General features: G+C 46.5%; 224 protein-coding genes, 3 tRNA genes, 6 pseudogenes, 1 riboswitch and 5 other annotated features (2 of these 239 running past the window's edge). Of the genes and pseudogenes, 44 read left to right on the top strand and 189 right to left on the bottom strand.

Going from position 1 to position 230,686, the window contains the following annotated elements:
* From NYE28_RS14450 to NYE28_RS14460, 3 genes are all read right to left on the bottom strand, one after another.
* Positions 1–422, bottom strand: the 5' portion of a protein-coding gene (locus NYE28_RS14450; protein ID WP_012118088.1) for a cation:proton antiporter regulatory subunit. Its footprint begins 76 nt before the window's first position; the window shows 422 of its 498 coding nt (coding positions 1–422); it begins with the start codon at positions 420–422; its stop codon lies beyond the left edge, outside the window.
* A gap of 131 nt (positions 423–553) precedes the next feature.
* Complete coding sequence (gene secDF / locus NYE28_RS14455; RefSeq protein ID WP_033574175.1) at positions 554–2,773, bottom strand: protein translocase subunit SecDF; 2,220 nt, start codon at positions 2,771–2,773, stop codon at positions 554–556.
* Between the two features lie 36 nt (positions 2,774–2,809).
* Positions 2,810–3,106 carry a post-transcriptional regulator gene (locus NYE28_RS14460; protein ID WP_007408189.1) on the bottom strand — a complete coding sequence of 99 codons (297 nt, stop codon included), beginning with the start codon at positions 3,104–3,106 and terminating at the stop codon, positions 2,810–2,812.
* A 115-nt stretch (positions 3,107–3,221) separates the two neighbouring features.
* Here NYE28_RS14460 and spoVB point away from each other — a divergent pair, with 115 nt between their 5' ends.
* The gene (gene spoVB / locus NYE28_RS14465; RefSeq protein WP_015417915.1) at positions 3,222–4,778 is read left to right on the top strand and encodes a stage V sporulation protein B; all 1,557 of its coding nucleotides are present in this window, start codon (positions 3,222–3,224) and stop codon (positions 4,776–4,778) included.
* A gap of 7 nt (positions 4,779–4,785) precedes the next feature.
* Here spoVB and NYE28_RS14470 read toward each other — a convergent pair whose 3' ends face one another.
* Positions 4,786–5,442, bottom strand: a complete 657-nt coding sequence (locus NYE28_RS14470) for a DUF421 domain-containing protein (protein WP_003152699.1) — start codon at positions 5,440–5,442, stop codon at positions 4,786–4,788.
* A gap of 165 nt (positions 5,443–5,607) precedes the next feature.
* Here NYE28_RS14470 and NYE28_RS14475 point away from each other — a divergent pair, with 165 nt between their 5' ends.
* Positions 5,608–5,994, top strand: a complete 387-nt coding sequence (locus NYE28_RS14475) for a TIGR04086 family membrane protein (RefSeq protein ID WP_003152697.1) — start codon at positions 5,608–5,610, stop codon at positions 5,992–5,994.
* Positions 5,995–6,045: 51 nt separating this feature from the next.
* Here NYE28_RS14475 and yajC read toward each other — a convergent pair whose 3' ends face one another.
* The 12 genes from yajC to nadB form a co-directional block, all read right to left on the bottom strand.
* The gene (yajC, locus tag NYE28_RS14480; RefSeq protein ID WP_012118091.1) at positions 6,046–6,306 is read right to left on the bottom strand and encodes a preprotein translocase subunit YajC; all 261 of its coding nucleotides are present in this window, start codon (positions 6,304–6,306) and stop codon (positions 6,046–6,048) included.
* A 30-nt stretch (positions 6,307–6,336) separates the two neighbouring features.
* Entirely contained in the window at positions 6,337–7,482 is a 1,146-nt protein-coding gene (gene tgt / locus NYE28_RS14485) for a tRNA guanosine(34) transglycosylase Tgt (protein WP_025285051.1), read from the bottom strand.
* Positions 7,483–7,509: 27 nt separating this feature from the next.
* Positions 7,510–8,538 carry a tRNA preQ1(34) S-adenosylmethionine ribosyltransferase-isomerase QueA gene (gene queA / locus NYE28_RS14490; RefSeq protein WP_015240297.1) on the bottom strand — a complete coding sequence of 343 codons (1,029 nt, stop codon included), beginning with the start codon at positions 8,536–8,538 and terminating at the stop codon, positions 7,510–7,512.
* 25 nt (positions 8,539–8,563) lie between these two features.
* Positions 8,564–8,764 carry a DUF2905 domain-containing protein gene (locus NYE28_RS14495; protein WP_003152687.1) on the bottom strand — a complete coding sequence of 67 codons (201 nt, stop codon included), beginning with the start codon at positions 8,762–8,764 and terminating at the stop codon, positions 8,564–8,566.
* Positions 8,757–9,761, bottom strand: a complete 1,005-nt coding sequence (gene ruvB, locus NYE28_RS14500; RefSeq protein ID WP_007408185.1) for a Holliday junction branch migration DNA helicase RuvB — start codon at positions 9,759–9,761, stop codon at positions 8,757–8,759. The genes NYE28_RS14495 and ruvB overlap by 8 nt, the downstream gene beginning before the upstream one ends.
* A gap of 10 nt (positions 9,762–9,771) precedes the next feature.
* A complete protein-coding gene (ruvA, locus tag NYE28_RS14505; protein ID WP_003152683.1) occupies positions 9,772–10,377 on the bottom strand; it encodes a Holliday junction branch migration protein RuvA in 606 nt (201 codons plus the stop codon).
* Between the two features lie 134 nt (positions 10,378–10,511).
* Positions 10,512–11,021: an intercompartmental signaling factor BofC gene (locus NYE28_RS14510; RefSeq protein WP_058906214.1), complete on the bottom strand. Its 510-nt coding sequence runs from the start codon at positions 11,019–11,021 to the stop codon at positions 10,512–10,514.
* A gap of 384 nt (positions 11,022–11,405) precedes the next feature.
* The gene (locus tag NYE28_RS14515; RefSeq protein WP_025285053.1) at positions 11,406–11,999 is read right to left on the bottom strand and encodes a YhcN/YlaJ family sporulation lipoprotein; all 594 of its coding nucleotides are present in this window, start codon (positions 11,997–11,999) and stop codon (positions 11,406–11,408) included.
* A gap of 147 nt (positions 12,000–12,146) precedes the next feature.
* Positions 12,147–13,337, bottom strand: a complete 1,191-nt coding sequence (gene safA, locus NYE28_RS14520) for a SafA/ExsA family spore coat assembly protein (protein ID WP_025285054.1) — start codon at positions 13,335–13,337, stop codon at positions 12,147–12,149.
* A gap of 126 nt (positions 13,338–13,463) precedes the next feature.
* Positions 13,464–14,567 carry a quinolinate synthase NadA gene (gene nadA / locus NYE28_RS14525; protein WP_015240300.1) on the bottom strand — a complete coding sequence of 368 codons (1,104 nt, stop codon included), beginning with the start codon at positions 14,565–14,567 and terminating at the stop codon, positions 13,464–13,466.
* A gap of 1 nt (position 14,568) precedes the next feature.
* On the bottom strand, positions 14,569–15,417 hold the full coding sequence (gene nadC, locus NYE28_RS14530) for a carboxylating nicotinate-nucleotide diphosphorylase (protein ID WP_015240301.1): 849 nt from the start codon (positions 15,415–15,417) through the stop codon (positions 14,569–14,571).
* Complete coding sequence (nadB, locus tag NYE28_RS14535) at positions 15,399–16,964, bottom strand: L-aspartate oxidase (RefSeq protein WP_337681023.1); 1,566 nt, start codon at positions 16,962–16,964, stop codon at positions 15,399–15,401. The genes nadC and nadB overlap by 19 nt, the downstream gene beginning before the upstream one ends.
* 106 nt (positions 16,965–17,070) lie before the next feature.
* Between nadB and NYE28_RS14540 the strand changes: the two genes are divergently transcribed.
* Positions 17,071–18,222 carry an IscS subfamily cysteine desulfurase gene (locus NYE28_RS14540; RefSeq protein WP_025285057.1) on the top strand — a complete coding sequence of 384 codons (1,152 nt, stop codon included), beginning with the start codon at positions 17,071–17,073 and terminating at the stop codon, positions 18,220–18,222.
* The gene (locus NYE28_RS14545) at positions 18,219–18,761 is read left to right on the top strand and encodes a transcription repressor NadR (protein WP_012118101.1); all 543 of its coding nucleotides are present in this window, start codon (positions 18,219–18,221) and stop codon (positions 18,759–18,761) included. Before NYE28_RS14540 ends, NYE28_RS14545 begins: the two co-directional genes overlap by 4 nt.
* A 25-nt stretch (positions 18,762–18,786) precedes the next feature.
* Here NYE28_RS14545 and pheA read toward each other — a convergent pair whose 3' ends face one another.
* From pheA to NYE28_RS14645, 20 genes are all read right to left on the bottom strand, one after another.
* The gene (gene pheA / locus NYE28_RS14550; RefSeq protein ID WP_003152668.1) at positions 18,787–19,644 is read right to left on the bottom strand and encodes a prephenate dehydratase; all 858 of its coding nucleotides are present in this window, start codon (positions 19,642–19,644) and stop codon (positions 18,787–18,789) included.
* A 13-nt stretch (positions 19,645–19,657) separates the two neighbouring features.
* A complete protein-coding gene (thrR, locus tag NYE28_RS14555; protein WP_007408173.1) occupies positions 19,658–20,101 on the bottom strand; it encodes a transcriptional regulator ThrR in 444 nt (147 codons plus the stop codon).
* Positions 20,102–20,154: 53 nt separating this feature from the next.
* Positions 20,155–21,441, bottom strand: a complete 1,287-nt coding sequence (obgE, locus tag NYE28_RS14560; protein WP_007408172.1) for a GTPase ObgE — start codon at positions 21,439–21,441, stop codon at positions 20,155–20,157.
* Positions 21,442–21,472: 31 nt separating this feature from the next.
* Positions 21,473–22,051, bottom strand: a complete 579-nt coding sequence (locus tag NYE28_RS14565; protein WP_007408171.1) for a sporulation initiation phosphotransferase B — start codon at positions 22,049–22,051, stop codon at positions 21,473–21,475.
* Between the two features lie 317 nt (positions 22,052–22,368).
* A complete protein-coding gene (rpmA, locus tag NYE28_RS14570; protein WP_003152662.1) occupies positions 22,369–22,653 on the bottom strand; it encodes a 50S ribosomal protein L27 in 285 nt (94 codons plus the stop codon).
* 12 nt (positions 22,654–22,665) lie between these two features.
* The gene (locus NYE28_RS14575; RefSeq protein ID WP_012118103.1) at positions 22,666–23,007 is read right to left on the bottom strand and encodes a ribosomal-processing cysteine protease Prp; all 342 of its coding nucleotides are present in this window, start codon (positions 23,005–23,007) and stop codon (positions 22,666–22,668) included.
* Positions 23,008–23,009: 2 nt separating this feature from the next.
* A complete protein-coding gene (gene rplU, locus NYE28_RS14580; RefSeq protein ID WP_003152660.1) occupies positions 23,010–23,318 on the bottom strand; it encodes a 50S ribosomal protein L21 in 309 nt (102 codons plus the stop codon).
* Between the two features lie 13 nt (positions 23,319–23,331).
* Positions 23,332–23,405 (bottom strand) — a sequence feature (ribosomal protein L21 leader region).
* A 58-nt stretch (positions 23,406–23,463) separates the two neighbouring features.
* On the bottom strand, positions 23,464–24,330 hold the full coding sequence (locus tag NYE28_RS14585) for a M50 family metallopeptidase (RefSeq protein ID WP_007408169.1): 867 nt from the start codon (positions 24,328–24,330) through the stop codon (positions 23,464–23,466).
* Complete coding sequence (locus tag NYE28_RS14590; RefSeq protein WP_007408168.1) at positions 24,323–25,126, bottom strand: M23 family metallopeptidase; 804 nt, start codon at positions 25,124–25,126, stop codon at positions 24,323–24,325. Before NYE28_RS14590 ends, NYE28_RS14585 begins: the two co-directional genes overlap by 8 nt.
* A gap of 127 nt (positions 25,127–25,253) precedes the next feature.
* Positions 25,254–26,057 (bottom strand): septum site-determining protein MinD, encoded by an 804-nt coding sequence (gene minD / locus NYE28_RS14595; protein WP_016938784.1) that lies wholly within the window; start codon positions 26,055–26,057, stop codon positions 25,254–25,256.
* A 2-nt stretch (positions 26,058–26,059) separates the two neighbouring features.
* On the bottom strand, positions 26,060–26,740 hold the full coding sequence (minC, locus tag NYE28_RS14600) for a septum site-determining protein MinC (protein ID WP_003152653.1): 681 nt from the start codon (positions 26,738–26,740) through the stop codon (positions 26,060–26,062).
* A 53-nt stretch (positions 26,741–26,793) separates the two neighbouring features.
* Positions 26,794–27,312, bottom strand: a complete 519-nt coding sequence (gene mreD, locus NYE28_RS14605; RefSeq protein WP_007408167.1) for a rod shape-determining protein MreD — start codon at positions 27,310–27,312, stop codon at positions 26,794–26,796.
* Positions 27,309–28,172 carry a rod shape-determining protein MreC gene (gene mreC / locus NYE28_RS14610; protein ID WP_007408166.1) on the bottom strand — a complete coding sequence of 288 codons (864 nt, stop codon included), beginning with the start codon at positions 28,170–28,172 and terminating at the stop codon, positions 27,309–27,311. The genes mreD and mreC overlap by 4 nt, the downstream gene beginning before the upstream one ends.
* A 30-nt stretch (positions 28,173–28,202) precedes the next feature.
* A complete protein-coding gene (mreB, locus tag NYE28_RS14615; protein WP_003152647.1) occupies positions 28,203–29,216 on the bottom strand; it encodes a cell shape-determining protein MreB in 1,014 nt (337 codons plus the stop codon).
* Between the two features lie 91 nt (positions 29,217–29,307).
* On the bottom strand, positions 29,308–30,003 hold the full coding sequence (gene radC / locus NYE28_RS14620; RefSeq protein WP_007408165.1) for a DNA repair protein RadC: 696 nt from the start codon (positions 30,001–30,003) through the stop codon (positions 29,308–29,310).
* Between the two features lie 31 nt (positions 30,004–30,034).
* Positions 30,035–30,604 (bottom strand): Maf family protein, encoded by a 570-nt coding sequence (locus tag NYE28_RS14625; RefSeq protein ID WP_007408164.1) that lies wholly within the window; start codon positions 30,602–30,604, stop codon positions 30,035–30,037.
* 140 nt (positions 30,605–30,744) lie between these two features.
* Positions 30,745–31,746: an SPOR domain-containing protein gene (locus NYE28_RS14630; protein ID WP_012118106.1), complete on the bottom strand. Its 1,002-nt coding sequence runs from the start codon at positions 31,744–31,746 to the stop codon at positions 30,745–30,747.
* Positions 31,747–31,872: 126 nt separating this feature from the next.
* Complete coding sequence (locus tag NYE28_RS14635) at positions 31,873–32,625, bottom strand: A24 family peptidase (protein WP_033574185.1); 753 nt, start codon at positions 32,623–32,625, stop codon at positions 31,873–31,875.
* A gap of 139 nt (positions 32,626–32,764) precedes the next feature.
* A complete protein-coding gene (locus tag NYE28_RS14640; RefSeq protein WP_059368033.1) occupies positions 32,765–34,057 on the bottom strand; it encodes a folylpolyglutamate synthase/dihydrofolate synthase family protein in 1,293 nt (430 codons plus the stop codon).
* Positions 34,058–34,115: 58 nt separating this feature from the next.
* Entirely contained in the window at positions 34,116–36,758 is a 2,643-nt protein-coding gene (locus NYE28_RS14645; protein ID WP_342490148.1) for a valine--tRNA ligase, read from the bottom strand.
* A 58-nt stretch (positions 36,759–36,816) separates the two neighbouring features.
* Positions 36,817–37,038: a binding site (T-box leader), on the bottom strand.
* A gap of 172 nt (positions 37,039–37,210) precedes the next feature.
* Here NYE28_RS14645 and NYE28_RS14650 point away from each other — a divergent pair.
* A complete protein-coding gene (locus NYE28_RS14650) occupies positions 37,211–37,402 on the top strand; it encodes a hypothetical protein (RefSeq protein ID WP_003152639.1) in 192 nt (63 codons plus the stop codon).
* Between the two features lie 14 nt (positions 37,403–37,416).
* Here the strand turns inward: NYE28_RS14650 and ysxE are convergent, their stop codons facing one another.
* The 8 genes from ysxE to hemA all read right to left on the bottom strand — a co-directional run bounded on the left by ysxE (position 37,417) and on the right by hemA (position 46,782).
* Positions 37,417–38,439: a spore coat protein YsxE gene (gene ysxE, locus NYE28_RS14655; RefSeq protein WP_012118110.1), complete on the bottom strand. Its 1,023-nt coding sequence runs from the start codon at positions 38,437–38,439 to the stop codon at positions 37,417–37,419.
* Between the two features lie 33 nt (positions 38,440–38,472).
* On the bottom strand, positions 38,473–40,401 hold the full coding sequence (locus tag NYE28_RS14660) for a LysM peptidoglycan-binding domain-containing protein (RefSeq protein WP_337681022.1): 1,929 nt from the start codon (positions 40,399–40,401) through the stop codon (positions 38,473–38,475).
* A 132-nt stretch (positions 40,402–40,533) separates the two neighbouring features.
* Positions 40,534–41,823 (bottom strand): glutamate-1-semialdehyde 2,1-aminomutase, encoded by a 1,290-nt coding sequence (gene hemL, locus NYE28_RS14665; protein ID WP_021494394.1) that lies wholly within the window; start codon positions 41,821–41,823, stop codon positions 40,534–40,536.
* A gap of 28 nt (positions 41,824–41,851) precedes the next feature.
* Positions 41,852–42,826: a porphobilinogen synthase gene (hemB, locus tag NYE28_RS14670; RefSeq protein WP_015240312.1), complete on the bottom strand. Its 975-nt coding sequence runs from the start codon at positions 42,824–42,826 to the stop codon at positions 41,852–41,854.
* Positions 42,827–42,831: 5 nt separating this feature from the next.
* Positions 42,832–43,611 (bottom strand): uroporphyrinogen-III synthase, encoded by a 780-nt coding sequence (locus NYE28_RS14675; protein ID WP_342490149.1) that lies wholly within the window; start codon positions 43,609–43,611, stop codon positions 42,832–42,834.
* A complete protein-coding gene (gene hemC / locus NYE28_RS14680; protein WP_015240314.1) occupies positions 43,601–44,542 on the bottom strand; it encodes a hydroxymethylbilane synthase in 942 nt (313 codons plus the stop codon). The genes NYE28_RS14675 and hemC overlap by 11 nt, the downstream gene beginning before the upstream one ends.
* Positions 44,543–44,576: 34 nt before the next feature.
* Positions 44,577–45,407 (bottom strand): cytochrome c biogenesis protein, encoded by an 831-nt coding sequence (locus NYE28_RS14685; protein ID WP_007408154.1) that lies wholly within the window; start codon positions 45,405–45,407, stop codon positions 44,577–44,579.
* A 7-nt stretch (positions 45,408–45,414) separates the two neighbouring features.
* On the bottom strand, positions 45,415–46,782 hold the full coding sequence (gene hemA, locus NYE28_RS14690) for a glutamyl-tRNA reductase (RefSeq protein WP_020956157.1): 1,368 nt from the start codon (positions 46,780–46,782) through the stop codon (positions 45,415–45,417).
* A gap of 194 nt (positions 46,783–46,976) precedes the next feature.
* On the opposite strand from hemA, the gene NYE28_RS14695 reads away from it, so the two are divergent.
* Positions 46,977–47,468 (top strand): hypothetical protein, encoded by a 492-nt coding sequence (locus tag NYE28_RS14695; protein WP_015240316.1) that lies wholly within the window; start codon positions 46,977–46,979, stop codon positions 47,466–47,468.
* A gap of 32 nt (positions 47,469–47,500) precedes the next feature.
* On the opposite strand, the gene yihA is transcribed toward NYE28_RS14695, so the two are convergent.
* The 13 genes from yihA to ilvB all read right to left on the bottom strand — a co-directional run bounded on the left by yihA (position 47,501) and on the right by ilvB (position 64,608).
* Complete coding sequence (gene yihA, locus NYE28_RS14700; RefSeq protein ID WP_003152626.1) at positions 47,501–48,088, bottom strand: ribosome biogenesis GTP-binding protein YihA/YsxC; 588 nt, start codon at positions 48,086–48,088, stop codon at positions 47,501–47,503.
* Complete coding sequence (lon, locus tag NYE28_RS14705; protein WP_052827698.1) at positions 48,085–50,409, bottom strand: endopeptidase La; 2,325 nt, start codon at positions 50,407–50,409, stop codon at positions 48,085–48,087. The genes yihA and lon overlap by 4 nt, the downstream gene beginning before the upstream one ends.
* A 199-nt stretch (positions 50,410–50,608) precedes the next feature.
* Positions 50,609–52,267, bottom strand: a complete 1,659-nt coding sequence (gene lonB / locus NYE28_RS14710) for an ATP-dependent protease LonB (protein WP_059368021.1) — start codon at positions 52,265–52,267, stop codon at positions 50,609–50,611.
* A gap of 158 nt (positions 52,268–52,425) precedes the next feature.
* A complete protein-coding gene (gene clpX / locus NYE28_RS14715; RefSeq protein ID WP_007408149.1) occupies positions 52,426–53,688 on the bottom strand; it encodes an ATP-dependent protease ATP-binding subunit ClpX in 1,263 nt (420 codons plus the stop codon).
* A gap of 271 nt (positions 53,689–53,959) precedes the next feature.
* Positions 53,960–55,234, bottom strand: coding sequence for a trigger factor (gene tig / locus NYE28_RS14720; protein ID WP_003152618.1), 1,275 nt, complete (start codon positions 55,232–55,234; stop codon positions 53,960–53,962).
* A 216-nt stretch (positions 55,235–55,450) separates the two neighbouring features.
* Positions 55,451–56,455, bottom strand: coding sequence for a DNA damage checkpoint antagonist DdcA (ddcA, locus tag NYE28_RS14725; protein WP_059368019.1), 1,005 nt, complete (start codon positions 56,453–56,455; stop codon positions 55,451–55,453).
* 118 nt (positions 56,456–56,573) lie between these two features.
* Positions 56,574–57,173 (bottom strand): 3-isopropylmalate dehydratase small subunit, encoded by a 600-nt coding sequence (gene leuD / locus NYE28_RS14730; RefSeq protein ID WP_007408146.1) that lies wholly within the window; start codon positions 57,171–57,173, stop codon positions 56,574–56,576.
* A 15-nt stretch (positions 57,174–57,188) separates the two neighbouring features.
* On the bottom strand, positions 57,189–58,607 hold the full coding sequence (gene leuC, locus NYE28_RS14735; protein ID WP_017418294.1) for a 3-isopropylmalate dehydratase large subunit: 1,419 nt from the start codon (positions 58,605–58,607) through the stop codon (positions 57,189–57,191).
* A 49-nt stretch (positions 58,608–58,656) separates the two neighbouring features.
* Entirely contained in the window at positions 58,657–59,754 is a 1,098-nt protein-coding gene (gene leuB, locus NYE28_RS14740) for a 3-isopropylmalate dehydrogenase (protein WP_160223202.1), read from the bottom strand.
* A gap of 20 nt (positions 59,755–59,774) precedes the next feature.
* Entirely contained in the window at positions 59,775–61,331 is a 1,557-nt protein-coding gene (locus tag NYE28_RS14745; RefSeq protein ID WP_222835226.1) for a 2-isopropylmalate synthase, read from the bottom strand.
* Positions 61,318–62,346, bottom strand: a complete 1,029-nt coding sequence (ilvC, locus tag NYE28_RS14750) for a ketol-acid reductoisomerase (RefSeq protein ID WP_003152600.1) — start codon at positions 62,344–62,346, stop codon at positions 61,318–61,320. Before ilvC ends, NYE28_RS14745 begins: the two co-directional genes overlap by 14 nt.
* Positions 62,347–62,368: 22 nt before the next feature.
* On the bottom strand, positions 62,369–62,887 hold the full coding sequence (gene ilvN / locus NYE28_RS14755) for an acetolactate synthase small subunit (RefSeq protein WP_025285067.1): 519 nt from the start codon (positions 62,885–62,887) through the stop codon (positions 62,369–62,371).
* The gene (gene ilvB, locus NYE28_RS14760; protein ID WP_025285068.1) at positions 62,884–64,608 is read right to left on the bottom strand and encodes an acetolactate synthase large subunit; all 1,725 of its coding nucleotides are present in this window, start codon (positions 64,606–64,608) and stop codon (positions 62,884–62,886) included. Before ilvB ends, ilvN begins: the two co-directional genes overlap by 4 nt.
* 119 nt (positions 64,609–64,727) lie before the next feature.
* Positions 64,728–64,979: a binding site (T-box leader), on the bottom strand.
* Between the two features lie 422 nt (positions 64,980–65,401).
* Between ilvB and NYE28_RS14765 the strand changes: the two genes are divergently transcribed.
* Entirely contained in the window at positions 65,402–65,752 is a 351-nt protein-coding gene (locus NYE28_RS14765) for a hypothetical protein (protein ID WP_025285069.1), read from the top strand.
* 39 nt (positions 65,753–65,791) lie between these two features.
* On the opposite strand, the gene NYE28_RS14770 is transcribed toward NYE28_RS14765, so the two are convergent.
* From NYE28_RS14770 to sdhC, 19 genes and pseudogenes are all read right to left on the bottom strand, one after another.
* The gene (locus NYE28_RS14770; protein ID WP_007408136.1) at positions 65,792–65,977 is read right to left on the bottom strand and encodes a hypothetical protein; all 186 of its coding nucleotides are present in this window, start codon (positions 65,975–65,977) and stop codon (positions 65,792–65,794) included.
* A 253-nt stretch (positions 65,978–66,230) separates the two neighbouring features.
* Positions 66,231–66,304, bottom strand: a tRNA-Arg gene (locus NYE28_RS14775).
* 364 nt (positions 66,305–66,668) lie between these two features.
* On the bottom strand, positions 66,669–68,717 hold the full coding sequence (locus NYE28_RS14780) for a hypothetical protein (RefSeq protein WP_160223204.1): 2,049 nt from the start codon (positions 68,715–68,717) through the stop codon (positions 66,669–66,671).
* The gene (locus NYE28_RS14785) at positions 68,714–69,190 is read right to left on the bottom strand and encodes a hypothetical protein (protein ID WP_151280732.1); all 477 of its coding nucleotides are present in this window, start codon (positions 69,188–69,190) and stop codon (positions 68,714–68,716) included. The genes NYE28_RS14780 and NYE28_RS14785 overlap by 4 nt, the downstream gene beginning before the upstream one ends.
* 11 nt (positions 69,191–69,201) lie before the next feature.
* Positions 69,202–70,116 (bottom strand): hypothetical protein, encoded by a 915-nt coding sequence (locus NYE28_RS14790; RefSeq protein WP_160223205.1) that lies wholly within the window; start codon positions 70,114–70,116, stop codon positions 69,202–69,204.
* Positions 70,117–70,735: 619 nt separating this feature from the next.
* Positions 70,736–71,355, bottom strand: a pseudogene (locus NYE28_RS14795) (recombinase family protein).
* Positions 71,356–72,385: 1,030 nt separating this feature from the next.
* Positions 72,386–72,459 (bottom strand) — tRNA-Arg (locus tag NYE28_RS14800).
* 124 nt (positions 72,460–72,583) lie between these two features.
* Positions 72,584–72,657 (bottom strand) — tRNA-Arg (locus tag NYE28_RS14805).
* 113 nt (positions 72,658–72,770) lie between these two features.
* Complete coding sequence (locus NYE28_RS14810; RefSeq protein WP_015240324.1) at positions 72,771–73,280, bottom strand: metallophosphoesterase; 510 nt, start codon at positions 73,278–73,280, stop codon at positions 72,771–72,773.
* A gap of 15 nt (positions 73,281–73,295) precedes the next feature.
* A complete protein-coding gene (locus NYE28_RS14815) occupies positions 73,296–73,892 on the bottom strand; it encodes an XTP/dITP diphosphatase (protein WP_087920775.1) in 597 nt (198 codons plus the stop codon).
* 11 nt (positions 73,893–73,903) lie between these two features.
* Positions 73,904–74,641, bottom strand: coding sequence for a ribonuclease PH (rph, locus tag NYE28_RS14820; protein ID WP_007612934.1), 738 nt, complete (start codon positions 74,639–74,641; stop codon positions 73,904–73,906).
* 109 nt (positions 74,642–74,750) lie between these two features.
* A complete protein-coding gene (locus NYE28_RS14825) occupies positions 74,751–75,836 on the bottom strand; it encodes a GerMN domain-containing protein (RefSeq protein WP_014418573.1) in 1,086 nt (361 codons plus the stop codon).
* A gap of 106 nt (positions 75,837–75,942) precedes the next feature.
* Positions 75,943–76,761 carry a glutamate racemase gene (gene racE, locus NYE28_RS14830; RefSeq protein WP_012118125.1) on the bottom strand — a complete coding sequence of 273 codons (819 nt, stop codon included), beginning with the start codon at positions 76,759–76,761 and terminating at the stop codon, positions 75,943–75,945.
* A gap of 7 nt (positions 76,762–76,768) precedes the next feature.
* Entirely contained in the window at positions 76,769–77,209 is a 441-nt protein-coding gene (locus NYE28_RS14835; protein ID WP_003152580.1) for a MarR family transcriptional regulator, read from the bottom strand.
* A 186-nt stretch (positions 77,210–77,395) separates the two neighbouring features.
* Positions 77,396–77,620, bottom strand: coding sequence for a spore germination transcription factor GerE (gerE, locus tag NYE28_RS14840; RefSeq protein WP_003152579.1), 225 nt, complete (start codon positions 77,618–77,620; stop codon positions 77,396–77,398).
* 120 nt (positions 77,621–77,740) lie between these two features.
* A complete protein-coding gene (locus tag NYE28_RS14845) occupies positions 77,741–78,178 on the bottom strand; it encodes a thioesterase family protein (protein WP_043021579.1) in 438 nt (145 codons plus the stop codon).
* Between the two features lie 59 nt (positions 78,179–78,237).
* On the bottom strand, positions 78,238–78,996 hold the full coding sequence (sdhB, locus tag NYE28_RS14850) for a succinate dehydrogenase iron-sulfur subunit (protein WP_003152575.1): 759 nt from the start codon (positions 78,994–78,996) through the stop codon (positions 78,238–78,240).
* 2 nt (positions 78,997–78,998) lie between these two features.
* On the bottom strand, positions 78,999–80,759 hold the full coding sequence (sdhA, locus tag NYE28_RS14855) for a succinate dehydrogenase flavoprotein subunit (RefSeq protein WP_003152573.1): 1,761 nt from the start codon (positions 80,757–80,759) through the stop codon (positions 78,999–79,001).
* A gap of 33 nt (positions 80,760–80,792) precedes the next feature.
* Positions 80,793–81,401, bottom strand: a complete 609-nt coding sequence (gene sdhC, locus NYE28_RS14860; RefSeq protein WP_003152571.1) for a succinate dehydrogenase cytochrome B558 — start codon at positions 81,399–81,401, stop codon at positions 80,793–80,795.
* Positions 81,402–81,697: 296 nt separating this feature from the next.
* On the opposite strand from sdhC, the gene NYE28_RS14865 reads away from it, so the two are divergent.
* A complete protein-coding gene (locus NYE28_RS14865; RefSeq protein WP_160223206.1) occupies positions 81,698–82,144 on the top strand; it encodes a YslB family protein in 447 nt (148 codons plus the stop codon).
* Between the two features lie 46 nt (positions 82,145–82,190).
* Here NYE28_RS14865 and NYE28_RS14870 read toward each other — a convergent pair whose 3' ends face one another.
* The 9 genes from NYE28_RS14870 to NYE28_RS14910 form a co-directional block, all read right to left on the bottom strand.
* The gene (locus NYE28_RS14870) at positions 82,191–83,420 is read right to left on the bottom strand and encodes an aspartate kinase (RefSeq protein ID WP_025285071.1); all 1,230 of its coding nucleotides are present in this window, start codon (positions 83,418–83,420) and stop codon (positions 82,191–82,193) included.
* Between the two features lie 125 nt (positions 83,421–83,545).
* Positions 83,546–83,725: riboswitch (Lysine riboswitch) on the bottom strand.
* 61 nt (positions 83,726–83,786) lie between these two features.
* A complete protein-coding gene (uvrC, locus tag NYE28_RS14875) occupies positions 83,787–85,559 on the bottom strand; it encodes an excinuclease ABC subunit UvrC (protein ID WP_025285072.1) in 1,773 nt (590 codons plus the stop codon).
* Between the two features lie 142 nt (positions 85,560–85,701).
* Positions 85,702–86,016 carry a thioredoxin gene (gene trxA, locus NYE28_RS14880; protein WP_003152560.1) on the bottom strand — a complete coding sequence of 105 codons (315 nt, stop codon included), beginning with the start codon at positions 86,014–86,016 and terminating at the stop codon, positions 85,702–85,704.
* A gap of 152 nt (positions 86,017–86,168) precedes the next feature.
* The gene (locus NYE28_RS14885) at positions 86,169–87,659 is read right to left on the bottom strand and encodes an alpha-N-arabinofuranosidase (RefSeq protein WP_124692788.1); all 1,491 of its coding nucleotides are present in this window, start codon (positions 87,657–87,659) and stop codon (positions 86,169–86,171) included.
* 208 nt (positions 87,660–87,867) lie between these two features.
* The gene (locus NYE28_RS14890) at positions 87,868–88,845 is read right to left on the bottom strand and encodes an electron transfer flavoprotein subunit alpha/FixB family protein (protein WP_012118130.1); all 978 of its coding nucleotides are present in this window, start codon (positions 88,843–88,845) and stop codon (positions 87,868–87,870) included.
* Positions 88,846–88,876: 31 nt separating this feature from the next.
* The gene (locus NYE28_RS14895; RefSeq protein WP_007408121.1) at positions 88,877–89,650 is read right to left on the bottom strand and encodes an electron transfer flavoprotein subunit beta/FixA family protein; all 774 of its coding nucleotides are present in this window, start codon (positions 89,648–89,650) and stop codon (positions 88,877–88,879) included.
* Between the two features lie 13 nt (positions 89,651–89,663).
* Entirely contained in the window at positions 89,664–90,443 is a 780-nt protein-coding gene (locus NYE28_RS14900) for an enoyl-CoA hydratase (protein WP_032866568.1), read from the bottom strand.
* Positions 90,444–90,456: 13 nt separating this feature from the next.
* The gene (locus NYE28_RS14905) at positions 90,457–91,041 is read right to left on the bottom strand and encodes a TetR/AcrR family transcriptional regulator (RefSeq protein WP_007408119.1); all 585 of its coding nucleotides are present in this window, start codon (positions 91,039–91,041) and stop codon (positions 90,457–90,459) included.
* An 88-nt stretch (positions 91,042–91,129) separates the two neighbouring features.
* Entirely contained in the window at positions 91,130–92,818 is a 1,689-nt protein-coding gene (locus NYE28_RS14910; protein ID WP_160223207.1) for an AMP-binding protein, read from the bottom strand.
* Positions 92,819–92,923: 105 nt separating this feature from the next.
* Here NYE28_RS14910 and NYE28_RS14915 point away from each other — a divergent pair, with 105 nt between their 5' ends.
* Positions 92,924–93,598: a DUF2711 family protein gene (locus NYE28_RS14915; RefSeq protein ID WP_160223208.1), complete on the top strand. Its 675-nt coding sequence runs from the start codon at positions 92,924–92,926 to the stop codon at positions 93,596–93,598.
* A 138-nt stretch (positions 93,599–93,736) separates the two neighbouring features.
* Here NYE28_RS14915 and NYE28_RS14920 read toward each other — a convergent pair whose 3' ends face one another.
* From NYE28_RS14920 to zapA, 5 genes are all read right to left on the bottom strand, one after another.
* A complete protein-coding gene (locus NYE28_RS14920; protein ID WP_003152541.1) occupies positions 93,737–94,141 on the bottom strand; it encodes a DUF350 domain-containing protein in 405 nt (134 codons plus the stop codon).
* A gap of 16 nt (positions 94,142–94,157) precedes the next feature.
* The gene (locus NYE28_RS14925; protein WP_025285077.1) at positions 94,158–96,515 is read right to left on the bottom strand and encodes an endonuclease MutS2; all 2,358 of its coding nucleotides are present in this window, start codon (positions 96,513–96,515) and stop codon (positions 94,158–94,160) included.
* Positions 96,516–96,535: 20 nt separating this feature from the next.
* On the bottom strand, positions 96,536–98,248 hold the full coding sequence (gene polX, locus NYE28_RS14930) for a DNA polymerase/3'-5' exonuclease PolX (protein ID WP_007408115.1): 1,713 nt from the start codon (positions 98,246–98,248) through the stop codon (positions 96,536–96,538).
* Positions 98,249–98,353: 105 nt separating this feature from the next.
* Complete coding sequence (locus NYE28_RS14935) at positions 98,354–98,887, bottom strand: CvpA family protein (RefSeq protein WP_003152534.1); 534 nt, start codon at positions 98,885–98,887, stop codon at positions 98,354–98,356.
* 7 nt (positions 98,888–98,894) lie between these two features.
* Positions 98,895–99,152: a cell division protein ZapA gene (zapA, locus tag NYE28_RS14940; protein ID WP_039063375.1), complete on the bottom strand. Its 258-nt coding sequence runs from the start codon at positions 99,150–99,152 to the stop codon at positions 98,895–98,897.
* 133 nt (positions 99,153–99,285) lie between these two features.
* Between zapA and rnhC the strand changes: the two genes are divergently transcribed.
* Complete coding sequence (rnhC, locus tag NYE28_RS14945) at positions 99,286–100,227, top strand: ribonuclease HIII (protein ID WP_007408113.1); 942 nt, start codon at positions 99,286–99,288, stop codon at positions 100,225–100,227.
* Between the two features lie 36 nt (positions 100,228–100,263).
* Here the strand turns inward: rnhC and pheT are convergent, their stop codons facing one another.
* The 3 genes from pheT to NYE28_RS14960 all read right to left on the bottom strand — a co-directional run bounded on the left by pheT (position 100,264) and on the right by NYE28_RS14960 (position 104,834).
* Positions 100,264–102,678, bottom strand: a complete 2,415-nt coding sequence (pheT, locus tag NYE28_RS14950) for a phenylalanine--tRNA ligase subunit beta (RefSeq protein ID WP_124692786.1) — start codon at positions 102,676–102,678, stop codon at positions 100,264–100,266.
* Positions 102,679–102,691: 13 nt separating this feature from the next.
* Positions 102,692–103,726: a phenylalanine--tRNA ligase subunit alpha gene (gene pheS, locus NYE28_RS14955; RefSeq protein WP_342490150.1), complete on the bottom strand. Its 1,035-nt coding sequence runs from the start codon at positions 103,724–103,726 to the stop codon at positions 102,692–102,694.
* A 361-nt stretch (positions 103,727–104,087) separates the two neighbouring features.
* Positions 104,088–104,834, bottom strand: a complete 747-nt coding sequence (locus tag NYE28_RS14960; protein ID WP_342490151.1) for an RNA methyltransferase — start codon at positions 104,832–104,834, stop codon at positions 104,088–104,090.
* A 119-nt stretch (positions 104,835–104,953) separates the two neighbouring features.
* Between NYE28_RS14960 and sspI the strand changes: the two genes are divergently transcribed.
* The 4 genes from sspI (at position 104,954) to NYE28_RS14980 (ending at position 109,154) form a co-directional block, all read left to right on the top strand.
* Positions 104,954–105,169: a small acid-soluble spore protein SspI gene (gene sspI, locus NYE28_RS14965; RefSeq protein WP_003152527.1), complete on the top strand. Its 216-nt coding sequence runs from the start codon at positions 104,954–104,956 to the stop codon at positions 105,167–105,169.
* 62 nt (positions 105,170–105,231) lie between these two features.
* Positions 105,232–106,317, top strand: coding sequence for a sugar diacid recognition domain-containing protein (locus NYE28_RS14970; RefSeq protein ID WP_032871722.1), 1,086 nt, complete (start codon positions 105,232–105,234; stop codon positions 106,315–106,317).
* A 99-nt stretch (positions 106,318–106,416) separates the two neighbouring features.
* Complete coding sequence (glcD, locus tag NYE28_RS14975; protein WP_015417962.1) at positions 106,417–107,829, top strand: glycolate oxidase subunit GlcD; 1,413 nt, start codon at positions 106,417–106,419, stop codon at positions 107,827–107,829.
* Positions 107,826–109,154 (top strand): (Fe-S)-binding protein, encoded by a 1,329-nt coding sequence (locus NYE28_RS14980; protein ID WP_025285083.1) that lies wholly within the window; start codon positions 107,826–107,828, stop codon positions 109,152–109,154. Before glcD ends, NYE28_RS14980 begins: the two co-directional genes overlap by 4 nt.
* A 69-nt stretch (positions 109,155–109,223) precedes the next feature.
* Here NYE28_RS14980 and cstA read toward each other — a convergent pair whose 3' ends face one another.
* The 12 genes from cstA to NYE28_RS15040 all read right to left on the bottom strand — a co-directional run bounded on the left by cstA (position 109,224) and on the right by NYE28_RS15040 (position 124,012).
* Positions 109,224–111,020 carry a carbon starvation protein CstA gene (cstA, locus tag NYE28_RS14985; RefSeq protein WP_012118141.1) on the bottom strand — a complete coding sequence of 599 codons (1,797 nt, stop codon included), beginning with the start codon at positions 111,018–111,020 and terminating at the stop codon, positions 109,224–109,226.
* 110 nt (positions 111,021–111,130) lie between these two features.
* On the bottom strand, positions 111,131–112,630 hold the full coding sequence (locus NYE28_RS14990) for an alpha-N-arabinofuranosidase (protein WP_205164563.1): 1,500 nt from the start codon (positions 112,628–112,630) through the stop codon (positions 111,131–111,133).
* A gap of 21 nt (positions 112,631–112,651) precedes the next feature.
* Positions 112,652–113,479, bottom strand: a complete 828-nt coding sequence (locus NYE28_RS14995; RefSeq protein ID WP_007612991.1) for a carbohydrate ABC transporter permease — start codon at positions 113,477–113,479, stop codon at positions 112,652–112,654.
* A gap of 18 nt (positions 113,480–113,497) precedes the next feature.
* Positions 113,498–114,439 carry a sugar ABC transporter permease gene (locus tag NYE28_RS15000; RefSeq protein ID WP_007408105.1) on the bottom strand — a complete coding sequence of 314 codons (942 nt, stop codon included), beginning with the start codon at positions 114,437–114,439 and terminating at the stop codon, positions 113,498–113,500.
* Positions 114,440–114,480: 41 nt separating this feature from the next.
* Positions 114,481–115,776 carry an ABC transporter substrate-binding protein gene (locus NYE28_RS15005; RefSeq protein WP_059367986.1) on the bottom strand — a complete coding sequence of 432 codons (1,296 nt, stop codon included), beginning with the start codon at positions 115,774–115,776 and terminating at the stop codon, positions 114,481–114,483.
* A 31-nt stretch (positions 115,777–115,807) separates the two neighbouring features.
* Positions 115,808–116,992 carry a sn-glycerol-1-phosphate dehydrogenase gene (locus tag NYE28_RS15010; protein ID WP_059367985.1) on the bottom strand — a complete coding sequence of 395 codons (1,185 nt, stop codon included), beginning with the start codon at positions 116,990–116,992 and terminating at the stop codon, positions 115,808–115,810.
* The gene (locus NYE28_RS15015; protein WP_012118145.1) at positions 116,989–117,786 is read right to left on the bottom strand and encodes an HAD-IIA family hydrolase; all 798 of its coding nucleotides are present in this window, start codon (positions 117,784–117,786) and stop codon (positions 116,989–116,991) included. Before NYE28_RS15015 ends, NYE28_RS15010 begins: the two co-directional genes overlap by 4 nt.
* Positions 117,773–118,462 carry an L-ribulose-5-phosphate 4-epimerase gene (araD, locus tag NYE28_RS15020; RefSeq protein WP_220007403.1) on the bottom strand — a complete coding sequence of 230 codons (690 nt, stop codon included), beginning with the start codon at positions 118,460–118,462 and terminating at the stop codon, positions 117,773–117,775. Before araD ends, NYE28_RS15015 begins: the two co-directional genes overlap by 14 nt.
* Positions 118,455–120,140, bottom strand: coding sequence for a ribulokinase (araB, locus tag NYE28_RS15025; RefSeq protein WP_337681021.1), 1,686 nt, complete (start codon positions 120,138–120,140; stop codon positions 118,455–118,457). Before araB ends, araD begins: the two co-directional genes overlap by 8 nt.
* Position 120,141: 1 nt before the next feature.
* Entirely contained in the window at positions 120,142–121,635 is a 1,494-nt protein-coding gene (gene araA, locus NYE28_RS15030) for an L-arabinose isomerase (RefSeq protein WP_327975579.1), read from the bottom strand.
* A 182-nt stretch (positions 121,636–121,817) separates the two neighbouring features.
* Entirely contained in the window at positions 121,818–122,783 is a 966-nt protein-coding gene (locus NYE28_RS15035; RefSeq protein ID WP_012118149.1) for a glycoside hydrolase family 43 protein, read from the bottom strand.
* A gap of 143 nt (positions 122,784–122,926) precedes the next feature.
* Positions 122,927–124,012, bottom strand: coding sequence for a M42 family metallopeptidase (locus NYE28_RS15040; RefSeq protein WP_007408096.1), 1,086 nt, complete (start codon positions 124,010–124,012; stop codon positions 122,927–122,929).
* A gap of 183 nt (positions 124,013–124,195) precedes the next feature.
* Between NYE28_RS15040 and NYE28_RS15045 the strand changes: the two genes are divergently transcribed.
* On the top strand, positions 124,196–124,588 hold the full coding sequence (locus NYE28_RS15045) for a hypothetical protein (protein ID WP_007408095.1): 393 nt from the start codon (positions 124,196–124,198) through the stop codon (positions 124,586–124,588).
* Positions 124,589–124,601: 13 nt separating this feature from the next.
* On the opposite strand, the gene NYE28_RS15050 is transcribed toward NYE28_RS15045, so the two are convergent.
* The 8 genes from NYE28_RS15050 to NYE28_RS15085 all read right to left on the bottom strand — a co-directional run bounded on the left by NYE28_RS15050 (position 124,602) and on the right by NYE28_RS15085 (position 130,180).
* Positions 124,602–124,868, bottom strand: coding sequence for a DUF1294 domain-containing protein (locus NYE28_RS15050; RefSeq protein WP_342490152.1), 267 nt, complete (start codon positions 124,866–124,868; stop codon positions 124,602–124,604).
* A gap of 58 nt (positions 124,869–124,926) precedes the next feature.
* Positions 124,927–125,286, bottom strand: a complete 360-nt coding sequence (rplT, locus tag NYE28_RS15055) for a 50S ribosomal protein L20 (protein ID WP_007613019.1) — start codon at positions 125,284–125,286, stop codon at positions 124,927–124,929.
* 31 nt (positions 125,287–125,317) lie between these two features.
* On the bottom strand, positions 125,318–125,518 hold the full coding sequence (rpmI, locus tag NYE28_RS15060; RefSeq protein ID WP_003152493.1) for a 50S ribosomal protein L35: 201 nt from the start codon (positions 125,516–125,518) through the stop codon (positions 125,318–125,320).
* Between the two features lie 12 nt (positions 125,519–125,530).
* Entirely contained in the window at positions 125,531–126,052 is a 522-nt protein-coding gene (gene infC, locus NYE28_RS15065) for a translation initiation factor IF-3 (protein WP_071543361.1), read from the bottom strand.
* A gap of 58 nt (positions 126,053–126,110) precedes the next feature.
* Positions 126,111–126,241: a sequence feature (ribosomal protein L20 leader region), on the bottom strand.
* Positions 126,242–126,423: 182 nt separating this feature from the next.
* A complete protein-coding gene (gene lrgB, locus NYE28_RS15070) occupies positions 126,424–127,107 on the bottom strand; it encodes an antiholin-like protein LrgB (protein WP_007408093.1) in 684 nt (227 codons plus the stop codon).
* Between the two features lie 12 nt (positions 127,108–127,119).
* A complete protein-coding gene (gene lrgA / locus NYE28_RS15075) occupies positions 127,120–127,557 on the bottom strand; it encodes an antiholin-like murein hydrolase modulator LrgA (RefSeq protein ID WP_007613022.1) in 438 nt (145 codons plus the stop codon).
* A 129-nt stretch (positions 127,558–127,686) separates the two neighbouring features.
* Complete coding sequence (locus NYE28_RS15080) at positions 127,687–128,421, bottom strand: LytTR family transcriptional regulator DNA-binding domain-containing protein (protein ID WP_007408091.1); 735 nt, start codon at positions 128,419–128,421, stop codon at positions 127,687–127,689.
* On the bottom strand, positions 128,399–130,180 hold the full coding sequence (locus NYE28_RS15085) for a sensor histidine kinase (protein WP_082998821.1): 1,782 nt from the start codon (positions 130,178–130,180) through the stop codon (positions 128,399–128,401). The genes NYE28_RS15080 and NYE28_RS15085 overlap by 23 nt, the downstream gene beginning before the upstream one ends.
* A 186-nt stretch (positions 130,181–130,366) precedes the next feature.
* On the opposite strand from NYE28_RS15085, the gene NYE28_RS15090 reads away from it, so the two are divergent.
* Complete coding sequence (locus tag NYE28_RS15090) at positions 130,367–131,161, top strand: HAD family hydrolase (protein WP_015240354.1); 795 nt, start codon at positions 130,367–130,369, stop codon at positions 131,159–131,161.
* A gap of 54 nt (positions 131,162–131,215) precedes the next feature.
* Here NYE28_RS15090 and thrS read toward each other — a convergent pair whose 3' ends face one another.
* From thrS to NYE28_RS15135, 9 genes are all read right to left on the bottom strand, one after another.
* A complete protein-coding gene (gene thrS / locus NYE28_RS15095; RefSeq protein ID WP_342490153.1) occupies positions 131,216–133,147 on the bottom strand; it encodes a threonine--tRNA ligase in 1,932 nt (643 codons plus the stop codon).
* Positions 133,148–133,556: 409 nt separating this feature from the next.
* Positions 133,557–134,387 (bottom strand): putative sporulation protein YtxC, encoded by an 831-nt coding sequence (gene ytxC / locus NYE28_RS15100; RefSeq protein ID WP_015240356.1) that lies wholly within the window; start codon positions 134,385–134,387, stop codon positions 133,557–133,559.
* Between the two features lie 65 nt (positions 134,388–134,452).
* On the bottom strand, positions 134,453–135,094 hold the full coding sequence (locus NYE28_RS15105; RefSeq protein ID WP_025285089.1) for a TVP38/TMEM64 family protein: 642 nt from the start codon (positions 135,092–135,094) through the stop codon (positions 134,453–134,455).
* A gap of 32 nt (positions 135,095–135,126) precedes the next feature.
* Entirely contained in the window at positions 135,127–136,062 is a 936-nt protein-coding gene (gene dnaI / locus NYE28_RS15110) for a primosomal protein DnaI (RefSeq protein WP_012118157.1), read from the bottom strand.
* Positions 136,063–136,086: 24 nt separating this feature from the next.
* Positions 136,087–137,493 (bottom strand): replication initiation and membrane attachment family protein, encoded by a 1,407-nt coding sequence (locus NYE28_RS15115; RefSeq protein WP_076425087.1) that lies wholly within the window; start codon positions 137,491–137,493, stop codon positions 136,087–136,089.
* A 111-nt stretch (positions 137,494–137,604) separates the two neighbouring features.
* Positions 137,605–138,063: a transcriptional regulator NrdR gene (gene nrdR / locus NYE28_RS15120; RefSeq protein WP_003152473.1), complete on the bottom strand. Its 459-nt coding sequence runs from the start codon at positions 138,061–138,063 to the stop codon at positions 137,605–137,607.
* A 248-nt stretch (positions 138,064–138,311) separates the two neighbouring features.
* On the bottom strand, positions 138,312–138,692 hold the full coding sequence (speD, locus tag NYE28_RS15125; protein ID WP_003152471.1) for an adenosylmethionine decarboxylase: 381 nt from the start codon (positions 138,690–138,692) through the stop codon (positions 138,312–138,314).
* Positions 138,693–138,930: 238 nt separating this feature from the next.
* Positions 138,931–139,953: a glyceraldehyde-3-phosphate dehydrogenase gene (locus tag NYE28_RS15130; RefSeq protein WP_007408083.1), complete on the bottom strand. Its 1,023-nt coding sequence runs from the start codon at positions 139,951–139,953 to the stop codon at positions 138,931–138,933.
* A 207-nt stretch (positions 139,954–140,160) separates the two neighbouring features.
* Positions 140,161–140,547 carry a winged helix-turn-helix transcriptional regulator gene (locus tag NYE28_RS15135; protein WP_003152469.1) on the bottom strand — a complete coding sequence of 129 codons (387 nt, stop codon included), beginning with the start codon at positions 140,545–140,547 and terminating at the stop codon, positions 140,161–140,163.
* Positions 140,548–140,730: 183 nt separating this feature from the next.
* Between NYE28_RS15135 and NYE28_RS15140 the strand changes: the two genes are divergently transcribed.
* Both NYE28_RS15140 and NYE28_RS15145 read left to right on the top strand, forming a co-directional pair.
* Complete coding sequence (locus NYE28_RS15140; protein ID WP_038464123.1) at positions 140,731–141,930, top strand: MFS transporter; 1,200 nt, start codon at positions 140,731–140,733, stop codon at positions 141,928–141,930.
* A gap of 58 nt (positions 141,931–141,988) precedes the next feature.
* A complete protein-coding gene (locus tag NYE28_RS15145) occupies positions 141,989–142,831 on the top strand; it encodes an aldo/keto reductase (RefSeq protein ID WP_342490154.1) in 843 nt (280 codons plus the stop codon).
* 38 nt (positions 142,832–142,869) lie between these two features.
* On the opposite strand, the gene coaE is transcribed toward NYE28_RS15145, so the two are convergent.
* From coaE to NYE28_RS15200, 11 genes are all read right to left on the bottom strand, one after another.
* Positions 142,870–143,463, bottom strand: a complete 594-nt coding sequence (coaE, locus tag NYE28_RS15150; RefSeq protein ID WP_032871712.1) for a dephospho-CoA kinase — start codon at positions 143,461–143,463, stop codon at positions 142,870–142,872.
* Positions 143,464–143,478: 15 nt separating this feature from the next.
* Positions 143,479–144,111 (bottom strand): sporulation membrane protein YtaF, encoded by a 633-nt coding sequence (ytaF, locus tag NYE28_RS15155; protein ID WP_047936014.1) that lies wholly within the window; start codon positions 144,109–144,111, stop codon positions 143,479–143,481.
* A 136-nt stretch (positions 144,112–144,247) separates the two neighbouring features.
* A complete protein-coding gene (mutM, locus tag NYE28_RS15160; protein ID WP_025285093.1) occupies positions 144,248–145,078 on the bottom strand; it encodes a DNA-formamidopyrimidine glycosylase in 831 nt (276 codons plus the stop codon).
* Between the two features lie 24 nt (positions 145,079–145,102).
* Positions 145,103–147,742 (bottom strand): DNA polymerase I, encoded by a 2,640-nt coding sequence (gene polA / locus NYE28_RS15165; RefSeq protein ID WP_032871711.1) that lies wholly within the window; start codon positions 147,740–147,742, stop codon positions 145,103–145,105.
* Positions 147,743–147,988: 246 nt separating this feature from the next.
* Positions 147,989–149,728, bottom strand: coding sequence for an ATP-binding protein (locus NYE28_RS15170; RefSeq protein ID WP_025285095.1), 1,740 nt, complete (start codon positions 149,726–149,728; stop codon positions 147,989–147,991).
* Entirely contained in the window at positions 149,721–150,440 is a 720-nt protein-coding gene (locus NYE28_RS15175; protein WP_337681016.1) for a response regulator transcription factor, read from the bottom strand. The genes NYE28_RS15170 and NYE28_RS15175 overlap by 8 nt, the downstream gene beginning before the upstream one ends.
* A 215-nt stretch (positions 150,441–150,655) precedes the next feature.
* The gene (gene mdh / locus NYE28_RS15180; RefSeq protein ID WP_003152455.1) at positions 150,656–151,594 is read right to left on the bottom strand and encodes a malate dehydrogenase; all 939 of its coding nucleotides are present in this window, start codon (positions 151,592–151,594) and stop codon (positions 150,656–150,658) included.
* Between the two features lie 45 nt (positions 151,595–151,639).
* Positions 151,640–152,911, bottom strand: a complete 1,272-nt coding sequence (gene icd / locus NYE28_RS15185) for an NADP-dependent isocitrate dehydrogenase (protein ID WP_342490155.1) — start codon at positions 152,909–152,911, stop codon at positions 151,640–151,642.
* 160 nt (positions 152,912–153,071) lie between these two features.
* Positions 153,072–154,190 (bottom strand): citrate synthase, encoded by a 1,119-nt coding sequence (gene citZ, locus NYE28_RS15190; protein ID WP_007613059.1) that lies wholly within the window; start codon positions 154,188–154,190, stop codon positions 153,072–153,074.
* Positions 154,191–154,627: 437 nt separating this feature from the next.
* Complete coding sequence (locus tag NYE28_RS15195) at positions 154,628–154,777, bottom strand: PhrK family phosphatase-inhibitory pheromone (RefSeq protein WP_164463356.1); 150 nt, start codon at positions 154,775–154,777, stop codon at positions 154,628–154,630.
* Entirely contained in the window at positions 154,778–155,890 is a 1,113-nt protein-coding gene (locus NYE28_RS15200; RefSeq protein WP_025285096.1) for a tetratricopeptide repeat protein, read from the bottom strand. It lies immediately after the preceding gene.
* Positions 155,891–156,176: 286 nt separating this feature from the next.
* Here NYE28_RS15200 and NYE28_RS15205 point away from each other — a divergent pair, with 286 nt between their 5' ends.
* On the top strand, positions 156,177–156,698 hold the full coding sequence (locus NYE28_RS15205) for a hypothetical protein (RefSeq protein ID WP_218791317.1): 522 nt from the start codon (positions 156,177–156,179) through the stop codon (positions 156,696–156,698).
* A 13-nt stretch (positions 156,699–156,711) separates the two neighbouring features.
* Positions 156,712–157,650, top strand: coding sequence for a hypothetical protein (locus NYE28_RS15210; protein ID WP_253612805.1), 939 nt, complete (start codon positions 156,712–156,714; stop codon positions 157,648–157,650).
* A 289-nt stretch (positions 157,651–157,939) separates the two neighbouring features.
* On the opposite strand, the gene NYE28_RS15215 is transcribed toward NYE28_RS15210, so the two are convergent.
* The 4 genes and pseudogenes from NYE28_RS15215 to NYE28_RS15230 all read right to left on the bottom strand — a co-directional run bounded on the left by NYE28_RS15215 (position 157,940) and on the right by NYE28_RS15230 (position 159,986).
* Positions 157,940–158,359, bottom strand: coding sequence for a hypothetical protein (locus tag NYE28_RS15215; RefSeq protein ID WP_032871707.1), 420 nt, complete (start codon positions 158,357–158,359; stop codon positions 157,940–157,942).
* Positions 158,360–158,706: 347 nt separating this feature from the next.
* Positions 158,707–159,117, bottom strand: coding sequence for a YjdF family protein (locus NYE28_RS15220; protein WP_015240369.1), 411 nt, complete (start codon positions 159,115–159,117; stop codon positions 158,707–158,709).
* A gap of 162 nt (positions 159,118–159,279) precedes the next feature.
* Positions 159,280–159,395: pseudogene (locus NYE28_RS15225) on the bottom strand (N-acetylmuramoyl-L-alanine amidase); the annotation flags it as partial.
* Between the two features lie 126 nt (positions 159,396–159,521).
* Positions 159,522–159,986 (bottom strand): DUF441 domain-containing protein, encoded by a 465-nt coding sequence (locus tag NYE28_RS15230; RefSeq protein WP_015417989.1) that lies wholly within the window; start codon positions 159,984–159,986, stop codon positions 159,522–159,524.
* Positions 159,987–160,083: 97 nt separating this feature from the next.
* Between NYE28_RS15230 and ytvI the strand changes: the two genes are divergently transcribed.
* A complete protein-coding gene (gene ytvI / locus NYE28_RS15235; protein WP_003152446.1) occupies positions 160,084–161,199 on the top strand; it encodes a sporulation integral membrane protein YtvI in 1,116 nt (371 codons plus the stop codon).
* A gap of 31 nt (positions 161,200–161,230) precedes the next feature.
* On the opposite strand, the gene NYE28_RS15240 is transcribed toward ytvI, so the two are convergent.
* The 7 genes from NYE28_RS15240 to dnaE all read right to left on the bottom strand — a co-directional run bounded on the left by NYE28_RS15240 (position 161,231) and on the right by dnaE (position 171,547).
* Positions 161,231–161,614 (bottom strand): FxsA family protein, encoded by a 384-nt coding sequence (locus tag NYE28_RS15240; RefSeq protein ID WP_012118168.1) that lies wholly within the window; start codon positions 161,612–161,614, stop codon positions 161,231–161,233.
* Positions 161,615–161,725: 111 nt separating this feature from the next.
* Positions 161,726–163,483 (bottom strand): pyruvate kinase, encoded by a 1,758-nt coding sequence (pyk, locus tag NYE28_RS15245; RefSeq protein WP_031379141.1) that lies wholly within the window; start codon positions 163,481–163,483, stop codon positions 161,726–161,728.
* Positions 163,484–163,522: 39 nt separating this feature from the next.
* Positions 163,523–164,482: a 6-phosphofructokinase gene (pfkA, locus tag NYE28_RS15250; protein ID WP_007408068.1), complete on the bottom strand. Its 960-nt coding sequence runs from the start codon at positions 164,480–164,482 to the stop codon at positions 163,523–163,525.
* Positions 164,483–164,673: 191 nt separating this feature from the next.
* Positions 164,674–165,651: an acetyl-CoA carboxylase carboxyl transferase subunit alpha gene (accA, locus tag NYE28_RS15255; RefSeq protein WP_007408067.1), complete on the bottom strand. Its 978-nt coding sequence runs from the start codon at positions 165,649–165,651 to the stop codon at positions 164,674–164,676.
* Complete coding sequence (accD, locus tag NYE28_RS15260; RefSeq protein WP_003152441.1) at positions 165,636–166,508, bottom strand: acetyl-CoA carboxylase, carboxyltransferase subunit beta; 873 nt, start codon at positions 166,506–166,508, stop codon at positions 165,636–165,638. The genes accA and accD overlap by 16 nt, the downstream gene beginning before the upstream one ends.
* Before the next feature lie 328 nt (positions 166,509–166,836).
* A complete protein-coding gene (locus NYE28_RS15265; RefSeq protein WP_007408064.1) occupies positions 166,837–168,069 on the bottom strand; it encodes a malic enzyme-like NAD(P)-binding protein in 1,233 nt (410 codons plus the stop codon).
* A gap of 139 nt (positions 168,070–168,208) precedes the next feature.
* Entirely contained in the window at positions 168,209–171,547 is a 3,339-nt protein-coding gene (gene dnaE, locus NYE28_RS15270; protein WP_342490156.1) for a DNA polymerase III subunit alpha, read from the bottom strand.
* Between the two features lie 142 nt (positions 171,548–171,689).
* Here dnaE and NYE28_RS15275 point away from each other — a divergent pair, with 142 nt between their 5' ends.
* From NYE28_RS15275 to NYE28_RS15285, 3 genes are all read left to right on the top strand, one after another.
* Complete coding sequence (locus NYE28_RS15275; protein WP_003152438.1) at positions 171,690–172,031, top strand: YtrH family sporulation protein; 342 nt, start codon at positions 171,690–171,692, stop codon at positions 172,029–172,031.
* Positions 172,028–172,531 carry a sporulation membrane protein YtrI gene (gene ytrI, locus NYE28_RS15280; protein ID WP_007408062.1) on the top strand — a complete coding sequence of 168 codons (504 nt, stop codon included), beginning with the start codon at positions 172,028–172,030 and terminating at the stop codon, positions 172,529–172,531. The genes NYE28_RS15275 and ytrI overlap by 4 nt, the downstream gene beginning before the upstream one ends.
* Before the next feature lie 105 nt (positions 172,532–172,636).
* Positions 172,637–172,828, top strand: coding sequence for a hypothetical protein (locus tag NYE28_RS15285; protein ID WP_003152436.1), 192 nt, complete (start codon positions 172,637–172,639; stop codon positions 172,826–172,828).
* A gap of 17 nt (positions 172,829–172,845) precedes the next feature.
* Here the strand turns inward: NYE28_RS15285 and NYE28_RS15290 are convergent, their stop codons facing one another.
* Positions 172,846–173,787 (bottom strand): bifunctional oligoribonuclease/PAP phosphatase NrnA, encoded by a 942-nt coding sequence (locus tag NYE28_RS15290; protein WP_003152435.1) that lies wholly within the window; start codon positions 173,785–173,787, stop codon positions 172,846–172,848.
* A 116-nt stretch (positions 173,788–173,903) separates the two neighbouring features.
* Between NYE28_RS15290 and NYE28_RS15295 the strand changes: the two genes are divergently transcribed.
* Entirely contained in the window at positions 173,904–174,206 is a 303-nt protein-coding gene (locus NYE28_RS15295; RefSeq protein WP_012118174.1) for a YtpI family protein, read from the top strand.
* A 28-nt stretch (positions 174,207–174,234) separates the two neighbouring features.
* Here NYE28_RS15295 and NYE28_RS15300 read toward each other — a convergent pair whose 3' ends face one another.
* The 14 genes from NYE28_RS15300 to sppA form a co-directional block, all read right to left on the bottom strand.
* The gene (locus NYE28_RS15300; protein WP_012118175.1) at positions 174,235–175,551 is read right to left on the bottom strand and encodes a CBS domain-containing protein; all 1,317 of its coding nucleotides are present in this window, start codon (positions 175,549–175,551) and stop codon (positions 174,235–174,237) included.
* Positions 175,552–175,689: 138 nt separating this feature from the next.
* A complete protein-coding gene (locus tag NYE28_RS15305; protein ID WP_007408057.1) occupies positions 175,690–176,376 on the bottom strand; it encodes a metal-dependent hydrolase in 687 nt (228 codons plus the stop codon).
* A gap of 60 nt (positions 176,377–176,436) precedes the next feature.
* Entirely contained in the window at positions 176,437–177,204 is a 768-nt protein-coding gene (locus NYE28_RS15310; RefSeq protein ID WP_012118176.1) for an SDR family oxidoreductase, read from the bottom strand.
* Between the two features lie 137 nt (positions 177,205–177,341).
* The gene (locus tag NYE28_RS15315) at positions 177,342–177,470 is read right to left on the bottom strand and encodes a hypothetical protein (RefSeq protein WP_007408056.1); all 129 of its coding nucleotides are present in this window, start codon (positions 177,468–177,470) and stop codon (positions 177,342–177,344) included.
* A 73-nt stretch (positions 177,471–177,543) separates the two neighbouring features.
* Positions 177,544–178,920 (bottom strand): argininosuccinate lyase, encoded by a 1,377-nt coding sequence (gene argH / locus NYE28_RS15320; RefSeq protein WP_003152429.1) that lies wholly within the window; start codon positions 178,918–178,920, stop codon positions 177,544–177,546.
* The gene (locus NYE28_RS15325; RefSeq protein WP_003152428.1) at positions 178,917–180,128 is read right to left on the bottom strand and encodes an argininosuccinate synthase; all 1,212 of its coding nucleotides are present in this window, start codon (positions 180,126–180,128) and stop codon (positions 178,917–178,919) included. Before NYE28_RS15325 ends, argH begins: the two co-directional genes overlap by 4 nt.
* A 152-nt stretch (positions 180,129–180,280) precedes the next feature.
* A complete protein-coding gene (locus tag NYE28_RS15330) occupies positions 180,281–180,793 on the bottom strand; it encodes a molybdenum cofactor biosynthesis protein B (protein WP_007408054.1) in 513 nt (170 codons plus the stop codon).
* A gap of 99 nt (positions 180,794–180,892) precedes the next feature.
* On the bottom strand, positions 180,893–182,080 hold the full coding sequence (locus NYE28_RS15335) for an acetate kinase (protein ID WP_007408053.1): 1,188 nt from the start codon (positions 182,078–182,080) through the stop codon (positions 180,893–180,895).
* Between the two features lie 310 nt (positions 182,081–182,390).
* On the bottom strand, positions 182,391–183,377 hold the full coding sequence (locus NYE28_RS15340) for a class I SAM-dependent methyltransferase (RefSeq protein WP_038464151.1): 987 nt from the start codon (positions 183,375–183,377) through the stop codon (positions 182,391–182,393).
* A gap of 61 nt (positions 183,378–183,438) precedes the next feature.
* Positions 183,439–183,942 carry a thiol peroxidase gene (gene tpx / locus NYE28_RS15345; RefSeq protein WP_007613091.1) on the bottom strand — a complete coding sequence of 168 codons (504 nt, stop codon included), beginning with the start codon at positions 183,940–183,942 and terminating at the stop codon, positions 183,439–183,441.
* Between the two features lie 115 nt (positions 183,943–184,057).
* Positions 184,058–184,498: a GerW family sporulation protein gene (gene ytfJ, locus NYE28_RS15350; RefSeq protein WP_003152423.1), complete on the bottom strand. Its 441-nt coding sequence runs from the start codon at positions 184,496–184,498 to the stop codon at positions 184,058–184,060.
* Positions 184,499–184,510: 12 nt separating this feature from the next.
* Positions 184,511–185,200 (bottom strand): DUF2953 domain-containing protein, encoded by a 690-nt coding sequence (locus tag NYE28_RS15355; RefSeq protein WP_038464154.1) that lies wholly within the window; start codon positions 185,198–185,200, stop codon positions 184,511–184,513.
* A 77-nt stretch (positions 185,201–185,277) separates the two neighbouring features.
* A complete protein-coding gene (locus tag NYE28_RS15360; protein WP_038464156.1) occupies positions 185,278–185,769 on the bottom strand; it encodes an RDD family protein in 492 nt (163 codons plus the stop codon).
* 13 nt (positions 185,770–185,782) lie between these two features.
* Positions 185,783–186,790 (bottom strand): signal peptide peptidase SppA, encoded by a 1,008-nt coding sequence (sppA, locus tag NYE28_RS15365; protein ID WP_003152419.1) that lies wholly within the window; start codon positions 186,788–186,790, stop codon positions 185,783–185,785.
* 181 nt (positions 186,791–186,971) lie between these two features.
* Between sppA and NYE28_RS15370 the strand changes: the two genes are divergently transcribed.
* Complete coding sequence (locus NYE28_RS15370; RefSeq protein ID WP_025285105.1) at positions 186,972–187,778, top strand: NAD kinase; 807 nt, start codon at positions 186,972–186,974, stop codon at positions 187,776–187,778.
* 16 nt (positions 187,779–187,794) lie between these two features.
* Here the strand turns inward: NYE28_RS15370 and NYE28_RS15375 are convergent, their stop codons facing one another.
* From NYE28_RS15375 to NYE28_RS15395, 5 genes are all read right to left on the bottom strand, one after another.
* Positions 187,795–189,390: an amidohydrolase gene (locus NYE28_RS15375; RefSeq protein ID WP_342490157.1), complete on the bottom strand. Its 1,596-nt coding sequence runs from the start codon at positions 189,388–189,390 to the stop codon at positions 187,795–187,797.
* A gap of 23 nt (positions 189,391–189,413) precedes the next feature.
* Positions 189,414–191,000 (bottom strand): acyl--CoA ligase, encoded by a 1,587-nt coding sequence (locus NYE28_RS15380; RefSeq protein WP_124692780.1) that lies wholly within the window; start codon positions 190,998–191,000, stop codon positions 189,414–189,416.
* Between the two features lie 148 nt (positions 191,001–191,148).
* On the bottom strand, positions 191,149–191,370 hold the full coding sequence (locus NYE28_RS15385; protein ID WP_007408043.1) for an alpha/beta-type small acid-soluble spore protein: 222 nt from the start codon (positions 191,368–191,370) through the stop codon (positions 191,149–191,151).
* 80 nt (positions 191,371–191,450) lie between these two features.
* Positions 191,451–192,656, bottom strand: coding sequence for a tRNA uracil 4-sulfurtransferase ThiI (gene thiI / locus NYE28_RS15390; RefSeq protein ID WP_015240380.1), 1,206 nt, complete (start codon positions 192,654–192,656; stop codon positions 191,451–191,453).
* Positions 192,657–192,659: 3 nt separating this feature from the next.
* Positions 192,660–193,805: a cysteine desulfurase family protein gene (locus NYE28_RS15395; protein WP_032871698.1), complete on the bottom strand. Its 1,146-nt coding sequence runs from the start codon at positions 193,803–193,805 to the stop codon at positions 192,660–192,662.
* Between the two features lie 193 nt (positions 193,806–193,998).
* Between NYE28_RS15395 and brnQ the strand changes: the two genes are divergently transcribed.
* Positions 193,999–195,339, top strand: a complete 1,341-nt coding sequence (gene brnQ / locus NYE28_RS15400) for a branched-chain amino acid transport system II carrier protein (RefSeq protein ID WP_015240382.1) — start codon at positions 193,999–194,001, stop codon at positions 195,337–195,339.
* 113 nt (positions 195,340–195,452) lie between these two features.
* Here brnQ and ezrA read toward each other — a convergent pair whose 3' ends face one another.
* A complete protein-coding gene (gene ezrA / locus NYE28_RS15405; RefSeq protein ID WP_342490158.1) occupies positions 195,453–197,144 on the bottom strand; it encodes a septation ring formation regulator EzrA in 1,692 nt (563 codons plus the stop codon).
* Between the two features lie 195 nt (positions 197,145–197,339).
* Between ezrA and hisJ the strand changes: the two genes are divergently transcribed.
* Complete coding sequence (gene hisJ, locus NYE28_RS15410; protein ID WP_059368225.1) at positions 197,340–198,152, top strand: histidinol-phosphatase HisJ; 813 nt, start codon at positions 197,340–197,342, stop codon at positions 198,150–198,152.
* Here the strand turns inward: hisJ and refZ are convergent.
* Positions 198,142–198,765, bottom strand: a complete 624-nt coding sequence (gene refZ / locus NYE28_RS15415) for a forespore capture DNA-binding protein RefZ (RefSeq protein WP_025285110.1) — start codon at positions 198,763–198,765, stop codon at positions 198,142–198,144. The genes hisJ and refZ overlap by 11 nt on opposite strands.
* Positions 198,766–198,890: 125 nt before the next feature.
* On the opposite strand from refZ, the gene NYE28_RS15420 reads away from it, so the two are divergent.
* Entirely contained in the window at positions 198,891–199,373 is a 483-nt protein-coding gene (locus tag NYE28_RS15420; RefSeq protein WP_342490159.1) for a GAF domain-containing protein, read from the top strand.
* 34 nt (positions 199,374–199,407) lie between these two features.
* On the opposite strand, the gene NYE28_RS15425 is transcribed toward NYE28_RS15420, so the two are convergent.
* Positions 199,408–201,156, bottom strand: coding sequence for a sensor domain-containing diguanylate cyclase (locus tag NYE28_RS15425; RefSeq protein WP_015240386.1), 1,749 nt, complete (start codon positions 201,154–201,156; stop codon positions 199,408–199,410).
* 290 nt (positions 201,157–201,446) lie between these two features.
* On the opposite strand from NYE28_RS15425, the gene rpsD reads away from it, so the two are divergent.
* Together rpsD and NYE28_RS15435 are read left to right on the top strand one after the other, a co-directional pair.
* Positions 201,447–202,049 carry a 30S ribosomal protein S4 gene (gene rpsD / locus NYE28_RS15430; protein ID WP_003152406.1) on the top strand — a complete coding sequence of 201 codons (603 nt, stop codon included), beginning with the start codon at positions 201,447–201,449 and terminating at the stop codon, positions 202,047–202,049.
* Between the two features lie 255 nt (positions 202,050–202,304).
* Entirely contained in the window at positions 202,305–203,675 is a 1,371-nt protein-coding gene (locus tag NYE28_RS15435; RefSeq protein WP_337681413.1) for an aldehyde dehydrogenase, read from the top strand.
* Positions 203,676–204,349: 674 nt separating this feature from the next.
* On the opposite strand, the gene NYE28_RS15440 is transcribed toward NYE28_RS15435, so the two are convergent.
* From NYE28_RS15440 to NYE28_RS15460, 5 genes are all read right to left on the bottom strand, one after another.
* Positions 204,350–205,030, bottom strand: coding sequence for a hypothetical protein (locus NYE28_RS15440; protein ID WP_044801556.1), 681 nt, complete (start codon positions 205,028–205,030; stop codon positions 204,350–204,352).
* A gap of 23 nt (positions 205,031–205,053) precedes the next feature.
* Complete coding sequence (locus NYE28_RS15445) at positions 205,054–205,230, bottom strand: hypothetical protein (protein WP_045506830.1); 177 nt, start codon at positions 205,228–205,230, stop codon at positions 205,054–205,056.
* Between the two features lie 297 nt (positions 205,231–205,527).
* The gene (locus NYE28_RS15450; RefSeq protein ID WP_337681412.1) at positions 205,528–205,863 is read right to left on the bottom strand and encodes a hypothetical protein; all 336 of its coding nucleotides are present in this window, start codon (positions 205,861–205,863) and stop codon (positions 205,528–205,530) included.
* Positions 205,864–205,946: 83 nt separating this feature from the next.
* Positions 205,947–206,546 carry a hypothetical protein gene (locus NYE28_RS15455; protein WP_265971091.1) on the bottom strand — a complete coding sequence of 200 codons (600 nt, stop codon included), beginning with the start codon at positions 206,544–206,546 and terminating at the stop codon, positions 205,947–205,949.
* A gap of 106 nt (positions 206,547–206,652) precedes the next feature.
* Positions 206,653–207,294, bottom strand: coding sequence for a hypothetical protein (locus tag NYE28_RS15460; RefSeq protein ID WP_327816135.1), 642 nt, complete (start codon positions 207,292–207,294; stop codon positions 206,653–206,655).
* Between the two features lie 95 nt (positions 207,295–207,389).
* Between NYE28_RS15460 and NYE28_RS15465 the strand changes: the two are divergent.
* Positions 207,390–207,571 (top strand): annotated as a pseudogene (locus NYE28_RS15465) (type II toxin-antitoxin system HicA family toxin); the annotation flags it as partial.
* 14 nt (positions 207,572–207,585) lie between these two features.
* Positions 207,586–208,003: pseudogene (locus tag NYE28_RS15470) on the top strand (type II toxin-antitoxin system HicB family antitoxin).
* A 15-nt stretch (positions 208,004–208,018) separates the two neighbouring features.
* On the opposite strand, the pseudogene NYE28_RS15475 reads toward NYE28_RS15470, so the two are convergent.
* From NYE28_RS15475 to hmpA, 4 genes and pseudogenes are all read right to left on the bottom strand, one after another.
* A pseudogene (locus NYE28_RS15475) lies at positions 208,019–208,534 on the bottom strand (sigma-70 family RNA polymerase sigma factor).
* A gap of 220 nt (positions 208,535–208,754) precedes the next feature.
* Positions 208,755–209,549, bottom strand: a complete 795-nt coding sequence (locus NYE28_RS15480; RefSeq protein WP_337681410.1) for a hypothetical protein — start codon at positions 209,547–209,549, stop codon at positions 208,755–208,757.
* Positions 209,550–209,919: 370 nt separating this feature from the next.
* Positions 209,920–210,048 (bottom strand): DnaB-like helicase C-terminal domain-containing protein, encoded by a 129-nt coding sequence (locus NYE28_RS15485; RefSeq protein WP_337681409.1) that lies wholly within the window; start codon positions 210,046–210,048, stop codon positions 209,920–209,922.
* 236 nt (positions 210,049–210,284) lie between these two features.
* Positions 210,285–211,475 carry an NO-inducible flavohemoprotein gene (hmpA, locus tag NYE28_RS15490; protein ID WP_337681408.1) on the bottom strand — a complete coding sequence of 397 codons (1,191 nt, stop codon included), beginning with the start codon at positions 211,473–211,475 and terminating at the stop codon, positions 210,285–210,287.
* A gap of 237 nt (positions 211,476–211,712) precedes the next feature.
* Between hmpA and NYE28_RS15495 the strand changes: the two genes are divergently transcribed.
* From NYE28_RS15495 to NYE28_RS15505, 3 genes are all read left to right on the top strand, one after another.
* Complete coding sequence (locus tag NYE28_RS15495; protein ID WP_007408759.1) at positions 211,713–211,940, top strand: hypothetical protein; 228 nt, start codon at positions 211,713–211,715, stop codon at positions 211,938–211,940.
* A gap of 169 nt (positions 211,941–212,109) precedes the next feature.
* Entirely contained in the window at positions 212,110–212,619 is a 510-nt protein-coding gene (locus NYE28_RS15500) for a type 1 glutamine amidotransferase domain-containing protein (protein ID WP_007408760.1), read from the top strand.
* A 145-nt stretch (positions 212,620–212,764) separates the two neighbouring features.
* Entirely contained in the window at positions 212,765–212,893 is a 129-nt protein-coding gene (locus tag NYE28_RS15505) for a hypothetical protein (protein WP_007408761.1), read from the top strand.
* A 15-nt stretch (positions 212,894–212,908) separates the two neighbouring features.
* On the opposite strand, the gene NYE28_RS15510 is transcribed toward NYE28_RS15505, so the two are convergent.
* Positions 212,909–213,661, bottom strand: coding sequence for an SGNH/GDSL hydrolase family protein (locus tag NYE28_RS15510; RefSeq protein WP_337681407.1), 753 nt, complete (start codon positions 213,659–213,661; stop codon positions 212,909–212,911).
* A 193-nt stretch (positions 213,662–213,854) separates the two neighbouring features.
* Here NYE28_RS15510 and NYE28_RS15515 point away from each other — a divergent pair, with 193 nt between their 5' ends.
* On the top strand, positions 213,855–214,058 hold the full coding sequence (locus NYE28_RS15515; RefSeq protein WP_342490160.1) for a hypothetical protein: 204 nt from the start codon (positions 213,855–213,857) through the stop codon (positions 214,056–214,058).
* A 243-nt stretch (positions 214,059–214,301) separates the two neighbouring features.
* Here the strand turns inward: NYE28_RS15515 and NYE28_RS15520 are convergent, their stop codons facing one another.
* Positions 214,302–215,171, bottom strand: a complete 870-nt coding sequence (locus tag NYE28_RS15520) for a cation diffusion facilitator family transporter (RefSeq protein WP_332275348.1) — start codon at positions 215,169–215,171, stop codon at positions 214,302–214,304.
* Between the two features lie 223 nt (positions 215,172–215,394).
* Here NYE28_RS15520 and NYE28_RS15525 point away from each other — a divergent pair, with 223 nt between their 5' ends.
* The 3 genes from NYE28_RS15525 to NYE28_RS15535 all read left to right on the top strand — a co-directional run bounded on the left by NYE28_RS15525 (position 215,395) and on the right by NYE28_RS15535 (position 217,325).
* Positions 215,395–216,201, top strand: coding sequence for a helix-turn-helix domain-containing protein (locus NYE28_RS15525; RefSeq protein ID WP_007408765.1), 807 nt, complete (start codon positions 215,395–215,397; stop codon positions 216,199–216,201).
* Positions 216,202–216,273: 72 nt separating this feature from the next.
* Positions 216,274–217,005 (top strand): AzlC family ABC transporter permease, encoded by a 732-nt coding sequence (locus NYE28_RS15530; RefSeq protein ID WP_003152395.1) that lies wholly within the window; start codon positions 216,274–216,276, stop codon positions 217,003–217,005.
* Positions 217,002–217,325, top strand: a complete 324-nt coding sequence (locus NYE28_RS15535) for an AzlD domain-containing protein (RefSeq protein WP_342490161.1) — start codon at positions 217,002–217,004, stop codon at positions 217,323–217,325. Before NYE28_RS15530 ends, NYE28_RS15535 begins: the two co-directional genes overlap by 4 nt.
* A 40-nt stretch (positions 217,326–217,365) precedes the next feature.
* Here NYE28_RS15535 and NYE28_RS15540 read toward each other — a convergent pair whose 3' ends face one another.
* Positions 217,366–217,491, bottom strand: a complete 126-nt coding sequence (locus tag NYE28_RS15540; protein WP_007408768.1) for a hypothetical protein — start codon at positions 217,489–217,491, stop codon at positions 217,366–217,368.
* Positions 217,492–217,686: 195 nt separating this feature from the next.
* On the opposite strand from NYE28_RS15540, the pseudogene NYE28_RS15545 reads away from it, so the two are divergent.
* Positions 217,687–218,815: pseudogene (locus tag NYE28_RS15545) on the top strand (IS3 family transposase).
* Positions 218,816–218,876: 61 nt separating this feature from the next.
* Here NYE28_RS15545 and tyrS read toward each other — a convergent pair.
* Together tyrS and acsA are read right to left on the bottom strand one after the other, a co-directional pair.
* Positions 218,877–220,142, bottom strand: coding sequence for a tyrosine--tRNA ligase (gene tyrS / locus NYE28_RS15550; RefSeq protein ID WP_007613147.1), 1,266 nt, complete (start codon positions 220,140–220,142; stop codon positions 218,877–218,879).
* A gap of 50 nt (positions 220,143–220,192) precedes the next feature.
* Positions 220,193–220,425 (bottom strand) — a binding site (T-box leader).
* Between the two features lie 53 nt (positions 220,426–220,478).
* Positions 220,479–222,197, bottom strand: a complete 1,719-nt coding sequence (gene acsA, locus NYE28_RS15555; RefSeq protein WP_007408770.1) for an acetate--CoA ligase — start codon at positions 222,195–222,197, stop codon at positions 220,479–220,481.
* A 158-nt stretch (positions 222,198–222,355) separates the two neighbouring features.
* Between acsA and NYE28_RS15560 the strand changes: the two genes are divergently transcribed.
* The 3 genes from NYE28_RS15560 to NYE28_RS15570 are packed head-to-tail and all read left to right on the top strand — an operon-like array spanning position 222,356 to position 224,820.
* Positions 222,356–222,988 (top strand): GNAT family N-acetyltransferase, encoded by a 633-nt coding sequence (locus NYE28_RS15560; RefSeq protein WP_342490162.1) that lies wholly within the window; start codon positions 222,356–222,358, stop codon positions 222,986–222,988.
* A gap of 24 nt (positions 222,989–223,012) precedes the next feature.
* Positions 223,013–223,657 (top strand): acetoin utilization AcuB family protein, encoded by a 645-nt coding sequence (locus NYE28_RS15565; protein WP_012118206.1) that lies wholly within the window; start codon positions 223,013–223,015, stop codon positions 223,655–223,657.
* On the top strand, positions 223,654–224,820 hold the full coding sequence (locus NYE28_RS15570; RefSeq protein WP_342490484.1) for an acetoin utilization protein AcuC: 1,167 nt from the start codon (positions 223,654–223,656) through the stop codon (positions 224,818–224,820). The genes NYE28_RS15565 and NYE28_RS15570 overlap by 4 nt, the downstream gene beginning before the upstream one ends.
* A gap of 9 nt (positions 224,821–224,829) precedes the next feature.
* Here the strand turns inward: NYE28_RS15570 and motS are convergent, their stop codons facing one another.
* From motS to murC, 8 genes are all read right to left on the bottom strand, one after another.
* Positions 224,830–225,519: a flagellar motor protein MotS gene (gene motS, locus NYE28_RS15575; RefSeq protein ID WP_076425121.1), complete on the bottom strand. Its 690-nt coding sequence runs from the start codon at positions 225,517–225,519 to the stop codon at positions 224,830–224,832.
* On the bottom strand, positions 225,509–226,324 hold the full coding sequence (motP, locus tag NYE28_RS15580) for a flagellar motor protein MotP (RefSeq protein ID WP_342490163.1): 816 nt from the start codon (positions 226,322–226,324) through the stop codon (positions 225,509–225,511). Before motP ends, motS begins: the two co-directional genes overlap by 11 nt.
* A gap of 68 nt (positions 226,325–226,392) precedes the next feature.
* A complete protein-coding gene (gene ccpA / locus NYE28_RS15585; RefSeq protein ID WP_012118209.1) occupies positions 226,393–227,397 on the bottom strand; it encodes a catabolite control protein A in 1,005 nt (334 codons plus the stop codon).
* Between the two features lie 279 nt (positions 227,398–227,676).
* Positions 227,677–228,753 carry a bifunctional 3-deoxy-7-phosphoheptulonate synthase/chorismate mutase gene (locus NYE28_RS15590; protein ID WP_003152383.1) on the bottom strand — a complete coding sequence of 359 codons (1,077 nt, stop codon included), beginning with the start codon at positions 228,751–228,753 and terminating at the stop codon, positions 227,677–227,679.
* Positions 228,754–228,988: 235 nt separating this feature from the next.
* Positions 228,989–229,315 carry a bacillithiol system redox-active protein YtxJ gene (gene ytxJ / locus NYE28_RS15595; protein ID WP_342490164.1) on the bottom strand — a complete coding sequence of 109 codons (327 nt, stop codon included), beginning with the start codon at positions 229,313–229,315 and terminating at the stop codon, positions 228,989–228,991.
* Between the two features lie 25 nt (positions 229,316–229,340).
* A complete protein-coding gene (locus NYE28_RS15600; RefSeq protein WP_003152380.1) occupies positions 229,341–229,754 on the bottom strand; it encodes a YtxH domain-containing protein in 414 nt (137 codons plus the stop codon).
* Positions 229,755–229,786: 32 nt separating this feature from the next.
* Positions 229,787–230,209: a DUF948 domain-containing protein gene (locus NYE28_RS15605; protein ID WP_007408777.1), complete on the bottom strand. Its 423-nt coding sequence runs from the start codon at positions 230,207–230,209 to the stop codon at positions 229,787–229,789.
* A gap of 155 nt (positions 230,210–230,364) precedes the next feature.
* Positions 230,365–230,686 carry the 3' portion of a UDP-N-acetylmuramate--L-alanine ligase gene (murC, locus tag NYE28_RS15610; protein WP_032873626.1) on the bottom strand. It continues 977 nt past the right edge of the window, so 322 of the gene's 1,299 nt are visible here — the last part of the coding sequence; its start codon lies off the right edge, out of view; its stop codon occupies positions 230,365–230,367.

Consider the following 230,686-nt stretch of genomic DNA (forward strand, 5'->3'; position numbering starts at 1 on the left):
TCCCCTTCTTCAATTACGGTATCAATGCCGGGGCTCAGCTGTTTTTGCCGGTTTTTCTTTACGATCGCAATAATCTGGACGTTGTAATGTTTCTTGATCTCCAAATCTCCGATTGTACGGCTGACAGCCGGTGCATGAGATTCGGCTTTAAACCACTCAATGACGAGGTCATCAAGCGCGACTTCCACAGATTCCAGCGCTTTCGGCTTATACGTCATACCACCTAAAATAGCGGAAATCTGCCTCGCCTCTTCGTCGTTAAATTCAACGGATGCCAAGCATTCGTCATGATCATTCTCATCGAAGTAATAGAGCTCTTTTCTGCCGTCATCATGAAGAATAATACTGATTTTATCGTGATTTTTCGTAATGACTTCTACTTTCTGGCCGATGCCCGGAAGCTCCGACTCACGAACGTTCATAAGAACCCTCCTACATGTTTTTACAATGATGATTGATTATGTAAGCGTATGTCATTATAGCAAATGCAGGTTTTAAGTTCAATGCGGCCTGAAAAAACAGGCTGCCTTCCGGAAGACAGCCTGTTCCCATTTTACTCTTCGATTGATTTTTTCCCTTTAAATTCTTTACCTTTCCATACAAGCCACAGCTGCGCGGCGATGTAAAGAGAGGAATAAACGCCCGTCAATAAACCGACCAATAAAGCGACGGAGAAGTTTGTAATTGACGATGAGCCCAAAATGAGCAGCACGACGACAACAATCACAACGGTCAAGACCGTATTGATCGAACGTGTAAAGGTTTGCTGCAAGCTCAGATTCACGATATGTTCCAGATCGGCAAATGACTTCGGCTTACGTTTTTTCATCTGCTCGCGTATCCGGTCAAATGTAACGATCGTATCATTTATCGAGTAACCGATTATGGTGAGAATAGCGGCGATAAAGGTGACATCGACCTCCAGCCTTGTAATGCTGAAAAACGCGACGATAAAGAAAGCGTCATACAGCAGGGATACAATCGCGGCGATAGCCATTCTGTACTCGAAACGTATTGATACGTAAATAATGATGCCGATTGATGCAATGGCGACAGCATATAAAGCATTACGGGCCAGTTCTTTTCCGACTGTCGGCGATACCGTGCTGACGTTCGGTTCAGATCCGTATTTGTCCTTAAAGTACGTTTTGATTTCAGCGATTTTTTCTTTAGATGGCTCTCCGACAAACCGGGCCGCGGCAACATGGTTCTCTTTACCAGAAAGCACGATGTTTTCCGGCTCCATGCCGAGAGAATCAAAATCTTTTTCAACCTGATGCGCCGTCAAAGAATGATTGCTCTGCACGTCAATCCGCGCGCCGCTTGCAAAATCGATTCCCAGGTTGAGCTTAAAGACCAGTAAGATGATAATTCCCGCAATGGTTACAGCGCTTGAGAAAATAAAGAAATATTTTCGCTTGCTCGTGAAATCCCATTTTTGGAATGCCGTATGCGGTTCAGTATTTTCATCCGTTTTTTGAATGTCCATAATATGTTTTTTCTTGACGCCGAACCAGCTTTTTTTCCGGTCAAGCCATCTGCTTTCCACGAGAAGGGAGAGCAGGAATCTTGAAAGGAAGACAGCTGTAATAAAGCTTGTCAGAATTGACAAAATCAGCATCGTCGCAAACCCTTTTACAGAGCTTGTCCCGAAAATAAAGAGCACGACCGCTGCGATGATCGTTGTGATGTTCGCATCGAAAATCGTCGCGAATGACCGTCTGTTCCCTGAACGGAAAGCTGAGCGGACGGATTTGCCGAGCTTCAATTCTTCTTTTATCCGTTCATAGGTGATGATGTTGGCGTCAACCGCCATCCCGACACCCAAAATGAGCGCCGCAATACCCGGAAGCGTCAGCACCGCCTGCATCCAGTCAAACACTTGAAGCGTAATATACACGTATACAGAAAGCGTAATTACCGCTATGAGTCCAGGCAGTCTGTAATAAAGCAGCATAAATAAGAAAACAATTGCAATACCGATAATGCCGGCCTCTACCGTATCATGCAAAGCCTGCTGTCCGAATTGCGCCCCTACTGAAGTAGAGTATTTTTCGGTCAGTTTCACAGGCAGCGCGCCCGCGTTTAAAATATTGGCCAAATCCTTCGCTTTTTGAACGGTAAACTGGCCTTCAATTGTGACATCCTTCGTGTTTAATTCCTGGCTCACATTCGGAGCGGATACATATTTCGGATGTTTTTTGCCGACTTCTTTTTTAAATGAATCGCCTTTTTGGTAATCAAGCCAGATCACAAGCTGATTATTAGGCGCCATTTTCTTGACTTTTTTCGTCACTTCGCCGAACTTATCCGCATCCTTCAGCTTAACGCTGACAATCGGTTCGTTCGTCGTCGGATCAAAGGTTTGCTTCGCGCCGTTTTCCACGAGATCAGAGCCGTTTAACAGCTCTTTATCATTCGTATCCCTGAACGAGAGCTGCGCTTCCGTTGACAGAATTTCGCGCGCCCTGTTCTGATTCGTGACGCCCGCCAGCTGTACGCGGATGCGGTTATTTCCTTCAATCTGAATGTTCGGCTCGCTTACGCCGAGAACGTTAGCCCGGCGGTTCAGCGCCTGCACCGTGCTGACGAGCACGTCTTTTGTGATTTTATCGCCTTTTTTGACGGGCTGCACATCGTACAGAACTTCAAACCCGCCGCGTAAATCCAATCCTAACGTAATATTATTGGCAGCCGGTTTTGTAAAATACCCCAGCCCTGTGCCGATCAATAATACGATCAGGAAAAACGCAATCAAGCGTCCTTTTTTCATTATGTATTTCCTCCTTAAACCTATGCCGTCAAATCATTATCTCAGCAGTTCATCTAAAGCTTCCTGACCCTCATCGCTTTCCAGCCAATTAGACGACTTAAAAGCTTCAACGGTTGCATAGTTCATAAAATCGCCAATTTTAACTGATAAAATATGACCGGCCAATTCATGCAGCGGCAGTTCCTTTTTCTGTTTCCACTTTTTATGTATTAAGTATGACCATAAACTCTCGTGCTCAACATCATCGTATCCGAGGATTTTGAACTCTTCAAGTTTACTGTACAAGAAAGGCCGCAAATGATCTTTGTACATTTCGGCGGGATGTTTCTCCACTGGGCGCTCGCTCCTTTTTCCATTTTTCTCGAAGACTTGTCATGCTCGGACGACATCGGCGCATATCTTTATTGTATATGATTCCAGGTAGTTTGAGAAGGCAGGGGTTTATAAAATGGCAAAACAGACTTTTTTAAGGGGCACTCTTATTCTCATCGCAGCCGGGATGATTACGAGAATGCTCGGCTTTGTCAACCGGGTGGTTATCGCCCGGTTTATCGGTGAAGAAGGGGTCGGTTTATACATGATGGCTGCCCCGACATTTTTCTTGGCCACCACTTTGACTCAATTCGGCCTCCCCGTTGCCATCAGCAAACTTGTCGCTGAAGCGAGCGCGCGGGGGGACCGGCAGAAAATGAAACATATTTTAGTGATGTCGCTTACCGTCACCGGGATATTAAGTCTCATCTTCACGCCGCTGTTTTTATGCTTTGCGCCGATTATGTCCGAAACGATGCTGACGGATCAGCGCACGGTTTACCCGCTTCTGGCGATTACGCCCGTCGTGCCGATTATCGCGATCTCCAGCGTGCTGCGCGGTTACTTTCAGGGCAGGCAGAATATGAACCCGCTGGCGTTTTCCCAAGTACTTGAGCAGATCGTGCGGATTTCACTTGTCGCAGTCTGCACGACGGTGTTTCTGCCGTACGGGATTGAATATGCCGCAGCCGGAGCCATGATTTCGTCTGTCATCGGGGAGCTTGCCTCTCTTATTTATTTATTCATTTGTTTTAAAGCAAATAAAACAATCAGAATCAGAAAACAATTTTTCAAGTCGATCGCAAATGGAAAAGAAACCTTCCGCCAGCTGATGAGCGTGTCGCTCCCGACAACCGGAAGCCGCTTCATCGGAAATTTATCTTGGTTTTTTGAACCTATTGTCGTCGCGCAAAGCCTTGCGATTGCGGGAGTGGCCACCGCTGCCGCCACCAGCCAGTACGGGGAGCTGACCGGATTTGCCATGACGGTTTTGACGCTGCCCAGCTTTATAACCTATTCTCTGTCAACGGCGCTTGTTCCTGCGATCAGTGAAGGAATGGAGCAAAAAAAGCTGCAAGTTGTCGAATACCGTCTGGAACAGGCGATGAGGCTGTGTCTTTTAAGCGGAGGCATTTCGGTGGTTATTTTATTCTCTTTCGCTGATGAACTGATGTCCGTCATGTACGGATCAACTAATGCGGCGGTATTTGTTAAAGTGATGGCGCCGTTTTTTCTGCTTTACTATTTTCAGGGGCCCCTTCAGGCGGTGCTGCAGGCTCTCAATTTAGCCGGGGCCGCCATGATGAACAGTTTTATCGGCGCCGCTGTCAAAACTGGCCTAATTTTTGTTTTGGCGACCAGGCCTTCCTTGGGCATCATGGGCGCCGCACTTGCGATTGTAACGGGGATGGTTCTTGTCACCCTGCTGCATGCGGCCACCGTAAGCAAGGTGCTTCCGATCAGCATTAAAATAAAAGAATACGCGCTCTGTTTTGCCGTCATATTCATTTGCGGCTATGTCAGCCGCATCATCAAGCACGCCGTTCATTTTTCAGGATCAGAGGCTGTTAATCTCACAGGCTGGATTGCAATGACCGCGATTTTGTACATTGCGCTTCTTCTGTTATTCAAGCTGATTAAAAGGGAAGAGCTGATCCGGATTCCGGTCATCGGCAAGTTCGTCACGCGGTGAAACCGATTCATGGCTCCCCTTTTTCATCTTTAAGATCAATAAAAAAAGCGCCGTCCGTAAACGTGCAGAATGATATAACCGAAAGATCGCGATATCCTCTTTTTGCTAAATTTTTTTCGAGCCAGTGTTTATCTTTCCCGATTCTGTCCAGATGCTCGTTCTGAATGACCCCGTCAACGATAAGCGATGTTTCCATCTGCTTATCCTTATTGTTTTTCTTTTTGACGATCGACAGTTTGCCTGAAGACTCCAAAATGGCATATGACACGTCAGAGATTCTATCGATGTTATTCTCCCTCAGCTGCATAAGAAGATCGTCAAAATTGTAGCGCTGCGATCTCATCGCCCGTTCATCAATTTTTCCCTGTTTTATAATAATGGTGGGTTTTCCGTCAAGCAGCTGCCGTATTTTTTGGCTTTTGAGCGAAATAAAAGCAAGGCTTACTTGAATAATCATTAAAACGACAATCGGCACAATCGTATGCAAAAGCTTATCTTTTACATTTTCAATTGCCAATACGGCAATCTCGGCAATCATAATGGAGACGACAAGGTCTAAAATGCTCAGTTCTCCGATTTCCCGTTTTCCCATCAGTCTGAAAATCACAAGAATGATAAAATAAAGCACAATCGTACGAAACGTAATAATGAAAATATCTTCCATATCGCACCTCCAACGGTCATAGCATTTGCCATCGGCTCTGAATTATGTAAGAAACGGGCTGAACATCATCATTTACGTCTAATTCGAACATTCAGAGAATACATTTAGAAAAAGACGGGCTCCGGCTTGTCATATATCAGGCCGCAGAGCGGAGAGGAGATAAAAATGGAAGAAACGAAACAAGTGGGAAGAGGCGTCTTGTACGGCTTAGTGGCTATCTTTGCGGTGATGCTTCTTACGAGTTTGGCGATTTCGCTTTTACTGACGGTTACCTCAATGGAAGAATCATCTTTCAGCTGGCTGATCACCGCGCTTTCTTTTCTTTCTTTATTTGCGGGCGGTTTTATATCGGGCGGCAAAGCGAAGGAAAAAGGCTGGATGATCGGAGCGTTAACCGCCGTCTGTTTTTCATTAATTATCTTGCTGTTTCAATATTTAGGGTTCGGAAAAACGTTTACATCCGGTCAGCTTTTGTTTCATCTCGGCTTTTTGGGAGTCAGTATGCTGGGCGGCATTTTCGGAGTGAATTTGAAAGGAAGCAGATCAGCGTAATAAAAAAAGAGCGGATTCTCCGCTCTTTTTTTGTATGTATGAGCTTCGCTGTTATTCAGCGGAAGCTTCTCTGATTGCGCGGCGGTCAAATGTTAAACGGGTGTTATCACCTGTTTTAATGACGACCTTGCTTTCATCAATTGACTCAACAGTGCCGTGCAATCCTCCGATTGTCACCACTGAATCCCCTTTTTTCAGCTCTTCCTGCATCTGGCGTACGGCCTTCTGCTGCTTTTGCTGCGGACGGATGAGCAGGAAATAAAGCACTGCAAACATTAAAATAATAGGAACGATTGTACCTAAAGTACCCATCTGTTTCCCTCCCTTCAAGAATGGTTTTATTTAGAAGCTTTTCGCATTTGGCTTATTATAGCCGTAACGCTCAAAGAACTCTTCTCGGAAATCACCAAGACGATCCTCCCGGATGGCTTGTCTGACCTGCTCCATTAAGTGTAACAGAAAATGAAGGTTATGGTAAGTTGTTAATCGAATTCCAAACGTTTCATTACAGCGGATCAAATGTCTGATGTAAGCGCGGGAGTAATTTTTGCATGTATGGCAGCTGCACTCTTCATCAATCGGACGGAAATCACGCTCATATTTGGCGTTTTTCATATTCAGACGCCCTTCATTCGTAAACACCGTGCCGTTTCGGGCAATCCGGGTGGGCAGTACGCAGTCAAACATATCCACGCCGCGAATGGCGCCGTCAATTAAGGCATCCGGTGAACCCACACCCATTAAATATCTCGGCTTGTCCTTCGGTAAAAGCGGAGTTGTAAACTCAAGCACTCGGTTCATGACGTGCTTCGGCTCGCCGACAGATAACCCGCCTATGGCATAACCCGGAAAATCAAGCGAAACCAAGTCTTTTGCACTTTGTGTCCGCAGGTCTTCGTATTCTCCGCCCTGTACGATTCCGAACAGCCCCTGCTCACCTGAGCGCCCGTGCGCCTCCAGGCAGCGTTCCGCCCAGCGGCTGGTCCGTTCCACAGAGCGTTTCATGTAATCATACTCTGCCGGATACGGCGGACACTCATCAAACGCCATCATGATATCAGAGCCGAGGGCGTTTTGAATTTCCATCGCTTTTTCCGGAGATAAAAACAGCTTGTCTCCGTTTAAGTGATTGCGGAAATGAACGCCTTCTTCTTCTATATTACGAAACTTGCTCAATGAAAAGACCTGAAAACCGCCGGAATCCGTTAAAATCGCGCGGTCCCAGTTCATAAACTTATGAAGCCCGCCCGCTTCTTTTACAATGTCATGTCCCGGGCGGAGCCATAAATGGTACGTATTGCTTAAAATAATGCCCGCATCCATAGATTTCAGCTCGTCCGGAGACATCGTCTTTACCGTAGCAAGCGTGCCGACCGGCATAAATACAGGCGTCTCAAAGGAGCCGTGGGGCGTATGGACTCTGCCCAGGCGCGCTCCCGTTTGTTTGCATTCCTTTATAAATTCATAACGTATCGGTTGTTCAGCCACTTTGTATGAGGCCTCCTGTCATTCAAATTAGATAATCAGCATGGCGTCGCCAAAGCTGAAGAAACGATATTCCTCTTCTACCGCATGACGGTAGGCGGAAAGAACATGCTCTCTGCCGGCAAGCGCAGAAACGAGCATAATAAGGGAAGATTTCGGCAGATGAAAATTGGTGATCATGCCGTCAATCGCCTTAAATTCATATCCCGGATAAATGAAGATGGACGTCCAGCCGCTTGAAGCGGTAAATTCGCCGGCATGCTCGCCGGCGATGGTTTCCAGGGTGCGCGTTGATGTCGTCCCGACCGACACGATACGCCCTCCCGCCTTTCTGACCTCGTTTAAAGAGGCGGCGGTTTCTTCCGTCATTTCATAAAATTCCGCGTGCATGTTATGCTCTTCCACATCATCCGCACTGACCGGTCGGAATGTGCCGAGTCCCACATGAAGTGTGATAAATTCAATCCGCACACCTTTTTGCTTCAGCTCGTCCAGAATCTCTTCCGTAAAATGAAGTCCGGCCGTCGGAGCTGCGGCAGATCCGATTTCTTTTGAAAAGACGGTCTGATACCGTTCTTTATCATCAAGCTGCTCTTTAATATAAGGAGGCAGCGGCATTTCACCGAGTGATTCAAGCACTTCGTAAAAAATCCCGTCATACCGGAATTCTATTTTTCTGCCTCCGTGATCAAGCTCCTCCGTGCAGACCGCTGTCAGCCGGCCGTCGCCAAATGTCAGGACCGTTCCTTTTTTTACGCGTTTCGCCGGCTTTACGAGCGTTTCCCATGTATCATTTTCTTCCTGTTTTAATAACAGAAGCTCCACTTTCGCTCCCGTATCTTCTTTTGTGCCGAATAATCTTGCAGGCAGCACACGGGTATTGTTCAAGACGAGGCAATCCCCTTCATTAAAAAAGCTTACAATCTCTTTAAATGAACTGTCCGTCAGCCCGCCCGTCTGTTTGTCGAGCACCATCAGCCGCGATGCGTCACGCTCTTTAAGCGGCACTTGGGCAATGAGGCGTTCAGGCAGTTCAAAATCAAATAAATCGACTTTCATCATTTCACCTTAATTCTGTCTATTGTTATTTCATTCTGCCGAAAAAATTAAGCAGAATGGATAGTATCACACTGATCACAATACAAGTGACAACGGGAAAGAAAAATGTAACATTTCCCTTCTTAACGAAAATATCTCCGGGCAGCCTTCCGACAAAGTGCCAGACTGCGCCGGCAATAAGCAAAACGGCACCGAGAACCATGAGAACCTTCGGAAAGTCAGTCACGGGCGGGCGCCTCCAATCGAAAATGTTCATACACAGCCGGAGTCACGACCCGTCCCCTCGGCGTCCTCTGAAGAAATCCGATCTGCAGCAGATACGGTTCGTACACATCCTCTATTGTATGCGGTTCTTCGCCGATTGTCGCGGAAATCGTATCAAGACCGACGGGACCGCCGCTGAATTTTTCGATCATGCCCATCAGCAGCTTATGGTCGATATGGTCAAGGCCGAGCGCATCGACTTGAAGACGTTCGAGCGCGTCGTGAGCGATTTCTTCCGTGATGCGGCTGTCGCCGAGCACCTGGGCAAAATCTCTCACCCTTCTGAGCAGACGGTTTGCAACCCGCGGCGTTCCTCTTGACCGTCTGGCGATTTCCAGAGCCGGGGCTTTTTCGATATCCACTTCAAAAACGTCAGCCGTTCTTGACACGATATCTGTCAGCTCTTCCTGCGTATAGTATTCAAGGCGCGACAGCACCCCGAACCGGTCTCTGAGCGGTGCGGTCAATAATCCGACCCTTGTCGTCGCTCCTACAAGCGTAAAAGGGGGAAGGTCGAGACGGACGGAGCGGGCGGACGGGCCTTTTCCAATGACAATATCAAGGCAGAAATCCTCCATCGCCGGGTACAGCACTTCCTCAATTGAGCGGTTCAGCCTGTGAATTTCGTCTATAAACAGCACATCCCCTGGTTCGAGCGCCGTCAAAATGGCTGCCAAATCCCCCGGTCTTTCGATGGCGGGACCTGACGTCGTCCGCATCTCCACACCCATCTCATTGGCCACGATAGACGCAAGCGTTGTTTTCCCGAGACCCGGAGGCCCGTATAAAAGAACGTGGTCCAGCGTTTCCTGCCTCATTTTCGCCGCATCGATAAACACGCGCAGATTTTCTTTCACCTTCTTTTGGCCGATATACTGGGCGAGATTCTGCGGCCTGAGGCTTTGCTCGATTATTGATTCATGGCTGTCTGCTTCACTTGAAACGAGCCGTTCATCCATGAACATCACCTTACTTTAATAATTTTTGCAATGCTTTTTTCACATATTGATCTGTTGAAAGCGCCGTTTCCTCTTTTAAGTGAGGAAGCACTTTTTTAATTTCTTTTTCGGCGTAGCCGAGAACCCGGAGCGCTTCAAGCGCCTCGTCAAGCGCCGTTTCAGCCTCTTGTTTTTCAATGCGCGCTTCATGATTGAACAGGTTGTCAATCATTTCAGGCACGACGTCGGCCAGTTTGCCTTTCAAATCAAGAATAATCTGCCGCGCCGTTTTTTTGCCCACACCCGGAAATTTCACCAAAAAGGCTTCATCTTCCTGTTCGATCGCTTCGATGACGGCTCCGGGATCACCGGAACCGAGGATGGCGAGCGCCCCTTTCGGCCCGATGCCGGTGACGTTCAGCAGCTTTGTGAAAAGCGCTTTTTCTTCCCGGGTTGAAAAACCGTACAAAGAAAAGGCATCTTCTTTTATATGATGATACGTAAAAATGGTCTCTTGATTGCTTACCTTATAAATAAACGGATTCGGAGTGAAGACCTGATAGCCGATTCCGCCGTTTTCAATCACGATGTATTGGGGAGATACATAATCAATCGTCCCCTTCACGAATTCAATCACACCTATTCACCTCTTTGACTGCTTATCATTGTAACACAAAAACAGCCAAAGTCTTATAGAAAAGTTAACGTATGTTCGCTTTGACACCTTCCATTCAGAAAAAAAAGACATGTGTCACATGTCTTGCGTCAAAGTCAGCCGCTGTAAGTCTTAATATGATCGATCACGCTCTCAAACTCCGCTTTTGTCCTGTACGGTATGCCGTGTTCCAAGTGCTTTTGCAATCGGCTCTCCAGTCTTTCTATATCAATCTGGAAGAAAGATTGAATCGGCTCGGCCAGCGATCCGGGACGGCCGTGAAAAGTGGAGATGACGCCCCCGTCCGTGACGCCGATATAACCGTTAACCTTACTGAGCGGAGAAATGTCATCAACATGCTTACGGAAAAGGACGAAGCCTTTTTTCTGCTCAACGAGCGTCCAGCCGGCATATGAGGCCCAAAAATCCTCCATCGCTAAAACGGTTTCATCCGTATGTTCGATGCCGACATCACCGTCCAGATAGACCTTTTCCAGCTGGACGTGCACCCGAAGCGGCCCGTAATGCTCAACCTCCGCCCCATATGCGCCTTTTCCTCCGCAAATCAGGACTGCAGCCGATAAGATAAGCATAAACAATAGACGAGCACCGCAAATTCGTTTCACCAATAACACCTCTTTATTCAATCAAACTCTTGATGCTAGTTTGACCAAAGATGCCGGTGCTTAACCGTTTTCTTTCATTTGTCTGTTTCAGCCGAAAAAAGCAGCTCTCTAAATGAGGGCTGCTGCGATGATTATGCCCGGCCGGCTGAAATCAGTTTCATTTGTCCGGGCGTCAGTTTGAGCCGGTATCCCCTTACGGTCAGATACACAGTTTTTGCTCCGCGGCTTTTGTCATGCTCCGTTTTTTTCATCCCGGCCCCTCCGTTACGTTTTATTACTTTTATGTTAACACCGCAATATAAAGAGCGTTTTAAGAATATGTAAAGAAATGATGAAGCTTTATTCATAAAAATACTGCCGGATGAAATCATCCGGCAGTCCCGTTTAACGGCTGTTTCTGTTCATGTCTTGCAGCTTTGTAAAAGTAGCGTTGTCGGTAAACACTTGAATTGTACGGCCGTCCGCGAATTTTTTGGCCGCATGTTTGACATGTTTATCATCAGTTTTCGTAAAAGGATGATTTGTTCTGACGGCAATGACGACTCTCGTGTCAGTCACGATAACCTGACTATCCTGTACGCCTTTTACTTTTTTCACGCGGTTTGCAACTTTTGCCGCCAACCTGATGTTTTCGGCGTTGTCATACCCATTATAAGACATTGCTGCCGGCGGCGTATTGGCATTTCGGCCGTTATATGTGCCGTCCGTCGTTAACGGAACCCCGTCATTAGGCGCGTACTGGTCGGACACGTTTGTCGTATTATGACGGCCGTTTCGGTTTTCCATCATTTCAGAAACGGGTCCTTGATGGTCCATGCCGTACTGGCCTCTGCCGTTACCATTATCATTCGAATAATATCCGACCGGACGTGTTGACTGGTTGTAGCGTCCGTCATTCATGGCATTATTTGCTCCGCATGCCGTTAAGCTTGCCGTCACGGCTAAAACGCCCGCGATCGTCATCAGTTTTTTACCCAATGGAAAAACCCCCCGTGGATTCATCGCTGTTTGAGCGTTTTCCGCTCATGTTTAGGATGTGCGGCGGGCGGCGGATTTAAGCTTGTCAGTTATGTCCATTCCTCGGTTGGACATAAAAAAAGGAACGACATACATCGTCCCGAAACATTAATCTTCTTCTTCCTCCGGCCGTCCGAATACTTGATTTGGACTCGGCTGATTCGGCGCGGCACTAGGATTTGCTCCGCCGTAAGGCATAAAATATCCGGCGTTTGCACCCATATTCGGATACGGCTGCACAGGCATATTTGCGTGATGGTGATGTGAACCGTGGTGATGGTGGTGGTGATGATGTGAATCATGGCAGCCGCAATCATCATCCTTATATTTTCCATCATGATGAGGCGCGTTTGCGTAATGTGACGAATATCCGCCGTAATACGGCATTTGACCGTACGGAGCACCGCCGAAACCAGATGCAGAACCATCATAATGCTCTGCATTTTCATGGGCCTGGTTTTCAAATTCACCGTAACCCGCTTGCGGCCCAAATCCCGGATGATGGAATCCGTACGGTAACGGCATCGGCATGACCGGAAAGCCTCCAAAACCTCCTCCAAAACCGCCGAAACCTCCGCCTACCGGGAAGCACGGATGGCATAGTCCCGAACCCGGCAGCATCGGTGTCACCGGAACTGGACAAGGACAAGGCATGCACGGCATCGGGTAATGCATAAAAGACGGTTCAACGGCCGGCATATTCGGAAACGGGACATTCGGAATGTTTGGCATGTTCGGCAGATGATAAGCGGCGTTTTCTTCTTCCATCTTTCCGGCTTCAGGCGCCTTTGGCATATTCGGGTAATTCGCGTTTTCCATGTTGATCATTTCCTCCTGTTGTGGAATGTTATTGTCATGCTCTTTTTCTTTCGGCTCGACAAAATGTGTCACCGGTTCCTCCGGCTTAGGAGGCGACCACGGCTGAAACAGCTGATTGGACGGGTAATATTGGTTCATATCAGCTTCCGGCAGCACATTTTCATGCTTTTCAGGGATTGGCGGCACATACGGAATTGACGGCTTTGGTTCTTCCGGTATGGTGTCTTCAATGTCCACAACTGATTTCGGTTTTTCTTTGGCATATGGATGCTCATGCTTATGCGCAGACGTTCCGAAGCCGGCCTTAGGTTCTTTTCTGACCGGAACGGCTTCTGAAGGCACCTTTATCTTCATTCCAGGCATAATTAAGTCTGGATTGCTAAGCTGATGATTCAGTTTTTTTAACTCTTCAAGATCAACTCCGTATTTTTCAGCTATTTTCCAGAGCGAATCGCCTTTTTGAACGATATGAATTTTCAACGTTTTCCCCTCCTATGCACAAAACGTGAACGGTACATTTGTCATTACAATACGTTTCTTCACACTATATGCCGATGGACTGGGCATGATGATAAAAAATTTGGGAAGGAGGGGAAATTTTTATGATTACGTATGACTCAGCATTCTGTTCAAAGCACGAAGCGCTTCTGTCCGAACCGCTTCCGGAACTTTAATGACACCTTTCGGCTCGCCTTTTTCAAGCTGCTCAAGCGACCACAATAAATGCGGCAGGTCGATTCTGTTCATTGTCAGACACGGACACATATCGGGATTCAATGATTCAATCTGTTTATCCGGATGCGAGTGAATGAGGCGCTGAACAAGATTCATTTCCGTGCCGATCGCCCATTTGCTTCCCGGTTCAGCCTGTTCGATCGTATCAATAATGTATTTGGTAGACCCGCTGTCGTCACTGAGCGAGACCACTTCCCACGAACATTCCGGATGAACGATAATGCGGATGCCGGAATCCCGCTGCCGCAGCTGAGAAATATTTTCCGCTGTAAACTTTTCGTGTACGGAGCAATGCCCTTTCCAAAGGATAACCTTAATGTTTTCCGGATGGTCAGTAAGCAATCGGTTCTGCACCGGGTCCCATACAGCCATTTCTGTCAGCGGAATGCCGAGGTCATAGGCCGTATTTCTGCCTAAATGCTGATCCGGCAAAAATAAAATTCTCTCTTTTTGTTTAAAAGCCCATTTCAGCACACTCCGGGCATTCGAAGAGGTGACGGTCGCTCCTCCGTGCCGTCCGACGAATGCTTTAATTTCCGCCGTCGAGTTAACATATGTTAACGGAATGATGGTGTTACCGTACAGTTCTTGAAGCTCTTGCCATGCTTTGTCCGTCTGCTGAATATCTGCCATATCAGCCATCGAGCATCCGGCGCGCATGTCGGGCAAAATGACGGTTTGGTTATCATCAGTCAGCATATCAGCGGTTTCCGCCATAAAATGCACGCCGCAAAACACAATATATTCCGCCTCTTTATTTTTTTCTGCCACTTGAGCAAGCTGCAGAGAGTCACCTGCCGTATCGGCGAATTGTATTACTTCGTCTTTTTGATAGTGATGCCCCGGAATGAACAGGCGCTTTCCGAAAGCCCGTTTAATGGCGGCGACCCGCTTTTCCATTTCTCCTGTGCTCATGTCTTTATAATGGCTCGGCATCATTTCGGCTGATGCAGTTAGCACGTCAAAAATAGACATTTTAAAAATCCCCCTGTTCCGCAGCCTCAACATCCATGCTGATGTCGGCGCTTTTTACTGAATGAGTCAGAAATCCGAGTGAAATATATTGGACCCCCGTTCCTTTATAAGCGGGCAACGTGTCGAGCGTTATGCCTCCGGATGCTTCCGTTTTGATATGGCCCGGTGTCATACCTGCAAAACGCCCGACGGACTCAGGCGGACAGTTGTCAAACATAATAACGTCTGCACCCGCTTCTATTGCCTCGAGCAGCTGCTGTTCGGATTCGATTTCGACTTCCACCGCAAGCATCTGCCCCGCCGTTTTTCTTGCCCGCTCCATGGCCGCCCTTATCGATCCGCAGGCGGCAATATGATTATCTTTTATCATGATGCCGTCATATAAGCCGAAACGATGATTAAAGCCGCCTCCGACCCGAACGGCGTATTTTTCCAGCATTCTGAGCCCGGGTGTCGTTTTTCTCGTATCACAAAGCTTGATAGTCGGATCATCAAGACGCCTTTTGGCCTCATCCGTCATTGTCGCAATGCCTGACATTCTTTGTATGAGATTCAGAATGACCCGCTCCCCCGTAAGAAGTGCCGCCGCCTGGCCTTCTATTTCAGCGAGCACGTCTCCTTTTTTCATCCGTTCTCCGTCTTTTTTCAGGGAGCGGATGCGGATATCATCGTGTAAAAGCTTCCATCCTTCACGGATAACGGCTTCTCCGGCAAACACGCCGTCTGTTTTTGCGATGATTCGCGCTTTACATTGCTGATCAGAAAAAATCGCTTGTGACGTCGCATCACCCGTTCCGATATCTTCCTGAAAAAAATGAGTCAGCATTTGTTTCAGCTGCAGAATGTCCATAGTTCCCCAATCCTTTCGTTTTTTCTGATAGCTGTTCCAGATGTTGAATGAATAATTTGTTTTCCGTGCCACTCTTTCTCCGTCCCGGGAAAATCAGCGCGAAAATGAGCCCCCCTGCTTTCTTCCCGAATAAGGGCTGAGGTCACAACAAGTTGCGCAGTCTTCCATAGGCAGGATAGCTCGGCTTGTTCTATTGTGATTTCCTTCACATTTATATGACGCACAGATACGTTGTTAAGCCAGGATGCCAGCGCCTGCAGGTTTTCTTTTTCCCTGACGATGCCCGCTCCGGTTGTCATTTTGGCTTGGAGCACATGAAGCGCTGTGTCCGGCACTTCTAAGATGACGTCAGATTTCTTCGGGGTTTTTTTATATCTTCCGTTTAACGGCGTTTGAATGATATGTTCAGCACATCGTTTCCCGCTTGCCAGCGCTTCCAGCAGTGAGTTGCTCGCAAGGCGGTTCGCCCCGTGCAATCCTGTGCAGGCGGTCTCGCCTATGGCGTACAAATCAGGCACGGACGTTTTCCCCCAGGTATCGGCTTTTACTCCGCCCATTAAAAAATGCATTCCGGGTGCTACAGGAATCCCGCTTTCAAGATCAACACCGGCTGTTTGACAAATTTCTGTTATGTTCGGAAAACGTTTCTTAAAATCGGCTATTCGGCTGCAATTTATAAAAACAGGATTTTCTTTCATCATTTCTTCATAAATCGCCCGTGAAACCACATCCCGGGGCGCCAAATCTTCAAGCGCGTGTCTGCCAGCCATGATCCTGCGCCCGAAGCGATCCGCTAAATATCCGCCTTCTCCCCTCACTGCTTCAGAAACCAGGCCGTACACAGTCCCGTTTTTCACAAGGAGGGTCGGGTGGAACTGGGTGAACTCCATATCCGTGATCTCAGCTCCCGCGCGGAAGGCAAGAGTGATGCCGTCTCCCGTTATGGCGGAATCATTTGTGTGATATTGGTACAGACTGCCGCAGCCGCCTGATGCAAGCACTACACAATCCGCTCTTCTGTAAGAAACAGCGCCTGAAGCATCCTTTACGGCAACGCCTGCGCATCGTCCGTGTTCAATCAGCAGATCAACAACCGTCTCGTGTTCAATGATCCGTATGCCGTCCCTCAGCTGCTGAACCAGAAACTCAACTAACATTCGTCCGGTCGCATCTCCCCCGGCGTGCAGAATTCTCCTTTTGGAATGAGCGCCTTCCCTGCCGAGACAAAACGTCCCGTCCGACTTCGTATCAAAAGGGAAATGGCCTTCTATCAGCCTGTTTATCATGGTTTGTCCGCTTTTCAGCAAATGCCGCACGGCTGTCACGTCATTGTGTCCGCATCCCGCATACAGTGTATCGTTCACATGGGATTCTATAGAGTCATCTTTTGCATATGAAACAGCAATCCCGCCTTGAGCATAATGCGAATTGCTGTTCGTTACGTTTCTCTTTGTGATGACGGTCACTTGGTATGACGGAGGAAATGAGGAAGCACAGGCAAGGGCCGCCGTCCCCGAACCAATGACGATAATTGTTTTTTCAGACATACATCACCCTCCTGTTATGTTTACACCTGTCTTGACACCTATATTTACACAACGATAAAATAAACTCAAGCTTTTTTTTAACATAAACGGATAGGAGACGGGCTGTATGATTTATCTTGATTACGCGGCGGGAGCGCCTTTAAGCAAAGAAGCCGCGAAAGTCTTTCAGCATCTCAGCACAGAGGTATACGGCAATGCAAGCAGCCTTCATGACGCCGGAGGAAGAGCGGCGGACGTGCTGGAATATTGCAGACATTCTGCAGGCAAATTGATCGGCGGAGCGGCAGACGGCATTTACTTTACAAGCGGCGGAACGGAAGCGAACATCCTGGCCGTCCAATCATTGCTGCACGGCCTGCCCGATCACAAAAAACATTTTATTACGACCGCAATGGAACACCATTCGATCCATAATGCCGCGGCGTTTTTAGCTGACCGTGGAATTAATGTCACCATCATATATCCCGACGAAAACGGCCTTATAACCGAGGACATACTGGCGGCTCATATCCGTCCTGACACGGGGCTTGTTTCCATACAGCACGCCAATTCAGAAACCGGCCTCATCCAGCCTGTGAATCGTCTGGCCGCTTTTCTTCACCAGAGAAACATTTTGCTGCATTGCGATTGTGTTCAAAGTTTCGGCAAACTGCCGATTGATGCGGATCAGGAGGGAATCGACGCCCTTTCCGTCTCCGGTCATAAAGTATACGGCCCGAAAGGCACCGGGGCTGTTTACATTCGGCCCGGTGTCAGCTGGAACCCGGTTTATCCGCATACCGTGCATGAAAACGGGTTCAGGCCCGGTACGGTGAATGTGCCGGCCATCGGCGCTTTTACCGCTGCTGCCGAGTATGCAGTGAAACATATGGAGGAACACCGTGAGCATGCTGACAGGCTGAGGAATTATTTGTATGACCAAATTCGGCGTCAAGGCCTCCCCATTTCATTTTCAGAGGAAGAAACCGGCGGTGAATGCCTGCCCCACATTGTCGGGTGTTTTTTTCACTCCTTTGAAGGACAATATATTATGTTAGAATGTAATCGTAACGATATTTGCATCTCAACCGGGAGCGCATGTTCCGCCGGCAGCCACGGCCCTTCTTCAGCTATGAAGGCGCTGGGAAAAACCGAACGGGAAGCGCGGCAGTTTTTCCGGATCTCATTCGGAAACGAAACAACATGTGAACAGCTCGATATGCTGATACATACATTTACGGCGCTATGGGAGCAAAAGAAAGGAGAATCAGCAATTTGACAGAAGGAACGAAGCTTACTGGGGAGAAAAGACGCGACATGCTGCTTCATTGGCTGAAAGAAGCCGGCTCGCCATTAACAGGAGGCGAATTGGCCAAAAAAGCAAATGTCTCAAGACAGGTGATCGTGCAGGACATATCGCTTTTGAAAGCAAAAAACGAGCCGATTATCGCGACGAGCCAAGGCTACTTATACATCAGCATGAATGCCGGCGGCGAAAAAAATGCCGAACGGATTGTCGCCTGTCTGCACGGCCCGGAGCGGACGGAAGAAGAGCTTGCACTCATTGTCGATGAAGGCGTCACCATAAAGGACGTCATAATTGAACACCCCGTATACGGCGATTTAACCGCCGCCATAAGAGTCAGTACACGGAAAGAAGTCAAACAATTCATGGATCACATTAACTCGACAAATGCCGCTTACCTTTCACAGCTGACCGGAGGCGTGCACCTCCATACGTTAAGCGCCCCGACAAAAGAGCGGATTGACCAAGCCTGCCAAGCGCTGGACGACGCGGGTATTTTAATAAAAGATTAAAAAAAAGCCCCCTGAAGGGCTTTTTTTATATCGAATAGGATTGATATGTTCCCAGAAGCTTGACCCGGCAGCCGAGGGCTTCCATCTCTTGAACGGCACCGGGAATGAGAACCTGATCCATCGCCTGTTCAATATCAATAATAAAGAAATAGTTGCCGAGACCCGTTTTTGTCGGGCGCGATTCGATCTTTGATAAATTCAGGTTTCTCCATGAAAAAGCGGACAGCACCCTGTGCAGCGCACCTGATTGGTCATCTTGGGGAAGCGTTACCATCATCGTCGTTTTCGGCCGTGAAGACAGTTTCGCATTCACTTCGAATGAGACGTCTTTTTCAGGTGAAAGAATGACAAATCTCGTGTGGTTGTCCTGATAATCCTGAATATCCCGCTTCACGATGCTCAATCCGTATGTAGCGGCGGCCATTTCATTTGCAATCACGCCGATCGGAAGGTCCGAATGCTCACTGACATACTTGGCAGCCGCACCTGTTGACTTCGCATACTCATAAGGAACGGACGAAAAATGCCGGTGAAGAAATTTGTGGCATTGCGCAATCGCATGGGAATGAGAATAAATTTTCTCAAGCTTTTTCCACTCATTTTCTCTCGAAGGGTGAACGAGCAGATGCTGGTGAATCGGCAGCGTCATTTCCCCCACGATCGCAAGAGGCTGCTCATGAATCAAATAGTCAATCGTTAAGTTAACCGAGCCTTCCAGCGCGTTTTCCAAAGGAACAAATGCAAGATCAACTTCTCCCGCAACCGCCGCATCCATGCATGCCGGTATTGTTTGATAAGGTGCTTGTGTCACGCTGTTTTGAAAGCAGGAACTGACTGCTAGATGTGTAAATGTGGCTTCTGGCCCTAAATAACCGACTTTCATGTCTCTTCTCTCCTTACGCGCCTGACCCTAAGATCTCAACTTTTTCTATAAAATCAAATTTTCTCAGTTTATTCATTAACGTATGAATGTTTTCTTCCATTGCGGACGTACTGATTGAGAGCGTGACATTCGCCCTGCCCTGAAGCGGAATCGTCTGGTGAATGGAAAGCACGTTGCTTCCTGAGTCAGCCACCGCCTGCAAAAGCTGGGATAACGCGCCTGACCGATCCTCCAAATGAAAGAAAAGTGTGATTATTTGTTCTTTAACCATCGTGTAAAAAGGGAAAACCGCATCTCGGTATTTGTAAAAAGCGCTTCTGCTTAAATCAACTTTCTGCACAGCATCTGCAACCGATTCAGCCTTTTTTCTGTCGAGCAGCTTTTTGACTTCAAGGGTTTTCCGCATCGCATCAGGCAGAACGTCTTCACGCACTAAATAAAATGTCTCTTCTTTCACCTGCACCCCTCCCTTTTACATCAGAGAGCCTGCATTGCAAGCTCTCCGTTTTTTTAATCAATAAATTCAAATTCAAATTCCAGAAGCCGGATGATATCGCCGTCTTTAGCACCGCGTTCTCTGAGCGCTTCATCAACGCCCATACCGCGCATCTGTCTTGCAAAACGCTTGACGGATTCGTCACGGGAGAAGTCAGTCATTTTAAAGAGGCGTTCCAGGCTGTCACCTGAAAGCACAAACGCGCCGTCCGGATCACGGGTAATGTTAAATGGAATTTCTTCATCTTCCATCGTGTACATCACGCGGTTTTCCGCCAGTTCTTCTTCATCATACAGCGGGAATTCAGGCGTTGTTTCCAGCTGGTTGGCGACTTCAAACAGAAGATCGCGGAGCCCTTCTCTCGTCACCGCGCTGATCGGAAAGACAGGGTGATCATCCTGAAGCTTTTCTTTAAACGCTTTAAGATTTTCAGCCGCTTCGGGCATGTCCATTTTATTCGCAACGATAATTTGCGGACGCTCCGTCAGCCGCAGATTATATTCACTGAGCTCCTGATTAATGGTGACATAATCCTCATACGGATCACGGCCTTCCATCGCTGACATGTCAATGACGTGAACGATGACGCGCGTCCGTTCGATATGGCGGAGAAATTGGTGGCCTAAGCCGACTCCTTCATGCGCTCCTTCAATCAAACCGGGCAGATCCGCCATGACGAAGCTTCTTCCGTCATCCGTTTCCACCATGCCCAGATTCGGAACAAGCGTTGTAAAATGATAATCGGCGATTTTCGGCTTTGCCGATGAAACGACAGACAGAAGCGTAGATTTTCCGACGCTCGGGAAGCCGACGAGACCTACGTCTGCAAGCACTTTCAGTTCAAGCACGATATAGCGCTCTTTTCCGGGCTCTCCGTGCTCTGACAGCTGCGGTGCCGGGTTGGCCGGTGTCGCAAAGCGGGTATTTCCGCGTCCGCCGCGTCCGCCTTTTGCGATGACGGCACGCTGCCCGTGCTCAGTCAGATCGGCAATGACCTGTTTTGTATCGTCATCCGTTACGACTGTGCCGGGCGGAACTTTAACAACCATATCGTCCGCATTTCTGCCGTGCTGGTTTTTAGACATGCCGTGCTCGCCGCGTATCGCTTTGAAATGCCGCTGGTACCGGAAGTCCATGAGCGTGCGCAGTCCTTCATCAACCTCAAAAACGACGTCGCCTCCATTACCTCCGTCACCGCCGGCAGGCCCGCCTTTCGGCACATATTTTTCACGGCGGAACGCAACCATTCCGTTACCGCCGTCGCCGCCTTTTACATATACTTTCACCTGATCTACAAACATAATATCCTCCGTTCTAAACCGTAAAAAACCGCTAGTTCATTCCAATTTCGGCCACACATTCATGGCCGGTCAGCTCAAATTGCATGACATCAAAGTCCTCATGCCGGGATTTGCGAAATTCATCAAACACATCTGCATTTGCAATCGTTCCATGAAAATCGAGATATACAATAAGCTGTCTGTCAGGGTGATCCGTCTGCAGCGATACGGTCAGATGATTTTCACTTTCATTGTTTACCGCCAGACCGAACAGATGAAACAGTTTTCTCATCAGGTTCGACAGCTTTTGATCATATGCCGATAAATCTTTAATTTCTCCGAGCACTTCGTATTCGAGCCTCATATAACGGGACTTCCAATTAAATGTAAGAAAGTCAAACGCCAAGTGCGGGGTTTTCAGGTTTGAGAGCTTTGATTCGTGCTTTGCATCTATGACCATTTCGTCAATAATTTCAACGACCCTGTCATACTTCTGCAAACTTAAGTTTCCTTTTATCAGCTGCAGCTTATTCATCCAATCATGACGGAAATGGCCCATTAATTGGATCAGCTCATTGATCAGAGCCGCATCGCTTACAGGTTCTTCTTGTTTCTTCGATACATCCTTCATTTTCGCACTCCCAATCGTTTAATTTCTTTTTAGGAGTCTTGATAAGTGTGTACTATGAATTATAACAGAGAAGGCTTTGTTAAAAAAACACTTGTTTTTCCTGGTTCATCATGTTCCTTTTTCGGATCGCATACAATGCGGATGCCAGGCAGAAACATTTTTGGTATCACTGCTTGGGGAACATATCCAGTGGGTATGGGAAGCTGATGTCCTCATTCAAGGCGGGGTTCACTCACGCATCCTCTGCTTTTCATTCTTGATGTTACTCCGCTTACTGCAAAAAAAACTCCAGTCAACGACCGGAGTTTTTTGTGTCATTATTGAGCTACAGGATATACGCTCACTTTTTTGCGGTCACGGCCGAAACGTTCGAATTTAACAGTTCCGTCGATTTTAGCAAAAAGAGTGTCATCTCCTCCGCGGCCCACGTTTTCACCTGGGTAGATTTTCGTTCCGCGTTGACGGTAAAGGATAGATCCGCCTGTTACGAATTGACCGTCTGCACGTTTAGCGCCTAAACGTTTAGATTCAGAGTCACGTCCGTTCTTTGTAGAACCTACACCTTTTTTAGAAGCGAAAAACTGAAGATCTAATCTAAGCATGTAACTCACCTCCTATATTTGGTTTGCAGTCAACCGTAAGTGTTCACTGTAATCCCGCTCGATCGTTTCAAGAGAAACAATCATGCCTTCAATCAGCAGCTGCGCTTTTTGCAAAGCTTCCTGATCAGCGGCTTCAGGGAATTCAAAGTAGAAATAACCCCCGTCCTCGCCTATATCAAGAATCGGTTCGAGAGGAGCCAGCGCGATAACCGCATTGACCGCTCCGAAAACGACAGCCGTGACCCCGGCGCATACGAGATCTCGTCCATGTTCAGCAAAATCGGCATGTCCCGTCATTTCAAAGGACAATATGCCCCCGTCATTCCGGGATCTTCGAATTGTTGCCTCAATCATGCTTACGCGTTGATTTTTTCGATTGTCAATTTAGTATAAGGCTGACGATGACCTTGTTTTTTATGAACATTTTTCTTTGGCTTGTAACGGAAAACAGTGATTTTTTTCGCACGGCCTTGTTTTTCAACTTTAGCTGTAACTGTCGCGCCTGCAACTGTTGGGTTGCCGACTTTCACGCTGTCTCCGCCAACAAACAATACGTCTTCAAACGTCACTGTTTCACCTGCTTCAGCAGCAAGTTTTTCGATGTAAACAGTTTGACCTTCTTCAACTTTGATTTGTTTTCCGCCTGTTTTAATGATTGCGTACATTCTCTGCACCTCCTATTAGACTAAGACTCGCCAGCAACAGGGGGCTTTAAAGCTCTTATCACCTGTCCCGAGCGGTTGTAGCATTGGTGCTACATCCATAACATTAAAAAATATATCAGAACCAAAAGGATATGTCAATCTATTTCTAGTAAGGCAGCAGCAGGTCTTCCATAGAGGAATCTGTCCGTTTATCGGCAAAATACGCATGAAGCACTTCATTTTCATCGAGCTGGCTGAGCTTTTCGCCGGCTTTTTCAACGATAATGGGGTGCTTGCATCCCCGTTTGAATTCGGCCATGACATGCTTTACTTTGGCGTCGGCCGCGACCGTCAAAGGATGCAGCATGGCGACATCGCGGTTTTTGCCGTAGTATCTCTCCAAAAGAAACCTCAGCTGAATATAATGCCGCTTCCGGTATTCATCCCATAAAGAAGCGGCGAGAAAGACGAACAGCACCCATGCGCTGACCTGAAGGGGGACGGCCAGCACAATCCAGCAGCAGAGCAAAAGCGCGGAAACGGCCGATGTCTGCAGGCTGAGGAGATGCGCTTTTTGAAAAGCCATTTGTTTAGAGAAGTATAAAAACACGAACTTTCCGCCGTCAAGCGGCCAGATCGGCAAAAGATTGATGAAAAGAATGGAGAGATTATAAAAGGTAAACATCTCAAATGTCTGCTCACTTGCAAAGCCTGACATGAAAAAGAGCCAGGCTGCCGCCTGAAGCCACACATGCTGAAGCGGGCCCGCCAGAATGACCGCGAATTCCTCTTTAAGCGGCCGGTTTCCGTGCTCCTCCACCTCAACCGTCCCGCCGAAAGGGAGCAGAAAGATTCGTTTAATGCGCCACGAAAAAAACACAGCCAGAGCAGCATGTCCCAGCTCATGAACGGATACGACCAGCAAAAGACACAGCAGCGCTTTGATGTGCCCCGTCATAAGACCAAGCCCCATGATAATCCAAAGAAAAGGATGGACATGAATTTTAAAAAGGAGGATGAGCCATTTATTCATCAAATGTGATCACCTGGATCGGATCTATGAATTTATCGCCATCCTGGATCGCGAAATAGTACTGGCCTTTACTTTTATCGTTGAGCTTGATCGAACCGATCTTTTTCCCTTTATCGACAAAGTCGTACAATGAAACGTTAACATCTTTTAGCCGGCCGTAAATGCTGCTGGTATTGTCGGCGTGCTGCACCTTCACCGTCAGCCCTGTTTTTTTATCTTTGCTCACTTCCATAATGTAGCCTTCTTTTACGCTGTCAATGGCTTCGCTGGCGGTTTCGACGACGACGCCTTCTCCGTTATTTTGAAAGTCCTGCTGGATTTTCCCCGCGGCAGGAACGGCCATATCCTGACTGACCGCCACCTGACCGTCCTTCTTTTTCGTTCCCGGCGTAAGAAAAGCGAGCGGGTTTCCGAAGGAAGATACGAACCAATTGCTTACGGCAGCAAACTGAAATTCTTTTTGAAAGGTTTGTGCGATCGCCGGTTTGATCTGACTCAGCGGCTGTTTGTCAGTTTTATAGGCAATAGCGGAGATCAGTACGAGACAGGCGGCCAGCAGGCATTTTAAAATAATAGAATGAGCACTGATCAATGGATGCCGTCCGTTAAATTCGGGCGGGTGTTCCGTTTGATATTCGTAGTCCGGTAGAAGCTTGTGCTTTTCCTGCTCCTTGACCGTCTGCCACGCGGGAAAATTCTGCGTTTGGGCGTTTTGAACGAAAGTCCGTTTTGATTCAGGCCGCTGTTTTCTTCTTTTGGCCAGTCTTTTTCTAATTTCATCAGCTCTGTGACTCATCGCCATCATCCTTTGCAATCGTTGGGTTTGTACATCCTATGTCTTGTCCATTGCAAATATGCGCTCTTGAAAAACAAAAAAGACCTGATAAGCTGGGCTTCATCAGATCTTTGTATTTTGGTATATATTATGAACGCACGCCGAAAAATGACTTGATTTTCGCCATCATCCCTTTTTGCTGCTCTTCAAGCACCTGCAAAGGAACGGATTCTCCTAAAATGCGCCGGGCGATATTGCGGTACGCAATGCTGGCGCGGTTTTTGGAATTCATGGCAATCGGTTCGCCGATATTTGAAGCCCTGATCACTTCATCATCGTCAGCAACGATTCCGAGGAGATCAATAGACAGATGATGAACAACTTCATCCACATCCATCGTGTCACCGTTTTTCATCAGGTGATTTCTGATGCGGTTCACGATAAGGCGCGGCGGTTCAATATCTTCCTGCTCCAAAAGTCCGATAATGCGGTCAGCGTCCCGCACCGCTGATATTTCCGGCGTCGTCACAACAATCGCCTTATCAGCTCCGGAGACGGCATTTTTATAGCCTTGTTCAATTCCGGCCGGACAATCAATAATGACATAATCAAATTCCTGCTTAAGCTCCTGCACAAGCGATTTGATCTGCTCAGGGACAACAGCCGTCTTGTCGCTTGTCTGGGCAGCCGGCATTAAATGAAGCAGATCATCAAAACGTTTGTCTTTGACAAGCGCCTGATGCGTCTTGCATCTGCCTTCAATTACATCTACTAAGTCGTAAATAATTCTGTTTTCAAGACCCATTACGACATCAAGGTTGCGCAGTCCGATATCTGTGTCTACCAAACAGACGCGCTTCCCTAAAATGGCTAAGGCGGTACCGAGGTTTGCAGATGTTGTTGTTTTACCTACTCCGCCTTTTCCCGAAGTTATTACGATAGCCTCACCCAATTTCACATTCCTCCCTCAAGCCTTGTTAGATCAGGTCTTAAATGAGCCAATTGCTGAAGGCGTTCAATGACCATATTTCCGTCAGTATCTAAATAAGCACATTCCATGTCGTTCCCTTTTTGAATGTGGTCTGGGGAGCGATTTAACACGTGATTGATCCTCAATTGTGTCGGCATCATTTCTGATGCGGCGATCACAGCCCGGTTATTTCCGTTATAACCCGCGTGGGCAATCCCTTTTAATGAACCGAGAACAAATATATTTCCTCCGGCTCTGATCGTACCGCCGGGATTCACATCTCCGATTAAAAGCAAATCTCCCGTCACGTGAAGCACCTGGCCCGAACGGACGATTTTGGAAACAGAAACAATTTCCTGCTCCTCTTTCATCCGCTGCGCTTCTTCTTTGGCGATGACTTCACTGTCAATTGAATGCACGACTAAATCTTTCTTTGACGCGATCAGATCAGTCAGCTGCTCTGCCTGTTCCTGATACAGATACCGATGCCCGAGTTTAATATGAACACTGATTTTTTGGCCTTTGCCATCAGTATATTGTTCAATCGACAGCATGTTTTGAAGACCATCGAGAAGCTCATCAAAAGAACACGCATCATCCAGATGCAATGTTAAGCCGTTTTTTGTTCCTTTTATTGTTACATATTGCTGCTTTTTGGTCTTCATCAATGTTCACCTCAACAACATACTCTTTTCGTCAAAAAAAGATAAAATCCTTTTTACTCATCTCTTAATTCTTTCTTCAGACTTATATAAAACAGCCTGAAGGGCAGGACTAATATAACGGCTCCCGCAATATTCAGCAAAGCGGTCGGCAAGAACCTCTGAATGACAAAATCGTTAAATGTCATTGTGCCGCTGCGGATTAACGTCTGAATGCCGTAGACGTAAAATTCAAGCACACATACGCTCAGCACCGCGACCAGAATGACCATCAGGGCGTTTGTCTGCAGCACTTTAAACGCTTTAGCCGCCAGATAGCATAAACCGGCAAAACCAAACATATAAACGCCTAAAACACCCGTATAATTGATGTCATAAAGAAATCCGAAAATCAAACCGTAGATCACCGCATGCTTTTGGTTGATATAAGCGGACATAAAAATCAGCGCAAGCAAAAGAAAATGCGGAACGACCTGCTGCTCGACGGAAACGAAAGGAAAACGCACCAGATCCGTATAGATGCTTTCCGCACAAAAGACCAAAATCATAATCAAAGGGAGAAGGAAACGTTTCACGATCCTTCCTCCCCTGTTGCTACGCTTCGGTTCACGACGATGACATGGTCAAGATCGTACAGGTCGGCAGCCGGTTTCACGTAAGCGATTTTCGTCAGGCCGTAAGCATCTGATTCTACATCGGTCACTTCCCCGACCGTCAGTCCTTGAGGAAATACGCCGCCCGTTCCGGATGTCTCCACGAGGTCGCCTTTTTTCACTTCACGTTTTTCATCCGGCTCAAGGATGGTCATTTTCAGAGTCTGCTTCTTTTTATCATACCCTTCAATTAAACCGTAGCCTTTGCTGCCCTTTTTGCCGGAGATTTTGGTGGCCACTCTGTTATTGCGGTCAACATCGCTCAGCAGCTGAACGGCGGATGTGAAACTGTTGAGTCCGCTGCTTTTGATCTTCCCGACCAGCGCACCCTTTTCGTTCGTGACAGCCATGTCTTTGGCCACTTTCTGCTTCGTTCCCTTATTGATCATGATCTGCTTGTACCATTGATCAGGGTTTCTGGCGATAACGGTCGCTAAAATCGGATCATAGTCAGAAATTGATTTGACATGCCCGAGTTCATCACGCAGCTTCTTGTTTTCATCTTTGAGTTCTTGGAGCTTCGCTTCATATTGTGTCTGTCCGTCCAGCTTTTGTCTTAAGCGTTCGTTTTCCTTGTACGTGTTTTTCAGGTCTTTTATGTCCCCGAAGAACCCTGCAAAATATTCGGCAGGCGTGTGAAAAATGTTTTGAAATACTCCCGTCGTATCACCGATCAGCTTTTCAGGCCAGGTGGTATTACGGCCGTTCTTCAGCGAGAATCCAATCATAGCCACCAATATGATAATACACAGAAGTAATAGCATTAACCGTTTGTTCGGCATCGTGATACACCTCTTCTATTTAACTCCTGATTATCTTGTTTTTCCTTTGAAAAGATGGATGTGCTCCAGTGCTTTTCCAGTGCCGATCGCAACACAATCCAGCGGATCTTCAGCGATAAGAACAGGCATTTTCGTTTCGTCGCTGATGACTTTGTCGAGATTGCGGAGCAGGGCGCCTCCCCCTGTTAATACAATACCTCTGTCCATAATATCAGCGGCCAGCTCAGGCGGTGTTTTTTCAAGCGTGCTCTTCACCGCGTCAACGATTGAGAGAACTGTATCACGCAGTGCATTTGCAATTTCCGTTCCCGTGATTTCGATCGTTTTCGGCAGACCTGTCAGAAGATCGCGGCCGCGGATTTCCATTGACGCATTTTCTTCACCGGTTTCTGCTGAACCGATCTCCATTTTAATAGCTTCCGCCGTACGGTCACCGATCATCAGATTATATGTTTTTCTGATATAGCTGATGATTGAGTCGTCCATTTCGTCACCGGCTACGCGGATTGACTGAGACGTGACAATGCCGCCTAAAGAAATGATCGCTACTTCAGTTGTTCCGCCGCCGATATCAACGACCATGCTGCCCGTCGGCTCCCATACCGGAAGATTCGCGCCGATTGCTGCCGCAAACGGTTCTTCAATCGGATAAGCGTCACGTGCGCCCGCTTGTCTTGTCGCGTCGATGACCGCCCGTTCTTCAACGGCCGTAATACCTGACGGCACACACACCATAACGTAAGGCTTTCTCGCAAACAATCCTTTATTTTTCACAGCCTGATTAATGTAGTATTTCATCATTGTCGCAGTTGTTTCATAGTCAGCGATAACGCCGTCTTTCATCGGACGGAGCGCAACCACGTTGCCCGGAGTTCTTCCGATCATGTTTTTCGCATCGTTACCGACCGCAACGATGGACTTCGTATCCGTTTGCAGAGCAACGACAGACGGCTCTCTCACTACGATTCCTTTTCCTTTAACAAACACAAGCGTATTCGCGGTTCCCAAATCTATACCAAGGTCTCTTGTACCAATTCCGAACATATGTATGTATCTTCCTTTCTTAAAGCAAAAATACCCTAAAGGGAAAAACTCATAAAATCTATTATATCTTAAATCAACGAAAAAAAAAGTGTTACAAATATCCTTTTTCCTTTAAACTCACAAATTTTTTGTCACCAATGACCAAATGATCCAGCAGCTCGATGCCGATTAAATTTCCGCACTCAAAAAGCCGCCTGGTTACCTCTATATCTTCCCTGCTCGGTGTAGGATCTCCTGAAGGATGATTGTGAACACAAATGAAGGACGCGGCGGATCGTTTGAAAGCTTCTTTAAACACCTCCCGCGGGTGGACAATAGATGAATTCAGACTTCCGATAAAAACGGTGCGTTTATGAATGACTTGATTTTTGGTATTTAAATATAAACAGACAAAATGCTCCTGGGATAAAAAGCGCATATCCTCCATCACATACTTCGCCCCGTCTTCCGGAGAGCGGATGACGCAATGCTCCCCGGCGGATGTCTTATGAATGCGGCTCCCCAGCTCAATTGCGGCAAGAATCTGAACGGCTTTCACCGTGCCGATTCCCGGAATGCTGGAAAGCTCCTGGGCAGAGGCGCCTTTTAACAGTCGCAGCCCGTCAAACGTCCGCAGCAGCCGGTGAGCGAGGTTCATGACGGACTCATGTTTCGTTCCCGTCCGCAGCAGGATGGCGAGCAATTCATTGTTAGAGAGATGTTCGGCTCCGAAGTGCAGAAGCCGCTCTCTCGGTTTTTCTTTTTCGGGGAAATCTCTTAATTTTAACGGCAGATCACGGATGATCAACCCCTCCTTGTTCCCCTTCCCGGTTTGAACATCAAGCTTTTATATTAAATTCTTTCAAGGCTCTCATTGTTTTAGCGACAGGAAGCCCGACGACAGAATAAAAATCACCGTCTATTTTTTTCACTAAAAGCGCGCCTTTTCCTTGGATGCCGTATGCACCTGCTTTATCCATCGGTTCTTTTGTTTCAATGTAGAGCTGTATGTCGTCTTCACTGAGCGGCCAAAACGTCACTTCCGTCGTGTCACAGAACGTTTCTTTCCGGTCATGCGTCTGAATGCTGACCGCCGTAATGACTTGATGGCTTCGGCCGGAAAGCCTCCGCAGCATGTGTGCCGCTTCTTCTCTGTCATGCGGTTTGCCGAGGCATTCGCCGTCTATGCACACCATCGTGTCAGCCCCGATAACGACTGCATCGGGATTTTCGGCCAATACAGCACCGGCTTTTTGCTCGGCCAAACATTGGACGTTTTCTTCCGGCGAAAGGTTTCGATTTAATTTTTCTTCTGTGCGGCTTGCAATAATGCTGTAAGGAATCTGAAGAAGAGTAAGGAGTTCTTTTCTTCGCGGAGATTGTGATGCGAGTATTAAGCGTTTTGTCATGATTGTCATCCTTTCAGGGTTTGCTTAAGAAAAAAAGATACTTGTCTATCCTACCAAATCAAACGGGCAACCACAATTTCAGAAAAATAACTTTTTGATGACAAAATAAAAAATCCCGCCGGATGACGGGAAATGAGATACTATTTTACAACACTTAAAAGCTCTTTTTGGGCTTTCCAGCCGGATTCTGAACCCGACGTTTCCAGTTCTTTCAGCGCTTGAAGCACGGCCTCTTTCTGCTTTTTGTCAGCGGCGTCTGCACCGTCTGCCGCTTTTGCCGCTTCAGCCACTTCCGTTTTTGAAAGATCTTTGCCGGTAATCGCTTTAGCTGAGAGCTCAGATGCTTGTTTAAAAGAGTCTTCCAGCCCTGAATCGACCGCAAAGCTGAGCTCTTTTCCGCCCCAAGCCTCAAAATCATGGTCTATCAGTGTCTGACCCAATTGCTGTGATAGGCTTTTTTCCGCTGCAAGCCCGGCGATCACGTATGTGTATCCATCTTCTTTAGCCAGAGAGACGGCCGAGTATCCTTTTTCAGTCAGCTGGTCAACAAGCGTTTGCGCTCCTTTTTCTGATGAAAATTTTCCGGCCTGCACCGCATATGTTTTATAGTTTCCCTCTGAAGATTCCGCATCTCCTGTGCCGGCTGTTTCAGATTTGTCTTTAGAAACATCTCCCGCTTTCGCCGTCTGCCCTTGTGAACCTTTGTCAGCTGATGCCGGAGCGGAGGCTTCTTTACTTCCCGACATATTTAAGGCGACAAGGCCGAGCCCGGTGCCTAAAACAGCCGCAACGGCAATTGTCGTGACCGCTTTTTTAACTGGAGAAGACGGCTGCTTTTTTTTCGGAAAGTGAGGGCCGTTTTTTTTCTTCTGGTATGGCGGAACGACTTTCGGGTCATCTTCAAATACCTCAGAATTCTTCTCATGATCCCAATTGAAATCTTCTTCTTTCGGATCTTCATGGGATGCAGCGGTCTCCTGCTCCGCCTTTTTTGTTTCCTCCCAATTTGAAAATGTGACGGTTTTCTCCCCGCCTTCTTTCACATCTTCTTGTCCATACATCGTTTCTTCTTGTCCGTTAATGGTTACTTTAAGGGCATTGTTTTTTGCTTTGCTGTGCTTTTTGCTCTTCCTTTTTTTCAACGTCTCTTCCCCCTTGCATTCGTCTTGGCCGTACCTTGAACTGATCATGGTTCACACTTTAGCATAGGCGAAAAAAAAAAGAACAAGACTTTTGTCGTCTTGTCCAAAAAACGTTCGCCAAATTTTTCAAGCCCCTCCTGAAGCGAGCTTGATGTAAAACGAAAACAGCTCTTCACCGTATAAATAACTCAAAGCGCTCCCGGCTGAGATGGCCGGCGCAAACGGAAATGGCTGCTTTTTACCAAGCCTGCCCCGGGCTGCGGCGCACATACCGTATACGGCTCCGATCATAACGGAAAGAAAGAATGCAATGAGCACGAGCTTTACGCCGAGCGTCAGGCCGATCACCCCAAACAGTTTCACATCACCTGCGCCGATGCCTCCTTTACTGACAAACATGATAAAAACAAGCAGAAAAAATCCGCAAACGGCTCCGGCAAACCCTGCATACCATGAATCCAGCGGAGAAAACATACGCCCGGCGATGAAAAGCGGAAGAAAAAACAGCAGAACTTTGTCAGGAATCAGCATATATTGCAGATCCGTCATAGTAACAATCATGAGCAGAGACAGAAATAACAGCGCGACTAACAGTTCTTTTGAGAAACCGAAATGAAAGCCTGCAGCCGTGAATAAACATGCCGTCCAGCATTCCGCCGCCGGATACATAACCGACAGCTTCGCACGGCAGTTTCTGCATCTGCCTCTTTGCAGAATATAGGAAACGACGGGCACAAGCTCCCCCCAGGAGAGCGGCAAGCGGCAAAACGAACAGGCTGAACGCGGCGAAATAACCGAGATTCGCAGCGGGATACGGCACGCTGCTGTATAAAAAAAAGAACCGAAAATCAAGCCTAGAAAAAACAGAATCAAAAGCACTCAGACCACACCTTTACTATCAATCTGGCTCAGATTATAGCAAAGAAAAACACCATGACTGAAATGGCTGAAAATATATTTTCAGCATAAAAACACCCGGCAAAACCGGAAAATGGTCCGTCGGGCATCCGAGGGGCTGTCAGATAAGCCGCTTTCTCATTTCTGAAATAAAATATAAGGAGCCGGTAATGATGATGACATCATCCGCACCATCTTTTTGTTCAATCCACTCTTTCACACTGTCCGGGTTCTCATCGAAACTCTTATCCGCTAGACTGCTTGCGTTATAAAGGGCTTCGGCGCTTGAAGCACGCGGAAAGTCAAATGATACAAAGTGAATGGAGTCTGCTTCGGCTTCAAGCTTTTTAATCATTTCCTGATACGGTTTGTCTTTTAATGCGCTGAATACGACATGGACGTTTTTACCGGCAAAGCGCTGCCGGATCGTTTCTGTCAGCGTTTCAACGCCCTCTTCGTTATGGGCGCCGTCCGCAAACACTAAAGGGAGGCTTTGAAGACGTTCAAACCGGCCCGGCCACGATGCTTTTTTCAGGCCGTTTCGTATCGCTTCTTCAGAAATGGCTGCGGCTTCCAGACGATTCAGCCATTCAGCGGCCAATATCGCCAATGCCGCATTCTGCCTTTGGTGAATGCCGATCAGCGACGTTTGAATGTTTTCATAACATTTCGTTTCCGTTTCCAGCGAAAAACTTTCACCGGACGGAAGCGCCGCTTCATTAAACAGTCTGCACGTTTTATATAGTGACTGATACGGAGCCTGCTTTTTTTCGGCTTCCGCTTCAATAACGCCGAGTGCTTCCGGCTGATTGACGCCCGTAATGACCGGAATGGAATTTTTAATGATACCGGCTTTCTGCCCGGCGATCTCCTCGATGGTATTGCCTAAAATCGCCATATGGTCATGTCCGATACTTGTAATGACCGACAGGAGCGGATTCACAATATTGGTTGAATCAAATGTGCCGCCGAGCCCCGCTTCAAAAATGACAAAATCGATATCAGCCCGCTTCGCAAAATATAAAAATGCACACGCTGTAATGATTTCAAATTCTGTCACCGTTCCGGCATCGGTCTTATCAAGCTCATCGACTATCAGTTTTATGTCATTAACGAGCGTTCTCCATTCCTCATCAGAAATCGGCGTGCCGTTGACGCTGATACGCTCATTAAACGTAATGATGTAAGGCGATGTGAACGTGCCGACTTTATAACCGGCTTCTTGAAGCACGGAACGGATAAAAGCGACGGTTGATCCTTTGCCGTTTGTGCCCGCCACATGAATGGCGCGAATGTTCTTTTCCGGGTGTTCCAGTTTTTCCATCAGCTTTTCCATACGGAGAAGGCCCGGCTTAACGCCGAACTTGAGTCTGCCATGAATCCAGCTGATCGCTTCTTTGTACGTATTAAACAATGAAATCCCCTCTTTTATACGACAAGGCGGTTTCTTAGGAAACCGCCCCGCTGTTTTATCAGCCTTTCAGCTCTGCAATCCGCTGCCGGACAGCTTCGCGTTTTGCCGTGTAGTCTTTCTCTTTTCCGCGTTCTTCTTCAATGACATGCTCAGGAGCTTTTTTAATGAATCCTTCGTTGCCGAGTTTTTTCTGAACGCGTTCGACTTCTTTTGTCAGCTTGTCGAATTCTTTTTGCAGACGGGCGATCTCCTCATCAATGTTAATCAGCCCTTCAAGCGGCAGAATGACTTCCGCTCCGGTGACGACCGCTGTCATCGCTTTGTCTGCCGCAGTGATATCCGTCCCGATTTTCAGCGTGCTCGGATTCGTAAAGCGTTCAACGTAAGAACGGTTCTTCTCAAGGCGGCCGGCAATGTCTTCGGTAGCTGTTTTAATATAAAGCTCAACCTGCTTGCTCATCGGCGTGTTGACTTCGCTCCGGATATTGCGGACAGAACGGATTAATTCAACGAGCAGTTTCATAACCGCCGCTGCCTCTTTATCCGTATGCTCCGGCACCGGAACCGGCCAAGAGCTGATCGTGATTGACTCGCCTTCATGAGGAAGGTGCTGCCAGATTTCTTCCGTTAAGAATGGCATAAACGGGTGAAGAAGACGCATCGTCTGGTCAAGCACGTATGCCAGAACAGAACGGGTTGTTTTCTTCGCCGCTTCATCTTCCCCGTACAGCGGAAGCTTCGCCATTTCGATATACCAGTCGCACACATCGTCCCAGATAAAGTTGTACAGGTGGCGTCCGACTTCACCGAATTCATAACGATCCGCAAGCTGGGTTACGTCTTCTATCGTTTCATTCAATCTTGTGAGGATCCACTTATCAGCAACTGATTTTTCACCGGACAGATCAAGCTCGTCATACGTCATGCCGTCCATGTTCATTAATGCAAAACGGGAGGCGTTCCAAATTTTATTTGCGAAATTCCATGTGGATTCCACTTTTTCATAGCTGAAACGGAGATCCTGTCCCGGTGAACTTCCGGTTGCCAGGAAATAGCGCAGGGAATCCGCTCCGTACTTGTCGATGACATCCATCGGGTCCACGCCGTTCCCAAGGGATTTACTCATTTTTCTGCCCTGCTCGTCACGGATTAAGCCGTGAATCAGCACGTCTTTGAACGGACGCTCGCCGGTAAACTCAAGACCTTGGAAAATCATCCGGGATACCCAGAAGAAAATGATGTCATATCCCGTTACAAGAACATCGGTTGAGTAATACCGCTTAAAGTCTTCAGCGTTTTCATCAGGCCAGCCCATTGTAGAAAACGGCCAAAGCGCGGAGCTGAACCATGTATCAAGTACGTCTGAATCCTGTTCCCAATTTTCACTGTCCTCAGGCGCCTCAAGGCCGACGTACACTTCTTTTGTTTCTTTATGATACCAAGCCGGGATGCGGTGGCCCCACCACAGCTGACGGGAAATACACCAATCACGGATATTTTCCATCCAGTGCAGGTACGTTTTCTCGAAACGGTCTGGAACGAAGTGAACTTTCTCTTCTTTTGACTGAAGGTCAACCGCAGCATCGGCCAGCGGCTGCATTTTGACAAACCATTGTGTGGACAGGTACGGCTCAACAACGGCGCCGCTTCTCTCACTATGTCCGACAGAATGCATATGGTCTTCGATTTTAAAGAGAACACCGGATTCCTGAAGATCTTTGACGAGTTTTTTGCGGCATTCAAACCGGTCCATGCCGTTATATTGCAGCGCTTTTTCATTCATTGTTCCGTCTTCATTCATGACGAGAATCCGCTCTAAATTGTGGCGGTTTCCGAGTTCAAAATCATTCGGGTCATGGGCAGGCGTGATTTTAACGGCTCCTGATCCGAATTCCATATCAACATAATCATCGCCGACAATCGGAATTTCACGGTTTGTAATCGGCAGAATCACCGTTTTGCCGATTAAGTGCTTGTAGCGCTCATCTTCAGGATGAACCGCGACAGCCGTGTCGCCAAGCATCGTTTCCGGACGGGTGGTCGCGATTTCAATTGAGCCTGAACCGTCTGCTAACGGGTAGCGCAAATGATAAAACGCACCCTGTACGTCTTTGTAAATCACTTCAATATCGGATAAAGCCGTTTTTGTGGCAGGGTCCCAGTTGATGATATATTCGCCTCTGTAAATCAAGCCTTTTTTGTACAGCTTGACGAATACTTCCCGCACGGCTTTGTTCAGCCCTTCATCAAGAGTAAAACGTTCGCGTGAATAATCGAGTCCGAGTCCCATCTTAGCCCATTGGCTGCGGATGAAATCAGCATACTCTTCCTTCCACTTCCACGTTTCTTCTAAAAACTTTTCACGGCCGAGGTCATAACGGCTTGTGCCCTGTTCGCGGAGCTTCGCTTCGACTTTTGCCTGAGTGGCGATGCCGGCGTGGTCCATGCCCGGAAGCCAGAGCACGTCATAGCCCTGCATGCGTTTCATACGCGTAACGATATCTTGCAGCGTCGTATCCCACGCATGTCCGAGGTGCAGCCTGCCCGTCACGTTCGGCGGCGGAATAACGACAGAATATGGCTGTTTCGTTTGATCGCCGCCCGCTTCAAAATATTTTCCTTTCAGCCAAAAATCATAGCGGCCTTTTTCAATCGCAGACGGATCATATTTTGTCGGCATTGTTTGTTCATTTGTATCCATGATAACCCTCCAGCATGTTTAGAAATGGCTGAGCAACTAAAAAAGAGCCTTCATCCTGATAAAGGACGAAAAGCTCTTTCGCGGTACCACCTTTTTTCATGAACAGATTTGTTCATGCACTTAAACGGATAACGGGTGCGGCCCGAATTTCTCTACTGTATGTTCAAGAAATTATGCTCCCGGGCGACCTTCCAATGAGACGGCATAAGAAGCCTTTCAGCACAGTAGCTTCTCTCTCTTCATGCGTCTTTCTTGTACTCTTCCCGTTCAAAGCAGGTGTATTTATATCAGCTCATGATCTTATTTATTATGTTCTTTATTATAGTAAAAGTGTTTTTGATTCGTCAATCATCTTTTCCAAAAACCGCTGCCGTCATACATAAATGGGCATGCACCCCGCCCTTTCCCTTACATACGATACATAGAAAGGCGAATGTGAGGAGGAATTGCCCGTGAGAAAAAAATTCAATTCTTATTCGCTCCCCCAGTGGGCCAGACAGGTCCGCCTTGTATCCGTGCAAGTCATTATCCCGATTACGATCTTTCAGGGGATCAGGACGATTTTCTTTCCGACGACTTTTGATGTCCTGCTGCTTGCCATCCTGCTGTTTTTAGCGTGCGCTCTGCATTTGGAATGGATATAAAAAAACGAGTCCCGTTATGAAGAGGACTCGTTTTCCGCTTTTATTTTTTTCTCCCGCTCAATCTGATGAACCTTCATGAGAAAAGGCTCAACATTTTTCATCTGCCAAAACGCTCTTAATAATTGCGTGCACTCTTCTTTTTCAGAGCCCCTTTGGCCGGTCTGATACCGTTTCAGCACTTTGTACATGGCGGACGGATAAGCCATATAGCTGAGAAACAGGCTGATTTCCGCTTCACGGAGCGGGAATGATTTGTGATACGTATAAAACCAGTCCAGACACTCCGGGCATGCTTTCGGATAGCTTCTGAACATTCTGGAGTAAAAGCCGAGCAGGTCGTTTTGCGGAGGGCCCAGCGCAGCTTTCTCGAAATTCGTGAAAAAGCCCGATCCCGCATCATTATACAGAAAGTGGCGGCTCGATAAGCTGCCGTGGTTGATCACCGCTCTCGTCTTGTCATGATCCTTTGCCGCGTCAAACCATTCTTCCAGACGTTCCAGAGCAAAATTGACGGCGGAAACCGTTTCTGTAAGATACGTAACAGCCTGCAGTTCAAAAGGTGAAAGATACCACTCTTTTTCCGCCCGGTCGGCGAATTGTTCATAGACAAGCTTATCATTTTCCCAATCTCTTTTCGTTGCTTCATAAAAGCCGCTGATATCTTCAGTCCGGATTTGGATGTCCCGCACAGTCGCAGAATGGAGCTTCGCGACCTCTTTAAAAAGGTAAACATGTTTTTGATCCCGTTCCTCTTCCTGATCGTACTGAAGCCAAGGCATTAAATAATAAGAATTCTCCGTCTGTCTTCCCGCAAAAAAATCGCCGGCATACGTGCGGCAGATCGGCACAAATGATCGGTAGCCTTTCTCCTCAATTTCAATCATAAGATCCGTAAATTCACTGCTGCGGGCCGGCTTGAGCTGTTTCAAAGCAAAAATGCCGTAGTTTGAGTAGACCTTCCAAACATGCGGGCTGACAGGCTCAATATACTCAGCCGCCAGCCCGTATTCCTGAAGCACTGATTGGACTGCTTCCATTCCATTCACCACATTTTTACGGCCTCTTTGTGCTTACGCATGGCTGTTATTATATTCAGGTATATACAGAAGCTGACCTTCTTCAAGCTCGTCATCAAACGATAAAGCATTCGTTCTGATGAGCTGCTGGGTTGTTATGTCATATCGTTCACACACCCGGTCGATAGTATCTTGCTGCTGTACGATACAAATTTTCATTCTTGAAAACTTTTCTTCTTCCCTTGTAAATAATTTTGTCAAGTAATGAGAGTTGTCATTTTCCTTCTGCTCGGTTCCCGGTGCCGCTTCTTCATTCTTTCTTTCAGACTTAAGCGGCTCAGGCGGTTCAGCTTGCGCCGGCTCCTCAGGCGGCAGTTTGGAAAACTGAAAAGACAAATCGAGAGGCTTCCCGGTTTCCTCCTCCGGCGGCGCCATCTTCCTTACCTCAATTTCGAACCCTACTTCATCCTGAGCCTCTTCTTCAAGCAGCTTAGGAGCGCTGTAAAACTCCTCTTCCTGCTGTTCCGGAACGAACTCACGATAAACGGGCGCCTGCTCTTCTTGAAAAACCGCAGGCTCATCTTCGTCTTCTGCCGCCTCATGATCGCTCTGACGGAGAAGCGGCTCGGCCTCTGGCTGCTCTTCTTTTTGAAGGAAGGGCTGTTCCGCAATTTTTGGTTTTTCTGCATGCGGAGTCAGAGTGAACGCAGGGAAAACCGGCTCGTTATCATCTTTTGGCTCTTCCTGCACTTCTGCTGAATCATCCTCAAATACAGGTTCATTCCTCACAGCCGACATGATTGCAGGCTCCTCAGCTTCTTCCGGCTCTTCTTCGTGTTGGAAGGAAACGGGAGGAGGAGGCTCAGTAAAGGAAACAGGTTTCGGCACTTCTTCCTGCTCCCTCAGAATCGGGGCGGTCTCCTGCTCTTCTTCTTCCTGCTCCCTCAGAATCGGGGCGGTCTCCTGCTCTTCTTCTTCCCGTTCCCTCAGAATCGGGGCAGTTTCCTGCTCTTCTTCTTCCTGCTCTCTCAGAATCGGGGCTGCTTCCTGCTCTTCTTCTTCCCGCTCCCTCAGAATCGGGGCAGTTTCCTGCTCTTCTTCCTGCTCTCTCAGAATCGGGGCAGTCTCCTGCTCTTCTTCTTCCCGCTCCCTCAAAATCGGGGCTGCTTCCTGCTCTTCCTCTTCCCGCTCCCTCAAAATCGGGGCAGCTTCCTGCTCCTCTTCTTCTTCCCGCTCCCTCAGAATCGGGGCTGCTTCCTGCTCTTCTTCTTCCCGCTCCCTCAGAATCGGGGCTGCTTCCTGCTCTTCTTCTTCCCGCTCCCTCAAAATCGGGGCTGCTTCCTGCTCTTCTTCCTCCAGCCTGATTAAAGGCGGGATTTCTTCCTCGTTCTTCTTGGTTTCTTGTGCTGCTTCTTCTGATACAGTCAAAGGTATTTCAGGCTCATGGCGTATCATTAATTCTGGTTCGTTTTCGTCCTCAGAATGATGTCCGGCAAGATTGATCATTTCTTCTCTGGCAAATTCAGGCGCCACGTACAAAGGGATCTCCGGCTCTTTTGGCTCGGATTCCTCAAGCAGCCCTTCAATTGCCAAATCAGCTTGAATGGTTAAGATCCTTGAATCCGTCAGCTGATAATCAAAGGCATCGATAAATACGAAAACATCATTGAGGTGGCTCACTTTATTTTTCGGAATCGTGATGTCCACCGGGAAACAATGAATGAGCTCGGCCGTGCCATCCTCCCTCGCCCTCACTTCCTCTACATGCCTCAGCTCCCTATCAAGCTCTTCAAAATGACTGCTGTGATCTATGTTGTACTCGCCAGTAAGTTCTAATGATCCTTTAATTGAGACATAATCATTTACTTCCTGCACCCTGATGTCAGGGTCTAATGAAATCGAAAGTAATTCAGAAACTTCCTGTCCTTTTTGGAAACAGATTGATTCTTCAACAGAAAATTGCAATCGGTGATTATGCGGCAAGTTCATATCCTCCTTTCATCTAATCCATACAATTAGATGTCACTAAAGGTGTATGCCGCAATCCGGGAAAATATGATAATGGAGGCATTGAAAAAAGCCGATACAAGTCTTGCTTGCATCGGCTTTTCTGTATCAGCGGCTGATCGCCTGGAACACTTTCTCAGCGGCTTGAATGGTTTTTTCAATATCCTCCATTGTATGCGCAGTGGAGAGAAACAATCCTTCAAATTGAGACGGCGGCAGAAATACGCCTGCATCAGCCATCCCTTTATAATATTTGGCGAACAGCTTTAAATCAGAAGATTTGGCTGCTTCATAGTTAATGACAGGCTCATTTGTGAAAAAGAAGCCGATCATTGAACCCGCCCGGTTAAACGTGTGCGGAATGCCATGTGCTGCAGCTGCTTTTGAAATGCCTTCTTCAAGCATATCGCCTTTTTTCACAAATTCTTGGTAAGATTCAGGTGTGAGCTGCTGTAACGTCTCAAGTCCCGCTGTCATGGCAAGCGGATTTCCTGACAATGTTCCCGCCTGGTAGATCGGACCGCTCGGCGCGATTCGTTCCATAATATCAGCTTTTCCGCCATACGCACCGACAGGAAGACCGCCGCCGATGACTTTGCCGAGACACGTTAAGTCAGGCGTCACGCCGAAATACCCTTGCGCACAGTTATAATCCACGCGAAAACCGGTCATGACCTCATCAAAAATGAGCAGCGCGCCATACTGTTCCGTCATGTCGCGAAGTCCTTGTAAAAAGCCTTCCTGCGGCGGAACAACGCCCATATTGCCTGCTACCGGTTCAACAATGACCCCGGCAATATCTTCACCGTACTCCCGGAATGCGAGTGCAACGCTTTCCAAGTCGTTGTATGGAACGGTAATCGTATTCATTGCTATTCCTTCCGGCACGCCCGGGCTGTCCGGAAGGCCGAGTGTCGCCACTCCGGACCCCGCTTTGATCAGCAGCGAATCACCATGGCCGTGGTAACAGCCTTCGAATTTCAAAATTTTGTTTCGGCCGGTATATCCTCTTGCCAGACGCAGGGCGCTCATTGTCGCCTCTGTGCCGGAGCTGACCATCCGCACGATTTCAACAGATGGCACACGGTCAATGACCAATTTGGCCAGTTCGTTTTCCACTTCAGTAGATGCCCCGAAACTTGTCCCGTTCTCGGCTACTTTTTTCAGGCTTTCAACGACCCGGTCGTTCGTGTGGCCCAAAATGAGCGGCCCCCAGCTCAGGACGTAATCGATATATTCATTGCCGTCAATATCAAATATTTTCGATCCTTTTCCTCGCTGCATAAAAATCGGATCCATATCGACTGATTTAAACGCGCGCACCGGGCTGTTCACTCCGCCCGGCATCAGTTTCTGCGCTTCTTTAAAAGCGGCTTTTGATTTTTCATAGCTTCTCATCTGCCTCAGCTCCCGTCAAATGAAATCGTTACTCAGCAAGCCATTTTGCTGCGTCTTTTGCATGATACGTCATAATCAGATCAGCTCCTGCACGTTTCATGCTCGTTAAAATTTCCAGCACCATTTCTTTTTCTTTAATCCAGCCGTTTTGGGCTGCCGCTTTCACCATGGAATACTCCCCGCTCACATTATATGCGACCAGCGGCAGGTGATGGCGGTTTTTCACATCACGCATAATATCTAAGTATGACATAGACGGTTTGACGATTAAAAAGTCAGCGCCTTCTGCCGCGTCTGATTCAGCCTCACGGAGCGCTTCCAAGCGGTTGGCCGGATCCATCTGATATGTTTTTCGGTCTCCGAACTGCGGCGTGCTGTCAGCCGCGTCGCGGAACGGACCGTAAAATTCACTTGAATATTTTACGGCATAAGACATGATCGGAATATTCGTGAATCCTTCTTTGTCGAGCGCTTCCCTGATCACTGTGACAAAACCGTCCATCATATTTGAAGGAGCGATGATGTCAGCGCCGGCTTTGGCCTGGCTGACGGCTGTCTGAGCCAGCAGTTCAAGCGACTCGTCATTGAGAATTTCTCCGTCTTTCACGACCCCGCAATGGCCGTGATCCGTGTATTCACAGAGACACGTATCAGCGATTACGATCATTTCAGGATAATGCTTTTTAATTTCAGCAATCCCTTTCTGCACAATGCCGTGATCGTGAAAAGCCTGGGTTCCGCAGGCGTCTTTTTCTTCCGGCACGCCGAAAACGATGACCGACTTAATGCCGAGCGATATCAGCTCAGCCATTTCATCCTTTAACAAATCGAGTGATACATGATAAACCCCCGGCATGGAAGGAACTTCTTTTTTTCCTTCGAGTCCTTCAACGACAAATAACGGGTAAATAAAATCTGAGGGGTGAAGACGTGTTTCTTTTACTAAATCTCTCATCGCAGCGTTCGCGCGCAAACGGCGGTGTCTGTTAAATGTTTGATTCATCATTATCAATCCTTTCCCGACATGCTGCACATGACGTCCAGCATGCCTTCAATCGTATAAGTGTCAGGCACATGGGATGAGATCCCGTATTCCAAGAGCGCTTTCTCTGTCAAAGGGCCGATGCTGATATAGCTCGCACCGCTGTTTTCCCACGCTTTTTCTCCGTCTCCGACCGCGTTCATAAACGTATGCACCGCCGATGAGCTGGTAAACGTAATAAAATCAAAATGAGAGCGGGATGCAGCCTGTCTCAGCTCGTCCATGCCTTTTTCATCCTGAATGGTATTGTATAACACCCATTCCCTTATTTGATAGCCAAGCGGCTCAAGTTCCGCTTTTATGACATCGCGTGATAAATTGCCCTTTATCACTGAAATGGGTTCGGCAGCTGATGCGTGCCGTTTTAAAGTATCAGCCAGACATTCCGCCACATACTCGTCAGGCATCGCATCCGTCCGGGCTCCCCGCTCTTTCAGGGCGCGCGCAGTCTTTTCACCGACGGTTGCGATTTTTTTCCGTCCCGAAAGCGCAAGACCGTGACGATCAAGATAGGAAAAAAAGAACCGGACACCGTTTACGCTTGTAAACACAAGCCATCCCGGCTCAGAAAGGTCTTCCCGCAGACTGTCCGCACATTCATCCGGGAGCGCTTCCTGAAAAGCGATCAGCGAAGCGGAAACAGCCGTTCCGCCGAGCGCCTCCACTTTTTTTCGGAACGGAGCGGCCTGTCTTTTGTTCCGAGTGACAAGCACGGTCTTTCCTTGTAAAGGAAGGTCATTTGCCATCCTGATCGAGCTCCTGTTTCACGCTGTCGATTAGTGCTTTGGCTCCTTTTTCAGACATCATCGCCGCACAGCGTTTACCGATTTCTTCCGGATCATGTCCCGCCGCTGTTTCTTTATAAATCGTCTTTCCGTCCGGAGACGCGACAAGACCGACCAATTCAACCTCATCCCGGTCATTGACGGACGCATACCCGGCTATCGGCACTTGGCAGCCGCCTTCCATCGCGTGTAAGAAAGCCCGTTCGGCTGCCACCGTGCGCTGCGTATACTCATCGGTAAATTGCGCAAACAGCTTCAAAAGCTCCTCATCCGACTCTCTGCATTCAATGGCAAGAGCGCCTTGGCCGACCGCAGGCAGACAGCGGGCCGGTTCGAGAAATTCAGATACGACATCATCTTTCCAGCCCATTCTTGAAAGTCCCGCAGCCGCTAAAATAATAGCATCGTAATCTTCCGTTTCAAGCTTTTGAAGTCTCGTATCGATATTGCCTCTGATCCACTTAATTGTAAGATCAGGGCGTTCAGCAAGAATCTGGGCGCTTCTTCTTAAACTGCTGGTGCCGATGATGCCCCCTTCTTTTATGTCGTCCAGCTTTTGATGCCCCTTTGAAATCAGCGCATCACGCGGATCCTCACGTTTCGGTATGCAGCCTATGACAAGACCCTCAGGCAAAACGGCGGGCATGTCTTTCATGCTGTGAACCGCCATATCAATCTCCTGATGCAGCAGCGCCTGTTCAATCTCTTTGACAAACAAACCTTTGCCGCCCACTTTTGACAGTGTAACATCAAGGATGCGGTCGCCTTTTGTGACAATCTCCCGGATTTCAAAGTTATACGAAGGGTTCAATTCCTTCAGTTTGTTAATCACCCATTTTGTCTGGGTCATAGCCAGTTTGCTCCGTCTGGAACCTACCTTAATCGTTCTCATTTTCTTTCCTCCCGAATCTGTTTGGGCGCGTGCGTTAACTGAACCAATGGAATTGCGACAGGCTTCCGAGCAGGAAGTAATTAATCATCAGCACGAGAAAACATGCTGAATTCCATAACGCCGCCACTTTTCCCTGCAGTTCCTTAATCATTCTGATATATAAATAGTAGCTGTATAAAAGCAGCACAATAAACGAGCCGAGCACTTTTGAATCAAACCAGTACAGCGTTTCCAGCGACACATACGCCCAGATCACGCCTAATATCAGGCTCAACAGCAGCATCGGAACCCCGATGACATTTAAAACGTAAGCCATATAATCAAGTTTTGACAAATCTTCAATTCTCAACAGCCATTTTCCCCACTTTTTCTTCTTTAATAAAGAGTATTGAAACTGATAAAGAAGCGAAAAGACAAAAGAAAGGGAAAAAGCGCCGTAAGACAGAATCGCCATTGTAATATGAATGACCAAAAGCTCCGAGACCAGCTGGCCGGAAAAAGCGGCCGAATGCTGATCCGTCGGTGAAAACGTATGGATCGCAATCATCGAGAAACCGATGACATTCGTGAAAAACACGATAAAATCAACGCGCAGAATCTGCGTGACCACAAGTGAGAGCGTGACAAGCACCCACGCATAAAAGTAAAGGGCCTCCGTAATATTCAAGACCGGAAATCTGCCCGTCTGCCACATGAAATAAGAAAGATAGACGGTTTGCAGAGTCCAGACAATAGAAAGCAACCAGAAGGCCATTTTCCCAGCCTTCCGGTTGTGTTGAAGAAAATCTATAAAGTAAAAAAGGACGCTTACTGCATAAATAACAATTGTCGCTTCATTAAGTCTTGCCATTGCTGTATCAATCATACAGCCCTCACTCACTTACAAGCGGACGTAAGCCCGTTTTTGCTTCTGCCTTTTGAAACGAATGAACCGTCTGGCGGTTATCCAGGCTTTTGTCCAGCTGGCGGCCGGCCTCTTCCTCAATATCGAATATCTGCATAAACAGCTTCAGCTTTTCATCTGAATCCGCTTCAGCCGCAAGCTCTTTCGCTTTCAGAATCGGGTCGCGCAGCATTTGGTTAATGATGCTTTTCGTATGTTTGCTGAGAAGTTTTTTCTCTCTTACCGTCAGATGAGGCAGCTTGCGCTCAATGCTCTGCATCGTATCAGACTGGATGGACAGCGCCTTTTCACGCAGCGCCGAAATGACCGGCACGACGCCGAGCGTATTAAGCCACTGCTTAAACTCAACAATTGCCGCTTCAATAAACAGCTCGACTTTTTCAGCGGTTTCACGGCGTTCTTGTAAGTTGGCTTCAACGATTCCTTCAAGGTCATCAATATCGTACAGAAAAACACCTTCAAGATCGTTCAGCGCCGGATCGAGGTCCCTCGGCACAGCGATATCCACCATAAATAACGGGCGGCCTTTCCGCTGTCTGCCCGCTCTCTCCATCATTTCTTTAGACACGACGAAATCACTTGCGCCTGTCGAACTGATTAAAATATCAGCTTCAGCAAGTGCATGTTCAAGCTGGTTTAAGCTGCGCGCTTCTCCGGAGAAACGGTCAGCAAGCGCTTTTGCCTTCAAAAACGTTCTGTTGATGACCGTTACTTTGCCGATGCCCTGACCGTGCAGGTTTTCTGCGGCGAGCTCGCCCATTTTTCCCGCACCGAGAATCAAAATGTGCTTATTTGACAATGAGCCGAAGATTTTTTTCGCGAGTTCAACGGCGGCGTAACTGACGGAAACGGCATTGGCGCCGATATCGGTTTCGGCATGCGTGCGTTTGCCGACGGTGACCGCCTGTTTAAACAGCTCATTGAAAATGGTGCCGATCGTCTTTTCTGCCTGCGCCGTTTTAAAGCTTGAGCGGACCTGGCCGAGTATTTGCGTTTCTCCGATGACCATGGAATCCAAGCCGCACGCCACACGGAATAAATGCTCGATCGCCGCGTCGCTCTCATAAAATTTCAGAAACGGAGACAGCTCTTCTTTCGGCAGTGAGAACCATTCGGATAAAAATGTCTTTATATAATAACGGCCGGTATGAAGCTGGTCGACCACCGCATATATTTCGGTGCGGTTGCAGGTTGACACGATAATGTTTTCAAGAACGCTTTTTTCTCCTTGTAAACGGAGCATCGCTTCTGCAAGCTCATCCGGCTGAAAACTTATTTTTTCGCGTATTTCAATAGGGGCGGATTTATAATCTACTCCCACAACAAGAATATGCATCGCTTTCATGCACCCCCGTACATCGCAATTTATTTATAATCATTCTAACATAGAATTTATTATTTATAATGATTATAACATAGTTTCTTCGGGAAAATGTGAACAGATTTCAAAAATGTTATGCTATAGTATAAAAAGCTCGTTTCCACTGTAATCATCATACTAAAAATCCTTTACTGCGGGTAGGTGACAGGATGAAAAAAACATCAATTTTATTACCGGGACTTCTGCTTGCCGCTTCATTATTCGCATGGCTTCAGAGCGGACAGGTTCACCTGTTTGCGAATCAGGGGGAATGGCCGGTGCTCCTTATGCTTTTGGGCGCTGTGCTCTTGTATCAGGGCAAAAAGGAAGCGGCCGGGCCTCACGTCCTGATCGGCATGCTTCTTTTCGGCATAGGTTTACACTTTTTCGCCAAACCTGAGCTCTCATGGTGGCCGGGAGATTTTGAAATGATTCTCTTCGTCTTCGGATTCTCCTTATTTGCGGCAGCCAGAAAAGAATATGTATACGAAGCGGTTGCCATGATTGGTTTTTCCCTCTTTTTATACTTCTTTAAACAAATTACGGCGTGGCTGGAGTCCGTCCATATTCCGACGGAACACTTCAAAACATACTGGCCGTATGTTTTCATCGGAATCAGCCTTTTATTATTGTTTATCAAGCGGAACAAAACTATACGATAAAACCCAAAACGCACTGCGTTTTGGGTTTTTCATTACCGGCTGATCATTTTTTTAATGGCTCCCCATGCTTCATCTTTGCCTTTTTTCGTTTCAGAGGAAAATAAAATCAGCTCATCTTCAGGATCCATATCAAGCGTCTGTTTGACAACCTTTAAGTGCTTGTCCCATTTTCCTTTTGGAATCTTATCCGCTTTTGTCGCGATAACGATGACGGGAATGCCGTAATACTTCAGGAATTCATACATGTTCACGTCTTCAGCAGACGGCGCGTGCCTGAGGTCGACAATCTGCACGCAGGCTTTCAGCTCTTCGCGGGTCGTCATATAGGTTTCAATCATTCTCCCCCATGCTTCCCGCTCGCTTTTGGAAACTTTCGCAAATCCGTACCCCGGAACGTCGACAAAATGCAATTCATCATTGATGATGTAAAAGTTTAGGGTCTGTGTTTTCCCCGGTTTTGATGACGTTCTGGCCAAGTTTTTCCGATTGATTAATGAATTGATAAAAGATGACTTTCCTACATTTGATCTTCCCGCCAGCGCGATTTCCGGAAGCCCCCCATCAGGGTACTGTTCGGGTTTGACCGCGCTGATCACGATTTCTGACTTTGTGACTTTCATTTCTTCTCTCCTACTAAGGCATGTTCCAAAACGTCATCCAGGTGAGAAACGAATATAAACTTCAGTCCTTCTCTGACGCTTTCTGGAATATCCTCTATATCTTTTTCGTTATCTTTAGGCGCAATAATAGTGGTCAGGCCCGCTCTGTGCGCGCCGAGCGCCTTTTCTTTCAGTCCGCCGATCGGAAGCACGCGGCCCCGCAGCGTGATTTCTCCCGTCATACCGACTTCGCGTTTTACCGCACGGTCCGTTAATGCTGAAACGAGCGCCGTGGCCATCGTAATTCCGGCAGAAGGGCCGTCTTTCGGCACCGCTCCTTCAGGGACATGGATATGAATGTCATACTTCTCATGGAATTTCGGATCGATTCCGAACTGTTCCGCTTTCGAGCGGACATAACTGAAAGCGGCCTGCGCTGATTCCCGCATGACATCTCCAAGCTTCCCGGTCAGAATCAGCTTTCCTTTTCCCGGTGACAATGACACTTCTATTGACAGCGTATCTCCGCCGACCGTCGTATACGCGAGCCCCGTGACAACCCCGATTTGATCTTCGGTTTCCGCCTGTCCGTATCTGAATATCCGTTTTCCGAGATAGTCGGCCAGATTTTTCTCTGTAACGGTAATGCGTTTTCTCTCCTCAGACACAATGGCTTTTGCAGCCTTTCGGCAAATGGCGGCAATCTGGCGTTCAAGCGTTCTCACGCCGGCTTCCCTCGTGTAGTAGCGGATGATGTCCGTAATCGCCTGGTCCCGAATCTGCAGGCTGCTCTTTGTGAGCCCGTGCTCTTTGATTTGTTTCGGAAGCAGGTGGTCCTTCACGATCTCCAGCTTTTCGTTTTCAGTGTAGCCTGACAGGCTGATAATCTCCATTCTGTCTCTGAGAGGGCCCGGGATGGAAGCAAGGTTATTCGCAGTCGCGATAAACAGCACTTTCGATAAATCGAACGTCTCTTCAATATAGTGGTCGCTGAATGTGCTGTTTTGTTCCGGATCCAGCACCTCAAGCATCGCTGAAGACGGATCGCCTCTGAAATCAGACGACATTTTGTCGATCTCATCCAGGAGAAAAACCGGATTTTGTTTGCCGGCTTTTTTCATCCCCTGTATAATACGGCCCGGCATCGCTCCGACGTATGTACGCCGGTGCCCGCGGATTTCAGACTCATCGCGCACTCCGCCCAGTGAAATTCTCACAAAACGGCGCCCCATGCTCGTACTGATTGATTTTGCAAGAGATGTTTTACCGACTCCCGGAGGTCCGGCCAGACAAAGAATCGGCCCTTTCAGCGTTTTCGTCAGCTGTTTCACGGCCAAATACTCCAAAATCCGCTCTTTCACTTTCTCTAAGCCGTGGTGCTCTTTATCTAAGATTTCTCCGGCTTTTTTAATATCAAGTTTATCTTCTGTTTCATCCGACCACGGAAGGGCGATGAGCCAGTCAATATAGTTGCGGATAACAGAGCTTTCCGCTGAGCTTGACGGCACTTTTTCGTAACGGCTTAATTCCTTAAGCGCCGTTTCTTTGACACGCTCAGGCATGCCTGCTTCTTCTATCTTTTCCGTGAGCGACTGAACTTCGCCGGTTTTTCCTTCTTTGTCGCCAAGCTCCTTCTGAATGGCTTTCATCTGTTCACGCAAGTAGTATTCCTTTTGAGTGCGTTCCATCGAACGTTTGACGCGCTGACCGATTTTTTTCTCAATCTCCAGCACTTCTTTTTCATTATGAATGGAACGGATGACCTTATTCAGACGTTCTTTAATATCCGCCGTTTCTAAAATGTCCTGCTTGTCCTTTAATTTCAGCGGGAGATGAGAAGCGACGATATCCGCCATTCTGCCGGGCTCTTCAATATCAGTCACAGCCGCATACGTTTCTGCGGAGATTTTTTTAGAAATTTTTATGTACTGGTCAAAATGGTCCAGCAGCGTCCGCATAAGCGCTTCGTCTTCCACGTCTTTTGAATCATCCTCATGCATCAGCTGTATATCGACCGAAGTATAATCTTCGAGCTCGGTGTATTCAAGGATCTGCGCCCGCTGAATTCCTTCTACAAGCACTCTGATCGTACCGTTGGGCAGCTTCAGCATCTGTTTAATTTTTGTATAAGTGCCGACGGCGAAAATATCCTCTTCACCCGGTTCGTCTATCGAAATATCCTGCTGAGTGGCTAAAAAAATCATATGATCATGCATCATTGCCTGTTCAAGAGCCTGAACCGACTTGTCACGGCCTACATCTAAATGTAAAACCATTGTCGGGTATACCAATAAGCCTCTTAAAGGGAGGAGCGGGATGCTGCGTTTTGTATCTTCTGCCATGTGACTGACACCTCCGTGACTTTAGTATGAACCATTATAATACAACTTTTTCATCGTTGTACAATTCCGGGATCGGGCTTTAATCGGCTTATCCGCCTGCCCTGTATATAAAACAGTCTCTTCGTAGTATACCCTTTCTTTCTGTTCTGAAAAAGGAAAAGATGTCCTCCATCAAAAAACCCCATTATAAAAATGGGGTTTATACGGATTCTTTATTCATTTGGATATCAAACGGTTTTTGTTCTGAAGGAGGATCAACCAATATGACGTCAAGCACTTCCTGGAACGTTTTTACCGCTTTAATGGTGATTCCGTCTATTCGTTTCAGAATGGACTGCTGATTTTCATATGGGATAATGACCGTTTTTGCTCCGGCCTGTTTTGCGGCTTTAATTTTCGGAATGACGCCGCCGATCGGTTTGACAAGCCCCGTCAGGCTGATTTCTCCCGTCATCGCCACCGTATGGTCGATCGGGATGCGGTGAATCGCGGAAAAAATCCCCGCGGCCATCGCGATACCTGCTGAAGGTCCGTCAATCGGGCCTCCGCCCGGAAAATTGACGTGAATGTCATAGTCTGAAGGTTTGATGCCCATTGTGCGCAGAACCGTCAGAACATTTTCCACAGATCCCTTCGCCATGCTTTTGCGGCGGATCGACTTCGATTGGCTGCCGATGCTTTCTTCCTCTGCAATTCCCGTGATATTCAGGCTTCCTTTTTCCTGCGCAGGTGTGACATTCACTTCGATTTCCAGCAATGCGCCGCTGTTCGGCCCGTAGACAGCAAGTCCGTTCACGATGCCGACTTGCGGTTCATCGGCGATTTTCTGCTCATTTTTAGGTGTGAGCTGACTGGAATGAACAACCCATTCTATATCTTCTGTCGTAATTTCTTTTCTGTCCTCAGTCACCGCCATGCCGGCGGCGATCTGGATCATATTGACGGCTTCACGTCCGTTTCTCGTATATGTGGTCAGCACATTGAGAGCTTCGTCAGAAATCTCTTTCTGAATTTTGTCGGCTGCTTTTTTCGCAACGATTTTAAGTTCATCCTTTTCCAGCTCGCGGAAAAATACTTCAAGACAGCGCGAACGGATGGCCGGCGGAATTTCATTCGGCATTCTCGTTGTCGCTCCGATCAAACGGAAATCTGCCGGAAGCCCATTTTGAAAAATATCATGAATGTGATTCGGTATTTGCGTATTTTCTTCACTGTAATACGCACTGTCTAAAAATACTTTTCGATCTTCAAGCACCTTCAGCATTTTATTCATCTGAATCGGGTGAAGCTCGCCGATTTCATCAATAAACAATACCCCGCCGTGAGCATGGGTCACAGCCCCCTGTTTTGGCTGCGGAATGCCTGCTTGGCCCATCGCACCCGCTCCCTGATAAATGGGATCATGCACTGAACCGATAAGCGGATCGGCAATCCCCCGTTCATCAAACCGCGCGGTCGTCGCATCAAGTTCAACAAAAACAGCCTGCTTTTGAAACGGTGACTGTTTATGTTTTTTCGCTTCTTCCAATACCAGCCGCGCCGCAGCCGTTTTACCGACTCCCGGAGGACCGTAAATAATGACGTGCTGCGGGTTCGGTCCGCAAAGCGCTGCTTTTAACGCTTTAATTCCGTCTTCCTGGCCGACAATGTCCTGAAAGCTTTTCGGCCGCACCTTTTCTGATAAAGGTTCTGATAAACTGATGGCGCGCATTTTGCGCAGCTGTTCCATTTCTTTTTTTGATTCTTTATCTATCGTCACTTTTTGTGTACGCTGGTTTTTGAGCAGATTCCAAAAATATAATCCGATGACTATCCCGAAAAACAGCTGTACAAATAATGCGATCCCTGTCCAACTCATGCTGGTCCCTCCTGAAAAAACGATTTATGGATTTATGTATCCAATTCATTCCTCTGTCCGCTAGTATCTCCCAGCAAAGCCCGGAATAAACATTTTCAGAAGGGTCAGGACAAGAAAAAAAACCTCCTGATCAATTCGAGTCAGGAGGTTTTGTCATGTTATGCTGATGTTTTATCTTGGCCGACAACTGTGCCGTCTTTTAATACAAGACGCGGTGCTTCACCGTCTGCGACTGTCGCTCCGGTAATGACACATTTTTCAATATCATCGCGGGACGGCAGATCAAACATGACGTCAAGCATGATGCCTTCAATGATAGAACGCAGGCCGCGTGCGCCTGTTTTACGCTCGATCGCTTTTTTCGCAATTTCAGATAATGCCTCGTCTTCAAATTCAAGCTCGACATCATCAAGTTCTAACATTTTCTTGTATTGTTTGACGAGTGCGTTTTTCGGTTTAGTCAGAATTTCAACCAGTGCCGTTTCGTCAAGCTGCTCAAGGCTTGCAATGACAGGAAGACGGCCGATGAATTCAGGAATCAGACCGAAACGGAGCAAGTCTTCAGGAAGAACTTTAGAAAGCAGTTCTTCTTTTTCCAGGTCCGCCGCTTTATTATCTGAGCCGAAGCCGATGACTTTTTGTCCGAGACGGCGTTTGATGATTTGTTCGATGCCGTCAAATGCACCGCCGCAAATGAACAGAATGTTCGTCGTATCGATCTGGATGAATTCCTGATGAGGATGTTTGCGTCCTCCTTGAGGCGGCACGCTTGCAACCGTTCCTTCAAGAATTTTCAGCAGCGCCTGCTGAACGCCTTCGCCTGACACGTCGCGTGTAATGGACGGGTTTTCAGATTTTCGCGCTACTTTATCGATTTCATCGATATAAATAATGCCTTTTTCTGCTTTTTCCACATCATAGTCTGCTGCCTGAATCAGCTTGAGGAGGATGTTTTCCACGTCCTCACCGACATATCCGGCTTCAGTCAGAGATGTAGCGTCCGCGATCGCAAACGGCACGTTCAGAATACGCGCAAGCGTCTGGGCAAGAAGTGTTTTCCCGCTTCCAGTCGGTCCGATTAAAGAAATATTACTTTTAGAAAGCTCGACATCATCCACTTTACTGTTGGAGTTGATGCGTTTGTAATGGTTGTATACCGCAACCGCAAGTGATTTCTTCGCCTGATCCTGTCCGATGACATATTCATTCAGAATCTCACGGATTTCCTGCGGCTTCGGAACGTCTTTAAATTCGACTTCTTCTTCTGTACCAAGCTCTTCCTCTACGATTTCTGTACAGAGCTCAATACATTCGTCGCATATATATACACCCGGTCCTGCAACCAGCTTACGAACCTGATCTTGCGTTTTTCCGCAGAACGAGCATTTCAATTGTCCTTTTTCCTCGTTGAATTTAAACATTCTTTCACCCCTTAATCTTGTCTCACTTTTTCTTTTACCTGAAGGGCAAAAGAAAACGGTTCTTGCTACGATCGAGTATGTATTGCATTTTACCATACTTTCCAGTAAGACGGTAACAATGTGTTTCGCACTTGCACATTCTATATGTATGACGAAAAACAGCCCGGCAATGACTATCTTGCCCCAAGAAAAAGAGTTATATCATAATTGTACAAAACAAGGCACGAATTAATCGCGCCCTGTTTTATTATGTCTATTATTATGAACCATATTAACGGTTTTCTACAAGAAAATCAATTGCTTTTCGAACTTTTAAATCTTCTTTCATCGCGTCAGTTGAACCGATTGCCTGCTTGATGTTTTCAACCGGCATGTTGTAAGCTTCAGCCATTTTAGTCAGCTCAGCTTCAACTTCTTCGTCTGTTACTTCAAGGTTTTCAGCTTGAGCGATCGCTTCAAGAGTCAGATTTGATTTTACGCGTTTTGCGGCATCTTCTTTCATTTGCTCTTTTAACGCGTTTTCGTCTTGGCCTGAGAATTGAGTGTAAAGCTCAAGGTTCATGCCTTGCATTTGCAGACGCTGTTCGAATTCTTTCAGCATGCGGTCAAGCTCAGTGTCGATCATCGCTTGAGGAACATCAGCTTCAGCGTTTTCAGATGCTTTCAGAACAAGCTCTTCACGCAATTTAGCGTCAGCTTCGTTTTCTTTTGCTTCTTCAAGGCGTTTTTTTGTTTTCTCAGTTAATTCAGCAAGCGTTTCAACTTCTTCGTCAATGTCTTTTGCGAATTCGTCGTTAAGCTCAGGAAGCTCTTTCGCTTTGATTTCATGAATTTTCACTTTGAAAACAGCTGGTTTTCCGGCAAGCTCTTCAGCGTGGTACTCTTCAGGGAATGTTACTTCAACATCCTTTTCAGCGCCTGCTTCAAGGCCTGTTAACTGCTCTTCGAAGCCCGGGATGAATGAACCTGATCCTACTTCAAGTGAGTAGTTCTCAGCTTTTCCGCCTTCAAACGCTTCGCCGTCAACGAAACCTTCGAAGTCAAGAACGACTGTATCGCCGTTTTCAACAGCGCCTTCTTCTTTCACGACAAGCTCAGCCTGACGCTCTTGAAGAGCTTTAAGTTCGTTTTGTACATCTTCGTCAGTAACGGCAGTGTCATCTTTTTCGATTCCTAAGCCTTTGTAGTCGCCAAGTTTCACTTCCGGTTTTACAGTCACTTTTGCAGTGAAAATCAAGCTTTCGCCTTTTTCGATTTTTTCAACATCGATTTCAGGGCGGTCTACAGGCTCAATGCCGGCTTCTTCAACCGCTTTAGGGTATTCTACAGGAAGTAAAATATCTAAAGCATCCTGGTAAAGAGCTTCAACGCCGAAACGCTGTTCGAATAAACCGCGGGGAACTTTCCCTTTGCGGAATCCAGGAATAGAAACCTGTTTTACTACTTTTTTAAATGCATCATCAAGAGCTGTTTTGAACGTATCCGCGTCAACTTCAACCGTTAATACGCCTTCGTTGCCTTCTTGTTTTTCCCATTTTACAGACATGTGTTTCCCTCCAAAAATCTATTCAGGTTGTGTCGGTCTTCCATTCTAAAGCAATCCGCGGCTTTGTCAAAGAAAAAACCGCTTTGAATCAGAATCATTATGTAATGAACTGGCAGCCTGTCCAACCGTAATTCTCATTTCAGTTAAACCGCTATACATAAATACAACCACTATATTATAACATAACGCCTACCGCTTTCAACTATATGGTGTGATTTACAAATAAGAAATTTCTTCAATATCCTTAATCATCGTGCAGGCTTCTTCAAGTTCGCGGCTGTCAAACTCGTACATCATATGAAGTTCCTCCGGCTCAATGTCAATGCCGTGCATCTCGTAACCGACCTTATGAAGCGCCGCCGCCCATAAATCTGCGTTCAAAAACTTCGGCATAAAAGGGTGCAGGACGTACAGATGCCTTCTCCACAGCTCCTCGACGGCAGCGTATAATGTAGGGTTTTCATTGCCGAGCGTTTCATCAAGCACCCGGAGAACGCGATGCAAAATCGGAGCCGCATCAGGCTGAACCGTTTCACTCGGAACCGCGGTCATTGAATCGCCGAATTTTGTAATATGGACCGGCTTGCTGTAGTCATGGTCCGCCATCAGCGTCAAAATCATCGTCTTGATAAGAGGATGAGCGCCCGGATCTTGAAGAATTGTTTTTAAGAGACCCGTGTATTTTGCAATATTGCGGTCTTTGAGAGAATGAATCAGATTCATTTGTTCAGCGGGGCTGTTCAGCACTTTTTCCGCATCAAGAATGTCCTCGTATTCCTCCTCCCACGCCTCATCCTGCTGATCGGGATCGGTCATTTTGCGGCTGAATTCGAGCAGCCGGTAGAATTGCTCCGCACTTTCTGCGGGCAGCTGGTTTTCTTCCAGCACAGCTTCAATTGTGCTTTTGACTTCTTCATATTGTTTCAGCTGAATTAAAATGGTCATGTACACCTGCAGTACGGTGAAATAATGGCCGTACCCTTCATTCAGCATTTTCTCGCAAACTTGTTTTGCTTCTTCCAATTCCCCGAGTTCCAGAAAACAAATCGCCATGCCTAAATGCACGTCGGACTCGGTATCGCCGTGGCTTACCGCCTCTGAAAACAGTTCGAGAGCCTCCTGATACTGTTTATCCTTCATGGCGGCCATCCCTTTATCAACCAAGCGTTCTTTCAGACGGGGGAAAGGAATGATATCAGCTTTTTTCTTGTCATGCGTCATACTTTATTTCCTTTCAGGCGCTATTTTTTTCAAGTGTATCAACACGCGTCATGAAACACAAGAAAGGATGGTGCGCACGGTAAAAAAAGCCGCCGGACAGATGCCGGGCGGCTTTTTTTCAGGCTTGAAGCCATGAACTTCTTTTCGATTCAAACTGCTGAATGTCGTCCTCCAGCAGAAGCGTTAATGAAATTTCATCATAACCGTTAATCAGCATTTCCTTCCAGTGCGGATCGACTTCAAATGAAATCTCTTTTCCTTCACTGTCGTGAATGAGCTGGTTTTCCAAGTCAACCGTCATGTTAAGAGACTGATTTTCATATTGACCGGCGAGTTTTTTCCACTGATCATACGGCATACGGATGGGAAGCATACCGTTTTTAAAACAGTTTTGATGAAAAATATCGGCAAATGACGGAGCAATAATGATTTTGAAGCCGTAATCATCCAGCGCCCAAGGAGCGTGCTCACGGGATGATCCGCAGCCGAAATTCTCTCCGGCAATTAATATGGACGCGCCTTCATAGACTTTGCGGTTTAATTCAAATTCAGGATCAGGCTCACCGTTCTCAAGGTATCTCCAATCAAAAAACGCGAATCTGCCGTATCCGGTTCTTTCAATTCTTTTCAAAAACTGTTTCGGAATAATCTGGTCCGTATCGACGTTGATCCGGTTTAAGACGGCCGCTTTTCCCGTATGTGTTTTTAAAGGTTCCATCTTTTCGCGCACTCCTTACACAACTGTTTTTTCTTGATAAAACTTTCTTACATCGACGAAATGCCCGTGAATGGCCGCCATTGCCGCCATCGCCGGACTGACAAGGTGTGTTCTCGCGCCTTTTCCCTGTCTGCCTTCGAAGTTGCGGTTGGAAGTGGAAGCGCATCGTTCCCCTTCAGGCACGACATCATTGTTCATACTGAGGCACATGCTGCAGCCTGATTCTCTCCATTCAAATCCGGCCTCGAGAAACACGCGGTGCAGCCCTTCTTCTTCGGCCTGCTGTTTCACGCTTTGAGAACCCGGGACCACAATGGCTCTGACGCTGTCAGCGACTTTTCGGCCTTTGATCATATCCGCAGCCTGGCGAAGATCGGTCATCCGCGAATTTGTGCAGGAGCCGATAAACACATGCTCGACTTTAATATCTTCAATTTTTTGATTCGGTGCGATTCCCATGTATTCGTACGCGCGGATGGCTTCTTTTTTACCGTCTTCAGAATCAATCGTTTCCGGCGCCGGTATTTGGGCATCGACCGGAAGAACCATGCCGGGATTGACGCCCCATGTTACCATTGGAGAAATCTCGCTGCCGTCTAACACGATGGAATGATCGTATACAGCGCCCGGATCGGTTTTTAACGCTTTCCATTCTGCGGCGGCTTTTTCAAATTCCTCGCCTTTTGGCGCGTATTTACGGTTTTTACAATATTCAATCGTCGTGTCATCTGGAGCGATCAGTCCCGCCCGGGCTCCCGCTTCTATTGACATATTGCAGACGGTCATGCGTTCGTCCATAGACATGTTTCTGAATACTTCCCCGGTGTATTCAATGACATATCCGGTACCGAATTTCACCCCGTATTTTCCGATGACCGACAAGATGACATCCTTCGCGGTCACTCCTTTTTGGAGCGTTCCGTCAACGCGGATTTCAAGCGTTTTCGGCCGCTGCTGCCATAGTGTCTGTGTGGAAAGAACATGCTCCACCTCACTTGTGCCGATACCGAAGGCAAGCGCCCCGAATGCGCCGTGAGTCGATGTATGGCTGTCTCCGCAAACGATCGTTTTCCCCGGTAGTGTCAGACCAAGCTCAGGCCCGACTACGTGAACGATCCCCTGGTCTGCGCTGTGAAGATCCGCAAGACGGACGCCAAACTCCTCACAATTCCGTTCAAGCGCGGTTACTTGGCGCTTTGCGACTTCATCTTTAATGTCAAAACGGTTGACGGTCGGAATATTGTGGTCCATCGTCGCGAATGTATTCTGCGGCCGTCTGACCTTTCTCCCCTTCTGCCTTAATCCTTCAAACGCCTGAGGAGACGTCACCTCATGAATTAAGTGCAGATCAATATAGAGAAGGTCGGGTTTTCCTTCACCGCTTTTTACAATATGCCGATCCCAAATCTTTTCGATGATTGTTCGAGGCATCATCTTTGTTTCCTCCCTCTACCTATGAACTAAGACCGCTTTCTTTAAAGCGTCACACTATAGATTTTGTATTCGAGCCGGCTAATGCGGCTTTTACTTTTTCAGTAATGTCATACGTTCCGGCATATTGGCCGTCCCGGGCGATATCACGTGTACGGCTGCCATCTGCAAGCACCTTTGCGACCGCTTTTTCCACCGCCTGCGCTTCGTTTTCAAGCCCGAAAGATGTTCTCAAAAGCATCGCCGCTGATAAAATCGCCGCAAACGGATTGGCCATCCCTTTACCGGCGATGTCAGGCGCAGATCCATGCACGGGTTCAAACAAGTGAAGACCTGAACTTGATAAACTGGCTGACGGCAGCATGCCGAGCGAGCCTGTCAGCATGGAGGCTTCATCGCTTAAAATATCGCCGAACATATTCTCAGTTACGATGACGTCAAACTGGCTCGGAGCGTAGATGAGCTGCATCGCGGCATTATCGACAAGCATATGTTCAAGCGTCACATCAGGAAATTCTTTTGCGATTTCATCCGCTGTTTCACGCCACAGCCTGCTTGATGAAAGCACATTCGCCTTATCAACGGACGTCACTTTTCCTTTTCTGCCGGCAGCCATCTTAAAGGCTTCTCTGACAACGCGTGCGATTTCTTCTTTCTTATAAAAAAGGGTATCGACCGCTTCCTTTTCTCCCGCTTCATTGACATACTGTCTGCTCGGTTCTCCAAAGTAGAGGCCGCCCGTCAGTTCCCTGACGATTACAAAGTCGACGCCGCTGATATATTCTTTTTTCAGCGGAGACGCCTCAGACAAGCTTTCAAATACGGTCACGGGACGCAGATTGGCAAACAGGCCGAGTTTTTTTCTGATGCCGAGCAGGCCTTTTTCCGGTCTGAGCTCCGGAGGATTTTGGTCCCATTTCGGCCCGCCGACTGCCCCGAGCAGGATGGCGTCGGATCTTTCACAAAGAGCCACCGTCTCCTCAGGAAGGGGGTTTTGATGGGCGTCAATAGCCGCTCCCCCGATCAGCCCGTTTTCAAATTCAAATTCATGTCCGAATTGTTCGGCAACGCTTTTCAATACATCTGCCGCTGATTCCGCCACTTCCGGTCCGATTCCGTCACCGGGCAGCAAAGCAATGCGTTTTTTCAAATCAAACGTTCTCCTTTCTATTACGAGCCGACCGCAGTCTGTCTCTTTAATCCATCTAAATTGCAATCCAGCACCAGCTGCCGGTTCACGGCGTTCAGATAAGCTTTAGCAGAAGCTTCCAGAACATCCTGCGCGATTCCCCGCCCTGATGTTTCTTTTCCGTTCACGGTCACTCTGACAAATACTTGAGCCAGCGCGTCTTCGCCTTTCCGGTTGGATTGGATGCGGTAGTCTGTCAGTTCAATATTTTTATCGATGCAGCGCCCGAGCGTATTATAAACGGCTTCTACGCTGCCCGCCCCCGTTGCCGCCTCTTGAATCAGCTGTTCGTTTTCCTGATTTTTTAAAGAGACTGTTGCAGTCGGCACCTGAGACGTCCCGTAATGCACTTGCAGAGACAAAAATTCATAGCCGATTTTTTTGTCTGTCACTTTTTCTTCTAAAATAAGAGAAATCAAGTCATCATCGGTGATTTCTTTTTTCTTTTCGGTCAGTTCTTTAAACATCGTAAAAAATTTATTGATTTCCTCACTATCAAACTGGAATCCAAGCGCATTCAGGCGGTCTTTGAACGCATGGCGTCCGGAATGCTTTCCGAGTACGAGCGCATCAGCAGTCACGCCGACAAGTTCCGGTGAAATGATTTCATATGTTGATTTTTCTTTCAGGAAACCGTCTTGGTGAATGCCGGACTCATGTGCGAAAGCGTTATCTCCGACGATTGCTTTATTGCGGGGAACGGCCATGCCCGTCAGTTTGCTGACAAGATCACTCGTCCGCTTCAATTCATGAAGATTGAGAGATGAATCGGCTTGATGCGCGTCATTTCTGACATGAAGCGCAACGGCGATTTCCTCTAGCGCGGCGTTCCCGGCTCTTTCTCCTATGCCGTTAATGGCGCATTCAATTTGATCAGCGCCGTTCTCAATTGCCGAAAGCGAGTTGGCAACCGCCATTCCGAGATCATCGTGGCAATGGGCTGAAAGCTTTACCCGGCTGATATTTGGAACGTGTTCCTTCATATATTTAAAGATGTTTCCGTATTCATCCGGCGTCAGGTAACCTACAGTGTCCGGCAGGTTGATGACGCTCGCGCCGGCATCAATCACTTCTTCAACGATTTCAGCCAGAAACGGAAGTTCGGTGCGGCATGCGTCTTCTGCTGACCATTGAACGATCGGAAAGCGTTCTTTTGCATACTTCACCATTTCAACCGCTTTTTCCTTAACCTCTTCCCGCGTCATTTTCAGCTTATGCTTCAGATGAATGTCAGAAGTGGCGATAAAGATGTGAATCCGCGGGCTGGCCCCGTCTTTCAGTGCTTCCCAGGCTGCGTCGATGTCACCTTTGACAGATCGGGCAAGCCCTGTTACCGAACAATTTTTAATCGTTCTTGCGATTTCCTGCACGGCTAAAAAATCACCTCGGGATGAAGCGGGAAATCCCGCTTCAATAATGTCCACCCCGAGTCTTTCAAGCTGCTTGGCTATCGCCAGTTTCTCCCGGGAATTGAGGTTGACCCCGGGGGATTGTTCACCGTCACGAAGGGTCGTGTCGAAAACATTAATTTTGCGCAACGGAGACCACCGCTTCCTTCTTTTTGCCTTGTTTGACAAACGGCATCATTTCACGAAGCTGTCTGCCGACCTTTTCAATCTGATGCTCGTTTTCACTTGCATTGATCGCATTGAAGCGAGGACGGTTCACTTGGTTTTCCACGATCCATTCTTTCGCGAATGTACCGTTTTGAATATCCGTTAATACTTGTTTCATCGATTCTTTTACCTTTGCATCGACTACGCGCGGCCCTGAGACAAAATCTCCCCATTGAGCCGTATCAGAGATAGAGTATCTCATGCCCGCCAATCCTTCTTCATACATCAAGTCTACGATCAACTTCAGTTCGTGCAGACACTCGAAGTATGCGAGTTCAGGCTGGTAGCCGGCTTCTGTCAGCGTTTCAAAACCCGCTTTGACAAGCGCCGTTAAACCTCCGCACAGAACAGCCTGCTCACCGAACAAATCCGTTTCCGTTTCTTCCTTAAATGTTGTTTCAAGAACGCCTGCACGCGCTCCGCCGATTCCTTTTGCATAAGCAAGAGCCGTATCTTTCGCTTCGCCTGATACATCCTGGTAGATGGCAAACAATGCCGGTACGCCCGCGCCTTGTTCATATGTTCTTCTGACAAGGTGTCCCGGTCCTTTAGGGGCGACAAGGAATACATCCACATCAGCAGGAGGCACGATCTGATGGAAATGGACGTTAAATCCGTGTGCGAATACTAATGACTTGCCAGCCGTCAATTCATCTTTGATTTCAGCTTCATATACTTTTTGCTGCTGTTCATCCGGAAGAAGAACCATAATGATATCAGCCTGGGCAGCCGCTTCTCTTACCGAAAAGACTTTATGACCGTCTTCTTGGGCCTGTGTAAATGATTTTCCTTGTCTGACGCCGACAATGACATCAATTCCGCTTTCTTTTAAGTTCAGCGCATGTGCGTGACCTTGTGAACCGTAACCGATAATCGCTACTTTTTTACCTGCCAATACGTTCTCTTTGATATCACCGTTATAATATACTTTTACCATTTTAATCTCTCCCTTTTTTGTGTTATACAATTGAAATTGTTTTATTGGATGACGCCTTCTGCTGAGTTCCTCTCGCAAAAGCCGTTGTGCCCGTTCTCGCGATTTCTTTAATGCCGTAAGGTTTGAGAAGCTCTATGAGCGCTTCGATTTTATTAGATTCGCCGGTAACCTGAACGACGACGCTGTCTCTTGAGACATCAACGACGGAAGCTCTGAACGGCTCAATGATTCCATTGATTTCCGTTCTGGCCGACGGTGCGGAAACAACTTTGATTAATGCCAGCTCACGCTGTACAATCGATTGGTTTGTAATATCCGTCACTTTCAGGACGTCAATTTGTTTGTTAAGCTGCTTTGTCAGCTGCTCTACGTCATTTTCGCCTTCCACATGGACGACAAATGTAATCCTTGAAACACCGCTTGTTTCCGTGTGGCCTACAGTGATGCTTTCGATATTATAGTGTCTTTTTGTAAACAGGCCGGTGATCCGGTTTAATACTCCCGAGCGGTTGACCACCGTTAATGTGATAATGCGTTTCAAGGTTTCACCCCCACCATTTCATGAAGTCCTTTACCCGGCGCAATCATCGGGAATACTTTCTCGCTTTTGGCGACCCGGACGTCAATAACGGCCGGTTCTTTTGATGAAAGCACCTTTTTAAGCTCTTCTTCCGCCTCTTCCTCCGATGAAATCCGGACGCCTTTAATGCCGTAGGCTTCTGACAATTTGACAAAGTCAGGCTGCGCCGAGAATTTGGATTCAGAATAGCGCTCTTCATAGAAGATTTCCTGCCACTGTCTGACCATGCCCAGACATTCGTTGTTCAAGATAACCACTTTGACAGGAAGATTCAGCTGCCGGATGACATCTAATTCCTGAAGGGTCATCTGAAAACCGCCGTCTCCGAGGATGGCAACGACCGTGGCGTTACGATCGGCCAGCTGCGCTCCGATAGCCGCCGGAAGGCCGAAGCCCATTGTGCCGAGTCCCCCCGAGGTAACCCACTTATCAGCCTTTCGGAAAGGATAAAACTGAGCCGCCCACATCTGGTGCTGGCCGACATCCGTCGCCACAATCGCCTCACCGTTTGTGAATTGGTGAATATACTCAATCAGCTTTTGGGGTTTCAAGCCCTCTTCTCTGTTGTCTGTATACCAAAGCGGATATTCTTCTTTCCATTCTGAAAGCTGCTGTTTCCATTCCTCTGTCTGTCCCTGTTTTCCGTTTTGCTTCAATAATTCCTGAAGGACGATTTTACTGTCGCCGACCACCGGAATCTGCGTTTCGATAATTTTTCCGATTTCAGCAGGATCAATATCGATATGCGCTACTTTGGCCGATTTTGCAAAATGCTTCAGATTTCCGGTCACACGATCATCGAACCGCGCTCCGATGCTGATCAACAAATCACAGTGGTAAAGCGCCATATTCGCTGTGTATGTGCCGTGCATCCCCGCCATTCCCAGAAAAAGAGGATGGTCTGCCGGGAAACCGCCCAGACCGAGAAGCGTGTGGGCTACCGGAATTTGCTGCTGTTCGGCATAATTTTTTAAATCTTCTGAAGCTTTACCGTGCAAAACACCCGCTCCGGCTAAAATAACCGGCTTTTTCGCACTGCTGACAGCTTCCACGAGCTTTCGGATCTGCAGATAGTTAGGCTCTTTTACAGGCTGATAACCCGGAAGGCTGATCTCGTGATCATATCTGAACTCTCCTTCAAATGCTGCGACATCCTTCGGTATATCAATTAATACCGGGCCCGGTCTTCCCGTCGTGGCGATATGGAACGCCTCTTTAATCACACGGGGGAGATCTTCCGGACGGCGGACTTGGTAGCTGTGTTTCGTAATCGGCATCGTAATTCCTAAAATGTCGGCTTCCTGGAAAGCGTCGCTGCCGATGACCGAAGTGGCCACCTGACCGGTAAACACTACGAGCGGCAATGAATCTATCATCGCATCCGCAAGACCGGTAACTAAATTTGTCGCTCCGGGTCCGGAGGTAGCAATCACAACCCCCGGCTTTCCGGAGACTCTCGCATACCCTTCTGCCGCGTGAATCGCGCCTTGCTCGTGGCGGGGCAGGATGTGGACCAGCCCTGATTGATACAGTTTATCGTAAATCGGAAGGACGGCTCCCCCCGGATAGCCGAAGATCATCTCGACATTTTCTTTCTTTAATGATTCAATCAGCATCAGAGCCCCGTTCATTGTTTTTGTACATTCGGCAGACAAAGAATCCGCCTGTACATTTGTGCCCATTTTCAGTTCCTCCTTTTCAATGTTCCCTTCTAAAATCCAATTCATAAAACGCAGCGCCGGCTGACGCAAATAAAAAAGCCTTCCCACCCACATTCAGCCAAGCATTTCATGCGATAGCCAAAAGGGGCGAAAAGGCTTTGCTTTCCGCGGTACCACCCTTGTTTACGGTCATATGCAGACCGTCTCATGGATAATGATTATCCGTTTTGATAACGAGTAAACATTGCGTTCACTCGGCCGAGTCCTACTCTTTACATTTCAGACCGGCACTCTGAGGGGAGTTCACTTTGATTTGTTTTACCGGCTCTCAGCGTTACCGGCTCTCTGTGAAAAACTTCAGCAAAGCTACTTATCCTCTTCTGCGCTTTTTATTATGGCAGCTCTTTTATTAAAAAAGAACCTTCATTTGTTTGTTTTTTCAGTGTTTTATGATTTTTCTTTTTAGCGTGAATCATTTATTTATTTTTGTTTGAACTCATATTACGCCCGTTTGCAGACAGTGTCAACAGCATTTTTATAATTATTAGACAATTTAGATTAATCAATCTACTTTGTATACGCTTTCATTACTGGTACAAAGGGATCTGTAAATATTAAAAGTTTTTATCATTTTTTTATTAATCTCTCAAGATTACATGAAATTTTTCCGTTCATATACGAATATGTCACATTTTATTACACGATTTTTCTCTGTCCTTCCGGCATGCTTGTCAGATATTCCGTTCAATTGAACAGGCTCTTTCTACAGACATACGCATAGACTGTTCTTATCTCGTAAGAAATGAGTGATGTCATGAATAAGATGTTATCAGGCATGCAGGGCCTGCCTCCTGGATTTCCGCCTTTACCGGTCTTACCGCCGCAGTCTTACTATCCTCCGGCCCCGATGCATACAGCACCATATCAAGGCGGCCCTTCTTTTCAGCAGGGATTTCCGCAATCCGGATACGGACAGCAGACCCCGCAAAGCACGCTGTCATTCGCCGGGCAACAATTCGTTCCGTACCCTTATACAACCGGGTACTACGGCCAATCCTTCAGTGACGTCGGCGGAAGCCTCGGCGCCGGGGCGCATCCCGGCGCGCTCGGGGGCGGTTTCAGCGGCCATGCCGGGGGCTTCAGCGCTCCGAGCGGATTCAGATGATACAAAAACCGGCCTCCCACGGCCGGTTTCTTTTCTTATTCACAGAGTATAACGGTCATTCCACTGATTCATTTCCTGCTCCGTATAGTAATCAGCCCTTGAAACCTCAACGATGATTAAACCGCATTGAGTGATTAAAAATTGCTTCAGTTCCTCAAACAGCTCGTCTTTTCCGCAAAAGATCGTTTCTATATTGTGATTTTTATATGCAAATGCGTACTTCAAAAGCTAATTCCTCCTGCTGTCTTTCTATCATTCATTGACAAAATGCATGATAGAAATTAGATAATTTATCACTCAAGGGCGCCTTAAGCATCTTTATACATATATTTATTACGGTAAATATTACATTAAGTTTCATTTATATTAAAATTACTTTACAATTTTTCATCAAATACGGAACTTTTGTTTCGTAAAATAAAAAAAATAAAATACAAAAAAACCTCAAACCCATTGTCAGGGCTTGAGGTTTTTTATACGTCCCAGGAGAGATTCGAACTCCCGACCGACGGCTTAGAAGGCCGTTGCTCTATCCGGCTGAGCTACTGGGACTAACTGCTTTTTTCTTTCCTTTATTATAACGATCACTGTTCGAACTTCGACCGCTTGACCTTTCCTCTTATTATAAATGGGCACGCATTGTAATTCTATAATAAAACATTTAACAATAGTATTGTTTCAAAATCGATATACCTACAAAATAAAAGGATTTTGCGTAAACTATATATAGGTTAATCCATTCATGCCTTTTGAAAATGCGGATAATCCGCCCACTAATCCAACCAAAAGAACAGCGCCCCTTTAGAAGTCCCTGTTTAATAGTTATCATAGTTAGACTTTGAATATTTTGCTGTACTTATGTATATATTGTTATAATTTCGTGTTGCTTATTTTTGAGTAAACACACTGAAGCCCCCTATGAACCTTCATTTTCCACTTTGGATAATATCTTTCCATATATACCAATATAATGATGTTCTATATCGCCATCATTTAATAATTCCTTTAGAGGTCCTTCTTCTTCACTTGTTGCGAATATTACTTGTTGATTGTATTTTTTTGACTTAGAAGCATCCTTCAAGAATTCTCTCAAGCTTTCAAGAGCAGTACTTTGCTGTCTTGGTTCATCCAAGACCAACAGACCAAGATGATTTGAATCAAAGTCTCTACTTAGTTCTAGAAGGGATATTAAATAAGCCCATATCATTCTAATTAAGTCACTAGCTGATAAATCAAACTGTAAATCAAAAGACAATTCGAAACCATCATGTATTGGCTTATAAGTATCCGTGGAAATACTTAAAGTTTCAGGCTTTACACTTTTTAAACCATAATCTTTAGAATGTCTTTTGAATATTTTTTCAAGGCTCTTCAATTTAATATAGTCATTTCGGGATATCAAATTATTTGGGAGTTCATTTAACTTATTTACACTTGCTTCATATAGTTCTCCTAATTCATACATATCCTCTACAATTTCGTGAATTAATTCATCTGTTTCTTCATAATGCTTTATATCTTCTTCAAGTCTCATTCTTTCCTTCAATTCATATACAGATGGAATTCTTTCATCAGAAATCAGTGTTTGTTTCATATCTCTAACAGACTCCTGCAGCTTCTTAATCTTATTTCTGGTTTGGTTTAACTCTTGTATTTTAAATTCAATTACTTTATTGGTATTCTCTTTTGCATATTTGATTGTTTGTTTTTGTCCATACAAAAAGTTAATACTTTCATCTATACTCATAGGGTTATTTTGTTGAGTTTGTGGAAGAAGTGTATCAGTTACCCCTTGATGACAAGTTGGACACTGACCATTTGTAAATTGGATATTTTGCATAGAACCCAGTTGCTTAATTCTTCGAACATCCTTGTATTTTTGTAAATCCTCTTCTATTGCTGTTAATCTCTCCTCATATTGCTTCTGCTGTAACCTTTCCATTTGTAAGGCTTCCAATTTTTCATTATAAGTAATTTGATTCTTTACAATTGCCTCTGCTGCTATATCAATTTCTTGTTGTACTCTCCTGATATCCTCTTTAACTTTTGGTATAGCATCTGAGTTTCTAAGCTTTAGGTTGTTTTTCATTTCAGAAATCGTGTAGGAAATTTCACTTTTTTCACCATCTACTTTAACTAATACCCTAGGGGAAAAAACCCCAGTAGGCTCTCCTGGTAATGCCTCAATGGTTACATCGTTTTTTTCAGAAATGTTTTTCAGCTGCTTGATAAACATCTTCCATTCGGTTTTGTATTCTTTTATTTTTTCGATTAATGATTGCTTTTCAAGAAAGAGTTCATTAGCATCAAGTTTCAATATAAATTCAATTGCTCTTTTTTCTACCTCTCTTATGCCGTATTGTTTAGGAGTATTAGCTTGGATAGCAGACCAACCTCTTTTTTGTTCAATAATCATTAAGGGTAGTATACATTCCATATACAGCAACATGGCATTGCCATTGTAATGAAGAACCTCAGGTATATTCCAACCCAAGAAATCAGCTAGCTTCTTATGAAAGCCTCTCTCCCTTTGAGCAGCTCCTCTTTCCCGCACGAAATAGTCTTTTTGTAAGTAGTTATTTGAAGGGTGAGTTAACGCTGGACCTTCAAAAGTGCTAATTAAATGTTTGTTTCTTTCACCTTTTACTGTTCTTTGAATCGTAAGAATTTCTTCTTGTTGATTGGATATTTCAAGATATACTTCAGAACCTCTTACACTAATTTCTTCGCCATCGCCATTAACTTCAATTAAATCTGTCATTGCATGTGGTAAAGGAACTTCATGGCTAGCACTCAACATTCCTTCTAAACCTAGTGCATATATTATTGATTGCACACAAGTAGATTTCCCACTTGAATTATCAGCACGAAATATATTTAAACCATTTTCAAATCGTAACTTCGTTCCAAATTCACCTTTCTCTGTATCAACGACAAGTTTTAACATTCGTATTTTCAAGCTCATAGATGTGTAACCGCCTTTACTAATTCATCAAGCTTATTTTCAGTCACATAGCTTTTAATATTTTTCAAAAAAGTCTTCTCATCTGAAAAGTAACTTTCTTCTTTTATGATTTCTTCAACAAATCTGTCTCCAGCGTCACTAAGTTGAAAACTCTTACCATTTACAACTTCAATAAGTCCTTCAGCTACTGCAATATCCAATATTCTATTTAACCAAGGCTCATGTCTTACTATAATATCGAAAGGTTTTGTATCATTTTCAATCAACCTTTTAAAGGTATATCTTGTTTTGCTACTCTTAATCGCCCAATTCAATACCTGAATTCTGTTAAACGATGACCGATTACCGCGACAACAAATTTTCAAAATTAAGGTTAGCAACACTAAGTTTCTTTCAACATTTAGGTCTGGAGAAAAATACTGAGGCCGAGGGTTAAAAGAAAATTCAACATCTAAAAACTCTAATACATTCATATTATCACCTCTTAATAAAAGTCCAGAGGACAGCGTAGTAACCAGTCTGAAACAGCCTCAAGTACCAGGATATTTTGTGTTTGACTTGATATTCCCTTAACTTCTTCTTTTAATGCTGCTCTGTACCTATCCATTGACTCACTTAACAGTAAAGGACTACCTCCTTGATGCAATAAGGATTCTGTTGTTAAATATGATTCTCTACTCCTCTTAGTCATAGATAGATTCTCATATATATATGGATGATTATCTTTTAAGTATTCCACCATGTTTTGTCCTGAAATAAAATTCTTCAACATTTCATTTCTAAATAAATTCTTTTTAATATCGTTATCTAACGTAGAGAGCTTTCCCATCTTATTCTCAAGGTTTACTACCAGTTCATTATCGTTTTCTTTAATCCATTTTTCTATATCCTTCTGTTCTACTTCCTGTGGTGTTATGCTTAATCCGTGTGTTTCTGACTGCCTAAGGACATTTAACTCTTTTTTAAAATACGTTTCATTTACAATATGTATATAAAATTCGTCTGCTACATATGGCAACTGCGCCTCTCTTACCAGTTTTGCTTTTTTTTCAGCATGTTTTACTAACTTAGAAGTGTCATGTCTGGGAACTACTAATATCCACCTATTAATTTTTGTAGGACCAAAAAACTCATACAAAGCCTCTTTATTTTCAATAAATTTGTTTATATCGTCAGTAATTTTCTTCCTTTGTTTCTTATATAAATCCTCAACTGATAACGGCTCAACTGGTGCATAACACTGAAAGCATTTACCGTCACGTCCGAAGCCCTCAATCCCACTATCTCCACCATCACGGTCAGGAATGCCTACATAATCTCCGATGGAATAATACATTTTTAACAATGTTTCAATATGGATTTGCCATGCATCCCCATCCCAAAATTTCACACTTTCCATGAAGCAACCCCCAAAAATGTTTATATACAAAGTTTCGACATTTCACAGAAAATACCTTCTATTTTTCCAGCTCGATATATGACTTGATAACTGTCTAGCATTTTCATACTGCATATTTGTTTAGCTTACTTTAGTAAAACAATCTACTCCTACCATTTTACTAGATTTGGCAAACAGTTTCGACATTAACTGCTTAGAAAGCTGAATATTTTGTATCGTAAAGGAATGATAGTAGACTTCGATAAATCACTTTGCAAATGATTACTTATTATAAAGCAACTACTCTTAAATAGATGCGTCGAAGCATGCTTTTTACAAATAAGGTTCTACCGAAAATTAAAAAAGCCCTCTATCCCAGTTATATCAATACTTAGAAGGTTAGAAGACTTCTTTTTGTGTTAAAGGTGGTGTTAAACAATGAAATATGCGAAATGCTTTTGCTACAGTTCTCTACTCATACTAATCTTTCTGTATAATGCTATGACAGCCCTATTCTTGCTCTCTTAGGCTGCATTTCGTAGAGCAGAGACTTTGGGATCCGTCTCCATTTCCTCCATTAATTTAGCCAAGCTACAGCTTCTGGAGGGCTCCCTTTCCTCATATGCTTGATGTATTTGGCTTAAAGTCCACCCCTTCCTCCTCTGCTTCCAACCTGCTTCACCAACTTATAAAAGGTTGTGCGCTTCATCCCTGCTTCCTCAATGGCAGCCGTAGCAGTTATTTTTCCTGCTTTCCATTTGCTGTATGCTTGATAAAACCCTTCTGCTGGTTCCGCTTTTGGCCTGCCAAATTGAACACCCTTCTTTAATGCAACGTCTATTCCTTCCCGCTGCCTTTTACGGATGCGCTCCCTTTCTTCCTGGGCTATCCAAGACAATATTTGTAGCACAAGGTCAGATATGAAGCTTCCCATGCTGTCTTTATATTTCGTTGTGTCAAGTAGAGGCATGTCCAGCACAACAATATCAGCTTTTATGTTCTTGGTGATTACTTCCATTCATTCAGGATGTCATCTTTGTTCCTGCCGAAACGGTCAAGTGAATGTATATATAGAACATCACCTTCACGCAATGACCTTTTCATAAGTTGGTAGTCGTTACGCTCTAAGTCCTTCCCTGATTGCTTATCAAGGATTATATCCCGTTCTTCAATGCCTTGCTTCTTCATTGATTCAATTTGACTACCTTCATTCTGGTCTTTGCCGCTTACACGGACATAGCCAAACTTTTTAGTGTTCACTTTTCCTTCCCTTATTAGGGGTAAAAAAAGACCACTAGATGGTCTTGAGTACTCCTTAAGCAATTGAAGCTGACGGTTTGTTGTCATTTCTTGTATCAACAAGTATTATATTCTGTGCTTCTGTGAGCTTTAATTCACGCAGGATTTTATCTATCTTATTCAGTTCTAGTTCAGAAAAATAAAGGATGACTTTAATTGATTTTTTTGTGTCATTTGCCTTCTCATATACTTCTACTTGTTTCTGTAAGTTTCTCTTTAGTTATGAATTACTGGCTAACTTAAATTCAATTAATGTTTTATCTTTATTGCCTTTGGACACTTTGTAATCCACTGGATCTCGACCATTATTCACTTCCCTATTAACATCTGACGTACTTGCGGACTAGGTTAACCTATATAAGATTTGGAGGTCCTCTTCCCTTTTAATTGGCTGTCCTTTGGAGTAGAATATACGATATCCATCATTGTCCTCCTTCTGGTCAACCTTTATATTAATCATCTTCCAGAACTCCATCTGAATCCAACCGTTACCAAAACAACGAGAAAGGAATGTCTTAAGACACTTTAATCTTGTTAATTTGGTCTGATTACTAACATCCACGCTGCCCAACCATTCACAAATAGTGTAAGTCGTGATATCCCCTTCATATTGAAGTTTAGTTATACTTTGGAAACGCTTAACATGGAGCACTTAATCGTTTATAGTACAGCTCCTATTGCCACTCACCTTTATTTTCCTTGTAAGCATGTCCAGCGCATTATTAATCAAGTTAGAATTATCTTGTGCCTTATGCTATTTTGTTTTCTGTTTTGGAGCAGCTGGGCCCGACACACTCATATTATCCAATGGCCTTCTAATATCATTTCTAACATCTAATAATCCTTTTCTTTTGGTCACAGCAAAAAACCTCCTATACCGAAAGTGATATAAGCCAATAACAGGTGTAATTTCTTACGTGACCGTTATACTGACTGTTTCACTAAACGATATAGAAGGTAGATTTGACGGGTTTTACATCCGATTTTGATACGTCCCAGGAGAGATTCGAACTCCCGACCGACGGCTTAGAAGGCCGTTGCTCTATCCGGCTGAGCTACTGGGACATGAAAAACAAATTGTTCTGCTGATCATTTTACCATGATATCAGCGAATTGACAATATAGTCATCCGATAAAAAAGGCCAGCGGCATCAGTTTTCACTCTGATGTCACCAGCTCTTTTTTTGTACGTCCCAGGAGAGATTCGAACTCCCGACCGACGGCTTAGAAGGCCGTTGCTCTATCCAGCTGAGCTACTGGGACAGCTTTTTCTTTATGTATCAGCGACAAGATTTATTATATACAGGTTCAAATCATAAGTCAATATTTTTTTAAAAACTTTTGATGGGGAAGAATGAAATCTCCCCCATCACTTGTTAAAAACTGATTGTAGTCCCCAAGTCCTTCAATTCCCGACCCGTTTCGTCGTAAAATGTCACGGCGACTTCTCTTTCAGTAAGAGTAAGAATGGCATAGCTTTTCACATTGCGGACTCTTGGAAGACGGATGCTGCCCGGATTAATCAAAAGCTTGCCCCGAAGCTCTTCACTCCCGGCAATATGTGAATGGCCGAAGCAGACGATATCCGCCCCAAGCTCTTCCGCCCGGTAAAAAACAGTTAAAAGTGACTGTTTAATGCCGTGAAGATGCCCGTGAACGGCCAGAATTTTCTTTGAACCTGCGTCCAGAAGGAGTTCATCCTGAAACCCGCCGCCAAAGTCGCAATTGCCTTTCACCGTGTGATACGGCGTGAGCGCCGGATGTGCGGCGTCAAGCTCTGAATCACCGCAATGAATCATCAGATCCGCTTCGTCTTCGTGCCGCTTTGCAATCGTCTCCAGCTCGTCTTCAAGGCCGTGACTGTCACTTATTATCAGCACTTTCATTGCATACGCTCCCCCTTATGAATCAAGCAGCTTTGACAGTTTCTTGAGCGCCTCAGCCCTGTGGCTGATTTTGTTTTTCTCAGCGCTTGTCAGCTGGGCCATGGTTTTATCTTTATCTTTTACAATAAAAATGGGATCATAGCCGAACCCGTTATCCCCCTCGGGTCCTTCCGCAATATACCCTTCAACATGACCTTCGACCGTTTTTGTTTCCTGCCCCGGCATGCTGACGGCAAGGGCGCAGCGGAAACGGGCCGTGCGCTGCTCTTTTTCGATGCCTTTTAATTCTGACAGCACCTTGTCCATGTTCGCCTTATCATCTTTTGCTTCTCCGGCATAACGGGCTGAATAAACGCCCGGTCTGCCTCCAAGGTTGTCCACTGATAAACCGGAGTCGTCTGCAATGACCATTTTGTTGACGGCTTTTGCCACGGCTTCCGCTTTTAAGATGGCGTTTTCTTCAAAGGTATGTCCGGTTTCTTCAATTTCTTCCGTAAATCCAATTTCCGCCAAAGAAGAGACGCTGTAGCCTTTCGGTTCGAGTATTTCCTTGAATTCTTTCACTTTTCCCTGATTGTGTGTCGCTATAATGGCTTCTTTCACGGTGATCAGGCCTCTCTTTCTTATTTCAGTTCAGGCAATGTTTCTCCCAGCACTTCTTTTTGCTTTTGAATAAGCGTCTGGATTCCTTTTTCGGCAAGGCTTAACAGTCCGTTTAAATCTTCACGGGAGAATGTGGCTTCTTCGCCCGTCCCTTGAAGCTCTACAAAACGTCCGCTTCCCGTCATGATGATATTCATGTCGACTTCAGCCGCCGAATCCTCTTCATAATTCAGATCCAAAAGAAGGCCTTCTTCTTTATCCATCCCGACAGAAATGGCCGCGAGATAATCTGTCACAGGAGAGGTTTTGATAACGCCGCTTTTTACGAGTTTGCCGATCGCAATGGCCATTGCCAAGAAGGCGCCGGTAATGGAAGCCGTTCTTGTTCCGCCGTCAGCTTGAATGACGTCACAGTCGATCCAGATCGTCCGTTCGCCGAGCTTCTCCAAATCAACGACGGCCCGGAGCGCGCGCCCGATCAGCCGCTGAATTTCCATCGTTCTGCCGGAGACCTTTCCTTTTGAAGATTCTCTTATCGTTCTTTGATTCGTCGCGCGGGGAAGCATGCTGTATTCCGCTGTGATCCAGCCTTTTCCTCCGCCGCGTAAAAATGGCGGCACCCGGTCTTCCACAGATGCATTACAGATGACCTTCGTATTTCCCGCTGTAATTAAAACAGAGCCTTCCGGGTGAGTGATAAAATCCAAATCAAATGTGATAGGGCGCAGCTCATCGTGCTGTCTTCCGTCGTGTCTCATATTTTACCTCCGATTATATGTACATAAACCTTTTGTTCCGGATTGTGAATAAAGAAAGAGGCAGCCGGAACGCTAACCTCTTTTTTACTAGTATATCAAAAATCGCAAATTAAAAACTACCCGTATTCACTTGTGACGGCCTCGAAACAGGTTTTGAAAGGGATTCTCCTTTTTCATTCACCAGTTCTGATTTTCCGTTTACTTTTATAGAAACACTTTTAATCGACGGCTGTTCGGTTAATGTGAGAACGATGCTGTCCAGTACGCCCGATGATACCATTTTTGTTTTTTCGTCGGCGCTTCCGTAAATGGAGCTGTTAAAGTCCAGTGTAACCTGGCCGTCTTTTACTTTCGGCTTGCTGAGAAGCTTAACATCGTTATTAAAGTCCGTCAAAAGCCCGCTTGCTTTGCCCGGTCCGTCGGCGAGCTGTTCAACGGCAGCGGTGATGTCATTTGTTTCCGAATTGTCAATCCGCTTTGTGACAGGCACGTAGTATTCGCTCGTCTCTGTTTCCGCCAGATAATAGACAGTCAGCGGATGGGTGTCTGTCAGATCATTCACTCCGGCCGTTTCAATATTAATCCCGTCTTTTCTGCTTAAGTCGCCCGTAATCGGCGTGCCGCCCACAGGCATTTCTTTCAGCTCGTGCCCGTTGATTCTGATTTTGACTTTATCTATTGAGCTGAATTGGGTAAGCGTCCATGTAATCGATTGCAGGATTTTTTGTTCGTCTTCTTTTTTATAGTTTTTAAATTCCTTCGAAAAATCAGCGACGGCAGTGCCGTCTTTTTTAATATCGACATTTACCGTCGTATCCGCAGGGAGCACCGCTCTGAAGCCGTTCGGCAGGATTTCTGACACAGGCCCTCCCTGAACCAAATACTCAAGGGCCTGCTTTGCGGTTCCCTCACTGTTCGGAAGAGGCAGTGTCTGTGCTGCGACATAGCCGTTTTTATCAATCAGATACAGCTCTCGCATGACTGTATTGGCCGGCTGGTCGGCTTTAGAAGTGCCGTTTTTCTCTGACTGCTTTGGTTTTGCCTGAATTCCCGCTTCATCCTTTACATATGAAATGTCTTGAGGCGGGTCAATTTCCCCGGCTGTTTTATCGGATTGAAACAAACCGCATCCAGATAACACAAAAGCCGAAGTAAGACATGTTGCAGCAATGACTGCAGGTCCTTTTTTCAGCATACTTTTCCCTCCTAAGGCTGTTTGTACTATGATGTATACGAGCCCTGTCCGGGAAATAGACCGGGAAGCGCAAAAAAACCCGCCGTAAACAGCGGGTTTTTTTGATTTATTTTCTGACCGGCTCTTGAAGGGAGATGCACTCGACATGGCCGATTTCGTGGCCGAACCAGTCTTCGGCAATTTTTGCGAAGCCGTTCCGCTCTCCCGTTGTAAGAAATTGATGCTCCGGTGCATGTTTCGATTGGTTTAACAAACCTTTATAAGACAAGATGGTGCTCACTTCTCTCGCCGTCTCGTCTCCGGAGGAAATGATTTTCACATGCTCTCCCATATAGTTCTGAATCGGATCCTTTAAAATCGGATAATGCGTACATCCTAAAATCAAGGTGTCAATTGATGTACCTTTTAAAGGCTCAAGCGATGCTTCAACCGCTTCCTCCGCTGATTCCTGAAGAAACCGTCCGCTTTCCACAAACGGCACGAGCAGCGGACAAGCCGTGTTCTCAACTTGAAGTTCTGCGTTTAACCCGAGCAGCGCCTGCTCATACGCTCTGCTTTTAATGGTATTGACCGTGCCGATGACGCCGATATGCTGGTTTTTCGTGACCTTTATCGCCGTTCTCGCACCCGGCTGAATGACGCCGACAACCGGAATATCCGTTTTGCGCTGAATATCCTCCAAGGCAATGGCCGTGGCCGTATTGCAGGCGATTACGAGCATTTTGATATGGTGGTTTTCCAGCAGGTAATCGGTCATTTCCCACGTGTATTGAAGAACTTCTTCTTCAGGACGCGGGCCGTACGGGCAGCGTTTTGTATCTCCCACATAGATGATATTTTCCTTCGGTAGCTGTCTCATGATTTCCTTAGCAACGGTTAACCCGCCAACCCCGGAATCAATGACTCCTATCGGCTGTTCCAACAAAATCGCCTCATTTTCTTTTCATTTCATGCTGCAGTTTCAATAATGATTTTTCGAAAGCGGCTGTTTCTTCTTCGGAAAATGTCGCAAACATATCCCGCAAATAAGCCTGTCTTTTCAAAATCACTTCTTGGATAATGCGCTCTCCTTCAGCGAGAAGATGAATTCTGACGACCCGTCTGTCAGCCGGGTCTTTGACCCGCTCAACAAGCTTATTTTTTTCCATGCGGTCTATCAGATCCGTCGTCGTGCTGCAAGCCAAATACATTTTGCCTGATAATTCGCCTATTGTCATATCCCCCAATTCATAAAGCCATTGAAGCCCCACGAATTGCGGCGGTGTAATTGCATATTGGTTAAGGATTTCTCTTCCTTTTTGTTTAATGATCGCAGCGATATGGCGGAGTGATTTTTCGATATCCGCAACATGCTCTACAGATTTTGATGTCATTTGTCCATCCCTCACTCAAGGATCTTTCTGGGCTATGCGCTCCGTGTCTATTTTCCTTCTTTTTTTAAGAAAATGCAAGACTGACGGAGAAAAAGGAAAAACCGGGATTTTCACCGCATGCCCATCAGCCCGGGCGCCAACGCAAATAACCGGCTCCTTCTCGAAAAGAAGGAAAACCGGCAAGAATCAGAGCTCTAGCTCACCCATTCTAAGAAGCTCGACAACAGCTTGCGAACGCCCTTTCACACCTAACTTCTGCATGGCATTTGAAATGTGATTCCGTACAGTTTTTTCACTGATAAATAGCTCGCTTGCAATTTCCTTTGTTGTCTTGTCTTGAACGAGCAATTCGAATACTTCTCTTTCTCTTTTGGTCAGCAGCGGCTTTGATTGAAAATCTTTCTCCTTCAAGTATTGTAACCCTCCTTGCTAAGGTGAGAGCGAATCTGAAACGAATGGGTTTATATAGTCAAGATATCATATGTAAAAGGCGCTTCGGAGGTGACGTCTCTTAGAGAAATAGTTATCCGTTCAGGCGAGCAGAATGCCTTTCTCCCGCTCCGTCCAGCTGACCGCTTTGCCGCTTTTCTTCGACACTTGAACCATGACGACGGAACCTGTAAAGCACGGCAGGCCCGACTCATTTTCTCCAAGGTAATGAAGGGTGACGGACGCATTTCCGACAGCGCTTGCTTTCACATAAATCCGCAGATTTTCATAAGGCATCACCTGACGCATATAGTCGCACTGCTGGCTTGCGACGACCGTCATCGTTTCCGAGTTTTGCGCCGTTATGCCTCGCTGTTTAAAATAAGCGATCCGCGCTTCTTCAAAATAGATGAAAGGGGTTACATTATTCATATGGCCGAACATATCCGTTTCTGAAAAACGAACCGATACTTCAGTAAAGAAAGAAAACGACTGTCTCCATTCTTCAAACGGGATATCAATATATTGCGGCTGTTTCATCACCTTCAGCTCCTTATAAAAAAACCTCTCCCGTGCGGAAGAGGCTCTTTTTCTCTTTCTTATACTCTGTCGCTTCCGAAGAAATTACGGAATGCTTGTAAATTGGTATCTCTGTTCAAAGCGGCGATTGAAGTCGTAAGCGGAATGCCTTTCGGGCAGGATTGAACACAGTTTTGTGAATTCCCGCAATCTCCGAGGCCGCCGTCTGTCATTAACGCTTCTAAACGTTCTGCTTTGTTCATCGCGCCCGTCGGATGGGCGTTAAACAGACGGACTTGCGACATCGGGGCAGGCCCCATGAATTTCGACTTGCTGTTGACGTTCGGGCAGGCTTCGAGGCAGACGCCGCATGTCATGCATTTAGACAATTCATATGCCCACTGGCGGCGTTTTTCCGGCATTCTCGGCCCCGGCCCCAAATCGTAAGTTCCGTCAATCGGCACCCATGCTTTCACTTTTTTCAGTGAATCAAACATTCTGCTGCGGTCAACCTGAAGGTCACGGACAACCGGGAATGTTTTCATCGGCTTCAGACGGATCGGCTGTTCCAGCTTATCAATCAGCGCCGTACATGACTGGCGCGGTCTTCCGTTGATGACCATGGAGCAGGCGCCGCATACTTCTTCAAGACAGTTCATGTCCCATGCGACCGGAGTGGTTTTCTCTCCTTTTGCATTCACGGGATTTCTGCGGATTTCCATCAGGGCGGAAATCACGTTCAGGTTCGGGCGGTAATTGATTTCGAATTCTTCATCGTATGGCGCGCTTTCGGGCGTATCCTGACGTGTAATGATAAACCGTATCTTTTTCTCACTCATGATTATTTCGCCACCTTCTTCTTCGAGTAGTCGCGTTTACGGGGCGCAATCAGTGATACATCGACATCCTGATATTCAAATTCCGGAGCTTCAAACGGACCGGCATGTTTCGCCATCGTCGTTTTGAGCCACTCATCGTCATTTCTTTCAGGGAAATCCGGTTTATAGTGCGCTCCCCGGCTTTCATTTCGGTTATATGCGCCGAGCGTGATGACTCTGGCAAGCTGAAGCATATTGGAGAACTGGCGGGTGAACATCGCCCCTTGGTTGCTCCATTTTGTCGTATCGTTGATATTGATTTTCTTAAAGCGTTCCATCAGCTCTTGGATCTTGTCATCCGTTTTCAAAAGCTTGTCGTTGTGGCGGACCACCGTGACGTTGGCCGTCATCCATTCTCCGAGCTCACGGTGAAGCACGTAGGCATTTTCGTCGCCGTCCATCTTCATGATATCGGCCCATTTTTCTTCTTCTTTTTTCACATAGGAATCAAATAATGAAGAAGACAGGTCTTCCGCTGATGTTTCAAGTCCGGAAACATATTTCACCGCATTCGGTCCGGCCACCATTCCTCCGTAGATGGCGGAAAGCAGAGAGTTCGCCCCTAAACGGTTTCCTCCGTGCATTGAATAATCACATTCACCCGCTGCGAACAGTCCGCGGATGCTTGTCATCTGATCATAATCAACCCACAGTCCGCCCATTGAATAGTGAACGGCAGGGAAAATTTTCATCGGAAGCTTGCGCGGGTCATCGCCCATGAATTTTTCATAGATTTCGATAATGCCGCCAAGCTTAACGTCAAGCTCTTTCGGATCTTTGTGCGACAGATCGAGATACACCATGTTTTCTCCGTTGATGCCGAGTTTCTGATTCACGCACACGTCAAAGATTTCACGTGTCGCAATATCCCGCGGCACGAGGTTTCCGTAAGCCGGATATTTTTCCTCAAGGAAGTACCAAGGTTTTCCGTCTTTATACGTCCAGACTCTTCCGCCCTCGCCGCGCGCCGATTCACTCATCAGACGCAGTTTATCGTCCCCCGGGATTGCTGTCGGGTGAATTTGGATAAATTCGCCGTTTGCATAATAAGCGCCCTGCTGATAAACGATTGATGCGGCAGATCCCGTATTGATCATGCTGTTTGTTGATTTCCCGAATACGATTCCGGGACCTCCCGTCGCCATAATAACGGCGTCAGAACGGAATGACTCGATTTGCATATTGGTCAGATTTTGGGCTACGATACCGCGGCACGTGCGCTCATCGTCAAGAACGGCGCCGAGGAATTCCCAGCCTTCGTATTTTGTGACGAGACCCGCCACTTCATATCTGCGCACCTGCTCGTCCAGTGCGTAAAGAAGCTGCTGACCCGTCGTCGCTCCCGCGTATGCGGTTCTGTGATGCTGTGTACCCCCGAAACGGCGGAAGTCCAAGAGCCCTTCCGGCGTTCTGTTAAACATAACCCCCATGCGATCCAATAAGTGGATAATGGACGGCGCCGCTTCACACATCGCTTTTACAGGAGGCTGGTTTGCCAAAAAGTCGCCTCCGTATACCGTGTCATCAAAATGCTCAAACGGAGAGTCTCCTTCCCCTTTTGTGTTGACAGCTCCGTTTATCCCGCCCTGCGCGCAGACCGAGTGAGAGCGTTTGACCGGAACGATGGAAAACAATTTAACGGCCGTGCCTGATTCCGCTGCTTTAATTGTCGCCATGAGGCCGGCAAGACCCCCGCCGACTACGATAATGCTTGATTGACTCATGATAGCCCCTCTCCCTCTAGTAATCTAGTTCTCTTACACAAACGCAAAAATCGCTTTTAAACCTACGTATGAAAGCGCTAAAAATATAATCAGCGTCACGTAAGTCGAAATTCTTTGAGAACGCGGCGTGACCGTGATCCCCCATGTGACCGCAAAAGACCATAAGCCGTTTGAAAAGTGAAAAATGACCGATAAAACGCCTACAATGTAAAAACCGAGCATAAACGGCGAGCTCAAAATATTCGCCATCATATCGAAGTTGACTTCAGCGCCCATCTGCGCGGCAATCCGCGTCTGCCACACATGCCAGCTGACGAAAATAAGGGTGAGAATACCAGTGACACGCTGAAGCACAAACATCCAGTTTCTGAAATAACTGTAGTGGCCAGCGTTGTTTTTCGCAGTAAATGCTATGTACACACCGTAAACCGCATGATAAATTAAAGGTAAGAAAATAATAAAAATTTCTAACGCATACCTGAACGGCAGACTGTCCATAAAGCCGGCCGCCTTGTTAAACGCATCCGCTCCCCTTGCGGCAAATTGGTTGACGACTAAATGCTGGATCAAAAAGATGCCGACCGGAATAACACCGAGCAAGGAATGCAATCTTCGAAAATAAAACTCTCTGTTCCCAGACATTACTTTACCCCCTGTTTGATTTAAGTGCGAAATGTACTAAAATCTCTGCCCCCACTTCGTTTCAATTGTAAGCACTTTATTAAAATTTATTGACAATTTCATTTTACTCCTACCTCAAAAGGGCGTCAAGAAAACGTGTACATAAATTATAATTTTCGGAATTGATTATCTGGAGGGAAAATTTTATTTTCCTGCGATATCTTTCTCACATTTTTTCGCGTGTTTTATAGGATCATCCTGTAATCCTCCCCCCTGTTTAAGCTATAATAAACGAAGGAGAGAGGGGAATACATAATATGAAGAATAATTATGAAGCAGCTTTAGAACCTTTAACTGAACTCGACGTCAGCGCATACGGCTACGAATTAATCCGGGAAATCGTGCTTCCGGATATCCTCGGCCCGGAGCATTCATCGATGATGTATTGGGCGGGAAAACGCCTCGCCCGCAAATTTCCTCTTCAATCGTGGGAAGAAATCCCCGCCTTTTTTGAAAAAGCCGGCTGGGGAACTTTGACAAACGCAGGATCAAAAAAACAAGAACTGGAATTTGAACTGGAAGGATCGCTCGTATCCAGCAGGCTCAAACATCAGAAAGAGCCTTGTTTTCAGCTTGAAGCCGGTTTTATAGCCGAACAGATTCAATTGATGAACGATCAGATTGCAGAATCTTATGAACAGGTAAAAAAGAGAGCGGATAAAGTCGTCCTGACTGTAAAATGGGATATGAAGGACCCTGTATAATTGAAAAAAGGCGGTGACTCCAAGTCCCGCCTTTTTGCCTGCCCGTTTACACGGCAGACGGCTGTTTAGAAAGCTCAAACGCATCATGAAGCGCTTCGACCGCTTTCACCATATCATTTTCGCTGACAACCGCTGATACTTTTATTTCAGATGTGCTCACCATTTTGACTTGTACATTTTTTTCCGCCAGTACGGCAAACATGTCCGCGGCGACGCCGGGATTTGAAACCATGCCCGACCCGACAATAGAGACTTTCGCCAGTTTTCTTTCGGTTTCAATTTTTTCATAGTCAAGCGCGTTTTTATATTCTTCAAGCACGGCGACCGTTTGCGCGGCATCTTCCGTTTTCACTGAGAAAGAAATATCCGCTTCCCCATCGTCCGACTGTGTCTGAATAATAATGTCAACGTTGATGTTTCGTTTTGCCAGCGCGGTGAAGATTGTTGAAAGTGTTGTCAATCCGCTTGCAAGGCCTGTAACGGACACCCTCGTGATCTGGTCTTCAAATGCAATTCCTCTGACGATTAAATTCTGCTCCATTGATGATTCCTCCTCAATTAATGTTCCCGCTTCATGTTCCGTACTAGACCGCACTTCTAAAGGCACTTGGTAGTTTTTCGCGAACTCAACCGCCCGCGGGTGAAGAACACCCGCTCCCAGATTTGCAAGCTCCAGCATTTCATCATAAGAAATTCCCGCCAGTTTTCTCGCTGACCGGACATACCGCGGATCTGTCGTAAATACGCCCGGAACATCTGTATAAATGTCGCATTTATCCGCTTCCAGCGCTGCGGCAAGAGCGACCGCCGTCGTATCGGAACCGCCCCGTCCGAGCGTCGTGATGCCGCCGTCTTCCGTTACGCCCTGAAAACCGGCAACGACTGTAATCCTGCCTTCTGCAAGCTGCGAACGAATCGCCGTGATATCAATATCCGTAATTCTCGCATTGCCGTGAACGGCTTCCGTGCGGACACCCGCCTGCCAGCCCGTATAAGAGACGGCGTCATATCCTTTTTCCTGAAGCGCCATGGCCAAAAGCGAAATCGTGACCTGCTCTCCCGTAGACAAAAGCATATCCATCTCGCGTCTGCTTGGTTCAGATGTGATTTCAGCCGCGAGGTTAACGAGCGCGTCGGTTGATTTTCCCATTGCCGAAACGACGACTACGACGTCATGGCCTTTTTGCTTTTCAGCAATAGCGCGATTTGCGGCATTTTGAATTTTTTCGGCAGAGCCGACGGAAGTGCCTCCGAATTTTTGTACGATAAGACCCATACTAGACCACCCTTTACATTTTGGTTCGTGCGGGTGAGGAGAAAAGAGCGTTTTGTCCACAATAAAAAAAGCAATGAGAGGAATAGCTCTCATTGCTTTTTCATATCATTACGATTGATTATGAACAACGAGATAGCCCTCCAAGAAAATGAATTCTTGACAGCCTTACATTTATTTAATGCAAGGCCAGCGAATCACACCGATGGGATGTGATACACTTCGGCGACGCTCCCCTTTCAGCCTTTTTCGCAGAATCCATCATTCTCCAAAGGCTTACTATTGAAGTTCGCACCTCTATCTTCACCATATAACACGATCTTATGAAATTAGTTCACATTCTAGCAGATTTTTCAGAAAAGCACAATACTATTTTTTTAATTTTTCAAACAGCAGCTGGGCCGCCGCGGCCGGCACACCCGCTTTTTTGATATCGTCAAGGCTTGCTTCCTTCATCTTTTTGACAGATCCGAAATGTTTTAAGAGCATTTTTTTGCGTTTTTCGCCGATTCCGGGGATATCGTCCAGAACGGATTGAAAGACGCTTTTTCCCCGGATCTGTCTGTGAAAGCTGATCGCAAAACGGTGAACTTCGTCCTGAATGCGCTGAAGCAGGTAAAACTCTTGGCTGTTCCGCTCCAGAAACACCGGTTCAAGCGGGTCGCCGATCAAAAGGTTGGATGTTCGGTGTTTATCATCTTTCGCCAATCCCGCTACCGGGACATCAAGGCCGAGCTCATTCTCAAGCACGTCGCGCGCCGCGTTAATCTGCCCTTTTCCGCCGTCAATGATGATTAAATCCGGCAGCGGAAGATTTTCGCGGAGCACCCTCGTGTACCTTCTTCTGACGACTTCCCTCATTGAGCCGTAATCATCCGGCCCTGTTACGGTTTTAATTTTATATTTGCGGTATTCCTTTTTATTCGGTTTTCCGTCAATAAAGACAATCATGGCCGATACGGGGTTTGTGCCTTGAATATTGGAGTTGTCAAACGCTTCAATCCGATGCGGCGTATAAATATTCAGCGCTTCGCCGAGCCGTTCGGCTGCACCGATTGACCGTTCCTCATCCCGCTCGATTAACGAGAATTTTTCCCGCAGAGCGATTTTCGCATTTTTGTGCGCAAGCAAAAGCAGCTCTTTTTTCGGGCCTTTTTTCGGCTGATGCACGGCGGTTTCCAACAGCTCGGTGATCATGTCCCTGTCAACGCTGTCAGGCACCAGAATTTCCTTAGGCAGAAAGTGATTGTTTTTAGAGTAGAACTGGCCGATGAAGGTCAGAAATTCTTCATCCGCTTCCTGATACATCGGAAACATGCTGACGTCGCGTTCGATCAGTTTTCCTTGGCGTATGAAAAAGACTTGGACGCACATCCAGCCTTTATCGTAGGCATATGCAAACACATCGCGGTCCAGAAGGTCATTCATGGTCATTTTTTGCTTCTCCATCGTCGATTCGATGTGAGCAAGCTGATCGCGGAATTCTTTAGCCCGTTCAAATTCAAGCTTTTCCGCCGCTTCTGCCATTTTCGCTTCGAGCTCTTTTTTGATTTCGTTATGCCCTCCCTTTAAAAAACGGGTAATGTCTTCAACAATCTCGCGGTTTGTCTCCTCAGATATATCCTTTACACATGGAGCAAGGCATTGTCCGAGATGATAATAGAGACAGACGCGGTCCGGAAGCTTTGAGCATTTCCTGAGCGGGTAAAGGCGGTCCAGCAGTTTTTTCGTTTCCCGCGCCGCCTGCACATTCGGATACGGGCCGAAATAGCGTCCTTTGTCTTTTTTGACATTCCGGGTGACAATCAGCCGCGGATGGCGTTCATGGGTGATTTTAATAAAGGGATAGGTTTTATCATCTTTCAGCATGACATTGTATTTCGGATCGTATTTTTTAATCAGATTCATTTCCAAAATAAGCGCTTCAAGATTGGAGGAAGTCACGATATATTCAAAGTCCTCAATCTCCGTCACAAGCCGTTGGGTTTTTGCGTCGTGAGAACCGGTGAAATAAGACCGCACCCTGTTTTTCAAGACTTTCGCTTTCCCCACGTAGATGACTGTTTTTTGGCGGTCTTTCATTAAATAACAGCCCGGCTGATCGGGAAGGAGGGCCAGTTTTTCTTTCAGTTGTTTATTCATACGTTACCCTTCCTTACATTCATTTCTCGTGTCCATTCAGTGTATCACGAACATTTGTTTTTCTCCATTCTCAGCTTTTGGAAGATCAAAAAAGGCGATTCCCTTTCAAAGGAATCGCCCTGCCGTAACGGAAGCTTTCGGCTTACAGATGTTTGTTTACAAGCTCTTCAAGAGCTTCTTTCGGTTTGAAACCGACAGATGTTTCAACGACTTCTCCGTCTTTTAGCACGAGAAGTGTCGGGATGCTCATGACGCCGTATTTACCGGCAGTTTCTTGGTTTTCATCCACGTCGATTTTGACGATTTTCAGTTTGTCTCCCATTTCTTGATCAAGCTCTTCAAGAACGGGCGCGATCATTTTACAAGGTCCGCACCAAGGAGCCCAGAAATCAGCCAATACGACACCTTCACTTGTTTCAGCTGAGAACGATTGATCAGTTGCTTTTACGATAGCCATTTGTTATTCCTCCAATTGTCAAATGATGATTTTTAGTATAGCATCTCCCATTCGTTCATGCTAATTTAATGCTTATATTATTTTCTCCCGAACCCGCCGGAAATAATCTTATTTATACAGTGTATTATAACCGGGCGGCAGGCGTTCAAAACTTAAGATGGATTCGCAGGCAGCGTGATTAGTACAACCGCCATCGGAGGAAGCTCCGCCTCAAGTTTTCCGCCCTTTTGAGCAAACCCGGAAAACGGCTTCGGTTTGACGTTTTCCGGACTGCTGAATGTATTGTGGGCATTCATTTTTTCCGCGTGAAGAATCGTTCCCGAAGGCTTCCCTGTCTTTTTCATGCCCCGCAGTTCAATCTTCACATCAGCTTTGTGCAGATGATCGATATTGCAAAGGCTGATATGTATGTCTCCGTTTTGCTGTTTGGACGCTGAAATGCTGACTTGCGGGAGCCGGCCGTCATTCCATTCGTACCTGGCTGCTTTTGTTTCTGTCGCCAAAAGAGAAGCGTCCTGATGCACCTTAAACATATCAAACACATGATACGTCGGCGTCAGCAGCATATCTTTCCCTTCTGTCAGGATCATTGCCTGAAGCACGTTGACGGTTTGCGCGATATTGGCCATCTGTACGCGGTCTGCATGCTGATGAAAAATGTGAAAATGCGTCGCGGCCACAAGGGCGTCGCGGATCGTATTCTGCTGATACAGAAAGCCCGGATTCGTGCCTGGCTCAGGATCAAGCCACGTGCCCCATTCATCAATGATCAGCCCGACTCTTTTTTCGGGATCGTACTGATCCATGATGGCGCTGTGCCTTGTGATCAATACATCCATATGAGCCGCTTTTTTCATCGTGATGAACCATTCATCTTCCGTAAACTCCGTCGCTGATCCTTTCCCCTTCCAGAAATCGCCCGGTATTGTGTAATAATGCAGGCTCAGCCCGTCCATGAGATCAGCGGCTTTTTTCATTAAGATCTCGGTCCAGCGGTAATCGTCGACATTCGCGCCGCCGGCAATTTTATAGATTTCATTACCGCTGTAATTGCGGACATAGGTTTGAAAGTTTCTGTAAAGATCAGCATAATACTCAGGATGCATGTTTCCGCCGCAGCCCCAGTTCTCATTTCCTATTCCGAAATATGTCAGCTTCCACGGTTTTTCCCGCCCGTTTTCTTTTCTCCAGTCGGACATCGGCGTGCCCGCTTCAAACGTCATGTATTCAATCCAATCAGCCATTTCTTTAACCGTTCCGCTGCCGACGTTTCCGGCGATGTACGGTTCGCAGCCAAGCAGTTCACAAAGCATCATAAACTCGTGCGTGCCGAATTCATTGGAATCAATCGTCCCGCCCCAATGGGTATTCAGCATGGTTTTGCGTTTCCCTACGCCGTTTGCCCAATGGTATTCATCTGCAAAACAGCCGCCCGGCCATCTGAGGACGGGAATCTGAAGCTGTTTGAGGGCGTCGGCGACATCCGTCCTGATCCCGCCGGTATTCGGAATATCGGAATCTTTTCCGACCCAGATGCCCTCATATATGCCTCTTCCCAGATGTTCCGCGAAATGTCCGTATATGTTTTTATTAATGGTTCCCCGTGTGATATCAGTTTGAATGACTGCCGTATTGTGAGACAAACTTGATCATTCCTTCCCCTTAATAAGAATGAAAGCACTAGAGACGATCTATCTGGGATGAATGCTGTATGGATAAGTTTGTAAGCGCTTTACAAAAGCTTATTACATTGGTTCGTACATGTCAATCTATTGTTTTATTAATCTTTAATTTGTCCGAACTAATTAACAAAAACCAAAACCCTCTGACAAATCAGCCAGAGGGTTTTGATTATGAATGAATATTGGCATTTTTAAATTCTTGGGTCAGAAGCGGAACCACTTCGAACAAATCGCCGACAATTCCGTAGTCCGCTATTTTAAATATTTCCGCTTCCGGGTCTTTGTTAATGGCAACAATGACCTTACTGTTTGACATGCCCGCCAAGTGCTGAATCGCTCCGGAAATGCCGCAGGCGATATACAAATCCGGCGTGACGACTTTTCCCGTCTGGCCGATTTGAAGAGAATAATCGCAATAGTCCGCGTCACACGCGCCGCGTGAAGCGCCCACCGCTGCTCCGAGCACCTCGGCAAGTTCTTTTAACGGTTCAAATCCATCTTTGCTTTTTACACCGCGGCCGCCTGCTACGATAATTTTCGCTTCTGATAAATCCACGCCGTCCGCCGTTTTTTTGACTACTTCTTCAATGACCGTCCGCAAATCTGCCGGCGGCGCCGCAAGCTCTTCAATATCACCCGTCCGGTTCGCGTCTTTTTCTAATGCCTGAATATTATTCGGACGAATTGTCGCCAAAATGAACGGATCGGTTGAAATCACCTGTTCAAAGGCTTTGCCGGAATAAATCGGTCTTGTAAAAACGATGTTGTCTCCGGTAACGCTTACATCCGTGCTGTCTGAAATCAGCCCCGTTTCAAACCGTGCCGCAAGCTTAGGTGATAAATCTTTTCCCATAGAAGTGTGGCCGAAAATGACCGCATCAGGCTTTTCATTTTCGATCAGATCCCCGAGAACCGCGGCATATCCGTCCGCCGTATACTGAGAAAGCCCCGGCGAATCGGCCGTAAATACTTTGTCGGCACCGTACTGAATGAGTTCTGGTGCTGCATCAGCTGCGCCTTTTCCCATCAGCACGCCGATGACATTTCCTCCGCCGGAAATGGTTTTGCCTGCGGCTATGGCTTCAAAGGTGACGTTCCGTAAGGCGCCGTCACGAATTTCTCCGAGTACGATCACTTTTTTTCCCATTCTGACATCCCCCAGTTTCTTTAATATCGGTTTATACGACTTTGGCTTCTTTTCTCAGCAGTGACACAAGCTCTTTCGCCTGCTCAGCGGCTTCTCCTTCGATCAGTCTGCCCGCTTCTTTTTGCGGCGGCAGAAAACGTTCGATCGTTTTGAGCTTCGGTGCGGCATCATCTTCATCAATGTCGAGGTCATCGAGCTCAAGTTCTTCCAGCGGTTTTTTCTTCGCCTTCATAATGCCCGGAAGCGACGGATAGCGCGGCTCGTTTAAGCCTTGCTGTGCCGTGATGACTAAAGGAAGTGAGGTTTTAATGATTTCGGTATCCCCTTCATTGTCTTTCTCTGCCACAGCTTCATCACCGCTGATTGTCAGTTTTGTGATCGTTGTGACGCAAGGAATGTTCAGCAGTTCGGCAAGCCTTGGAGCCACTTGGCCTGAACCGCCGTCAATCGCGACATTTCCGCCGAGAATCAGATCATATTCCCGGTCCTTGAAATAATGATATAAGATAGTTGAAATGGAGTATTGGTCAGGATCGCTCAGATCATCTTCAATATTAATTAACACCGCCTGGTCACAGCCCATCGCTAGGGCGGTTCTCAGTTCTTTCTCCGCATCTTCTCCGCCGACGGTTACGGCGGTAACGGTTCCGCCGTGCTCTTCCTTCAGCTGAATGGCTTCTTCAATGGCGTATTCATCATACGGATTAATGATAAATTCGGCCCCGTCCTCCTGAATCTTTCCTGCTTCAATGACGATTTTCTCTTCTGTGTCAAACGTCCGTTTCATCAGTACAAATAGATTCATAATCTTATCCCCTTTATCTTCGCCCACCGAATTGAGGCTTTCTTTTTTCGAGAAATGCCTGAATGCCTTCTTTTGCGTCATCTGATGCAAATGCTTCCCCAAAGCGCTTTGCTTCAAGCTTTAAGCCGCCGTCATAAGAATAGATCTTGTTTGAATAAAGGAGCTCAAGCAGATAAGCCATCGACTGCGGGCTTTTTTCCGCAAACTTGCCCGCGAGTGTTTTCGCCTTTTTCAGCAGCTCTTCCTCATGTTCGGCGCCTATCGTGACAAGACCGAGGCTGAGCGCTTCTTCTCCGGACACAGGTTCTGAAGTGCCGATCATTTCAAGCGCTTTCGCCGTACCGACGTACCGGGGAAGCCGCTGCGTCCCGGCAAAGCCCGGAATAATGCCGAGATTCAGCTCGGGCAGGCCGAGCTTTGCATCTAATGTAGCGATTCTGATATGGCAGGCCATGGCTAGCTCAAGACCGCCTCCGAGCGCAGCGCCGTGAATCGCTGCGATAACGGGCTTCGGAAACCCTTCAATTCTTTCCATCAGCTGCTGGCCTTTATCCGCCATGGCAGAAGATTGCTCAAGATTTTCAAGCGACGTAAATTCCTTTATATCGGCGCCCGCCGAGAAAAATTTCCCCTCACCGCGAATGATGATGCTTCTGACACTGTCATCTGTTTCACATCGGTCGAACAGACCGGACAACTCATCTAAAACCGCACCGGACAGCGCGTTGGCCGGCTGATGATTAATGGTGATCACCGCAACAGATTGTTCTACCGCCATCGAAAGGCTGTTCATCCGTCAACCCCCTTTAGTTTTGATGAATTCCTGACACCAACAGCTCCAATACCTTGTCTGACAAATCCGGAAGATCATATTTTTGATCGTTCATCACCCATGTTGTCACTGTTTCATCTATCGTCCCGAATATCATCTGCCGGGCGAGGCGGACGTCGAGATTGTCTTTCCATTCCCCCGACTTGATTCCTTCGGTCAAAATGGTGTCCAGCATGTTTAAATAACCTTTTAAAATATCATTGATTTTCAGGCGCAGCTTGATATTTGACTGTCTGAGCTCAAGCTGGGTCACAATCGCGAGGTGGCGGTCATTGCCGAGCAGTGTGAAATGCTGCTTAATAACGAGGGCGAGTTTTTCTTTTGCCGTCGTTTTTTCTTTCACTTCTTCTTCCATGCGTTCAATGAACTGGCCCATCTTTTCTTTAAAAAGAGAAATGAGTATATCCTCTTTGTTTTTGAAATATAAATAGATGGTGCCGTCCGCAACGCCGGCCTGCTTGGCGATTTTGGACACCTGTGATTGGTGATAGCCGTTTTCCGCTATGACTTCTACTGCTGCATCAATAATCTGCATATACTTTGGCCGTTTTTGGTTCAATGTCATCGTTCCTTCCTTCGATAAATGAATGACTATTCATTCATAACTTCATGATAAAAAGGAATCCGGATTTTGTCAAGTTTTTCTTTTAAGGCACCTTGTTTTCACGGGAAGCATCTTCCTCTTCGACTAAACGCCTTCTTAATATTTTTCCGACGGCCGTTTTCGGAAGCTCTTTTCTGAATTCGTAAAGCTTCGGGACTTTGTACGGCGCAAGCCGCTCTCTTGCAAACGCATCAAGCTCATCGGCATCTGCCTCGGCGCCTTTTTTCAAAACGATAAATGCTTTCACCGTTTCCCCTCTGTAGGAATCAGGGACGCCCGCTACGACGATTTCCTGAACGGCTTCATGCTCATAAAGCGCCTCCTCCACCTCCCGGGGGTAAATGTTGTATCCGCCGGCAATGATGATGTCTTTTTTCCTGTCGGCGATGTAGAAAAATCCTTCCTCATCCATATATCCCATATCTCCGGTAAACAGCCAGCCGTCTCTGATGACACGCGCCGTCTCCTCCTGCTTATCCCAGTATCCTTTCATGATCTGAGGGCCTTTTACGATCAGCTCGCCGTGCTCATACGGCCCCGCAAGCCCGCCTTTTTCTTCTGAATAGATTCCGGCATCGGTATTGGGCCAGGGACAGCCGATGCTGCCGGGTTTATTTTTTCCCCAGATGAAGTTTGAATGGGTAACCGGTGATGCTTCGGATAATCCGTAGCCTTCCACAAGCTTTCCTCCGGTCACTTTTTCAAATTTCTGTTTGACCTCAACCGGCAGCGCCGCTGAACCGCTCGGACAGTTTTCAATGGAGGACAGATCATATTTATTCAGCTCCGGGTGATGCAACAGCCCGATGTAAATCGTCGGCGCCCCGGGAAAAACTGTCGGCTTCAGCCTGTCGATTGTTTTCAGGGTATCCAAAGGATTGAATTTGGGAAGAAGGATCATTTCACATCCCTGCATAATGGAAAAATTGAGCACGGCGGTCAATCCGTACACATGAAAAAAAGGCACGATGCCGAGCACCTTTTCGGCTCCCTTTTTCATTTTGTACATCCAGGCGGCGCACATTTCTGTATTGGCCTGAATGTTCCGGTGTGTGAGCATGACGCCTTTCGGATAGCCGGTTGTTCCGCCCGTGTATTGAAGCACGGCGATGTCATGCGCAGGGTCAATATCAAATGGCTCTGCCTCCTCCGCTCTTTCGTTTTTTAAAATATCCGCTAATTTGTGAATTTGTTCGCATCCGTCATAATCAATATGAACCTGTTGTTTTTGCGTGAGTGTATACAGCATATTTTTCGGAAACGGCAAAAAATCTTTTATACTCGTTGTAATAATGCGTTCGACGAGTGATAACGTTTTCATTTTTATCACCTTCGGAAACAGCATATCAAGGGTGATGATCACGCGCGGCGCACTGTCTTTCAGCTGATACTCAAGCTCGTGTTCCGTGTAGAGAGGATTGGTCTGAACGACAATGCCGCCGGCAAACAATACACCGTAAAAAGCGATGACCGACTGCGGACAATTGGGCAGCATAATGGCGGCTCTGTCACCTTTTTTCAGGCCTGTTTTGCGTAAAAAAGCGGCTAGCTTTAACGAATCTGTGAGAACGTCCTGGAATGTGAGTTTTTTTCCGAGAAAATAAATGGCGGTATGGTTCGGGAATTGAGCTGCGGAGTTTGTCAGATTGGATGGCAGGGTTTGATCGGTAAATTCAAGCTCATGCGGAATCTCTTCGGGATATTGAGAAAGCCATGGCTTTTCAGACTGCATAATACCTCTCCCTTCTGTTTTCCTATACGCTATTATTATAGCAGAAGGGTGATTGGAATTGGAAAGCGTTTCATGTGAAATTTCGAGTTTCAGGAGGTGTTGAGCTTGCTGGAAACGCTGCATTTTGAAGAGGGAGTTCCTATCCTGGGCCAGCTGCCGAAGCCGTTTACGTCGGCCGCCTTTTTGCTCCATCCCTTTGTCCGGATGCCTGATGGGTGGGAAGAGCAAAAGCGCAAACGGCCTTATGAACATATGTATCCGAGTGATGAGGAGATCATCGCGATGGGCAGACCCGTTTCCTGGCAAACCGTCATGACCGTTTGCGGATTGCGCTCTGAAAAAGAGACGGCGCTTGCGCTTATGACTGCTGTCACGGCACTGCGGGAGGAATATGCACATCCTGAATCCGCCAGGCTGTTTAATCGGCTTCATCCCGATCTGTACTTGCCGAGCGACGATGTCACTTCACCATTTTTAATTCCGGGACTTTTGGATGTGTTCCGTTCAAAAGGCATAAAGCACTGCACTTATTATGAGCCGGTCGAAGAGAAAGGCATATTTTCACTCAATCAAACGGCGGCTTCGGATGTATGCGGACTGCTGCGGGCTGACATGATCATTGCCGATGAAAAACGGCGCGCCGCTTTTATGAGCATATATGATTCTTTTACGACACTCTTTCTTATGGAAGATCAAGACATGCCGTCTGTCATCCGCGCCATGAGTTGGGAAGCCGTCATTTGCTCTGATACGGCCTGCATAAACTGGTATTCTCAATAAAAAAGGCCGCCGATTTTAGTTCGGCAGCCTTTTTTCAGTATTAAGATGTCATGACCAGATAAATAAGTCCGATGAACAGAAAAATTCCCGCTGCCGACAGCAGCACTTTCGCAAGCTTCTCCATTTTTCCCCGTCCCCTTAAATCCCGGCGGCCACCACAAATGACAGGCCGACTGAGATGACAAATGAAATAAAGCCGACAGCTCTGTTATCTTTTTCAATTTCTTTATCAATTTTAAACCGGGGCGTCAGAAATTCAAAGATAAAATAGCTGATTAAAAGCATAATAAATCCGTATACGCCCCAGCCGATCATTTGCAAAAGCGAATTATGCTGGGCGATGCTGTGCTGAAAGACATTTGCGATACCGAGAATTTTCCCTCCGGTCGCCATTGCCACCGCAAGATTGCCTTTTTGGATTTCCACCCAGTTTTTATAGGATGTCACCAATTCAAACACGGTCAGAAAAATGACGAGACACAAGACGGCTACACTGTAATAAGCCGCGATTTCAACAAGCTCATTTTCCCAAAAAGCATTCATGACGTTTACTCCCTTTTTATTTTAGTTCGACAATCGTTACGCCTGATCCTCCTTCTCCCGCTTCCCCGAACCGCGAGCTTTTCACGCTGCGGTGGTTTTTCAGAAGATCCTGCACCCCTTTTCGGAGGGCGCCCGTGCCTTTTCCGTGAATGATGGACACTCTCGGATGGCCGGCAAGCACCGCGTCATCTAAATATTTTTCGACGCGGCTGAGGGCGTTTTCGTAACGCTCTCCCCTGAGGTCAAGTTCAAGGGATACGTGATAATCCTTCCCTTTTACGGCGGTGATTGCTTTTTCTTTTTTCGGTTCAGGAGCCGATTTGAGAAACTCAAGATCTTTTTCCTTCACCTTCATTTTGAGGATGCCGATTTGGACGTTCCATTCTTTCTCGCCGGTTTTCTCAAGCAGCGCCCCTTTTTGTCCGAATGTGAGCACCTTTACTTCGTCGCCCGGCTTCAGCTCGCGTTTTTTCTCTGTTTTTCTTTCCGGCTGCTTTGATTTTTCAAAAGCCGGCATCGCGTCTCCGAGACGTTTTTTGGCGTCAATCAGCTCGTGTTCCTTAAAGGATCTGTGTTCTTGCTTGATGGACCTGAGCTCGCGGATAATCTGTTCTGCTTCATTTGCGGCGGCTTCCAGTTTTTCCGCAGCTTTCTGCTCGGCTTCTTCCATCATTTTATCTTTTTGGGCGTTCAGTTCAATGATTTGCTGCTGAAGATCTTTGTGCAGTTTTTCTGCTTCTTTTCTGATTGATTCGGTTTCAGAAAGCTCTTCATCCGCTCTTTTTTTGCTTTTTTCAAGCGATGCGATCATCAGATCGACTTCGTTATGTTCGGCGGTCATTTCTGACTTCGCCTGGCCGATGATATGCTCCGGAAGCCCAAGGCGTCTTGAGATTTCAAATGCGTTGCTTCGGCCCGGCACTCCGATCAGAAGCTTATAGGTAGGCGAAAGCGTTTCAATGTCAAATTCAACGCTGGCATTCATGACGCCTTGTCTGTTATATCCGTATGCTTTCAGTTCCGGATAATGGGTTGTCGCAAGCACTCTGGCGTTTGTCCGGTGAACTTCGTCAAGGATGCTCATGGCAAGCGCCGCTCCTTCCTGCGGATCTGTTCCGGCACCGAGTTCATCAAACAGCACAAGACTGTTTTCAGACACGTCTTTTAAAATATTGACGATATTGACCATGTGGGATGAGAACGTACTCAGACTTTGTTCGATCGACTGTTCATCGCCGATATCGGCAAACACATTGTCAAATACTGCTGCTTCCGATCCCTCATCAGCCGGTATGTGCAATCCTGCCTGCGCCATTATCGTCAGCAGCCCGAGTGTTTTTAACGTAACGGTTTTACCGCCCGTATTCGGTCCCGTGATAACGATCGTTGAATAATCTCCGCCCAGTTCAATATCGTTGGCCACGACTTGATCTTGGGGCAGCAGCGGATGGCGCGCTTTTTTCAGCCGGATAAAGCCGTCTCCGTTCATGAGTGGTTTTGTCGCCTTCATTGCTTTTGCGTATCGCGCTTTGGCGAAAATGAAATCCAGTGTCTGCAGCACTTCCACATTTTGAGCGATTTCTTGTGTGTGTTCAGCCGTATGCTCCGTCAGCATCCGGAGAATCCGTTCGATTTCCTGTTTTTCTTTTACTTTCGCCTGCTGAAGCGAGTTGTTCATATCTACGATCGCCTGCGGTTCAATAAACAGTGTCGCACCGGATGAAGATGTATCGTGGACAATTCCGCCGTAGCTTGATCTGTATTCCTGTTTGACCGGGATGACAAAGCGGTCATTCCGAATCGTAACGATGGTGTCAGACAGCATTTTAGAGGCGGAAGATGAACGCAGCATCGATTCAAGCCGGTCTCTGACTCTTGATTCAAGCGTCCTGAGCTGCGTGCGGATTCCCCTTAAAGCGGGGGATGCATGATCAAGCACTTCGCCGTGATCATCAATGCAGGAGTTAATCTCCCTTTCCAAATCGCCCAATGTAATCAGCTCTTCTGCATGGGCCTGTATCAGCGGAATGCCGACGCCGTCTTCTGTCATTTGGCTGATAAAATGCTTCATTTGTTTAACGGCATACAGCAGCCCGGACAATTCGGTAAATTCCGCCGGCGTCAGCACACTGCCGATTTCCGCCCGCCGTAAAGCGGATCTTATGTCGGTCAGGCCGCCGAACGGAGCATGGCCTCTCAAGCGCATGACCGCGGATGCTTCTTCGACTTCATCCAGCTGTTTTTGGATGTCTGAGAGATCCGTCAAAGGTTTCAGCTGCAGAAGCTTCTCCCGGCCGAGCGATGAGGCGGCATGTGCGGTAATCTGTTCTTTTACTTTATGAAATTCAAGTGATGATAACACTTTTTGCTGCACGGTTTTGTGATCCTCCTTACTTAATCATTGCGCGTCAGAAATGCTTTGACCTCGTGTAGCGGCCGGGCGTTTAACACATGTTTTGTTTCCGTCCAGCCTTTGCGCGCAGCGGTCACGCCCGTTTTCATATCATCGAGCATCTCGATATTATGGGCATCGGTATTAATGACCAGAGTCACACCTTTTTCATTTGCTTTGATCAGGTGCTCAGTCCGTAAATCGAGGCGCGCGGGGTTTGCATTCAGTTCAAGCGCCGTATTTGTTTTGGCGGCGAGTTCAATCAGCATGTCGATGTCGACTTCATAGCCGGCCCGTCTGCCGATCAGGCGTCCCGTTGGGTGGGCGATAATGTCCACGTGCTTATTCGTCAGCGCCTGTTCAAGCCGTTTCATAATGACATGTTCCGGCTGGCTGAAGCTTGAATGAATAGATGCGATGACAAGATCCATTTCAGACAGAACACTGTCATCATAATCGAGCGAACCGTCGGGGAGAATATCCATTTCTACGCCTTTAAAAATATGAAAATTTTCAAATTCAGCATTTAACGCGTCAATTTCTTCCGCCTGTTTTTTGAGCCGTTCGGCCGTTAACCCGTTGGCTACCTTTAAATATTGAGAATGGTCGGTGATCGCCATGTACTGATAGCCTTTTGCCATACACGCTTCTGCCATTTCTCTGATGGAAAAAGCGCCGTCACTCCAGGCTGAGTGCATGTGGAGATCGCCTTTTATCGCTTTATGCTCCACAAGATCCGTTTCTTCCCGGTACGTGTCGACCTCCTGCCCGCTTTCTCTGAGCTCAGGAGGAATAAACGGCAGACCGAAGTGGGCGTAAAACGCTTCTTCGCTCGGGAATGTTTTGACGTCTCCCGTTTCTATGGTTTCTACTCCGTATTCACTGATCCGTTCGCCGCGCTCTTTCGCCAGCTGGCGCATTTTAATGTTGTGATCTTTAGAACCGGTAAAATGATGAAGTGTGGTGGCAAACTGTTCCTCTGTCACAAGCCGGAAATCCACACTCGTCTCATATTCAAAGGTCAGGATGACTGATACTTTTGTATCCCCGCTCGCTATCACGTCTTTTACGTTCGGGAGAGAAAGAAGCTGTTCTCTGACAGCCTCCGGATGATCTGTAGCGATAATGTAATCCAGATCTTTTACAGTCTCCCGCGCTCTTCTGAGACTGCCGGCCCGGGAATATTTCTGAATATCCGTCAGCCGGGCCAAATGTTCTTCAATTACTGAAGCAATGCTGAGCGCATAGCCGATCGGAAACCGTTCCGGCTGTTTTCCGGCTTCTCCGAGGGCCTGGAGGATTTTCTCCTCCGTTTTTTTGCCGAAACCGGCGAGCCCCTGTACTTTTTGCTGCTCGCATGCTTCTTTCAACGATTCCGCGTCATGAACGCCCAGTTCCTGATACAGCTTGGCGATTTTTTTGCCGCCGAGGCCCGGAAGCTTCAAAAGAGGAACCAAGCCTTCCGGAACTTCTTTCTGCAATTGGAGAAGCGTGCCGGACACACCTTCCTGCATATATTCACGAATGACGCCGTAGGTGCCTTTTCCGATTCCGGATAAAGACATCATGTCGTCGATTTCCGACAGGCTGCGGTCATCCTGCTCAAGCGCCGCTGCCGCTTTTCGGAAGGCTGATATTTTAAACGGGTTGTCCCCTTTCAGTTCCATATAGACCGCAATCGTTTCAAGCAGCCTGATGATATCTTTTTTATGCATACTGTTAACCCCCAGTCGTTTCCTGCTTTTCATCATACAAATTTTTCTCCTCCGGCACAACTGACGCAGAGCTTGAAAAAAACTTCTCCGGTCAAGAGAAGTTTTTTATGCCCCGTACTGGGCCCACAGTTCTTGCAGGAGCCCTGACAGATACGGCGTATGATGTGTGATGATATTTGCAAGCGTCGATTGTGCGAGCATATCCTGAAGCGCGCTTACCGGCAGTACGGATGCGACGTATAACAGGATAAACGCAAATAAATAGACTTCCAGAAACCCAAGCACCCCGCCCAGCAGTTTGTTGATCTGTTTAATGACCGGAATGCCGGCGATGATATTAAGCGCCGCTCCGATAATCCGGAGCAGAATCTTTGCGATGATAAACAAAATGACAAACGCGATCGCGTTGTAATAAGCCGTCTCTACGTTTCCTTTAATAAAAGACAGAGCCGCCTGCCCGCCGGAAAAATCAGGCGCGGGTATAAAGCTCAGATGCGGGGCCAGATTTTTGTAAAAAAGCGCCGCAAACGCAATCGAGAGGATGAAACTCGTTAAATATATAAATTGGAGGATAAATCCTCTTTTTAATCCAAGCAATGTGCCCATTAAGAGCAGAACTAAGATGATGATATCTATCATATGGTGTTCATTCCTTTTCTTTAAGCTGCCGCTCCAGTATTTCATATTTTTCTTGCAGTTTCATATAATCATGCACGACATTGACCGCAGTCAATACAGCGAGCTTATTTATATCAAGATATGGATTTTTCTCGTTGATTTCTCTCATTTTATCATCAACCACTCCGGCCACTTGGCGCATGTGCGCTTTGCTTTCTTCCCCGATAATGGTGAAGTGCTGGCCGTAAATGTTTACTGTCGTTTTGGTTTTTTTGCCGTCAGACAACGTTTCTCCTCCATTCCGCGAGAATCCTAGTTCCTATCATACCACGATTATCGTTTGAATGGAAAGACGAGCCTCAGGCTGTTATGATACACTGGTATATACAGTGAAAAGTGCCAAAAAAGGAGATTATATCGTGTCCCATTCTGTTATAAAAGTATCCGCTTCCGCTATGGAACAAATGAAACAATCCTATGCCGGCTCCCTTACTCCCGCCGTTCCGCAGGGCGCCGTCTTCCAGGCCAAGCCTCCGGGCTGTACCATTACAGCCTACCGCTCGGGCAAGGTTCTCTTTCAAGGAAAAAACGCCGGCACAGAAGCGGCCCGCTGGGGAACGGCTGAGGCGCCGAAAGCAAAGAAAACCGTCAAAAAAGCGGCCGACCCGCTTTACGCTCCCCCGGCGGGCATTGCCTCCATGTCAGTGATCGGCTCTGATGAAGTCGGAACAGGCGATTACTTCGGGCCGATAACGGTTGCCTGCGCCTACGCCGACAAATCAAAGCTTTCTTTAATGAAAGAACTCGGTGTGAAGGATTCGAAGGATTTAAAAGATCCGCAGATTATTGAAATTGCCAAACTGTTAATTAAAACCATTCCTTACAGCCTGCTTGTGTTAAAAAACGAAAAATACAATCAGATGCAGGAAAAAGGCATGAGCCAAGGAAAAATGAAGGCGCTCCTTCATAATCAGGCGATTTCCAATCTGCTGAGAAAAATGAACGGCGTTAAACCGGAAGCGATTCTGATTGACCAATTCGCAGAGCCCGGCATTTATTTTAAGCATCTTTCCGGACGGGATATCGTAAAAGAAAAAACGTTTTTCAGCACGAAAGCGGAAAGCATACATCTTTCCGTCGCCGCAGCCTCTATCATTGCGCGATATTCTTTCTTAATTGAAATGGATAAGCTTTCCCGAGAGGCTGGGATGACGATTCCGAAAGGCGCGGGGCCCCACGTCGATGAAGCTGCCGCCAAGCTGATCATCAATAAGGGAGAAGGTGCGCTCAGAACGTTCACCAAACTTCATTTTGCCAATACGCAAAAAGCGAAACGCCTTGTTGAACGGAAGCGGTCATAATAAAAAAGCTTGCAGAGTGATCTGCAAGCTTTTTCTTTATCCTCTTAATACGGCCTGATACGTTTCTTCCAGCGCTTTCAGCACGTTTTCATGTACTTTTGTCACTTCTTCTTCTGTCAATGTTTGTTCAGGGTTAACATATTGGAGCGAGAAGGCGACGGATTTTTTGCCCTCTTCCATATGCTCACCTTCGTACACATCAAATACGGTGACTTCTTTCAGCAGCGCGCCGCCGGCTTCTTTGATCACGGCTTCGAGCTGTCCGCTTGTAACGGTTTTATCTGCCACAAGCGCAATATCGCGCGTGACGGACGGGTACTTCGGAATCGGCGTATACACGACAGGTTCTGTTTCCTCGGTCAGAAGCGCGTGCAGATCAAGCTCGAACACATACGTTTCTTTGATATCCAGCTCTTTTTCCATTGCCGGATGCACCTGGCCGATAAATCCGGCAAGCGAACCGTTCAATAGAATGTTTGCCGTCCGGCCGGGATGCATGTTTTTGCGTTCTGACTGGACAAATTCAACCCGGTCTGACACATTCAATTGATGCAGCAGGCCTTCAACGATTCCTTTGGCGACGAAGAAATCAACCGGCTTTTTCTCACCCTGCCATAAATTTTTGCGCCACAATCCGGTTACAGCTCCGGCAACCCGTTCTTTTTCAACCGGTTTTGTGTTTTCTTCTTTCGTCAGAAATACAGAACCCGTTTCATATAAAGCAACGGAATCAGTCTGTCTGGCCAGATTGTATGAAACGGCTTCAAGAAGATTCGGCACGAGGCTGTGTCTGAGAATGCTTCTTTCTTCGCTCATCGGCAGAGCAAGCATCGTGTTGAATGATTTTTCGATTGCAAAAGCGGCCGCTTTTTTATCATTCGTTAATGAATAAGTGGTCGCTTGTGAAAGACCCGCTCCTTCAAGAAAACGTCTCACTTTCCGGCGTTTTGCCTGATACGGTGTCAAGCCGCCTGTCGTGCCGGCCGTTTCCGGAAGCGTGGACGGAATATTGTCATACCCGTACAATCTCGCCGCTTCTTCAATCAGGTCTTCTTCTATTCTAATATCTCCCCGGCGCGACGGCACCGTTACGACGAGAACGTCTTCAGCTTCACCGACTGCAAACCCGAGGCGCTTGTAAATGCTGATGATTTCTTCTTTAGCGATTGTCATGCCGAGCACGGCGTTCACTTTTTCAACAGACACGTGAATATTGTTTGCTTCGATTTTCAGATGGTTTTCTTCAACCGTGCCTGAGAGCACTTCTCCGCCGGCATATGCCTGAATGAGACTGCAGGCCCGTTCAGCCGCCAGCAAAACGCGTGCCGGATCAATGCCTTTTTCATATCTGGCGCTCGCTTCGCTTCTCAATCCGAGGTCTCTCGACGCTTTGCGGACGGTCTGTCCGTCGAAATAAGCGGCCTCCAGTAAAATCGCAGTGGTGTCTTCACGGACTTCAGACTCAGCTCCGCCCATGACTCCCGCAACGGCTTGCGCTTTTTTTCCGTTTGTGATGACCAAATGGCTGCTTGACAGCTTGCGCTCTTGTTCATCCAGCGTTACGATGGTTTCGTTTTCCGCCGCTTTTCTGACGACGACCTCTTTTGAACCGAACCGGTCGTAATCGAAAGCGTGAAGCGGCTGTCCGTACTCAAGGAGGACGAAGTTTGTAATGTCCACGACGTTATTATGCGGGCGGATGCCTGCATTCATCAGCTTCGTCTGCATCCATAGCGGAGACGGGCCGATTTTGACGTTTTTAATGATTTTTGCGGCATAATGCGGATTGGCCTGCGTATCTTCAACCTTAACGGAAACAGCATCCGCCGCTTTTTCTGCCGCTTTTTCATATGAAGCCTCCGGAAGCTTTACCTCTGCGCCGAGGATAGCCGCAACTTCATAAGCCACGCCAAGCATGTTCATCGCGTCGGCGCGGTTCGGCGTTAAGCCCAATTCTAAAATCGCATCATCAAGCTGAAGGGCCGCCATTGCGTCAGCTCCCGTTTCAGCATCATTCGGAAAAACGAAAATGCCTTCCGCATATTCTTTCGCCACGAGCTTGCTTTCAATGCCGAGCTCCTGAAGGGAACAGATCATGCCGTGAGACGCTTCGCCGCGCAGCTTGGCTTTTTTAATTTTGAAATTGCCGGGAAGCACGGCTCCGACTGTTGCAACGGCAACCTTCTGTCCTTTATCAACATTCGGGGCGCCGCAGATAATCTGCACGGGTTCCTCCGCACCGATATCAACAAGGCATTTGTTGAGTTTGTCGGCATTCGGGTGCTGTTCGCGCTCAAGGACGTATCCGATGACAACGCCTTTTACGCCCTCCCCTTTATACTCGATACCCTCAACTTCAATACCGGCTCTCGTAATTTTTTCTGCAAGCACGGCCGGGTCGATTCCCTGCAAGTCAACGTAATCTTCTAACCATTTATAAGAAACAAACATGTGTATCCTCCTCTTACGCCTGTTTAAACTGCGAAATGAATCTGACATCATTGGTATAGAAATGGCGGATATCTTCAATGCCGTATTTCAGCATCGCGATACGTTCCACACCCATTCCGAAAGCAAAACCCTGGTATTCCACAGGATTGAATCCGGCCATCTTCAGCACGTTCGGGTGAACCATGCCGGCGCCGAGAATTTCGATCCAGCCTGTTTTTTTGCAGACGGAGCAGCCTTGTCCGCCGCACTTAAAGCAGGTCACATCCACCTCGACAGAAGGCTCTGTGAATGGGAAAAAGCTCGGACGGAGCCTGATTTCACGATCTTGACCGAACATTTTTTTGGCGACCAATTCAAGCGTGCCTTTCAGGTCGCTCATGCTGATTTTGCGGTCGACGACGAGACCCTCGATCTGCATGAATTGATGGGAATGTGTCGCGTCATCGTTGTCGCGGCGATACACTTTACCGGGACAAATGATTTTGACGGGGCCTTTTCCTTTATGCTTTTCCATCGTGCGCGTCTGCACCGGTGACGTCTGCGTTCTCATCAGCATTTCTTCTGTAATGTAAAAGCTGTCCTGCATGTCGCGGGCCGGATGTTCCTTCGGCAGGTTCAGCGCCTCAAAGTTGTAATAATCCGTTTCCACTTCAGGGCCTTCTTCGACGGTATATCCCATGCCGATAAATAAATCTTCAATTTCTTCAATAACGACCGTCAGCGGATGGCGTCCGCCGATGTTTACCTGACTGCCCGGCAACGTGACGTCAATCGTCTGGCTGCTGAGTTTTTTATTCATTTCTTCTTGTTCAAGCTGTTCATTTTTCGCCGTAATGGCTGCTGCAATGCGCTCTCTCACTTCATTGGCGAGCGCTCCCATTTTCGGGCGCTCTTCGGCGGACAGTTTGCCCATGCCGCGGAGAACTTCTGTAATCGGCCCTTTTTTTCCGAGATATTGCACCCGAATGTCGTTAACTTCTTTTAATGAACCCGCCGCTTCTACTTTTTCTGCAGCTTCCAGTTCGAGCTGTTTAAGCTTCTCTTCCATCATGCATCCTCCTTTTATGTAAACCAAACCGTTCTATGCCTTTTTCAGAAAACAAAAAAACCCGCCCCTTGAGAGAAGGGACGAGTTGTGGCCGCGGTACCACCCTTTTTAAGGCAGACTTCATCTGCCGACAGCTTCATTGACATAACGGAAACGATCGTTCCGGTTCACCTTTACGCGCGTTTGGCGCGGTCCCGGTGACAACTCGAGAGGTGAAAATCAATTTTTGTGCTGCGATAAAAATGCTCTCAGTCAGCGGCATTTTCTCCCTGGAAGGCAGTGTGTGCAAAAATTGACGTCCTCTGTCACGGTTTTTACATTATTGCTATCTATTATAGTGAAATCCAAGGCTTTTCGCAACCTATCCTCTGAGATGATAAACGAGGATGGCGGCCGCTACCGCCACATTCAGCGATTCTGCCTGCCCGTACAGCGGAACGTACAGGTTGAGATCCGTTTTTTGCAGAAGGCCGGAGTCCACTCCCGCCCCCTCGTTCCCGACGATTAACGCGAACGATTCTTCAGGCTTCACGCTTTGATAAGCCGCACCGTTTTCAAGCGCCGTGCCGTAGATCGCGACGCCTTGTGATTTCAGCTCAGCGGTAAACTCATCAAGCGGACGTTTCAAAATGGGAATATGAAAATGAGAACCTTGTGCTGAACGCAGCGTTTTTCCATTGTACGGGTCTGCTGTTCCCTCACCAAGGACAACGGCGTCGATCCCCGCTGCATCTGCCGTTCTGATCATTGTTCCTAAATTCCCCGGGTCCTGCACGGCATCAATCAGAAGCAGCCGCTTCAGCTGATCAGGCTGCTTATCCGGCAAATGGCAGACCGCGGCGATCCGCTGCGGCGTTTCTGTTTCCGTCACGGCTGAAAACGCGTCTTCGCTCAGCACGTAGCACGGAATGCTCATGTCCAGATCGGCCGGGATGGCGCTCTCATCGTTTACGAGAATTTCTTTTACCGTTCCCTTTGATTTGAGCGCTTCTTCTGCCAGATGCTCTCCTTCTATCAGAAATGTATTCGTTTTAAGTCTCTCTTTTTTTGTGTGAAGTTTTTTCCAGTCCTTCACTTTTTGGTTTTTTGCAGAGTCGATTCGTTTCACTTTATGTCTGTGCTCTCCTTTTTTCATGCATGTTGTTATTATATCTTAAGAACAGCACATAATAAACCGCGTGCGCGGTAAGAATATGCGTATCACATTCAGAAAAAGGAGCGGTTGTAATGGATCTTAATTTACGCAACGCCGTTATTGCCAATGTAACCGGCAATAACCAGGATCAGCTGGAGCATACTATCGTTGACGCCATCCAAAGCGGTGAAGAAAAAATGCTTCCGGGTCTCGGCGTCTTATTCGAAGTTCTTTGGCAGCATGCGTCGGACTCAGAAAAAAATGAAATGCTCAAAACACTTGAAGGCGGATTAAAACCTGCGCAATAAGCATGAACCGGGTGATGGGACACCCGGTTTTTTTTTGTATAATAATGGCGAGGGGGATCGCCATGCAGTTACAGCCGGAACTGGCAAAGAAATTGATTGCCGAAGTCAAACATATGTACAGCCGCGAAGTGATTATTGCCGATACAAAAGGCATGATCATCGCGGGCACCAACGAGGCGCGCGCCGGATGGTTTCATGAAGGCGCACTGATCTGCGCGCGCGAAAAACGGAATGTCATCATTACGAAAGAAGATGAAAAACGGCTCGAGGGCGTAAAAGCAGGACTGAACCTCCCCGTTTTTTCAGGCCATGAAGTGATCGGAGTATTCGGCCTGACAGGAGACCCTGACGATATCCTGCCTTTCGGAGAATTGCTCAGAAAAATGACGGAGCTGTTTATTAAAGAAACGCGCCATATGGAAGAAGCGCAGTGGCGTGCGAGAATGCTTGAATCCTTTATGGTTGATTGGCTGCAGCTGAAAGAATGGTCTCCGGGCTTTTTAGAAAAAGCAAAGCTCATCGGCGCAGACCTTCATGCATACCGCCGGATCATACTCATTCAAGGCCGTTATGAGCAATATAAAGCGGAGGAGCTCGGGCGGCTCTGGCAGTACGAATGCCCTGAAGACCTGTTTGTCCGCTGGGGAAATGAACGCATTCTCATTAATCATGAAGCAAATTCGGCTTCCAAAACACAGCTCATTAAAAAGATCGGCGCCGTTTTTGGGCAGCCTGTCACCGCTGGCATCGGACGGATCGTTCCGGGAGAGCGCCTCACGGAATCATACGAACAGGCAGATAAAGCACTTTCAGCCGGAATCGGTGACAAGCAGGCCGTCTTTGAAGAAGATTTAAAACTGGATATGTGTCTTGCCGATATCACACCCCGCACGAGGTCGGAATTTTCACGGCGGGTTCTCGAGCATGTACTCGGCCGGGAAGAACTTCTGGATACGCTGCGCGCCTTTTTCGACCGGCAATTATCGTTAAAGCGCACCGCCGACGACATGCATATTCATATCAACACATTGCGCTACCGTCTTTCCAAACTGGAATCACTGACAAATATGAAGCTGGACCGCCCTGAAGACATAACGGCTTTTTATTTGGCGCTGCGCTTTTTAGATCAACATACAAAAATCACGTAATCATATCATCATTTTTCATATGTTTCTCCATAGTGTGCGGAATCGTTTTTCTTTACAATTAAATGAAAACGCTTTTCTTATCAGGGAGGTTGGGAGAACATGATTTCACGAGAGGCAAAAGAAGCGTTCATCCGGACGGTCGGGAAGGAGAATTATGATGATTCGGCGGCGGGCCGTCTTGTGTATTCTTATGATGCGGCTCCTCAGCTGCAAGCCATGCCGGATGCGGTAATCGCCCCCCGCAGCGCGGATGACGTGTCCCGTATATTAACGATTTGCAGCAGGCATGACATTCCGATCGTGCCGAGGGGTTCAGGCACAAACTTATGCGGCGGCACATGTCCGTCTGAAGGCGGGCTTGTGCTTTTATTCAAACATATGAACCGCATTCTAGAAATCGATGAAGAAAATTTGACGGCAACCGTCCAGCCGGGCGTGATTACGCAAGATATGATCCGTGCGGTTGAACAAAAAGGTTTATTTTATCCGCCTGATCCGAGCAGCATGAAAATATCGACAATCGGCGGGAATATTAATGAAAATTCCGGCGGGCTGCGCGGTTTGAAGTACGGCGTCACCCGGGATTATGTCCTCGGCCTTGAAGCCGTATTGGCTTCAGGCGATATCATCCGCACAGGAGGAAAGCTGACAAAGGATGTCGCCGGTTATGATCTGACCCGGCTTTTCGTCGGATCAGAAGGGACGCTCGGCGTTGTGACGGAAGCGACTTTAAAGCTGGTTCCGAAGCCGGAAACGAAAAAAACGCTGCTTGCACTCTATGAACATATTGAAGCGGCTGCGGAATCGGTTTCTGCCATCATCGCTGAAAAAATCATTCCGGCGACACTCGAATTTCTTGATCAGCCGACACTGCAGGTCATTGAAGATTACGCCAAGATCGGGCTTCCGACCGACGCAAAAGCGGTGCTGCTGATCGAACAGGACGGTGACATCGACACGGTCAGACGAGATATGGAAAAAATCGAAGCGATTTGTAAAAACGGAGCCGCCGTATCCGTCCAAACGGCTGAAACCGAGGAAGAGGCATTCGCGCTTACAGAGGCCAGACGGTCCGCATTATCAGCCCTTGCCCGGCTGAAACCGACAACGATTCTGGAAGATGCGACCGTGCCGAGATCACAAATTGCCAGCATGGTCAAAGCCATTAACGAGATTGCAGAAACATACGGCCTGTCCATCTGCACATTCGGCCATGCCGGAGACGGCAACCTCCATCCGACGTGCACCACCGATATCCGAAATACAGAGGAGATGGAACGTGTCGAAAAAGCTTTTGCCGCCATTTTTGAAAAAGCGATTGAGCTGGGCGGGACGATAACGGGTGAACACGGGGTCGGCATCGTAAAAGCGCCGTATTTAGAAATGAAACTGAAAACAGAAGGCATCACCGCCATGAAAGCGATCAAACAAGCGCTTGATCCCCAAAATCTGCTGAATCCGGGAAAAATATTCGCCAATTCATCAAGGAAACGCGTGGTGGTGATGAAATGACAACGGCTAAAGAGCAGCAACAAATTCAAACAGAATTCAAAACCCGCATGGATGAAGGTGAATTGCTGAACTGTATGCGCTGCGGCTTCTGCCTTCCTTCCTGTCCGACCTATATTGAATCGGGATTTCAAGAATCCCATTCGCCGCGCGGCCGGATCGCCCTGATGAAAGCCGTCACTGACGGACTGATCGAGCCGGATGAAGATGTCGAGCGCTCACTTTCGCTGTGTCTCGGATGCCGGGCATGCGAGCCCGTTTGTCCGGCAGGGGTCAATTACGGACAGCTGCTTGAAGAAGCGAGGGATATCATTCATCAAAATAAAAAACATAAGCCGGGCGTGCGCCTCTTGCGGAAAGCCGCCTTCACCGGGCTTTTCCCTCATCAAAACCGCATGCAGACAGCCGTGAATCTTCTCGGAATATACCAAAGATCAGGACTGCAGACCGCCGTCAGAAAAACCGGTATGCTGCGCGTTTTGCCTGAACATCTGCGCACAATGGAACAAGTGCTCCCGCCCGCCCCGAAACGGAAAGACATGAAGGAAAGGCCGCGTTTTCTTCCTGCCGCGGGTCCCGTCCAAAAACGGGCCGCTTTTTTCTCGGGCTGCTTAATGGATACGATGTTTTTAGCGACAAATCATGCGACAACGGCGCTTTTACAGGCGGCCGGGTGTGAAATCGCGGTTCCGGACGGCCAGGCGTGCTGCGGCGCGCTTCACGGGCACAGCGGAGAAAAAGAGATGGGAAAAGAACTGGCCAAGCGGAATATCGCGGCTTTTGAGGCGCTTGACGCTGATTATATCATTACAAACGCCGGCGGATGCGGCGCCTTTCTTCAGGAATATCCGCATTTACTGAAAGATGAACCTGGATGGGCGGAACGTGCCGAACAATTCGTCCGGAAGCTCAAAGACTTTTCATCCGTACTGGTTGATCTGAAGTTCCATCAAAAAAACCTGCGGGCGCAGTCTCCTCATATCGTCACATATCAGGACTCCTGCCATCTCCGCAATGTGATGCATACGTCAGAGGAACCGCGCACGCTTTTGAAAAGCATTAAAGGGGCTGAGTACAGAGAAATGGAAAAGGCCGACAGCTGCTGCGGGTCGGCGGGAATTTATAATATAACAGAGTCAGAGATGTCTATGAAAATATTAGACAGTAAGATGAAAGCAGCCGGAAAAACGGAGGCGGCCGTCATCGTGACAGCCAATCCCGGATGCCTTCTGCAAATGCAGCTCGGCATTTTACGCGAAGGATTAACTGGCCGTGTCCGCGCGGTTCATTTGGCGGATTACCTTTTGGAAGCGGCGGATTTGTCATAAGATGAAAGCAGAGAGACATATCGGCTCTCTGCTTTTTTATGATGCTGCACTGTTCGGACGGCCGCGGATTTATCCGGGTATTGAAGCTTCCAGTCTGGCACTCGGATCACGCCATACATTCGCCCATTTTTTCACAGCCGCAATGATAATCACAAGCCCGAGAATGAGCATGATAATGGATAAAACGCCATTCAGCACGTTGTATCCCGCCGCTTCGGGGTTCAAATACACATACCGCACCATCCAATAACCCGCATAGTTGACGGTCACGTACAAATAAGCGAGAGGAATCAGGCATGTCAGCATATAGCGCCGCTTATCCGCTATTTTTAATACGACGGTCGCACCGATAATTAAGCCGACAGACGCCATAAGCTGATTGGATACGCCGAACAGCGCCCAAATGGAGCTGATGTCGCCCGAATACAGAAGATAGCCCCACAGCAGGCAGGCGAGCGCGCTTGAGAAAATCGAGCCCGGCAGCCAGTCTGTTTTTTTCAGCGGCTTATAGACCTCTCCGAAAAACTCTTGAATCAAGTACCGGGCGACACGGGTTCCCGCATCAATCGCCGTTAAAATAAACACCGCTTCAAACATAATGACGAATTGAAAAAAGTATGAAGCCAAATGACTGAAAAACGGAATCTCCGTAAAGATATACGTCATTCCGACAGCAAGCGTAACAGCGCCGCCCGTTCTTCCTTCCAGACTGAGCCCGATTTCTTTACTCAATTCAGGCAGATGGACGACATTCATCCCGAGGGTGCGGAATATTTCAGGCGTGCTGTTAATAGCAAAATAGTCGGCGGGCTCGAGAGCGGCAGCTGCAATGAGCGCCATAATTCCGACGAGACATTCCACAAGCATCGCTCCGAAAGCAACCGGCTTTATATCACTCCATTTATCCAGCATTTTCGGTGTTGTGCCGGAACCGACAAATGCATGAAAACCCGAAATGGCGCCGCAGGCAATCGTTATTGAAATAAACGGCCAGACAGGACCCGCGATCACCGGCCCTCCGCCGTGAATAAACTCCGTTACGGCCGGAAATTTAATGGCGGGATTGACGAAAAAGACGCCTGCGATCAAAGCGGCAAAAACCCCGATTTTCATAAAACTGCTTAAATAGTCACGCGGAGCCAGCAAAAGCCAAACCGGAAGCGCCGCGGCGAAAAACGCATAGACAGGAAGCGCCACTGCAAGCGTTTTCGCATCCAGTGTCAGCATGTCCCCGAGAGCCGTTGTCTGCAGCCGCGGCCCGATGACAACACCGGCCATTAACAAAAGAAACCCGACAGTTGATGCGAGTTTGAGATTGCCCGTTTTTTTATAGTAGAGGCCGACCCCCATCGCGATCGGAATCGTAATGCCCACCGCAAACGTTCCCCACGGGTTTTTCTCAAGCGCGTGCAGCACAACCATGGACAGCCCCGCCATCGTGATCGTAATGATAAACAGCATCGAGAGACCCGTGCAAAAACCCGCCACCGGGCCGAGCTCTTCTTTGGCGACTTCAGAAAGCGTTTTCCCGTTTTTCCGCATTGATGCAAACAATACGACAATATCGTGCACGGCTCCTCCGATCACCGCCCCGATTAACAGCCATAAAAGCCCGGGCAGATAGCCGAACTGAGCTGCCAGAATCGGTCCGACAAGCGGGCCGGCAGCGGCGATTGCCGCGAAGTGGTGGCCGAATGACACCCACTTATTCGTCGGCACATAATCTTTCCCATCCTCAAGCACATGGGCCGGAGTCGGTGTCTGATCATTGATTTTTAATACTTTGACCATCATAAAGGTACCGTAAAGCCGATAGGCGATCGCCAGAATACATATAGACGCTATGACGATTGTAATCGCATTCATTTAATCCCAGCCCCTTTTCTCTTTTTCTAAATATTATCACAATTATCAGATAACAGGAGATGATTTTTGCGTAAAAAAAAGCCGGCGGCGCAGCCCGGCTTTTCGGAACATTATTTGCCTGATAAACGGATGACATTCCAGGACAGCGGAGTAAAATGAGCCGTTATCCCTTCAGCATTTGCCGAAGACGTTCCGTTTGAGTGAGGCGTGACTTCATTTCTGTTTTTTTGATTGGTCGCTTTCATATCCTGATGCTCCAGCACGATATGCTCAATGATGCGGTAATCTTCAAACCCCCTCAGTTTGATCTCCGTTTCCATCAGTTCCTTGCTTTTGTTGACGGCAAAAATGGTCAGGGCTTCATCCTCTTCGCGGTAAACGGCCGCGGCATCAACATACGGTACATCCGTAAAGTCCGCCGAGTCGTATTTCGGGGAGGTAATCAGCAGCTTCATCGAAGTCCCTCTCCCGTAGACAGAGGCGTGCATGTAAGGGTAAAAGATCGGCTGCCTCCATGCTTCTCCGCCCTTTTCGGTCATGATAGGCGCAATTACGTTGACAAGCTGGGCGAGACAGGCGATCTTTAGTCTGTCCGCATGCTGCAGCATGGTAATCAGCAGTGAACCGATCAACAGCGCATCTTCAAAATTGTAGATGTCTTCAAGAATCGGCCGGGCCGTAATCCATGGCTCCACTTTTTTATCCGCTTCATTTGAGTGATACCACACATTCCATTCATCTAAAGAAAGGTGAATCGTTTTTTTGCTGCGTTTTTTCGCTTTCATATAATCACATACGGCTGTGACGGATTTAATAAAATGGTCTAAATCCATCGACTTCGCCAAATAGTTCTCAAGATCATTTTCATGGTTGCCGTAATACGTATGCAGTGAGATGTAATCCACATGCTCGTACGTATGCTCAAGCACCTCGGCCTCCCACTCGATGAAGGACGGCATGCCGCTGTTTGAGCTTCCGCAAGCCACCAATTCGATCGTCGGGTCCGTCCATTTCATCACCTTTGCCGTTTCAGCGGCGAGCCGTCCGTATTCATGCGCCGTTTTATGACCGATCTGCCAAGGGCCGTCCATCTCATTTCCTAAGCACCATGTTTTGATGCCGTAAGGTTTTTCATATCCGTGCGATTTTCGTAAGTCGCTCCAGTATGACCCTTCAGGATGGTTGCAGTATTCGACGAGGTTCCGGGCGGCATCGATCCCTCTCGTCCCGAGATTGACCGCCATATTCACTTCGGCGTTCACTTTTTTCGCCCACGTTAAAAATTCATTCGTCCCTACTTCGTTCGTTTCTGTCGTCTGCCATGCTAAATCTAGCCTCCGCGGGCGGTCCTTCACCGGCCCGACGCCGTCTTCCCAATTGTAGCCCGAGAGAAAATTCCCTCCCGGATAGCGGATGAACGGCACTTGCAATTCCTTGATTAACTCCTGCACGTCTGTTCTGAAGCCGTCCTTGTCGGCTTTCGGGTGTCCGGGCTCATAAATGCCTTCATATACCGCCCGGCCCATATGTTCTATAAATGATCCGTACATCCGTTTGTCCACTTCACCGATGATATATTCTTTATCTGCTGTAATCCCCGCTTTTTTCATTATTATATTTCCTCCCTCTCTCTATCCCTTCACTCCGCCTACTGTGAGGCCGGAAATGAAGTATTTTTGGAAAAACAAGAATATGATGATCACCGGCAGTATCGCAAAAACGGACCCGGAAATCAGCATGTCATAGTTGTTGCCGTACGGACTCAGCAGCCCTGAAAGTCCGATTGGAAGCGTAAACATTTCTTTCGACCGAAGCACGATCAGCGGCCATAAAAAGTTATTCCAGCTGTTTAAAGATTGAAGAATGATCATTGCCCCGAATGCCGGTTTCATGAGCGGCGCCATAATTCTGAAAAAAATGCCGAATTCGGTGCAGCCGTCCATTCTCGCTGAATCAAGCAGATCCTTCGGAAGTCCGAGCGCATATTGCCGAAAAAAGAACACGGCGACAGGCGACACAATAAACGGCAGAATCACCCCAGTATAAGAATCGATCAAATGAAGACCCACCGTCAATTTGAACAACGGAAGCATCATCACTTCAAGAGGCACCATCATAATGATCAGCACAAGAACGAAAATAATATTTCTGCCTTTAAATTCGTAGACACCGAGTCCGTAGCCGATCAAAGAGGAAAAAAACAGCGTGAGAACCGTGGTGAGAACGCCGAGCAGCAGGCTGTTAAAAAACCATTTGAAATAAATGCTCCCCCCGTTGAACAAATAGGTGTAGTTATCAAGGCTCATCACATCCGGATCAAGACGCAGATTCAGCCCGATGCGCATCAGCTCAGATGACGGCTTTAAAGAACCGAGCAATAGACAGATCATCGGAAAGATATACAGCAGGCTCAGCATGATGAAAAACAAGGTAAACGCGACTCTGTACACGGAAAACATGTGATTGTTACGCAACGCTTATCCCTCCCCTTTAAACGAACCGGACAGTTTCAGTGAAACAAGACTGACTAGTAAGATGACAAGCAAAAGGACAATTCCGATTGCGGCCCCGTACCCCATTTCGTTGTATGCAAGCCCCTGCTGATATAAATAACCGACAAGCGTGAGGCCGATATTGCCCGGGGAATTATTCTGCCAAAGCACATAGCTTTCCTCAAACATTCTGAAACCGCCAATAATACTGATCGTTAACACATAAACGGACACCGGCTTTAAAAATGGAAGGGTAATATGCCGGAACTTTTTCCACGTACTCGCCCCGTCAATTTCAGCCGCTTCATACAATTCTTTCGGCACGTTTTGCAATCCGGCCAGAAAGTATAGAATGTTAATGCCCATCCACCTCCATGACGCAAGCAGCACCATTAAAAACATGCCGGTACCTTTGTTGTTGAGCCAGTTTTGGGGTGATGCGCCAAGCTTCATCATCAGCTCGTTTGCAAGCGACGTATTCATTTCTCCGAACATCAGACGGAAAATAATCCCCGCTACGATCGTCGATGTTAAAGCCGGTACAAACAGAGCCGATTTAAACACATTTCTGAACCTGACGAGCTTCGAATTCAGAATCACCGCCAAAAGAAGCGGCACCGGAATCAGCACAATCAGCGTCCAGAAGGTATATTCCAATGTGTTAAATAATGCCGTATAAAAGGTTGGATTAAGAAGAGCGGTATAATTGGAAAACCCGACAAATGTAATTTCTCCCGGCAGTATCCGTTGAAAGCTCATGATAAACACGCTGATAATCGGATACAAAAAGAAAACGAGAAACGAAATGATAAATGGCGCCGTAAAAAGATAAGGCGCCGCTTTTTTTGAATACAGCACATTGCGCCGGCGCGGCTTCTTCCGGACTGCAGAAACGGTTTGCGCTGTCTCTGTCTTTACAGGTCTCATAAAAGCTCCCCCGCTTTCACTGTTAAATAGGGCGGCTTCTCCTATTTCTCTAATTGCTCTGCCGCCTCGTCCAAGGCTTCCTTAGGTGTTTTTTCCTGCGTCTTCAGCGCATCGAACAGCACTTGTCTGACAACGAGATCAGCCGCTTTAGAGAAGTCTTCATGCAGATAAATCGGATTGATCTCATCTTTTATTTCAAGGAGCGAGGAAAAAATTGACGTACCGTTCCGGAAGAAATCCGTGTACTTGTTTTTCTCCTTCAATTCTTTTGAATCCCACACGTCCCAGCGGAGCGGGTCAAAGCCGAGCACCGTCCAAAGCTTTATATTCCCTTCCTTCGAACCTTTCGCAAAACCGAGAAATTCTTTCGCGAGCTTCAGATGTTCAGCCTGCTTCGGCACGACGGTGGCTGTTCCGCCTAAACCCGCTGATCTGTCACCGCCTTCTTTCCAGGCCGGCATAGGGTAAATCGCCATTTTTCCTTTTAAATCAGGCATATAATCGATAAACCGTCCCATGTACCAAATGGGCATCAGCACTGAGGCTGCCCCGCCCTGATTCATAAAACCGTAGTATTCTTCGCTGTGATGGCCGCCGCCGGGAGCCGGCAGAAGGGTTTTATCATTTACCATGTCCTTTACATAATTCAGTGTGTCTGTATTCGTCTTGCTGTTCAGAATCAATTTTCCGTTTTTGCTGTAGTAGCCTGACCCTTGCTGCGAAATCATGGATAGGAATGTGGCGGAGTCGTTTGTTTCAACCGTTCCCATCGGTTTCCCAGCGGCCTCACGCACTTTTTTCCCTGCCCGCCGGTAATCTTCCCATGTCTTAATGGAGGCGGGATCAACGCCCGCTTTTTTCATGATATCCATGTTGTAAAACATGACGGTCGTCCCCACATGTGTATCAAGGCCGTACAATTTTCCGTTTTTGCTGTATAAGGCCAGACGCGCTTCCACAAACTTATCGCGGTCTTTTTCAATCAGCGGCGTCAGATCGGCAAGCGGGATATCCTTCCCCTTCAGAAAGTTCGAGAACCGGCTTAATTCCACGTCGGCTATATCGGGAAGCCCCTCACCCGCGATCAGCGAAACCGATAAATTATCATGCATTTGTCCATAAGGATAAACAACGGTATTCAGCTTGATTTTGCGATCCGGAAATTTCTGATTCCATTCTTTGACCATTTCCTGATAAAACTGTTCGTGCAGACCGTTAAACGTCCAAAACGTCAGCTCCGTTTCTCCCGGCCGGCCGGCAGTCCGTTCTTGTGAACAGCCGGCGGTAAACAAGAAGAGCAACATCAGCACCAAACATACAGCGGTCGTTTTTTTCATGTCATTACCCCTTCCACTTTAGGCCGTGCGGCTATTGATGCAAATGATGTGCAAAGAGCGCTGCATTTTCATTTATGATGGTTAAACCGGTATAACGGTCTCGCAGTGTGTGCGCATGCTTAAGCGCATCGCTGACAAGGTCCTGTTTTACACCGATCTCATCGAAACAGGCGGGACCTCCCGCAGATGCGAGCCACCCGGCAATTGTCTTGCCGTCGGGAAGCCCTTCATATGCAGATTGAATCGCCTCGCGAAAGTGCGGCGGCAGTTCAGCAAGCTTTTCGTGACAAGCCAGTTCTTTGTAAATATCACTCAGCACCGCGCACGCACAGCCGACCTTCGCACCGTGGAGAATCGGAGGCTGTTTTGCCTTCAGCATTTCCATCTCAATCCAATGCGAGATGTGATGTTCTCCTCCTGAGGCGGGGCGGGAGTGGTCAAGCGCAAGCATGACAAGACCCGAAACGATCAGCGCTTCCATCAGTATCTGAATGCCGGCCTCCGTTCCCATGGCAATGTCAGCGCGGTGATCAATGCACTGCCAAAGCGCGTCTCTCACAAGCTTCGCCCCGGCTTCTGAGTACGGCTCACCCGCAAGCCTGCGGGAAATCTCCCAATCTGCCAGCGATGTTATTTTTCCGAGCATGTCTCCGAAGCCCGCGGCTGTCATTGAACGGGGCGCTTCTTTTAATACATTCGTATCCGCAAATAAGGCGATCGGCGCTTTCGTTTGAATCGTCGTTTTGATTCCGTTTAATATGAGCGGCGCTCCCGCCGACGTAAAACCGTCGACTGACGGAGCGGTGGGGAATGAGATAAACGGCAATCCGCGCTGGCAGGCGGCAAACCGCGTAATGTCGTGAATCGTTCCTGCACCGGCCGCAATGATGACATCCGTCTCTTCCGCGAGATTGATCAGCGTATAGACCAATGTCCTCTCATCAGCCGCGGCGGCCCCGGCTTCATGCTCCGGAATGATGACTTTTGACGCTTTGATCCCGCCTGCTCTCAATTCGTCCGCAAGCAGACGCCCCGCCGCCTCGTACGTGTTCCGGTCACAGACGATGACCGGATGATTCCAGCATTTTTTTTGCAGAAATCTGAGAAGCTCTTCTTTTGCATTCGCCCCGATCACGATATCTTCTATTTGAATCGGTGAGCGGCTGGCCCCTTCCTTGTCAAACTCGGATTGAATGTCCTCAGGAGAACGTTTCATAAAAGGATTCCCTCCTTCGCTAATTCTGTCAGGTCTTTAATAGAATCAAGGACGATGTCAGGTTCATATAGACGGGGCTCCCCAAGTTTGGCCGACCCCGTCAGAACCAATACGCTTTTCATCCCGTACAGGCTGCCCATTGCGATATCAGATTCGAGGCTGTCTCCGATAATGGCGCATTCCTCAGGGGGAAGTCCGAGCGCTTCACATGCCGCCTCAGCCATCAGCCAAGACGGTTTGCCGATGACAAGCTCCGTTTTTGCTCCGGCGGATGCTTCAATAGCCCCGATCATTCCCGCGACGTCCATGGCATGGCCGCCTTCATTCGGAAAGGAGCGGTCCCGGTTCGTGGCGATGATGCGCGCGCCGGAGGAAGCCGCCTTAAAAGCGAGATTCAGATCCTCATAGGTGACGGTTTCATGCAGGGAGATGACAAGCCAGTCTGCCGCCTGCGGGTTTTGCGCCAGGGCGACACCCGCTAAAGCGAGTTCATCAGTCAGCCCTTTCTCTCCTAACACCCACACCTTTGACAAAGGATAATGCTTCTTTAAAAATGATGCCGTCACACTGGAGGACAGCACGATGCTCCGTTCATCCGTGCGGATACCGGCACCCAGCAGTTTCTTTCGGCACATTGCTCTTGATAGATTGCCGCGGTTGCTTAAAAAGACAACGGCTTTGCCCAGTGACTGAAGGGTATGAACGGCTTCTTTTGCTCCGTCAATCAGCTCCCGCCCCCTGAATACGGTTCCGTCTAAATCAATTAGAAACCCGGCTGCGTCAAGTTTGGCCATAATAAGCATTCGCCCCGTGTTTTCTGTAAAAATGCTTATCATGCAGCACTCTGTCGATCGGACTGAGCTGTTTGTTCAGCATAAGCGAATGGTAGGCCATTTCCGCTACCGTTTCGAGCACAACGGCGTTATGCAGGGCATTCAGCGCATCCGTTCCCCAGCAGAACGGGCCGTGGCTGTGGACGAGGACACCCGGATTTTGTTCATACGGTTCGTTTTGAAAGGTTTCGGCTATGACTTTGCCTGTATGATATTCGTAATCTTTCACAATTTCTTCTTCATACATTTCCCTCGTGCAGGGTATAGCGCTTTCAAAGTAATCCGCGTGAGTCGTTCCGAGAGCGGGTATGTCTCTTCCGGACTGCGCCCAGCTCGTCGCCCAGCGGGAGTGCGTATGAACGATTCCGCCGATAGCCGGAAACGCTTTATACAGATAAAGATGGGTCGGCGTGTCAGAAGACGGTTTCAGCGAGCCTTCGAGAATGTCTCCGTCCTCATTCAGGACGACCAGTTTGTCAGCGGTCAGCTCACTGTAATCGACACCGCTCGGTTTAATGACGATTCTCCCGCTCTCTCTGTCAATGCCGCTGACATTCCCCCATGTAAGCGTGACAAGGTTATGTTCCTCAAGCTTCAGATTGGCGGCGAGCACTTCTTCTTTTAACGCTTCAAGCATGGCGGCTTCCCCCTTTCGCAAAATCACGGTTTTTAATGGCTTTCAGGCGTTTCATGACATTGTTTTCTTTGCCGAAGTAGTGTACGAGCTCTTTATATTCCGCATATAAGCTGTCATAAATCTCAGCTCTTTCCCGGTTCGGGGCATAAAAGCCGTCTTTTAATTTCCCCATATGCGCACATGCTTCAGCAATATTGGAGAATCCCCCGTTTTCCCGTCCCGCGGCGAGCGCTCCGAAAATCGCGGAGCCCAGTGCCGGCGCCTGCGGAGACCCGGATAATTGAATGTCCATTTTTGTGACGTCTGCATAAATCTGCATGACAAACGGATTTTTTTCGGCGATTCCTCCGGCTGCGTAAAGCTCCTCGACCGGAACGCCGTTTTCCCGAAACGTTTCGATAATCATCCTCGTTCCGAACGCCGTCGCTTCAATCAATGCCCTGTAGATTTCTTCCGGCTTCGAGTGCAGCGTCATGCCGAGCATCATGCCCGTCAAATCGGCGTCCACCAAGGTTGACCGGTTTCCGTTCCACCAGTCAAGCGCGAGAAGGCCGCTTTCCCCCGGAACAAGTTCAGCTGCTTTTTTGCTGAGCAGCTCGTGAATGTCTATGTGTTTATCCTCAGCTTCCTTCTCATAGTCTCTCGGAACGCACGTTTTGACGAACCATTCAAAGTGGTCGCCGACACAGGACTGCCCCGCTTCATATCCCGCATATCCGGGCAAGATGCCGTTATTGACGACCCCGCACATACCGGGGACGATATGTTCTTCCTCGCCGAGCAGCACATGGCAGGTAGACGTTCCCATAATCATCAGCATTTTCCCCGGCTCTGTAATACCGACCGCGGGCACTGACACGTGGGCGTCGACATTGGCGACGGCAACGGCCGTCCCCGGCAGAAGCCCGGTCAGCTCCGCCATTTTTTCGGTCAAACCTCCTGCCTTTTCCCCGACTGAATAAATGGTGCCGCTTAATTTATCTTTTGTAATCGTTTTCATTAACGGGTTGAGCTTTTCAAAAAAATGATCCGGCGGATACCCCGTCTCCTCATTCCAGATTGCTTTGTAGCCGGCCGTGCAGTTGCTTCGCTTCAATGAACCGCACAATTGATAGACGATCCAGTCTGCCGCTTCCACAATCCGATCTGCCGCCTTGTATATATGCGGCGCTTCTTCCGCGATTTGCATGATTTTCGGGATCATCCATTCAGAAGAAATTTTACCGCCGTATCTTTTAAGGAATGTTTCTTTTGTGTCTTCGGCAATCGTGTTCAAACGGTCTGCATGTTTTTGAGCCGCATGATGCTTCCACAGCTTCACATAACTGTGGGGCTCCCGTTCAAATTCCGGCAGCATACAAAGCGGCTGCCCCGCGACGTCTATCGGCAAAATCGTGCAGGCGGTAAAATCAATTCCTATGCCGATCACGTCTTTTGGATCAGCGCCCGCCTCTTGAAGCAGGTTCGGAATCGCCGTTTCCAGAACTTCGATATAATCGGCAGGATGCTGAAGCGCCCAGTCCCGAGGGAGTTTTTCACCCGTCTTCGGCAGCGTGCGGTCGATGACGGCATGAGTGTATTCTTTTACCGCAGACGCGATCTCTTCGCCCGTGCGGACATTGACAAGCACCGCCCGGCCGGACAATGTGCCGAAATCAACACCAATCGTATACGCCATATCAATTCCCTCCCAACCGGTATAATACGTCATTCCATTTCAGCTCTTTTTTCAGCTCATGTATTTCGGTATTGCGGGAAATAAAGATGCTTTCAATGCCTGCCATCTCAGCCCAGTCAAGCATCTGTTCAGCCGTAAGCCGGAAAGACATACAAGTATGATGGGCGCCTCCCGCCAAAATCCATGCTTCCGCAGCTGTTTTCAGCGATGGCTCCGGCTTCCATAGCACCCGCGCCACAGGGAGATTCGGCATATCATGATCAATTTCCCTGCCTTCTGCTTCATTCAGAATGAGACGGAATCGCCCGCCGATATCAATGATGCTGGCGATGATGGCTGAACCGCCGATTCCGTTAAAGACCAACCGGGCCGGATCTTCCTTCCCTCCGATTGAGAGAGGATGGACTTCGATTTTCGGCTGATCAAGGGCGATCGTCGGACATACTTCAAGCATATGTGATCCGAGAATCATCGCACGCCCTGGTTCAAAATGGTACGTATAATCTTCCATGAAGGAGGTTTGTTCTCCGTCCGCCATTATTTTCATCATTCGCACAAGGGCAGCCGTTTTCCAATCGCCTTCGCCGGCAAATCCGTACCCTTTCTCCATGAGACGCTGAACGGCAAGACCCGGAAGCTGCTTCATTCCGTGCAAAACTTCAAAGGAGGTCGAAAACGCTGTATATCCGCCCCGTTCGAGAAAGGCCGTTAATCCGAGTTCAATTTTCGCCTGTTCTTTAATGGAAGCAACTTTTGCTTCATCTTGTTTTGTTTCGCCGCTGATGACATACAATTTGTCGTATTCCTCATAAAGCGCCTCAATTTCTGCGTTGGTGACGTTGTTCATCACCTCGGTAAGATCGCCGATTCCGTACCCGTCAACCTGCCAGCCGAATTGGATGTGGGCGCCGACTTTGTCTCCGTCAGTAACCGCTACATTCCGCATATTGTCGCCGAACCGGGCTACTTTAATATTCCTGCTTTCATTCCAGGCGGCAGCAGTGTTCATCCATTGCGAAATGTCATGTTTGACTTCCTCATCATCCCAATAGCCTGCGATGACTTTTCTCGTCTGCCCCATTCTTGACTGGATATACCCGTATTCCCGGTCTCCGTGAGCGGATTGGTTGCTGTTCATAAAGTCCATATCAATCGTTTCCCACGGGATGTCGCGATGATACTGGGTATGAAGATGAAGCATCGGCTTTTGAAAAGCGGAAAGACCTTCAATCCACATTTTCGCAGGGGAAAATGTATGCATCCACGTCACGACCCCGGCACAGTTTTCTTGATACTGCGCTTCCCGCAAAACCTCTCTGATCGTTTCAGATGACGTGACAACCGGTTTATGCCTGATCTTGTATCTTGATGACACCCCGCTGAGGCCGTCACATATTCCCTTTGCGTGTTTATCGACAAGCTGCAGCGTTTCCTCTCCGTATAAGTGCTGGCTTCCCGTTACAAACCAAAATTCATATTCTTTGTTCTGAAGCACATTCATTTCCCCTTCCTATCAAAATAAAGCGCTTGCATTTTTAAAAATATACGTACAAATATAAAATATAAAACTTTTATCCTTTTATTTGTACGAACAATTTTATTATAGTTAAGGAGGAATCAAACTGTCAATCTTTTATTGCAAGTAAAAAAGCCGGACACACATGCCCGGCTGATCAATTAATAGGAAGGCCAGCCTGAACTCCAATCGATATCATTGATGAGCATCTTCGGAATTCCGCTGTTTTCGGCATCATACGCATGACGCACTAAAATATTCCCGTTCACAATGTCTTGACCGCCCGGGCCTTTCCAGCGGTCATTGCCGGAGTCAAGAATCGTCCCTCCGCCTTCTGACATGCTTTTCCCGCTTTTATCGAGATATGGTCCGGTGATGCTTTTGGATCTTCCATAAGCGATTTTGTACGTACTATTCACGCCTGAACAGCATTTATCAAACGACACCATTAAGTAATAGTAGCCGTTCTGGTAGGTGATGGCCGGCGCTTCCAGAGCTCCGCCGTTATTCGGTCTGGCAGCGATGGAATAAAGTGATCCCGTCGGTTTCATTGTATTTTTATCAAGCTTTGTCAGCTTAATGCCGCTCCAAAAAGAACCGAAGGCAAGCCAAGGGTTTCCGTCTTTATCAATTGTCAGCTCCGGATCAATTGCATTGTAGTTATCGGCGCTTGTTGAACGGATGACGAGCCCTTCGTCCTTCCAGTTTCCCGAACTGAGGCTTGTAGATGATGCAAGACCGATCGCGGAGGTATTTTTGCCGAATGAAGAAACGGCATAATACAGCCAATACTTTCCGTTAAAATATTGAACATCGGGGGCCCATTGATTCAGCCCGTAATTCGGCACATAATTGCCCCACCATGACAGCGGGGAAGTAAAGATTGATTTCTGAACGGTCCATACGCCGCCGCTGCCCGCCTTTAAGACGCGAAGCCCCCTCTCCCCTTCCAAACCGGTTCCGAAAGCGTACCACGTGTTTCCTTCCTTCGCCATTGTCGGATCGTGAAGCAATTCATTTGATGCCCCCCAAAACGCGGCAGATGCCGGAGATGAAGACATCAGCAGCAGACCGGCTGTAACGGCTGCGCATGAAAAGCGGATCATGCGTCTGAATCTGTTTTTCATTTGTAAACCCTCCCCTTTTTTAAAGCGCTTTCAAAAACGTGTTGTCAGATTTTTCTATGTCTTCTCTTATTGTAGACGCAGGGCTCATATTTGTACAGACAAAAAAAAAGAATCTGCTTAAAAAAGCAGATTCTTCCGTATCTTTATTGATAAGTAATACGGTCAACCGTTTCCCGGTCTAATTTTTTAATCACTTCTGTGATCAATTTTACCGTATTCTCATAATCATCCCGATGCAAAATAGCGGCATGAGTGTGAATGTAGCGCGTCGCGATCGTAATGGACAGCGCCGGCACTCCGTTTGCGGTTAAATGAATGGAACCTGAATCCGTGCCCCCTCCGGCAATGGAATCGAATTGATACGGAATTCCCGCTTCTTCCGCCGTGTTCACGACAAGGTCGCGCAGCCCTTTGTGAGATACCATTGACGCGTCATACAGAATAATTTGCGGCCCTTCGCCGATTTTGCTTTGCGCCTCTTTTTCAGAAATTCCCGGTGTATCTCCGGCAATTCCGACATCCACACCGAACGCGATATCAGGCTGAATCGTATGTGCCGCTGTTTTCGCCCCGCGAAGCCCGACTTCTTCCTGAACCGTTCCGACCCCGTATACTTCATTCGGATGATCGCTGTTTTTCAGATTTTTTAATACATCGATGGCAATCGCGCAGCCGATACGGTTGTCCCATGCCTTCGCCAATAAATGTTTTTCATTGTTCATCACTGTAAATTCAAAATACGGCACAATCTGGTCACCCGGAAGAACGCCCCATTCCATTGCTTCTTCACGGCTGGACGCCCCGATATCGATGAACATCTCTTTAATATCGGCGGCTTTTTTTCTGGCGTCAGGAGGCAGAATGTGAGGCGGTTTCGAACCGATGATCCCCGTGATGTCCCCTTTTTTTGTCACGACGGTGACGCGCTGGGCCAGCATGACCTGAGACCACCAGCCGCCGACGGTTTGAAAGCGGAGAAAGCCTTTATCAGTGATTTGCGTCACCATAAAACCGACTTCATCTAAATGCCCTGAGATCATGATTTTCGGACCGTTTTCTTTGCCGGTTTTTTTGGCGATTAAGCTTCCCAGCCGGTCTGTTGTGACATCATCAGCAAATGGTTCTATGTATGATTTCATCACTTGTCTTACTTCTCTCTCATTTCCCGGTATCCCTTTTGCATCCGTTAACGCTTTCAGCATGGTGAGCGTTTCATCTAATTTTGTCATCAATAAACCTCCTTTTTTTCACTACCCTTCTTATTATACAAAACCAATGCTGAAGCATACGATTAATTCGCCTGAAAAACGGGTAAATGTTTTTATCTATTTCTTTTAAAAAAATGAAACCTTTTGTTTTGTTTTTCGTATTACATCAGATCATGACAAAGGTGAGGAGGTGCCTTCACACATATGGCCATTACAGTATTGAGGATTGTCTTGCTTGCACTTCTTATTTATTTTATTTACATGGGCGTCAAATTCTACGCAAACCCGAAAAGAAGGCTCAGACTGGCGCAATCAAAAGAGAATTTTTATTTTATTGACGAACAGAAAAACACGCGAAAAAATCTCCAGCTTACTTATAAAGGAGTGCTCTTTGAAGGAGAAAAGCATATCCCTTCCAAAGATCATCCGCTGTTTATTCATACGATATTTGTATGGACCGAAAATCCGGAAAAGCTGAACCGCTTTTCTGCAGGTGATTTTGAAGAAGTCGAAAAAAAGGTATTGGAGCGGTATCCGAATTGCAAGATTGATTGGGACCAGCCCATCAAAAAAGCGAAAAAAGCAGGCGAGCGATAAGCTCTCCTGCTTTTTATGTTTTATACATCAAATACATCAGCACAAGGGCGGCTTCAGTGAGAAAAAGCAGCGGCACCCCGTATAAAAAGAATTTGTGTTTCGTCTTATGCCTGAAGGTGCGCATGCCGATCCATACGCCGAGTGAGCCGAACATGGCGGCTGTGAGCCATATTCGTTTCTCTGATATTCTCCACCTGTGCGCCTTTGCTCTTCTTTTATCAGCGCCCATGATCCAAAAGCCGTATCCGTTTATCAATACGGCATAAATGAAGAGAGCCATTAATTGTCACCCTTTACGTAAAAAAACCGCTCCCGGAAAGAGAGCGGCTTTTTTCAACTTACTTGTCTAACTGAGCTTTAGCAGCATCAGCAAGCTGATTGAAAGCAGTAAGATCGTTTACAGCAAGATCAGCAAGCATTTTGCGGTTTACTTCGATGCCTGAAAGCTTAAGACCGTGCATTAAACGGCTGTAAGAAAGACCGTTCATACGTGCAGCAGCGTTGATACGAGTGATCCAAAGCTTACGGAAATCACGTTTTTTCTGACGGCGGTCACGGAATGCATAGTTTCCTGATTTCATGACCTGCTGGTTTGCTACTTTGTATAATCTATGTTTTGAACCGAAATAACCTTTTGCTAATTTAAGAACCTTTTTACGACGCTGACGCGACACAGTTCCGCCTTTTACTCTTGGCATTATATTTCCCTCCTAATTGTTCCTTGTCCGATTACTTGATGTTGGCAAGCTGTTGTTTGATGCGTTTGAAGTCTCCTGCGCTCACAATAGCACCCTTGCGAAGCTTACGCTTTTGCTTTTGGGATTTGTTGGCGAATAAGTGACTTGTGTATGCATGAGAACGTTTTAACTTCCCAGAACCTGTCTTTTTAAAACGTTTAGCAGATCCGCGGTGAGTTTTCATTTTTGGCATGGGATTTCCTCCTTATTGCTTTTCGTTTTTCGGCGCGAGCATTAAGAACATGCTGCGGCCGTCCATTTTTGGTTTTGTTTCGACTGTCGCAACTTCCGCACATGCTTCAGAGAAACGGTCCAATACGCGCTGGCCGATTTCTTTATGAGTGATTGCGCGCCCTTTAAAGCGGATAGAAGCTTTCACTTTATCGCCTTTTTCAAGGAATTTAATCGCATTGCGCAATTTCGTGTTAAAGTCATGCTCATCGATCGTCGGACTTAATCTAACTTCTTTTAAGTTAATGATTTTTTGATTTTTGCGTGCTTCTTTGTCCTTTTTCTGCTGCTCGAATCTGAACTTACCGTAGTCCATGATGCGGCAGACAGGCGGTTTTGCATTTGCTGCAACTAACACAAGGTCAAGATTTGCGCGGCCGGCGATTTCAAGTGCTTCCTGACGGGACTTGATGCCGAGCTGATCGCCATTTTGTCCGATCAGACGAACTTCACGTGCACGGATACCCTCATTAACCAATTGATCTTTGCTAATAATGAGCCACCTCCATAGTTTCTTCGAATTGATTCACAACGCTTGTTGACTGCATTCTGCAGGCAAACAAAAAGTGCGGGCATGACAACACACCCACACTACGAACATCTGCATAAATAAAAATGTACGGTCAACCTGCCAACTACATGAATGTGTCAATCAGGTGAGAAGCGGGTGCCTCTGCTTGTGATTTATATTCAATTCAATAACTATTCTACACAATACCGGATCATTAGTCAAGAATGACTTCTCCGGATCAACTTTTTCATTTTAACACGATGCCGGGGCGAGCGCAAGGAAAAATGTGAAATTTCGTTCTTTGCCGCCCGCGGACGTGCCAACACAATAAAAAAACCCGGGTCTATGACCCGGGTTTATCCTCCGATAAGCTGAACGAATACCGGAATAACCAGCACCGTCACCACTCCTACGACGACAACCGCGATACTTGCCATTGCCGCTTCTACTTCTCCCATCTCAATACCGACCGCAACACCGAGTGCGTGTCCGGATGTGCCGAGAGCCAGCCCTTTAGAGATCGGGTGTTTCACTTTAAACAATTTTAAGAATAGAGCGCCCAGAGCATAGACGATAACGGCGTTGAAAATAACGGCGAAAGCGGTGATGTCGGTGATGCCGCCGATTCCTTTTGACAGCGGAAGGGCAATTGCCGTTGTCGCCGCCTGCGGAAGCATGCTTTTCATAACGGCCGCGTCAAGATGAATGCCTTTTGCGATCAAATAGACAATCGTGACTGAGCAGATAGAGCCGACAATGATAGAAGACATGATCTGCCACCAGTATTTTTTCAGTTTGTCACGCTGTTTGTATAAAGGGATGGCAAAAGCGATCGTCGCGGGCTCCAGGAAGAATTTAATAATGTCTCCCCCGCTTTTATAATCTTCATATGAAAAACCGCCGAGCTTCAGAAAAAGGATTCCAAGCACCATCGCGACAAACAGCGGGGTGAAGAGGAAAAAGCCTCTCGTTTTTTTAAATAAATACGTGCCGATGCCAAAGGCCGCAAGTGAAACGACAATACCGAAATATGGACTCATCCGATTTCCCTCCTAATGCTGCACAAGTTCTTTTTCCTGATTGGAACGGCGCACCGTTTGTTTTTCAGGAGCAGTCTTCTGACGTTTTTGGCTGACAGACAAGATCAGCTGAGAAAAAAGGCCTGTCGCCCCTAACAGAATGATGGTGGCGAGTAAGATGACGAGTGCGATCTGCACGCCGTACTGCTGCATGACGCCAAGTGAATTCATCACGGAGATGCCCGACGGGACAAATAAAAATCCGATCAGTGACGTTAATGATGTTCCCAGCGTTTCTACTTGTTCAAGCTTAATCACTTTCAGACATAAGAGGACAAATAATAACACCAAACCTACTACGGAAGCGGGTATAGGAATGGGGACAATCGCTGCAATCCCATTAGATATGAGCATAATTACGGCAAAAATAAATGCTTGTGTCAGAAATCCGTACACTTTTTTCGCACTCATTTTCTTCACCTCTTTCTCTTTGTTAGGTCCATTATAAAAGAGAAATCGATTTTTGAAGCGCTTTCATAACAAACGGCTGAATATTCATTCTGAAATGCAAAAAACGGCTGCTGAAATGCAAAAGCCGCCTCATATAATATGAAGCAGCTTTTTTAAGTCCTTGGCGTATGTACGGCTGACGGGAATTTTAGAGCCGTCTTTTAAGATAAGATTGTACGTCGAATTAAACCACGGATGAATTTCTGTAATATGCTCCGTATTCACGATGAACGCGCGGTGCACTCTCAAGAAACCCGTATCAGGCAGTTTTTTCTCAATGACCGCCAAAGTTTCGTGAACGGAATAAGACGCGGCAAACGTTTTAACGGAAACGTGTCCGTCCTCCATGCCGGCGAAAATAATGTCCTTCGTATCTAAAATGACAATAGATTCACCGGCTGATACAGCCAGTTTATGCGCTCCGGCTGCGGACGGCTGCTCTGAGACGGCTCCTGCCCTGTCCCGCTTCACTCTTTTAAACTTTCTGATCGTCTGGCGCACTCTTTCTTCATCAAAAGGCTTCGTTAAATAATCGAGCGCGTCGACTTCAAAGGCTTTTAAAGCAAATTGGTCATACGCCGTCGCAAAAACGACGGCCGGCGGATTTTTCATGTTTTTCAGCCGTTTGGCAATGTCAAATCCGTTTTCTCCTGACAAATCAACGTCCAAAAACAGCAGATCCGGTTTTTGATCCATCATACTGTCAAAAGCGGATTCAATATTTTCAGCTTCGTTTATGTCACTTACTTCATTCGTCCGTTTCAGCAAATAAGCTAATTCATCTCTTGCCAGCATTTCATCATCAACGATTAACACCTTCAGCATGTTCTTCTCCTTTAGTCATCAGTTTCAAAGGCAGCTCAAATGATACGTCCGTACCTTTGCCGGCCTCACTTTCCAATCGCAGGGCTGCTTTGGGGCCGAACAGCCCGATCAGCCGCTGATTTAAATTGTAAAGCGCGGTTCCCGTCCCTTCTTTAGACGGCAGCGGATGGTTTCCGAGCACGGACAGCAATTCCGGATCAATTCCCCGCCCGTTATCTCCAACCCGCATTAAAACCGACTGACCGGAGGATACCACGCTGACATTGACGGCACAGCTGTCCTGCTTTCTTGAAAATGCATGGCGGAGCGCATTTTCGACGAGAATCTGCAGCACAAAAGGAGGAATTTCGATGTCCTCCAAACCGCGTTCGATTTCAAGACTGATTTTATATTTCCCGGGAAAACGGGCCTGCTCCAATGATAAATACGCCTGCAGATGGTTCAGTTCTTTAGAAAGCGGGATGAGCAGCTGCCTTGCCCCCTGCAGATTGGAACGGAAATAGACGCTCAGCTGCAGCAGAAGCTTTCTGGTTTTTTCCACATCCGTACGGCAAAGAGCAGAAATCGTATTGATCGCATTAAACAGAAAATGCGGATTGACCTGTGCCTGAAGCGCCTTTATTTCTGCGTCTTTCAGCAATTTGCTCTGCAGTTCCGCCTCGCCGAGTTCAAGCTGGGTGGAAAACAGCATAGCGAGTCCTTCTGCAAGCTCTTCTTCAACCCGGCTTAAACCTGACGGGCTTTTAAAGTACATTTTCAGCGTCCCGATCGTTTTGCCGTTTGACGTCAGCGGCAATACGATCGCCGCATGCAGCGGACAGGGATCGTGTGTGCATTCAATTTCTTCCTTTGATGTCGCTTTCATAATATGACCCGTTTTAATGACGCGTTTTGACAATCCGGTGATCAGGCTTTCAGACGGAATATGATGGTCGGCACCCGCGCCGACGTGCGCCAAAATCTTTTCGTTATCCGTAAGCGATACCGCGTCCGTTCCTGTTTGCCTGTGAATGATGGCGGCGACGCTTTTGCATGAGCTTTCATTCAGCCCCTGGCGGAAAAACGGAAGCGTCTGATCGGCAATCATCAGCACCCTATGGGTTTCAAGGGCTCTCGCCCGTTCTTCCTTCCGGATAATCGACTGAATGATCGAAAGAAAAATAAAAGTTCCTGACCCGTTTACCAATATCATCGGGATGCCGATGATGCTCACAAGCGTCCAAGCATCAGAAAACGGCTTGGCCATCAAGAGGATGAGCAGCATTTGCAGCGATTCCATTCCGAGTCCGACAAGCGCGGCCACCCGCGGTGTCGGCATCGCATAGCGTTTTCTGAAATACCGTCCGATCCATCCGGACAAAATGCCCGCTAAAACGGATGAGACGGCACAGCTGACTGCGGTCGCGCCGCCGAGTGATAAACGATGCAGGCCGGCCAGTATGCCGACGCCGATCCCCACATACGGGCCGCCTAAGAGTCCGCCGATTTCAACGCCCATAATTCTTGTATTGGCAATTGAACCGGACGGATTAATTTGAAACACCCAGTCATTATTCATGATTGTATTCCGCTGAATTTCTATTCCCGTATAGTTGCTGATGATACTGAACAGCGAGAAAATTGAAATCAGCACCGCTTTGCCTTTATAGCTCTCAGGCTGCTGGAGCGCCTGTCTGAACAATCTGGTATGAGCCAGAACAAATCCCAATATGACGATAATTCCGACTCTTTCCAGCATCATGATGATCAAATGCAGCATACTTTTCACCTGTTCTTTCAAATTTAATTTTATCACGTTTTAGAGCCTGAGACAGAATCTGACACAAACCTGCCTGTTTTTTTCAAATCATCTGAAAACAAATCTTTCACAGTCTATATATCTATTGTAGAATAAACGGGAGCCTTGCGGCAGAGAGTTTCAGAATATAACAAAGAGGAGAAGATCATGAAAGCCGTATTTTTTGATTTGGACGATACACTGTTATGGGATGAAAAAAGCGTCAGAACAACATTCAGGGAAACATGTTTACAAGCGGAAAAAAAATATGGCCTTGACCCGCATACATTTGAAGATGCGGTTCGGAAAGCGGCACGGGAATTGTATATGTCATACGAAACCTATCCTTATACGGTCATGATCGGCATTAATCCATTTGAAGGATTGTGGGCGAATTTTTCCGAGCCGGTCAGCGAAGGATTTAAACAGCTGAATCGGATTGCGCCGGAATACAGACGAAACGCCTGGACGAACGGCTTAAAAAGCGTCGGTATAGACGATGCGGCTTACGGCGAATATTTGGCGGAGTTTTTCGCGGCGGAACGCAGACAGCGTCCGTACGTGTATGATGAAACGTTTGCGGTGCTTGATAAGCTGAAAGGTGTTTATGAATTGCTTCTGCTGACAAACGGCGATCCCAGCCTGCAGAAAGAAAAACTCGCCGGCGTTCCTGAGCTCGCGCCTTATTTTAATGAAATCGTCATCTCAGGCGCTTTCGGAAAAGGGAAACCCGACGCCTCCATATTCGAACATTGCCTCGGCCTCCTGAACCTGAAAAAAGAAGACGCCATTATGGTCGGAGATAACCTCAATACTGATATATTGGGAGCGAAACGGGCAGGTATTACAACAGTCTGGGTAAACCGGACGCAAAAGAAAAATGATACGGACATTGCGCCTGATTACGTGATCAGCGATCTTCACGAGCTGTTTGCGATTATAGAGAAACAAAAAGAAAGATAATTTTATACGCAAAAAAACCCCATTCTGAATGAACGGGGTTTTTTGCATTTCCGGTTATTTTTTCGCTTCGGCTACAGCCTTTTTCACAAAATCGTCCAATGAGACGGTTTCTGATTTCTGCTCGCCGTATTTCCGGACGTTTACCGCGCCGTTTTCCGCTTCTTGGTCACCGACCACAAGCATGTACGGGATTTTTTGCATTTGCGCTTCACGGATTTTATAGCCGATTTTCTCGTCCCGGCTGTCAAGCTCGACACGCAGGCCTTCACGCTGCAGGCGCTCCTGCACTTTTTTCGCATAGTCAAGATGCACGGACGGTGATACAGGAATGACTTGGAACTGCACCGGCGCAAGCCATGTCGGAAGGGCGCCTTTGTGCTCTTCGATTAAGAAAGCAACGAAACGCTCCATCGTTGACACGACACCGCGGTGAATAACGACAGGGCGGTGCTGTTTGCCGTCTTCTCCGACGTAAGTGAGAGCAAAGCGTTCCGGAAGAAGGAAGTCAAGCTGTACAGTTGACAATGTCTCTTCTTTGCCGATCGCCGTTTTCACCTGTACGTCAAGCTTAGGGCCGTAAAACGCCGCTTCGCCTTCCGCTTCATAGTAGTCATGGCCGATTTCGTCCATTGCCGCCTTCAGCATGGATTGCGCTTTGTTCCACATCTCATCATCATCAAAATATTTTTCCGTATCTTCAGGATCGCGGTAAGACAGGCGGAATGTGTAATCACTCAGGCCGAAGTCTTCGTATACGTCTTGAATCAAACGGACCGTGCGGATGAATTCTTCTTTAATCTGGTCAGGGCGGACGAAAATGTGCGCGTCATTTAACGTCATGCCGCGTACGCGCTGAAGACCTGAAAGCGCCCCGGACATTTCATAACGATGCATCGTTCCCAGCTCTGCGATGCGGATCGGAAGCTCGCGGTAGCTGTGAATGTCCTGTTTGTAAATCATCATATGGTGAGGACAGTTCATCGGACGGAGCACGAGTGTTTCATTGTCCATTTCCATCGGCGGGAACATGCCTTCCTGATAATGTTCCCAGTGGCCCGATGTTTCGTACAGGTCTTTGCTTCCGAGAACAGGCGTATAGACGTGCTCATAACCGAGGCTCAGCTCTTTATCCACAATGTAGCGCTCGATCACGCGGCGGATGGTTGCGCCTTTCGGCAGCCAGAGCGGCAGGCCTTGTCCGACTTTTTGAGAGTTGGCGAACAATTTTAATTCTTTGCCCAGTTTTCGGTGGTCACGCTCTTTCGCTTCTTCAAGCATCCGCAAATGCTCTTTCAGGTCATCTTTTTTAAAGAAGGCCGTGCCGTAAATGCGCTGAAGCATTTGGTTTTTGCTGTCGCCGCGCCAGTATGCGCCCGCAAGGCTCAGCAGCTTAAATTCTTTAATTTTGCCTGTAGACGGCACGTGCACGCCGCGGCACAGGTCAAAAAATTCGCCCTGCTCATAAATGGAGACCGTTTCGTCTTCTGGGATGGCATCCAGCAGTTCAAGCTTCAGATTATCGCCGATTTCCGCAAACATGGCTTTTGCTTCATCACGGCTCACTTCTTTTCGGATAATCGGCAGATTTTCACCGACGATTCGTTTCATTTCTTTTTCAATCTTCGGAAGGTCATCCGGCGTCAGCGCCTGCTCCATTTCAACGTCATAATAGAACCCGTTTTCAATGACGGGACCGACACCGAATTTCACATCTTTATAAATGCGTTTAATCGCCTGGGCCAATAAATGCGCCGTGCTGTGCCGCATGATGTTCAAACCTTCTTCTGTGCCTTCTGTAATGATTTCTACGGCACCATCCTCTTGAATCGGCGTTCTTAAATCAATTTCCTGTCCGTTCAGTTTTCCGGCTAAAGACTTTTTCTTTAATCCCGGACTGATGGATGCCGCGATATCTTCTGTTGTTGTTCCTTTCGGAAATTCCTTTACCGCTCCGTCCGGAAATGTGATGTTGATCATATCTGACATCTTCGTCACTCCTTTTTTTATGCAAATCAAAAACCCCGCCCCCTATGAAAGGGACGAGGTTAAATAAACGGAATCGTGGTTCCACCCTTTTTTCCGCGCGGCCGATTGTTTCGGCACCTGCGGCTCTAAACTCTGTAACGGGAGTTCCCGTCAGCTATTACTGGCGCTTCTTCCGGCGTTCACAGCTGAAGTTCAAAGGCGGTAAAGACAATGATCCATAGCTGGAAAGCTTTCAGCCTGGGCTCTCCTCTCTTATAAAGCCGGTATCAATGCTTCATGTCCTTATCAATACGTGTAGCAATCATTAATCTTTTATGTATTATAAAATGTCTGTGAGAAAAATGCAACTCGGTTTTCCGTCTGATTTCGCAAAGACAGCCCTGCCGCTTACACAAGGCCGTCCGTGCGGCTATCCTTCCGTCTTCTCGGCGGCAAACGCGCCCAGCGGAAAAAGGCGCACCCTCTCCTGAAACACGTTTTGAATCGTTCTGGACATCATATGCTCCGGTTTGTCCGTATACAGTTCTACCGTCTCAGGCGCAATGGAGATCAGCGGCGCAAGGAGATGGGAATCTATATACATCGGGTGCTCCCGCACAAACCGTCTGTCTATGTATTTTTTCTGTTCCCGTTCTGACAAATAGCGCAGCTCCCACAGCGTAAAAGCCCGGTCATGTACGATGCGGACTTTCTTCATCCGCGGCGGATTGGATGTCACATAATCTCTCAGAGACTGGATAAAGTTTTGATATTCCTGTTCCATCCGGTATTCATCTATCGCAGCCTCCGCGTATTCTCTGAGCCGCTCATAATACCTGCCGAGCCGGAACGTCTGAAACGAACGCACGGAAAAAACACCCGCATCAAGTGAAATCGTCCGGAGCGCATCTGAAATAAACTGTGTGCGCGGCTCTTTCTTCGGCTCGAACGGATGATCATCAAGCTCTCCTTCCATAATGCTGTGTGCAAGCTGAAGGATTTGCTGCTGTTCATCCTGATCGGTGAAGCAGTATGCATCCTCAATAAGCGAAAGCATATGCTCGTCTTCTTTGCATTCCAAAAAAAACCTGACAAGTATCGGCTCAATAAAGCGCTGAACGCAAAAAGCCGTTTCAGACCTTGCGATTCCGACTTTTTTTATGCCTTCACGGACAATAAAATGTCTCCGGTCGTCCGATTGCTGAATGAGATGTAAAAAAGCGGCGGTATCGTGGTCATCTTCAAAGATCACTTCAAGCATATTTGTCCCCCCTTACGGCATCTGTTACAAGTATATGGGGGATGTTTTTAAAATAGACGTAAAGGTTAGCTTTCACCGCCGAACAAATGGCGCACCTTCTTTTTAAATATAACGGGAAGCGATAAAAATACGATGTAAAGACAGATCACGCCGAGTACGGTCAGCACATTTCCGGACATAAAGCTCGCGCCGAGCACATTCAGGACGATCGTCCCCGGAATGATGCCCGCTGCGGTCGCCAAAAAATACGTCATCGGCCTGACTTTCGATAGGCCCGCGGCATAGCTGATCACATCAAAGTTAACAGGCAGAATACGCAGGATAAAAATATAAAAGAAGCCATTGGTTTTCATCTGTTTTTGAATGGCTTCCATTTTTCCATGACGGCTTTTCTCATTAAAGGCAAACAGCCCCGCCGCAAAAAAAGACGCGGCGGCAGCGCCCATTGAGCCCGCCAGCGTATACATGGTGCCGAAAAACGGGCCGAACGCCAATCCTCCGGCGACGGAAACGATTGATACGGGAAACAGCACAAAAGGCCTGACGATGGAAATTCCGATAAACACAAGCGGCGCAAAAACACCGAACGATAATACCCACAGCCGGATCTCCTTAGGCGACAGATTCAGATATTTGCGGTTTGCCCACAGCAAAAGGCCCGCTCCCGCCGCAGCCGCAGCCCAAGTGACAGCCTTCTTATTCCTCATTCCCTTCAAATCCTTCCCATTGGACGCCGGCATCATGAACGGCGGCGGTTTTCCCCGTCAAGACGGACGGGCGAAGCCAAATATAAAATCCGCTCCATCAGTCTTGCCGCTTTTACTTCTTCCTTTTCTCCCCGCTGTGAATACGTAAAATGATGCTTCAGCTCGTCAGGTGAGAAATTAGACGAGAAGAAAGTGGGAAGCTGCTGGCTCATTCTGTGCTGAAGCACGGTGCCGATGACCTCATCTCTGACCCAGCTTGTCATTGACTCCGCTCCGATGTCATCAAGCATCAATACGGGCGTCGTTTTCACCATATTCAGTTTCGCCTCCAACGACTGATCCTGGAGCGAGTTTTTCAGCTCTCTGACAAATTCGGGAACATATACAATCATTGATGAATACTCTTTTTCCGCCAGTTCGTTAGCAATGGCGGCTAAAATAAATGTCTTTCCGATTCCGAATTTTCCGTACAGATACAGCCCTTTGCCTTTTCCCGTTTCATTATAGCTCTTCAGAAAATCCGTCACATGCTGGAAAATGCCGACTCTGCTCGGATCGGTAATGTCGATCTGCTGAAACGTCGCGCCGAGAAGATCCTGCTGGATATACATGCTCTTCATCAGGGACTTTTGCCTTTTCTGGCGGTCGAGCTTTCTCTTTTCCGGACATTCGTAATATTCAATATCAATGGAACGCCCGTTGATCACAAGCTTCGGATGATAGCCTTCAAGCAGGCTGTTCGTCCGGCTGTCTTTCGAACAGAAGGCGCACTGTTTGCTTTGCTGAACGAATTCGTACAGTTTATTTAACCCTCTGTCAATCATGCTTTGATTGATTACATCTTTCTGTTCCTTCAAAAAAGCCTGGACGTCTTCGTCGGCCATGACTTGCTGCTGCATTCGTTCCAGGCGTTTTTGAAAGTCAGGTCTTTTCGTCACGCCTTCTAAGGATCGGCTGATCGGTTCCATTCAATATCACCCCGCTTCTCTGTCTCAATAGGCAGAGTATTTTTTCAGTTTTTTCATTTCTTCCATCATTTTTTTCTTCTGTTCTTCAAGATCCTGCGCGGAAAGAGCCGGCTGTTCTTGTTTCTTCCCGGTTTCTTCTTTCATCCAATCAGGGCGCTTTTCTTCCCGGACGGTTTTTTTGCCGCGCGCCGCGCCGTTTGTTTTGCCGTCCGCCCAATCAAGATATTGCCTGTGCTCTTCTATTGCGAGCTTCATTGCTTCCCGTACCGTTTTGACTTTCTTTCTGGCCCAGTGGGCGGCGATTTTTTGGATATAGTTTTTGGACAGCTTCATATCCGTTTTCAGCATGACATAATAAATCAGCACATTGGTGACGCCGGGCTCAAGCTTTTGTTCGAACATAATATCGGCGATAATCTGCAAGTCGGCTTTTGACGGCTCGGTCCCGTCCGCAATGTCCTGAAGAAGCTTTCTCGGTGATATGGTCTCAAGCTGTGCGATGAGTTCGCCGTTCAATGAATCGTCCTTTTCCGTCCGGTTTTCTCTCAAGGTGACAGGCTGTGTTTTATCAATCAGTTCCGGAAGCTTACCGCTTCTTTCAATTTGGTACCAGTCGCTGGCCGCTTTCCTCAGCGCTTCGGCCGTTATCGTATCCTGTTCATTAATTGCGGTCATGACGACGTGCTGCATGGAGATAGGATCTATTCCGTATAAATATGAAAGCTTTTTAATGCTCTCCCGCACGTCCTGCGTGATTGATTTACGCGGTATCATCGTTTCTGACAGTCCCGCCATGAAAAGCTCAAAATCAAATACTTCCTCCGTCACCGTATAGGAAGGCGCTTGTCCGACAGACGCCGTCTCATAGTCCTCGGGGAGCTTCATCGCCTCTTCCATATCAGGCGTCATTTTCCATTCACTCGGCTGAAAAGAGGCAAAGGCGTGATTAAACGGACGGGTAATTTCCCTTGCGTCCGCGCCGACGGAAGGGTGCGTGTAAAATTGTCTCAGCTGCTGGTATTTCGTTTTACCGACTCTGTTATAAAGAAAGACATTCAGCATGCCGTCTTCAAAAAAATCATTCGGTCTGAGCGGGGGCAGCAGCTCATAAATAAACATCCGCTCTTTTTGCTCGGACTCCCGGATATACACTTTCAGCAGCCCGATTCCTTCAAGCTTTCCCTGTTCATGATGAATCTTTTTTAAATTTGACTGCATCATGCCCATCAGCTGCCTGTGCGTGGATTCCGCTCCCCACAAGCGGTTCTGCTCAAGCTCCCCCCATAAGGTCATATAAAGGGAGAATGCAAAAGAACCGATCAGCGGCTGGTACAGATGTGTCAAAACCTGTCTGTCGACATCCTGAAGAAGCGAACGGCTTTTGACCGTATAAGGATCTACAGGCAATACGTCATTCCAATAGTCAGCCATGATTCTCAAACCTTCCGATATGTTTCTACTCTCATTTTACACCGTTTCTGCGATCTATCAAATGCCAATTTTGCTCATGAGAAAAGAGCCAGACACAATCTCTTAGCTCTCTCAGCGTTCTTTCTTTATTAAATCTTTCAATTCATCGATAAACACGTTTATATCCTTAAACTGCCGGTAGACGGAGGCAAAGCGGACATAAGACACCTCATCGATTTTCGCCAGACGGTCCATTACCATTTCTCCGACAAGTTCGCTTTTGACTTCAGATACACCTTGGTTTCTCAGCTCTTTTTCAATGTCAAAGCACATGTCTTCCAATGTTTTTAAAGGAACGGGCCTTTTTTCACAAGCTTTAATTAACCCGCGCAGCATTTTTTCACGGCTGAATTCTTCCCGGACGCCTTCTTTTTTCACGACGATCAGAGGCATCTCTTCAAACTTCTCAAATGTAGTGAAGCGGTAATGGCAGGCTTCGCATTCCCGCCTTCTGCGGATTGATTTCCCTTCGTCCGCAGGCCGTGAATCAAGTACGCGGGAACCGTTGTGCTGGCATGAAGGACATTTCAAATTGGATCAGCTCCCATCTGTTTCGTTGCTGTAATGCGGTTCGCAAGCTTCCGGTAAATGCCCGCCAACGTTTCTAGGATGAGCCTATTTGTTGGGAGAGCCGATAGACCGGCCTTATCTTTTCTATTTTACAAAAAAAATGCTTAAAGAAAAAGCAATGCTGTTTTTTTACATTAGAAAAGGAGCATCAGCTTCAAAGCGCGTAATGGCTTTTTCAGCTTAGCTCCCTTGTGTTTGCGTTTTGAAAATTACAGTACTTTCGCTTGTGCCTGTTTAATCTGTACAGGCCCCATTCCTCTCGGTATTTCAATGTTTTCTCTTGTATCTGCATGTAATGCGTCCGCAATGTAATCCGCAGCCACATTAGGATCCAGGTCTCCACAAGTATAAACATCAATGCTTGCATATCCGTGTTCAGGAAAACTGTGAATCGTTAAATGTGACTCAGAGATAATAACGACTCCGCTTACGCCTTGCGGTGCAAATTTGTGAAATGCGACCTCGCGCACTTCAGCTCCTGATTTCAAAGCAGCATTTACAAACGTTTTTTCAATAAAATCCATGTCATTGAGCTTATCAAAATCGCATCCCCACAGCTCGGAGATGACGTGACGCCCCATTGTTTCCATAATCATGGACCCCCCTTAACAAGAATTAAAAAAGTGAATTTCCGAGAACTGACCCGGCCATTTACCACGGGGGAAAGTTAGTCCGGAGAGGTCCTAACCCTTTAAGTAATTCCGAAGCAGTCACGAGCAAGAAGTTCACGAAAGATAGTATACTGTGTTTAAGTTTATTTTGCAAGGTGTGTTTTTTGCGAATATGCCGTTAAGGGTTTTTTTCTAACAAATGTCCATGATCTTTAGTCTACACAGCTGACGGGTGTTTCATTCGCGCGGCGACGTGACGGATAAGATCAACGACCCGGCAGGAATATCCCCATTCATTGTCATACCAGGCGAGCACCTTTACTTTTCGGTCTTCCATCACCATCGTTGTCAGACCGTCGATGATCGCAGAGTGTGAATTCGTATTATAATCCGAAGAAACGAGCGGTTCATCCGAATAATCAAGAATTCCGTACATCGACGTTTTTGCGGCTCTTTGGAAAGCGGCGTTCACTTGCTCGGCCGACACATCTGTTTTCAGATCGCAGACAAGGTCCACTAATGACACATTCGGAACGGGAACACGCAAAGCGAGACCGTGAAGTTTTCCTTTCAAATGAGGCAGCACGAGCGACAGCGCTTTGGCGGCGCCTGTAGAAGTCGGAATGATGGATTCTCCGCACGCTCTCGCCCTCCGCAGATCTTTATGCGGATTGTCGATATTTTTTTGATCATTCGTGTAAGCGTGAACAGTCGTCATCAGGCCGCTTTCAATCCCGAATTCCTGATCAAGCACTTTGACGACCGGCGCAAGACAGTTTGTCGTGCAGGATGCATTTGAAATAATGACATGTTCATCGGGATTGAACTGCTCTTCATTTACTCCCATGACAATGGTAACGTCTTCATTTTTGCCCGGAGCCGTTAAAATGACTTTTTTCGCCCCTGCTTCAATATGGCTCATTGCTTTTTCTTTTGAATTAAATTTCCCCGTTGCCTCTACGACGATGTCTATTCCGCATTCTTTCCACGGAAGCTCTCTCGGGTCCCGGCGATTGAACAGCATAATATGTTTTCCGTTGACGATCAGGCTGTCGTCGGAGGTCTCAACTTCTTGATCGTATTTGCCGTGAATTGTGTCATACTTTATCAAATGAGCAAGCGTTTCCGGGGGATAGCTTGCATTAATGGCTGTTATTTGAATTTGATCATCTTCCATTGCTTTTCTGAACACCATTCTTCCGATTCTTCCAAACCCGTTGATTGCTACTTTTACCTTCATGCTCAGGTCACCCCTTTTTAATATGCCACTCTAATTTACCTTTATTTATATATAGTATAACACATTAAAAGAAATCCGCCAGTACAACTTGATAAAAATCCACCCTTATACCGATCAATATGTTGTTCAATCGGTTTTTTTGCATATAAAATGATCTTTCTTCCATAAAAAAAGCAGGATCAGCGTCTCAGGCTGCCTGCTTTTTTCTTATATTTGTCCCGGTTCTTTAAATTTGTCATTTAAAATGCTGTCCTCTAAAACGGAAGACACCTCGCCGTACCGTTTAGCAATATGCATCGCGCCCCAGTCGCACAGCGCGTTTAAAATTCTTTCCAGACTGTGCCCGTATTCACTCAGCTCGTATTCCACTTTCGGCGGCACCTGATTGTACACGATCCGGTTGATGACGCCGTCAGCTTCCAGCTCCCGCAATTGCTGTGTCAGCATCTTCTGGGTGATGTCCGGCATAAGCCGCTTCAATTCGCTTGTCCGTTTTTTCCCGCGCATGAGGTGGCAGAGGATCACACACTTCCATTTTCCGCCGATCACTTCAAGCGCCGCTTCTACGGATATATTGTATTTTTTCTTCAGCAACGGTAATTCCTCCTCATCTATAGGAACTAAAAAGTGCCTATGGCACTTAAAAGTACGTTCTTTTCAATGACACTTCTATCGATCATAATGACATTTGCCGGCTGAAAAGGAATGTACTCTTATACTTATATCGTTTACCCGGCATCATTTCAACCATACATTATCGTTCAAGGAGGAAAACAGATGTCTTCACATCGCCAAAGCTATTTACCAGCGCTGCTGGCATTAGCCGTCAGCGCTTTTGCGATCGGCACAACCGAATTTATCAGCGTCGGGCTGCTGCCGCTTATATCTCAAGATCTGCATATACCTGTGACAACGGCGGGACTTACCGTTTCCATGTATGCTCTGGGCGTGACATTCGGCGCGCCGGTTTTAACGTCTCTTACATCCGGCATGTCGCGGAAAACGCTGCTGCTCTGGGTGATGTTAATTTTTATCGCCGGAAATACACTCGCAGCGAGCGCTTCCTCAATCGGCGTCTTACTGGCGGCACGGGTTATTTCGGCTTTTTCCCACGGCATTTTCATGTCAATCGGGGCAACAATCGCCGCCAATATCGTGCCGGAGCATAAAAGAGCAAGCGCGATTTCCATCATGTTCACGGGGCTGACGGTGGCTACGGTGACCGGCGTTCCGTTCGGCACCTATCTCGGCCAGCAATTCGGATGGAGAATCGCATTTGCCGTCATTGTGGCGGTAGGAATCATCGCATTCCTCACAAACGCGCTCCTCGTTCCGTCGCATTTGCGCAAAGGGACGAAAACCGCATTTTCCGAGCAGGTCAAACTCGTCACAAACGGCCGGTTATTGCTTTTATTTATCATTACCGCGTTAGGCTACGGCGGAACGTTTGTCGTGTTTACGTATTTATCTCCGCTTCTTCAGGAGGTAACCGGTTTTCAGAAAGAAACCGTCGCGGCCATCCTGCTCGTTTACGGAATTGCGATTGCCATCGGAAACATGATTGGCGGCCGTTTATCAAACCGAAATCCGCTGAAAGCCTTGTTTTATATGTTCATTGTCCAGGCTGCTGTGCTGTTTGTTCTGACTTTTACCGCGCCGTTTAAAACAGCCGGGCTGATCACCATTATTTTCATGGGGCTGTTGGCGTTTATGAATGTGCCGGGGCTTCAGGTATATGTTGTGATGCTGAGTGAACGTTTTGCGCCAAGCGCCGTTGATACAGCATCAGCCTTAAATATCGCGGCATTTAATGCCGGAATCGCGATCGGCTCATTTGCCGGCGGAATCATTACAGACTCAATCGGAATCATTCATACCGCTTGGATCGGGGCGCTGATGGTGCTCAGCGCGGTCGTATTAACCGGATGGAGCAGGAAGCTTGAAAAGCGGGATCGCACTGCCCTTGAAAGGAGGTGAGTTTTTCTTCAGCGCATTTTGATTGTTTCAACAGACAACTAATAGGAGGAATATATACATGACAACACATTTACAAGCAAAAGCAACATTGCATAACGGAGTAGAGATGCCTTGGTTCGGCATCGGAGTTTTCAAAGTAGAGGAAGGCGCGGAACTCGTCAACGCGGTGAAAACGGCATTGGTGCACGGCTATCGCAGCGTTGATACCGCCGCGATTTACGGAAATGAAGAAGGTGTCGGCGAAGGCATCCGCCAAGGGCTGCAAGAAGCGGGATTAAAACGTGAAGACATTTTTGTCACGTCAAAAGTATGGAATGCCGATTTAGGATATGAAGAAACGTTAAAAGCGTTTGACACAAGCTTAGAAAAACTCGGTTTAGATTATTTGGATTTATATTTGATCCATTGGCCTGTCGAAGGAAAGTACATCGATGCGTGGCGGGCGCTCGAAACCCTCTACCGGGATGGACGCATTAAGGCGATCGGGGTCAGCAATTTCCAAATTCACCATCTGAAACATCTCATGAAAGAGACGGAAATCAAGCCGATGATCAACCAGGTGGAGTACCATCCTCGTCTGACACAGAAAGAACTGCTTGCTTTCTGCACTGAAAAAGGCATTCAGCTTGAAGCGTGGTCGCCATTGATGCAAGGTCAGCTGCTTGATCACACCGTCTTACAGGAAATCGCTGAGAAGTACGGCAAATCAGCCGCTCAAGTGATTTTGCGCTGGGATTTGCAAAACGGTGTCATCACCATTCCGAAATCAACGAAAAAACACCGTATTGAAGAAAATGCAAATGTCTTTGATTTCGAACTGTCAGCTGACGATATGAAGCGGATTGATGATCTGAACGAAAATCTCCGTGTCGGTCCGGACCCTGACAATTTTGATTTTTAACCAGAAGAACACCGTTCGGCTTTCCGAACGGTGTTTGTTTATGCCCAGCCGCTCAATACTTCCTCAAGCTGGTGCTTTGTATATTCAAGACTGCCGCTGTTATCAATGACGGCATCAGCTTTTTTTGTTTTATCCGCTAAAGGCATTTGCGACGTTATCCGGCTCATCGCTTCTTCTTCTGTAAGGGAATTCCGCTCTATCAGCCGTTTAAGCTGAATGTCTGCCGGTACGGTGACGACGAGCACCTTGCCGACAAGATAATCAAGCCCGCTTTCATACAAAAGCGGTATATCCAAAACGACGAACTGCTCTTTTCGCGCAACGGCTTCATCCCGCTGTTTCAGCATTTCCGCACGCACCGCCGGATGAACGATCTGATTCAGCTTCAGACGCTTCTGTTCGTCAGTGAAAACGATAGAACCGAGTTTTTTTCTGTCAATATCGCCATTTTCCAGCAGGATGTCTTTTCCGAATGCTTCCACAATTTGTCCGTAAGCCGGCATTCCTTTTTCCACCGCCTGTTTTGCGATGGCATCCGCATCAATGACTGTTATTTTTTTGTCGATCAGCATACGCGCTACCGTGCTTTTGCCGCTTGCGATGCCTCCCGTTAAACCGATGACCAAGCTCAAAAAGCCCACTCCTTCTTACATTTTCCAAATCCCGATGATAATCAGCAGGACTCCCGGCAAAAATGTCATTTTATCTATCCAATTCCATCTTGAAAGCAAATGCCCCGCATTTATGCCGAGTGAAACAAACAGCGAGCTCATCAGCCCGACAGTCACGCTCATCATAACCGGAGAAAAGCCGAGAATGGCCGCTCCCAGCCCGGCGCCAAACGCGTCAATGGATAAGGCGATACCGAGCAGAAACGCCTCGACTCCATTAATGGTTCCGGATTGATCAATATCGGCGCTGGTCGGTTTTTTCAAAATATGAATGACGATGCCGAGCGATTTCACTTCAAGATTAAGTAACGTTTTTTCATGCAATAAGTAATCCGGCTCTTTAGCCGGTTTGAAAAATTGCCAGATGACCCATGCCCCGATTCCGATTAAGATCAGTCCGCCCAGTTTCTCCGTGACGGATACGGGAAAAATCTTTGTCAGAAAATGGCCGATCAGCATGGATATAAACATCACAGAGGCTGAACAGCAAGCGATCACGGCAATCGCTTTGAACGGGATTTTCATTTTTCTCAAACCATACGTAAACCCGACTGAAAAACTGTCCAAGCTGACAGCAAAAGCCAAAAGCAGCAAAGAAACAATCTCCATATCCGTTTCTCCCTTTCTCTTGATCGGCAATTGTGACATATGCCTATTGGGTGAATCACAATATATATATGGAGAAAGGTCATCAACTGTGTTAGAAAAAAGTCATTCTGCTGCCGCCTGCTTGAACCGCTTCAGTTTATGATTTTTTTTGGCAGCGGGCGCAAAAATGCGTACCCCTTCCGCCGACCACGATTTTAGAAATCATCGTGCCGCACGTTTTGCACGGTTCATCCTTTTTGCCGTATACGTAATGTTTGAGCTGAAACATTCCAATTTCCCCTTGAGAATTGATATAAGACCGGACGGTGCTCCCGCCCGCGTCAATCGCTTCCTGAAGGGTGTCTTTAATTTCTGTATGAAGCGTTTTTATCTGCCCGTCTGACAGACTGTTCGCTTTTGTCTCTGGATGAATACGCGCCCGGAATAAAGCTTCATCGACATAAATATTGCCGAGGCCGACGACCGCTTTTTGGTCGAGCAGGGCTGTTTTCACCGCGCGGTTCGTTTTTGCAAGCCGCTCTTTTAAATAAGCAGCGGTAAATGCTTCATCATCGGGTTCGGGCCCGAGCTGTGAAAGCGGTAATGCATTCTGTTCCTCTCCCGGCGCAAACAAATGCATCGTGCCGAATTTCCGGACATCCCGGTAGCGGAGCTGTGTTCCGTCCGTCATGTGAAACACGACGTGCACATGTTTATCGTCAGGCTCATCGGCCTGATGAAGACCGTATTTCCCCTCCATCCGCAGGTGGGACACCATGACATAATGATCCAGATGGAAAAGCAAAAACTTTCCCCTTCTTCCGATGGATCGGATTGTTTCTCCTGCAATCTGCCGCGCGAATTCCTCCGGCTCGGCGGGTTTTTTGATGATATTCGGCCATCTGATATCCGCCGATTCAATCGTTTTCCCCTTCACAAGACCGGTCAGAGTGCGCCGGACCGTTTCAACTTCTGGTAATTCCGGCACAATCATCACTTCCTTTTTCTCTGTTTATTTTGCATCGTACCAAGACGGCCCTGAAGCATAATCCGCCTTCAGCGGCACGTCTAATGCCAAAGCATGCTCCATCACTTCAGGAACCAGCTTCTCTAATATTTCAATTTCTTCCTTAGGCGCTTCAAAAATCAATTCATCGTGCACCTGAAGCAGCAGTCGCGCCTTCAGGTTTTTTTCTTTCAGCTCAGCTGCCATGTCAATCATGGCTTTTTTAATAATATCGGCGGCGCTTCCCTGAATCGGCGTATTCATGGCCGTCCGTTCCGCAAAGCTCCGCAGGTTGAAGTTGCGGCTGGTCAGCTCAGGAATATAGCGGCGGCGCTGCATAAGTGTCGTGACATATCCTTTTTGCTTCGCTTCCTGCACCGACTCTTCCATATACGCCTTGACGCCCGGGAAGCTCTCCAAATAGCGGTCAATAAAAGCGCCCGCTTCTTTCCGGGTGATGCCGAGGTTTTGCGACAGCCCGTAATCACTGATGCCGTAAACGATGCCGAAATTGACGGCCTTTGCCTGGCGGCGCATCGCTTGTGTCACTTCATCTTCACTGACATGAAACACGTCCATGGCGGTTTTTGTGTGAATGTCCATGTCATTCGTAAACGCTTCGATCAGATTTTCATCTTTTGAAATATGCGCAAGCACCCTTAATTCAATTTGTGAATAATCGGCGGCGAAAATAAGCCAGTCCGGTTCGGACGGTACGAAAGCCTGACGGATTTTCCGCCCTTCCTCCAGCCGGATCGGAATATTTTGCAGGTTCGGATCCGTTGAGCTGAGGCGTCCGGTTTGAGTCAATGCCTGATTGAATCGTGTATGCACCTTATGAGAATCCTTGCGCGTGACCTTCAGCAGCCCTTCAATATAAGTTGATTGGAGTTTGCCGATTTGTCTGTATTGCAGAATGTGCGCGACGATATCATGTTTGTCTGCGAGCTTCTCAAGCACATCGGCTGAAGTGGAATAGCCTGTTTTTGTTTTCTTTACTGGCGGCAGGCCGAGCTTTTCAAACAGAATGACGCCGAGCTGTTTTGGTGAATTGATGTTAAACGGCTCACCGGCGATGTCATGGATTTTTTCTTCATATTCTTTCAGCTTTGCCTTGAGCTCTTCGCCCATTCGCTTCAGTCTTTCAACATCCACTTTGACGCCCATTGATTCCATTTCTCCGAGAATTAGCGCAAGCGGGAGTTCGAGATCTTCATATAATTCAAGCTGATTATTTTCTTCCAGCGCGTGCAGCAGTTTGTCACGGAGGCTGTTAACGGCAGACGCTTTCCGCGCGAGATGATCGGCAAGCTCTTTTTCAGCCGGAACGGCGCGCTTTGCGCCTTTTCCGTAGACCGCTTCATCTTTTGAAACGATATTCAGCCCGTATTCTTTCGCTACGCTCGCGACATCGTCGTACGAATTGCCCGGGTTTATAATGTAGGCAGCAAGAAGCGCGTCAAATTCCGTTCCCTTCAGCTCAATTCCCTGCCAGCGCAAAGCGACGACGGAACGTTTGCTGTCGAACACCCACTTTTTCATCGATTCATCTTCAGCCCAAGATTTAAAAGCTTCAGACTGAATGGCGATTTCTTTCGGAATATAATAAAGACCTGTTTCATTCACGATGGAAAAGCCGAGGATCGGTTCTTCGTGATAGTTATCACCGATTTGTTCAACAACCAAAGCGGACGGCGAAACGAGCATATCTTCAGTGATTTCTTCTGCCGTTTCAACATTGATGTCTTCAAAATTTTCTTCCGCCGTTTCGCCGCTTTCTTCACCGAGCCGCTCAAGAAGCGTATTAAAACCGAGGTCTTTAAAAATGGCAACAACTTGTTCACGGTCAAACCCTTGGTAATCTAAATCTTCGGGCTTGACTTCAATCGGCGCATTTGTCATAATCGTCGCCAGCTCTTTGCTCATCAGGGCTTGTTCCTTATATTCTTCAAGCTTTTCTTTTAATTTTTTTCCGCTGACTTCATCAATGGAATCAAGCAGTTTCTCAACCGAATGGAACTGCTTTAAAAGCTTAATCGCGGTTTTTTCTCCGACGCCGGGGACGCCCGGTATGTTATCGGATGAATCCCCCATTAATCCCTTCATATCAATGATTTGCAAAGGGGTCAGACCGTACTTTTCTTGCACGTGCTCCGGCGTGTAATCTTCCACGTCAGTAATGCCTTTTCTCGTAATGGCAACGGTCGTTTTCCCGGTTGCAAGCTGGGTTAAGTCCTTGTCCCCCGAAACTACCTTTACTTCGAAGCCTTCTTTTTCAGCAGATACGGCAAGGGTGCCGATAATATCGTCCGCTTCATATTCAGGAAGCTCGTAGCGGCTGATTTTGTAGGCATCAAGGAGCTCGCGGATGAACGGCATCTGTTCTGAAAGCTCCGGCGGCGTTTTTTGTCTTCCGCCTTTATATTCTTTAAACGTGCTGTGGCGGAAAGTGGTTTTCCCCGCATCAAAAGCCACCAGCATGTGGGTCGGCTTTTCATCTTCCAGCATTTTCATTAAAATCATCGCAAACCCGTATACGGCATTTGTATGGATGCCTTTTTCATTGCTTAAAAGCGGCAATGCAAAAAACGCCCGATACGCCAGACTGTTTCCGTCGACAAGCACTAATTTTTTTCGTTCCGTCATTCAATATCCTCCTAAGAGCAAAAGCTCGTCATTCCTCTATTTTTTAATCTCACAGCTTCTCTTATTTTAACAAAGTTCAATTTGAAAGGAAAATGAGCGAACCCCGTAAAAACGCAAAAAAGGACGGGAACAAGAAAACACGTTCCCGCCGTCAAAATTGGCTCCTTGGATGAAGGGGTTCTGTTATATCCTAACAAGATAGGTTTAACAGGTCATGAAGAAATTGTTAATCCTTTGTAAAGCTGGTCACGCTTCCGGCTGCCGCTTCAGCGTCACGGTAAATACAGTCCCCTGTCCCGGCTCGCTTGTGACCTCGATTTTACCTTCATGGGCTTCTATTAAGTGCTTCACGATGGCGAGGCCGAGCCCGGTTCCTCCCGAGTTGCGGCTTCTGTCTTTATCCACGCGGTAGAATCTCTCAAATATCCGCGGGATCTCTTCCTTCTGAATGCCGATTCCCGTATCGGACACTTTGATATCGACAACGGTTTCTTTCACATGTACCGAAATCCCCACCGTCCCTTTTTCAGGCGTGTAGGTCAGGGCATTGTTCGCCAGATTCAAAAATACCTGCTTCAGCCTGTGCGCGTCACCCGTCACAAAAATCGGCTCTTCCGGGAGATCGAGCTGAAAGCTGATGCCTTTTTCCTCAGCCTTATGCCGCAAAAGCGCTTCAATTTCATGCAGAATTTTTGCGGCGTCAAAGGACTCTACGCGCATCGTAAAGTTTTGCTGCTCCATCTTGGATAAATCCAGTAAATCCTGCACGAGAGATTGGAGCCGCTCACTTTCTTTCAGAATGATAGACAGAAAGTCTGAAAGCGCCTTTTCGTCTTTCATCGCTCCGTCTAACAGTGTTTCCGTAAAGCCTTTAATCGAGGTGATCGGTGTTTTCAGTTCATGGGAGACATTGGCGACGAAGTCCTTTCTCATCTGCTCCAATTTTTTAATTTCCGTCATATCGTGAAAGACGAGGACGATGCCCTTCCATTCATCGTCAGGCCCCATGATCGGAACGCCGTCAACTTCAAAGTAGCGCCGCTCAATGTTGATGGGAAGTCTGAGCAGCTGGCATTTTTTCGTCTCCGTCATAAAAATGTCTTCGACAAGCCGAATGATCTCCTCATGTTCAAACGCATCATGGTAAAGACGCCGAAGCAGACGTTCAGGCTTTGTATGAAACTGCTTCGTGTATGACCGGTTCACGAGATTGATAAAACCTCTCCCGTCTATTAAAATCAAACCGGATCCGATATTTTCAATGACGGTTAACAGACGATCGCGCTGCATATCCTGCGTTCTCGTCATTTCCATTAAATCGACCGCCAGGCTGTTCATCGCACGCCCGAGACGGTCCGACCGCCTTGCGTAACCGCTGTAGGAGCGGGCGTCATAATTCCCCTTGGACAGCTCCGTCGCCACTTTTGTCGCGGCGTCGATTGATTTTTTGTAACGGGACGTCATGTTTGTATAAAAGAAAACGATAATGATAAAAGCGGTACAAAGACTTGCTGCCAGCATGCCCCACATTTCTCCGGTAACGCTTGAACCGCCGTTGATCTCAGAGGAAACGAGTACATACCCCGCAATTTTCCCGGCGTCATTTTTTACGGCAGTGCCGCGGATGACTTTGCTTTTCGACTGTACGGCTTCCTCGCTTTTATTGTGAGAAATGAACTCCTTTACGGCTGAATCATCAGCATGACTGCCGGAATGATATACGGCGTCACCCTTCTCGTTGAGCACGGCGACGTTTATACCGAGGGTGCGGCCGGCGTCACGGATTACCGTTTCATTGCTTTTATTGCCGATTCGGCCGGTGTCAAGAAGGCCCGCTATGTATACCGATTCCTTTTTCAGCTGATCCGCCGTTCTTTCTTCAGCGGATGAAGAAATAAGCTGCTGTAAAAAAAGGCCGAGAACACTGAAAACCAATATGATACATACAACGAGTAAAGCGAACAGACGCACACGGACTTTATTCATTCATTTTTGGCTCCTCCAGTTTATACCCCAAACCTCTGATTGTTTTAATATAGATGGGTTTTTTGGTATTTGATTCGATTTTGTCGCGCAGATGACTGATATGAACGTCAACAATCCGGGTATCCCCGGCAAAATCATAGTTCCAGACCGCGCTCAGCAGAAGATCTCTCGTCAGCACTCTTCCCTTTTGTTTTCCCAAATACAGAAGCAGTTCAAATTCTTTAGGCGTCAATTCCAGCTGTTCTGACTTGAAGTACGCTTCGTAATGCTCCGGAAGAATTTTCAGCTCGCCGATGAGGATCTGCCCGTCCTTTTCCTCTTCTCTGCCTTGAGACAGCGAAGAAATGTCAGCCCTTCTTAAAATGGCTTTCACCCGCGCAGTGACTTCCCGCGGACTGAACGGCTTTGTCATGTAATCATCCGCTCCGAGCTCCAGTCCCAGCACCTTATCAAACTCCTCATCTTTTGCTGTCAGCATCAAGATCGGAACCATCATTTTCTGCTGTCTGAGCTGTTTACAGACGTCGATTCCGTCCACTTTCGGCAGCATGACATCCAGTACGATTAAATCCGGATTTTCATTCTCTGCCAGCTCCAGAGCCTCTTCACCGTCTGATGCGGTAATGACATCATAGCCGGACCGTTCCAGATTATACTGTAAAAGAGTAACGATAGATTGTTCATCATCTACAACTAAAATTTTTTTGTTCATGCTGCGCCCTCCGCTGTCTATTTTCCCCGACATCCAATTTTCTCTATTTTATGTGCTGCATATCACTTTATGATTTCATTTTATCCAATACTGCCCGTTCAGACAATTCGCCTTTTTGATCATTTTCAGAGAAAGGATCGCTCAGGGAAAAAGAAAACGCTTTCATTAATTGTAAAAAGAGGAAGGCTTCTGATTCGGAAGCCTTCCCTTTTTTCTTATGACAATACTTTCATCACGTTTTTGACAGATTCAACTGATTTACTCAGCTGCGCTTTTTCATAGTCTGTCAGTTCAAGCTCGATGATTTGCTCTAGGCCGTTTCCTCCGATAATCGTCGGTACGCCTAAGTAAATGCCTTCATGACCGTATTCGCCTTCTAAGTAAGCGATGGTCGGAAGCACGCGGCGCTGATCTTTCAAAATGGCTTCTACCATTTCAGTCAGTGATGCAGCAGGCGCGTAGTAGGCGCTTCCGTTGCCGAGAAGGTTGACGATTTCCCCGCCGCCTTTTCTTGTGCGTTCTACAATCGCATCAAGACGGTCTTTCGGGATAAGCGTTTCAAGCGGAATGCCGCCCGCATAGGAATAACGGACGAGAGGAACCATGTCGTCACCGTGTCCGCCAAGAACAAAACCGGTCACATCTTTTACAGACAGGTTTAATTCTTCAGCGACGAATGTTCTGAATCGCGCAGTGTCAAGCACTCCGGATTGTCCGATGACGCGTTCTTTCGGGAAGCCTGATTCTTTGTACACCGCATATGTCATCGCATCAACAGGGTTTGTCAATACAACGATAATGCAGTCAGGAGAATATTTCACGATCTCACGTGTGACGCTTCTCATGATTTTTTCGTTTGTAGATACGAGATCATCACGGCTCATGCCCGGTTTTCTCGCAATTCCGGCTGTGATGACGACGATATCAGAACCGGCTGTGTCCTCGTAGTTGGACGTGCCTGTGATTTTCGCGTCAAATCCTTGAACCGGACTTGCTTCGAGCATGTCTAGCGCTTTTCCTTTTGTCGGGTTTTCTAATTGCGGAATATCAACGAGCACAACGTCCGCAAGCTCTTTTTGAGCTGTCAGAAAGGCTGTTGTCGCTCCCGTAAATCCTGCTCCGATAACAGAAACTTTACTGCGTGTTTTTCCCATGATTCTCTTCTCCTTTTTTGGCTTCATTAGAAGTCTGCTTTAGGTTCAGTCCATGTTTTTAATTAGCTCTTCACCAAACTCTGAACATTTCACTTCAGTTGCATCGTCCATTAATCTAGCAAAATCGTACGTTACTACTTTTGAAGCAATCGTTTTTTCCATAGATTTAATGATCAAGTCAGCAGCCTCATTCCAGTTCAGGTGTTCAAGAAGAAGCACTCCTGAAAGGATGACGGATGACGGGTTGACTTTGTCAAGGCCGGCATATTTAGGAGCCGTTCCGTGAGTCGCTTCGAAAATCGCATGCCCTGTTTCATAGTTGATGTTCGCTCCCGGCGCGATTCCGATTCCGCCTACCTGAGCGGCAAGCGCATCAGAGATATAGTCTCCGTTTAAGTTCATTGTCGCCACGACGTCGAATTCGCTCGGACGAGTCAAGATCTGCTGAAGGAAAATATCAGCGATGCTGTCTTTGACGATGATTTTTCCTGCCGCTTCCGCGTCGCTCTGCGCTTTATCAGCCGCTTCTTTTCCGTCTTTTTCGACAATGCGGTCATATTCAGCCCAAGTGAATACTTTATCTCCGTATTCTCTTTCGGCAAGCTCGTAGCCCCAGTTTTTAAATGCCCCTTCAGTGAACTTCATGATGTTTCCTTTGTGGACAAGCGTGACAGACTTACGGCCGTTTTCGATCGCATACTCAATGGCAGCTCTGACTAAGCGGCTTGTGCCTTCTTCAGAAACAGGTTTGATGCCGATTCCTGACGTTTCAGGGAAACGGATTTTGTTAACACCCATTTCATTTTGCAGGAAGCTGATCAGCTTTTCAACCTCTTCAGAACCTTTCGCATACTCAATTCCGGCATAAATATCTTCCGTATTCTCGCGGAAAATGACCATATCCGTATCTTCAGGTCGTTTGACCGGAGAAGGCACTCCCGTGAAATATCTGACAGGGCGCAGGCACGTAAACAAATCAAGCTCCTGTCTCAGCGCCACGTTCAGAGAACGGATACCGCCGCCGACCGGTGTCGTCAGAGGGCCTTTGATGGCGATGAAGTACTCTCTGATGTCTTCCAGCGTTTCGGCAGGAAGCCACTCACCTGTTTTATTATAAGCCTTTTCACCGGCATAAACTTCTTTCCACGTGATTTTTTTCTCGCCTTTATATGCTTTTTCAACAGCGGCTTCCAATACTTTAGAAGCGGCGTTCCAAATATCAGGGCCTGTGCCGTCGCCTTCAATAAACGGGATAATCGGATTATTTGGTACGTTTAATACTCCATTAGAGACTGTAATTTTTTCACCTTGTGACACAATATTACCTCCCAGTATGTAATTCATATTTAGAAAACATTTTATTTTTCTTGTATAGAAAATAAAATGACTTTTCTCAAGATTCTATCAAAATTGTAAACCAATCCGGGCTTGATTAACAAGAGGCTAACGACATGAAAATCACCAGCCTCCCGTTTGATCAGGCTCTTTCATCAATCGGAACAAAAGTCTGCTTATCCGGACCCGTGTAATCAGCGCGCGGGCGGATGAGGCGGTTGTTATCGTACTGTTCAAGAATATGGGCGATCCATCCTGACATTCTGCTGACCGCAAAGATCGGCGTGAACAGATCGTGATCAATGCCGAGACTGTGGTATACAGATGCGGAATAGAAATCAACGTTAGGCGGGAGTTTTTTCTCCGACGTTACGATTTCTTCGACACGGATTGACATGTCGTACCATTTGCTTTCACCCGTCAGATTCGTCAGGCGTTTGCTCATTTCTTTTAAGTGTTTGGCGCGCGGGTCTCCATGCTTATACACACGGTGTCCGAAGCCCATTACTTTTTCCTTTTTCTCCATTTTGCTGCGGATATAAGGCTCGGCGTTTTCCACCTCGCCGATTTCTGTCAGCATTTTCATGACGGCTTCATTAGCTCCGCCGTGAAGCGGCCCTTTTAAAGCGCCGATGGCAGCAGTGATGCCTGAGTAAATATCAGATAAGGTGGCGACACATACTCTCGCCGTAAATGTTGATGCGTTCAGCTCATGATCCGCATGAAGAATGAGCGCTTTGTTAAACGCTTCCACTTCGATCGGAGAAGGCTCTTCACCGTTTAAGGTGTAAAGGAAGTTCTCCGCGATTCCGTACTCTTCCTTCGGTTCAACAGGATCAAGTCCTTTGCGGATTCTTGAGAAAGCGGCGACAATGCCCGGCACTTTCGCCTGCAGACGGATGGCTTTTCTGTAGTTCGCTTCCGGATTCATAACATCGGCTTCACTGTCAGTCAGACCGAGTAATGAAATCGCCGTCCGGAGCGCAGCCATTGGATGTACGTTATTGAGGGGATAGGATTTGAAGTGCTCAATGATTTCTTGTGGAACGGCAGCTTCTTTCGCAAGCTGTTTTTTCAGTTCAGCAAGTTCCGTTTTATTCGGCAGGCGCAGATGCCACAGCAAATAAATGATTTCTTCAAAACTTGCATTCTCTGTCAAGTCGTCAATATCGTACCCTACATATGTAAGGGTATCGTCGATAATAGAGCTTACAGATGATGTTGTTGCTACAACCCCTTCAAGACCGCGTGTTGCTGTCATATTCAACCTCTCCTTTTCAATCAAAATTCCCCTTTAAAGAGTATATAAAACATACGGCTTACTTAAAATGAGTCATGCAAACAATCCCTTTCCCCTTTAAGAAAATGCTTACATTTCACTGGTTGCGGTTACATAACCGATATGCTTATAGAGGAACATAACAAATTCTTATAAGCTTATTTAAGTTTAAGCCTATTCTTATTATAAACAATAATCTGATTAATTTGTAGACTTTTAACTAAAAATGTTTTAAAAGCCCTATATATCAAGGCTTCGCGTTGATAAATTTAATCGGTTGCTTTCAGGCGCTTTGTAAAACCATGTATTCTTATTGGGGGAGTTTTAGGGGAGTTTAAAAGGACAACGCACCACTACCCGGGTTATTCACAAATGAACGCCAGAAAGAGCGCAAAAAAAAGCCCTGTCTGGGGCTTTTTTTATGTGCCTACTGGCCGCTCTGCTAATTTTAGAGTACCCACCGGGCGCTCTGTTATCTTAACATCTGATGATGCTTGATTAATCTTGACTACAGCTAAACCACTTAACGTAACAAAGGTTAGGGCTGCACAAAGAATAATTTTTTTCAATTATAATCCCTCCAGGTGCTTCATTTTCTTCTCGGCTAAAATAGCATGTTTAGAAAATTCAAGCGCCTCTTTAAAGAGTCCATGCTTCTCACAGTGTTCTGAAATAATCAAAGAAAGATCAAAAACGCTATCAAGGTCATTTACTTCGTACAAGTAAGAAATACCACCTCGACAAGTTTCAATGCTTTTCCTCTGATCCTGCTGCAGAAGTCCGTAAATAATATTTATTTTAGCCTCATACACCTTATTCTCTTTTCGTTTAAAATATTCCTTTGTCTTTTTATAATAATATGGCATTTTATTTACATCCCCTATTTTATAAAGCTCTTTCAAAAACATATACAGGGAATTTATATAATATACCGAGCCCCTCCACTCTTTATTTCTGATGGCTTTTTTCAAGGCATTTATACAGTCTTGGGGGCGGTTTGCTGCAGAATATGTAAGACTTAAATTATGATGTATTAAAGCTGTGAAAAGTGAATCGTGAAGAACTCTCGAAATTCTGATTGCTTCTAAATAACTTTCCTCCGCTTTTTCATAAAGTCCTAAATCAGTGTAGTTTTGTCCAACAATCATAAGAGACGTGGCGAGCTTTCGTTTATAGCCTTCATTTTCTCTATAAATTTGTAGCGCATCATTGATATAATTCAAAGAAATTAGACTCTGCCGCAGCATCATATACATAGACGCCACTTTCGAATAAAATTCAGCCCGCTCTATACAATCGGGTATATCCTTCAATTTTTTCTCTGCTATTTTGAATAAAGTAATTGCTTTCTCAAAGTTCCTTTTATGCGATTCATATAACGCTTCAAATAGAAAGAAATAATATTCAATCATATGGTCTGTTTTTTTTATTTCATCAGCGTGGTTTTCATTAAAATATGAATGGGGCGGAAGCTCCTCCCCTTTCACCTGATACAAAAGCATTTTGTGCCTTTCCTCCAACAAAGAATAATACATCAAAACTTCCTGATCCTCTTCCATTTCATCAAACAATGGTTTGATCTCTTCAAAATATCTCTCAGCAGACTCAGCGTCTTGTTGTTTTATCGCGATATACCAATCATTTAATATATTTGCAACACATTCAGAAGCCAGTTTACTCATCAATAAACCCCTCTTTCTACAAATATTCTAAATTTTCTCAAATAATATTCTAGCATACTTTTAACATAAAATGTAATTAATAGGAGTTTTTTTCGACATCGCGCAATTTTCCCTTTCGACATCGCGCAATTTCAAAAAAAGGCTATTGACCCACTTTTTCAGAACGGTATTATAGCGGACTATTTCTCTCTATTGTCGAATCTACAGATGTTTTTCCCCATTCATAAAAAAATATAGACCTGTATAATCGGCACTGTAACAAAATAACAAAAAAGGAGATTTTGAGATGAAAAAATTTGTTTTACCTTTCCTGGCTACCTTTACTTTAGCTTCCGGATCATTGCTTTCTTATCAAGACACCGCCTCTGCTACATCTAATACTGATGAAGAATGGATTACGATTGAAGACAGTTCGCAAGGTTCTGGCTCTATTCTTCAGACAGCAACCGAAAGCCCGTATACTGTAATGGCGTCAAAACCTGATTATAAGACCAACTGGAATTTAAAAAAGCGTAGACAGGGACTGGACTTTTTCGCATGCAATTACGCCATGCTGACAAAGGCCAGCGCAAAAATGAGAATAAATACAATCGAGGCAAAATCACGATTGTACTATAATAACGGCGCGCTTTCAAAAAGCAAAACTGACACAAATAGTAATTCAAACTATGCCGGGGCCGAAGCTGTGGGAACAGTAACAGGGGGATATGGATGTAAAGGGAAAGCATATGGCAACTCCAAATACGCGAGAAAAAAATATAAAACTGTTACACATCAGAAAAAATGGAACATAAAAGACGTTCTTTAAAATATAAATGAGAATGAAAAAGATTCTTTTAATTTGTGTTCCCTTCGTAATCTTGGCAGTTGCCGCATCCCTTTACTTTTTTAATAAAGATCAAAACAAACAGACTTCTGCAGTTACAAACGATGAAAAGTACAATGATGAACAAGAAGATGTGACCGGCCCCGGCACTGACACCGTTTCATACGGTTTATATGAAGAGGACGGGCAAATTTTAGACTCTTTGGATATTGGAAAGAAAAATGGGAAGGGATACAAAAAAGTATTATCGTTTAGTCATTATTTTAATGACAAAAGAAAATATGGATTGGTTATCCTCTCAGACTTCAAGACAATTCCTTTCAAAGCAGATAACGGAGGGTACAAAAAATCTTATACATTCAAAATGGATAAAGATTCGGTAAAAAAAATCAAGCTGGAATTTGAGCCGCCTTCTAATTTCAGCGAGTTAAGTTTCATTATTATTCCTGAGCCTGATTACAAACAAGAAAGCACTAACCTTGATATAGCATCAGGTTTACAGGAAAACTTTACTCTCCGTTACATCAGGAAAAGCCGGGATGAAAAAGAAGACCTAAAACCCCAAAAAACAACTGATGAATTAACGGGCGAACAAGTATTTTTAACGTCAAAACAAACCGGAAATAAAATCCTATTCAAATCAAAAAGCAACCAAAAAACATACTTGCAAATTTTTAATTCGCATGATACGAATCTTGATTATGCCTTAGTTGCCTTATCAGGGACAGAACAAAGCTCAGTTAATGGGAAACCTGTTTCATTTACCAGTGTTAAAGAGAATGCCACAAATATATATGAAATTGACATGCCGAAAGTTGAAGATAAAGAAAACTATCAAATTGTCCTATTTCCAACCCCATACAAGACAAGTACAATGTATGAAGGTCTAAACAATACAAGTGAATCGACTTTCAGGACGGTAATAACACCTTAGGGGGTATGGCCTTGTGTGGATTATAATTTTTCTGCTTGTCATTTTGATTGGTTTCACAGGGAATATTGTTTCGTTGTTGAGAGCGCAAAAACAGGCTAATCAAAGAATTATTCAACTATTAGAAGAGAAGAAAAAGTAATCCCCCAAAACGGGGGATTTTTTCATTTCAATAATGATTTCAGTTTCGCTTTCGTACTCGGCCCGTAAATTCGCATCTGCTCTGTTTATTCGTGATAGACAGGAACCTTTTTACCAAAAGAGGACATCCTATGTAGAGTATCCTGTTTTATCAATTTTGCCTTGTGGAGTTGTTATGCTTTAAATGCAGGAATGTAACTGCTGAATTTCTGTCCCTTGAACCAGAACCCAAAAGGAAGGGGTCTACTCTGAAAGTCAATGTATCGGTTCCTGAAATCTTGCCTTTTTTACCCAGAAGCTTTGAATGAGGGATAATTATGAACTTCACTATATACCTGCCTTCTTTTTCTTCGGATAATTTAACGCCTCCTTTAGTGGTAACAGAGAGTGTGTCATCCTTATAGAATTCACGGGCACTGTCTAATATATTTTTACAGAAAAGCTCATGCATAAAAACACCAAATAGCTCCTGAGAAACTTTTGGGTTCTGGCCGTGTTCTTGTTTAGCAGCAGCCACTGTGATAGAGCTTAACGAAAAACATAAGATCACCAATACAATTATTTTTTTCATAGTAATCATCTCCCTTCACTTTAACATTTGCATTCCTTTATTTTTTATTACATCTTGAATATCTAATAACTTCGAAAAGTCTTCTCCCTTCATAAAAGAGAGAGGTTATTATTACTTCAGCTAAGACAAGATTTTCGCTTTTGTACTCAGCTGTAAATATCCTCATCAAACCGTTCATCAATTGAAACTGACTCATTTACTGATATAAGTGAATTTAAATAAATGGCAGAAAAACCCTCCTCATCTCGAGAAGGGCTCTGACTTATACTTTTTTCTCTAAATCAGTCCGAAGAAACTAACTGATGCCGCTCAACTTTTCAATCGAAGGGCTTCATCGGGCTCTCCAACTATTTTCCCCTATGCTTTTCTTTTGCTTTTTGTTTTCTGATTAAATATTTTTGTTCCTTTATTTTTTCTCTTTGTTTTCTATTCAGTTGTTTTTTCTTTTCTTTTCTTGCTTCAAGCTCCTGTTTTATCGCTTTTTGTGCCTTAGTTGATATCCCGATATTTTTCATTTCTTTAGAAGCTTGTCGTTGCAATCTTTTTGGGTTTAATTTCTTAGATTTTGCTTTAACACAAACCCCTTCTTGTTCAGTGTGGGAGAGAGTCTGTAAAAGTTGATTATTAACAAAATGCATTATTTCTGAATCCTTTGGCTCTTGTCCAAACAAATGACGAATTGCTCTTAATTTCCCGTCATTCACAACTTCAATGACTCCTACCCAAAACTGACCATCGTAGTAAACCGTTAATTTCATAACGATTCCCTCCTCCTAAATTTACTGAAGAATGATGGACATCCCGAGGAGGGGAAGGTTACTGACATTTTAAATCATGCATCCGGACTACCAACCGAATTGTGTTTTTTCATTCTCATTATAAATTTAACAAACTTTCAAATTGAAGGAAAGGGTCTCCGCTTATTTTAACAACACTTCAAGTTTTGCTTTGGTATCAGGCCCATAAATCCCATCAGCTTTTAATCTACTGCAATCGCTGTTTTCACTCCATGTGCGCCGTCAATCCCGAAGTTCTTTGTTACATGGTAAGCCGCTTCATTCATCGGAATAATGCAAATGGCATTTGTCTGAACTACAAAATGCGAAGGTGCAAACTCTAATTTTCTCCACAAAAAAAAGCAGCTTTACGCCGCTTTTTTACTTTACGAAGTGAACATTTTAACGATTTGCATGGCCAAGTAGGCGATTCCGGCGCCGATTAACGGGCCGACGGCGACGCCTCCGAAAAGCGCGACGGCAAGTATCGTGCCGATGACCAGCGCCGTTGTAATATGAGGGTCGTTTTCCAATAAGGTGAGACCGTTTTTGGCGATTAAGGCAACCGCGATCCCGGCACCGAGAGCGATCCACGCATAATATGATTTCATCGCTTCTCCGAGCTGTTTAAAACCGATATCGCCTGTGGCAATCGGCACTAAAACGGCGATTGTAATGACGGTGACTCCCCAGTTGATGCCTTTTGACTGAATAACCGGAAATAGTTTCTGATCAAGACCGACAGCTTTTATCACAATGAGAAAGCCGACGGCAAAAAGCAATGACTGATTTTTGGCTACCAATGCGATGGCCAGTAATAATAGTAAAAATAAATTCGCCTGTGTAAACATCCTGAAAGCACCTTCTTTCATCATATCTGTATTCATATCCTTTTTTTTGACGAATAAACTAATGTAATAGGACGTGCCGACCGAGAGGAGGATCGATGTGAATCCGCACTATGCAACTGTTTTTTTCCGCGCGCTGTTTGTACTCGCTGCGGCCGGCGGCGCTTTAGCGGCCGGTTACGCCTCATTTCCGTTAACTTATCCGTTTCTGATCGCCCTTATTCTGTCATCAGCGATCATTCCCGTAGTTGACTGGCTGGACAAACTGACGGGGCTGCCCCGGTCAGTCAATACTGTCATTGTCCTGGTCTTCTTTTTGCTTATTCTTCTTGGGGCGGCGACATTTCTCGTTGCGGAAATCATTTCGGGAACCGCCTATCTGGCCAAAACGCTCCCTCCTCATATCAGCGCCTTTATGACGTATTGCGAAGAGCTGTTCACTTCCCGCATTCAGCCATTGTACCACGAGCTGACTGTCTTATTTAACGGACTGGAAACCAATCAGCAGGCATCCATCGTGACGCATATTCAGACCCTCGGTGATACAGCAGCTAAAAATGCGGGGCTCATGCTTTCACATCTTTTGGAGCTGGTGCCGAAATGGATTGCCTTCCTTCCCAATACAGCTGCCGTCTTCATTTTCGCAATGCTGGCGACTTTTTTTATGACAAAGGACTGGCATAAGCTGAAGGCGCTGCTTTATTCCATTTTTCCGGAACGGGTTTCGGCAAACGCCAAGGCCGTATCGGGAGAGCTAAAAAAAGCGATGGCAGGTTTCATTAAGGCGCAGGCCGTGCTCATACTTTTCACGATGATCATTGTCTTTATCGGACTTTTTCTATTAGGGATTGAGCATGCGGCAACCATCGCCTTTTTTATCGGCCTGGTGGACCTTCTCCCGTATCTCGGCGCCGGGTCGGTCTTTGTTCCCTGGATTATGTATTTGGCCATTGCCGGTCAGCTTCCTCAAGCGATCGGTCTCGGTGTTTTATATATTGTGGTTCTCATTCAGCGCCAGCTGACGGAGCCGAAAATTTTAAGCAAGTCAATCGGACTTGATCCGCTTGCGACCTTAATCGCCCTGTTTGCCGGCTTTAAATTGTTCGGAATTTTAGGACTGGCTGCGGGGCCCGCGCTGCTCGTTTTCATTCAGGCCTTTATCACAACGGGCGCTTTAAAAGAAATATGGGCCTATATTACTGTTCAGTCCAAATAAAAACAGCAGCCCTGTAAGAAGGCTGCCGTTTTTATTTGATAATGATCCGCTTGTTTTTTGACATTCCTCTCAGCCATTTGAACAAAAGCGGCTTCATGCGGTTCCGAGTGAACGGAATCAGAAGACAGGCCCCTGCAATATCGGACAGAAAACCCGGAAGCATCAAAAGCAGGCCTCCGAAAAAGACGCATATTCCGTCAAGAAGCGCTTCCCCCGGCATTTTGCCGTGCTGCAGATCGCGCATCACCCGATGATACACATCGGTTCCCTGTCTTTTTGCCACCAAGGCGCCTAACACGCCTGTCAAAATGATGAGAAGGAAGGTCGGAAAAATACCGAGCCATTTTCCCGCCAGCAGAAACAAACCGATTTCAATTGCCGGACATACGATAAACAGTAAGAATAATACTCTCATTTTTCTGCCCTCCTGCCCTTCTAAAAGCGCGTCACCGCCCGCATGGGAATAGGAAAATCAGCCTAAAGACAAAAGAGAAGGGAGAACCCCCCCTCTCTTTTTTAAAGCTGTTTAAAGAACGCTTGCGCGGCCTTCATACACAGCGCCGCGGGCAGCGTCAACTGTGATAACCTGTCCTTCTGTTAAAACTGAAGTTGCGTTCTCCAGACCGACGATAACCGGAATGCCCAAGCTTAAACCGACAACGGCTGCATGGCTTGTCAGACCGCCTTCTTCAGTGATGAGCGCTGATGCTTTTTCAAGTGAAGCGATCATGTCGCGGTCAGTGCTTGAAGCAACCAATACTGCGCCGTCTGTCATTTTTTGTTCAGCTTCTTTCGCATTTTTTGCAACAACGACCGGACCGAATGCAGATTTGCGTCCGATGCCTTGCCCTTTCGCGATAATGCTGCCGACAGTGTGGACTTTCATCAGATTCGTCGTGCCTGATTCACCGACAGAACCTGCTGTAATGACAATCAGATCACCGCGTTTCACGATGCCGCTGTCAAGTGATTTTTGAACCGCGTCTTCAAGCATTTCATCGGTTGAATTCGCGTTTTGGCCGCTTGCCGGGAATACACCGAATACAAGGCCGAGTTTGCGTGATACAGACTCATTAACCGTAACGGCTACAATCGGAGCCTGCGGACGGTATTTCGCGATCATACGCGCCGTATGGCCGCTTTCTGTAGGGGTAACGATAGCTGCCGCACTCAGATTGATCGCCGTGTGCGCAACTGATTGGCCGATCGCATCGGTAATCGTCATGCCGACCTGATCTCTGCGTTTAGACAGAATTTCTTTGTAGTTCAGAGATTCTTCCGTGCGTGTGGCGATGTTAAACATTGTTTGAACCGCCTCGACAGGATATTGTCCCGCAGCCGTCTCACCGGAAAGCATGATAGCGTCTGTGCCGTCGAAAATGGCGTTGGCAACGTCACTTGCTTCAGCGCGTGTCGGGCGAGGGTTGCGCTGCATGCTGTCAAGCATTTGTGTCGCAGTAATAACCGGTTTTCCGAGCGCGTTGCATTTTTTGATCATTTCTTTTTGCACGAGCGGCACTTCTTCGGCCGGAATCTCTACGCCGAGGTCTCCGCGCGCTACCATTAAGCCGTCAGATACTTCCAGGATCGCATCCAGGTTGTCCACGCCTTCCTGGTTCTCGATCTTAGGAATGATTTGAATGTCAGACGCGTTATGCTCTTCAAGCAGTTCGCGGATTTCAAGGACATCCGTAGAACGGCGTACAAATGACGCAGCGATGAAATCAACGCCTTGCTCGATACCGAATACGATGTCTTTGGCGTCTTTTTCAGTAATTCCGGGAAGGTTGACGCTGACGCCGGGAACATTTACGCCTTTTTTATTTTTCAGCGTGCCGCTGTTTAAGATTTTTGTTTTGATTTCGTGTTTTTCCGGATTTGATTCTAGCACTTCCAATCCGATTAAACCGTCATCCAACAGGATGATAGACCCTGCTGACACGTCGTCTGCCAGGCCTTCATAAGAAACTGAGAATTTTTCAAGCGTTCCCAGCACCTGTTTCGTAGAAACGATAATTTCATTTCCCGCCTGAAGCTCAAGCGCGCCGTTTTCCATATCGTGCGTGCGGATTTCCGGACCTTTTGTATCGAGGAGAATCCCCACGTTTTTGCCGAGCTTTTTGCTTGCTTCTCTGATGTTTTTGATTCTTGCGCCGTGCTCTTCGAAATCACCGTGTGAAAAATTCAGACGAGCAACGTTCATACCCGCTTCCATCAATTTTGTCAGCATTTCTACACTTTCACTGGCCGGACCGATTGTACAAACGATTTTTGTTTTTTTCAACTCGTTCACTTCCTTCTGAAATCTTCAGCTTCTTCCGCCTTAAATAGACAGTTCTTTTGAAAGCTGATACATGTTTGGTTCAACAGTATGTTTTGATTCTAAAATTTCTATAATATCATGGTCTACAAGCTTGTTGTTTTGTATACCTACGCAGCGTCCGCCTTTTCCTTTAAGCAGAAGCTCAACCGCGTAAGCGCCGAGGCGGCTTGCAAGAACCCGGTCAGAAGCGCTTGGAGATCCGCCGCGCTGGATGTGCCCTAAAACGGATACCCGTGTTTCAAGGTTCGTTTCTTCTTCGATGCGTTTTCCGAATTCAACCCCGCTGCCTACCCCTTCTGCAACGATGATGATACTGTGTTTTTTGCCGCGGTCGTGCCCTCTCTTCAAACGGCCGATAATTTCCTGCATATCGTAGTCCGCTTCAGGAATTAAAATTGATTCCGCTCCGCCTGCAAGACCTGCCCATAAAGCAATGTCGCCCGCATGGCGCCCCATCACTTCAATAACGTATGTACGCTCATGAGACGTAGCGGTGTCACGGATTTTATCAATAGCATCAATTACGGTATTTAGCGCCGTATCAAATCCGATCGTAAAATCAGTTCCCGGGATGTCATTATCTATCGTACCCGGTACACCCACACACGGAAACCCGTGTTCCGTTAATTTTTTCGCACCCATGTATGAACCGTCTCCGCCGATGACGACAAGACCTTCAATGCCGAGTTTCTTTAAATTTTCGATTCCTTTTTCACGGCCTTCAACTGTTTTGAATTCAGGACATCTGGCCGTGTACAGCTTTGTTCCGCCGCGGTGGATGATGTCACCGACCGAACCAAGCTCCAGTTTCTCTATTTTACCGCTGATTAATCCTGAATAACCGTTATAAATTCCGTACACTTCGACGTCGTGGTAGATAGCTTTCCGCACAACCGCGCGCACCGCAGCGTTCATACCCGGGGAATCCCCGCCGCTCGTTAAAACTCCTATACGCTTCATTTCCTATTCACCTCAGCAACATATATATGTTAAACATATCATGATCATTGCCCTAAAACAATGAAAAGGGACGCCTGAGCTCCCATGAAACCTTACCTATTATACAATTAAATAAATTGTTTTTAAATAAAATTTAAGGAATATCACAAAAATCACAAAAAATAAACGTGAGCCATAGGCTTCACGTCTATTCAGTTTACCCCGATATATTGATCCTCAACCGAAACTTTCCCGATTGCTTTATATTTTTCATAGCGCTGTGAGATCAATTCTTCGGCGTTCAATTGAAGAAGAGATTTTAACGTTTCTTTAAGAATACCGTCAATGTAGCCCGCCTGCTGCTTAATATCATGGTGAGCTCCGCCCTTCACTTCTTTAATCATATCATCAATAATTCCTAATTCTAATAAATCGGGCGCAGTAATCTTCATGGTTTCAGCCGCTTTTTTCGCAAGGCTGGAGTCCTTCCACAAAATGGATGCGGCTCCTTCAGGAGAAATAACGGAATACGTCGAGTTCTCAAGCATCAGCATGCGGTTGCCCACACCTAATGCAAGCGCGCCTCCGCTGCCGCCTTCCCCGATGACGATACAAACGACAGGCACTGTCAGGCCGGCCATCTCGAACAGGTTCTTGGCGATGGCTTCACTTTGTCCCCGCTCCTCCGCCGCTTTACCCGGGTACGCTCCCTTCGTGTCGATGAAGCAGATAATCGGGCGGTTGAACTTATCCGCCTGCTTCATGAGACGAAGCGCTTTGCGGTAGCCCTCAGGGTGAGGCATCCCGAAATTGCGGACAAGGTTTTCTTTCGTGTCTTTTCCGCGCTGATGTCCGATGACGGTGACCGGCATGCCGTGATATTTGGCGACTCCGCCGACAATCGCCGCATCATCTCCGTATGTTCTGTCTCCGTGGCACTCAAAAAAGTCGGTAAACAGGTATTGAATGTAATCTAGCGTCGTCGGCCGGTCGGGAAGGCGTGCGATCTGCACTCTGTCCCACGGCTTCAGGTTTTTATAAATCTCATCCTGGAGCTTGCTGAGCCGGTCTTCAAGTCTTGCGATTTCAGCGCTTAAATCCATCTCCGAATCTTGGGTGAATTTTTTCAGTTCGGCGATTTTCGTCTGCAGTTCAATCACCGGTTTTTCAAATTCTAATCTTGCAGCCACTCATGCTCACCTCCTGTTTGGTGCATGTCCAGCAGAAATGCGAGTTTATCTTTCATGTCGTTTCGGTGAATCACCGCATCAAGCTGGCCGTGCTTTAATAAAAATTCCGCCGTCTGGAAATCTTCCGGCAGTTTTTCCCCGATCGTCTGTTCAATAATACGTCTTCCGGCAAATCCGATCAAGGCGCCCGGTTCAGCGAAATTATAATCACCGAGAGACGCGAAACTGGCCGATACGCCGCCTGTCGTCGGGTGGGTCATGACAGAAATAATCAGTCCCTGCTCCTCACTGAACAGTTTTAATGCAGAGCTTGTCTTTGCCATTTGCATAAGACTTAAGACCCCCTCCTGCATACGTGCGCCGCCGGAAGCGGTAAAGATGATAAACGGGACTTTTTCCTCTTTTGCTTTTTCAATTGCAAGCGTGATTTTTTCGCCGACAACCGAACCCATGCTTCCCATTCGGAATGTTGAATCCATGATAGCGATCACGGCCGGGAATCCGCTGATGGTTCCTTTTCCGGTAACCACCGCTTCATTCAGCGATGTTTTCTCACGGTCTTTTTCGATTTTTTCTAAGTATTCCGGGAAACCGAGCGGGTTTTCAGATATCATTCCCTGGTTGAATTCTTCGAATGAATCTTCATCCAGGAGGCTTTCAATGCGCTGCTTTGCATTCATCGGGAAATGGTGCCCGCAGTTCATGCAGACGCGCAGGTTTTTATCTAACTCTTTTGTGAGCATGATTTTTTTACATTTGGGGCACTTTGTCATAATGCCTTCCGGAACATCATGTTTTGCCTGCTCAGACGGCACGGAAGCATATTTTTTCTTTTTTGTGAATATATCCTTTAACAAATGATTACCTCCCTTTTGTGAAGGGTTCTCTTCACTGCATGTCTTCCGATTAGATAGACTTAATAATAACTTTACCGAAACTATTGTACTTTTTTTGTCAAACGGTGTCATCCTCCATTCGACATTTTTTGCTTCAAAACAGACGGAAACGGACGGATTTCATACCGTAAAAAGCGTTGTTCAGCCTTATCTGTCAGCGTTTTCAAAAGAAATAAGGATTCTGCTGAAATTTTTTTAAGACCTGCCCTTAAAAAAATTTCAGCAGTCCGTATATTGAACAGCAGCGCGTTGTTTTTTTCCAACGCGCTGCCATTTCATTTTTGTGTTATTATTCGCCGATGACCGTAAGCTGTCTTGTTTTTTCAGCCACTTCCTCAGGATCGACCGTAATTCTGGCGACGCCCGTTTCCATCGCTGCTTTCGCAACAGCTTTCGCAACGGCAGGAGCCACACGTTTGTCAAATGGAGCCGGGATGACATAATCAGCGCTTAATTCTTCCTCTGAAACAAGGGAAGCAATCGCTTCAACCGCAGCAATTTTCATTTCTTCGTTGATGTGAGTCGCGCGAACGTCAAGCGCCCCGCGGAAAATTCCAGGGAATGCCAGAACATTGTTGACCTGGTTCGGGAAATCAGAACGGCCTGTTCCGATTACGCTTGCGCCGGCTGCGCGCGCGTCTTCAGGCATGATTTCCGGATTCGGGTTGGCCATTGCGAAGATAATCGGATCTTTCGCCATGCTCTCCACCATTTCTTTCGTCAGCGCGCCTTCGACTGATACGCCGATAAAGACGTCTGCATCTTTAATGACATCCTGCAGCGAACCGTCGTTGCGGTCTTGGTTTGTAAACTTCGCCACTTCGTTTTTCACTGCGTTCATGCCGGCCGGACGCCCTTCGTAAATCGCCCCTTTAGAGTCGCACATTACGATGTTGCGTACGCCGAAATGGTAAAGAAGCTTGATGATCGCGATGCCTGCCGCTCCCGCTCCGTTTGCCACAACTTTTATGGATGACATGGATTTACCTGATAATTTCAGCGCGTTTACAAGTCCGGCAACGGTTACGATGGCAGTGCCGTGCTGATCATCGTGGAAAACCGGAATGTTTGTTTCTTTTTTCAGGCGCTCTTCGATAATGAAGCAGTTCGGCGCCGCAATATCTTCAAGGTTGACACCGCCGAATGTCGGTGCAAGCAGCTTTACAGTGTCAATGATTTTGTCCACATCGTTTGTGTCAAGCGCGATCGGGAATGCATCCACGCCCGCGAAACTTTTGAACAGCACCGCTTTCCCTTCCATGACCGGAAGTGAAGCTTCAGGCCCGATATTACCGAGACCGAGAACGGCTGATCCGTCTGTTACGACTGCTACCATGTTCCCCTTCATTGTATAATCATATACTTTGTTTTTATCGTCATAAATCTCTTTACAAGGCTCAGCTACTCCGGGAGAGTAGGCAAGGCTTAAGTCATCTGCATTTCTGACTTCTACCTTTGCTTTTGATTCCAGCTTTCCTTGATTTACTTTGTGTAAATGTAACGCTTCTTCTCTTAATGACATTCTAAACACTCCTTTTAAGTACTTTGTTACATATTCTGCCGCATAGACTGGTACAATCGCTGGAGGTGAAAAATTTCAGAATCTTTAAATAAGATAGCACAATTGTTTCAATTGTATAACAAAACGATTATTGTTACCACTATTTTAACACGACGTTTTCGCGGCCCAGCAGCTCTTTTAAACGGTATAACACCTGATGGTCCGCCTGAATATGAAAAGTATCCGGCAGCCTGATCGTCTGCTTGTCTTTTTCATAATAAAGATAAACGCCGGTTTCCCCTTTATGCTCCAGTAAAATACGCTTCATCTTTTCCAAAAACTCCTGATTGTGCCGGCTGCCCTCGATTTTGATGTAAACAGACGGCGCTCTGTCTGCCTCTGTCTGCTCAAGAAGAGAGGCGGATGACATGATGAATTGTGTCTTCTCCTGACGCTCTTCCATTTTTCCGGCGGCGAATAAAAGCGCGCCCTCCTTTAACAGCGGAGACAGCCTTCTATATTGGTCAGGAAACACAACGGCTTCCATTTCTCCCGTTTCATCGCTTAATGTGAGAAACGCCATATGCTGACCTGTCTTTGTCCGAATCGTTTTGATGCCCGCGAGCAAAGCGCCGATTGACAGCTGCCCCTTCGCCATCTGCCGCGCTGCTGTGATCGCTTGCGCCCCCCGTTTTTTCAGGAGATCCCTGAAAGCGGACAAAGGATGGCTTGAGAAATAAACACCGAGAGCTTCTTTTTCGAACCGAAGCTTGTCCACGAGCGGAAATTCCTCAGCCTCTACATATTTTGGCTTAATGGAGAACGATTCTTCCAAAAACAATCCCATTTGGTCATCGTCTGCACGAAAAAGTTCAGCGTGCTCTAAAGCCACATCAACGGAGGCCAGCAAGGCGGCGCGATTTTGATTGAATTCGTCCATGGCGCCAGAAAATATAAGGGCTTCGATGGTTTTCCGATTCACGCTTTTTGCGGGTACGCGAAAGCAGAAATCGAAAAGATCCTCGAACGGTTTATGTGTTCTTGCTTTATAAATATCTTTCACTGCCGAGACGCCTACGTTTTTAACGGCCCGCAAACTGTATCTGACGGCTCCGTTTTCCGGCGCAAACGGAAAACCGCTTTTGTTTATTGACGGCGGAAGGACTTGAATCCCGCTCCCCTTCGCTTCATGCAGATATTGCGATATTTTGTCCTCATTGCCGATGACGCTCGTCAACAGCCCGCACATAAAATATAACGGATAATGCGCTTTTAAATAGGCGAGCTGATAGCCGATCATGCTGTATGCGACAGCATGGCTTCTGTTGAATCCGTAGTTAGCGAATTTTACAATCAGATCGTAGACCTCGTTTGCAGTGACTACAGAATACTCCTTTTTTAAGCACCCTTCAACAAAATGGCTTCGCTCTCTGTCCAGAATGTCCTTTTGCTTTTTGCTGACAGCCCGTCTGAGCAGATCCGCTTCACCTAATGAAAACCCTGCCATGCGCGAGGCGATCATCATTATCTGCTCTTGATAGACGATGACACCGTAAGTGTCACTGAGAATATTTCTTACGTCCTCGTGCGGCACTTCCACACGCGCCCGCCCGTGCTTCCGGTCGATAAATAACGGAATATTTTCCATCGGTCCCGGCCTGTAAAGCGCGTTAACCGCGACAATGTCTTCCAGTCTTGACGGCTTCAGGCGCTTCAGCACGTTTCTCATTCCTGATGATTCCAGCTGGAAAATACCCGTCGTATCACCGTTTGACAATAGTGAGAACGTTTTTTCATCCTGATAAGAAATCTCGGAAAAATCAATTTTCGTATTCGTCTCTTTTTCAATCATCGTTTTAATGGATTCAATAAGCGTCAGGTTGCGCAAACCTAAAAAGTCCATTTTTAAAAGACCGAGATCTTCCAAGTGATCCATCGCATACTGCGTTAAATACACGCCGTCATGCCCTTCTTGAAGAGGGACAACTTCAGAAAGCGGCTCTTTACTGAGAACGACCCCCGCCGCGTGTGTTGACGTGTGCCGCGGAAGACCTTCAATTTTCCTTGCGATCTGAAACACTTTATGAAGAACGGCGGATTCGGACAGCCGCCTGTTCAGCTGAGCGGACTGCCGCCTCGCTTCCTCAAGCGTCATTCCCGGTTTTGACGGAATCAGGCGGGCAAGCTGGTCGGCTTCTTTCGGGCTGATCCCGAACACTCTCCCGGTATCCCTTAACGCCGCCTTTGCGGCCAATGTCCCGAAGGTGATAATCTGGGCGACGTGCATGGCCCCGTACTTATTTTGTACATACTGAATGACCTCATCCCTTCTCGTATCAGGGAAATCGATATCAATATCCGGCATGCTGATCCGCTCGGGATTAAGAAATCTCTCAAACAGCAGAGAATGTTTAAGCGGATCCACGTCGGTAATGAAAAGGGAATAAGCGACAAGCGAGCCTGCCGCGGACCCTCTTCCCGGACCTGTCACAATGCCCTTTTCATGCGCGTACTTCATAAAGTCCCATACGATGAGAAAATAATCACTGAATTTCATGCGCCTGATGACGTCCAGCTCATATTCAAGCCGGCGGACAGCGCGCTCATCAGGAGTGCCGAAACGGAGGCGCAGCCCCTCATGACAGATCTCCGCCAAATAGTCATCGGCTGATTTGCCGTCCGGCGCCGGAAAAGACGGAAGCTGTGTCTGTCCGAGGCTGACATCGACCCGGCATTGCCGGGCGATACGCGCGGCTGCTTCAATCGCCTCCGGATGCCGCGTGTAAAGCTCTGCCATTTCTTCAGGCGTCCTCAAGTATAAGTCCGGCAGATTCCCGCTCTGATCCTCCCACTTCTCTCCGGCTTTAATAGCGCACAGACAGCGGTACGCATCTTGATCTTCTTTCTTGATATAACGGACATCCCCCGCAGCGCAGACAGCAATTTCCGTCTCGGCTGACAGGCGGAGAATCTCTTCTGATAACGTCTCATGTCCTTTAAACGGCTGGTATCCTAAATAAAAACGGCCGTCTCCGAACAGCTCCCGGAATCCTTCGGCAGCCCGGACCGCTTCTTCAAACTTCCCGGCTTGAAGCAGGCTTTCAATGTACCCGTTTTCACCGGGCGTAATGGCGATCAGCCCCTCATGATAGCTCTTCATCCATTTTCGCTTCATGCCGCCCTTTGCCATGGATTGCAGCGCACTTGAGATTTTCACCAGGTTCTGATATCCAGTGTTTGTCTCTGCTAAAAGAATGAGCGGATGTGCTTCAAGCTCCGTATCGTCCGTGTATATAGAAGCCGTCAGACCGATAATCGGCTTCATTCCGTTTGATTTGCATGCTTTATAAAACTCAATGGCGCCGTACATCACATTTTCGTCCGTCAGCGCCAATGATGAATATCCGAGTTCCTTCGCTTGTGTAACAAGCTCTTTTACAGAAGCGGCGCTGTTTAACAGACTGTAGCCGCTATGTACTTGCAGGTGAACAAAAGACAATGCCGCCACTCCTTTCCCATACGTTCATTTTGCCTTTCTACATTATAAGACGGGTTTTCTTAAGAAACAAATGTTCTTTTTTGACTCATCATCATACTTGTCCGTTTCGCTCAATATGATAGAAAAGTGAGGTGGTGTATATATGGATCAGGAAGCCGGATTTATGGCGAATTTCATCAGCAGTTATTTTATCGCCCTCGGTGTGTTGCTCGGCGGCGCGCTGATCGGCGGCCTCGGAGCTTATTTATCAGGCGAGCCTCCGCTGACGGCGATCACAAAATTGGCGAACAGGCTGAAGATCTGGGCGCTTGTCGCGGCGATCGGGGGAACATTTGACGCGGTATACAGTTTCGAGCGGGGGCTGTTTGAAGGCAACACGCGCGACATTTTCAAACAGCTTCTTTTAATTATTTCAGCAATGGGCGGCGCGCAGACCGGCTGGCTGATTATTTCATGGCTGACCCAGGAGAATATGTCATCATGAGAATTCCCGAGTATTATAAAAAACCGGGATGGCAGCGTTTTTTCGCGGGAATGATGTGCGGAGCCATCGTCAGCTGGCTGTTCTTTCTGTTTACATACGGAACATTTCAGGAAGAACAAGTGACGTTAATTGAAAAGCAGCGTGAGCACGCGCGGGATTTAAAAAACCAAATCTCCATCTATCAGAAGGATCTTCATAAATTAAATGAGGATAATAAGCAAAGACTTCTCATCCAAAGTGTTGATGTGAAGCTGATCAATGGGGAAAAATACAGAATCGCCCAGCCTGACAAGATGAAATTTGAGGAACAAGTGAAAGATAACATTTCTGAAGTCATCACAAAAGATATTGAAAGCGTGTATAAAACAAAGGAGCTTTTAAAACGGACGATCGAAAACAAAATATACACCATAAATGAGAAGGAATTTAAAGCTGAAGTAAAGGAACTGACGATTTATACGAGATTGTCTGTCGAAATTCATATTTCTTTTGCGACGTAATTATGTCATTTTTAAAAATTTTCCATAGATCTGTCGCTTTTTTCTCCGCTTTTTTATAAACTGTAGATGAGACATTTTCAATGATTCTGAAGGGAGGAAGGGAAAATGGAGGTTTTTAGTGAACGACGCTTGGCAAAAGATCATGCAGCCCGAATCAGACAAGGCTATTCCGCATATGCAGAAACAGACACACTCGCTTCCCTCATAAAAAAAGAACTCCAAATCTGTAATCTCCGCGTCTACGAAGACCTGACTGAATTCGGCTGCTGGTTCATCCCCGTGACAGATGAACACTAAGAAAGAGGGTCTCCCCTCTACTTGTGTTCGTTACATACCTCTTCCAGATCAGCAAGAATCTGATCGGTTTCATCCCAGCTGAAGATGGATGCGCCGGCCGCAAGCGGATGTCCGCCGCCATTGTATTTCCGGGCAATTCCGTTGATGACCGGACCTTTTGAACGGAACCGGACTCTGATTTGATCGTCTTCTTCTACGAAAAACACCCAAGCGCGGATACCCGAAATATTTCCGAGTGTTCCGACAAGCTGCGACGCTTCAGAAGCGGTGGTTCCATATGTCTCCAAAATGTCTTTTTTAATGAAAACGGAAGCGACGCCGTTTTCAGACAGTGACACATTTTGATAAATAAAGCCGTTAAGCTTCACCACATTTAATTTTGTTTCATACAATTGATTGAACAGTTCTGACGATGAAAATGGGAACTCAATGAGCTCTCCCGCGTATTTTAATGTCTTTTTTGTGGTGTTCGGGAATAAGAAACGCCCCGTATCACCGACGATACCCGCGTAAATCAGCTCAGCTGCTTTCGTATTCAGTTTCCAGCCGTGCTGTTTTCCTTCCAGGTACAGCTCATAGATCATTTCGCTTACGGAGCTTGCATTCGTATCGACCCATAACAGATCGCCATACGGATCTTCATTTGGATGGTGGTCTATTTTCATGAGCTTTGCGCCGGAATGGTAGCGCTGATCGTCGACCCTGCCTTGGTTTGCGGTGTCGCACACGATGACAAGAGCATCTTTATAGGTTTCGTCATCCACCTCATCGAGGGAATATAAAAAAGACAAGGACGGCTCAGGCTGTCCGACGGCAAAAATATTTTTTTCGGGATACGTTTCCCGCAGGATTTCCGTAAGGCCGCACTGTGAACCGTAGGCGTCCGGGTCAGGCCTCACATGTCTATGTAAGATAATGGTGTCATATAATGATATGGTTCTGATCAGTTCGGATTTCATCGCTTTCTCCTTTTCGTTTTTATTCATTTAATCATACTCTTTATCCATGGAAAAGGAAAATCTTTCAGCAACGGTATAAACGGTTTTGCAAACTCATATAATGGAGGATTTCATTTATGCTGGTTTTTGTTTTTCTCATCGGGCTTTCTGCCTGCTTTTACGTGTATTACAAAGTAAAAGGAATCCAGACGAAACGGGCGCTGGAGAAAGAATGTTTTTCGGCTAAATCAAGTATGGCATTAGGCGCGCTGGTGTTTTTGTACGGAGTAAACCAAATGATTCTGTTTCACTCCGTCCTGACCCTGGTCATCGGCGGCGTCTTCATTTTAATCGGAGCAGGCAGCGCATGGGCCGGGTATAGAGCCTATAAGCATTATGAGCCCATCCATGCAAAGGAAGCGGAGAGGGACCACGCATAATGAATGCCAAGGGACCCGGGTGCGTCCCTTAACTTCTCTCCATCAGCTGCACCATGAGCATCGCTTTTGAAACGATGCCGCTTTGGCTTGACACTTCCACTTCCATTTTCCCGAATTTCCGGCCCGCCTCTAAAATGCGCGGTTTCACTTCAATGACCGACTCCATCTGTACGGGCTTCAGGAAGAAAATCGTAATGCTTTCAATGACCAGCTCGCCGCGTTTGCGGGAGCGTAAAAATCGGCTGGCGGCCTGGGTTAAAATCGTCGTAAACACCCCGTAAGAAATCGTGCCGAGCTGATTGGTCATTTGCGGCGTGACTTCATATTGATAAACCGCCGGCGTTTTGTCATCTTCGTCTTCTTTAAATCCCCTTGAAACAATATCATCCAGCTTTTCCCCGACCTGAGGCTGCTTTTGAACCATTTGAAGCGCTTTTAAGACATCCTGGCGGCTGATCATTCCGATCAGTTTGTGATGCCCGTCTGTCACCGGAAGCACTTCAATTCCTTCCCAAACCATCATTTGAGCCGCTGAGGCGACAGATGTTTTCCCGATCACCGTGACAGGGTTTTTGGTCATTACTTTTTCAATCGGAACTGACCGGTCATGCCCCGCGATATCTTTCGATGTGAGGATTCCGTGGATTTTCATCTGCTGATCGATAACCGGGAAGCGGCCGTGTCCGGTTTCATAGTTTTTTTCGTACCATTTCTCCAGCTTATCCTTAGGGGACAGCGTCACTGTCCGATCTGCGGGCGTCAAAATGTCTTCCACGAGCACAATCTCTTTTTTTATGAGCTGATCATAGATCGCCCGGTTGATCATCGCGGCTACCGTAAAGGTATCGTAGCTCGTGGAGAGAATCGGAAGCTCAAGCATATCGGCCAGCTCGATAATGCTGTCGTCGGTATTAAACCCTCCTGTTACCAAAACAGCCGCGCCCGCTTCAAGCGCCTGACGGTGGGCGTTGATTCGGTTCCCGACGATTAACAGGTTCCCCGCCGCCGTATAACGCATCATCGCGTCAAGCTCCATCGCGCCGATCACAAACTTATTCAACGTTTTATGCAGACCGGCTTTTCCGCCGAGCACCTGGCCGTCTATCACATTGACGACCTCGGCGTATGTCAGCTTTTCAATATTTTCTTTTTTCTTCTGTTCAATCCGGATGGTCCCCACACGTTCAATAGTGGAAACGAATCCTTTGTTTTCGGCTTCCTTAATGGCTCTGTAAGCCGTTCCTTCACTGACTTTCATTTCTTTCGCAATTCTTCTGACCGAAATTTTTTCACCGACAGGAAGCGAATCTATGTATGATAGGATTTGTTCATGCTTTGTTGCCAAGCGTTTCACCTCTAAGGACAGTCTTCTGCTTTTATTATAAGGGTACGAGGGATTCATTCGCAATGAGACGCCCGAAAAAAGGCGGCATCACAAAAAGACCTTCTGAATGCTTGATTCAGAAGGTCTTTGACACATATGTCAGGCAAGCTCAATGGTCTCGCCGACCGCCATGACTTTGCCGACGCCTCCGGGCAGACTTTCGGCGAAAGCGTCAGGGTCCTGTTCAATGACAGGAAATGTATTGTAATGAACGGGAACGACCTGTTTCGCTCTCAGCCACTCAGCCGCGAGTTTCGCATCTTCAGGGCCCATGGTGAAGTTATCACCGATCGGCAGAAACGCCAGGTCAATGTGATTCAGTTCCCCGATCAGTTTCATATCAGAGAACAGCGCCGTGTCCCCGGCGTGGAAAATCGTTTTGCCGTCAATCGTCAATAAAATCCCGGCCGGCATCCCCGTGTACGTAATGGTTTTGTTTTCTTCATCAGTGACCGCCGATCCGTGGAATGCCTGTGTCAGTTTCACTTTACCGAAATCAAATTGGCGCGCCCCTCCGATATGCATCGGGTGGACCTTTAAACCTTTAAAGCCGAGATAAACGGCCAGCTCATTCGGCGCAATAACGAGCGCATCGTTTTGTTTAGCGATCTGCTCTGTATCTCCGACATGGTCATTGTGTCCGTGAGTAAGCAGGATGACATCCGCTTTCACTTCTTCCGGTTTCAAATTTGTCAGACTGTTTCCGGTCAGAAACGGATCAAAAATAATGTTATGGGTTTTCGTTTCCACTTGAATGACAGAATGTCCGTGATAAGTCACTTTCATCGTTTTCACCTCATAAAAAATTAATATTTATCAAGTTCCCTTTTTGACAAACGAAAAAACTTACAGGGATTGATGCCTGTTAATCACATTCAGCCCGCCTGTTGCTTCAATGACCGTTCCGGTTACAAGATCGGAATCATCTTCACATAAAAAGGCGATGATTCTCGCAATGTCCTCTCCGGTTCCGGACCTGCCGATCGGCGTCTTTTCTTTGCCGATTTTCCGTCTTGCTTCCTCTATAGACGCTTCTTTCATATCTCCTACAATATCACCCGGGCAGACCATATTGGCCGTAATGCCTGATTCAGCTTCTTCAATCGCAATGGTTTTCGTTAACGATGCCAATCCGACTTTAGCCGCTCCGAAAGCGGAACGGTGAAGCCAGCCAGGGGCATGGTCCGCTCCTTGAAAACCGTATGTAATAATCCGGCCGAACCGCTGCTGTCTCATGACCGGGATAACCGCTTTAAACAGATGGAAAACGGCGCTTAAATTCCCTTCAAGCATGTCATACCATTCGTCATCGGAGTAATCGGCAAGCTTTTTGCGCTCAAATATGTACGGTCCGGCATTGTTAATCAGTATGTCAATCCTTCCAAACCGCTGAAGGGCTGCATCGGCGATCCGCATGAGATCTTCTTTACGGGTTACATCGCCCTTAACGAATTGCAATCTGTCATGGCACCCGGGATAATCCGCCTTCAGACAGGCGACCGCTTCTTCGTCTTGTCTGTAATTCACTGTGACAGAAAAGCCTTTTTCCAGAAGCATTTCAGTCACTTTTCGGCCCAATCCCTTTGTACCGGCAGTGATTAGAGCATGTCGCACATTGAATACCCTCCCCAGGCAACGTTGCCGCTTCAATAAAATCAAGACGTTTCTCCCTCTACTTTACTATAAACAAACGGCAATATCACTTTTTTGCACTTCGTCCGCACGAAAAAAAAGCCGTCTTTACAGACAGCTTAATTTTCTGAAGGAGCAGAGGCTTCCTCCATGCCGACATAACCGCTTTCGTATGCCTCTGAGATGAGCCTGGCCGTTTCTTCACTTTCTTTTTCATCATAGATGTAACGGTCTTGTTCTTTGCGCATTCCTTCTACCTCCCATCTTTATAGATGTAGGGTGTCTGATATGACGGGAAAATATGAAGGAAATTTCAGCAAATTAAATGCCGGCGCAGGCTTTTGCTTTTACGAGCGCCTGTTCTACCTGCTGAAAACCCGTTCCGCCGGCGCTCATTCTTTTTTCAACCGCATGATGCGGATCGAGCACGGTATAGATGTCTTCTTCAAAGAGACTGCTGGCTTGAAGGAATTCTTCAAATGCCATATCACTTAAATAGATTCCTTTTTCAATGCAGCTGTACACAAGCTTGCCGACCACTTCATGCGCTTCTCTGAACGGCATGCCTTTTTTAGCTAAATAATCGGCAAGTTCCGTCGCGTTTGAAAAATCTTGTTTTGTCGCTTGTTTCATGATGTCCTTGTTTACTTTCATCGTTTCAATCATGCCCGTGAAAATCTGAAGGCTTCCTTCAACGGTTTTCACCGTGTCAAACATGCCTTCTTTATCTTCCTGCAGGTCTTTGTTGTAAGCGAGCGGGAGCCCTTTCATAATCGTGAAAAGCCCCATCATATCACCGTATACGCGTCCGGTTTTACCGCGGATCAGCTCCGCCATGTCGGGGTTTTTCTTCTGCGGCATCATGCTGCTTCCCGTCGCATACGTATCATCCAGTTCAATGAATCTGAATTCCTGCGAGCACCATAGAATGATTTCTTCTGATAAACGCGAAAGGTGCATCATCAGCATGCTGCTGCCGCTTAAAAACTCGAGAATAAAATCTCTGTCACTGACTCCGTCAAGACTGTTCTCATAAATGGAGTCAAAACCGAGCAGCTCCGCCGAATAGTTACGGTCTATCGGAAAAGTGGTTCCGGCAAGCGCCCCGCATCCGAGCGGCGATATGTTAATCCGTTTCATAGCATCGCGAAAACGCTCTTTATCCCGTTCAAGCATCCAAAAATAAGCAAGCAGATGGTGGGCGAAAGAAATCGGCTGAGCCCGCTGCAAATGGGTGTACCCCGGCAGAATGGTCTCGACATTGGCCTCCGCTTTTTCGATCAGCGCTTTTTGGAACTGTTCAATCAGCACGATGATATGTGAGACATGATCTTTCAAATACAAATGCATGTCGGTCGCCACCTGGTCATTCCGGCTTCTGCCGGTATGGAGCTTGCCGCCTAGCGGTCCGATTTCTTCGATCAGCATTTTTTCAATATTCAAATGGATATCTTCATAATCAACAGAGAATTCAAGCGTTCCTTCCTCTGCTTTTTGCAGGAGGGTCTGCAGCCCCTGTCGGATGGCGCCTTCTTCTTCTTCCGTCAGAATGCCGCATTTTTTCAGCATTGCCGCATGAGCGAGAGACCCTGTAATATCCTCTTTGACTAAGTTTTGGTCGAATGTGATGGATGCGCCGAACTCATCGACCCACTTTTCCGGTGTTTTTTGAAAACGGCCTCCCCAAAGCTTCTTCATGCTTCAATCTGCTCCTTCTTTTTCACAATGCTGTTTACTTTTGTCGGCAGCCCCCAAAGCTCAATGAAACCGATTGCCGCGTGATGGTCAAAAGCATCGTCTTTTGTATATGTCGCAAGTTTTTCATCGTAGAGTGAATATTCCGACTTACGTCCTTCTACAATGGCATGGCCTTTAAACAGCTTGACGCGCACGACGCCGGTGACGTGTTTTTGGGTTTCTTTCAAGAATGCAAGCAGCGCGTCTTTTAACGGCGAGAACCATAAACCGTTATAGATGATTTCAGACAGTTTTTGTTCAATTGCCGGTTTGAAATGGGCCACTTCTTTCACTAAAGTCAGATCCTCAAGCTCTTTGTGAGCCGTAATCAAAGTCATGGCGCCCGGGCACTCATAAACTTCACGGGACTTAATGCCGACCAGGCGGTTTTCCACATGGTCAATCCGGCCGATGCCGTGTTTTCCGGCAGTCTCGTTCAGCTTGAGAATTAAATCAGCGAGCGGGTAGGTTACGCCGTCGATTGAAACCGGAACACCGGCTTCAAATGCGATTTCGATGATTTCCGGAACGTCCGGCGTGTTTTCAAGAGATGCTGTCAGATCATATGCCCCTTCAGGCGGCGCCGCCCACGGGTCTTCTAATATACCGCATTCATTGGCGCGTCCCCATAGGTTCTGGTCGATGGAATACGGGCTGTCAAGATTGATCGGAATCGGTATGCCGCGGCTTGCGGCATATTCAATTTCTTCTTCACGCGACCATTGCCACTCACGGACCGGAGCAATGACCTCCAGATCAGGATTTAATGATTTAATGGATACTTCGAAACGCACCTGATCGTTGCCTTTTCCCGTGCAGCCGTGCGCTACAGCCACCGCGTTTTCCTTTTCCGCGACTTCAACGAGTTTTTTCGCGATCAACGGACGGGATAGTGCAGATACGAGCGGATACTTGCCTTCATACATTGTATGGGCCTGCATAGAAATGAGCGCGTACTCCCGGGCGAATTCTTCTTTCGCATCAATCACATAGGAATTTACGGCGCCTACTTCCAGCGCTTTTTGCTGAACGAATGCCAAATCCTTTCCTTCCCCTACGTCTAAACAGCAGGCAACAACATCGTATCCCTGTTCTTGCAGCCATTTTATCGCTACAGAAGTATCAAGACCTCCTGAGTATGCCAATACAACCTTTTTTTGTTCTGCCATGTTAAAAGCTCCCTTTTGTATAAAAATTAGTTTTAATTAATAAAAATGCATTTTGTATGTATACACTGTAACAAGTAAATTCTGTTTTTTCAAGCCTTTTATAAAAAAAACCCCACCCATTTTTTTGAGCGGAGCAGAGCCTTTTTATACATTTATAAATCTTTTCGGATTTCCCGGAGCACATGGGGCAGTTCAGGAATAATCAGTTTACTCATTGCAAGCTTTACGGCGCCTGAGGAGCCGGGCGTGCAGAAGACTGCGGTATTTTGGATCACACCCGCTGCCGCTCTGGACAAAATGGCGGCGGAACCGATGTCCTCCGTATAGCTCAGCATGCGGAACAGCTCGCCGAATCCCGGGAGTTCTTTTGAAAACAGCGGCGTGACCGCTTCAATTGTGACATCCCTTTCGGCAATGCCCGTCCCTCCGTTTAACAGCACCGCATCTGTATATTCATCCATACAGCCGGATAAAACGGCTTTCTGCAATTCATCTTTTTCATCTTTAACAATGTCATAAGCGACCGTTTCAAATCCCGCTTCCCTGAGGAAGTCCATCATGACGCGCCCGCTTTTGTCGGTTTCTTTCGTTCTCGTGTCGCTGACTGTGATCACCTTGCAGCGCACGGCTGACGGGGCTTCTTGTTTATGTTCATGCACACTCATTGCTTCACCTCATCGTTTATGTATTAAACATATCGTAACGTTTGATTCTGGGGCATTCAATAAAAAAGCACACCCTAAAGGATGTGCTTTTTTCGATCATTACTGTGCAAGGCGGACAACGTCGCGTGCGATCATGACCTCTTCGTCAGTCGGAATGATCATGACTTTGACAGGAGAGTGAGGGTAGCTGATAAACGCTTCCTCGCCGCGCACGTTGTTCAGCGCAGGATCCCAATATACACCCATGAATTCTAAGCCGCGAAGCACGCGTTCTCTGACTTCAACACTGTTTTCACCGATACCCGCAGTGAAAATAATCGCGTCAACGCCGCTCATTCTCGCAGCGTAAGAACCGATGTATTTATGGATTCTGCTTGCAAACACTTCAAGAGCCGTTTCCGCTCTTTCGTTTCCTTCTTTTGAAGCTTCTACGATATCGCGAAGGTCGCTGGAGAAACCGGATACGCCAAGCAGTCCGCTCTTTTTATTTAACGTATTTAATACTTCATCTGCCGTCTGATCCGTTTTTTCCATTATGTACGGAATCAATGCAGGGTCGATGTTTCCTGAACGTGTTCCCATCGCGACACCCGCAAGCGGTGTGAAGCCCATTGACGTATCAATGGATTTTCCGCCTTCTACCGCCGCGATACTTGCGCCGTTACCGAGGTGGCAGGAAATCAGACGCAAATCTTCAAGCGGGCGGCCGAGAAGCTCAGCTGCGCGCTGCGTCACGTATTTATGAGATGTGCCGTGGAAACCGTATTTGCGAATGCCGTATTTCTCGTAGTATTCGTACGGTAGGCTGTACAGGTAAGATTGTTCAGGCATCGTTTGGTGGAACGCCGTATCAAACACTGCAACCGCAGGCACATTCGGAAGCACTTCTTTAAAGGCTTTAATGCCGACGATGTTAGCCGGGTTGTGAAGCGGCGCTAGTTCTGAAATCTCTTCAATCTCACGGATTGTTTCATCCGTAAGCAAAACAGAATCGCTGAATTTTTCTCCGCCGTGAACCACACGGTGGCCGATTCCGTCAATTTCATTTAGATCCTTTATAATACCGAATTCAGTCAGCTTGTGAAGCAGCATCTTCACCGCAACCGCATGATCCGGAATATCTGTCACTTCTGTATTTTTTTCGCCGTTAACAGAGATTGTGAAAACGCTGTCGGCGATACCGATCCGTTCTACTAAACCTTTTGTTAGCACCTTTTCTGAAGGCATTTCGAATAACTGAAATTTTAAAGATGAGCTTCCTGCGTTAATTGCAATAATTTTAGACATAAATGACGCTCCTATCAAAATTCTTCTTCGTTTGTTCGTTCTTTTTTCCCAGACCATAACTGCAGTCCAAAAAATATCTGACTTTTCCATTTAAACATTGTCAACTCAGCATTTCAAGTCAACATCCACATTGGTACCGCTTACAATATGAAGTCGATATTTTCTGATAAATTTCATTTGTGCCAAATGGACGGCACGGTCTTACGGAATGTTATTTTCTTTCCTTAATTTGTGTTATCGTCCTGATTCCCATTCATTTTAAAAAGCAAAAGCAGCGCGGGATTTTGCATCTCACACTGCTTTTTCGCCATTATTTTTCTTTTTGAATCCATTGATCCAATTTTGCCGTCATCTCCCGCATCGCCTGCTGGTTCGCAAAAGAAGGAAGATTCGCCAAAAGCGCTTGTTTCGGCGGCTTTGCGTCTTCGCCTTTTTTCTGCAAGATTAAAATGCTCTTTGCCTGCGCTTCGTCTTTAAACATAGTAGCCGGCAGCTGAAGAAGGGCGTTGATATACACTTTTTCCGCAAAAAACCGCTTCAGTTTATCGCTTTGCGCGCTGTCAAACAGATGGTTCGGAATCATAAAAAATAAGTATCCGCCCGGTTTTGTATGTTTGACGCTCTGCTCAATAAATAAGTGGTGAGCAAAAGAGTGGCCTTCATCCGCTTTCAGCTCAAACGCTTCAGCGCCTTCGTCATTCGGATAGTAGCCGACCGGCAAATCGCAGATGACCGCATCGGCCGGTTCGATAAATAACGGCTGAAGACTGTCCTGGCAGAACAGCTCCATTTCTTTTTCCTGCAGATTCGCCTGAGCATAAGCGATCTTCAGAAGGACATCGTCGATTTCAATGCCGAAGCTTTTTGCCGCTTTGTCAGAAAGCTGGTTTGCCGCGGTCAGCAGAAGATTTCCGGTGCCGCAGGCGGGGTCCAGCAATGTCAGGCCTTTTCGGCCGCCCGTAAATTTATTCACGAGGTAACTGATGAAAATGCCGATCGTATCAGGCGTCATCTGTCTGTTCGGATGGGACTTATCTTTCAGCCCTTTTAAAATGGCGAGCTGGAACGCCTTGCGGATCCATTCATGCTCCCATTTTCTGAAGTCTGCTTTCGCGAGCAGGCTTTTAAGCTCGCCGGTTTGCTTTTCCTGAAGCGGAAGCTGGTCGGCCTTTTCAAGAAAATACATTTCTCCCGCTTCCGCAAGCCCCTCAATATAAGAAATCTGAAGGCCTTCTGCTATCACTTGGGCGGCTTCATCTAAAAGTTCATAAATCTGACCGACATGGTCGTGTTGCATGCTGTTTCCTCCTTGCCATGAAAAGAGCTCCGCGGCAGCACCCGGAGCTCTTTTTCTCTCTTTACTTGATTAACGCTTTTGCAGCTTCGATAGGCTTTTCATAATTCGGGTGGTTTGTCGCTTCACTTACGTATTCCGCGTAAACGACTTTTCCGTCCTGATCAAGGACAAATACGGAACGCGCTAAAAGACGAAGTTCTTTGATGTGAACACCGAATGCTTCACCAAATGACATCTCTTTATGATCCGATAATGTTTCAACTTTATCAATTCCGTTCGCTCCGCACCAGCGCGCTTGTGCAAACGGAAGGTCGGCGCTGATTGTATAAACGTTCACATCACCGAGTTTTGCGGCTTCTTCGTTGAAGCGGCGTGTCTGCGCGTCACATACGCCTGTGTCAATGGAAGGAATAACGGATATGATCGTTACTTTCCCTTTCATATCTGCTAATGTCTTCTCTTCTAATCCGTTTGTCAAAACCGTGAAGTCAGGAGCTTGGTCCCCCGGTTTCACTTCTTGTCCGATCAGCGTCACGGCTCCGCCTTTAAATGTAATTTCAGCCATTCTGATTCCTCCCTTTATCTATGTATAGCTCTATCATAGTCGAGTTTTATGCAAACTGCAAAGGTTATGCCGCATCGTAAAAAAAGCTAACTGCGGGCGGCAGTTAACTTTTCTGTTATAAATCGATATCCGTTCTTTTTTGGTTCCGGCCTTTTTCATTCTTTTTAAACATATGCTGGATGCGTTCAATCGTTTGAGGCGCGGAGTCTAACAGTTTATCAATCAGATGGGTGTTTTCGTCTAAATGAAGCATACGCACGCCGTTTGTTCCGACAATCAGAAACGCAATCGGCGTAATGGATACTCCGCCGCCGCTTCCGCCGCCGAACGGGAGCTTCTGCTCTTTTCTTTCATCATCATCGGTTCTTTTTTCAGCCGGCTTTCCTCCAAACTCGCTTCCGCCCGCCGCAAATCCGAAGCCGACCTTTGAAACCGTTAAGATTACGCTGCCGTCAGGCGTTTCAACAGGATCGCCGATGATTGTATTCACGTCAATCATTTCTTTTAAATTTTCCATAGCGGTTTTCATTAAACCTTGAATGGGATGGTCTGCCATATGCGCTCCTCCTTAAACTGATGAATCATTCTTTGAAGCAACCGGAACCGGCTGTTTCTTTCGTATGATAGAAAGTCCGTTCCGCCCGTATTTGAGCAATTTGAAAGCTGCACCTATAAGATGTCCAAAACGAAAAAAGAATATACACTGCAAATGCGTCTTGGATGCAGGCACTTGAAAAGACGGAATGACTTCGCACACCGGTTCATGTATGAAACGCAGATGATCATACAGCATCGCCGTAAGTCCTCCCTTTACGGCCCACAATCCGCCGGCGGCGATTCCCGTAACGGCGGCGTCCTTTATTCCGATAACCGTCACCCATTCGAACTTCGTAACACGGACTCCCGCAAGAAATGAAGCGGCGATTTGGCGCATCTGAAAGACTTGGTGCAGAATCATTTCTATTCTGTGAATGCTCTGTTTGACATCTTCATATGTGATTTTTTTCTTCTCTTTTTTCTGACCTTTCATTTCTGATTTTGTGTCCTGTTTGACATCAATTGACGCGTCTTCGCTGTTTACTTTAATGACGGGCAGCGTTTTTTTAATACGGATCAGCCCGTATAAGGCCGAGATTTTAAACGTCAGTTTGTCGTTATCTTTATCGTGAAGATATTCGAAAGTCAGGTGGATTTTCATCCTCATGAGCAGCCAGGCCAAAATGAGAATGAGAATAACAGCTGCTGCGGCATATCCCATAAGCTTCACTTCCTTAGCAGCATTATCGCCAAAACCAAAAAAAATAAACCCGGACGTTTATTCCGGGTTTACTGCTTTTATTTGCGGTACAGCGCTTCGTGAATCACCGTTGTGTCGGCGATCAGATCATGAATGCCCTGCTTTTTGGGCGTAAACGCAATGACGATATAGAGAATCCAGATTTTATCGATATAACGCCCCACCGCTTCTCTGAAAATGACGGTGCTCCAAGTCAGCGGCTTTCCGGGCGTCAAAGAAGTGACCTTTAACCCGAAGACCATCTTGCCGAGTGTCTGATGAAACCATTTCGTCATGAACACAAAATAGGCGAGGTAGACGATCAGGGTTGTGACGGAATAAGCTGAGATTGTAAACATTCCGCTTGTTGCCGGGAGCTTCATCAGCGTGAAAACCGGTGAAACGATGAGATGGTTAAGTCCCCAGACCACCAGCCAATCAAGAAGAAACGCCCAAAACCTGATCCAAAAGCCCGCATATGCCTGCTCGGGCGCCCTCTGTTGTTCGGCTTCCTCTTCTTTGCCGTGAAAGCCTTCGTAAGTCGCGTCCATTCTTTCTTCCCCCCTACTTTGCATAGAGATACATCATCCGCGGCGAACCGGATTGCGAAATGAGTTCTTTCATATTCAGAAAATCAATTTCGCTTTTAAACATTTTCGCTGCGCTCATGGAAAAGAGCGAGCCTAATCCGAATCCTTCCTCGTATGTGATGACTGAAGCGTTTTTCATATTTTTATGGTCCTTTTTCATCGCGCTGATCGTGTCATCGTAAAAACCGAGCTCATCAACGAGGCCGATTTTTTTCGCTTGTCTGCCGTCGTAAACACGGCCGTCGGCAATTTTTTTCACATCCGCTTTTGACATGTGCCGGCCTTTTGAAATGACATTGACAAATCCTTCATAAGAATCGTTGACCATTGTCTGCATGATCTTTCTTTCTTCCTTCGTCATGTCGCGGGTCGGGGACATGATGTCTTTATGCGCGCCGCTTTTAATGGTTTCAAACTTGATGCCGAGTTCATCGGCGAGCTTGGAATAATTGACGCTTTCCATGATGACGCCCAGTGAACCCGTGAGCGTTTCCGGTGAAGCATAGATTTTATCGGCGGCCGTTGAAATATAGTAGCCTCCCGATGCCGCCATGGAACCCATGGATACATAAATCGGTTTCTTCGTTTCTTTCTTTAGTTCTTCCAGTTTTTTATGTATTTCCGCGCTTTCGTACACGCCTCCGCCAGGGGAATTGATTTTCAGCACAATTCCTTTGACGCTTTTGTCTTCTTTCGCACGCTCAACCTGTTTTAAAAATGATCTGTGATCATATCCGCCTGAGCTGAGCAGGCCAGCGGACCCGCCGTTATCCTCAATCGTGCCGTCCACTTCAAGCACGGCGATTTTACTGCCGGGGCTGCCCTTATCCAGCGTCACTTCCTCTGTGTCATCTGTCAGTGATGCAAAGTCAGACCCTGTATCTCCGATATTCTTCAGCACCCCGACGGTCACACTTGCAATGACTGATACGCCGAAAATGCCGAGCGCGATGACGAGCGCAATCCATCTTTTTGCATTCATTTGTTCTCCTCCTTTTCTGTCAATATTCGTACGTTCCCCCGTAAAAAAAGATTCATTTTTTTCATGAAGCGCTTTCCCTTAACGGATAAACAGGAAACATGTTACACTATTGCCACAGGTATTTTAACACAATACCTGCTGGGAGAAAAACGTAAATATGACAGCAAAGGGGAATGGGGATATGACCGATCTTCGCCGCAATGTTTATTTTTTTCACAAACAAAACAACGAAACAAAAGAACAAGTCAGCTCTTTGAAGCAGCTTGCTGAATCGCACGGTTTTACAGTTGCGGCTCAACCGGAGGATGCCGGAATTATCGCCAGCATCGGCAGCGACGGCTCATTTCTGCAAGCCGTCAGAAAAACCGGATTCCGTGATGACTGCCTGTATGTCGGCATCGCTAAAAAAGGGAAAGCCCATTTGTACTGTGATTTTCACAGCGATGAGCCTGAAAAAATGGCGGCCAGCATGACCGCGGAACAGCTTGAGGTCAGAAAATACCCGCTCATTCACGTAACGGTGGACGGCAGCAATCATTTTCACTGTTTAAACGAGGTTTCCATCCGTTCAAGCATTATTAAAACGTTTGTGATGGATGTGTTAATTGATGATCTTCATTTTGAGACGTTCAGAGGAGACGGGATGATCATTTCCACCCCGACGGGCAGCACCGCCTACAATAAATCTGTTTCAGGCGCCGTTGTTGATCCTTTGATTTCCTGCATGCAGGTATCCGAACTGGCATCGTTGAACAACAACACATACCGTACACTCGGATCTTCGTTTATTTTAAGCTCAGACCGGAAGCTGACACTGCAGGTGGTGCAAGACGGCAATGAGCATCCGATTATCGGGCTTGATAATGAAGCGCTCAGCACGCGGAATGTCAAAAAGGTTGAGATTAGACTATCCGATAAAAAAATCAAAACGGTGAAACTGAAAGACAACTCTTTCTGGGAAAAAGTAAAACGATCATTTTTATCATAAAAAAAGAGGACGGGCATCACTGCCTGTCCTCTTTTTCATATACGATACGGCCGCCGACGACGGTTTTGACCGCTTCCAATTCATGAAGCTTTTTCGGGTCCGTCCTGAACGGATCACCGCTGAGTACGGTAAAGTCGGCATCATAGCCGGGGGCGATCCGTCCGCGGCTATGTTCTTTATGGATGATGGCCGCGCTTCCCTCCGTGTAAAGCTGAATGGCTTCGTACACGGTCAGGCACTCTTTTTCATAATAGGCCGGACCTTCCGGGTGCTGTTTGCTCGTACGGAGCACAGCCGATTGAATGCCCAGAAGCGGATCGGCCGGCTCAATCGGGGCATCTGAACCTCCGGCGCACAGCAGCCCTTTTGACAGCAGTGTTTTCCAGGCGAAAGCCGTTTTCATCCGCTCTTCTCCGAGCCTGTCAATCACCCACGGAAAATCACTGGCCACAAAATGCGGCTGAAGATCAAGTCCGATCGGCAGCCGGGCGGCTCTTTCAATCAATCCGTCATCTAATACTTGCGCATGAATGAGCCGGTCAAGCTGTCCGGGCTTTGCCGGGTATCTTTCGATAACATCCAGCACCTTTTCAAATGCAAGGTCGCCAATCGCGTGCACGGCGATCTCCATCCCTTTCTCTCTCGCTTTATAAACAAGAGCGGCAAGGGTTTCGTCATCATGCACCTGAACGCCGGAAACAGACGGATCATCATGGTAAGCCTTTTTCAATAGAGCGGTTCTGCCTCCGAGCGCGCCGTCAGCAAAAATTTTCATCGCTCCGTATTCCAGATAAGGTCCGGTCGATTTATCCAGAGCGCTCCAGCTGTCGACGGCTTCGTGATGTACGAGCAGATGGGCGCGAAAAGGATAAAGGCCGCTGCCGGTTAATGACTCGTACGCGGCAACGGGAACGGACGCGTCTCCGTAGTATGCCAGATCTTCTGAATGCCCGCCGGTCAGGCCTTTTGACCAGCAGTCCGTAATCGCCGTTTGAAGCGCGCGTTTGACATAGTGAAGTGAGACGGGCGGCAGGGCCTGTGTCACAAGCTCTTGGGCTTTATCCAGCAGGAGGCCTGTCGGACCGGTGCCGTCCCGGACGATAATCCCGCCGTTTGGATCAGGTGTTTCGTTTGTAATTCCCGCCGCGCGCAATGCGGCTGAATTAACCGCGGCGGCGTGCCGGCATACCCGCTTCAGCAGGACGGGGCGGTCGGGAAAGAGCGGGTCAAGGTCATGCTTCGTGACGTAAACCGGCCGCTCAAACAGATTTTCATCCCAACCTTCGCCGATCAGCCATTCGCCATCTTCCAATTCACACTCTGCTTCTTTTGCGGCCCGCAGTATCGCTTCTTTTGACGTCAGCTGCGACAAATCGAGGCGAAGCTGTTTTTCCCCGTGTCCGATTAAATGCATATGACTGTCCGTAAACCCCGGGAACATCACAGCTCCATGTAAATCGATTTCCTCCGTATCAGGCGCACCGTATGTTCCTTGGAGCTCCCGGAAGCTGCCCGTCTGCCTGACGACGCCTTCTTCGGTATAAACGGCTTCAGTGACATGATTCTTGTCCAGCATTGTATAGATGGTGCCGCCGTGCCAAATCGCTTTCATCCCCGCTCACCCTTTATCCTGTATTATGCTTTTTTATCAGCCTTCAGCCGTTCTTCACGCTGTCTCAGCTCCACACGTCTGATTTTTGCGGACGCCGTTTTCGGCAGGCTTTCGACAAACTCAATTTCTCTCGGATATTTGTAAGGCGCCGTAATCGTTTTTACGTGGTTTTGCAGTTCTTTGACAAGTTCGTCACTGCGCTTTTCATCGTCTTGTAAAACGACATAAGCTTTTACGATTGAACCTCTGATTTCATCCGGGCTCGCCACGACGGCACATTCTTTCACTTCCGGATGCTTCACGAGCGCGTCCTCTACTTCAAAAGGCCCGATTGTATATCCGGAGCTGACGATAATGTCATCATTGCGGCTCTCAAACCAAAAGTAGCCGTCTTCGTCTTTTTTCGCGCGGTCTCCTGTAAGAAAATAATCTCCGCGAATCTGCTTTTTCGTTCTTTCGGGATCTTTATAATATTCCTTGAATAAGGCCGGTGTGCTCAAATGCACGGCGATATCGCCCGTTTCGCCTGTTTCGCATATTTCGCCTTTATCGTTTATAATCTCCACTTGATTTCCAGGGGTCGGTTTGCCCATGCTTCCCGGCTTAATATCCATGTCCTTCAGGACGCCGACTAACAGGGTGCTCTCCGTTTGGCCGTATCCGTCCCTCACTTTAATGCCGAAATGCTTCCGGAATACGTCAATGACTTCCCGGTTTAATGGCTCACCCGCAGAAACTGCGCTGTGAAGGGCAGAAAGATCATATTTGTCCAACTCCTCCACTTTTGCCATCAGGCGGTATTCCGTCGGGGTACAGCAGAAGACATTTACTTGATGGCGCTCCAGCAGCTCTAAATACGTCTTGGCGTTGAATCTGCCGTGATAAATGACTCCTGTCGCGCCGCTTCCCAGAATTGCGAGCAGCGGGCTCCACACCCATTTCTGCCAGCCGGGCGCCGCGGTGGCCCACACTGTATCGTCTTCAGAAATATCCAGCCATGCACCGGCTGATGTTTTTAAATGGGCAAAGGCCCAGCCGTGTGTATGTACAACGCCTTTAGGCTGGCCGGTCGTGCCTGAAGTATAGGACAAAAACGCCATGTCTTCTCTTGTTGTATCAGCTGTTTGAAAACTGTCTCCGTCCGCTTCAATCGTTAGGAGGTTTTTCCAGCCGGCATTATTTTCACCGATTGACAATGTCACCAGCTGCTCGGTATTCACCTCGTCAAACGCGTTTATAAATGAAGGATAAACGATAGCGCCTTTCACTTCGGCGTGTTTGATCCGGTATTCAAGGTCTTTGGCGCGCAGCATTTCCGAGCAAGGAATGACGACCATTCCCGCTTTTAAGATCGCTAAATAAACGGCATACGCTTCAAGCACTCTCGGAACCATGACAATCAGCTTATCGCCTTTTTCAAATCCGAGACCTTTCAGGCGGGCTCCGATTTTATTCGTTTCTTCCATCAATTTTTCATACGTCCAGACTTTCTTGCCGCCTGTTTGATCTTCCCAAATAAGCGCGTTCTTCTCTTTGGAACGGCTGAACTTTTCGATTTCATTTACAAGGTTATAGTTCTTTGGGGCGATTAAATCTTCTCGTTTTAACACGAACAACTCCTCACTTTCTTTCCCCATTATACATAAACATAGGCCATTACAATAAAAATATGCATAAATTGCTTCCCGCCTTCTATCTATACTCATGAAAAAAGAGCGGGGAATTCCCCGCTCTCTTAGCCATTATGTGAAGTTGTGATTAAAACTGCTGCTGGCTGCTTCCGCCCATGCTTTGCTGAGCAAAAGAGACAAGACGTTTTGTGATTTCTCCACCGACAGAACCGTTGGCGCGAGAAGTTGTTTCCGGTCCAAGGTTTACACCGAATTCAGAAGCGATTTCATACTTCATTTGGTCGATAGCTTGAGCAGCGCCTGGCACTAAAAGCTGGTTGCTGTTTCCGCTGTTTGATTGTTGTGACATGTGTATCACCTCCTTGTGAGTATAGAATGTGATAAAACACATGTCTTCATTCAAAAAAACTTTGGTAATTGTATACAGTTTTAAAACAGGCCGGCAAACTTATCGTGAGCTTCCTGCTCCGAGTAAACAGTGATGGTTTCGATGCCGGCAGCGGCCTCTGCAATCAGCGGTTCAAAATCAACGAAGCTTTCGAAGTGCTCGATTTTTTCTCTTTTCGGGCGTGTTTTCGGACTTGGCGGCGTAAAGATGGTGCAGCAGTCCTCAAACGGCTGAATGCTTGTTTCATAAGTGCCGATTTCTTTTGATTTCTCGATGATTTCTGTTTTGTCCATTCCGATTAAAGGGCGCAAAATCGGCGTTGCCGTCACCGCATTGATCGCATACATGCTTTCAAGCGTCTGGCTCGCTACCTGCCCGAGGCTTTCTCCCGTAATGATCGCGAGCGCTTTCCGTTCTTCTCTGATTCTGTCCGCGATTTGCAGCATAAGACGCCGCGTCGCCGTCATCGTATAGTTCTCCGGGATTTGTTTTTGGATGAGTTCCTGCGTCTTTGTAAACGGCACGATATGAAGTGTCATACTGCCGCCGAACTTCGCGAGGCATCCCGCGAGATCCATGACTTTCTGCTTTGCCCGTTCACTCGTATACGGCGGACTGAAGAAATGTACGGCTTCAACTGATAATCCCCGTTTCATCGCGTAAAAACCGGCGACCGGACTGTCAAAACCGCCGGAAAGCATCAGCATCGCTTTACCCGCGGAACCGACAGGAAGGCCTCCGGCGCCTTTTTCGTTACGAATGGTCAGGAACGTCGCTTCCTCCCTGATTTCAATCCGAAGCGGAATATCGGGATTTCTCACATCGACGGTTAATCCATCCGTGTTTTTCAAAATATGGCCGCCGATTTCAGCGTTCATCGCATTCGTATCTAATTCAAACTGTTTGTAAGCCCGTTTGGTCTCGACCTTAAACGTATTCCCCGGTTTATATTCGCCTTCTATCGCGGCTAAAGCCGTTTTTTTAATGTCTTCCAGCTTGCTTTCGCATTTAATTGCGAGACTAAAGCTTTGAATGCCGAATATATTCTTTAATAAGGAACAAATTTCCTCCGGGTTTTCTCCATTAAGTGTAATTGACATCCGGTCCCGGTTTGAAAAGTATTTTACTTTTTTATAATCCTTTAATACCAGGCGGATATTCTGTTTTAATCTTTCAATAAAACTGCGTCTGTTTTTTCCTTTTGTGGATATTTCACCAAAACGGATTAAAATATGATCGTAATTCATATGCTACCTCATCATTTTTTTTAGTTTTTGAACAGCCGGCACCAGCGCGGCCATAAACGGCTCCGTGATGTCAGCTGTATGGCTGAAGTTCAGGCTGACTCTGATGCTGCTTGATGCAATCTGTTCGCCTTTATTCATTTGCAGAAGAACACGGCTCGGTTTGTGCTCTCTTGCCGAACATGCCGCGGTTGTGGAGACATATATTCCTTTTTCCTCAAGCATGTGCAGCAGCACTTCCGCCTTCACGCCCGGAACGGAAAAATTAATGATATGCGGCGCGCTGTTTTCAGCGGGGGTGTTGATGACGACCCCGTCCGTCCCGCTCAGCCTTTCCATGAGCGCATTCTTGGCAGCCTCCACGGAAGAAAGCCGCTCATTCATGTCACGCGCGGAAAGATTGATCGCTTTCGCAAGGGAAACGGCGCCTGCCGTGTGTTCTGTTCCGGCGCGGACGCCTTTTTGCTGCGAGCCGCCCGTGATAAGCGGAATGAGCCGCGTTCCTTTTTTGACGATAAGCGCTCCGGTCCCTTTTAAGCCGTGAAACTTATGCCCTGAAACGGTGCAAAGGTCAATGCCCGCTTCTTCTATAGACAGCGGAACTTTATGAATGCCCTGCACATGATCAACATGAAACAGAATATTCCGGTGCTGCTTCAAAAACCCGCCGATTTCCTTTACGGGCTGAATGGAGCCGACTTCGTTATTGACATGCATGACGCTGACGATTATCGTATCCGGCCTGATAGCCGATTTGACGTCTTTCAAAGAAACGAAGCCGTTTTGATCGGCCGGAAGATATGTGACTTCAAAGCCGAACAGCTCTGTCAGCTGATCAAGTGTCTCCGTCACAGAAGGATGCTCAATCGCCGAAGCAATGATATGTCTTCCTTTACTCATGTTTGCCCAGGCTGCTCCCTTTAACGCAGCGTTATTCGCTTCAGTCGCGCCTGATGTAAATACAATATCATAATTTTTTAAACGCAAGGTTTTTTTTATTTGCTGAGCGGCCGCTTCAAGGAGCTGTTCCGTCTCAGTTCCTAACCGGTGCAGAGACGAAGGATTGCCGAAATAACGGCTGCTCGTCTGTTTGTACACATCCAATACCTCTTCATACGGCTCGGTCGTTGAGCTGTTGTCTAAATATATCATTTTTTTTACTCCTTTAATGAAAACGGTACATCGTATGATATTTATGCTACCATAACAAAAGTAAATATAAATTCGCAATAAATCGAGTATTGACTTCTCTGTACATTGCCATATAATAAGTAATGTTCGTTTTGTTATATTATCTGACAATTAATTGACAGAATATTTCAACATAGTATTTAGGAGGATTTTTATGAAACACTCACTACCTGTCAAAGATACCGTTATTATCGGTTTCATGCTTTTCGCACTTTTTTTCGGGGCAGGAAATATGATATATCCGCCGGAGCTCGGGCAAGCGGCGGGGCATAATGTCTGGAAAGCGATGGGCGGTTTCTTACTGACCGGCGTTGGTCTGCCGCTTTTGGGTATTATCGCCATCGCATTAACGGGCAAAGACGCGAAAGGGCTTGCCGATAAGGCTCACCCGGTATTCGGGACTATTTTCACCGTTGTGCTTTATTTATCAATCGGGCCGCTTTTCGCGATCCCCAGAACCGGAACCGTTTCATATGAAATCGGTGCAGTTCCGTTTTTAAGCGGCATTCCGGAAAGATTATCTTTATTTGTTTTCACGTTGATCTTTTTTTCTATTACGTATTATTTAGCTCTTAATCCTTCCAAAATCGTGGACAGAGTCGGAAAGATTTTGACTCCTATTAAATTCGGTATTATTTTAATCATCGTCGTAAAAGCGATTGTCACTCCGATGGGCGGGCTGGGCGCCGTACATCAGGCATATTCCGGAACGCCGGTGTTCAAAGGATTTTTGGAAGGCTATAAAACAATGGATGCGCTCGCCTCAATCGTCTTCGGCGTCGTTGTCGTCAACGCTGTTAAAAGCAGGGGCGTCACCCAGCGCAAAGCGCTCGCCGCCGCTTGTATTAAAGCGGGTCTGATTGCAGCGGCAGGTTTGACATTCATTTATTTATCTTTGGCCTATTTGGGAGCGACAAGCACGGACGCTGTGGGGCCGCTCGGCGAAGGCGCAAAGATTTTATCAGCTTCATCTGATTACCTGTTCGGTTCACTGGGAAACATCGTTCTCGGCGCCGCCATCACCGTTGCGTGTTTAACGACAAGCATCGGGCTTGTCACATCTTGCGGCGAATATTTTTCAAAATTGATTCCCGCTTTATCATACAAAATGGTGGTTACGATTGTCACGCTGTTCAGTCTGGCGATTTCAAATTTCGGACTTGCTGAGATTATTGCATTTTCAGTTCCTATTTTATCAGCCATTTACCCGCTGGCGATTGTCATTATCGTCCTTTCCTTTATTGATAAAATCTTTAAGGAAAGACGCGAAGTCTATATCGCCTGCCTGATCGGAACGGGGCTGTTCAGTATCCTGGACGGTTTGAAGGCAGCCGGCATTCCGCTCGGATCATTAGATTCATTCTTAAACGCAAATCTTCCGCTTTACAGCATGGGAATCGGCTGGGTGCTTCCGGGCATTGCCGGAGCGATCATCGGCTGCATTATCACGTTTTTTACCAGCCCGCCCATCGAATTAAATAAAGCAAAATCGTAACATTCAGCGCCTGCGGTTTGATGTATATCAGCCGCAGGCGCTTTTTATATTCCGTGAGAAACTAAAAAACTGCACCTCTGATTTCCATCAGGGTGCAGTTTTTGCTTATGCGTCTATGAAGCAGATTGATCAGCTTTAATTTTTTTCACGGCGCCGGGAGCTGCTTTTTCAACAGCATCTGCAGCCATCTCATAAGCTTCATTATAGCTGTAAGCATAAAACAGCCGTTCCGCTTCTTTCAGCTGTTCGGATAAAATATGATTCTGGCTTCGGAAGCGGTTGCCGTACTGGATGATCCGCTCAATCAGCTTCACCTGAATCACAAGATCTTCCGCCTCTTCGCTGACTTCCTCAACAACCTTTTCGGCTTCGGCCAGATGTTTGGCGGCTTCCTCCATGTTCAGCGGCAGCTCTTCCAATTGGCTGACGGTTTCTTCTATATGATGATTTGCCGTCTCGAGCTTGTCCTTGACTTGTTCAGGAATACCCGGCACGTTGCTTTTTTGCAGCATTCGGGCCGTGTCAGAAATGGTTTTCCGAAGATTCATCAGCGTTTCCCGCGCCAGCAGTTCTTCTTTTCTGAGCGCCTGCAGATTTTCACGGTATTCGGCATGTTCTTTCTGAGCCTCTTCCATCTGCTTTTCAATGGCCTCGACTTCTTCAATCAGCAGCGAGTAAGCGACATGCTCGCCGTCAAGCTTTTCTCTCGCCTGCTCAAGGAGCCGGCCGATCGTTTCCAGCTGTTTTTCGAAGGCATGCTGCCTGCTGATTTCTCCCGCCGTCAGCTGATAGCTTTCCTTGACGAGCTCCGTTTCGGTTTTTGTGCGGTCTTTTTCTTCCTCAAGCTTCTCATACGCGATGATCAGCTCAGGCATTTTGCTTAATACGGACTGTCCGGCTTCCACTTCGCCTTCCAGCTGTTCATACATCGATTGAATGGTTTCATCAATCAGCTGAAGGATGGCGGACGCTTCGTCGACATCCAATTCTTCTAAAAGCGCGTTTTCGGCCCGTTTCACTTGATTTGTGAGTGTATCCAGCTCTTTTTCGATTTGAATATGCTCCAATTTGTAGCCTTTTTCCGTCATTTCCCGGTAGCCGTCTTTCAGCTTGGCAATTTGGTTCGGCACGGTCTGTTTACAGTCCGCAAGCAGTTTCGGAACGTCATCTATGTATGTCTGAAGCTGATCCAGTCTGCGGTCCTGTTCAAGCAGCACTTTTCTCGCTTTGATGTAATTGCCGCTTTCCGTCTCTTCTTCGAACTCTTTTATGCCGCTCCAGATTTCGTCGAGATCCGTCTCCAGGCTGTTATAAAGCTCTCCGTAGAGATGGCTGTACGCCAGAAGGTTTTTCCGCGCTTTTGAATACCGCTCACGCACCTGTTCACTCTCTCCGCGGCTTTTTTCCTCGCTCGTCACAAGGTCGCTGATCTCACGCAGTATGCCTTCTATATTTGATTCTGCTGCAGTGAGGAGGTCGTCGATGTGGACAAGCACCTGATTCGCTTTTTTAAACCGGTATTTGTCGGCGTTCTCTTCGGCATCATAAAGGAGCTCTTCTACTTTCGGCAGATGGGCTGTGACAATTTCATCCCACTCCTCGCGCCATCTTTCAAAGAACTCTTCCGTCTCTCCGGTCATTTTCAGATGTTTGATCTTGGACATTTCTTCCACTATCGAACGGTTTAAAATTTCAATCTTCCATGATTCCAGCCGGTCAATTTCCGTATAAATTTTTTTCCTGAAAAAGTAGCCCGCCGCAAAGAGCGCGAGCAGTATAACCAATAATCCGATGACTAACTCCATAATGAGCCCCCTTGTTGTTCTCTTAATCTGTCAGGGTGTTTTATGTATTCAGAAAGATTTCAATATATGTATTGAGAAAATCTGTCGTTTTCATTGTTATTATGATACCATGTAACCAACATTTTTTGACCAGAAATCAAAAACTTTTTGCATAATTTCGGCAGGATTCTGCAATTTTTTAATGGAGTGACACAAATGGAAAAACGAGACGCTCATATCCACACCCCTTTTTGCCCTCACGGCTCGAAGGATGCGCTGAAACAATATGTCGAAAAGGCCCTGGAAAGAGGCTTTGACTCGATCACATTTACAGAGCACGCCCCCCTTCCTCCGTCATTTCAAGATCCCGTACCGCTTCAGGACAGCGCGATGGATCTCAGACAGATGGAGGTTTATTTGGAGCGGCTGTCACAGCTGAAAAAGGAATACGATGGACAAATCAGCATTCTGACTGGACTTGAAACCGATTTTATCACAGGGTATGAAGAGGAAACCGCGGCGTTTCTGAACACGTACGGCCCCTCACTGGATGACGGCATTTTATCCGTTCATTTTTTGAAGACCGGTCCGTCTTATATATGCCTCGATTTTGACGAGCACGCCTTTCAGCAGCTTGTCGCACAATTCGGAAGCATTGAAGCCGTATATGAACAATACTATGAAACTGTGTATTCTTCCATTGTAACACCGCTCGGCCCCTTTAAGCCAAAACGGGTCGGCCATATCACGCTCGTCAAAAAATTCGCGCGCCTTTTCCCTTACAGCATGTCACCTCAAATAAGAGAGCTTGCGGCCCGCTGTCTTGACGCCGTGAAAGAACACGGAATGGAGCTGGATGTGAATACATCCGGGCTCAGAAAGAAGTTTGCCGGGGAAGTATACATGGAGGATTGGATGGCTGAGACGGCGAAGCAAAAAAAAATCCCGCTCATATTCGGGTCGGACGCCCATCAAGCGGAAGATGTCGGCAGTTCCTACGAAACGTACAAAAACATCATTACTTCATAAGCGCTGCATCAGGCCGTCGGAACACGCTTTCGATCCAGATCTTCACCTCTTCAAAATACCTTTTATAAAAGTACGGCTCATGAGGCTGCATATAGAGTACCTCCGTAATATATTGAGGCTGGAGATACGGCATCATCAAGAGGGATTTCAATTGCAGAATAAAATGCGGCACGGGCAGCGTCAGCCGCCTGTGGCGTGACTGCCCTTCTTCAATCACCAGCTGGAAAATATATTTTTCTTTCATTAAGTAAGTAGACATAATTTCCCTGATAAGCACGGAATCAATCGTCACTTCCCGGTACACAAACCGCGTTAATTGACGGTTATTGTGCTGATAGGATAAAATATCGAAAATCACCCGCAGGATGCGTTCCTGCGCGTCTTCACCGTTCATACTGACGGCAGCTTTTTCCAGCGCTTCAGTATAGCCTTCGTAAAACTCGGAAACTAAATGTTCCATTAATCCGCCTTTCCCTTTAAAATAGTAGGAGATGTGCGCAACATTTACATCAGCTGACTTTGCGATTTCACGGACGGACGTGCCGGAATAACCTTTTTGGTTAAACAGCTGGACAGCGGCGTTAATAATTTTGTCTTTGGTGCTTACTTTCATACGGCTCACCCCTTTATGTGTAACAATTCAAGCAGAAAGGCGCCGTTCCTGTAAGAACTTCTCGACAAATGCCGGCAGAACGGCCGGAACTTTGTTTGATATTATAGAAAAAGTGAGGGTTTTCCATGTTTCATGTCGAAAAACAATCCGGAGATAAAGAAAAAAGTTATCAGCTTCTGCTTAAACAGCTCGAAGCCATGACAGAAGATGAAACGGATGCGATCGCAAATTACGCAAATGCGTCAGCGCTTTTATACCATTCATTACATGAAGTCAACTGGGCGGGGTTTTACTTCGCTAAAGAGGGCGAGCTCGTGCTCGGACCGTTTCAAGGACTTCCTGCCTGTGTGCGCATTCCGTTCGGCAGAGGCGTATGCGGCACTGCCTACTCTAATGGCGACGTGCAGCGGATTACCGATGTGAATGCGTTCCCGGGACATATCGCCTGTGACGCGGCTTCCCAGTCAGAAATCGTTCTCCCGATCCGCGTAAACGGTGAAGTGATCGGTGTGCTGGACATTGACAGCCCCGTGAAAAACCGTTTTGATGAAACGGACGAAACCTATTTAGCAAAGTTTGTTGAAACGCTTGAAAAACGATTAGGATAAAAAAAGGAGCCCGGCCGGCAGGCCGGCTCCTTTTTTATGTCGTCGTGCTGTTTTGATGGATGATCAGCCGGTTTTTGCCGTTCCGTTTGGCGATATAAAGCGCCTCATCCGCTTGCTGAACGAGCAATTTCAACGGCATCGGGCCGGTCTTTGACCAGCAGGAAACGCCGCAGGAAATCGTCACGCGCGGCTCGGTATTTTCCCGGATGGCGCTAACCAGCCTTTTAGCGATGCGTTCTCCGGATGACACGTTGATATTCGGCAGATAGACAGCCAGCTCCTCGCCCCCCCACCTCGCAGCGACATCATGCTCACGAATATGGTTCTTCATAACGGAGGCCACCTGAATCAGGATCGAATCTCCCGTTTGATGACCGTATGTATCATTAATATTTTTGAAATTATCGATATCAACGAGGATGAATACACCCCGTTTATGAATTTTCATGCTGTATTGAATTTTCTCATCCAAATAGGTTCTTGAATACAGCTCCGTCAGCTGGTCTGTCTGAACAAGATGCTCAAGCCTGTCGCGCAGCATGGAGTTCGTAACCGCCAATGTCGCATGGTGAATGAGCGCTTGAAAAAGTTTATACATTTCAAACGTAAAAGCATACAAATCCTTTTTCAATAAAATCGCGAACCCGAAGACGGTGTCATTTTCGATCATCGGCACCGCCATCAGCGAGCCGAAACCGTTTTCGCCGAATACAGTCTTTCCGCTGCCGATAAACACGCCCTTTTCTCCCTCGAACAGCTTTTCTTTCACAATGCTGATATAGGGGTTCGCACGTTCTGTCTTAAAAAAAGCGGTATGTCCCGGAAGGAGATTTTGCGTCTCAAAATGATCAATATGAAAAAAAGCCACTTCTTCCGCATGAAACGATTGGGTCATAATGGCGGCGAGCTCCCGCATCGTATCAGTGAGTCTGAGGCGCTGATTCAGCTGGCGCGATGTTTCATTAATGAGCTCCAGATTCGCAATGCTTTTCTTCGATTGCTCATAGAGCTGCGCATTTTCAAATGCTTTTCCCGCTGCGCCCGCAAGCAGCAGCATTTCACTGAGAGTACTGCACGAAAGAACGGCATCCTGCAGCCCCTCCGTCTTCAGAACCCCGTAAGTCCCCTGCTGGCCTTTGATCGGCAGATAAGCAGATGACCTGCCTTTTCTGAGCAGTCTCCCCGATAAATAAACCTTCAGGGCAGACGGATCGGCATCTTTTCCGTCCATATGTAATTCTTTTGCGGGAAGCTGTCTGTCCGTATCCTGATCCTGCGTGATAAACAGTGAAAAACGGAAAGACCGGAAAGCCGTACTCAAACTTGCCTGCAGTTTTTCCAAAACCTCATTTTGGTCCAAAAGCGAATGGAACATTTCTGTCATTCTGTGAATTTTCCGCTGATGCTTCGTTTTGTCAAACAGCCCGCTTTGTCTCACAGATTGATTAATAAACTGAGTAACGATCTCAGGCAATGATTCCGGAATCGGCAGCCCGCCTTCCGAGCACAGATAAAAGGATCTGCCGGAGGTCTGATTCCTGATCATAAAACGGCCGTCACTCTCTTTCAGCGGAGCATAATGCGGTTCATCTTCTGTTTTTATGGTGAAACGTGTTGATTCTGCCGGTGAAAGGGTCAATGAAAGAGATGTAAAGCAGGATTCTAGAGCTGAGGCCAGCCATAACAGCGAGTCGGATAATGAGACGGATTCAGATTTCGTTAAGAAAAAAGAAAGCATTTTCTGATGAAAGGCCGTCACTTCATCAATTGTTTGTTTTTTCATTTTTATCACCTAAACATGTACTACTCATTTTTGTACATTATATCATAAACCGGCACTCTTCATGGAGAAATGGTTGACGGCGGCGGAGAAAAATCATATAATGTTCTTTGTGTGAAATATTGCAGCCTTTTTGTTCAGCTTCTGTGTTTGCATTTTGTTCCTTAGCTGTAAGGTGTATCGTGTAACTCTCTGCTGCTGGAGCGAGGATACATGAAAACAAAATGTGCACGGTCGGATCGAACAGACGGTTTTTATTTTCCACAAAATAAAACCAAAGGAGGAGTCACATTATGGCTCGCTATACAGGTCCATCTTGGAAACTGTCTCGCCGTTTAGGAATCTCTCTTAGCGGTACAGGTAAAGAATTAGAAAAACGCCCTTACGCACCAGGCCCCCACGGTCCGGGACAGCGTAAAAAACTATCAGAATACGGTTTGCAATTGCAAGAAAAGCAAAAACTTCGTCACATGTACGGTGTAAACGAACGTCAATTCCGCACATTGTTTGACAAAGCTGCAAAAATGACTGGTAAACACGGCGAAAACTTCATGATTCTTTTAGATGCACGTCTTGATAACGTTGTGTACAAGCTCGGTCTTGCGCGCACTCGCCGTCAAGCACGCCAATTAGTCAACCACGGTCACATCCTTGTTGACGGAAGCCGCGTTGACATTCCGTCTTACCAAGTAAAACCTGGTCAAACAATCGGTGTTCGCGAAAAATCAAGAAACCTTTCTATCATCAAAGAATCTGTAGAAGTAAACAACTTCGTTCCTGAGTACCTTACTTTCGACGCTGAAAAGCTTGAAGGTACATTCACTCGTCTTCCAGAGCGCTCTGAGCTTGCTCCGGAAATTAACGAAGCGCTTATCGTTGAGTTCTACTCCCGTTAAGTAAAACGCTCTTTAAAGAGCATTGGATTAAACCCCGGACATGTTGTGATGACAATGTTTCCGGGGTTTTTCTTTTGGGCTGTCAGAATAATGGACAGATGCTCCCTCTCTTTATTAAAAAAAGCCCCTGTCCGGGGCTTTTTTTATGTACCAACTGGCTTTTCAGCTACATGTACATTAGAAAAACCCATTTGACAAGCAGAAGCGATTTTTTACATAATGAATCATCATACCTTACAAAAAAGGAGCGACTGAATGAACAGCATCCCCTCTATCGTCAGCAAGCACAAAGCCTATTTTGCGGCGGGGCATACGAGACAGCTAGAATCGAGACTGAACATTTTGCAGAAGCTGAAACAAGCCGTCAAAACTCATGAAGCCGATCTCATAGCCGCTCTCTATCAGGATCTCCACAAATCCGAACAGGAGTCGTACACGACAGAAATCGGAATTGTACTGGAGGAAATCAGTTTTGTGATGAAGCGGCTGGGAAAATGGATCAAACCGAAACGAGTCAAAACGCCTCTGACTCACCTAGGCTCGAAAAGCATCATTATCCCTGAGCCATATGGAACCGTTTTGGTGATTGCGCCTTGGAATTATCCCTTGCAGCTGGCGCTTTCACCCTTGATTGGAGCCATTGCGGCCGGAAACACAGTCGTTCTCAAACCGTCAGAATATACCCCGGCGGTTTCCGCTGTTCTTTCCAAACTCATCAGCAGCGTTTTTCCGAGTGACTATGTCGCTATGGCGGAGGGCGGGCCCGACGTCAGCACTGTGTTATTACAGCAGCCCTTTGACTATATTTTCTTCACTGGAAGCGTTGCCGTGGGAAAAATCGTCATGGAGGCCGCCGCCAAACAATTAATTCCCGTTACCTTGGAGCTCGGCGGCAAAAGTCCCTGCATTGTCCATAAGGATGCTGATATACAGCTTGCCGCCAAACGCATCGTCTTCGGGAAATTTACAAATGCAGGGCAAACCTGCATCGCACCGGATTATTTATTTGTCCACCAAGATATCAAAACGAAGCTCACAGAAGAAATGAAGCGTGCGATCAGTGAATTTTACGGCCCTCAGCCTGAACAAAATCCGCAGTACGGCAAAATCGTCAGTGAACGCCACTATCAGCGGCTGCTCAGCTTTCTGAATGATGGCGTCCCGCTCACAGGCGGACAATCTGATCCCGCTCATCATAAAATTGCGCCGACCATTCTCGAACAAGTGAGGGATGACTCTCCAGTGATGCAGGAGGAGATTTTCGGGCCAATTCTTCCGCTGTTTACATACGGCGATATCAATGAAGTCATCGAGAAAGTCCAATCACGCCCAAAGCCGCTCGCTCTGTATCTCTTCACCACAAACAAAGAAACTGAGCGCGCTGTTTTAGAGAATCTGTCGTTTGGCGGAGGCTGTATCAATGATACGTTAATGCATGTTGCGACGCCGTATTTGCCATTCGGCGGCGTCGGGGAAAGCGGCATCGGGAGCTATCACGGATTTGACAGCTTTAACACGTTTACGCACAAAAAAAGCGTCGTCAAACAAACGAACCGCTTCGACTTCGCTTTCCGTTATCCTTCTTCCAAAAACGGGCTGCGAGTGATTCGGAAAATACTTAAATAAAAAAGCGCAGAGTATCTGCGCTTTTTATAAATCCTCTATACACCAATTAATCGGTTCCTCTCCTAAATTAAACCTATTTTTAATAGTTCAAATCGAAGTCTAATAGTAAAAATGAACCAACCCAACTGTAGGAAAGGTTAATCCTCATCACCCTGGTGAGTCCTATAATAATTCTCAGCAGTATAAATATTCCATTTAATCCACGACGACGTCACTCACAACACAAATAGCCGTCCCTAATTAGAAGGGCTTTTTTACTCGCTTCCAGCGTGCTGTATTTATCTAATTCGTCACGTTGCCTTCCCATACTTATTCCTTTTCTGATTTACCTGAACAGACTACACACGACAAGCAGAAGAACGTGAGCGCAATAAACCATGACGTCTCAAATGAGTGCGCACAAATTGTTTCCATGCTCTATCTTCTTCCCTCAACATTATAAAAGCTTCTGTGGATAGCGGCTTGGGCATTGGCATCCTTTGAAGCCGCACACCTCACATTCTTTCCTAATTCCTCAAAGGCTTGACTAATTGTTTTTATGGAATCCCTCCTTTATATTCTTTCTAAACTGCCCCTCGTCCTCAGACTGTTAACTGCCATTCGTATTTCCGAGATTTATTGGAAGCAGTTTACAGAGAATATAAAAAAGCAGGCTTAAACACCTGCTTTCCCGGTTAGCTATTAGGCAAGTCGATTTTTGTTGGGCTGCTTGTCCAAGGTTTACCCATCGGCTTTTTATGTGCTTTATCTTCAAAAAATTGAGTTGTAGTATATTGATACCATGAGTTAGTCATTGCACCTTTTTCATACAAATCATATTTGTAATAAGCATCAGGGATTCGTTCTTTGGTCCAGTAAGCAAACAAGACACCTGCAGCCTTAGCACCCCATCCAAGCCCAGGAATTGTTCCAAATAAAGATCCCACTAAGGTGATTGCATTTTTAGACTCTTTTGTATGACCAGACACCGTTCCAACATACTTATATCCTGCCTTTGGTTTCGCGGCCATTGTTGTGAATGTATCTGTCGCTGATGAATTTTGAGTGCCATTTGCTATCTCTGCTTTCTTTTCATCAAAATCATAGCTCAAACCTTTTTGCAATTCACCATCTACTTTAACAGTATGATCTTTTGCATTAAGTACAGCTTTGTGTTTCTCACCTTGTTTGGCGTATTGAATCTCCACTAGTTTGCCGTCATCCTTAATTACTTCACTTGTGATTTTAAAATCCTTGTTTAACTGTTCATAGGAAGGTGCTTCAATGTTTTTAGCAAACGCAGAACTTGTTGGTAAAACTGTACCTGCAGCGATTGACGCAGCCAAAACTCCGGCCAAAACTTTTTTCCTCTTCACTTACTAATCCCCCTTAACGCACCCTAAGAATCAGCCCGACTGACTAACTGTTTGACTTTATACCCGATAACAGCAAGATAAATTACAATAATACAAATCAACGCACCTGTCCCAAAATTAGTTTGCGAAAATAAGTAAACACTTACCCCACCGAAAATAATGTACATAATAATGTCAAAGATAATTTTCTTATTAGTCATTTTGATTTCTCCAATCTGCATAATTCCGGGTGCTTGTTTTTAAGTACACCCACATTTTATAAAATATGAAATATTTTGTCTACTTACAACTTTCTAACAACTTGTTTTTTTCTTGTGCTAGCTGTAAAGATACTGATTTATTAAAAACATGTTAACACATTATTAGAGGCGGAAAAATGGTAGAGCATAATAAATGATTCTTATTAACTACATGGAAACAAAATCAGTAAATATCAACGACTGATTTACCGGACGCAGTTTACAGAGAATATAAAAAAGCACCCTTGAAGAGTGCTTTTAATTACTAGTTATGCTTGCTTGTTTCTCGTATAAAGGTAAATTACTAACATTATATTTTTTTAGTATATCCTCTAATAAGAAAATGTTACCTGGGAATTTCCCCTCTTTAATTCCATTGATTTTGCTGTTTAACATATCCATGAAAAGTTGACCAACATAAACCGTATTTTCATATTTCTCGAAGTCTTTCATAAAATCCTCTTTAACAATCCTGGTAAAAGTTCTATAGAGAATGAAATTAACGATTGTTAGTTCATCACCCTCTACGCTGACAATCTCATAATAATTACCTAAACCATCTTGAATTAAGTCCCTGAACGGCAAAATATCCATAGTGTTCACCCCCTCCCTCCATATTATCGGCAAAAGTGAGTGACAATGGAACATTTACGAAATTTGTCGAACAAAAAACCTACTCAAATACATATCCGTAGAAAATTCAATATAAGATCATGAAACCTTTTGCAATCATCTATTAAAAGATACACTCTATTTTGCTTTTTATTAATATTAAGATTCAAAAAATTAATTGAATCTTCATCTTCTTTATTTCTAATAACTCGATTATTGTGCACAATAATATTTCTAATTCTATTCCAGTGCTTTATTTTATTCCATTCAGGTGTTTTTTTTAAGTCTCTAACTTGAACAACTTTAGTTAAATACAAAACAGCTCTTTCAATACCATTTCCTGATATATCTTTTAGATCAATCTTATAACCATGTTTTGTTTTATAAGCATTGCAAATTAAATTAAGATAGTATTCAAAATCACCATATATTCCAATAAATAACGCACTGGAAACAGAAGGAATTATAATCGGCTCTATTAATATATGTTCACCATTTGAATTTTTTCTAGCATCAACATCTTCTTTTGTTTTTCCATACAAATACTCATAGGTTGTCTCGTAATTCTGAAATGTCGACGCAATATCCATATAAACAGCAAACAAGTCACTAGATAAATCATTACCTTTACTTACCGCCTCTTGTACAAATGAAAATTGATCCAAGTTCTTTCCCTCCCACCCTATTATTGATGAAATGAAAGGGCAATGGAATAGTTTGCGAAATTTGTCGAACAAAAAGCACCCCGTAGGATGCTTACTATTATCACCTTTAATTTTCTTCAGTTGGTTCTACTTGACCCTTTATTTTATCGTAGTTATCTATACACTCTTTCAATAAAACATAGATGATGTATCGTTTATCTATTTTTGCTGTTTCCCTCCTATAGAAAAAAAACCATGCTATTAAAACAATGAAAAATGGTATTGCCACAGCCCATAACACTGACCGAAAAATCGGAGTGAAGTCAAGTGAATCCAATAAGCCTGAAATTTGTTCTTTGTTCAGTTTTTTCCCATCTATATATTTTCCGTAAATGCTATTGAGCAAGCCCATAGCAGAACTGAATACCCCTACCGCAGCAGAAGATAAAACAGTAATCATTACCATAAAAAATGAAAAGGGCTGCACATGCAAAGACTGACTATCTTTTGAAATATTAATGGCACCTTCTGCCTTGTTAAACATCCTTTTTAGATCATCTTCTTCATGATCTAAAATAATTGTTTTTTGAAGCTCCTTTTCTTCATCTATTGTTAGATTGTGAATTTTTCCATAGCGATTTTCTAAATAAGTTCTGATTCCTTTTGATTCGCCAAAATTTCTAGTCATATTATCACCCCAATAATATATCGACCACTCTTCAAAAATTGTAAGGATTTGCGAAATTTGTCGAACAAAAGTTCTTTTCATAAATTAGCCTCAACCGTAAGACAAAAAATGCTTTTTTTCAAAAATAAGTATCAACACTTATTAATAACACGCGTTATAATTGAAGGGAGGGAAACATGAAGTCTTCAAGAGATATCATAAAGATACTTACTAAAGATGGGTGGTATTTAAAGCGGGTTGTTGATAGTCATCACCACTTTAAACTTCCAACCAAACCGGGCACGGTAACAGTCCCACATCCAAAAAAGACTTCAAACCCAGCACACTAAATTCTATACTTAAACAACCCCCTTGTAAGGAGGTTTTATATATATGGCAAAGTATTTATTTCCGGCGATTTTTGATGCAGGAGCAGACGGAAGCGACGGCTACACAATTACTTTTCCCGATTTACCCGGCTGCATTTCAGAAGGTGAAAACGTGGATGATGCTATGAGCATGGCAAAAGATGCGCTCGAAGGCTTTCTATATGGCATGGAAGAAGACGGCGAAGACATCCCTTCCCCCTCCGCTCCAAAAGATATCAAAGTGCCGGCAACCGGTTTTGTTGTTATGGTAAGCGCCTGGACAGATATTGTCCGTGATGAAATGGAAAACAAAGCGGTGAAAAAAACACTTACTGTACCTAAATGGCTGGCGAAAAGCAGCAGAAAAAGAAGGTGTAAACTTTTCGCAGCTTCTTCAATTTGCATTACGTGAGCGGCTTGGCATTAATAAAAGATCATCATAAAAAAAGACAGCCTGTTTAAGCTAAACAAAAAAGGCTGTCATTTGCTCTATTTTTCATTTTTAAGCGGGATCGTTCAATATTCTTTTGGACGGTTCCTTTTCTTATATTGAGTAAAGCGGCTATTTCTTCAAAAGACATATTTTGCACAGCGTGCATGATAAAAATATCTTTCTCGCGGTCTGTCAGTACAGATAAAGCATCCGCTATTCTCTCCTTATTCCAATCACTTACTTCTCAGTTCGGCTCCTGAATGATTGCATACTCTTCCGGCAGCGCATCAATTAAACGCGGATCAGCCAGAATTGTTCTTTTATACACATCCCTACGATCAGCACCACGGCGGGCGCCGGGTTGTCTCCCATTCTGCAGCCATTCGATTGTATATTCAAGGTCGTTCATCATGCCCCCAATTATCTTTTTATCGTTTTTTTGTTCAGCGGTTAAGAGACTGTCAGCAACCGCCGATAATTGCCGATACATCTTTTTAACATCTTTCAACGCGCTTTTATATTCAATGATTAAATCTTGCATATGCTCCTCCTATTATTTCCCCTTAAATCAGCCGGTCCCGGCTCGTTTCATCCTTTTCCAACCCATTCCCCACCTTTGAGGAAATGCTCTCAGATTGAATCCTACGCAATATTCAGCACTTCTTTATCGATGCTTCCGAAAAACAAAAAACAGACACCAATCAGAGCACAGTAAATCTGTACAATGATCAGTGTCCACAGGCTTTCCGTCTAGGGCTTAATTAAACTTTTCTCTTTATCTTCTTTCTACTACCCAGTTTGATTTCTTTCTCTAATAAATATCCTTGTAAAATCCGTTCCAGTTCCTTATATGCTTTTTTTTCACTAAAAATACTTAATGTGGGTAATGCTTTAAATGATGTTGCACCAATAAACCATAACATAATTGTAATAGAACCAAGAGTTAATAAAAATCCCTTAAATTCTACTAAACTGGCTGATTCATTAATACTTGTGGTAAACAATACCCCAAATATACTAACAGGTATTGATACTACAATAGACGGGATCACAACTTTCAGAAATGAACCAATGGAATATAACTCAAGATTGGAGTTTTTCGATATTATATAAGGTAAAATGCGTTTTTCAATAACTTTATCGTTATAATTTTTTCTGTGTAAATATTTTTTTAAGGCCTTATAAGAAAGTGAATAATATAAATCACTTATTCCCCATTTACGATCAACCAACATAGCATATTTCCTTAAAGTAACCGCAATTATCACCATAATTGGAAAGATTGAAAGGCTTATAGTTAATATAATAGCGTTAGACTTCGAAATATCTAATTTAGCAGTCAAATCTTCTAATGAATAATATAAATTCTTAAACAAAAATTCCCTTCCGATTAAAAAGTAAGCTATTATACTAACAACTCCAAGAAAGAAGTAAAGCCTCTTTTTCCATCGGTCTCCTTTAGATTTTAGGAAAGACGATGCCCAAAACACATTTTTGACACTCTTAGCGCATTTTACCTCTTGTGCCATCTTAAATATTTCAACATCTATATTCATATTAACACTCCTCTATTAATCTTACGATCTGAATGACGGATAGTTTCATTAATTTCCAATCAAATAAGATTTCATTATTATTCTCCAAATCCCTTGCTCTTGTCTCCTTTTTTAACCCGTTGTTCTTATCCAACCAATAAGGCGTCTATTTTATTCTTAAATTTTCCTGTATATAAAAATTTATCAACCTATTCCTGATCCTTGCTCTAAATAAGAGAATAATAATTATGCCTCAGTGTTTCTCTATAGCGATCTCTAACTATCAAATCTACGCTCCAAATTCAGGAACAAAGCGTATTCTTTTTGAACGTCAGTTAAACAGTTTTGACCGGCCGTTTCGGTTTAAGCTGCTTTTAATTTTGCTCTCGCTTTACTTTTCGTAATAATTCTTCCGATGAAGAAATCCAATGACAACCGCGTCCAATTCAATTTGTTCCGATTCTCTTATGTCCTGCCGCTGTTCAACGCTCCGTGAAAGCTGGCTGACGTAATAACGCAAATATCCAACTCGCAGGCCATATGTTTTACATGCGGCTGATTTTGATGGCGGTCAAAAATTCCGAGATCAGCAGAGCCGAGAACCCCGTTTACTTGTAAAAGCAATATTTCCAAGGATGGAATGGCATTTCAGGAACTGCTTTTTCAAGGAACAAAATACCCACTCCCAAAACGGGGCCGATATAAAATAAAAAAAGCACCCAATCCGGATGCTTAACATCGTCCTTCCTTCTTCAATCACACCATACTTAGCTGCGGTTCAAATAATTCATAGTGAATGGATTCCGGCGGTGTATTGAATTCAGAAATCAGCTTTTTCATTTCTTTAATGAACGACGGTGATCCGCACAGGTAAAAATCAGCATCTTTATCTGTCATCACTTCTTTTAACAGCTGTTTGTCAATCCGGCCTTCCCGAAAACGAATGTTTTCTGAACGGTCTTGTTCGGACGGCTCGCTGTAAATAAAGAGGGTGTCAACGGATGAGTGTTCCGCGGCTTCTTCAGCTTCATGCCGCAACGCATGATACTCTCCGCTCCTTGCCGCATGGATAAAGAGAACGTTTCGCTGCGGCTGGGTTTTGGCAACCGTCTTTAACATACTGATCATCGGGGTAATTCCGACACCGGCACTGATGAGAACCAGATTCTTTTTGGAATCAGGGTCTAATACGAAATCCCCGGCCGGAGCGCTGATCTCAATTGAATCCTTTTCGTGTAATTGGTCATGCAGATATGAAGAAACAATTCCGTCTTTTTTCACGGAAATCCGGTAATAATCCTTACCGGACACATCGGATAAGCTGTATTGGCGGATATGCGTATAGCCCGTGTCCGGAATGTATACTTTTACACTGATATACTGCCCCGCTTTGAATTCGGGGAGAACTTGTCCGTCTTCCGGTTTTAAATAAAACGACGTTATCTCTTTGCTTTCTTTTACCTTTTTATCAATTTTAAACGTCTTATAGTCTTTCCAGCCGCCTTTTTGCGTTTCCGCTTGTTCATACATGTCCTTCTCAATTCCGATAAAAGCGTCTGCAATGACGCCGTATGCTTTTTCCCATGCCTGAATGACCTCAGGAGCAGCCCCGTCTTTTAGCACATCCTTTATCGCGATTAACAAGTACTTTCCAACGATTGGGTAATGCTCGGGCTTAACACCGATACTCCGGTGTTTATGGCTGATTTGTTTGACGACGGGAACGATGTTTTCCAGCCGGTCAATATTGGCTGCGGCTGCAATCACAGCATTCGATAAGGCCGTACGCTGTGTTTTTTTCTTTTGATTCGTCTGATTAAAGATATTCAGCAGCTCAGGGTGATGCTGAAACAGGAGGTCATAAAATCGGCCTGTGATTTCTTCACCATGCTCTTCTAAGACCGGCACTGTGCTTTTAATGATTTCAATCGTTTTTTCATCGAGCATTCTAAAAATCCCCCTAAAGATGTATGCATCTCGATTGACCTGAGAAAATAATCGTTTTTGAATTCTTTTTTATAGATTTCCCCGCTCAAAAAGGGTTAGCCGTTCCAATTTGAGGCGGATTCAGGAAAAATCAGAAAAACGAAATTGCAGCTGAAAAATTGTGGACTTGCCATGGTGTACTTGTCCGATGCAAAACCCTCCTTGTCAGCATTTAATAAAGTACGGGAGGTGAGATGAATGGGTAAAAAATCGAAAGTGTATTACTGTGACCCCAAGTATATTGTGACTGACAAGTATACTGACAAAGAAGTGGTTTACGTCCACCCCATCAAACACATTAACAGAGAGCATATCCGTTATGTTCCCCGCCACGTTTATAAGGAAGAAACAATTCACGAAGTCATTGATCCGGGCGATCCGGGGAAATGCGGGTGTAAAAAGCAGAAAAAAAGACGCAAAAAGTAATTGGTTCGATTTCTTGCCTTATCTCAGGTTAAACACGTAAGTTTCAGCAGACCTCCGTACCTTTTGGCTCCTCTTTTTCAGAGGGGCCTTTTTTCATAAGCAAATACGTTGTGAGGCGGGAATCCGCCTGATATTCTTGTCATATACAAATTCACAGGAGGCATGATGTATGAGCAAAAAAATCGCAGTTCTGATGACAGATCAATTTGAGGATATTGAATATACAAGCCCGGCGGAAGCATTTAAAGAAGCGGGCCACAGTGTGGTGACAATAGATTTGGAAGCAGGGAAAGAAGTGACGGGCAAGCACGGTGAGAAAGTAAAGATCGATCAAGCGATCTCAGACGCAGACGCCAAGGAATTCGATGCGTTATTGATTCCCGGAGGCTTTTCACCGGATCTTCTGCGCGGAGATGACCGCCCGGGTGAATTCACTAAAGCATTCGTGGAAAATCAGAAACCCGTTTTCGCGATCTGCCACGGCCCGCAGCTGCTGATTGATACCGACCTTCTTAAAGGAAAAGATATCACGGGATTCCGCAGCATCCGCAAAGACTTAATCAATGCCGGCGCACATTATAAAGATGAAGAAGTCGTCGTGAGCCATAACATCGTAACGAGCAGAACGCCTGACGATTTGGAAGCCTTTAATCGTGAATCATTGAACCTGCTGAAATAAGTGAATAAAAATGCACAGACCCGTTCAGTCTGTGCATTTTTTTATGGATTTATAAAGAAACACCAATAGTTAGACCTATTCTCTCCCCCATCCATAATAAGTAAAATAAAGAGTGGGTTTTTCAACACTCGACAGGAGGTTCGCTATGTGGATGATCATTTTGCTGCTTATCATTTTAATCGGTTTTACCGGTAATATCGTCTCGCTTTTGAGAGCGCAAAAACACGCATCTCAAAGAATAATTGAGCTTTTAGAAAAGCAAAGCCGAAAATAATCTGTTAGCGCAGTGTTACCCATAATAGTAATAATAATTCCGGCAGATTTCCTGAAATATGATTTGATGCCCTTTCTCGTTCGGATGAAGACCTTCTGACATGCACATGCTGCGGAAAGCGGGATTATATGGGTCGATGAGATCAGTATCAAATAGATCGGCATATGGTACAGAGAGGAGTGTGCAGGCTTCTTTTTGGGCTTTCACATAGTCAGCCAGCTTCAGGCCCAGTTTATTTTTATCAGTATCACGGCGGACGATTTTTCCTTTTGATATTTTAGCTTGTCTCGTTGGGGTCACCACAATGATGCTCGCGCCTTTATTTCCGCTCCGCAGCTGCTGAATCACTTGGCAGAAGCCACCGTAAAATGTGGTGATATCCTTTTCATCTGTGCCGATGGGAATGTGGTTGCACCAATCATCATCTGTTCCCTGGACAATGATGACATCATGTCCCTTTGTTGTAAGCGCCTGCTGATAAATGTTATCGCTTCCGTTGTTGCTCATATTAACGCCGCTGACAGACAGATTGGTTATTTCAGCGTTTGTCCGGTCTTTCAGAATGTCACCAAAGCCGTATTCCGCACGCAGCCCCCGGGCGACGCTGTCACCTAAGATCGCGATTTTTGAAGCCTTCCGCAGCCTGCTTATGCTGATGAAGTCAACGCTGATATGCCCGCTGTCCGTGATATGCAAAAGCTTGCTGCTTATGTTTGGCAAAGAGACTGTCTTTCCTTCAGAGTTATAAAAATCCTCATTCAGCTTCATTCGGCGTCATCCCTTCCATCTTTTTAGACATTAAAAACGGACACGAACAAACAGCGCCATGTTGTCAGTTCAGTGTCCGCAGATGATGATACTGGATTTTTTATGCAGTTCTCTTGCCATTATAGCAGATCCCCGTTACTTGTAATAGAGTCTGCAGTCAGCATTTAAAACAGCGTTTGCGGCTAGGTTTTTGATGAGACCGTCTGCTGCGGGAACGGTGTGTCCGGCGATGCGTCCGTCTTCTGCTGCGGGAACGGTGTGTCCGGTGATGCGTCCGTCTTCTGCTGCGGGAACGGTGTGTCCGGTGATGCGTCCGCCTTCTGCTGCGAGAACGGTGTGTCCGTTTTCTGCTGCGGGAACGGCGCGAACATTTTTTAGAAACCGGTTCTTGGTATAAATACTCCCCTAAACCTTCTCTTTCCGCAACGGCAACTCCATGTTCAATTTCTTTAACAGAAATAGCGTTCAATTCTGTTCACCTCCCTTTTTCTTTACAACATAACGTATGAAATGTACCCCTCACGTGTATAAGCTTATCTCTCATATGAGCGAGAAATGGTCATTTATACAACAAAAAGACCCGTGGGAACGGGCCTTTTGCAGGCATTTTGCCGGGAACAAACGCAAACATAAGATCGATTTATTTCTTCCTCTCGCTCTCCGGCTCGGGGTGAATCATTACCTGTGCTTGTTTGAATTCATTCGTAATATCTCTTTCAATGCGGTCACACAGGTCGTGCACGTCTTTAATCGTCACGTGAGAGGCTACGACCAGGTGAAAATCAATATACTCCTGCGGGCCGGAGCGTCTTGTACGAAAATCGTGAATTTCAATAAATTCCTGTTGAAATGTTTCAATAATCTTTAAAATTGTTTTTTCTTCCTCTTCCGACAAACGGGTATCAATCAGCGGCGGGAATGCTTCTTTCATTAACTTAAACGCTTCAAATATGATATACACCGCCAGCACCATACCTATAATGGGATCAAGTATGTACCACTCCGTTACGGTAACGACCAAAAGGCTTGCCGCTACGCCTAATGATGTGTACACGTCAGTCAGTAAATGCAGGGCATTTGATTTCATTGCCACGGAATTAACCTTTTCGGCTTCTCTTTTTACGAACTTCGAAACGATCAAATTAATGAGAGCCCCCGCAAGCATCACAACAATTCCCAATACAGGCAGATGAACCGGCGCCGGGTTGACCAGTTTTTGAACGCATTCATATATCATCCAAATCCCTGCCGCAAAAATCAGAATCGTCTCGATAGTCCCCGACAGATTCTCGACTTTTCCATGACCGTACGGATGCCCTGTATCAGCCGGCTTTTTTGAAATCCTGACGGAGATAAAGGCAATGAAGGCGGCGATCAAATCTAAAAAAGAATGAATGGCTTCAGAAAGTATCGCGACAGATCCGGTTATGATCCCCACCACTATTTTGAGCATGACGACCAGGGAATTGCTTATAACCGATAAAAAAGCGATTTTAGAGGTGTTTTCCACCGTGATCCTCCTCTTTTTAACTTCTTGAATTTATCGTATCAAACGGCATTCGTGTGGGTCTACGGCAACGTTTTTCACAAAAGCCATACATGTAACTCACCATAAACTAAGTTGGAAAGCGACAAAAACAGGCGCACCTTTCTTTCAGCACTCAAGTCCCATTGACAAGATATAACCGCTTACATTATAGTAGTTTCATGAATAACCACTACGGAGGATGTTTATGGAGGATGTTCTGAAAGAATTACAGAAATTTGGATTTTCTCAATATGAATGTAAAGCATATATCGGCTTGTTGAAACACTCGCCTGTTACCGGATATGAAATCAGCAAAAGGTCAGGCGTCCCCCGCTCAATGATCTATGAAGTATTGGGGAAATTAGTTGATAAAGGCGCTGTCCATATTGTGCCGTCTGATCCGGTTACATATGCTCCGCTGGCCGGAAAGGAATTAATCGACCGGCTCCGGCACGATTTCGAGAGTTCATTCGGCTACCTTGAGGAAAAGTTATTGGCGTTGGAAAGCGAGCAGGAGATGAATGTCATCCGCCGCATCAGCACGAATGATCATGTCATCAATGAGATGAAGGATATGATTGAAAAAGCCGAGGAAGAGTTGTGGCTGTCTGTCTGGGAACAGCAGATTCCCTTTATTCAAGAAGCCGCTAACAAACGCGCCGCCGAACAATTGCCCGTCTTTTCGATTGTGTTCGGCCCTCCGGAAGTGAAGCTCGGAAATACGACAAATCATAATATGTCTCCTGAAGTGGCGGAGAAACGGATGGGCGGAAGATTAACGATAGCTGCCCGCGATAATAAAGAAGTCTTAATCGCCAATTTTTCTCCGCAGACGAATGCCTGGGCCATTAAATCAGAAGATCCCGCTCTCGTTCTCGTGGCCATGGAATATATGAGGCACGATCTGATGTTCGCGGAGCTTGTGAAAGAAGTCGGGGCTGAGAAAGTTGAAGGCCTGATGAAACAAAACCATTCGTTATTTCATGTCGTCACCGGAAATCGGTTCATATAAATGTGAACCGTATTTTCTTTGATTTTTTCATTAGTCGTTATCATTATAATCTCTATGAAAGGAGTATAAAAAATGATTAACACAGAAGTCCAAAAAACCGCCGTTTCCCGGGAAATGAACGATACGTTTTTACAGGGGGTGCGGGATTGTGTGCCTACGCTGCTGGGCTATATGAGCATCGGTTTTGCTTTCGGCATCGTTGGCGTTGCCTCTCATCTAAGCATTCTTGAAATTTGTTTGTTATCTTTGTGTGTCTATGCCGGCGCCGCCCAATTTATTATTTGCTCGCTCCTTGTTTCCGGGAGTCCGATTTCCGCCATTATTTTAACGACGTTTATCGTCAATCTGCGGCACCTTCTGCTGAGCCTGACCATCGCGCCGTATTTCACGAAATACTCTTTGGCGAAAAATATCGGCTTCGGGGCTTTGCTTACTGACGAATCTTTCGGGGTAGCGGTGAACAAAGCGGCTCAGAACGGCAGGTTATACGATAAATGGATGAACGGCCTCAATATAACCGCTTACATGTGCTGGGTTATTTCCTGCGTGATGGGCGGACTTCTCGGACAATGGATATCTGATCCTTACGCGCTCGGCCTGGACTTTGCTTTGCCCGCTATGTTTGCGGCGCTGCTTGTGCTGCAATTGCAGTCGTCCGCTTCGGAAAAGCTGAAGCACAGCCTCTCCTTAATTCTCTATATGATCATTTTTATGGTCTTGTTATCGTATTTCGTCCCGTCACACATCGCGGTCATCGTCTCAACCGTGATTGTGGCAACGATCGGGGTGGTGACGGACAAATGAGCATCAGCACACAAATGATCTGGATTATACTCGGCTGCATGGTTGTTACACTTGTGCCGCGCATTGTTCCGTTTATATTTGTCCGGAACATTCAGATGCCTGAATTGGCTTTAAAATGGCTCTCCTTTATTCCGCTTTGCATTTTGACGGCTCTGGTAACGGAAAGCATGATTGTGAAAACAAACAGCGCTTTGACCTTTGATTGGAAAGCAATGATCGTTCTCATCCCGACATTGCTTTGCGCGATGCTGACAAAAAGCTTATCCATCACGGTCATCACGGGAGTCGTGCTGATGGCCGCCGTCAGGCTGATATGGTGACAATCAAAAGCCTCCATTCCGCAGAATGGAGGCTTTACCTTTATGATGTCGGATTTTCTTCTTCCGTCTCTGATTCCTCGGCTTTGGCTTCGGCGTTTATGCTTTGCTGCTGTTCCCAATGATCCCGCTGCAATCTTTCTTTTGCGATGGTAAACATGAAATTCACGGCGCAGCACCCCTTCCCTGTTTTGCTTATACTATGTACTGTACTCATTTCCCCGTGCAGTATTCACAAAACATAAAAAAGCAGCCTGCCGCATTGAGCGGGGGACTGACCCCATAATATGAGACAAACAAAAAACACCTTCAAGTTTGAAAACGGATCGTTGTTATCCGAAATTAGACTTGGAGGTGTTTTTCTATGAGGGCAAGAGTGAGTTATCCGGTTGAAGTCAAACAGAAGGCTGTAGAAATGAGATTGGCGGGCGTGCCTGTGAAGGAGATCATGCAGGAATTGAATATAAAGAATAAGACGCAGGTGCAGACATGGGTCAGGTGGTATAAAGCTGGGGACACACATCGATTCGAACAACCTGTCGGAAAGCAATATTCTTATGGAAAAGGTCCAGAGTATTCTTCCGAATTAGAGAAACTGCAGGCAGAAAATCGTTATCTGAGACAACAGAATGAAGTGTTAAAAAAGTACAACGAATTGGAAAGGAAGCTGATAGCGAAACGCCAGTCGAGCTTGTAGAAGCATTGCGCAGCACAATGACCATAAAGGATATCTGTATTCATTTAGGTATCTCACGAGCATCTTATTATCGTTGGAAGAAGAATCTGATGAAAGATAACCCTAAATACCATTTAGAAAAACAAATCGGCACGTTGTGCCGAGAACACAAGTATCAGCCATATTAAAAAAGGGAATGCGTATGAATCATAAAACGGTTCAGCGCATTATGCAGAAGAATCAGTGGCAATGCCGGGTTAAGGTGAAAAAGCGTAAGAAGAATGGGCAGCCATATGCCGTGGCCGAGAATATATTGGATCGGAACTTTCAGTCTGATCGCCCTCTGGAAAAGCTAGTAACGGATATCACATATTTGCCTTATGGGCAGAAACAATTGTATCTTTCCAGTATATTGGATTTATACAATGGAGAAGTGATTGCTTTTACGATTGGCGATAGACAGGACACAGACTTTGTCTTACACACACTTGATCAGCTGCCCGCACTGCCAGAGAACTGTGTGTTACATAGTGACCAAGGTTCTGTTTATACATCTTATGAGTATCAGAAAGCTGTTAAAACAAAAGGCATTACCATGAGCATGTCCCGCAAAGGGACGCCCGCTGATAATGCCTCCATCGAATCGTTTCATTCCTCACTAAAGTCTGAAACGTTCTACCTCGACAGGTTGGAAAGCACTACGACGACCATCGTAGAACAAACTGTCGAAACCTATATACACTATTATAACAACATTCGTATTCAAACGAAACTAAACAACCAGCCGCCGGTCACATACCGACAGCTGGCTGCTTAAAGGTGTTTTGATCCCTGTCTCAAAAACGGGGGTCAGTCCCCGGCCGGACTGCTTTTTATTTTCAGTACGTGATCAGGAAGTATTTTTTCTTTCCGCGGCGCAGTACGGTAAATTGATCTTCAATGCGGTCTTCCGCAGTCAGAAGATGCCCGATGTCCGTCTGGCGCTCGCCGTTAATGTAAACAGCTCCGTTTTGAATGTCTTCGCGGGCCTGCCGTTTTGAAGGCGACAATTTAGATTCCACAAGCACGTCTACTAAAGACAGTTCTTCAGAGCGGTCTTTTTCAAACGAAGGCACATCTTTAAATCCTACCTTGACGTCTTGAGCGGAGAGCTCTTTAATATTGCCGCTGAACAGCGCCTGGGAGATATGAACGGCCTGCTCAAGCGCTTCGCGGCCGTGTACAAGAACAGTCACCTCTTCAGCGAGACGTTTCTGCGCTTCTCTTTTCTCAGGAGCCGTCTCCGTTTTTTCAGCATAAGCTTCAATTTCCTCTTTTGATAAGAAAGTAAAGTATTTTAAGTATTTGACGACGTCGCGGTCATCTGTATTGATCCAGAACTGGTAGAATTCGTACGGCGATGTTTTTTCTTTATCAAGCCAAATGGCGCCGCCTTCCGTTTTGCCGAATTTCGTGCCGTCAGCTTTTGTGACGAGCGGAATGGTAAGACCGAAAGCTTTCGCCCCTTCTTCTTCTGATTTTCTGATCAGTTCAAGACCGGCCGTGATGTTGCCCCACTGGTCACTGCCTCCGATTTGGAGTTTGCAGTTCTTTTCTCTGTACAGATTCAGAAAATCGTAGGATTGCAGGATCATGTAGCTGAATTCCGTGTAAGAAATTCCGGTTTCAATTCTTGAGCTTACAGTATCTTTCGCAAGCATGTAGTTAATTCCGAAGTTCTTTCCGACGTCACGGAGAAATTCAATAATGCTCAGCTTTCCGATCCAGTCAAAGTTGTTCGCTATGACAGCGGGGTTTTCTCCGGCCTCGAAATCTAAAAATCGGGAAAGCTGATTTTTAATTTTTTGCGACCATTCGACAACGATATCCTGAGTATTTAACGTACGTTCAGCTTTTTTGCCGCTCGGATCGCCAATCAGTCCCGTCGCGCCGCCTACAAGCGCAATCGGATGGTGGCCTGCAAGCTGGAAACGGCGCAGTGTCAATATCGGCAGAAGGTGTCCGATGTGCAGGCTGTCAGCCGTCGGGTCAAACCCTGAGTATAAACGGATTTTTTCCTCGTTCAGCTGTTTATTCAGTCCTTCTTCATCCGTCATTTGCTGGATTAAGCCGCGGAATGATAAATCCTCTAATAAGTTAGTCATTTTGTCTGCTCCTTTGTTTATGAAAATAAAAAACGCCCCTTCGTTTAAAACGAAGGGACGATATAATCGCGGTACCACCCTACTAATAAAAGCATAAAAAAGCTTTTATCACTCTTTTTGATAACGGACCGTGTCCGTTCTTTCACTACTGAAAGCCTTGGAATGGCTTTGTTCGCAAAAGCGGTTCATGAGTGTATTCGGCATATCTTATGTGCTGATTTTCACCGGCCATCAGCTCTCTTGAACAATCAGATACCCTACTTGTCTCAATCAAAACCTTTTCGTATGAAGCTTACTCATTTTTAACATAAATAAGATACGATGTCAACGCCGTCTTTAATCTTCCATTGTGGACAGGTCGCCTGCCGGCAGGTTCAGCTCCCACGCCTTCAGCACACGTCTCATGATTTTTCCGCTCCGTGTTTTCGGAAGTTTATCTTTGAATTCAATTTCCCGCGGTGCGGCATGCGCGGCAAGCCCCTGTTTTACAAAGAGGCGAATGTCCTCCTTCAGCTGATCGGATGGCTCATGCCCTTCTCTGAGCGCGATAAACGCTTTAATAATTTCTCCCCGGACAGGGTCCGGCTTTCCGATGACGCCGGCTTCGGCAATCGCCGGATGTTCAACAAGTTTGCTTTCGACTTCAAACGGGCCGACGCGCTCGCCGGATGTCATGATGACATCATCGACTCTGCCTTGGAACCAGAAATAACCATCTTCATCCATATAAGCAGAATCTCCGGAAACATACCAGCCGCCCGGCATGAAATAAGAATCATATTTCTCTTTGTTGTTCCAAATGGAATCCATCATCGACGGCCAGCCCTTTTTAATGGCGAGATTCCCCATTCGGTACGGCGGAAGCTCATTTCCCTGATTGTCAACGATCGCCGCTTCCACTCCCGGAATCGGTTTCCCCATTGAACCCGGCTTGATCTCCATGCAAGGATAATTGCAAATGAGCTGTCCGCCCGTTTCTGTCATCCACCACGTGTCGTGGATGCGCTTGCCGAATACTTTATGTCCCCACTTGATGACCTCGGGGTTCAAAGGTTCTCCGACACTCAGGACGTGACGAAGTGAAGTAAGGTCAAATTTGGATGCCATTTCATCTCCGGCGCCCATAAGCATTCTGAAAGCCGTCGGAGCGCTGTACCAGACGCTGACACCGAGCTTCTCGATCGTGCCGTACCAGTTTTCCGGACTGAATCTGCCGCCGACGATTACATTCGCCGCTCCGTTCAGCCACGGCGCAAATATCCCGTACACCGTCCCGGTCACCCAGCCCGGGTCCGCAGTGCACCAGTAAATATCGTCTTCTTTAAGATCAAGCACCCACTTGCCGGTCTGGTATTGCTGAATCATGGCTTCATGAACGTGGAGCACACCTTTAGGCGTTCCGGTAGATCCTGATGTGTAGTGAAGCAGGTAGCCGTCTCTTCTGTCCATCCATTCAATATCAAGTCTCGTGCTTTCTCCCTCAGCCGCTTTATCATAATGAATGATTTTATCTCCCGCTTCTTTGCTGCCGCCGACAATGAAAATATGCTCGAGGTCGGGCAGGCTGTCCGCCGGAATCCGTTCGGCCAGTTCAGGTGTTGTCACGACAACCTTTGCCTGGCTGTTCAAGAGGCGGTCTTTGACGGCGCCTTCCATAAATGCTTCAAATAAAGGACCGGCGATCGCACCGATTTTAATTGCGCCGAGCATGATAAAGTAAAGCTCCGGCGAACGCGGCATGAAAATAAAAACGCGGTCCCCTTTTTCCACGTTTCCATACCGTCTCAGTACATTTCCCGCCCGGTTCGATTCCTCCATCATTTCTTTAAATGTGTATTTTTCATCCCGGTTTGCGTCCTTGTAATATAGCGCTACTTTGTTTTTTCGAAATGATTCGGCATGACGGTCAATCGCTTCGTACGCCGCATTCAGCTTCCCCGTCTGATGCCAGGAAAATGCAGCTTCGACCTCTTTCCAATCGAAGCTGCGGTACGTTTCCTCATAATTTCGCAGATGATAATTCCCCTTTTCCGCCGGCAACGCTTTCAAATTCATGCAACATCCCCCTTTGCTTATCTATAGACTAATTATAGTAGATGTTCACAGTTTTCTCAATTTTTAAAATATAAATTACAACACTATTGAAAACGCTTTATATTTTGTTATGCTTAAAAGAGATGTGTTTTTATTAAGAACCGACAGGCGGTGAATCAGTGAAACATCATAAAACGTACCATTCTTCAACAATTCAGACAGCAGCCGGCCCTCTTTTGGTAGAAGGGCCCGTTCCTCCAGAGGACCTAGCACAGTATGAGTTTCATGAAGGCCTGACAGCCTTTCGCCTTCCTCATGAACAGCACAAAGCGTTAATCGAGATCGCCGGGCTTCCTGAAGGTCGGATCATTATTGCCAGGGACGGACAGACGATTATCGGCTATGTGACGTATTTATATCCTGATCCGCTTGAACGGTGGTCTGACGGAAATATGGAAGACCTCCTTGAACTCGGGGCGATCGAGGTCGCTCCCGGCTACAGGGGCTGTTCTGTCGGAAAAACTTTGCTGACAGTCAGCATGATGGATGAACAGATGGAATGGTACATCATCATGACGACGGAATATTACTGGCATTGGGATTTAAAAGGAATGAAAAAAGATGTGTGGGAATACAGAAAGATCATGGAAAAGATGATGAATGCCGGGGGTCTTGTCTGGTTCGCAACGGATGAACCGGAAATCAGCTCTCACCCGGCCAATTGTCTGATGGCCCGCATCGGCAGGCACGTCAGTCAGGAGTCAATTGAACAGTTCGACAGGCTTCGTTTTTATCAGCGATTTATGTATTGACTGACATACAAAGGGGATAAAAAGATGATTGCAGAACAAATCATGAAACGGGACGTCATCACCGTCTCAAAACACGACTCCATTGAAACAGCCGTCCGTAAAATGAAGATATATCATATCCGCCATCTCCCTGTCATCGACGACGAGCTGCACGTCATCGGTATTGTCACAGACAGAGACATTAAACAGGCCGGCCCCGGCAGCTTTGAACAAAAGGAACGCGGCGCGTTTCTGACAAACAAAGTGGAGACCATTATGAAGCGGAATGTCATCTGCGCTCATCCGCTTGACTTTGTAGAAGAAATATCCGCTTCCTTTTATGAGCACGGCATCGGCTGTCTGCCGATTACGGTAAACCATAAGCTGACGGGCATTTTAACGAAAACCGACGTGCTCCGGACTTTCGTCAGCCTGACAGGCGCGGCCCAGCCGGGATCACAGGTGGAAATCCTGGTGACGGATATGACAAAAAGCCTTGCTGATCTCAGCTGCATGTGCCGTGATCTTCAGCTGCAAATCCTGAGTGTGCTCGTCTATCCCCATGATTCCGCCGGGTCGAACATTCTCGTCTTCCGGGTGAAGACGATGAATCCGCTCCCTTTTATCCGTGCCGTTCAAGAAGCCGGATACAATGTCTTATGGCCGAAACATTTGAGGGATCAGCCATGAGAGACAGCGTTTTTGTTTACTCGCCTTCTTATCAGACGTATCAATTTCATCAGGAACATCCGTTCAATCAGCGTCGTGTGCTTTTAACATACGATCTGCTTCAGGCGGCGGATGCGTTTGACGAAGGAGATATCGTCACACCGCGCGCGGCCGCTAAAGAAGAGCTGGCTCTCGTTCATACGGAGGATTATATACAGGCGGTGGAACTAGCGGGTGCGGGCCGGCTCCCTGCCGCAGAAGGAGAAAGCTACGGTCTCGGAACGGAAGACACCCCCGTTTTTGCCGGCATGCATGAAGCCGCGTCACTTCTGGTGGGCGGCACCTTAACGGCGGCTGATTATGTCATGACGGGACAAGCAAGGCACGCCTGCAATTTAGGAGGCGGCCTTCACCACGGCTTCCGCGGCAGGGCCTCAGGCTTTTGTATCTATAATGACAGCGCCGTGGCCATCCAATACATCCAGAAGAACTACGGGGCAAAAGTGCTATACATTGATACAGACGCCCATCACGGCGACGGCGTTCAATTTACGTTTTACGACAGGTCTGATGTCTGCACTGTTTCTTTTCACGAGACCGGGCGTTATTTATTTCCCGGGACGGGACAGGTACTGGAAAAAGGAAGCGGGCAAGGCTACGGCTATTCTTTTAACATTCCGCTGGACGCTTTCACAGAGGACGATTCCTTTCTTCACGCTTACAATACGGCCGCCTCAGAAATCGCGGCTTTTTTTAAGCCGGATGTGATTCTTACCCAAAACGGTGCGGACGCCCATTATTACGACCCATTGACACACCTGTCCAATACAATCTCCATTTATCAGGAGATCCCGCGGCTCGCTCATTCATTAGCCCATCAATATTGCAGCGGCAGATGGATCGCGGTCGGCGGCGGCGGATACGATATTTGGAGAGTCGTCCCGAGAGCGTGGAGCCGCATTTGGCTTGAGATGAAAGGGATTGATCCCGGGGAGCGCATACCGCAGAAATGGATTGATAAATGGCAGAAGCACTCCCCCTGCACGTTGCCCGCTTTTTGGAGTGATCCTGAACAATTATATCCTCCGATTCCCCGCAAAGAAGAAATTTCAGAAAAAAATGCCCAAACCGTGGAAAAAGCACTTTTTTCCATCCGGTATGAGCAGCGGTATAAGACTAAATAAAAAACGACCTTATGAGGAGGTCGTTTTTTTGATCACAATTTCTACACGGCGGTTTTCTTTCATATGTCCGGGACTTTTGTTGTCCTTCACAGGTTTCGTATCCGCATACCCGGCAGAGATAAACCGTTTGGCGGAAAAGTCTTCATTCGCGGTAAAATACCGGATCACACTCGCCGCTCTTGCAGACGACAGCTCCCAATTTGACGGAAATTGATAGGTGGAAATCCGGCGACTGTCCGTATGGCCTTCTACCTGTATGTCATTCGGAATTGTTTTTAAAAGCACCGCGATCTGATGCAGAACCGGCTCGGCGTTTTTCAGCACATCCGCTTTTCCTGTCTGAAACAGAACGGCCTCCTGAAGCACCAGAACCACTCCGCGCTCATCGCGCTTCGCCGTCAATTTCGAACTCAAATGATGCGCTTTTATGTATGTCTTCACGTTTTGTAACAGCAAATCCTGTTCTTTATTTTCGTTTGCTTTGTCTGATGACGACGGTTCACCCCCGCTGCCGTTTGTATGAATCGATGAAACGGCAGATTGAAATTTTTCCGCGTCTATTTGCGACATCGAAAAAAGCAATATAAAGAACACGAGAATGAGCGTGATCAAGTCAGCGAACGTCACCATCCATCTCGGTGAACCGCCGGAATGTTCCGGTTTGTTTCTTCTTTCAAAACGCTCTTTTCTAAGCTTCATGGACAGCGCCCTTTTTCTTGTTCGCAGGCTGTCCTTTACGCCAGTCTTCTCTTGAGCTGAAGACGACGAGCTGACTTTCGAGGTTGCGGGGATTTTTGCCCGATTGGATGCCGACAACCCCTTCGATCATGACCTGTTTGATGAAAATTTCACTTTCCGTTTTTTCTTCAAGCTTTGCCGCGATTGGGACAAACACCAAGTTGGCAAGCAGCGCTCCGTACAGCGTCGTCAATAGCGCAACGGCCATGTTCGGTCCGAGGGTGTGCGGGTCATTTAAGTTTTTGAGCATGAGAACGAGTCCGACGAGCGTCCCGATCATTCCCCAGGCAGGTGCGAAATCACCGGCTTTTTCAAAAACGCGTCTTCCTTTTCTGTGTCTTTCTTCCATCGCGGCGATCTCAGAATCCATCACCAGCCGGATCGTTTCCTCGTCCCAGCCGTCAATCGCAAGCAAAAGGCCTTTTTTTAAAAACGGATCCTTGATCTCACGCGCCTGGTCATCCAGAGACAGAAGCCCCTGCCTGCGCGCCTGCTCCGAAAGGCTGACAAATACTCTGACAAGCTCTTTCACATTGTCATCCTGACGGGAGAATACCTGTTTCAGAACAGAAGGGGTTTTCTTTAAATCCCTCGGCGGAAAGCTGATAAAGATCGCCGCAGCAAGGCCGCCTGTGACGATTAAAAAAGAAGTCAGATCTAAAAATGAACTGATTCCCGCCAGTCCCGTCCCTGACAGAATACCGATTGCGACAATAATACAGCCTAACATAAAGCCAACGGGCGTCAGATAATCAAAACGTTTCATATCTTCTCCTTACTCAAGTAAAAAAGCAAGATTCCACCCCTCAGAGTGAAGCTTGCTTTTCCGTTTTTTTATGACTTGGTTGATTGTCTTAATTCGATGCGGTGAGGCAATTCGACGATCTGCTCTTCAACCGGCTCTTTGTTCATCAGTTTTGTCAAAAGTCTCATCGCCACGGCGCCGATATCGTACGTAGGCTGCACGACTGTTGAAAGCTGAGGGCGGACCATCAGGCTCAATCTCGTATTGTCAAAACCGATAATATCAAGATCATCAGGTATCGAAAGACCTTGATCTTGGGCCGCATGGATAATGCCGAGGGCCATTTCATCCGTCGCAGAAAGAATCGCCGTCGGTTTCCGGTCAAGGCCCATCAAGCTTTGAAGCGCCTCCATACCGGAATCATAGGTGTAATCGCCTTCCGCTACGAATTGCTCGTTAAACGGAATCGCCGCTTCTTCAAGCGCCCGTTTGTACCCTTGCAGTTTTTTCGAACGGTTGATCGGCTCTTGCATCGGTCCGGAGACGAATGCAATATCGCGATGCCCTTTATCAATGAAAAGCTTAACGGCATCATAAATCGCCTGTTCATAATCAATGGCGACAGAAGGCGTCTCGCCCTGTTCTTCCACTGATGCCGCCAAGACGATCGGCACAGGAGAGCGCTTAAATTCTTCGACATGCTCGTCCGTAATGTTGCCGCCCATAAATACGATACCGTCCACTTGTTTGCCGAGCATCGTATTTAACAGATGTAGTTCTTTCTCAAGATTTTGGTCCGAGTTGCTTAAAATAATATTATATTTGTACATCGTCGCGATATCTTCAATTCCACGCGCAAGTTCAGAGTAGAAAATGCTTGAGATATCAGGGATGATGACGCCGACCGTAGTCGTTTTTTTGCTTGCAAGCCCTCTTGCCACCGCATTCGGGCGATAGCCGAGCCGGTCAATGGCTTCCAATACTTTTTTTCTGGTCGTCGGTTTTACATTCGGGTTGCCGTTCACGACGCGGGAAACAGTCGCCATACTGACATTTGCTTCTCTGGCCACATCGTATATCGTAATGTTGCTCACTGAAACCACTCCTTTTACTGGATACACTTATCCTTATCTATAGCATAAACACTTTATGTAAAGAAATGTCGTACGATTTCGCATTCTGTCGTTTATGATTGTAAGCGTAAGTCAGTAGTGTACATTATTTTTCATTATTCATCAAATTTAAATATCTCTCATGAAATTATACACGTTTTTCCCAGTGATGAAAACGTTCACTTTCATTTTATAATTAAATAAAATGAAGATACGAAAAAAAAGCCGCGCGAGGCGGCCTTTAAAGAGCGGAACGTTGTATTATGCTTTTACTTTCAGCATTGGCTTTAATTCGTTCAGCCATTTCTCGAATTCAGGTATATCCATCTGCTGCGCAGAGTCTGAAAGGGCAACGGAAGGATCAGGGTGAACTTCGGCCATCACGCCGTCAGCGCCGATCGCAAGCGCCGCTTTTGCTGTCGGAAGCAGGAGATCACGGCGGCCTGTTGAGTGTGTGACGTCAACAAACACCGGCAAGTGAGTTTCCTGTTTCAAAATCGGCACGGCAGAAATGTCGAGTGTGTTTCTCGTTGCCGTTTCGTACGTTCTGATTCCGCGCTCACAAAGAATGATTTGGTCGTTTCCTTGTGACATGATGTATTCAGCTGCATTGATGAACTCTGAAATTGTTGCGGCAAGACCGCGTTTTAACAATACCGGCTTTTTAACGGAACCGGCGGCTTTCAGCAATTCAAAGTTTTGCATGTTCCGCGCGCCGATCTGAATGACGTCAATGTAATCAATCGCTTGCTCAATGTGGGCGGGCGTTACGATTTCACTGATCACCGCGAGGTCATATTCATCAGCGACGCGTTTAAGAATTTGCAGGCCTTCTACGCCGAGACCTTGGAAATCATACGGACTTGTGCGGGGTTTAAACGCGCCCCCGCGCAGGATTTTAATGCCTTGTTTTTTCGCTGCGGCCGCTACTTCGGCAACCTGCTCATAGCTTTCTACGGCACAAGGTCCGACGATGAATCTCTGATCGCCGTCACCGATTTTTTCACCTTTAATATCAACGATCGTATCTTCTGCTTTTTTCTTCCGGGAGACGAGCAACGCTTTGCTGTGATCCTCTTCTTGAAGTTCAAGTCCGGCTTTGAAAATTTCTTTGAAAATATGCTGGATCGTTGAGTTTTCAAATGGGCCGTCATTGCTTTCAATAATGCGGTTAAGCATTGTACGCTCTCTGACAGGGTCAAATCGGTTGACACCCTGTGCTTCCTTTGCTTTACCGATTTCTTTTACAACGGCTCCGCGTTCATTGATTAATTTAAGGATTTCTAAGTTTAGTGCGTCTGCCTGCTGTCTTAGGCTCTCTAATTCCTTGTTGCTCATCTTTTTCATCCCTTCTATGCTATGTTTTATTTTAATGGTTAACATGCATCTTACTACAGTTATGCGAAAATAGGAATATGAAATAATAAATTTTTTCACATTCGACTTTATCACAAAAACGCTTTTAAGCTTTTATGCGTTGAAGCAGTATATATTGATATCCTACATGATCCGGCTGAAATGATCAATAGTTTTTTTCAAAAAAAAACCGCCGGTATCAACCGGCGGCCAGCAATTATGAAAGGTGCTGCTCTATTGCGTTTTTTGTGATTTGTGAATGAGACGCGTGCCATTTCACTTCGCCGTTTGCAATGACGAATACTTGCGGGCTTTCATGTTTCACGCCGTATACCTCGGCGATATAGTTTGAAAGCGGCCGGCTGTCCTGCACCTGCAGGTAATAAGAAGGCACTTCCGAATGCTCCGATGCAAAGGCGTCAAACTCCTGAAACGCGGCTTGGCTGATCGGGCAGGTTGTGCTGTGTTTCAAAAACACCAGCGTGTTTTCTTTCTCAGCGGCATTTTTGAACTCTTCTTCAGACGATATCAGCTGTTTTGTCATGTCGGTTATCTCTCCTTATTGAAGATCAGCGATTTGCCTGACCGGCTTTTTCCCCGGCGTCTTCCGCTTCGGCCTTGATGCTTTGGGCCGTGTCCTGCATTTCGCTTCTCGTCTCTTCGGCTTTCTCGGTTAGTGTGCTCTTAGAACGGTCTTTTAAATCCTTCACTTTATTCATAATCTGGCCTGACTGATCAGCTACCAGCTGGGTGATATTAGATGTTTTGTCTTTGGCGATGCTGACATATTGAGAGCCTTTTTCTTTCGCGTCGGCCGTCATTCTGTCCGTCTTATCCTTTAACGCAGAAGCCTGACTGCCGAGATCGTCGCGCAGCTCCTTACCTGATTTAGGCGCCAGAAACAACGCCGTTGTCGCGCCGATAATTCCCCCGATCAGCGTTCCGATTAAAAAATCCTTACTATTGATTCCATCTTTGCTCATTATGATTCCTCCTTAGTGGATTTTTCTTATGATTAAAGCGATGTTTTTTTCTTTTGCTTCCACTTGTCCCATATTTCCATAGCGGCCTGGCTCCAGGTGACAACCTGACTGATCTTATCCTGATTCTCTCTTACAGAGGCCGTAACGGAACCTGCTGCCTGCTTTATGGATGTATTAAACTGCTGGACGGAAGTTCCCACTTCCTGGACAGCATGGACAACCGTATTTAATTTCTCTGATTTTTCCTGAATGTCTTCCGCGAGACGGTTTGTCTTATGTAACAGCTCGGTTGTCTCTGCGGTAATGCCTTTCATCTGCCCTTCAAGGCCGTCTAAAGTCGAGGCAACGTTTGTTAAAGTCATCTGCACGGACTTTAATGTTTTGGACAGATAGATGACGAGAATGAGAAATGCAACGGCAATGAGTGCGACGCTTAAGTAAAGAATGATGATCATCTAATACCTCCTTAATGCAGGATATAGTGGTATATACCCAATTCTTAAAATGATAAACATATATGAAAGATCTGTATGTATACTATTTCTCCGTTTCTCGGTAAATCCCTTTGCAGCACGCGCAAAAAAGCAGTGAGAGCCCCACTGCTTTTTCGTTACGCTATGACGTTTTCATAGGCTCTCATATATTTTTGAATGTCTCCGGCGCCCATGAAGATCAGCACTGCACCTTCATGCGCTTTTAACACGGATGTGTCATTTTCTTCAATGAGTTCTGCGTTATCGATTTTTTCCTGAAGATCCGTGATCGTGAGCTTGCCGACGTTCTCGCGGGCAGAGCCGAAAATGTCACACAGATACACGCGATCGGCCGCGCTTAAACTTTCTGCGAATTCATCCAGGAATGATTGCGTCCGTGTAAACGTATGCGGCTGAAATACCGCGATAATTTCACGTTCGGGATATTTTTGGCGCGCC

The organism is Bacillus sp. FSL R5-0443 (genome assembly GCF_038608285.1).
In the GTDB taxonomy this organism is placed as follows: domain Bacteria; phylum Bacillota; class Bacilli; order Bacillales; family Bacillaceae; genus Bacillus; species Bacillus velezensis.

What these genes read in the sequence shown, in the direction of transcription:
- secDF (WP_033574175.1), bottom strand. Translation starts at nt 2,773, where the DNA reads ATGAAAAAAGGACGCTTGATTGCGTTTTTCCTGATCGTATTATTGATC.
- spoVB (WP_015417915.1), top strand. Translation starts at nt 3,222, where the DNA reads ATGGCAAAACAGACTTTTTTAAGGGGCACTCTTATTCTCATCGCAGCC.
- NYE28_RS14470 (WP_003152699.1), bottom strand. Translation starts at nt 5,442, where the DNA reads ATGGAAGATATTTTCATTATTACGTTTCGTACGATTGTGCTTTATTTT.
- NYE28_RS14475 (WP_003152697.1), top strand. Translation starts at nt 5,608, where the DNA reads ATGGAAGAAACGAAACAAGTGGGAAGAGGCGTCTTGTACGGCTTAGTG.
- yajC (WP_012118091.1), bottom strand. Translation starts at nt 6,306, where the DNA reads ATGGGTACTTTAGGTACAATCGTTCCTATTATTTTAATGTTTGCAGTG.
- queA (WP_015240297.1), bottom strand. Translation starts at nt 8,538, where the DNA reads ATGAAAGTCGATTTATTTGATTTTGAACTGCCTGAACGCCTCATTGCC.
- ruvB (WP_007408185.1), bottom strand. Translation starts at nt 9,761, where the DNA reads ATGGATGAACGGCTCGTTTCAAGTGAAGCAGACAGCCATGAATCAATA.
- nadA (WP_015240300.1), bottom strand. Translation starts at nt 14,567, where the DNA reads ATGTCTATTTTTGACGTGCTAACTGCATCAGCCGAAATGATGCCGAGC.
- nadC (WP_015240301.1), bottom strand. Translation starts at nt 15,417, where the DNA reads ATGGACATTCTGCAGCTGAAACAAATGCTGACTCATTTTTTTCAGGAA.
- nadB (WP_337681023.1), bottom strand. Translation starts at nt 16,964, where the DNA reads ATGTCTGAAAAAACAATTATCGTCATTGGTTCGGGGACGGCGGCCCTT.
- NYE28_RS14540 (WP_025285057.1), top strand. Translation starts at nt 17,071, where the DNA reads ATGATTTATCTTGATTACGCGGCGGGAGCGCCTTTAAGCAAAGAAGCC.
- pheA (WP_003152668.1), bottom strand. Translation starts at nt 19,644, where the DNA reads ATGAAAGTCGGTTATTTAGGGCCAGAAGCCACATTTACACATCTAGCA.
- obgE (WP_007408172.1), bottom strand. Translation starts at nt 21,441, where the DNA reads ATGTTTGTAGATCAGGTGAAAGTATATGTAAAAGGCGGCGACGGCGGT.
- NYE28_RS14565 (WP_007408171.1), bottom strand. Translation starts at nt 22,051, where the DNA reads ATGAAGGATGTATCGAAGAAACAAGAAGAACCTGTAAGCGATGCGGCT.
- rpmA (WP_003152662.1), bottom strand. Translation starts at nt 22,653, where the DNA reads ATGCTTAGATTAGATCTTCAGTTTTTCGCTTCTAAAAAAGGTGTAGGT.
- NYE28_RS14575 (WP_012118103.1), bottom strand. Translation starts at nt 23,007, where the DNA reads ATGATTGAGGCAACAATTCGAAGATCCCGGAATGACGGGGGCATATTG.
- rplU (WP_003152660.1), bottom strand. Translation starts at nt 23,318, where the DNA reads ATGTACGCAATCATTAAAACAGGCGGAAAACAAATCAAAGTTGAAGAA.
- NYE28_RS14585 (WP_007408169.1), bottom strand. Translation starts at nt 24,330, where the DNA reads ATGAATAAATGGCTCATCCTCCTTTTTAAAATTCATGTCCATCCTTTT.
- NYE28_RS14590 (WP_007408168.1), bottom strand. Translation starts at nt 25,126, where the DNA reads ATGAGTCACAGAGCTGATGAAATTAGAAAAAGACTGGCCAAAAGAAGA.
- minC (WP_003152653.1), bottom strand. Translation starts at nt 26,740, where the DNA reads ATGAAGACCAAAAAGCAGCAATATGTAACAATAAAAGGAACAAAAAAC.
- mreC (WP_007408166.1), bottom strand. Translation starts at nt 28,172, where the DNA reads ATGCCGAACAAACGGTTAATGCTATTACTTCTGTGTATTATCATATTG.
- mreB (WP_003152647.1), bottom strand. Translation starts at nt 29,216, where the DNA reads ATGTTCGGAATTGGTACAAGAGACCTTGGTATAGATTTGGGAACCGCG.
- NYE28_RS14625 (WP_007408164.1), bottom strand. Translation starts at nt 30,604, where the DNA reads ATGACAAAACGCTTAATACTCGCATCACAATCTCCGCGAAGAAAAGAA.
- NYE28_RS14645 (WP_342490148.1), bottom strand. Translation starts at nt 36,758, where the DNA reads ATGGATACAAATGAACAAACAATGCCGACAAAATATGATCCGTCTGCG.
- ysxE (WP_012118110.1), bottom strand. Translation starts at nt 38,439, where the DNA reads ATGGAAGCAGTCCAATCAGTGCTTCAGGAATACGGGCTGGCGGCTGAG.
- hemL (WP_021494394.1), bottom strand. Translation starts at nt 41,823, where the DNA reads ATGAGAAGCTATGAAAAATCAAAAGCCGCTTTTAAAGAAGCGCAGAAA.
- hemB (WP_015240312.1), bottom strand. Translation starts at nt 42,826, where the DNA reads ATGAATCAAACATTTAACAGACACCGCCGTTTGCGCGCGAACGCTGCG.
- NYE28_RS14675 (WP_342490149.1), bottom strand. Translation starts at nt 43,611, where the DNA reads ATGGCAAATGACCTTCCTTTACAAGGAAAGACCGTGCTTGTCACTCGG.
- hemC (WP_015240314.1), bottom strand. Translation starts at nt 44,542, where the DNA reads ATGAGAACGATTAAGGTAGGTTCCAGACGGAGCAAACTGGCTATGACC.
- NYE28_RS14685 (WP_007408154.1), bottom strand. Translation starts at nt 45,407, where the DNA reads ATGATTGATACAGCAATGGCAAGACTTAATGAAGCGACAATTGTTATT.
- hemA (WP_020956157.1), bottom strand. Translation starts at nt 46,782, where the DNA reads ATGCATATTCTTGTTGTGGGAGTAGATTATAAATCCGCCCCTATTGAA.
- NYE28_RS14695 (WP_015240316.1), top strand. Translation starts at nt 46,977, where the DNA reads ATGAAAAAAACATCAATTTTATTACCGGGACTTCTGCTTGCCGCTTCA.
- yihA (WP_003152626.1), bottom strand. Translation starts at nt 48,088, where the DNA reads ATGAAAGTCACAAAGTCAGAAATCGTGATCAGCGCGGTCAAACCCGAA.
- lon (WP_052827698.1), bottom strand. Translation starts at nt 50,409, where the DNA reads ATGGCAGAAGATACAAAACGCAGCATCCCGCTCCTCCCTTTAAGAGGC.
- lonB (WP_059368021.1), bottom strand. Translation starts at nt 52,267, where the DNA reads ATGAGTTGGACAGGGATCGCATTATTTGTACAGCTGTTTTTCGGGATA.
- clpX (WP_007408149.1), bottom strand. Translation starts at nt 53,688, where the DNA reads ATGTTTAAATTCAACGAGGAAAAAGGACAATTGAAATGCTCGTTCTGC.
- tig (WP_003152618.1), bottom strand. Translation starts at nt 55,234, where the DNA reads ATGTCTGTAAAATGGGAAAAACAAGAAGGCAACGAAGGCGTATTAACG.
- ddcA (WP_059368019.1), bottom strand. Translation starts at nt 56,455, where the DNA reads ATGACGCATGACAAGAAAAAAGCTGATATCATTCCTTTCCCCCGTCTG.
- leuD (WP_007408146.1), bottom strand. Translation starts at nt 57,173, where the DNA reads ATGGAACCTTTAAAAACACATACGGGAAAAGCGGCCGTCTTAAACCGG.
- leuC (WP_017418294.1), bottom strand. Translation starts at nt 58,607, where the DNA reads ATGATGCCTCGAACAATCATCGAAAAGATTTGGGATCGGCATATTGTA.
- ilvC (WP_003152600.1), bottom strand. Translation starts at nt 62,346, where the DNA reads ATGGTAAAAGTATATTATAACGGTGATATCAAAGAGAACGTATTGGCA.
- ilvB (WP_025285068.1), bottom strand. Translation starts at nt 64,608, where the DNA reads ATGGGCACAAATGTACAGGCGGATTCTTTGTCTGCCGAATGTACAAAA.
- NYE28_RS14765 (WP_025285069.1), top strand. Translation starts at nt 65,402, where the DNA reads ATGAATAAGATGTTATCAGGCATGCAGGGCCTGCCTCCTGGATTTCCG.
- NYE28_RS14780 (WP_160223204.1), bottom strand. Translation starts at nt 68,717, where the DNA reads ATGAGCTTGAAAATACGAATGTTAAAACTTGTCGTTGATACAGAGAAA.
- NYE28_RS14785 (WP_151280732.1), bottom strand. Translation starts at nt 69,190, where the DNA reads ATGAATGTATTAGAGTTTTTAGATGTTGAATTTTCTTTTAACCCTCGG.
- NYE28_RS14790 (WP_160223205.1), bottom strand. Translation starts at nt 70,116, where the DNA reads ATGGAAAGTGTGAAATTTTGGGATGGGGATGCATGGCAAATCCATATT.
- NYE28_RS14810 (WP_015240324.1), bottom strand. Translation starts at nt 73,280, where the DNA reads ATGAAAGTGCTGATAATAAGTGACAGTCACGGCCTTGAAGACGAGCTG.
- rph (WP_007612934.1), bottom strand. Translation starts at nt 74,641, where the DNA reads ATGAGACACGACGGAAGACAGCACGATGAGCTGCGCCCTATCACATTT.
- NYE28_RS14825 (WP_014418573.1), bottom strand. Translation starts at nt 75,836, where the DNA reads ATGCTGAAAAAAGGACCTGCAGTCATTGCTGCAACATGTCTTACTTCG.
- NYE28_RS14835 (WP_003152580.1), bottom strand. Translation starts at nt 77,209, where the DNA reads ATGACATCAAAATCTGTAGAGCATGTTGCGGATATCGAAAAATCACTC.
- NYE28_RS14845 (WP_043021579.1), bottom strand. Translation starts at nt 78,178, where the DNA reads ATGAAACAGCCGCAATATATTGATATCCCGTTTGAAGAATGGAGACAG.
- sdhB (WP_003152575.1), bottom strand. Translation starts at nt 78,996, where the DNA reads ATGAGTGAGAAAAAGATACGGTTTATCATTACACGTCAGGATACGCCC.
- sdhA (WP_003152573.1), bottom strand. Translation starts at nt 80,759, where the DNA reads ATGAGTCAATCAAGCATTATCGTAGTCGGCGGGGGTCTTGCCGGCCTC.
- sdhC (WP_003152571.1), bottom strand. Translation starts at nt 81,401, where the DNA reads ATGTCTGGGAACAGAGAGTTTTATTTTCGAAGATTGCATTCCTTGCTC.
- NYE28_RS14865 (WP_160223206.1), top strand. Translation starts at nt 81,698, where the DNA reads ATGAAGAATAATTATGAAGCAGCTTTAGAACCTTTAACTGAACTCGAC.
- NYE28_RS14870 (WP_025285071.1), bottom strand. Translation starts at nt 83,420, where the DNA reads ATGGGTCTTATCGTACAAAAATTCGGAGGCACTTCCGTCGGCTCTGCC.
- uvrC (WP_025285072.1), bottom strand. Translation starts at nt 85,559, where the DNA reads ATGAATAAACAACTGAAAGAAAAACTGGCCCTCCTTCCCGATCAGCCG.
- trxA (WP_003152560.1), bottom strand. Translation starts at nt 86,016, where the DNA reads ATGGCTATCGTAAAAGCAACTGATCAATCGTTCTCAGCTGAAACAAGT.
- NYE28_RS14890 (WP_012118130.1), bottom strand. Translation starts at nt 88,845, where the DNA reads ATGGGAAAAAAAGTGATCGTACTCGGAGAAATTCGTGACGGCGCCTTA.
- NYE28_RS14895 (WP_007408121.1), bottom strand. Translation starts at nt 89,650, where the DNA reads ATGAATCTATTTGTACTGATGAAACGGACGTTTGACACAGAAGAGAAA.
- NYE28_RS14900 (WP_032866568.1), bottom strand. Translation starts at nt 90,443, where the DNA reads ATGAACAGCCTTTCGATGGCGGTAGAACAATCTGTTGCGGTGATCACC.
- NYE28_RS14910 (WP_160223207.1), bottom strand. Translation starts at nt 92,818, where the DNA reads ATGCAGTCTGAAAAGCCATGGCTTTCTCAATATCCCGAAGAGATTCCG.
- NYE28_RS14920 (WP_003152541.1), bottom strand. Translation starts at nt 94,141, where the DNA reads ATGAATGCTTTTTGGGAAAATGAGCTTGTTGAAATCGCGGCTTATTAC.
- polX (WP_007408115.1), bottom strand. Translation starts at nt 98,248, where the DNA reads ATGCATAAAAAAGATATCATCAGGCTGCTTGAAACGATTGCGGTCTAT.
- NYE28_RS14935 (WP_003152534.1), bottom strand. Translation starts at nt 98,887, where the DNA reads ATGATAGATATCATCATCTTAGTTCTGCTCTTAATGGGCACATTGCTT.
- pheT (WP_124692786.1), bottom strand. Translation starts at nt 102,678, where the DNA reads ATGTTTGTTTCTTATAAATGGTTAGAAGATTACGTTGACTTGCAGGGA.
- pheS (WP_342490150.1), bottom strand. Translation starts at nt 103,726, where the DNA reads ATGGAAGAGAAGCTTAAACAGCTCGAACTGGAAGCTGCAGAAAAAGTA.
- sspI (WP_003152527.1), top strand. Translation starts at nt 104,954, where the DNA reads ATGGATCTTAATTTACGCAACGCCGTTATTGCCAATGTAACCGGCAAT.
- NYE28_RS14970 (WP_032871722.1), top strand. Translation starts at nt 105,232, where the DNA reads ATGCAGTTACAGCCGGAACTGGCAAAGAAATTGATTGCCGAAGTCAAA.
- glcD (WP_015417962.1), top strand. Translation starts at nt 106,417, where the DNA reads ATGATTTCACGAGAGGCAAAAGAAGCGTTCATCCGGACGGTCGGGAAG.
- NYE28_RS14980 (WP_025285083.1), top strand. Translation starts at nt 107,826, where the DNA reads ATGACAACGGCTAAAGAGCAGCAACAAATTCAAACAGAATTCAAAACC.
- cstA (WP_012118141.1), bottom strand. Translation starts at nt 111,020, where the DNA reads ATGAATGCGATTACAATCGTCATAGCGTCTATATGTATTCTGGCGATC.
- NYE28_RS14990 (WP_205164563.1), bottom strand. Translation starts at nt 112,630, where the DNA reads ATGAAAAAAGCGGGGATTACAGCAGATAAAGAATATATCATCGGTGAA.
- NYE28_RS14995 (WP_007612991.1), bottom strand. Translation starts at nt 113,479, where the DNA reads ATGTTTTCCGTGTACAGAGTCGCGTTTACCTTGTTTTTCATCATGCTG.
- NYE28_RS15000 (WP_007408105.1), bottom strand. Translation starts at nt 114,439, where the DNA reads ATGAGACCTGTAAAGACAGAGACAGCGCAAACCGTTTCTGCAGTCCGG.
- NYE28_RS15005 (WP_059367986.1), bottom strand. Translation starts at nt 115,776, where the DNA reads ATGAAAAAAACGACCGCTGTATGTTTGGTGCTGATGTTGCTCTTCTTG.
- NYE28_RS15010 (WP_059367985.1), bottom strand. Translation starts at nt 116,992, where the DNA reads ATGAAACGTTCTCCTGAGGACATTCAATCCGAGTTTGACAAGGAAGGG.
- NYE28_RS15015 (WP_012118145.1), bottom strand. Translation starts at nt 117,786, where the DNA reads ATGGCCAAACTTGACGCAGCCGGGTTTCTAATTGATTTAGACGGAACC.
- araD (WP_220007403.1), bottom strand. Translation starts at nt 118,462, where the DNA reads ATGCTTGAAGCGTTAAAAGAAGAAGTGCTCGCCGCCAATCTGAAGCTT.
- araB (WP_337681021.1), bottom strand. Translation starts at nt 120,140, where the DNA reads ATGGCGTATACGATTGGTGTTGATTTCGGCACATTGTCCGGCCGGGCG.
- NYE28_RS15035 (WP_012118149.1), bottom strand. Translation starts at nt 122,783, where the DNA reads ATGAAAAACAGATTCAGACGCATGATCCGCTTTTCATGCGCAGCCGTT.
- NYE28_RS15040 (WP_007408096.1), bottom strand. Translation starts at nt 124,012, where the DNA reads ATGACAAAATTAGATGAAACGCTCACCATGCTGAAAGCGTTAACGGAT.
- NYE28_RS15045 (WP_007408095.1), top strand. Translation starts at nt 124,196, where the DNA reads ATGGCCATTACAGTATTGAGGATTGTCTTGCTTGCACTTCTTATTTAT.
- NYE28_RS15050 (WP_342490152.1), bottom strand. Translation starts at nt 124,868, where the DNA reads ATGGCTCTCTTCATTTATGCCGTATTGATAAACGGATACGGCTTTTGG.
- rplT (WP_007613019.1), bottom strand. Translation starts at nt 125,286, where the DNA reads ATGCCAAGAGTAAAAGGCGGAACTGTGTCGCGTCAGCGTCGTAAAAAG.
- rpmI (WP_003152493.1), bottom strand. Translation starts at nt 125,518, where the DNA reads ATGCCAAAAATGAAAACTCACCGCGGATCTGCTAAACGTTTTAAAAAG.
- lrgB (WP_007408093.1), bottom strand. Translation starts at nt 127,107, where the DNA reads ATGAGTCCATATTTCGGTATTGTCGTTTCACTTGCGGCCTTTGGCATC.
- lrgA (WP_007613022.1), bottom strand. Translation starts at nt 127,557, where the DNA reads ATGAGTGCGAAAAAAGTGTACGGATTTCTGACACAAGCATTTATTTTT.
- NYE28_RS15080 (WP_007408091.1), bottom strand. Translation starts at nt 128,421, where the DNA reads ATGCTGAAGGTGTTAATCGTTGATGATGAAATGCTGGCAAGAGATGAA.
- NYE28_RS15085 (WP_082998821.1), bottom strand. Translation starts at nt 130,180, where the DNA reads ATGCTGCATTTGATCATCATGATGCTGGAAAGAGTCGGAATTATCGTC.
- NYE28_RS15090 (WP_015240354.1), top strand. Translation starts at nt 130,367, where the DNA reads ATGAAAGCCGTATTTTTTGATTTGGACGATACACTGTTATGGGATGAA.
- thrS (WP_342490153.1), bottom strand. Translation starts at nt 133,147, where the DNA reads ATGTCAGATATGATCAACATCACATTTCCGGACGGAGCGGTAAAGGAA.
- ytxC (WP_015240356.1), bottom strand. Translation starts at nt 134,387, where the DNA reads ATGCTTGAAGTGATCTTTGAAGATGACCACGATACCGCCGCTTTTTTA.
- NYE28_RS15105 (WP_025285089.1), bottom strand. Translation starts at nt 135,094, where the DNA reads ATGAGGAATAAGAAGGCTGTCACTTGGGCTGCGGCTGCGGCGGGAGCG.
- dnaI (WP_012118157.1), bottom strand. Translation starts at nt 136,062, where the DNA reads ATGGAACCGATCAGCCGATCCTTAGAAGGCGTGACGAAAAGACCTGAC.
- NYE28_RS15115 (WP_076425087.1), bottom strand. Translation starts at nt 137,493, where the DNA reads ATGGCTGACTATTGGAATGACGTATTGCCTGTAGATCCTTATACGGTC.
- speD (WP_003152471.1), bottom strand. Translation starts at nt 138,692, where the DNA reads ATGGAAACAATGGGGCGTCACGTCATCTCCGAGCTGTGGGGATGCGAT.
- NYE28_RS15130 (WP_007408083.1), bottom strand. Translation starts at nt 139,953, where the DNA reads ATGAAGGTAAAAGTAGCAATCAACGGGTTTGGAAGAATCGGAAGAATG.
- NYE28_RS15140 (WP_038464123.1), top strand. Translation starts at nt 140,731, where the DNA reads ATGTCTTCACATCGCCAAAGCTATTTACCAGCGCTGCTGGCATTAGCC.
- NYE28_RS15145 (WP_342490154.1), top strand. Translation starts at nt 141,989, where the DNA reads ATGACAACACATTTACAAGCAAAAGCAACATTGCATAACGGAGTAGAG.
- ytaF (WP_047936014.1), bottom strand. Translation starts at nt 144,111, where the DNA reads ATGGAGATTGTTTCTTTGCTGCTTTTGGCTTTTGCTGTCAGCTTGGAC.
- polA (WP_032871711.1), bottom strand. Translation starts at nt 147,742, where the DNA reads ATGACGGAACGAAAAAAATTAGTGCTTGTCGACGGAAACAGTCTGGCG.
- NYE28_RS15170 (WP_025285095.1), bottom strand. Translation starts at nt 149,728, where the DNA reads ATGAATAAAGTCCGTGTGCGTCTGTTCGCTTTACTCGTTGTATGTATC.
- NYE28_RS15175 (WP_337681016.1), bottom strand. Translation starts at nt 150,440, where the DNA reads ATGAACAAAAAAATTTTAGTTGTAGATGATGAACAATCTATCGTTACT.
- mdh (WP_003152455.1), bottom strand. Translation starts at nt 151,594, where the DNA reads ATGGGAAAAACACGCAGTAAAGTTTCTGTTATCGGAGCAGGATTTACG.
- citZ (WP_007613059.1), bottom strand. Translation starts at nt 154,190, where the DNA reads ATGACAGCAACACGCGGTCTTGAAGGGGTTGTAGCAACAACATCATCT.
- NYE28_RS15200 (WP_025285096.1), bottom strand. Translation starts at nt 155,890, where the DNA reads ATGAGTAAACTGGCTTCTGAATGTGTTGCAAATATATTAAATGATTGG.
- NYE28_RS15205 (WP_218791317.1), top strand. Translation starts at nt 156,177, where the DNA reads ATGAAAAAATTTGTTTTACCTTTCCTGGCTACCTTTACTTTAGCTTCC.
- NYE28_RS15210 (WP_253612805.1), top strand. Translation starts at nt 156,712, where the DNA reads ATGAAAAAGATTCTTTTAATTTGTGTTCCCTTCGTAATCTTGGCAGTT.
- NYE28_RS15215 (WP_032871707.1), bottom strand. Translation starts at nt 158,359, where the DNA reads ATGAAAAAAATAATTGTATTGGTGATCTTATGTTTTTCGTTAAGCTCT.
- NYE28_RS15220 (WP_015240369.1), bottom strand. Translation starts at nt 159,117, where the DNA reads ATGAAATTAACGGTTTACTACGATGGTCAGTTTTGGGTAGGAGTCATT.
- NYE28_RS15230 (WP_015417989.1), bottom strand. Translation starts at nt 159,986, where the DNA reads ATGTTTACACAGGCGAATTTATTTTTACTATTATTACTGGCCATCGCA.
- NYE28_RS15240 (WP_012118168.1), bottom strand. Translation starts at nt 161,614, where the DNA reads ATGAGAGTATTATTCTTACTGTTTATCGTATGTCCGGCAATTGAAATC.
- pfkA (WP_007408068.1), bottom strand. Translation starts at nt 164,482, where the DNA reads ATGAAGCGTATAGGAGTTTTAACGAGCGGCGGGGATTCCCCGGGTATG.
- NYE28_RS15265 (WP_007408064.1), bottom strand. Translation starts at nt 168,069, where the DNA reads ATGTCATTAAGAGAAGAAGCGTTACATTTACACAAAGTAAATCAAGGA.
- NYE28_RS15275 (WP_003152438.1), top strand. Translation starts at nt 171,690, where the DNA reads ATGGATCAGGAAGCCGGATTTATGGCGAATTTCATCAGCAGTTATTTT.
- ytrI (WP_007408062.1), top strand. Translation starts at nt 172,028, where the DNA reads ATGAGAATTCCCGAGTATTATAAAAAACCGGGATGGCAGCGTTTTTTC.
- NYE28_RS15285 (WP_003152436.1), top strand. Translation starts at nt 172,637, where the DNA reads ATGGAGGTTTTTAGTGAACGACGCTTGGCAAAAGATCATGCAGCCCGA.
- NYE28_RS15290 (WP_003152435.1), bottom strand. Translation starts at nt 173,787, where the DNA reads ATGAAATCCGAACTGATCAGAACCATATCATTATATGACACCATTATC.
- NYE28_RS15295 (WP_012118174.1), top strand. Translation starts at nt 173,904, where the DNA reads ATGCTGGTTTTTGTTTTTCTCATCGGGCTTTCTGCCTGCTTTTACGTG.
- NYE28_RS15305 (WP_007408057.1), bottom strand. Translation starts at nt 176,376, where the DNA reads ATGAAAGTGACTTATCACGGACATTCTGTCATTCAAGTGGAAACGAAA.
- NYE28_RS15315 (WP_007408056.1), bottom strand. Translation starts at nt 177,470, where the DNA reads ATGCGCAAAGAACAAGACCGTTACATCTATGATGAAAAAGAAAGTGAA.
- argH (WP_003152429.1), bottom strand. Translation starts at nt 178,920, where the DNA reads ATGAAGAAGCTTTGGGGAGGCCGTTTTCAAAAAACACCGGAAAAGTGG.
- NYE28_RS15325 (WP_003152428.1), bottom strand. Translation starts at nt 180,128, where the DNA reads ATGGCAGAACAAAAAAAGGTTGTATTGGCATACTCAGGAGGTCTTGAT.
- NYE28_RS15330 (WP_007408054.1), bottom strand. Translation starts at nt 180,793, where the DNA reads ATGAGTGTGCATGAACATAAACAAGAAGCCCCGTCAGCCGTGCGCTGC.
- NYE28_RS15335 (WP_007408053.1), bottom strand. Translation starts at nt 182,080, where the DNA reads ATGTCTAAAATTATTGCAATTAACGCAGGAAGCTCATCTTTAAAATTT.
- NYE28_RS15340 (WP_038464151.1), bottom strand. Translation starts at nt 183,377, where the DNA reads ATGCAACACGACCATGTCGGTCAGATTTATGAACTTTTAGATGAAGCC.
- tpx (WP_007613091.1), bottom strand. Translation starts at nt 183,942, where the DNA reads ATGGCTGAAATTACATTTAAAGGCGGAGCCGTGACGCTGATCGGACAA.
- ytfJ (WP_003152423.1), bottom strand. Translation starts at nt 184,498, where the DNA reads ATGGCAGACCATCCCATTCAAGGTTTAATGAAAACCGCTATGGAAAAT.
- NYE28_RS15355 (WP_038464154.1), bottom strand. Translation starts at nt 185,200, where the DNA reads ATGGGATATGCCGCAGCAGCTGTTATTCTCATTCTCATTTTGGCCTGG.
- NYE28_RS15360 (WP_038464156.1), bottom strand. Translation starts at nt 185,769, where the DNA reads ATGGACGCGACTTACGAAGGCTTTCACGGCAAAGAAGAGGAAGCCGAA.
- sppA (WP_003152419.1), bottom strand. Translation starts at nt 186,790, where the DNA reads ATGAATGCAAAAAGATGGATTGCGCTCGTCATCGCGCTCGGCATTTTC.
- NYE28_RS15370 (WP_025285105.1), top strand. Translation starts at nt 186,972, where the DNA reads ATGACCGATCTTCGCCGCAATGTTTATTTTTTTCACAAACAAAACAAC.
- NYE28_RS15375 (WP_342490157.1), bottom strand. Translation starts at nt 189,390, where the DNA reads ATGAAAGCGATTTGGCACGGCGGCACCATCTATACAATGCTGGACAAG.
- NYE28_RS15385 (WP_007408043.1), bottom strand. Translation starts at nt 191,370, where the DNA reads ATGTCACAACAATCAAACAGCGGAAACAGCAACCAGCTTTTAGTGCCA.
- thiI (WP_015240380.1), bottom strand. Translation starts at nt 192,656, where the DNA reads ATGAATTACGATCATATTTTAATCCGTTTTGGTGAAATATCCACAAAA.
- NYE28_RS15395 (WP_032871698.1), bottom strand. Translation starts at nt 193,805, where the DNA reads ATGATATATTTAGACAACAGCTCAACGACCGAGCCGTATGAAGAGGTA.
- brnQ (WP_015240382.1), top strand. Translation starts at nt 193,999, where the DNA reads ATGAAACACTCACTACCTGTCAAAGATACCGTTATTATCGGTTTCATG.
- ezrA (WP_342490158.1), bottom strand. Translation starts at nt 197,144, where the DNA reads ATGGAGTTAGTCATCGGATTATTGGTTATACTGCTCGCGCTCTTTGCG.
- hisJ (WP_059368225.1), top strand. Translation starts at nt 197,340, where the DNA reads ATGGAAAAACGAGACGCTCATATCCACACCCCTTTTTGCCCTCACGGC.
- refZ (WP_025285110.1), bottom strand. Translation starts at nt 198,765, where the DNA reads ATGAAAGTAAGCACCAAAGACAAAATTATTAACGCCGCTGTCCAGCTG.
- NYE28_RS15420 (WP_342490159.1), top strand. Translation starts at nt 198,891, where the DNA reads ATGTTTCATGTCGAAAAACAATCCGGAGATAAAGAAAAAAGTTATCAG.
- NYE28_RS15425 (WP_015240386.1), bottom strand. Translation starts at nt 201,156, where the DNA reads ATGAAAAAACAAACAATTGATGAAGTGACGGCCTTTCATCAGAAAATG.
- rpsD (WP_003152406.1), top strand. Translation starts at nt 201,447, where the DNA reads ATGGCTCGCTATACAGGTCCATCTTGGAAACTGTCTCGCCGTTTAGGA.
- NYE28_RS15435 (WP_337681413.1), top strand. Translation starts at nt 202,305, where the DNA reads ATGAACAGCATCCCCTCTATCGTCAGCAAGCACAAAGCCTATTTTGCG.
- NYE28_RS15445 (WP_045506830.1), bottom strand. Translation starts at nt 205,230, where the DNA reads ATGACTAATAAGAAAATTATCTTTGACATTATTATGTACATTATTTTC.
- NYE28_RS15450 (WP_337681412.1), bottom strand. Translation starts at nt 205,863, where the DNA reads ATGGATATTTTGCCGTTCAGGGACTTAATTCAAGATGGTTTAGGTAAT.
- NYE28_RS15460 (WP_327816135.1), bottom strand. Translation starts at nt 207,294, where the DNA reads ATGAAAAGAACTTTTGTTCGACAAATTTCGCAAATCCTTACAATTTTT.
- NYE28_RS15480 (WP_337681410.1), bottom strand. Translation starts at nt 209,549, where the DNA reads ATGAATATAGATGTTGAAATATTTAAGATGGCACAAGAGGTAAAATGC.
- hmpA (WP_337681408.1), bottom strand. Translation starts at nt 211,475, where the DNA reads ATGCTCGATGAAAAAACGATTGAAATCATTAAAAGCACAGTGCCGGTC.
- NYE28_RS15495 (WP_007408759.1), top strand. Translation starts at nt 211,713, where the DNA reads ATGGGTAAAAAATCGAAAGTGTATTACTGTGACCCCAAGTATATTGTG.
- NYE28_RS15500 (WP_007408760.1), top strand. Translation starts at nt 212,110, where the DNA reads ATGAGCAAAAAAATCGCAGTTCTGATGACAGATCAATTTGAGGATATT.
- NYE28_RS15505 (WP_007408761.1), top strand. Translation starts at nt 212,765, where the DNA reads ATGTGGATGATCATTTTGCTGCTTATCATTTTAATCGGTTTTACCGGT.
- NYE28_RS15510 (WP_337681407.1), bottom strand. Translation starts at nt 213,661, where the DNA reads ATGAAGCTGAATGAGGATTTTTATAACTCTGAAGGAAAGACAGTCTCT.
- NYE28_RS15515 (WP_342490160.1), top strand. Translation starts at nt 213,855, where the DNA reads ATGAGACCGTCTGCTGCGGGAACGGTGTGTCCGGCGATGCGTCCGTCT.
- NYE28_RS15525 (WP_007408765.1), top strand. Translation starts at nt 215,395, where the DNA reads ATGGAGGATGTTCTGAAAGAATTACAGAAATTTGGATTTTCTCAATAT.
- NYE28_RS15530 (WP_003152395.1), top strand. Translation starts at nt 216,274, where the DNA reads ATGATTAACACAGAAGTCCAAAAAACCGCCGTTTCCCGGGAAATGAAC.
- NYE28_RS15535 (WP_342490161.1), top strand. Translation starts at nt 217,002, where the DNA reads ATGAGCATCAGCACACAAATGATCTGGATTATACTCGGCTGCATGGTT.
- tyrS (WP_007613147.1), bottom strand. Translation starts at nt 220,142, where the DNA reads ATGACTAACTTATTAGAGGATTTATCATTCCGCGGCTTAATCCAGCAA.
- acsA (WP_007408770.1), bottom strand. Translation starts at nt 222,197, where the DNA reads ATGAATTTGAAAGCGTTGCCGGCGGAAAAGGGGAATTATCATCTGCGA.
- NYE28_RS15565 (WP_012118206.1), top strand. Translation starts at nt 223,013, where the DNA reads ATGATTGCAGAACAAATCATGAAACGGGACGTCATCACCGTCTCAAAA.
- NYE28_RS15570 (WP_342490484.1), top strand. Translation starts at nt 223,654, where the DNA reads ATGAGAGACAGCGTTTTTGTTTACTCGCCTTCTTATCAGACGTATCAA.
- motS (WP_076425121.1), bottom strand. Translation starts at nt 225,519, where the DNA reads ATGAAGCTTAGAAAAGAGCGTTTTGAAAGAAGAAACAAACCGGAACAT.
- motP (WP_342490163.1), bottom strand. Translation starts at nt 226,324, where the DNA reads ATGAAACGTTTTGATTATCTGACGCCCGTTGGCTTTATGTTAGGCTGT.
- NYE28_RS15590 (WP_003152383.1), bottom strand. Translation starts at nt 228,753, where the DNA reads ATGAGCAACAAGGAATTAGAGAGCCTAAGACAGCAGGCAGACGCACTA.
- ytxJ (WP_342490164.1), bottom strand. Translation starts at nt 229,315, where the DNA reads ATGACAAAACAGCTGATATCGTCTGAAGAAGAGTTCAAAAATGCCGCT.
- NYE28_RS15600 (WP_003152380.1), bottom strand. Translation starts at nt 229,754, where the DNA reads ATGAGCAAAGATGGAATCAATAGTAAGGATTTTTTAATCGGAACGCTG.
- NYE28_RS15605 (WP_007408777.1), bottom strand. Translation starts at nt 230,209, where the DNA reads ATGATCATCATTCTTTACTTAAGCGTCGCACTCATTGCCGTTGCATTT.